Origin of the sequence: Luteibacter rhizovicinus, from assembly GCF_004342265.1 — a bacterium.
GTDB lineage: Bacteria > Pseudomonadota > Gammaproteobacteria > Xanthomonadales > Rhodanobacteraceae > Luteibacter > Luteibacter rhizovicinus_B.
Map to the genome: position 1 here is coordinate 692,060 of NZ_SMCS01000001.1, position 230,686 is coordinate 922,745.

The following is a 230,686-nucleotide window of genomic DNA, read 5'->3' on the forward strand; positions in this document are numbered from 1 at the left end:
CCGCATAAACCGGATCGCCGTCCCGCAACGCATCGGACAGGCGCTTGAGCAGAACCACCGCCGCGCCGTCGCTGAATACCGTGCCGCGCGCGTCCTCGTCGAAGCTGCGCGTATGGCCATCGGGCGACAGCATCGAACCTTCCTGTGCGACATAACCGCTACGCGACGGGCAGGTAATGGACGAGCCGCCGGCGAGCGCCATGTCGCAATGGCCCGCGCGCAACGCATCGAACGCCTGCGCGATGGCTACCAGCGACGTGGAGCACGCCGTGTTCATGCTGATGGCCGGACCAGTGAGGTTGAGCTTGTGCGCGACGCGGGTGGTCAGGTAATCCTTTTCGTTGCCCAGCATCACCTGGAACGCGCCGAGTTTGGCGATGAGGTCGGGCCGCGTACTGATGTGGCGCTGGAAGTAAGTGGCGTTGTGCATGCCGCCGAACACGCCTACCGGGATCTTCTGCGCATCGGGTACATAACCGCCGCGCTCCATGCATTCCCAGCACAGCTCCAGGAATACGCGCTGCTGCGGATCGGTCAGCTCGGCCTCGCGTGGCGACATGCCGAAGAACGCCGCGTCGAAGTCTTCGACGCCATCGACGACGCCACGTGCCGCGACGTAGTACGGATCGTTGCGCTCGTCGGGCGGGATGCCCGGATCGAGGCCGTCTTCGCCGAAGAAGGTGATGGATTCGCGTCCGGCGACGAGGTTGTCCCAGAAGGCCTCGACGCTGGATGCGCCGGGGAAGCGGCCGGCCATGGCAATAATCGCGACAGGCTCGGCCTCCGTGTGCCGTGCGCGGCGCGGTGCAGGCGCCATAGGTTCCACGCCGCGTTCGATACCTGCGGCGATGGCGGCCGGGGTCGGCTCGCCGAAGAAACTCGCGATAGTCGGTTTTGTCGATACCGCGGCGTGGATGCGTGCGACAGCGGCGGTCGCCAGTAGCGAGCTTCCGCCGAGTTCGAAGAAATGATCGTGACGGCCGATCTCGTCGATACCGAGGATGTCGGCGAATATCTCGCAGAGCGCGCGTTCGTTGTCGCCCTGGGCGGGGACGTACGCACCCGCCAGTTCGGGACGCCGTGCGTCCGGTGCCGGCAGCGCGCGCCGGTCCAGCTTGCCGTTGGCGGTGATCGGCAACGTGTCGAGCCGGATATAGACCGTCGGAACCATGAATTCCGGAAGTGCTTTGTACAGACGATCGCGCAGCATGCGCGCCGTGAGTGTGTCTTCGTCGGCGACGTAGTAGGCGACGAGGCGTTTCTGCCCGGGGCGATCCTCGCGTGCTAGCACCGCCGCCGCGCGTACGGATGGCGTAGCCTGCAACGCACTTTCGACTTCGCCCAGCTCGATGCGGTAACCGCGGATCTTGACCTGCCCGTCGCGACGCCCGACGAAGTCGATGCTGCCGTCGGCGCGCCAGCGGACGAGGTCGCCCGTGCGGTACAGGCGATCGCCTTCGTTACCGAAGACATCGGGAAGAAAGCGCTCGGCGTTCAGTTCGGGACGGGCGAGATAGCCGCGCGCGACACCGGCACCGCCGATATAGAGTTCGCCGGTGACACCGACGGGTACCGGTTCGCCCCGCGCATTCAGTACATACAGCGTGGTGTCGGCGATGGGGCAGCCCACGGGTATGGCGCGCGCGTCGACGTCCAGTTCGCGCGGAATCGGCCAGGTCGTGGCGAAGGTCGTGCATTCGGTGGGACCGTAGCCGTTGGTGATGAGGGTATCGGGCAACGCGGCAAGCGCCTTGCGGATATGTGGCACGGACAGCGCTTCGCCGCCGGTCAGCACATGTTTCAGGCCGGCGAGCTTGCGTGCGTTGTCGTCGACGATGGCGTTGAACAGGGCCGCAGTCAGCCAAGCGATCTGCGCACCGTGTTGCCCGATCGTGTCTTCGAGGCCGCAACCCGTGGGTATCTTCTCGTGGTGTACGACGCAGGTACCGCCATTGAGCAACGGCGCCCAGATTTCGAATGTCGCGGCGTCGAAGCCAAGGGGTGCGGCATGCAGCACGCGGGAATGCGTGCGCAGATCGACGTAGTCGACATCGCGGACGAGACGGATGATCGAGCGATGTTCGATCTGCGCGCCTTTCGGCGTGCCGGTCGAGCCGGAGGTGTACATCACGTAGGCCAGTGCGTGGCCGTTCCGTGCAAGGGATACAGGCGATGTCTCGTGTTCGAGATCGTCGAGTGCCAGCACCGTCGCGGGCAGTCCCTCGGGCGCCGGCATGCCGCATACGACGACATGCGTCGCGGACGCATCGGACAGCACGAAGGCGAGACGATCGGCGGGATAGGTGGGGTCCAGCGGCAGATAAGCAGCGCCTGCCTTGAGCATGCCGAGCATCGCGACGATGGCTTCGGGCGAACGCTCCGCCAGCAGGCCGACAGGTGTGCCGGGCGGGATGCCGGCCGCGACGAGGCCAGCTGCGACGCATCCGGCGCGCCGGTCGAGTTCGGCGTACGTCATCGATCCGCCCGCCCATGCAACGGCCACGGCATCGGGATGCGCGGCGGCGACGTCGGCGAACAGGCCGTGGACGGAATCGTCGTCGCGGCGGGGTTTCGCCGTGGCGTTCCATTCGACCAGCATGCGTGTGCGTTCGTGGGCGTCGAAGACGTCGACGTCGCGTAGCGGCCGGTCGGCGGCAGTGCACAGGGAATCGATCACTTGCACGACGCAGCCGGCCATCAGGTCGATCGCCGCATCGGTAAAGGGTGCGGGAAAGTCGACCTGCAGACGCGCGGGCATCGCGGTCAGCAGACGCCAGCGGCTACCGCACTGCGGGTCGTTGGCGGATTGGGCCTTGTCGCAGGGCGGACGCGTGTCGGTATCGACGACCGTCCACGGCGCGGGGCCCGATGCGCAGGCGGCGGCGTTCTGTATGGCACGCAGACTGGCACCCAGCCATGTATCGCGCGAGCCGTTGTCGGGTACGTCCAGCGTGGCGGTGTACGAGGTGCCGGCGCATGCGCGCCACGCAGCGACGGCGGCCGCGCCGGTCAGGCGCGATTCGACCAGCGCCAGTACCGCGCAGAACACGACGTCGGACGTGACGCCATAAGCGAGCGCGCAGCGTTCCATGCCGTCGACCGTGGCTTCGTCGAGTGCGTACTCGTAGTGCTTCCAGCGCGCGGTGACCTCGTCGGCGTGACAGGGCAATACGTCGACTAAGGCTGGAATGGCTTCGTCGTCGGTCCGGTTGGCGATCATGAACGCGTTCATCGGGCTTTCGCTCTCTCCACGCTTCGAAGCAGGTGTGTTGTGTCGGCGGTGTATCCGCCTCATGGCAATCGGGGGGTTCCCCAGATGCCTTCCCCGTTGCTTTCCCCTCGTGGCTATGGTCGAGCCAAAGACACGGTGCGTGGAATACGGCATACGGGTTACGCATGAGGCCGGTCGGACCGGTCGTGTCGTGACGGAGCAGGCGTATCCGTCTAGGCCGTTTGGTCTATGCCGTGGCGATGGAAGGCTTCGAGACGTCGATGCATGCCCTGACCGAGTCGCGCTATGCCGCATTTTGTGCGGTCGACCAGTGCATTCGCACCGATTGGACGGGGATGCAGGCCCAGGCCGCGCATGCGCGCGTTGAAGCGATGCGCATCGGTCCACATGTCCGAGCGCCGCGTGCGGAACGTGAGCGCGAGGGACACGGAAAGCTCCGACGCGGTATGCACGCGATGCGGCGCGATGAAGGGATGATGGACGCCCAGCCCGGGCGTGAGTTCGTAGGTCATCGCGCGCGCCTCGATCCCGGCGCTGTAGCGCGGACGTCCGCCGATATGGGCCAGCAGATTGTCTTTTTCCTCGGACGTCATGATGGCGTCGTCGGTAGGGTCCCACAGGTGCACGGTCTTGCGACCCTGCAACTGCAGGAGGAAATTCATTTCCCGGTCCATGTGATACGGCGTGACCGAATCGCGGGTGGAAATGAAAATATAGGTCGAATACCAGCTGATCCCCGGATCGAGCGGATCGATCCGCGCGGCGACTTCGCCGATCAGTCCTTCGATCACCGGCGCGAATTCCTCGTCGCATTCGGGATTGTTGATGCAGATGTACGCGTGGTTGTCCTCGAAACGATCCAGGACCTGTTCCAGCGTGAGATTCGCCTTGTAGCGGTCGTACGACGTATCGAGGTCGGCATCGCCGGGAATATGGCCGGTGCGGTACAGGATGCTTTCGCGCGGCATGCGCCGGCACAGCGCGAACAGATGCGCGAGCGAGAACAGCGGATGCGTAGTGAGGCGATGTCCGATCAGGAAGGGCTCGCGGTTGTACGAGGCAGTCACGACCTCGTCGTCGAAGGCGAGCAGAGGGGACGGTTCCGCGCGGCCCCGCGCCACGAGTTCCTCGTAACGCTTCATCGGCAGGAAGCTACCCAACATGGTTCGATCCTCGCGCCATCGATGCCGGCGTATCAGGTGACGCTCCGTGAGTGCGTGGGTTGAAACGGTCCCGGTTACCGGCTTCTGGTGTCAGCGGGACTGGAAGGCGAACAGGAAAAGCATGGCGCCCTGGACCGGCGCGGCCGTCCAGGTGACGTGGTACGTACCCGGCCCATCGACCTCGCGGGACGCTACGGCAACCTGCACGCCGCTTTCGTCGGGAAGGTCGGTGAAGCGATCGATCGTGGCGAATCCATCGCCCGGTTCGGCGGTCATGCGTTTGACCCCGCCATCGCCCCACCAGACGGCGACCAGCGTGGCCGGTCCGGTGGTGGTGACGTTCCCGCTGACGACTTCGAGCGCGGGGTCGGCATAGGTCTTCGCGACGTCCCTGAGCACCGTGGCGTTGCGTACTTCGACAAAGGGAATGGATATTTCGCCTGGCGCATTGCCGCGCTTGTCGATACGCACCGTATGACTCGCACCGCCGCGCGCCGCCGTGACGACATAGGCCTTCACATCGAAACGGTCGCCATAGCCATTGCCATAGGGCATGCCACCAACGGATTTCCAGCGATTGGCGTAGCTGTCGACTGGCGTCGCATCATTCGCGGAATAGCCGCCGTAAAGCACCAGCAGCGAGCTTCCGGAGGGCTGCGTCGCGATGGCTTGCGTGACGGCAGGCGTGACGCCAAGCCCTTCGCCCACACCGAGCAGCGTGTGCGCGCCGAGCGTCGGGCGCGCGGCGTCTCCGCCGGGCACGGCCATGGGCAGCGCGAACGCGAGGGTGGTGAGCAGGGCAAGGACGCTATTCACGAGTCGGTACCCGTGAGAAAGATTCCGCTTGCTGTCGGCGTGCGCGTGAGCGACGCTTGCCGCGCGATCCATCCCGGGGGAATGGCTTGTCCAGCGAGACCGACTTTCTCGACCTCTACCAGAAACTGGGCGTCAGTCCGGGTTGCGACGTGGCTGAGTTCAAACAGGCGTATCGCCGGCACATCGCGCAATTGCATCCCGATCGCGCGGGAAATGCGTCCGTCGACGCGGGCGAGCTGCAACGGGTGATCGCGCAGTACGGGGCCGCCATGGACTTTCTGCGTCGTCATGGACGGCTCCCCGGCGCGGCTCCCAGCCGCGGCGGCGCGGCGAACGAGCCTGTCGTTCCGCAACGCGTCTCGGAACCCAGGACGGCGCCGCCGCGCTTCCGCGCGAGACTGGTACTCATCGGCATCGTGCTCGTCGTGGGCATCGTTCTGTGGCAGCTCGATCCGCTGGCGCCAGCGGGCGACAGTGGCACCGGTACCGCTCCGGAAGACGTGGAGAGCAAACCCGCCAGCCATACCAACGTGTCCACCATCGCACTGGGCATGTCGCAGGATGAAGTGCGCGCCATCGAAGGCGAGCCGATGATCATGCATGACGATCAATGGGACTACGGTCCGTCGTGGATCCGTTTCGAGCATGGCAAAGTGGTGGACTGGTACAGCTCGCCCATGCATACGCTGTCCACGCCCAGCGCGCGTCCGAGCAGGTGAATCGCCGGTGCGCGGCATGATCATTACCGTGCGCCACGACCGAACAGAATGACTTCCACGGTCTCGATCAGGATCACCATGTCGAGCAGGAGGTTGTGGTTCTTCACGTAGAACAGGTCGTACTTGAGCTTTTCCGCCGCGTCTTCTTCCGACGCGCCGTACGGGTAACTGAGTTGCGCCCAACCCGCCAGGCCCGGTTTGAGGCAATGGCGAAGGCTGTAATAACGGATCTTCGTCGCAAGGTCGGCCACGAACTGCGGACGTTCCGGGCGCGGTCCGACGATGCTCATTTCGCCTTTGAGCACGTTCCATAGCTGCGGCAGTTCGTCGAAACGCAGCTTGCGGCAGATACGGCCCACTCGCGTCACGCGGTTGTCGCTCTGGCAGGCCCAGCGCGCGACACCATCGCATTCGGCATCGGTGCGCATGCTGCGGAATTTGTACAGCCAGAATGTCTTGCCGTGCTCGCCGACGCGTTCCTGCAGATAGAGGACCGGCTGGCCGCGACCGGATTCGAGCCGTATCGCCAGCGCCACGGCCAGCATCAGCGGCCAGAAAAGCACGAGCATCGTGCCTGCGGCCAGCAGGTCGAAGCAGCGCTTGCCCAGCAGATGGATCGGCGTGGCGTTGAAGCCTCGCGAGAAAACCAGCCACGAAGGATCGAGCATCGACAGCTGCAAGCGTCCGGATTCGCGCTCGAAAAAGGTAGTGAGGTCGGTGATCGTGACGCCCGCCTGCCGGCATTCGAGCAGCGCATCCATGGGAAGCCGGCCGCGCCGGTCGTCGACACCCACCACGATTTCGTCGACCTGGTAGCGCGCGGCGATCAGGTGCAGCGGCATATCGGACGTCAGTACCAGTTGCTCGGGCACGACGACCGGATCGTTCGGGCAGCGCAGGTAACCGACGACGGTGAAGCCGCGACGATCGGAGCGCCGCCGCATGCGGTTGTGGATCTGCGCGGCGCGATCGCCGGCGCCAAGGATGAGTACGCGACGCTTCAGTGCCTCGATTTCCACCAGTCGCATGAAAGCGATGCGAAAGATGGCGACCGTGAGGAAACCGAGCACCAGCGCCATCGACAGCACGCCGCGCCCGACATAAGCCTGCGGAATGGCGTAATACACGACCACCAGCCCGATACCGCCCAGCACAAAAGCGACCGCCTGCCGCGCGACGATGCCGAGCCAGTTGGTGCGCAGATGCGTGCGGTACTCGCCAAGCGCGAGCATGCCCAGGAAGATGACGATGGCGAATACCGCCGAACGCTGCGGCAGGTGTCGCGTGAATTCGGCGAGGTCGTCCGGGTACAGGAAGAAGCGCAGGTACATCGCGACATTCAGCGATCCCGCCAACAGGAGTAGTTCGCACAGAGCGAGCAGTAATAGCCAGCGCACGATGCGCAGCCGCAGAATCCGAAGCATCCCGTTACCCCTTTGCCGTTGATTTCGCCGCCTCCCCCAAGGCATGCACGACGTTAGTCCGTGGAAGGGGCGGGCGCTATGTCACGAACGGTCATGACGGGTAGGCCGGATGGTCAGGTCGTTTGGAATGGCTGGTGTGTGCGGACTGTGTGTGTGGGCGGCTCGGCTTCGCCATCGCTTTCGCGCTCGGACGCTTCGGGGAGAGCCGTCGGCCACCACCCTCGACGCTCCGGCTTCACCGTCGCTCGGGAAGGGAGAGCCGCTGCGCGGCTTTTGTTCTATGGCTGCGCCCCGTCGCGCCCGCGCTGCGGGCGGGGGTTTTTGATTCGGCATCCCTGCCTCAGCAAAAACGGCGGACCGTCCAGGTCCGCCCCCTGCGGGCCTGGTCCGCCCGCCGCGCTCGGTTCCGCAAGTCGCGTCGAGGGTGGTGGCCGACGGCTCTTCCGGATGCGGCGGTCACGTGGGGGAAAGCATGGCGTCGACGCATGGACAGGTGACCGCATGCCAGTCCCGTCCCATCACGTGCTCGGCTCGCGCTCTGCCCACAGCCAACCGCAACCGACGGTGCCGTGGCCGGGTTGGCCCTTGGGGCCGCCTTAGCCGAGGGCCGCGATGACCGGTTACGGAGCGAAGTGGCGCTACGGCCCGCTCCCGAAGGGACGGCGCCGAAGGCCCCAAGGGCCAACCCGGTCGCGGCTCCCGCGACGCACGAGCGTGAGGCGCCGAAGCCGCTAGTGACATGAGCCACGCAGCGGCTGTCCTCGACCGAAGAGCGGTAAGACGTGTGAGGTCGCCCGCCTCTAAACCACCACCAGCAACTCCCGCAAATGCTCCGCCAGCCGCAAACTCAGCGCGACGATCGTAAACGTGGGAAATGCCCAGCCACCGGTAGGAAAGACCGAACTGCCGGCAACGTGAAGATTCGCCACCCCATGCACGCGACAGTTGGAATCGACGACGCCCTTCGTGGGATCGGTCGACATGCGCGTCGTGCCGATATGGTGCGCGGTACCGTGTACGCGCGGCGGTGCATCGTCGTCGGCGAGCCAGGGAGCCAGTTCGAAGCGGCCGCCGCAGGCGCTGGCCAGCTCGTCGCCGAACAGTGTCGCGGAGGTGCGGTAGGTATGCCGGTCCAGCGGCGTCAGGCGCCAGTCGATGCGCACCTTGCGCAGACCCAGCGCATCCACCTCGTCGCCGAGCGTAATCCGGCTGTCGGGATTGGGGGCCTGTTCGAAGTAACCCACGAGCTCGACATGATTGCTGCGGACGGTCGGCTTTCCGGTGAGCTTATGTACGAAGGCCTGGGCGATGTCGCCCATGCCCAGGCCTAGCCGCAACGTCAGCTTCGCAAGCCCATCGACAGGCACGACGGTATCGTCGCCGGGCGAGGGGCCGTTTTTCATCGCGGCGCATAGTCTGGCTTCCAGCACCGCGTTTTCGTCCAGTTTGCGCGATCGAAGCATCGCGCGCAGTTCGCGCAGGGCACGCAGTCCCTTGGGTACGGCGCTTTCGACGGCGAACGGATGCACGCGTCCGCTCAACAGCCGATGGGTATGTTGTGCCTGCACGGACAGGCCTATTTCGGGGAAGGACGGTGCGGGACCTTTTCCCAGATTGCGGTCGTACGGCTGGGTCAGTCGCTCGGGCGTATCCGTGTGCACGGTGCCCAGACTGCCGCTGGGATGATCCATGAAGAACCGGCCGACCAGGTCGTGGTCGTTGCCGAGCCCGTTTTTCGCCACCGAATCGGAAAGCAGCAGGAGCCGCGCATTTTCGATACCGCCCGACGCCAGGACATAGTGACGCGCACGCACGGTGCCGCGCCGGCCGTCGAGGGTGCCGATGGCGGCCTCGTTTATCGATGCGGCGCCTTCGTCGCTCTTCAGTTCGAGCAGGTTCGCATGTAGCAACACCGTGATATTGGTCGCGCGTTCCAGTTCTTCGCGGTATGCATTGCCGAACAGGATCGGGCTGCGCGCGAATACCTGGTTTACGAGTTTGTCCGCATCGAAGGCAATGGGCTGGTGGGCAAGCGGTGCGAGGAATGAACCGTCCGCGAATTCGTGCGGGTCGATGCGGCAGTAGTCGCGCGCGCGTACATAGAACGGTTCGAGTTCGGCGTACGACAGCGGCCAGCCGCTATGCGGCACCCAGTCGCGTGCGTGCATGTCCTGCTGGCCCAGCGGTATGCAGCCGCCGCCCCACAGGTTGCAGCTGCCGCCGAAGACGCGCATGCGCGAACTGGCCGGATCGAAGGCCTGGCTGCCGATGGAGGTGCCTGCATAAAGCTCCTGCGTACGCTCTTCGCCAGCGAGCCCGCCACTTTCCACCACGCATACCGTGATGCCCGATCCGATGAACGATCGCGCGATGGCGATGCCCGCGGCACCGGCGCCGATAACGCACAGGTCGACGTCGAAAACGGTCGGACCCGCTTCTTCCAGATAATCGACGATCACGAGGCCTCCCAGATGACTAAGCAGTGCGGGGCCTAGGCCCGGTAATAGTCGCGATACCAGCGTACGAATTCCTTCACGCCGGTTTCTACTGACACCTTCGGTCTATATCCAACGGCCGACACCAGTTCGGAAACGTCGGCTTCGGTATCCGGTACGTCGCCTGGCTGGAGGGGCAGCATGTTCAGGCGGGCGCGCCGGCCGAGGCATGCCTCCAGCACTTCGATGTAATGCATGAGTTCCACCGGCTTTTCGTTGCCGATGTTGTAGATGCGGTAGGGCGCGACGCCGCTGCTGGCCGGATCGGGCGCTTTGCCGTCCCAGCCGGCATTGGTCTGGGGCAGGTGATCGAGCGAGCGCACGACGCCTTCGGCGATGTCGTCGACATAGGTAAAGCTGCGCTTGTGGTGTCCATGATTGAAGACGGGAATCGGCTCGTCCGCGAGGATCGCGCGGGTGAACAGGAACAGTGCCATGTCGGGTCGGCCCCAGGGGCCATAGACGGTGAAGAAACGCAGACCCGTACAGCGCAGGCCGTACAGGTGGGCGTAGCTGTGCGCCATCTGTTCGTTCGCTTTTTTCGACGCGGCATATAGCGTGAGCGGATGTTCGGTCGGTTCGTGCTCGGAGAACGGAAGCAGCGTATTGGCGCCGTAGACCGAACTGGTGGAGGCGAAAACCAGATGCTCCACATCGTGGTGGCGGCAGCCTTCGAGGATGTGCAGAAAGCCGGTGATGTTGCTCGATACATAGACGTGCGGGTTTTCGGCGGCATAGCGCACGCCGGCCTGAGCGGCGAGGTGCACCACCCGTTGCGGCTTATGCGTGTCGAACGCCGCCTCCATGGCCGTGCGATCGGACAGATCGGCATGGATATGCGTATAGGCCGGATGTTCCGCGAACTGCGCCAGACGCGCTTTTTTCAGCGTGACGTCGTAGTAATCGTTGAGATTGTCCAGGCCGATGACCTCGTCGCCGCGCGCCAGCAACCGCTGCGCCACATACGAGCCGATGAATCCGGCCGTACCGGTGACCAGGACTTTCATGACCGGCCGACTCGTTTATAAACGTCCATCGACGGCATCCCGTGGAAGCACGTACTTCACGTCGTAGATCACCGATTCCGGCTTGCCGAACGCACGGATACCGACCGCGCCCAGCTCGACGAATTCCCGGTGGCCCACCGCGACGATCACTGCGTCGTATTGTCCCGTACGCGGTTCCACGATCGGGTCGATGCCATATTCGTGACGCGCCTCGGCGCCGTTCACCCACGGATCGTGGATGTCGACCTGGGCGTTGTAACTCTGCAAGGCGTGCAGGATGTCCACGACACGCGTATTGCGCAGGTCGGGACAGTTTTCCTTGAAGGCCAGGCCAAGCACCAATACCCGTGCACGTACGGGATTGATGCCTTTATGCACCATCAGACGAATGACTTCGTTGGCGATGTACGGCCCCATGCCGTCATTGGTGCGCCGTCCCGCCAGGATGACATCGGGGTGGTGACCGACTTCGGCCGCCTTGTGCGTCAGGTAATAGGGATCGACGCCAATGCAGTGACCGCCTACCAGACCGGGCCGGAATGGCAGGAAATTCCATTTCGTTCCAGCGGCCTGCAGTACTTCCAGCGTGTCGATGCCGAGTTTGTTGAACAGGATGGCCAGATCGTTGACCAGGGCGATATTGAGGTCGCGCTGCGTGTTCTCGATCACCTTGGCGGCCTCGGCCACCTTCAGGCAACTAGCCTTGTGCGTACCCGCGGTAATTACGGAGGCATACAGGCTATCGACGAAGTCCGCCGCTTCGGGCGTGGAACCGGAGGTGACCTTGAGAATGCTGGTCACCCGGTGCGCCTTGTCGCCGGGATTGATTCGTTCGGGGCTGTAGCCGGCGAAGAAATCGCGATTGAAGGTGAGTCCCGATGACTTTTCCAGGATCGGCACGCAGACTTCTTCCGTGCAGCCCGGATACACCGTCGACTCATAAATCACGACGTCGCCGGGCTTCAGTACGTGACCGATCAGTTCGCTGGCGCGGATCAGCGGCGTCAGGTCCGGCCGCTTCGCGCTGTCGATGGGCGTGGGTACCGTGACGATGAATACGTTGCACTCGTGAATGTCGTCCAGTTCCGCCGAAAACTTCAGGCGATGGGCTTCGCCCAGTTCGTGGGCGTCGACTTCCAGCGTATTGTCGACGCCGGCACGGAGTTCCGCGATGCGCGTGGCGTTGATGTCGAATCCGACGGTGTCATAACGCTTGCCGAACTCCACGGCCAGAGGCAGGCCGACATAGCCCAGACCGACGACGGCAAGCCGCGTGCTTTCCAGATTCCGCATACGATGATCCTGTCCGCTTGGGTGGCGTCCGGGTTCACTGCGCGTGACCGGCGTCCGCGAATACCGACTGCCGCCAGGTGGGGCATTCGACGAGTCTCGAACGTACGATGGCGACATGCCGTGATTCCCCGATAGCCGGCGAAAACAGCCTAACAGGACACCGGGTGCTTGCCCCTCTAGCCAGAAGGACGATGCCGTTAGCTGGGTGGACAGGATGCCGCGAGCGTCGTGAAGTCATACAGGCGTGGTCCGGCGACGCTGGAAGCGTCGGTCAGCCATGCGATGGCAACGGTATGACCGGTGGCGGGACGTTCGCGCCAGAAACGCCACGCGCGCCGGTCGTCGGCCGGGCCCTGGAAAACGATGTCCTCGCCGTCGACCGCAAAGGAAAAGCCGGCGAGTGGAACGGACAGGCCTTCGCCACGCCCCTTCACATAGGCCTCCTTCAGCGTCCACAGGTCGATGAAGCGGGCGGTACGCCCGGCTTCCGGCACGCGGCGCAGGCTCTCTATTTCGGCGGCCGAGAAGTGGGCGTTCGCGAGGTCCATGCTGTCCATGACCCGCGCGGGCGCTTCGACGTCGACCCCCAGCCGGCCGCTTTCTGCGACGGCGAGGACGATCAGACCGTCGGTATGCGACAGATTGAATGCCAGCGGGCGAGGCGGGTCGAGCAGCGAAGGTTTGCCGAATTTGTTCGTGCCGAATCGTAGTGTTCCGGGGTCGACGTTCAGGTAACCGGCCAGCACGGTACGCAGCATGCCGTGGGCGATGAGGTATTGATGGCGGTGTCGTGCCTGGACGAAGCGTTGCTGTTTGGCCGCCTCGTCGGCGTCGAGCATCGCGCGAAAACGATCGAGAACGGGCTCGCCGACGATGCGTTCATCGTCGGCGAGCCAGAGGTCGACGCATCCGGGCAGGGTGTCCATGGGGGGAAGCGTACCCTACCGGCGACGGCAGGATGCTCAGCGATGCAGGGTGCGGATCGCGTCGACAATGACCCTGGGGCTGTGTAGCCCCTTGTAGACCGCCGGCGGTTTCTTATCCAGTTTCAGCAAGGTGTAAACCGCACTCATCGCACTGCGCACGGAATACTCCACCGTAAACACCACGTCATCGGGTTGCTCGGCGTACTGACCCATGAACGCGAGGTTGGTCGATCCCTGCGGAACGACTTCGGGCCGGTCGCCGGCCTTGCGCACCATGAACTGACTGGTGATATAGGGCATGGTGCAGGGGATGCAGTTGGAACTGGCGAGGATGGCGTCCTTGTCCTGCTGACTGAAGTGCAGATGCCCCAGCACTTCCTGCAGGATTTCAGCACCGTTGCACTCGGCCATGGGCTTTTTGACGTAGTCGCCGGGACGGTCGTGGAACAGACCGTAGCCCCACCAGACAAACGTGCCTTCCGGCTGGTTCGGGAAGAATGGCTGGTGATAGATGGAAATCGTGATCAGCCAGTTTGAATCTTTGAAGGTAATCAGTCCGCCGGTACCGGGTTTGCTTCCGCTGAATTTTTCCATCAGCTCGAAGAACAGCGGGTCCTTGACGGTGACGGTGTACGAAATCCAGGACGATTCGGCGATGTTGCCGTTGAACGCCGCAGGGTTGCCGAAATGCGGCCGGCCTTCGGCCAGCGTTTCCCACAGACGCCACGCACCCGCTTTGTTGCCGCGGTCCATGACCGGCGCTTGCGTCATCGATCCGAACACTTTGTCGGCCGTCATCGATCCGTTGGTGACGAACACCTTGTCGCCATCGCCAATATCGATATGTCCGGCGGCACCCTGTTCCCGGTATTCGATGCCGGTAACGGTGATCGCGTCCGTTCCCGATTTGAAATGCAGATCCTCGACGCGCACGCCATAACGAAAAGCCACCTGCCGATCCTTCAGCCAGCGCACCAGCGGTACGGCGAAGCTGTCGTACTGGTTGTACAGGCTGCGGTAGATGTTTTCCTGTGTATCGATGGTGGAGAAGTGATGCACGAATCGTTGCAGATAGCGCTTGAACTCGATCGCGCTGTGCCAGCGCTCGAAGGCGAACAGGGTGCACCATTCGAACCAGAAGTTGGTCTGGAAGAAGTGCTCTTCGAAGCAGTCGGCGATGCGTTTTGAATCGAGCATTCCCTCCGGCTCGGCCATGATCCTGACCAGGTCTATCCGGTCCTTCTCGGTAAAACCCATGCTGTGGAAATCTGGAATCTTGCCATCGCGGTCCACGAGGCGTGCCTTGTTGTACCAGGGTGTCGCCTTATTGGAGAGATCGGTTTCTTCCTTGATCGAAATGTTGGGATTGCTCACAGAAGGAATCGATGCCAGCAGGTCGAACGTACACTGGTACATCGCTTCGAACATCCGGCTTCCACTCATGTAGTAACCGGTATCGGCATTGCCGTGCGCGTCGAACGCACCACCGAACTCGTGCGATTCTTCAAGAATCACGATGTCCTTGCCTGAAACGCCGCCATCGCGGATCAGAACCGCCGCCCCGGCCAGTGATGCGATGCCGCTTCCTACGAAATAGTATTTGCCCATGGACTACCTGCCTGGTGAGAAATGCATGGAGGTGCTTGCGAAAGGCAACTTCATCCGCAAACAGGCGTGAAGGCTATGTGTAGATTGTCGGAGCATCGACGCTACGAGCGGGTGAAGCGAAACTGCGTCACTCCGTATGCAAAGACCAGAAACATCGGAGCTTCCACATGGCTCATGTGTTTTGGGAAAGCATGCACCCACGCTGTGCTCCACAAGATCACCGAGCGCACGTGGATTGGGATGCTGACCGTGATCATAAGCAGCGCAATCCAGTAGAACACGCGAATAAATCCGTGGCTTGTCAGGTGCTTGAGTGACATCCAACCGGTCACCGCGCCCACGATCATCATCAGCGCAAAAATACCGTCCACGCCAGGCGAGAAAACTTCGGCGAGGAAACGGTCGGGGCCAATAACGACGTTGAGCGGGTGAAGCGTGGCGCCCATCAAGAAGATTGCTATCGCAGTAATTTTGTAGACGCCGGGAGCCCAAAGCCCCACCTTGGGCGGATCGATTTCGCTGGGCCTCGTTGAAGGCGCATTTCGCATCGGGGTTCTCCTTCTCGTTTCATCGCATGGGTGCTTCGCGCATCCGCACAATTGGCACCTCCCCTCATCGTCCGATACTTAGTGTCGCGGTTGCATGACTATTGATGTGTCATGTCGCGCCGGGTTGGTAGCGTCGAGTAGCTAGCGTTGGCAGCGGAAGCACCGTTATCTGAGCGAGGCGAAGCGCGGTTTGGACGATCGTGCGCTCGCGTGCCGGAATGGCTGCGGTTTACGGGGTGGCTGTTGCAAGGCTGCTCGGTTGCGAGCACTAAGTGCCGCGGCTAGCAGGGAGTCCTGTTCGTAATAACTTGCTGGTTGACGTTGAATTGTTGCTTATGCAGCAATAGCTACAGCCCGAGCAATTCGGGCAACAGACAGGGGATCAGCGTGTTGGTCAGAGTCGCCGCTTTATGCGGCACAGGGATCGTTCAACTCACGATTTCAATAGGCCATTTTTCTTTGAAAGGCTTAGGTTGGCCAATGCTTTTGGGTAGATGACGCGTCATTCTCCTGCCTGAAAACGAATGCTCAGGGAACTATACCGAGCTGCTACGAGAAGCGCGGCGGTCGCCGTGCGCTTCGTTGGCTTCGAAACGGTGGGCATCGTTACCGACAATTTTATGGATTTTTGTGAGCAGAAAACGATGACCCCAGATGAAAAGTTTCGAAGCGACGAAAGGCGCTCTATCGGATTTCGTCACTTTGCGCGAGGCACATTGCTTGCGCTAGGCATTGCATTCGCAACGACCGCTGCTGCAAGAGTGGCTACCATCCATGTGCACCAAAATGACGATCGGGAGCTCTGCGCTGCCTTCCTCAATATGGTCAAGGCCGCCGGTATTCAAAAAATGGGCGACGAGGATCTTTGCGATTTTCGTTTTGTGAGGCTGTCTGCGGACAAAACTACAGGGTTTACCTTTCCTCGATGGGAGCCGTTAGCTGTCAACGATGCCGCATCCATGTACCTTCGATTGCTCGAGGGGAATCGGGGCCGCCTAACGCAGCCCGGTCAGTCGCAATGGAATAATTTACTAGCGGCCATTCGTGTTGCAGATGCGGAAGGCAATGTTGAGTTTTCCAGTGCCCGTCTGACTATCGAAGGCGCTGAAAGACCACTGACGTTCGCGCAGATGGACATAAAACACTGCTCAATGTCGAAATTCGATGAAGTGTCCCGTGCTGATGGAAGCATCTCGAAAGAGGCATATCTCAACTCTGTGGGTGTGCCGTTCTTCGGTGCATTCATGGATCGCGCGATGAGCGAAGCGTTACCGGTGTCTTCACCGCCTTATGTCGGCGGACAGATCGCACTTTGGAAGAGAACGATACCCGTACAGCTCCAGGTAGGGCACAAATGGCTCGCGATTGGATCTGATCCTCCCGTTCAGATTGTTTCCTTGCTGAAGTTCAGAATTATGCCTGCAAGTGATACCCCATATGGGCACGTCAATGCATCGCTCATGTCCTATGACGCTTGCGATCTAACTATTCGAAAGTAGCGCTGGCGATGGAATAATAAACTGGGATTGCCGTTGACGAGCGTCTCATATACAAAGAATAAGAGTTCACTATGAGTATGAGTCTGTCTGGATTAAACGGTGCGTCGCTTTCCGACATTGTTCGGAAGTTTCTTAGCATGGACGGTGTCGAAGGGGCAGTCTCTGTCCCGTATATCGACAGTAAAGGTATAGCTACTGTCAGCGTGGGAATTAATCTATCGATCAAAAGATTCGCCGCGTCTTATTTGCAACTGATTGGCATTACTAAGGCCAATCGTGTACTGGCATTGGAGAAAATATTCTCTGGCACTTTTACTTCAAAAAACGATCTCATACAGAAGATAAAGCAAGCCAATGGAGGGGCGAGCTACCTCTCCGGTTTGAGTAAAAATCTCTTTCTGAAAGATGTTTTTCCACGTGCACGACTGATCCATTTCTGCGAGTTCTACTATCACACTAACGGACAAGACTTCAGTTTCGATCCCGAATTTCCTAATACAGTCGATGACGTCTTGCGGTTGCGGGTGCGTAATTTCCTCCACCTCATGGCGATGGAGCAGGCGGATGCAGGTATTGCGCCTACACACTGGCAAAGAAGTCGTTTCCCTGAGAGCTACCAATCAAAGTGGGATGTGAGGCATGCGCGGTGACCGCCGTACGCTTTGCCAGCCCCGAATGGTGAGCATCATTCTCGCTAATGTCTATTTAGGGGCATTTATGGGCAAAGAAAATAGCCGCCATCGTCACAAGTGGCATGGTGGTGCAATCGATGGGGCACGAGGTGGTTGCTTAGAGACAGGTTACGACCTAAGTGTGAAGTTCAGACGGGGCCAGAAAACTGAACAAGGGACAAAACATGACTATATGTAGGGAGCTCGCGACATTATTAGTACGCGCAACGAGCCACGTGGTTCGTATGCCTAGAATTTACCTTTTCCAAAAGCAGGCACTGAGCTTTTGGATGTTTATCCTTATCGCCTCTCTCCTTAACTTTTTTTCTGCGGGGCGTGCTGACGCCGCCTGCGTCGACTTTGCAACAAAAGTTGGGAAGCCGTTAATGCCAGTGGTTTACGTAGGTGAGCTCGGAAGCCGTCAAGTTCGAGTTGCCCTCTGGGCTGATGATTCCACCCACGTGAGTGGGTTCTACGGTTATAACGACAAAGAGGGAACGCTCGCGCTTCGGGGTACTTTGGATGCTTTGAAAAATGGGGTTGAGCTTGACGAGTACGACGAGTCGGACAACCGCACAGGTCATTTCGACTTGAGGTTCGAGGTCCCTGCAGGGACATTCCCCGGCGTAAAAGATCTTTCTCCCTATGATTGCGAGTACCTGATAGGTGTGCGGGCAGTCGGTCCGGCAAGTACGCCTGAGCAGGTCGTGCTAGGTCGCGATTTGTGGCTCGATCGTAGGTATGACGAAGAGCGGCAACAGAATGAGCTGACGGCATTTCACCTTCAGCGTGCAATCTTGAAAGGGGATGCCAAAGAAGTTGCGGCGCTACTGGCTTATCCATTCGATACTCAAGACGAGCATGGAGTGATTTCCGAGTGGGCAACTAGCGATGAGGTTCTGAAAAACTACAGGACTACTGTGGGGCGCAGAGCTGCTGATATACGAAGCGCCGTGCCGCACGCACTCCCCACCACTTCGTACGGCAGCACTTTCTCGGATCGTTCTATCTGCCTTTCAAAAGGGAAGGTGACTCAGATATGCCGGTCGGGATGCAAGGATGGATGCCCTTAGTCCTTTGCAGATGTGTGATGTCGTGCAGGGTTGGTAGCGTCGAGCACTACGACCTCAAGCGCCGGTCAGTGGCTGACCTTGATAGCGTCGTTGCGAGCATATCCAGGTCTTTTCATTCTTTCCGTTGCGCGACGCGTTGATACGCCCGCGCGACCAGCGGCTGGGCCCACGCAGGCGTCCGCGCGATATCGTCCGCGGTTCGCGGGAAAGAGACCGCGCCTTCGTGCAATGCGAGGACCAGCCATGGGGCAGGGACGTGACCTGTCTTCGGATCGGCATCGACACTGTTGTCGTATGCCAGCAGCGTATGCAGCCGGGGAATGAGGCGCGCGAGATTCTGGCGGCTGGCGTTGTATCTCTGCCGTACTTTTTCTTCGGGGATGTCGTGACCGCCGGCGCCTACGCGACTGCGGATACGTTCCAGATGTCTCTCGGGACTGTCGAGGCCGCAGTACCAGAGGTTGACCTCGAATCCCGCGTCGGCGGCTTCGAGCAGCAGGCCGGTAACGGTGGAGCCGCCCAGCGTGGTTTCGAAGACATAGTCCTTGCGGGTCGCGATCGCATCTTCAAGACGACGCACGCTTTCCTGCCAGGCGAGCGCATTGGCTTCGCCCTGTTCCATGCCGGGGTGGGCTTCGAGAATGGCGCGCGTCTGTTCGTCGGGGTTGAAGTATTCGCCGCCCTCTTCACGAAGCATGGCGCCGGCGATGCTGCTTTTGCCGGCGCCGTTGGTGCCGGCCAGCACCGTGATGCGTGGCATCAATGCTTGCCTTTACCTGCCGCGCGAGCCGCTGCGGCTCCGAGTTGTTCCGTTGTGGCGCCGAACAGCGCATCCACGCTGGCCTGTGCACGGAGTGTACGCATGCCGGCTACCAGGCGATCGAAATCGGCCTGCAAGGGGGCGAGGGGATCGGGAGCGGCCTGGACCAGCCGCGCGTATTCTTCGACCGACAACATCACCGCCGCTGGCCGTGCGTTGCGTGTAATCACGACCGGCCGGGCACTGCGCGTTACGCGTTCGAGCAACTGCGCGAAGCCGTTCTTGGCTTCGGTGCTGGGGAGCGATTCGAGGTTCGCGGTCTGGCCGTGGAGGCCGGGAAGCGCAATGGTCTGGGACATGAGAGCACCTTACATGTGCCCGGGTGCCGGATCCTTGGGAGCGACGCCGGGCGGCGAACCGGCCTGGGCATCCGTCCAGGCTCTGGAGGCGAGATTACGCCAAAACGCTCTTTTTATCCAATATGGTTAATATGGCCATTCAGATCCGTAAACCAGACTGTCAGATGGCTTCCTTCTGAGTCGGAACGGATCGCATGGACGAGGGGATGCCGAGATGAATCTGAGTTTTTCAGGGGTATTAACGGGCGTTATGGCCGCCGCCATGGTCACGTGGGGGCCCGTCGCGCCCGCACAGGATGCGGCGCCGGTGAGTTCGGCATGGAAAACGGTTCCCGCGGCCAGCGTTTCCGACCCCGATCTGGTGGCGGTGAACCTGAAGGACCGGATCGTCGTATGGAACGACGCCCGATCCACGGAAGCTGCCACCGAGGCCTGGCTGCTTGCCGACGTGCCTTTCGATAAAGCCCGGAAAGCGGTAGATACGGCACTGAAGGGTTTTGGCGATTTCGACGTCAGTACCGAAAACAGGTCGCTGGCGGATCTGCCCGATGCCTGGGACGAGGTATTGCTGTCCCGGCGTGCCGACTTGCGCGATGCGCTGGCAAAACGTTCCGATCTGCCGAAGCTCACACTGGCGCTAAAAGAAGGCGTACTCACCGCCGAAGAAGTCGAGCGGCGTATGGACGCGGCGCGTGCCGTGACGACATCCGCGCCGCAGTATCGTCAATCAGTCGATGCTTATCGCGTGACCTATCCGGAATATTACGCAACGCAGGATCGCAGCTACGGCTTGCTACGCAGAAGCGGCAGCGAACTGGTCGTCCATGTCTTCGACGTCTCCGCTATCTTCGGGCATGCCGCCACCGTGGTGCGGATATCTCGCGCGGATACCTTCCCGAATCCCGATTACGCCAAACAGCAGGCGCAGCGCACTGTGCTGAGTTCACCGGTGCAGGGCAAGGTGACCTATGGCGTCGTGCCGGCTCCACTCTTCGAGGCCGTGCATGCCGTACTTGCGTCGGCGAATCCGGGGGCGGCTGTACAGGTGGCGTCGAGGCCGTCGTTCTGGATGGTTCCCGTCAAGACGAAGTCCGGCGTCCCCACAATGACGCTTGTTCCTCCGCAGGCGGGACGGCTGCCGATCGAAGCGGAATCCATACCCTGGGCAGCCATCGCGAATGCGCAGTCGAGTGCCATCAGTTATGCGCAGGACCTGATTGCACTACCCGGTGGCGATCTCTTGCTAAGCGTCGAAGTGCTGGGCGGCGGCGTTTTCTCGTCGGGAGTGTGGCGACTGTATTGGCAGGATGGGCAGTGGAAGGAAACTCTCGTCTGGCAGAACAAAGATATTCCGAGACAGCTCGTGCTAAGCGCGGATGGGCATACCGTGTGGTTCTCCAGTTCGCCGGCGAACACCGGCGACTTCACGTTCTATGCTTACGACGTCGCTTCACAGAAGGTCAGCACGTATAAAGTGAATCAGGTCGGTGCGCGCGACGCGATCAAATATCAGCCCTGGGAACTTAGCGACGGACAGTGGCCCGTTTACTTCGATCACAGCTATGCGACGAAGGACGCCGGCCCTCTGGGCTATCAGCGATTCGAAGCATTCCAGCCCACCGGAAAGCCGCCGGCCGATGGCGGTGCGTGGTCGTTCCAGCCCACGCTCAAATCCGCCCGCCAGGTCATGATGGACGTACCGATGAAGGGCAATACGCAAATCGCGCCCGTGCGGTGGCGCGGTCAGACATCGTTCTGGACCGAAGACGCGTCGGGCATCGCCGAACTGGGTGCAAGCAACGGGCATGTGCTTCGCGCATTCCAGGTACCTCAGCGTTTCGGTACGCCCGATAGCAACGATGCGACGGGTGGGGCCAGTTGGGTACCGAGGGCGCTGGGTTCGCCGGAGGCCGGCTGGATCGCGACAGGCTTCGTGCTGTCGCTGACCGACGACGGCAGCATGCCGCCGAAGATCGAGGGCAAGCCGGACCGTAGCGATCGCTTTGTCGGCATGCATGTCGTCAACGTAAAAGACGGCAGCGTGCGGCTGTCCGCGTTGCTAGGCCGGGCCGATACGTTGAAGGCTGCCGCGCGTTCGGCGAATGGACGGCTACTTGCGCTGGGTTCCAATGGTGTCCGGGCGGGCCCGAAGGTCGCCCTTTGGGACATGGCGAAGTCGCAGACATCGTTGCAGCTCACGGCGCCGGGCCGCGGAGAGTTGCATGCACTGGCTTTTTCGTGGAATGGTGCCGACCTCTGGGCGCTCACCACGTCCGGCATCCTTCACTGGCGCATCCCCGATGCGCTTATAGACGCGGCCAGTCATGGGAGCTTTCCGGACCAGTCGCGCGACTAACTGTCGCTAACCAGTTGCCTGAGATACTTCCGCATCACTCCCGAAACTTCATCGTGGAACAGATACATCAATGAAAATCTTGCTGGTTATTGCAGTTGTGCTTGTCGTGTACCTCACGGGTCGTATCGGTTTCGGCCTGGCCGTGCTGGCGGGGCTCGGCTTCGTGGTCGCTGCCGTTCTTGTCCTGATCCTGATAACCCGGTTGAGCGGTAAGAAAGAGACGGGCGCCGACGCGGCGGTGCCGGAGGAAACGAAGTCACCGGGTGCTTCCATCGAGAGCTCCGAACCCGTCGAACTTGCTCCCGCTATCGAGGCATTGCAGTCCGGAAATTTCCAGAAGGCGATCGACCTTGCCGAACCGTACGTGCGGGATGTTCGCGACGAAATCCGCATCGATGCCATGCGTCTGACGGGGTTCGGGCATGCAGGGCTTGGACAGCATGCGCAGGCTTACCCTTGCTGGGTAGCGGTGACCGAAGCCGAGCCGTCCTCGCAGAACTATCTGAACGTTGCGTCGACTGCCGCGGTGATCGAACATTTCGACGAAGCGGAAGCGGCATACCTGACATGCCAGCGGATCTATACGCAGGAACGCGGTGCGGACCCCGTCGAGGGTTTGATTTTCAACGGCCAGTATCAGGCCAACTTCCTGTCATCGCTGGATAAGGCGGGCCGTTCCGATCTGGCGTTCAAGTACCTCGAACCGCTGGCGGGTTTCTATCGAAGCCTGCACATCACGGATTCGACGTTCCTGCACTTGCGGCAAATGCCGTTCTTCGAAGTGTTCCTGGAACAGTCGTTGCCGCTGGTGCGCCGCGTGCTGGACGAGGACGCGCTGACGGCGTGGTACCGCACGACCTACGATGCGGTCGACGAGCCGGGGCAGGCGATGTTCGCGCGGTATCACGTGCCGCATTGAATCGACGGCGCAACTTTAATTACTCGCGTTTTTTCAGATTTGTCTCGTAGTTCCGGGGCACCGCCCTGACGACACTCTCCGCTTACCTCACCGCAAGCTGGCTGGTTGCCTACTTGCGGTGAGTACGTGTGTCCGCTTTGAAGGCCGCGCCAAGGCTGCAACGCTGGACGATCACATCCAAGGACGCGTGCCGGACAGGTCACACGGAAGCAGGGGAACGCATGGATGCACTAACAGACTTGCTCACAGGGTTTCACGTACCGACGGGTGCCATTGCTTTCGCCGATCCGGCGAACCTCGGCGACTTCCTGTTCTTCGAGTTGATCTACAACTACCTGAACTACCAGATCGCCACGACCGGCATGGACCTGATGCGCCGGACCATGACCTGGGTCAGCAGCATCGCCCTGGTCCAGACCACCCTGTGGGTCATGCTCCTCGGCTACCGCATGACGACCGGCCAGCTACGCGAGCCCCTCGCCCATGTCGTCGAGCGGATGGCGCGCACGGCCTTCATCGTCACCGCCGCCACGACCATGGGGATCTTCGGCGAAAACCTGCACGAATTCCTGACCGTCGATGTGGGCAAGGAAATCAACTACCTGTTCACGGGCGATTACGAGGAATCCTCCAAAGCCATCGACCAGAATCTGGCTTACACGCAGGTCGCGCTCGCGGCTATCGATGCGGTGCAAATCCCTCAGGGCGACGACGAAAACCGCGTACAGAAGGCTCACGCCATGCTGTTCGCCGGCTTCGGCACCGCCAGTCCGCCTATGGCGGCCGGTGTGATGTTGCTTCTCTATCAGTTCACCCTCGCGATCTTTATCGGGCTGGCACCGCCATTTATCCTCTGCCTGATCTTCGACCAGACCAAGGACTTGTTCCGTCGCTGGCTGATGTACGGCATCGGTACGCTGTTCTCGATGGCCGCATTGAACATGGTCAGCGCCATGGTGCTGAGCCTGTCTCTTCGCGTTGCCGGGGCGATGTGGGGATCGAAGTTCGTCAACGATACGATCTACGGTTCGGACCCCGAAGGTCTGTCCAGTCAGGCGCTGCAACAAGGCGGGGTCGGTCTGCTACTGACGGTACTGATCATTTCGGTTCCACCGCTGGCGGCGGTGTTCTTTCAGGGCACGGCCGGCCATTTCCTGTCGTACTCCGCGCTCGATCCGAAGAACCGGCCCGGGCCGCAGGGGCAGCCAGTGGGGTCTTATACGCCGCCTCAGCCAAGTTCAGTTTCAGAGCGAGAAACCGGGGGCAGAGGCTTCAGTCATAGTCCAGTTTCGGTAAACCAAATGGAATCGAAACAAGCCGACGTCATCAAAAGGTTTGCCGAATGAAATCATTACTTTTCGGGACGAAATTCGCGACGCTTCTTTACCTATTCCTTGGTGCGACTTGCCTGGGCGGATCGGTAAAGGCAGAGGGAGGTTGTGCGCCGGGGTTCTACCCCATGCCAGCGCCGTCAGGACAGGGAATCGTCGGGTGTGCACCGATTCCGGGCTATGGCGCTGGACCCGCTACGCCGCCCCCGCCGCGATGGGTCTCTCGATGGGGCGCCATTGCTACCGATGAAACGACGGCCAGCTTGGGTTCTGTCACGGGCGAATCCAGTAAAGAGCGTGCAATCCAAGCAGCGCTTGCGCATTGCAAGATCAACGGCGGGACCAAGTGCAAGCTGGCAATCGCGTATGACAACCAGTGTGCAGCGATGACCGTGGGTGAAAACTCATTCAACATAACTAACGAAGCGACCCTGGATAAGGCCGTCGATTCTGTACTCGCCTACTGTAAGGCGACCGATACCAATTGCCGCGTGTACCACACCACATGCAGCTTCCCCGAGCAAATACCATGAGAACGATGCTGATCAAATCGCTCGCCGTTGCGTTGCTTATTTATTTCGTCGTCAGCGACCTATTAACGACGACACCGGACGTCAAACAAAATCCGAACCCGAAGATGCGTTATGAGATTACGCTGACTGTGAACGATGCGCCCGGGTCATTTGATGCCGTTACCGGACTCGCGGATTACGAAGTGAAAGACTTGTCATGTGTACCTGTCACAGGTGCCCCTTTGAACGCCATGCGTATGCCCCCGGAAACAAAGCGCATCGCGATCAATTTCAGACGCATAGCCAATGACGTATATCGAGGGGACGTATATCTCGATGGCGTTATCGATGAGGACTATTTTGGCCTAGGGGTCTGTCATTGGTCCCTCGATACCGTCATTACATTTGTTCGAACGAATAATCTGACTCTGTCTCCGCGCATCCCTCGTGAAGAATTTTCCATTAAAAAGGGGAGGCTCACATACTTTGATCGCGAAAATTACAAACGCAACCAAGTGGAAGAAACTGAATATGGCTGGCTGCATCACTCGCAGATAGCACCTAATCGTCAAGACCATCTCTTTTCTATCACGCTATCGGCCAAGGAGGCCTTCTAACCATGAGCGAGAAAACATTCACGTATGCCGCTTTGAGCAAGGATGGATACAACGATAATGAGAAAGACAAAGGTCCTCAAATTAAAGGATCTCGCTATGTGGTCATCGCCACAAAGCAAGAGTCTCTGACCGGCTACCAAGGGACGGCATATCAAAAAGAAGGTACTAACGAAATCGTCATCGCTCATCGAGGTACCGAAACCTCGATGAGGGGTGTCGTCAAGGATGCCTTGGTCGACTTAGGCATGGTCGTCACCGGCCATAACGCGCAGTTGGACGAAGCCCGTGTATTCACAAACCTTGTTCTGAATCATGCGAAGGAGAAAGCTGGCGACCTTTTTGACCGCGCCAACATCACCGTCACCGGCCACTCCCTCGGCGGCGCCCTTGCCGAAGCCACCGCCTACGAATTCGGCCTGCGCGGCGAGACCTTCAACGGCTACGGTGCCGTCGATCTACAGCACGGCATTCCCGAAGGCGGCGATCAGGTCATCAACCATGTCCGCGTTACCGATGTGGTCAGTGCGGCCAGTCGTCATTTCGGCTCCGTGCGTTACTACGCGACCGATAGCGATATCCAGCGGCTGACCGATGCGGGTTACCACGACCAGGCGACCGCGACGAGTATCCGCAATCCGTTCACCCCGATCAGCTTCGCCGCGCACACGATTACCAACTTCGCGCCCAGTGCGCCCGATAGCACGCTCTCGGACCTGTCCGAGGCCAACGAGCAGAATGCACGCGATCACGCCCGCGCCATCGGCCTGTTTCGTGCCGACATCCATGCCCTGCGCGGAAACACGTTCTCGTCGCTTTGGGAAACCGCCCATAAAGCGCAGACCCTGCATGGCATGGTCGGCAAAGTGACTTCGGACCTGTGGAAGGGCGACGTCGATGGCGCCATGCACACCGTCGAGGCAATCAGGCAACGTGGCGGCATGACCCTCGGTCGCGCCCAAGCCACTATCACCCAAACCATGAGGCTAAGTGCGTCGTTGGCCGAGCACGCCTATCAGCGCACCACCGACACCATCGGGCAAAGCCTCGATAAGGCGCATCACGCCATGCTTCACACCGTATCGGCGGTCGGGCAGCGCGTCGAACACGCCGCCGACACGGTCGCCCGAACCGCCAGCGATGGCGCACAGTACGTCGGCCGCGAGCTGTCGCAAGGTATCGATGTTGCCCAGCAGGCCGCACAGCGAACGGTTCACGCCGTCGCCGAGCAGGTGGAGCGGGGTGTCCATGCGACAGTTCACGGCGCGCAGTACGTCGGTCGTGAAATGGCACACGGCATCGATGCCACTTGCGACACGATACAGCGTACCGCCGAGGTCGCGGTGCAGCAGGCCGACCGTACCGTCGAGAAGACGTTGAACGATGCGCGCCATCTGGGTCATGAATTCGGCGAAGGTATCGAGGTGGCCCAGCATGCCGTACAGCGCGGCGCGCAACACATCGGCCGCGAGGTCACGCAAGGCATCGACATGGCGCAGCAAGGCGTCCATCGTGCCGCGGATGCCGTGGCGGATCGGGTCGACCGAAGCGTCGATGCCACGGTCCACACCGCACAGGACATCGGCCGACGGATCGGTCACGGAGTCGATACCGTTCATGACGATATCGAGGCGCCGTTTCGTGCGTTGCATAAGTCGATGGATGACACGTTGGCGCAGCTACGCAACGATGAGTCGGCCCGACTCACCCCGCGCTCCGCGATCCGTCTCGACCACCCGGCCCATCCCGATCATGCGATGTACCAGCAGGCTCGCCGTGGCATGACGACTATCGACGCCACCCAGGATCGCCCCGCCGACGAACGCAGCGACCATATCGCCGCCGCCCTTGTCCTCGCCGCGCGTCGCGGGGGGCTGCAACAAATCGATCAGGTGTTCCTCAGCACCGATGCCTCCCGCGTGTTTGCCTCTCAGGGCAGTCCCCACGCAGCGATTCGCCAGCGCGCCCATGTGGAGGTGGCCGAGGCGGTCAGTCAGTCCGTCGAACAAAGCAGTGCCCAGTGGGGTGAGTCGATGCAGCAATTCCAGCGACTTCAGATGGAACAGCGGCAGGTGCTGGAGCAAAGCCTCAGCATGCGCCGCTCCGGTCCGTCGATGTCCATGTAATGGGGTACGACGATGAATTCACCCATGGAGAGGTTTTGGCCATACGTATCGCTGGGACGCAAAAAGCATCGCGATGAAACACCGCGAACCTCTCCACGCATGCTTTGCTATGAAGTGAGGCATGACGTCCGAATACTCAGACTAATCTGAAAATTCGGTCTCTTTATTCCAAACGGTTTGATGCTACGCGTCATCGCCGCGATTCTCATTGCGTCGCCCTCAAACGACGTCTTCATGCGTTGCGCTACGTTATGCCTTCTTTTTACGGCGAGCGTGCCGGGCGGACTTCGGTCCGGGCCAGGTTCCTGTTGCACCGGTTTTTCATCCTGGCACCCCTACCACCCACATCAGCGGAACGTGGTATGAAAACAGGCCAGCCATGGATACCGTCATGAATGCTTCCGGCGATACGCAAATGAAAGTGATCGGTCTGATCGGCGGCATGAGCTGGGAGTCGTCGGCGGAGTATTACCGTCTGATCAACGATGGCGTCAAAGCCGCGCTGGGCGGTCACAACAATGCCCGCAGCCTGATGATGACCGTCAACTTCCATGACATCGAAACCTTGCAGCACGAAGGGCGTTGGGACGAGTTGGGGACACATATGGCCGATGCGGCCCGCAGGCTGGCTGCCGGCGGTGCGGATGTCCTCTTGCTGTGCACCAACACCATGCACAAACTCTGGCCCGTCGTGGAAGATGCGGTCGATATGCCGCTAATCCATATCGCCGATCCGACAGCCGCCGCGATCGGCCGTGCCGGATTTCAAAAGGTTGGACTGCTCGGTACGCGTTTCACGATGGAGCAGGATTTCTACCGGGGACGACTGGAGACCAGGCACGGACTCGATGTGGTCATTCCCGGCGAGGCCGACCGGACGATCGTCCATTCGGTCATCTACGACGAACTCTGCCTGGGACGCGTAGTGGAATCGTCGCGGCGCGAGTTGCAGAGAATTGTCCGGGAACTGGGCGAGCAGGGCGCCCAATGCGTGATCCTCGGCTGCACCGAACTCATGCTTTTGTTATCGGCGGACGATGTGTCGATTCCCGTATTCGATACGACCGCCTTGCATGCGGAAGCGGCAGTACGGTTTGCAACGGGTGAGCTGATCTTGCCGGAACGTTGATGCCCGGATGCCTGCGTGCGCGGTCGACCGTGTCAGCAGACATTAATCTATAGCGGTTGATTTCTGTACTGATTGGTTTACTATACCCGTCCACGACAAGCAAGCACGTGTGCATCGGCCACGCGCAAGCAGCCTGTCCCAACGCCCGGACACCAACGCATGACTTCCCGTTTCATGAGAGCGGCGATCGTTCTTGGCCTGCTGTCGGCCATCGGTCCGTTCGCTATCGATATGTATCTTCCGGCGCTGCCCAGCATCGGAAAGAGCCTTGGTGCCGATGTCGGCACGGTGCAGCTCAGCCTGATGGTCTTCTTCATGTCGATGGGCGTGGGGCAGCTTATCTACGGCCCTCTGTCGGACATGATCGGTCGCAAGCGGCCGATCTACATCGGCTTGAGCATATTCGCGCTGGGCAGCATCGGTTGCGCCATGGCGCCGGATATCCACACGCTGATCTTCTTCCGGTTCGTACAAGGCCTGGGAGCCTGTGCCGGCATGGTGATTCCGCGTGCGATCGTGCGGGACATGCACACCGGTACCGATGCGGCACGACTGATGTCGCTGTTGATGCTGATCTTCAGCGTATCGCCGGTCCTCGCGCCGTTGACCGGTAGTCTGGTGATCAAGCTGGCCAGCTGGCGTGGCATTTTCTGGGTAGTGACCGGCGCTGCGGGCCTGGGCCTGCTGATGGTCGCCACCGTACTCAAGGAAACGCGACCCGCCGAACACCGCCGGGAGAGTGGCATTGCATCGGCGATGGCGGGCTATCGCACATTGCTGGGCGATCGTCATTTCCTCGGCGTGGTTTTCATCGGCGCTTTCGGTATCGCGAGCTTCTTTGCGTATCTGGCCAATTCGTCGTTCGTGCTGATCAACCATTACGGACTGACGCCGACGCAATACAGCCTGGCGTTCTCGGTGAACGCGGTGTCGTTCATCGGTGCCTCGCAGTTCACCGCGCGCTTCGGCGGCCGCTATGGTCTGAAACGCGTGGTGCGGACAGCCGTCATCGGCTATGCGGTCACCATGGTGCTGCTGGCGGCGATCACGGCAAGTGGTGTCGATCGTCTCGGCGTCATGATGGGTCTGCTGGTGGTCGGTTACGGCTTCCTCGGACTGGTTATCCCCAGCTCCGCCGTGATTGCGCTGGAAGAACACGGCGCCATCGCAGGCACCGCGTCGGCGCTGATGGGCACTTTGCAGTTCGGTACCGGCGCGCTGGTGATCGCGATACTCGGCCGTTTCATCGACGGTACGTCGTTGCCGATGGTGATGGGTATCGCCGCGTGCTCCTTGATATCGCTGACGTTTGCGCGCGTTACGCTGCGTACCCGGAAGCCTGTCGTGGAGACTTGCACGGCGACGGACTGACGCCGTGCGGCACGACTGAATCCGATCGAATTGAATCAATACCGTGCATTCACACGTAAAAGGCATAGGATCACCGTCTCGGCCGACGTAACTCAGGCCTGTAGAAGGCTCAACCTGAATGATTCGCGACGTACTGGCCTGGTTTGGCCTCGATGGGGCGTCGAAAAAACGCCGACGTACGTTGGAGCGTCGCGCGAAAGGTGAGTCCGAACCCGCTCTTCGTTCCGAACTGTTCAATGCCGATCAGCTGGAAGCGCATGGACAGACGCTGGCGTTGCAGCACGAGCTGGCCGCGGGTCGTCTGCCGGAGCGGTTGCTGACCCGTCTGGCCGACAACGAACAGGTGCTTCTGGATGCATGCCAGCGACTGACGTCGGCCAGTCGCTTTGGCCCCGGCATTACGCCCGCGGGCGAATGGTTGCTGGACAATCTGTATCTGATCGAAGAGCAGGTTCGCATCGCGCGACTGGATTTCCCCAAGGGATACAGTCGCGAGTTGCCACGGCTTGCAAATGGTCCCTCGCAGGGACTGCCGCGCGTTTACGACATCGCGCTCGAAGTCATTTCGCACGGCGACGGACGCATCGATATCGGTGGTCTGAATCGCTTCATCGGTTCGTATCAGCGCGTCACGCCACTGAAGCTCGGAGAGCTCTGGGCTATTCCGATCATGCTTCGTCTGGCCTTGATCGAGAATCTCAGGCGCGTGGCGGTACGCGTGATGGTCAGCCGTACGCGTCGTCGCCGGGCGGCTCGCTGGGCGGATGCGATGACCGACATGGCGGGGCGCGATCCGAAGAATGTCGTGCTCGTCGTGGCGGATATGGCCCGCTCCAATCCGGTGATGAGCGCGCCCTTCGTCGCCGAACTGGCGCGACGTCTGCAAGGGCAGGGACCCGCACTCGCGTTGCCGCTCAGCTGGGTCGAGCAGCGGCTCGCCGAATCGGGGCAGAGTGTCGAGCATCTCGTCCAGGTCGAATCGCAGCAGCAGGCGGCGGACCAGGTTTCGATCGGCAACAGCATCGGCAGCCTGCGCGCTCTTGCCATGATCGACTGGCGCGATTTCGTGGAGCGCGCGAGCCTCGTGGAGCAACGTCTGCGTGAAGATCCCGCGACCATTTACATGGCGATGGATTTCGCCACGCGCGATCGCTACCGGCATGTCGTCGAACGTCTGGCGCGACAAGGCAAACGGAGCGAAGTGGATACCGCACAGGCCGTGCTGGATATGTGCCGGATGGACCGCGATGGAGAGTCGGTGCCGCTGCGACGTCACGTCGGCTATTTCCTCATGGATGGGGGACGCGTGGCGCTGGAGCGTCAGTTAGGAATACGACCGCGCCTTGCGGACAGCCTTCGTCGTGTATTCGATCAGGCACCGTTGCCAATTTTTCTCGGCTTGCTGTTCCTGCTTACGGTGGCCTTGACGCGTACCCTGGTCGCGACCGCCGCACTTGTCGACGTTTCCTTGTGGATCATGCTGCCGCTGGGCCTGGCGGCGTTCGTCGTCGCGAGCCAGCTTGCATTGAGTCTGATCAATTGGGTGGCGACGCTGACCGTCGTGCCCGAACTGCTCCCACGCATGGACTATGCGAAAGGCATACCCGCCGATGCGCGAACCATGGTGGCCGTGCCGAGCCTGATCGGCAGCATCCACGATGTGGAAGATCTCGTGGAAGCCCTGGAAGTGCGTTTTCTGGCCAATCGCGACGATTGTCTGCACTTCGCCCTGCTTACCGACTTTACCGATGCGGATACGCAGGTCGTCGATGGCGACGAGGCGATCCTTCAGCGCGCACGCTTGCGCATCGACGGCCTGAATGACCGTCATGCGACGCACACGGTCGACCGTTTCTTTCTGTTCCACCGGCCGCGCGAATGGAGCGAAACGGAACAGGCGTGGATAGGCCGGGACCGGAAACGCGGCAAGCTCGCCGATCTGAATGCGCTGCTGCGAGGGGAGGGCAGCGAACGTTTCGTGCTTATCGCGGGGGACGTCGCGGCCCTGCCACATGTCCGCTATGTAATCACGCTGGATACCGACACCCAGTTGCCGCGCGATACGGCGTGCCTGTTCGTCGGTGCGATGGACCATCCGCTCAATCGCGCCGTTTACGACGCGAGCCAGGGACGTGTGGTTTCGGGCTACGGCATCCTGCAGCCCAGGGTGGGCATCAGTCTGTCCAGCAGCGCGCGGTCGCGTTATGCGCACCTGTATGGCGCCGATGCCGGTATCGATCCGTATACGCGTGCGGTTTCTGATGTCTATCAGGATCTGTTCCGCGAAGGATCGTTCATCGGCAAGGGCATTTACGATATCGATGCGTTCGAGAGCACCTTGCGCGGACGTCTGCCGAACGAACGGATACTCAGTCACGATCTGATCGAAGGCTGCTATGCGCGGTCCGGCCTGCTGAGCGATGTACAGCTCTTCGAGGAATATCCAGCCCGATACGCGGTCGATGCGAAGCGCAGGCATCGCTGGATCCGTGGCGACTGGCAATTGCTTCCCTGGTTGCTGCCATGGGCACCCACCGAGGGCGGCCGCTGGCGGAAGAATGCGCTGACCGCGTTGTCGCGCTGGAAAATTTTCGACAATCTTCGTCGAAGCGTTGTTCCGCCGGTGGTCGTCGCTCTGCTGGTCGGCGGTTGGCTCGGTATAGCGCCCGTGCTGGCGTGGACGCTTTCCGTGCTGTCGATGGTATTCATACCCGTGCTGTTGTCCGCGCTTCTGGATGTGGTCCAGAAGCCACGAGGCGTCCAGCTGAACCAGCATCTGCATGCGGCGCTCCGCAGCGTCGGTCAGCATATCTCCCGTGTCTTGCTTACGATTTCGTGGCTGCCGCACGAAGCTTTCTATGGCGTCGATGCGATGGCGAGGACGCTATGGCGCATGGGTATCAGCCATCGTCATCTGCTGGAATGGCAGGCGTCGGTCGATGTGGAACGACGCAGCAAGGACGATCGCAACATACCCTGGCGCTCGATGTGGATTGGCCCGGTCCTGTCTGTTCTTACCTTGCTTGCGCTCGCTGTCACGCGCCCGATGGCGATGACAGTCGCGCTTCCCGTACTGGCTTTGTGGTTCGTATCGCCACCTGTCGCGTGGTGGATGAGTCAGGCGCGTACGACGACGCCGTTCGCTCCCACGACATCGCAACGCAACTTCCTTCGCGCGCTGGCCCGGCGTACATGGGCGTTCTTCGATACCCATGTTGGTCCGGCGGACCATTGGCTACCGCCCGATAATCTGCAAATGGTGCCCGACGTCACGGTGGCCCATCGCACGTCGCCTACCAACATGGGCATGGCGCTGCTGGCGAATCTCGCGGCATGGGATTTCGGCTTTATCGCCACGGAGCGGCTGCTGAAACGCACACAGGCCACGCTGTCCACGATGCAGGCGCTCGCACGTCATCGCGGGCATTTCTACAACTGGTACGACACGCTGACACTCGAACCGTTGCGGCCGCTGTATGTATCGTCGGTCGATAGCGGAAACCTGGCCGGTCATCTGCTTACGTTGCAGCCCGGTCTGCTGGCCATACTTCACCGGCCGGTGTTCGAATCCTCGGCGTTGACCGGCTTGCTGGACACGCTCCACGTGCTGGAGGACTACCTGACCGACGACGGAAAGGTGGCGCTTTCCGAATGGATGCATGCCTTGTCGGTGGCGATCGGATCGCCGCCGGCCGTGGCGAGCGACGTACTGTCGTTGGCGCGGACGCAGGTGGATCGTCTGGATGCGTTGGGTGTGTCCGTTGGTAGCGACGCATCGGACGATGCCGTTTTCTGGATGGCACAGCTCTCGGTGCAATGCACCGACATGCTCACCGAAGCCCAGATGTGGAACCTCGATCCCGTGGCCGAGGGCACGACCACGTTCGTCGGTATCCCCACGACCATGCAGCTGGCGAGAATCGAGCCGCTCTGCTGGCCAGGCGAAGCCAATGCGGAAGCGGTGCGCGAGCGGGCTCATGCCCGCATCGCGGCACTCGACGCCACGGCCAGCATGGCGGGTGAACTGGCGTCGATGGATTTCCGCTTCCTGTACGACAGTGCGCGACACCTGCTGTCCATCGGTTACGACGTGGAACAGCGCCGGCTGGATGGCAGCTTCTACGACTTGCTGGCATCGGAGGCGAGGCTCGCCAGTTTCGTCGCGATCTCGCAAGGCCAGATTCCGCAGGACAACTGGTTCTCGCTCGGACGTCTGCTCACGACCAGCGGCGGCGAGCCGGTGCTGCTCTCGTGGACCGGGTCGATGTTCGAGTACCTCATGCCGATGCTGGTCATGCCCAACTACGAGGGCACCCTGCTGGACCAGACCTGCCGGGCGGCGGTGACGCGACAGATCGAATACGGCAACCAGCTCGGCGTGCCCTGGGGCGTATCCGAATCGGGATATAACGCGATCGATGCGCAGCAAACCTATCAGTACCGGGCCTTCGGCGTACCGGGGCTGGGTCTGAAACGCGGCCTGGGGGACGATCTGGTCGTCGCCCCGTACGCGTGCGCGCTGGCCATGATGGTCGATCCGACGGCGGCTACCGCGAATCTTCAGCGCCTTGCTCTGGCGGGTATGGCCGGTCGTTTCGGACTGTACGAAGCCGTCGATTACACGCCGGCACGGCTGCCCGTGGGGCAGGACGCGGCCATCGTCAGATCGTTCATGGCACATCATCAGGGCATGAGCCTGCTTGCTCTGGGACATGCTTTGCTCGGGCAACCCATGCAGCGGCGTTTCGATTCCGATCCGCGTTTCAGGGCGACGAGTCTGCTGTTGCAGGAGCGCGTTCCGCGAACGGCGGTGGAATACCTGCATGCCGTCGGATTCCCGGATACCAACGGTCACGCGACTGCTCCCGAGCCGCGCCTGCGACTGTTCACGAATCCCGACCGTCCGCGCCCCGCCGTCCAGCTGCTTTCGAACGGGCGTTATCACGTGATGGTCAGCAGCGCGGGCGGCGGTTACAGCCGGCGCCAGGATCTGGCGGTGACGCGATGGCGCGAAGACATCACGCGCGATAACTGGGGCATGTTCTGCTACATACGCGATGTCTCGGGCGGCGAGTTCTGGTCGACGGCGTATCAGCCGGCGGTGCGCAAGACCGAACTTTACGAGGCGATCTTCTCGGATGCCCGCGCGGAGTTCCGCGTCAGGGAGCGGTCGATCGACGCGCATACCGAGATCGTCGTTTCTCCGGAAGACGATATCGAACTGCGGCGTACGCGTGTCACCAACTTGGGGCGGACGCGACGTACCGTCGAGCTGACCAGCTACGCGGAAGTCGTGCTGGCCGATGCGGTCGGCGATGCCATGCATCCGGCTTTCAGCAAGCTGTTCGTGATGACCGAGATCGTCGAATCGCTCCAGGCCATCGTGTGCAGCCGCCGCCCGCGTTCGAGCGACGAACATACGCCATGGATGTGCCACCTGGTCGCCGTGCACAACGCCGACATCGAAGAGATTTCCTACGAGACCGATCGCTCCCGCTTCATAGGACGAGGTCGCAATGCCTCCCGTCCGACCGCCATGGATGCGGATTCGGTGCGGCTGTCCGGCAGTCAGGGTTCCGTGCTCGATCCGGTGGTGGCGATACGGGTACGTCTCACGCTCGAGCCCGAGCAGACGGCGACCTTCGATTTCGTGACCGGGCTTGGCGATAGCCGCGACGCATGCATGCAGCTCATCGAAAAATACCGCGACCGGCATCTTGCCGACCGCGTCTTCGATCTGGCGTGGACCCACAGTCAGGTGCTGCTGCGCCAGGCTAATGCCACGCTGGCGGATGCCCAGTTGTACGAACACATGGCGACGGCGATCGTGTATCCGAACGCGGCGATGCGGGCGGCGCCCGAAATCATTGCCGCGAACAAACGCGGTCAATCCGGTTTGTGGGGACAGTCCGTCTCCGGTGACCTGCCGATCGTCCTGTTGCGCATCGCCGACCTCGCGCGCATCGACATCGTCCGGCAGATGATCCGTGCCCATGCGTACTGGCGCATGAAGGGACTCGCCGTCGACCTGGTTATCTGGAATGAGGACAGCGCCGGATACCGGCAGGAGCTGCAGGACGCGATCATGGGTATGGTCGCCACGGGAAGCGAAGCGAGCCTGCTCGATCGGCCCGGTGGCGTTTTCGTTCGTGCGGCCCAGCCATTGTCGAACGAAGATCGCATGGTGATGCAGGCGAGCGCGCGGATCGTGGTGACCGATAGCCTCGGCACACTTTCCGAGCAGATAGAACGCCATCGTTTCGAACCGCGATTCCAGGCACCCGAACCTGCCCGGTTCCCCGCGCTGGTGGGGCCTTCGCCCAATGCTGCCACCGGTCCTGCGCTTTCGGAGCGCCTGTCGCTGGATATGCCCGGGGGATATGGCGGCTTCACGGCGGATGGCAGCGAATACGTCGTCGTTCTGAAAGCCGGCGAAACGACGCCCGCTCCGTGGTCCAACGTGCTGGCGAATCCGAATTTCGGTAGCGTGATATCGGAGAGCGGCAGCGCGTATACGTGGGCGGAGAACGCACACGAGTGCCGCCTTACGCCATGGCAGAACGATCCGGTCGAAGACGGATGCGGAGAAGCCATCTATCTGAGGGACGAGTCGACGGGACGCGTCTGGTCGCCGACGCCACTGCCTGCACGGGGAGAGGGCGAGTACATCACCCGGCATGGATTCGGCTACAGCGTATTCGAACACATCGAGGACGGCATTCATTCGGAGCTATGGGTTTACGTCGCTCTGGATGCCTCGGTGAAGTTCCACGTACTCAAGCTTCGCAACGACAGCAAGACGCCACGGCAACTCTCGGTCACCGGATACGTCGAATGGATTCTCGGCGACCTCCGCGAAAAGACGGCGATGCACGTCGTGACGGAAACCGATCCGGTCAGCGGCGCGTTGTTCGCGCGTAACGCCTATAACAGCGAGTTCCCCGGCCGGGTCGCTTTCTTCGATGTGGAAGACCCGGCCAGACGCGTCGGCGGGGATCGCAGCGATTTCATCGGTCGCAACGGCGATGCCTCGATGCCGTTTGCCATGCAACGGTCGCAATGGTCCAGCCGCGTCGGTGCGGGACTCGATCCTTGCGGCGCGCTGCAGCTGAGCGTCGATCTGGCGGTAGGCCAGACGCGCGAGGTCGTGCTTCGACTTGGTATGGGCCGCGACGAGCGCGATGCTAAGGCGCTGGTGCAGCGCTTTCGCCGCGAAGGTTCCGCCGCCGAAGCGCTCGCGTCGGTGCGCGCACATTGGCAGCGGGTACTCGGCACGGTGCGCGTCGAAACACCCGAACCCGCGCTGGACGTACTGGCGAATGGCTGGTTGCTGTATCAGGCCATTGCCTGTCGTTTCTGGGCGCGCAGCGGTTATTACCAATCGGGTGGTGCAATCGGCTTCCGCGATCAGCTGCAGGATTCCATGGCGATGATCCATGCCGCACCCGAGCTTGCCCGGGCGCAGCTTCTGGTGTGCGCCGCGCATCAGTTCGTCGAAGGCGACGTGCAGCACTGGTGGCATCCGCCACTGGATCGGGGCGTAAGAACGCAGTGCTCCGACGACTACCTCTGGCTGCCGCTGGCCACCAGTCGCTACGTGTTCGCGACGGGAGACACCTCGGTTCTCGATGTGCCGGTGGGTTACATCGAGGGGCGTCCGTTGCATCCGAACGAGGAGTCGTACTACGACCTGCCTTTGGCATCGTCGGTCAACGAACCGCTTTATCGCCACTGCGTGCGTGCCATCGAACACAGTCTTCGCCGGGGCGTGCATGGCTTGCCGCTTATGGGCAGCGGCGACTGGAACGACGGGATGAACAAGGTGGGCGAGCGCGGGCTGGGCGAAAGCGTCTGGCTGGGCTTCTTCTCCTGCAAGGTACTCGAAGCCTTCGCCGAAACCGCGCGCGGTCACGGCGACAGCGTGTTCGCCGAACGCTGCGAAGCGCAGATCGCGACATTGCGCGACGCGCTGGAGGGACAGGCGTGGGACGGGGCATGGTATCGACGCGCTTATTTCGACGATGGCACGCCGCTGGGTTCGGCCAAGAACGACGAGTGCCGCATCGATTCGATCTCGCAAAGCTGGTCGGTACTTTCCGGCGTCGCCGGCGACGAGCGGCGCAGGAGGGCGATGGAATCGCTCGACGAACACCTCGTACGCCGCGATGCGGACCTGATCCAGCTGCTGGACCCGCCCTTCGACCGCTCGTCGATGGACCCGGGCTACATCAAGGGCTACGTTCCGGGCGTGCGCGAAAATGGCGGGCAATACACGCATGCCGCGATCTGGGCGGCCATGGCCTTTGCCGATCTCGGCGACTCCGCGCGGGCATGGGAACTGACCCGGATGATCAATCCGCTCAGCCATTCGACGGATCGCGACGCGACCGACATCTACAAAGTCGAACCTTATGTGATCACCGCGGATGTCTACGCGGTCGATCCGCATATCGGGCGCGGCGGCTGGAGCTGGTACACCGGATCGGCTGGATGGATGTATCGCCTGATCCTCGAATCGTTGCTCGGCATTACCCTGGCATCGGGAAGCCTGCGTTTCGCCCCCGTGGTCCCAGGCGACTGGGAATCCTACAAAGTGATCTATCGGCACGGCACATCGGTCTACCGCATCGAGCTTCGCCGGTCGGTGCCCGGGAGTGCCCTCACGGTCAGCGTCGATGGCAAAGTCATGGGAGACGGCGCGGTGGCTCTTCACGACGATGGCGGCGAGTACGTCGTCGAGGTGGCCTATCCACCCTCGTAACGCCGCACTAACGGGGCGGGGGAGAAGGTGGAAAGCGGATATTTCCGGAGCAGCGCCATGGGAAAGAAAACGAAGCGGGGCGATCCGACTTACCTGGAATCGAGGAAAACATTACTGGATGCCTATAACGTCGCAGCCGCCACGAACCCGGCCGCCTGCCGGCCTCGTGTGATCGACGAAACCCGGGCGGCGCCGGGCCGTCCATCGTCGACGGTCCAGCACGGCGCCGTCCGCCGGAAAATATAGTCAGACGGGGAGGGTTTCTTCGCGGCGGTCCGCTGTCCCGGCAAACCGAACATGAAAATGTTCACCATGGCCTGATGCAACTGCATGGGCGACAGGGGTTTGTGGATAAGTGGAATATCGCTTGAAGCCGCTTCCCTCACACGTGGGGGAAAGCATCGCGCCGACGCATGCCCAGGGATGACCGCATGCCGGTCCAGTCCCATCACGTGCCCGGCTCGCGCTCTGCCCACGGCCAACCCGGCCCCGGCCTTCCCGAGGCACGAGCGTGAAGCGGCTGTCCTTGACCGAAGATCGACGAGACACGTCAGGCCGTCCCCGCTAATGCGTGAAGAACCTTTTTTTGGGGAGCAGTGGAGAAACGTCTGACCGACCGCGCACGTCTGCGATGGACGGCGTCAGCGGCGTTTATCCGACGGATCGCGCTTCGGCATCGCGTTGAACCGGCGAAGGCATGCCGTGAACTGTTCCAGATCGACGTGGCTCCAGCCTTCGATCTTCCGATGGAAGACATCGCCCTTGCGAGCGATCGCCTGGTCGATGTTCCTGCGTCCAAGGTCGGTAAGGTCCAGCACGACACCGCGTCCGTCGTCGGGATCCGGCCGGGCCTCGACCAATCCCAGTTCGATGAGCCGCGACGTCAACCGGCTTGTCGCACTTCTGTCCATGGCAACGGCTTCCGCTACCCGGCTGACTTTCGCCGCGCCGAAGGAGCGGAGCCACTGCGCGATATGGAAGGCTGCGGGGGGCAGGTCGGGATGAAAGGCCGCTCCAGCTTCTGTCGTCAGGGCACGCGAAGCACTCAACAGCGCGCTGAGTTGTTCGCCCAGTGCGCCGACGAGTTTGTCGCGCTCAGTGCGCGCTTCATCCGTGCTTTTCTTCGCCGTTGCCGGGGCTTTCGCTGGCTCGGGCATCTTTTTCTTGGTTGGCATGTGATGTTCGGGGCGTAGCGGACTGCGCGCCATCCGGCCTATATAGTGGATATTTATCCACTATATCTCATCCGCGAGCCCCATGCCATGACCCACGTACCCATCATTGTCGTCACCGGCGCCACAAGCGGTATCGGTCAGCTTGCGGCCATCGAACTGGCGCGGCGGGGCGCTCACATTGTTTTTATCGCGCGCAATGAAGCCAGGGCCGCCACAACTCGCGCCACTATAGAAGCGGCGGCACCCGGAACGCGTGTCGACGTCCATTACGCGGACTTCGCGAATCTCGATACCGTCGCCTCGGCTGCCCACGAGATTTCGTCGAGCTACGAACGCATCGACGTACTGATCAACAATGCCGGGATACATGCTTTCGAGCAGCGCATCACGACGGACGGTTTTGCGGAGATGATTGCCGTCAACTACGTCGCCCCGTGGTTGCTGACGAATATCCTGCGAAAGAAGATGATCGAATCGGCCCCGTCGCGGATTGTTACCGTCGCCTCGGAAGCATCGCGGCGTGCCGGCGACTTTGTTCCCCGCCGGGCCATTCTCGACAGGACACCGTTTACGCGGCTCGGCTCGTCGAAGATGTACGGACAGACGAAGCTGATGAACATCATGTTTTCGCTGGAGCTGGCTCGCCAGCTGCAGGCCACCGGTGTCGCGGTCAACTGTCTGTGCCCCGGTTTCAATGTCACCGGACTGGGTCGCGAACTGGGCTTCGCCGCGGTTCTCGAACGGGTACTCAGGACATTGAACATCGGCAACCCGGAACGAGGCGCGGGCATCATCGTTAAGCTGGCTACCGATCCGGAGTTCGGGCTCGTATCGGGTGGCTATTTTTCAGTCAAGGACACGAAGCCGCTTGTGCCGATAGCAGCGGGCAACGATATTTCCGCTCGAAAGGAGCTTTGGTCCATCACATCGGCACTCCTCTCCGAGCGCTGGCCGGTTCCGGCCGCGCCGTGACCTGACGTTCGAGGTAGCTTTCCGTCAGTCCTTTCCGTTGTCGATGGAGTTTTCGAGCACCTTGCCGTCTTTTGCATCGACGCCGATTTCACGCGTGACGCCATTGGCGGCGATATCGAAGGAGTAGCGAAGTCCGCTGCCGCCTTTTTCCTTCTCCAGCTCTTCCTTTACGATCTTTCCGGGAAAAGTTTTCAGTGCGATCTCGCGCGCTTCAGGCATTTTGACGTGCGCCTGCGAGGCAAGTTTTTCATCGGTAGCAGCAACGGCGCTGAGTGTCGTGGCAAGCAGTGCGAAAGCGGATGCAAGCATTAGCGTTTTACGCATGACATTCTCCGGTGGATGGAATTCCGCCCATATCGCATATGGGCGGTGCCATCCTGAATGCTGCCGCTTAGTTCGCGCTTACGGATATACCGGCTAACCGAAACTCCGCCGAATGCTTTACCAGTCGTATGTTGCGCTAAGCATGGCGGTGCGTCCGCTGCCATACATGCAACGCGTCGCGTCGTAGCAGCCCGCGATGTAGACCTTGTTGGCCAGATTGCTGAGGTTCAGTGCCAGACGCCATTGCGGCAACTGATAGAAGGCGGTTGCATCGATAAGCGTATAGGCGGGTACGCGCAGGGAGTTATCGGGCGCGCCGAACGACGAACTGACGTAGCGCACGCCGCCGCCGAAACCGAGACCCGCCAGGTCGCCACCCGATAGCGTGTAGTCGGCCCACAGGGACGCCAGTTCGCGCGGAATGGGAATGGAGACAGGCCACTTATTCAACGTATTGTCGTTGGCCTTGGTGTTGCGAACATCCTGATAGGTATACGACCCGATCATATTGATGCCGTTGGCGAACGAGGTGCGCGCCTCCAGTTCGACGCCGCGCGAACGCACTTCACCGGTTTGCACATAGCCGTTGGGATGGTTGATCTGATCGGGATCGGGCGTGGTGACGTTCTGCTGCCGGATCTGGAACACGGCCGCGGTCAGCGTGGTCTGCGTTCCCTTTGGCTGGAAGCGCAAACCCGCCTCGTACTGCGTGCCCGTCGTGGGCCGGAACGGCGCGCCGTAGGCGTTCGCGACGGTCTGTGGATTGAACGATTCGGAATAGCTCAGGTACGGAGCCAGACCGTTGTCCGCTAGATAGACCAGACCCACGCGTCCGGTGAAGGCGTGATCGTTCTGCTTTGCCTTCGATGCATTGGCGACGGCGTAGTCGATGGATTCGCTACGGCTCCAGTCCTGCCGGCCCGACAGCACCAGTACCCAATGATCGTCGTACTTGATCTGGTCCTGCGCATAGACGCCCAACTGCTTCTGTCGCTGCTGGAGGTCCTGCGGATAGTTGGCGGCACCCGGCGCGAAGATGGCCGGATCGACTGGCGTGTAGACCGGGTTGTACAGATCGACCGCGGGTCCGAGCGCGTAGTTTTCCGGATCGGAGGTGCGCTGGCTCTGATAGTCCACGCCCATCAGTACGGTGTGCTGGAATGCGCCGGTGTTGAAGCGCGCTTCGAGCTGGTTATCCACGGTCAGGCGGCGATAGTCGGGTTTGGCGATGCCTGCATAGCGGTCGATGCTATGACCGTCCTCGGCCATGCCGATGCCGTAAAGCATGTTGTTGTCGAGCCATGTACGCGAGTAGCGGGCGTTCTGGCGGAAGGTCCAGGCGTCGTCGAAACGGTGTTCGAAACGATAGCCGGCCGCGTACTCGTGCTTCAGGTATTTGGTGAAATCGGGATCGCCGATAAACGTATGCGGAGAGATACGTCCATAAGGGCTGGGCTGGATAGTGCCGACCGCCGGCAGGAAGCTGTCGCTGGCGTTGAGTCGATCGCGCAGGTAATTCGCGGTCACCACCAGCGATGTATCGGCCGACGGCTTCCACGCGATCGACGGCGCGACCATGACGCGCGAACTGCCGAACGGCGTGTTGGCGATGTCCTGCTTACGCCCCACCGCCACGATACGGTACGACCACTGGCCATCCTTGCTGAGGTAATCGCCATAGTCGAACGCCAGCTGCTTGCGGGCGCGATCGCCGATCTGCATCTGCACTTCGTGCACCGGGGGGCCGCCAGCCACCTTGGACACCATGTCGACCGTACCGCCCGGGTCGCCCTGGCCATAAAGCACGGAGGAGGGGCCATGCAGTACGTCGACGCGCTCCAGTTGATAAGGATCGACGATCCAGCTGGCCAGATTCATCGTCACGGGCAACTGCAATCCGTCGAGATAAAGCGACGGCGAGAATCCGCGGATGACCGTGTACCAGTCCGAGCGCAGGTTCGGACCATAGCCGGCGACACCGGCGGAATAGCCCAGCGCCTGCACGACGCTCTGCGCACCCTGCATCCTGATTTGTTCCTGCGTCACCACGGACACCATCTGCGGCGTTTCGATCAGCGGCGTGCGGGTCTTGGTGGCCGACTCGGCCGTGCGGGCGTCCATATCGCTTACCGCCGCCTGGACGTCGATCGCCGATAGCTTCGCTGCCTGTTCGGGGCGTGCCTTCTGGGGATCCGTTGTGTCGTTATCGGTGGCGTAAGACAGGGTAGGCAGCAAGAAGGTAGCCAGCAATACGCTGGGCAATCGTTTGATCGTCATACGGGTGGGGCGCCTTGGGTCCATGCGCACGGCCTGGACCCGGGCGGACGATGTCCACTCAGGAGGGCGGGGCGCGTAGCGGGAGAGAGATTGCTAAATAAATGATAATGATTCTCATTTATTTAGCAAGACTTTCCTGCTGGCCACGGTACCTGATACTTCCCCAGGGCCGGTCGTCATATGTTGCGCTGTGCCTCAGAACGTCACCGTGGCGCGAGCCCAGTAATAGCGGCCCATGACATCGTAGGTAGCCACGTCGGTGTTCGAGTTGGTGACGTTGTTCTGGTAGAACAACGGCGGCTGTTTGTCGGCGATATTGTCGACGCCAAGATCCACCCGGGTATGCCAGCGTTCAAAGTTATAACCGGCCTGCACGCTGTGATAAGTGTAGGCGCCGATCTTACGGACCACGGCTGCCTGATCCGTGTCTGCCGACAACTGTTGCCTTTCGTCGGCGCTGCCGATCTGCGTGCGGCCGATGTAACGCATGCGCCAGCTCGCGCTCCACGGGCCACTTTTCCAGTTGAGCGTGGCAAGACTGCGCCAGCGGGGGAAGTCGCCATAGGCATAGGTGTACTTGCCTGCGTTATGGATCGTCACGGATGAGGGGTCGGCCGGATTGGGGTTGATGTCGTAGCGGGCGACATAGGTATTGTTGAGGCTTACGTTGAAGCGGCCGAAGCGGCTCTCGTCGAAGCGATACGTGATGTTGCTGTCCACACCCTTCGTGGAAAGCGAACCCAGGTTGACCGTCGGCTCGGCGACATAGTTGATCGCGCCGGTATCGAATCGATGGATGAAGCCGCAGAACGGACTCGACGCGTTCGCATAGCACTGGTTGAGCACGGTCTGTGCCGAGATCGAGGTGATCGTGTCGTTGAGATTGATGCGCCAAACATCCGCGCTCAGCGATAGCCCATTGATCCACTGCGGGTCGTACACCACGCCGAAGTCGAACGACTTGCCCTGTTCCGGTTTCAGCTGATAGCCGGCTGCAATGGCGCCGGATGTCTTGGCGCCGATCTGCGGATTGGCCTGCTGGTAGCTGCCGTCGGTGGGTACATTGGCACACGCGGCGGAGTGACCTCCCGTGTAGAAATTGCACGGATCGTTGACCGTCGGGGAATCGCCACCGATGCCGGAATACAGTTCCTTGATGTTCGGTGCGCGGAACACCTGCGAGACGGTCCCGCGCAATAGCAGGTTCTCGATCGGTCGCCATTCCAGCGACACCTTGCTGTTGGTGCTGCTGCCGGCGGAACTGTAGTCGGAGAAACGCGAGCCGACGGTGAGGTTCAGCGAATGGATGAATGGCTTGTCGGTCAGTAACGGAATCAGCGCTTCGGCATAGGCTTCTTTCACGTTGAAGCTTCCCGACAGCACCGTGGTGCAGAACTCCACGACGCCGCACAGGCCATCGAGATCGGCAACGGCTAGCGGGTCGGTGGTCGTCGAGGTGGATTCCTTGCGGTAGGACAGACCGGCGGCAAGGTTGACCGTTCCCGCCGGCAGATCGAACAGGTCGCCATTGGCGTTGGCCTCGAACTGTTTCACCGTGTAGTTGGTGGTCGTCACCGGATTGACCTGGATGCCCTTCAGGGCCTTGATGGTGGCCGGGTCGTTGAGGTTGAACAGATTGATGGGCGTGCAATTGGCGATCGGATTGCCCGGTGTGCCGCAGGTGACCACACCGGTACCCGCATCGCGATAGGACGGGCCGACCGCCTGCTGGAATTTGGCGTAGTCGAGGAATCCATAGTTAACCGACCGCTGTTTCAGCTTGCCGTAATTGATATCGGCGTCCCATCGCCAGGAACTGTCTCCGAAGCTGCCGCGGATGCCCGGATTGATCTGGGTGTTATCCGTCGTAAAGCTGTAACGGCGCTTGCCCAGCGTGGCAAGGCGCGTATTGAAGTCGTTGTAGCTTTGGCCGGTACCGCGATCGGTGCCGAAATTGACGCCGAACGGGTTGTAGTAATTGTCGGCCGAAACGAGATAGTTATCGCCGTTGGCGAAGATCGGTACGGGCGCCAGCAGTGAGTCCGACTTCGTCTTCGTGTAATAGACGTTGGCGTAAGCCTCGATATCCGGGGTTAGTTTGTACTTGCCAAGCGCGAACAGATTGGTGCGTTCCTGCGGTGTCTGCAGAATGTTGTCGCGCTGATAGTTATAGGAATCGGCCTTGGAATAGCAGTGATAGTCGGAGGTGCCGGTACGCCCGCTGACACCGCTATTGAGCGATACGCGCGAACCGCAGCCCAGTGCGGCAGCCTGGGCGCTGGGCAGCGTGATCGATCCGCTGGGAGTAGCGGACGAACCGCTGTAGATGACTTCGCCGCTGGACAGGTTGAGCGCGTCCCGCGAAAAATCGCGATTGGCGGCCGACACCTCGTCGATAGTGTGGTGGGACACACCGGCAACGATGCTTCCCTTTTCGCCGGTATGTCCGGCGGTCAGCGAGAAATTGCGTCGAAATCCGTCGCTGTGGGCACTTTCGCCAAAATCCGTACTGAACTGCACGCCGTCGAAACGGTCGCGCAGGATGAAATTGACCACGCCGCCGATGGCGTCGGAGCCGTAGACCGCCGACGCACCGTCGCTGAGTACCTCGATGCGGTCGATCATGTTGGCCGGAATGCTGTTGACGTCGTTGTAAGCCAGACGCACACCGTTGACCAGCAACAGCGTGCGTCTGTCGCCCAGGCCGCGCAGCGAGATGGTGGCCGCGCCAGTGCCGCCGCCGTTGTTGGTGCTTGCATTGGTCGCATTACCCGCCACCGAGGGCAGGTCCTGTACGAGGTCGCCGAGGGTGACCTTGCCGGTCGCGGCGATCTGCGCACGATCGATGGTAATGACGGGATTGGCGGTTTCCACATCGACGCGGCGTATACGCGAGCCGGTGACGGTGATGCCTTCCAGATCCTTGGCTTTCTCCGGCGAATCGGCGGAGTCGACGCTTGCGACGGCGTCCTGTGCATGTACGGCCGCGGTGGCCAACAAGCTCATGGTGAGTGCCGCGCAAATGGTGCGGGCGAGCAGGCGCTGATTGCCGCGGATGGCCGATGAACGATGACAGGGTGGATGGGCATTCGTGGTCTTGCGCATGGTATCCCTCGTGTGGCTTTAACGGCGTGATTGGCGGTGACGAGATAGCGTGTATCCGGATGCGAACGCGCTCGTGGCGCGATAACTCGAGTCGCATCCGTGCAGCACCCGCCGTCGCGTCCCGGTACCGGGACGACGGGCGCGATAACTCGCGTGGTCGGTCTCTCCGACGGCGCCGGACGAACCGGCGCATGCCTGCCTATCGATGGCGGAGACGAAACTCGTCCTTTCCATCGGCACCGGTTCCCGCTGCAGCGAGGACCGGCTCGATACGGTTCAGCCGTTGCCGGTGGTCACCGCATCCTGATCTGTCTGCCAGTACACCGCGTATCGCTCACCCTTGATCTGGTTGAGCGGAACGACCGCGAGCCTGCCCTGATGCGTTGTCGCTTCGAAACGCAGCGCATCGGAAGACTGCACTTGCATCCAGCGGTTGTCCTGCGTTGTTGTTGCCGCGATACGTGGCGTCGGCTGTGCTTTCGGCTCAGGCTTGGGGCCTGCGTCGTAAGCGCCGTACTGCATCGCTCGTGTCAGCCCCTGGTTGCCCAGACGCGCAGCCAGTACCAATGGGCCATAGAGCATGGCGCGCTGGGTGTCGTCGCCGGGCAGCGCCTCGCTATACAGCCGCATTGGCAGGTCGAGTTCGATGCGATCGCCGTCGCGCCATTCGCGCTGCAGGCTCAGATAGCTGCCGGGCGAGGCGAATACGTCGAGCATCTCGCCGTTGACGCGCACATGGGCGTTCGGGCCAATCCAGGACGGAATACGCAGATTCAGCGTCAGTCGCGTCGGTGCCGTCAGTTTCAGGCTCAGTCGTGTGCGCGGCTCGCGCGGGAAAACGGTTTCCTGGCGCAGGGTGAGCTGACGTTCCGTCCAGTCCAGTTCGGAAGGAATGAACAGGTTGACGTAGAGTTCCTGTCCATCGTGGAAGTAGATGCTGTCGTTGAAGCGGGCGAATTCTTCTGCGCCCGAACCGGTGCAACACCAGAACGAATCGGTCGGCGTGTTATAGAACTTCGCCGCACCGGGCTGCAGCGGGTAGTAATACAACTTCATACCGTCGTCGTCCTGGGTACCCAGGCGTGCGTTGTACAGGGTGCGTTCGTAGTAGTCGAAGATGCGCGGGTCGCCGTTCCAGGCGTAGAGATGCCGGGACAGCTTGAGCAGGTTGTAGGCCACGCAGCATTCGGCGCTGTAGAGGCCGAGCTGGCCTTTCAGATCGCCGGGACCGGTTTTCCAGAATTCGTCGTTGCTCGAACCGCCCGTAGCGTAACTGCGATTTTCGGTAACCGTTTCCCAGAAGAATTCAGCGATGCGCCGATAGCGCGGTTCGCCGGTCAGTTCGTAGCGCCGGGCGGCGCCGATGATTTTGGGTATCTGCGTATTGCTGTGCAGACCTTGCAGCTCGTCGCGATGACCCGCCAGCGGATCGAACAGGGACACCTGGTCGAAGCGGTGTGCGGCGTCGAGGTAACGGGCGTTTCCGGTGATCGCGTACAACTCGTACAGCGCGTCGTTCATGCCGCCGTACTCGGTCTTGAGCACGTGGGCGATTTCGTTGTCGGAGAAGCCATTGAGCCAGCGTACGGTCCAGTTGCCGATCCCGATGGCGGCCTTCAAGGCCTGCTGGTTGCCGGTATGCAGATACATGTCGAGCATGCCGGCAAGAATTTTGTGGACGGTGTAGAACGGCGCCCATACTTTCTGTCCGCTACCGAGGCGGTCGAAAAAGCTTTCCGGAAAGGCGCTCAGATATCCGTTCGGTTGCTGGCATGCCGCCAGTGCGGCCACCAACTGGTCGCCACGGGTCTTCAGCAATTCGTCGCCGAGGCTTGCGTATGCCAGCGCTGCGGCCGACAGGTAGTGACCGCCGCTGAAGTGGCCACGCAGTTCGCAATCGGGTTTTTCCCAGCCGCCCAGTGGCGATGCGCTGGAGGCGATGCCGGCCTGAACTCGAAAACTGTGCGCCAGACGATCCACCGGCAATCTGTGCAGATAACGCTGGTTGATCGCAGCGGCGTGGCTGAAATCGCTATCCAGCAGACGCACGCGGTTCAGGGCGAAAGGCTGCATGCGACGCACCGGCTGTTCGCGCGATCCCTTTCCCAGCGCCGCGTCGCCCGGTGCGGTGGCCGGTTCCGCCGTGTCGGGGCCGAAGCCGAATGCACGTGGGACCGTTATCGCGGACACCAGCGCAGTCGCTGCACTTTTGAGAAATCGCCTGCGATAGTCGACGCTTTGCTGCATGCCACCCCCATGGAACCCGGATACCGGCGCAGCGGATACTTCCGCCGCCCCGATCGCACATCCCCCGATGCACGCTTTCATCGTGCCGTCACACAACCGTGCCGTCTTGTGTCATTTGCGGTACCTGCATGCGGAATTCCGCACAGTTAAAGCCTGGCGTCGCAGAATGACGCGATACACGCGCTTTCGATCAGCGCCCGCCGATTTCGATTCGCTGGCCCGGTTTGCCGCGCAATCGCACGGTTTCGCCGCGTCGATCGGTGTCCGGCACCGGTTGGCCATCCAGATGAATGTCGGACAGGCGTTTGCCGACGGGCATGCGCAAACTCAGCCAGACGGCATCGGGCATGGCGTGCTGGGGCAGGGTGACCGTGCCTTCTATGTCGCCATCGGCGGTCGCGCGCAATTGAAAACCGGTGTATCCCCAGCGCGTGGGAGCCTTATCTATGCCGATCGGCTTCCGGCTTTCCAGCCATGTACGGGGGATCGCACGGCCGAGATGGAGCGTTTGCCCCGCGCTGTCTTCGAACACCAGCATCCAGCGCACGAGCAACGGTATGGTCATCTGGGCGGGTATGCAGAATAGCGGCATGCCGCCGCTCAGATCCGTTACTTCGCCGGCGGTCCAGCTGCCAGGCGTGTGCGCGTGGTAGCGATGCGCATAGAGGAACAGCAGGTATTCGTCGATGCGGTTCAGGCGCAGGAGTTGCTGGGCATAACCGTAGGAGATGAAACCCAGAATGTCGCGGCCGTCCGCGCTGGGCGGTGCCACGTTCGCCACCACACCCATGCTGGTAGCACCATGGCCGCGCATGCAGTCGATCACCAGATGAGCCAGATCGTCGGGAAGTATGTCGGCCTGCAACAGTTCCGCATACGCGCGATGCGGCCATTGCTGTTCGCTTGGTTTTTCCTGCGTCAACGACTCGCGGAACGTCAGCTTCGCGCCGGGCAGCGGTCCCACGTACGGCGGGGTGAGGTCGTGTCGTATGTTCGCGCGCAAGCTGCGCTCGACTTGCCCGCGCAACGTTCCGGCGCGTTCCTGCCATTGCATCGCCGTAGTGTGCGCGTCCGTCGCGCCAAGGTCGGGCCATACGCCGGCAAGGTCGGTCAGACCCCGGACGGCCAATGCACTATTGGCGTAATACGGTTTCCACCAGAGCATGGGTTCGGGAAACAGGCACGCGTCCGACTCGTTCCAGCCGTGGATCAGTCCGTGGCCGGGATGGTCGCGAGGCAGTGCAAGGCTTTCGTCGTGCAGTTCAAGAAGTATCTGCGCAGTGGCTTCGATCTTGCCGCGATGTTTACGCAGCAAGGCATCGTCGCCGGTGTAGCGCAGATAGCGCGCCATAAGCGACAAGGTAAGGCCGAACTGACCGATTTCCGCGCCGCGCATGTTGATCATGCCGTCCGGTTGTATGAAGTCGTCGAAGAATTCGTCCAGTACCGCGGCAGCCTGGGCGTAGCGGCCCCATTCCAGGTTCGCATACAGCGAACTGGTGAAAGTGTCCTGAAACCCGTCGTATTCGTTGCCGTAATAGTCCCGGTCGACAGCGCCGTACTTCGGATAGTCGCCACCCGGGCGTACCACCAGTTCGCGGGCGAAGGCGAAGCGTGCCATCTCGCTCCAGCCGGGCGCGGGTACGGTCGCTACGCTGGCATCGGCCAGTTCGCGTTGCCAGTAATCGTGGAAGCGCAACAGCGCGCGATAGAACGCTGCCGCATCGGGCGCCTCGCGTCGCGGTGGGCAGGCCGGGTAGCTGTATCCATAGCGGACCTTGCTGATTCTTCCGTGCTCGACCAGTGCTGTTCGGTGCCATGTCTGCACGACGAAGCGGTCATGGGCATCGACATCGGCAAACACCAGTACGTCGTACCAGCGGCCCTCGTCGATGGGCACGACCTTGTGCACGGCCGGCAACCAGCCGCCCAGCACGCCTTCGCGGCGACGCGCGACGCGTTTGGGGTCGTGCAGGTCGGCGAAAACCTGGTCGGAGTGATAGCCGCGGGTGCTGCCCGACGTATACACCGGCATGGTGTCGGCGCACTGCTTCGTGCCGACGAAGGTCGTCCAGGGTAGCCGACCGTAGTAGTTCTCCGGGTTGAGTTGCGAGGCCGGCGGGGGTGCGGCGCCGCGTACCTCCTGTTCGTCGGGCTCGCCGTGACGCAGCAGACGGTCGGCGAGCAGATCCGCCTCGGCAAGCGCGATATCGGCCAGCTTCATGCCGAGGTACGGGACACCTTCTTCGGCGTAGGCAGGCTCGGTTCGCTTGTCGAACACGCAGGCCAGGTTTCCGTTATGCAGGATCAGTACGCCGTCGGCATGGCGCAGATCTTCGACCACGTGCCAGTCGACATCGTCACTGGTAAATCGGGTGACCGGCACATAATCCCGAAGCGGCAGGTCGGCGACCGGTACGCGTACCGGTGGGAGCGCGGACATGGTCGCCGTGCTGCGCGCGGCAGCCAGAGCCGGTGCGACAGGCGTATAAGTCAGGCCACCCAGGCCGAGACCTGCGCCAGTGACGGTCAGGCCTTGCAGAAAACGTCGGCGATCCATGAATCGGTATTCCTCAGTTATGGACGGCCAGACGGCTGTGACGTCGACCATAGGCGAAGTACACGATGCCACCGAGTACGAGCCATAGTGCGAAGCGTACATAAGTGATGCCTGGCAGACCCCAGATCAGCCAGCAGGAAAAACCCACGCCGATGATCGGCACCAGCGGGACCAGGGGAGTGCGGAAGGGCCGCTCCAGTTCGGGTCGACGCCAGCGCAGGACAGCCACCGCGCTGCAGATCACGATAAAGGCGCCGAGAACGCCGATGTTCACCAGTTTGGCCAGTTCGTCCAGCGGGAACAGGCCCGAAGCCACGGCCGTGACCAGGCCAAGCAGAAACGTGGTGCGATGAGGCGTATGCCAGCGCGGATGGACCTTGGCGAACCAGCCTGGCAGCAGGCCGTCGCGCGCGAGTGCGAACCAGATCCGCGCGCCGGCCATCAGGTTGGCGAAGATCACGCTCGTGATGCCGCATACCGAAGCCAGCGAGATCGCCACCATCACCTGCGGCAGGCCGATCGCGGTGAATGCACCGGCCACCGGTGCGGCGTTGTCCAGCGAGGTGTACGGCACGATGCCGGTCAGTACCAGACATATCGCGAAGTAAAGCGCCATCGCGATACCCAGCGACAGCAGCACGGCTCGCGGCAGATCGCGCTGCGGATTCTTCGCTTCCTCGGCGGCGGTGGTCAGCATGTCGTAGCCGAAGACCGCGAAGAACACCACGGCTGCGCCGGTGACCACGCCATGCATACCGAACGGCATGAACGGATGCCAGCGCTCCGGTTTTACATAGGCCACGCCGGCGATCACGATCAATGCGGCGGCGGCTATCTTGATCGCTACGATCAGGGTATTGAAGCGGGCACCCCATTGCATCCGCATCGCCAGCACGGCGGTGATTGCCAGCGAGATAACAACGGCGGGCAGATTGAACAGGCGTCCCGGTGCGCTGCCGTAGGCACCTTGTGCCCATACCGGTAACGGTATGCCGGCGGCTTCGAGCAACGCCTGCACATAGCCGGACCAGCCCACCGCCACGACCGCGGCGATGAGCGCGTATTCCAGCAACAGATCCCAGCCGATGATCCAGCCGACGAACTCGCCCAGCACGGCGTAGCCATAGGTGTAGGCACTACCGGAGACCGGGATCAATCCGGCGAACTCGGCATAGCACAGCGCGGCGGCGGCACTGGCGATACCGGCGATGAGAAATGAAAGCACCACGGCGGGACCGGCCTGCGTGGCGGCCACGGTACCGGTGAGTACGAAGATACCGACACCGATGATTCCGCCCAGTCCGATCGCCGTGAGTTGCCATAGCCCCAGTATCCGGCGCAAACCACTGCGCTCGCCGACTTCGCGCTGCATCGTCTCGACCGACTTGCGTCGCGTCATGTCCGCCATCAAACCCATCGTGTCTCTCCCCGGTGACTTGTTCTTTATGGCGCGGCTTGGCGTGGCGGATAAGGTGTCGCACCACCGTTGGCAATGAAGCGGTCGATACGCCGGTTGAGTACCGGCAGCGGCACCGAGCCTGTGGAAAGCACCGTGTCGTGGAAGGCGCGGATGTCGAATTTTTCGCCCAGCGCGCGTTCGGCGCGCGCACGGCCATCGCGGATGGCCAGCTCGCCGAGGTAATAGGAAAGCGCCTGACCGGGCCATGCGATATAGCGATCCACCTCGGTCTCGATTTCGTGCTCGGCCAGCGCGGTGTTCTCGCGCAGATAGGTCTGCGCCTGCTCGCGTGTCCAGTGCAGATGATGCAGACCGGTATCGACCACCAGCCGCGCGGCGCGCCAGGCCTGATAACTGAGGTAACCGAAGCGTTCGTACGGTGTGTCGTACATGCCCATTTCGACGCCAAGGTATTCCGAGTACAGTGCCCAGCCTTCGCCATAGGCCGAGATATAGCTGTAACGACGGAAGTCCGGCAGACCGTCTATCTCGGCGGCGAGCGGCATCTGCAATGCGTGGCCCGGCGAGGATTCGTGCAAGGTCAGTGCCGGCAGCGAATACAGCGGGCGTGAGGGAAGGTCGTACGTGTTGACCAGGTAGATGCCGGGTCCGCCTCGACCGCCCGTGTAGACAGGCGCCAGATCCGCGGGTACCGGCTCGATGGCGAAGCGTCGACGCGGCAATCGACCGATGTAGTCGCCCACCTTGCCATCGACCCGCTTGGCGATCCAGGCGGCATCCTTGAGCAGCTCGTCGGGAGTCTTTGCGTAGAAGCGCGGATCGCTGCGCAGGAACTGCAGAAACTCGGCGAAGCTTCCCTTGAATCCGGTCTGCGCGATGGTGTCGAGCATCTGCTGGTGGATGCCAGCCATTTCCTTCAGGCCCAGCGCATGAATCGCATCCGGGTCCATGTCGAGCGTGGTGTATTCGCTTATCTGCGCACGATAGAACGCGTTTCCGTCAGGGAGATCGTCGGCGGCAAGCGTGTCGCGCGCCTGTTTCATGTACTCGTCGCGCATGAAGGACAGCAGCTTTGCATAGGCCGGAATCACGTCGTGGGCAATCGTCGCCAGCGCCTCGGCGCGCAAGCTGGCCTGCTTCGCCGCTGGAAGGGTCGGCGACATGTTCGCGAACGGTGTGTAGAACAGGTTCCGCTCGCCGGTTTGGGCAACGACATCGGCGATCGCCCGATCGCGGCCTTTCAGGACGATTTTCGGCTGGCTGAATCCTCGCGCGAGTCCCAGCCGCATATTGGCGATCTGTTCGTCGAAATAGCGCGGCATGTCGCGCAGCTTGCCCAGGTAATCGCGATAGCTTGCTTCGGTGGTGAAATGGCCACGGGCCGTGAATCCCAGATCGCTCCAGAACGCCGAGTCGCTGTTGAACGGCATCTGCCAGGTGCGGAAACGCTCGTTGGCCAGCAATACCCCGATCTGTTGTCTGTATACCTCGTAGTTGACCGGGTCCTCGCCGTCGAGCTGGTCCTCGCTGATCGTATCGAGTTCCTTGAGTACGTCGGTCCAGTAACGTTCGCGCGCCGCCTGGCTGGCGGCGTCGACCCTGGGCAAGTGATCGGCGGCGGGCCCCTGGCTGTCTTCGTCGTCGCCGCCTGCAAACTGCACCTGTCGCCACTGCCATTCACGGGAATACAGCTGATGGAAGCGTGCGGTGGCATCGGTCGCCGCCAGCGCCGATGAGCGGTCCGGTGCCAGACCGCCGAAGCAGAGAAGAACCAGGCAGAAGCCCTGGCGTAGCGGAATCGCTTTCATTCGGGCATCCGTGTTGGCTGGGCAGGGGCGGCGTACTCAGGCATGGATCGCGAATGGCTGGTCGATCGCGGGCGATGGCGGAGTGAACCAGGCGGCTCCTTCTTCGGTAACGTGGAAATGGTCTTCCAGACGGATACCGAAACGCGTGGGCACGACGATCATCGGTTCGTCGCTGCAACACATACCCGGTTCCAACGGCGTGTTGTCGCCACGCACCAGATAAGGCGTTTCATGAATGCTCAGGCCACAGCCATGGCCCGTGCGATGGGGCAGGCCGGGCAATCGATAGTCGGGGCCGAGGCCACCCGCCTCGAGTACGCGACGCGCGGCGGCATCGACATCGCCGCAAAGCACACCCGGTCGCACCGCGTCGAACGCGGCCTGTTGCGCTGCCTGCTCGAGATCCCAGATGCGCGCCTGCTCGGCGGTCGGTTTGCCGAAGATGTAGGTACGTGTGATATCCGACTGATAGCCGTGCACGCTGCAGCCGGTATCGATAAGCACCAGTTCGTTCTCGCCGAGGAACTGCTCGCCGGGAATGCCATGCGGATAGGCGGTGGCATGTCCGAACTGAACGATACAGAAGGTCGATCCGCCATCCGCGCCCAGGGCACGATGGGCCTGATCGATAAAGCGCTTGATTTCGCCGGTACCGATCCCTTCGCGAATCAGGCCGGCGGCCAGACGATGGACTTGCAGGGTCATCGCGGTGGCTTGCCGCATCAGCGCCAGTTCGGCGGGTGATTTCCTCATGCGGCAGCCGTCGACAATTTCGCTCGCATCGACGATGGCGCGTTGCCCCAGTTGTTTGCGCAACCGTTCGTACACGAGGAACGATACGGCCGGGTCCAGCGCCAGTCGATGCGCGCCACGTTCCGCTAGCAGGTTCGCCACCAGCGCCTGGGGATCTTCGTGTTCCTCCCACATCCGCAACCGGGCGGGAATTTTCAGCTCATGGCTGAGCGATCCTTCTTCGAAGGCAGGGCAGATCAGCACGGGCTCCCCGTGCATGGTTACCAGCAGTGCCACCAGTCTTTCGCTGGCACCCCAGGGCACGCCTGCGAAGTAGCGAAGCGACGTGCCGGCCGTGATGAGCAGCGCATCGTCGCCCCGTTCGCGCATGAGCCGGCGCGCCCGATCCAGCCGCTGCTGGTATTCGTCGGCGCCGATGGCCGGCGCGCGAGCGGACCACGGACGCAACGCCGCCTGCGCGTCGACAGGACTGAGGCCACCAATTTGCGCGTTGCTCATGCTTTGCCGCCGATGTCGTCCTGGCTCCAGCGGCCATCGATCAGCCGTTGCACATTGCCCGGGTTGCGATCGCGAAGTTCGATCGGCAACAGCGCTTCGGGGACGCCGTCGTAGCTGTGCAACGCGGCAAAGCGATGGATCGACGCAGGCATACCCACGGCGGTGAATCCCGGATGGCCGGTGCTGGGATAGGGCCCGCCATGGTTCATCGCCGCGCTTACCGCGACGCCGGTCGGCATTTTGTTGGCGATCAGCCTGCCGACTTTGTGACGCAACGCCAGGGCAATCGTTTGCCATGCCGCATCGTCGCTGCCGTCGGCGGCGCGATACAGGGTGCCGGTGAGGTTGCCTTCGAACGTCGTGGCAAGCGCTGCCATCGTTTGCGTATCGGCAGCCCGCACGATCAGGCTGACCGGCCCGAATGCCTCGGTCTGCAATGCGCCGGGCGAGGCTTTGAAGGTTTCCGCGTCGACGACGAGCAAGGTGGGTTCATGGAGATAGCCGTCGCCTTCGCCTGTTCCGCCGCCGGCCAGCACCGTCGCTCCCGCCTCGCGCAAATCGGCGACCGCACGGACCAGATTGTCCCGTACGCCGCGCGAGAACAGCACCTTCGGTGCGGCAGCGGCGAACAGCGCGCGGGCGCTGGTCACGAAAGTATCGCCTCGCGGTCCTTCGGGCACGACGACGATGCCCGGGTTCGTACAGAACTGGCCACTGCCCATGACGCATGAAGCGAAGAATTCCTGCGCCAGCGCATCGCCTCGTTCGGCCAGTGCGCCGGGCAGAAGAAAGACCGGATTGACGCTCGACAACTCCGCATATATCGGCACGCCGCCGCGATCGGCGGCGGCCTTCAGTGCCAGTCCGCCTGTACGGCTTCCGGTAAAGCCGATCGCACCCAGCCGCGTATCGCCAGCGAGTCCGATGCCATGGGCATTGTCGAAGTGATACAGCAACTGCACCGCTGCGGCAGGCAAACCCGCTTCCGTGAGCGTGGTATGCGCCAACTGAGCAAGCCGCTGGCTGGTGGCGGGATGCGATGGATGCGCCTTGGCGATGACGGGATTGCGCGCGGCAATCGCCGAGGCGAAATCGCTGCCGGCGATCGCATTGAAGGCGTACGGAAAATTGTTGGGGCCGAAGATCAGCACCGGTTTGGCGAGCGGCGCCCGGTGGGCACGCAGACCCGCGACGGTGTCGATGGTCGGCTGGGTCCATGTGTAACCGCGTACCGCTTTCGCCGCCTGCCGCAGCTGGCCACTGGCGCGTGGCAGTTCCACCGTGCGCAGTCGCGGTTCGACGGGCAACGCGGTTTCGGCATGCGCCAGTGCAACCAGCGTGTCGACATCCGCGTCGATCGCATCGGCATAGCGATCGAGGAAATCGGCGATGCGAGTGGCCGGCGTGGCTGCCAGTTCATCGGCCACCGCCACGGCGGCGCGCATCGCAGCTTCGAGGTCCGCCGGGCCACTGACCGGAAAATCCGGTCCGATGGCGGTCGCCCGGCTCGGGTCTTCGGCACGGAATCCGCCTTGCGGATCGAGCGGTGCGCGCCAGGCACCGCCTATCAGCACGGGCTCGAAAGCATTCATCTCAATGTCCCGGGTAAGTAGCGATAGCGCGATCGATAACCTTCAGTGCGGCATCGCGCTCGACCCCGGCGACCGGCAGGCGCGGTGCGCGTACACGTTCGCTACCCATGCCGACTTTTTCCTGCACCAGTTTGATCAGCTGCACGAAGGTCGGCACGGTATCCAGGCGTAGCAAGGGCAGGAACCAGGCATACAGCGACTCGGCGGCCTTGGGGCCACCATCGCGGGCCAGCTCGAACAGCTTTACCGATTCCTTCGGGTAGGCATTGACCAGTCCCGCGACCCAGCCCACCGCGCCCATGCTGACGCCTTCGACGATTGCATCGTCCATGCCCACCAGCAACTGCAGGCGATCGCCCAGCAGCGCGCGGATGCCAGCGAAACGACGCACGTCGCCGGAGGATTCCTTGACGGCCTGAAGATTCGGAAACTCGGCGGCCAGTTCGGCCATTTGCGCCGGGCTGAAATCGGTCTTGTAAGCGACCGGGTTGTTGTAAAGCATGCACGGCAGATCGGTGGCGCCGATCACGGCGCGCACATGGGCACCCATTTCACGCCAGTCGGTGGAATACACATAGGGCGGCAACACCATCAGGCCGCGACAGCCAATCGACTTGGCTTCTTTCGCCAGCTTCACCGCTTCGTCCGTGGACAGGGACGCGATGCCGGGAATTACCGGCGCGCGTCCGTCGAGCGCTTCGACCAGCGTGCGCAGGATCGCGAGCTTTTCATCGAAGCTCAGCGTCGCGGCTTCGCCCAGCGAACCCAGCGGCACGATACCCTTGCCGCCGGCATCGATCATCTGGCGTGCGTGGCTTGCAAGGAAGGCGTGATCGACCTGGCCGTCGGCGGTGAAGGGTGTGGTGATGGCGGGCAGTACACCGTGCCATAGGGAAGCGTTGTTCATGCAGTCATTCCTCGATCGTTGCAAGGGGAAAAAAGTCGGTATCGCCCAGCGTGGATAGCCGGGCTGGAAACAGCGGTGGGCGTTGCCCGCCGCCCGAAAATCGGCCAAGTTCGGCCAGCGCGGCGCCGCAGATACGGCCCTGGCACGCGCCCATGCCGCAACGTGTGGCGAGCTTAGCGCTGCGTGTATCCGTATAGCCGTCCATATCGGAAAGCGCGACGTCTTCGCAACGACAGATCAGCGTGTCCGGTGTGGCCAGTGCATATACGCGGGCGTCGAGTGCGAAGCGTGTACGCAGCGCCTCGGCGAAAGCGCGGGCATGGCGTCGACGGGGTTGCAAGGCCATGGCGGCGGATCGTGCGCCGGCGGCGGCATGTCCGGCGATCGCTCCTTCGACGCGTGCGCTGTCGCGACCGCCGATGCCACAGACTTCACCCGCCGCGTAGACGGTGTCGATGTTCGTTTGCTGCCAGATGTCGGTGGACACCTGGGGATGCGCGCCTTCCCATCGCAATTCGCAGCCCAGCAGTTGCGCCAGTTCCACATTGGGTAGCAGACCGTAGCCGATGGCTAACTGATCGCATGGAACCTGTTCGATTCCGTGCGGGCCTTCCAGTTCGACGGTGCGCAGGGTGCTGTCGCCAAGGGCACGACGCACCACGCTCCCGCAACGATACGGCACGCCAGCCAGCTGGCCGCGAAGCAGCGCCGCCTGGATCGCCTTGGCCGGCCAGCGCCAAAGGGAGCCGGCGAAACGACGCACCGCATCGGCACCGGCCTGTTCGTAAATACCCAGTACGGTCGCGCCGTGGCGTTTTGCGGTGGCGGCGGCAGCCAGCAGTAACGGTCCGCTGCCGGCTATCAGTACGCGGCGACCGGCCAGCGGCCAGCCTTGTTTGGCCAGCGCCTGCAAGCCACCGGCGCCGGTGACGCCGGGCAGGGTCCAGCCGGGGAAGGGCAGCAACAATTCGCGCGCACCGGTCGCAAGAACCAGTGCGCCATAGTCCAGCCGGCTGCCGCGCCGAGGATCTTCCACGAACAGGCTGCCGGTTTCCACGGCGACCACCTGCGTTCGCGCCAGCCAGTCCACGCGCGAATGCGTCAGCGCCCCCCCGATACTTCGGCGAGCCAACGACGGTGCGGCATGTCGCACATCGTGACGCCATACCTGGCCGCCAGCGGTGGCTTGCGCATCGATCAGTCCGACCCGTGCGCCATGGCTCGTGGCGGCCTGCGCGGCGGCCAGTCCCGCCGGACCGGCGCCGACGACCAGAACGTCGTAGTACTCATTCATGGGTGGATACCCGCATGCCGTCGTGTACCGGACACATGCAGGCGCGTTGTTGCGCGATGCCGTCGATGCGTACGCGGCATTCGAAACACACCCCCATGCCACACAGCGGCGCACGCCATTGACCGCTTACCGAGCGGCGGAATGAAATGCCAAGCGTGGCGATGGCCGCCGCCACGCTCGCACCTGCCGGCACGTCGACGGGTTGATCGTCGACGAACAGGCGGATAGACGAGATGGCGTTCATGCCACGACCCGCGCGGGATCGTAAGGACTGGCGTCGATTGCGGTGGCGCGACCCAGTAGCTGGTCGACCACCAGTCGCGCGCTGCCCAGCGAGGTGGTGATGCCAAGACCTTCGTGTCCTGCGGCGACCCATAGCTGGTGCTCGTGCGGCACGCGGCCCAGATAGGGACGTCCGTCGGGACTGACCGGCCGGAAACCGGTCCAGATGCGTAGCGCGTCGAGCTGACGTAGCGCGGGAAGAAACCGGAAACTTCGCGCCAGCATGCGGCGCACCATCGGCAGCGATACCTCGGGCGTCGAACTGCCGAACTCGCGTGAGGAACCGATCAGGATCTGTCCGGTCGGGCGCGGCTGCACATTGAAGGCGACGCTGCTATCGGCATCGCCATGCGCACTGTCGGCATAGCCCAGTTCCAGCAATTGATGATGCACAAGGCCCGGATGGCGATCGGTAATGACCAGATGACCTTTGCGCGCGCGTAGCGGCAACGTGGGCAGCAGTTGAGCGAGAGCACAGCCGGTAGCGATCAGTGCCGGACCTTGCAGGCGAGTGTCGTCGTCCAGCCGGACGCCGCCATATTCGATGTGTGCAACACGCCGCGAATACATCCGGGCGCCGCGCTCGACCGCGCGATCGACCAGGTGCCGGGCTACCGCAGGGGGATAAACGACCGCTTCGCCAGGCACGCGCATGCCGCCGGCCAAGCCCGGCGCCAGCGCCGGTTCCAGCCGATACAGGGTGTCGCTGTCGATCGCTTCGGTTTCCACACCGGCGGCAGCCAGGCGTGCGCGCTTGGCCGGGATGCTCGCCAGTTCCCGTTCGTTGCTGGCCACCCACAATGTGCCGCAGCGGCTGAATTCGGCTTGCGGCAGGTTGCTCAGCGATTCCCACAGCTCGAGCGAGTAACGCGACAGCGCGAGTTCGGCCGGATCGTCGTCCATCGCCACCAGATGACCCATGGCGGCGGCGGTGGCGCCACCACCGACCGGACCCGGCTCGACGATCGCCACGCGCAGGCCTTCGGCACTGGCGTAGTCCGCGCATGCCGCACCGACGATGCCCGCGCCAACGACGATCAGGTCATAAGTCTTCACGCCGCGCCGATACCCCAGGCCAGCGGGTCCGTATCGTCGATCCGCAACTGCCCCTGCGCCGTGATGTATGCGCTACCGGTAATCCGCGGCAGCACGCCGCGTGTGCCGGGGACGTACTGCGCTTCGAATACGTTGCCGAGAATCCCGCCCTGGCGCCAGACCTGACCGGGCGCCAGCTTGCCGTCCGCCGCAAGGCAGGCCACCTTGGCGCTGGTGCCCGTACCGCACGGCGAGCGGTCGTAGGCCATGCCGGGGCAGAGCACGAAATTGCGCGCGTCGGCATCGTCCTGCCCAGGCGGGCCGTTGAGTTCGATATGGTCGATCTCCGCGCCATCGGCACCGGTAATGCCGGCTCGTTCGAGTGCGTTGCGGATCGCTTCGGTATAGGCGGTCAGCTCGCGTCGATGGGCCAGGGTCAAGGGCAGCGGGGCATCGTTGCTGATGAAAAACCAGTTGCCGCCCCAGGCGACGTCGCCGCGCACGTTGCCGTAGCCGGGCACATCGAGCACGGTGTTCGCGGCGTAGCGGTAGCTCTCGACATTGTCGATCGCCACCCGTCCGTCTTCGTACAGTTCCACGCCGACCGTGCCCACCGGCGTCTCCAGCAGATGACGTCCCGGTCCGATGCGGCCGAGGAAACGCAGCGTGCGGATCACGCCGATCGTGCCGTGTCCGCACATGCCGAGGTAGCCGACATTGTTGAAAAAAATCACCCCGGCGCAGGCATGCGGGTCCTGGGGCGGCACCAGCAGCGCACCGACCATGGTGTCCGAACCACGGGGTTCGCAGGCGATGGCCTGGCGCCAGTGGTCGTGGCGGTCGCGACAAAGGCGTCGCCGTTCGGCCAGCGTGCCGGTGCCCAGATCGGGGAAGCCTGCGAGCACGACCCGGGTGGGTTCGCCGCCGGTGTGCGAGTCGATGAAGTCGATGGTGTGCATGGCTTCATGCTCGCGTCACCGCCACCGGGCGTCTAGAAAGCCTTGCTGTCATTGAATGCGGAATTCGGCATAACGGCCGGAGCGGAGCAAAATCCCCGTTTTTGGGGTACCTACTTGCGCAAGCGGGTAAATTGCTGTTTATGATGCAGTGCACAAGCGCTTTGCAATGCCGAAAACGCCGTCGCCACCGGTCGGGGAGCACATAACACGTATGAAGATTTCAGCCGATGAACTGGAGCCGCTGTTCGATGCGCTGCCGGATGTGGTGTTCTTCGTAAAGGACGTCGCGGCGCGCTACACGCACGCCAATCTGACCCTGGTGCGCCGGCTGGGCCTGAAAGGGCGCAGCGAGGTGATCGGCAAGAGCGTCACCGAATTGTTTCCCACCACCATGGGCGGCTCGTATGCGGCGCAGGACAAGCGCGTACTGAGCGGCGAGGTGATCGAGAACCAGCTCGAAGTACACATCTTCACCAATCGGACACCGGGCTGGTGCCTGACCTGCAAGCGGCCGTTGCGAGTGCGTGGCGAGATACGCGGCGTGATCGGCATCTCGCGCGACCTGGGCCAACCGGACGGACGCCATCCCACCTATGATCGTCTGCGACGGGTGCTCAGCTATATGCAGCAGCACTATGCAGAGGGCGTGCGCGTGCACACGCTCGCCGGGTTGGCCGATCTCTCGGTCGCTCAGCTGGAGCGGCACTTCCGGCGCGTATTCCAGCTCACGCCGCAACAGGTGCTGACCAAACTCCGGATCGAAGCGGGGATGAGGCTACTGGGAGGCAACGACACGGTCGCATCGATCGGACTGGCCTGCGGTTTCGTCGATCAGAGCGCGTTCGCCCGGCAGTTCAAGGCAACCGTAGGCATGACGCCGCGCGACTATCGCGCCGTGGCGGCGCAACGGGTCGAGCGAGGCGAAACGGGGCAGGGCGTTTCCGCTGTGTCGTCAGACGACTATATACGGCGCTGAAGCGTGACGGTGCGAAGGGCGGGAGCACGTCCGTGCAAGAAATATTTCCTGCCTGCGCGCATAGTCGGGCGATAATCACGCCTCGCTCCCAAGAGCAACGGAGAGTTTTATGAACAGCTCCACGAATCATCCCCTGAGCGCTTCGTTCGTCGAAGCGCAGCGTCTGCGATTGATCGCCCTTCGTGCCCAGTTGATGGGGACGGGCGATGCGGCGGGTGCGGAGGAGCGATTGCTTCAGGACACCGCGGGCGGCGAGGCTGGCGAAAGCGAAGACGACGCCGAGAAAATGGCGATCCAGGAAAACGACGAAGCCGTGTTCCACCAGTCCGTCAAGCGGCTGGACGATGTCAGGCGTGCGCTGGAAAAAATCGACGAAGGCACCTATGGCTTGTCGGACGATAGCGGCGACCCCATTTCCAAAGCACGACTCGAGGCAGTCCCCGAAGCCATCTACACCGTAGACGAAGAACGCGATCATGAGCGCTAACGAACATTTCGAAGTAACGCACACGGACGAGGAATGGCGCCGGTTGCTGACGCCGGAGCAGTACGCCGTCATGCGCGGTCACGGGACGGAACGCCCAGGAAGCTGCAGCCTGCTGCACGAAGAACGAACCGGCGCTTTCGCCTGTGCCGGCTGCGGCCAGAAGTTGTTCGTCTCTGGCACGAAATTCGAAAGCGGAACCGGCTGGCCCAGTTTCGACACGCCGGCTCCGGGTTCGACCGAAACCACCGTCGACAGCAGCTACGGCATGCAACGCACGGAAGTCCATTGCAGCCGCTGCGGCAGCCACCTGGGGCACGTATTCCCGGATGGACCGCCGCCTACCGGGTTGCGTTACTGCATCAATGGTGTGGCGCTTAACTTCGTTCCGGATTGAATCATCGGTTAGATCGGACATCTCAAAGCTTGATATAGATCCGCCTGCGATCCATCGCCCATACGATGACCCACCAGATCGCGACAAAGACGATGGCGTAGGCTAGCGAGAAAAGTCGTGGATCGAGTTGCAGGCTGGTCGATGTGGTGCTCAGGAATGATTCGATCCTGTTTTGCAGGCCGCTGGCGGGGATCAGTATCTGCATGATTTCGGCGCCGGCGTAGGCCGCCACGGCGTTGACGCCGAAGCGGCGGCCTAGTGGCAACAGACGATGCTGGTCCACCAGGAAATGAAATAGCCAGACCGCCAGCATGGCCAGGCCGGCGCACCAGAGTGCGAAGGATGGCGTCCACAGGTTTTTACTGAATGGCAGCCAGTGCGACCATGCGATCGCGATGAGTGCCGAAACGATGCCGGCTACGACGAGATGTCGCGTTTGTCCTTTCCGTAGCCACTGGCCCGCGCATAGTCCGAGCAGGCTGGTGGCGAGCGAGGGCAGGGTGCCGAGCAGTCCTTCGGGATCGTGTCCGCGGCCGGTTGCGGCATCGATCTGATAGACCGTATGGCCGAACACGGCGCTATCGGTGCGACTGACGATATTCACCCATGGCTCCAGCGAGCCGCTCGCGAGCAGCAACGCCCAGTAACCCAGTAGAAGAGTCGCGATGGCCGCCCACCAGATACGCGGTCGTGCGTAGATGGCGAACAGGCTGGTACCGGCGAAGCACAGGCCGATTCGTTGCAGCACACCGGGAATACGCAGGCGCTCGTCGGGCATAAGCAGCCATGCGAGCACGTTGATCGCCAGCCCCAGCAGCACGATCCGCAGTGCGCGTTTCAGAGCGGTGCGCGCGAGCGATGCCTGAGGTGCGCCCTGTTCGAGACGAGGCCCGAACGCGAGCGCGGTGGAAACGCCGACGATGAAAAGGAAGAACGGAAAGATCAGGTCCGTTGGCGTGCAGCCGTACCAGGTGGCGTGCTCGAGTGGTGCATAGACATGTGCTTCGAGCCCCGGGTCGTTGACCAGCAGCATCGCCGCGACGGTACATCCGCGCAGCGCGTCGATAGACGACAGACGTGTGTTTACTGTGTTCATGGTTGTTCCGTCGTCTGCTGCAGTCGAAGCGTGGTAACGCCGTAGTAGGGATCTTCCGGCGATGCGGTCAGGAGAAGGCATAACGTATGAGCACCACGTAGCGGCGGTAAGGCCGCCGTAAGTTCAAAGCGACGAGGCGAGCTTTTCGGGTCCGGCAGATTCGTTACCGATACTTCCGGGCCGTCGCAGCGATCCACGCGAATCTCCAGCTCGCCATGTACCGATGACGCATGGCGGCGGACGATCAGCCGGGCATCGTGCGCGAGAGCGACATTGCGTGGCAGACGCGCAATGTCGACCACGACGGCGCGAATAGGATCGAGCGGTAGAGGTGGCGTGCGTCGGCAACTGTCGAATACGTTGACGTTGTAGACGGGCGATAGCGAGGTCGCATCTGGTGTCGGCTGCGCGCGCATTTCATCGATGTGTTCCGACGGACAGGCGGTCAGTTCGTTTCCGGCGATGGTGCGTAGCTGGGGAACATCCAGAATGCGCTCACGCGCATCGGCCAGCACGGTGCCGGATGGCGTCAGCGTTGCTGCCTTTACGGTCGTCGGGAGCGTCACCGTAAACGGCGCCGCATAGACGGGCGAACCCGAAACCGGGGGCGTGCCATCCAGGGTGTAGTGAATCGTTCCGCTTCCGACCTGATTGGACAATGTGACGAGTGCTTTGCCGCTGGTCAGGGCTTGTACTCGATCCACATCAATGGTTACCGCGAAGGCGCTGTCGGCATAACCGATGCCTTGCTGACGATATCGGGTGAGCTGTGCGGGGAGGCGCGCCAGGAAACCGCTCCAGCTCCTTTTTTCGGCGGGCGTCCATACCATCTCGGCCAGTGCGTCCAGTCGCGGGAATATCGCGTGCTGAAGATGCGCGGCGCTTGGCATGTGCTCGCTCCACACGTTGGCCTGCGCGCCGAGAATGCGTTTTGCCTGCCCGGGTGCCAGTCCTTGAGGCACGACCTCGAAGGCATAGACGTTTTGCAGGGTTTGCATCGGCAGACGGCCGGCGGTTTCGTCGGCGCGCGTGCTCTGCACGTAGTCGAAGTACAGGAATGGGTCGGGCGCCACGACGACATCGTGTCCCGCCTGGATCGCTTTCTGGATGCCGCTGGTGCCGCGCCACGACATGACGGCGGCATCGCCGGGAACGCCACCCTCGAGAATTTCATCCCAGCCGATCAGGCGCCGTCCGTGGTTCTGCAGGTACTGGCCCAAGCGTCCCATCAACCAGCTTTGCATCTGCTCGGGATGTTCGAGGCCAAGCGCATGCATTTTTGCCTGCACATCGGCAGACGCCTCCCACTGGTCCTTGATCGCCTCGTCTCCACCGAGATGGATGTAACGCGACGGGAACAACGCCATCACTTCGTCGAGCACGCCTTCCAGAAAATGGACGGTTGGCTCGTCGACGTTGTACAGATACGGATTGACTCCCCAGTCGACCGACACCGAGGGGCGCCTGCCGGTGACGCCGAATTGCGGATACGCCGCCACGGCAGCCTGCGCATGGCCGGGCATGTCCAGCTCCGGCACGATCGTGATGTGACGTGCGGAGGCATAGGCGACGACCTGACGAATCTGCTCCTGCGTGTAGAAGCCGCCGTAACGCGTCGGCGTACCTTCCTTGCCTGCTTCGGGCGGCGTACGCCATGCACCGGTGCGGGTCAGCTCCGGATAGCGTTTGATCTCGATGCGCCAGCCCTGGTCGTCGGTGAGGTGCCAGTGCAGTGTGTTGAGCTTGTGCAGGGCCATCTGATCGACCATCCGCTCGATGTCGGCCACGCTCTGCATATGCCTGGCGGAGTCGATCATCAAACCGCGCCAGCCGAAGCGGGGCCAGTCGTCGATGCGCACGGCGGGCACGGTCGCGGTCGTGCCGGACGCATGGGCGGTAAACAACTGCCACAGGCTGACCGCGCCGTAATAGAGCCCGCTTTCGTCGCGGGCGACGATGCTCGCTTCCTTTGACGTCACATCCAGGGTGTAGCCCTCGGCCTGGGTAACCGCCGCATCCGTGCGGCGGCGAATGACGATGGCAGGATCGTCATTCGCCGCCGGCTCCGTCACCACCGCCAGTGTCGGGCCGCCGGAATGTGCCAGCAGATCGGACAGCGCATGCGCCACCCGAAGTGCCGCCGCGTCGGAGGGGACGACGCGGATAACGGTGCCCGGACCGATGGTCAGCTGTCCTGCCTGCGGTACCGCCTGCACGGGCAGGGGAATCAACGGCAGCTCGCCGTCGCCGGCAAACGCCTGACAGGAGAAACACAACAACACGCTCAGGAAAATCGTGCGGATCTTCATAGACGATAGCGACACCGGTTGATCGACGAGTCCCATCATCGGTCATACCGGGATGGGGTGTGTAGTGTTGCCATCCCTAAAACTTGAAATGAAGGTTCGCCATGTAGCGCCGGCCGGTGGTGTACGTGTTCAGCGGTTCGCGCTTGGTGTCCTGATACTGGAAATACTTCTCGTCGAGCAGGTTCATCGCATCCAGCGTGACCGAGACGTTGGGATTGAAGGTCCAGCCGAAGCTCGCGTCGAACTCGGTGTAGGCATCCACGGTGGCCGGCGCCGCGCCGGCGATGAAGCCTCCCGCGAGATACTTGCTGCGCCAGCCATATATTAGACGGGCGGTGAGCGGACCTTTCTCGTAGTAAGGGCTGAAATTGACTGCGTTGTCCGAGCTATAGGGCAACGCTTCTCCCGCGGTGTTGCGAGCGTGCGTATAGGTATAGTTGGCCGACACGCCAAAGCCACTTTCACCGAACGGCTGCTGATAGTTCAGGGTGAAGCCGCGAATTTTTCCCGCGCCCGAGTTGTACGGACGGATGACGGTGTAATCGCAGAATCCGTTTACATCGCAATTGCCCAGCTGGCCATCGACGTACTTGGACACGAAGTTGGCGTGGTCGGTGTCGTTCAATCCGTTGTACTGGCGCTCGGTCTTGGCTACCTGATCGAGGTAGTTGAGAACGTGCTTGTAGAACACGGAAGCGGCCAGTACCGACTGCGCGCCGAAATACCATTCGGCCGAGGCATTGAAGTTGTACGACTTGTACGGCTTGAGTCCGCCGTTGCCGCCTGTCCCGTTGAGCACGTCGTCATTGAGGAACGTGTTGGGCACGAGCTGGTTGTAAGGCGCCCACGAAATGACCTTCGCGGCCGAGAAACGCAGCACGACGTCGTGCTGGGTGTCATAGACCAGGTTGAACGCCGGGAGCCAGTCGTTATAGGTGGCTTTCGACGTCTTGCGCCATGCATCCGGCACGGGATAGATAGGCGTGCCGTCGGCAAGGATGTAGTTGCCGTCGATCTTGGTATGCACGTAGCGGACACCGAAATTGCCGTGCAGCGAATCGGTGGCGAAATTGGCCTGCGCGTACAGGCCTTCCGCTTCCTGTCGCACCTTCCAGGTGCCGTTGATGTAGTTCGCGGCGCTGACATCGTTCCAGTTGATCGGGCTGTTGTCGATCCATGCGCGCTCGGCGCCGTCGGTGGTCTGGACATGCCGACGCTGGTCGGCCGAGAAGCCGGAGAAAGCGCTGCTGTCGAGTATGTCGGTATAGCTGATGCCGCCGGCATCGGCCAGCGACCCGGCGTTGATGCCATCGGCATAGCTGCGGTAGTCGGAGCCTTCGTTGTGCCGGGTGTAGCGCGCGCCGATCAACAGCTGATTTATCGGGCCGTTGAAGTCCTTGCTGAAATCGAGCTGACCATAGAAATCGCGCGAGGTCAGCGGATTGCGAAGCAGGCTGTTGGAGCCGTTGGGCTCGACCCAGTTGGTGGGATCGCGCGCGGCGCTCGGGTCGTCGAAAGTGACGCCGCGATGGATGTCCCAACCATAGCCGCCACCGTAGACGGCACCGAGGTAGTATTCCTGCAGCGTGTTGTTGGCCTTGCTTCCGCCGATCTGTCCGTTGAGTTCCCAGCCATCGCCGCGATAGCTTCCCTTGAAGTCCAGCCCTTTGGTGGTGACCACCGATTTGCGTGCGAACGAATCGAGGTAGACGGCGGCCGGCCCGCAGCCTGCCGTTTCGACGCCGCAGGCATGACCCGAGCCGATCACGCCCTGCGATGCGGCTCCGAGGCTGTCGATATTCTGATTGCCTCCCTGGAAATACAGCGACTGTTCGAAGTTGCTGAAATCTTCGCGCACGTACAGGGCACTGGCCGAGAGCTCCACACGATCGGTAGGCTTGTACTGGACGGTGCCTGTAAACGTGTCGCGCTTTCGATGCTGCTGGAACCACGCGGCGTTAAGCGAGTCGGGCATGATGTCCGTGCCCGCCAGCTTGCCGCTGGCAACGAGACCGGCCACCGTGGGATTCACGGATGCGACGTCGCTCATTGCCTGATAGTTGAATATCTCGCTGCCCTGGCGATCGGTCTGTTCCTCGTAGTGCGAAACCGAGACCAATGCGCCGAGCGTGGATTCCGGGTTCTTCCAGCTGTACAGCACGGAAGCATTGGGACGGGTCTTGTCGGCCTGGTCGCCGTAGTTGACGCCGACGGTGCCGGTGAGGGTGTTCGCCTTCAGGTCGAGCGGCTGCCGCGTGTACATGATCACGGTGCCGCCGATACTGCCTTCGGGCAAACGCGCTTCCGGCGACTTGTAGATTTCCAGGCGGCCGAGCACTTCAGGCGCCAGCAGCGTGTAGTCGAAGCCGCGGTTGGGCTGTTCTCCGACGAGCCATGGCGTTTGCGCTACCGGATGCCCGTCGAGGAAAGTGAGGTTCAGGCTCGGATCGGTGCCGTCGATGCTGACGCGTTCGCCCTGGCCGAAACGCCGGTCGATCGTGACGCCGGGAATCTGCGCCATGGCTTCGGCGACGTTCGTACTCGGGAATTTGCCGATGTCTTCTGCCGTGATGGCGTCGACGATGGCATCGGCGTTGCGCTTGGTGTCCAGCGATCTGGCCATGCTGCTGCGAATGCCCGTGACCATGATGGCCGAGAGATCCTTGGCGTTCTTCGCATCGGCGGGCGTCGCCGTCGTTTGAGCGGGTGCGGATTTCGCACCGGTACTCGCCTCTGGCGGCGGCGCGTTCTGCGCATGCGACATCCCTGTCGTACAACACAATCCGGCGACAATAGCGGCTGCCAGTACAGACATTCGGTGCTGCATAGTGGATCCTCCCCTCCAGTGCGGTTGTTCAACCCATGGCCCGTGACCGCAAGCGCGACTCCCCATCGCTGCTTGCCAGACCTTGCTCGTTACGGAAACGGCGACGCTTTGTGTCGTTTCCCGGTACCTGTTGCTGTATCGAATATCGAATCCGGCAGCGCCGGCAGGCCCGCGGCACGGCGCGCCAGTTCCAGCGCGCCCCATAGCGGCGCATCGTCGGTAAACCGTGCGCTGACCAGCGCAGGCGGAAACGGCACCAGTCGCTGAAGCAGCTGCGCCAGATTCTGTTCAAGCACGGGGTATTGCCGGTTGACGCCGCCGCCGATGGCGATCCGCTCCACGTCGAGCGCAATGGACAGATTCACCAGCTGCGCAGCGAGCGCGTTGAGTCGCCGTTGCAGTTCCTGTTTCACGTGTGACTGATCGCTGTGGAACAGGTCCTTCGCACGTTGGCCGGAACCCAGGGTTTCGCGCGCAAGTTCGTCCAGCGAAGCTCCGGAGAACAACGCTTCCATAGGAGCGACACCGTCGCGCCAGCCGCGCCATTGAGACGGCTCGACCTCGTCGAGGAAGGGCGTCAACTGATAACCGATCTCGAGCGCCGCGCCATTGCGTCCGCGATACACCTCGCCATTGATGATCGCGGCGGCGGCAAGTCCGGTGCCGATATTCAGGTAAAGCGCATGATCGGTGCCGCGCAGTCCGCCCCACGTATGTTCGGCGAGGCCTCCGGCTTTTACATCGTTGTCCAGCGTGATCGCCGTACTGCCGAACGCGGCCGCAAGTTCCCCGAAGAGGTCCATGCCTTCCAGCCCGGGTGTGTTGGGCGCCATCAGCAGATGATTCTCGCGTACGACGCCGGGAAAGACGGCGGCGACCCCCAGAAGACGCCGGTCGTCATCGAGCTGCGCGCAGTGTTTCGCCGCGTCGATGAGCCGATGCAAAGCCGGACCGCCAGTCAGTCCGGGAGCGTGCGTATCCAGACGGGAGCGACGCAGTGCCCCGGTCGCTGTGTCGTAGCTGGCCACTTGAGTCTTGGTGCCGCCGACATCGATGGCTATAAGCATGTTCGGAGACATCTTCATGCGTGTCTGGCCCGCAGGTTGTGCACGCGCGACCAGCACAGATAGGCGATCGATCCCAGCAGCAGCCATGCCAGCGACCACTGGATCGGATAGGCGCCCGGCGCGTTCTTGTTCGACGACACGTAGATATAAATCCAGCCGAGCAGGGCGATCAGTGCGGGCACGGGATACAGCCACATCTTGTATGGCCGTTCCATCTCCGGACGTTTGCGTCGCAGCGTGAACAGCGCGGCGATCTGAGCGACCGACTGCACCAGGATCATGACGGTGGTCAGCAACTGGATCAGCGTGGCCAATGAGGTGAGGCGACCGATAGCGAAGCCGAGCGAGGTCAGTACGCCCATCGACAGCAGCCCCCAGGTGGGAAAACCAAGGCGCGGATGAATCTGCGAAAACGCCCTGAAGAAGACGCCATCGCGCGCCGCCTCGTAAGGCACGCGCGAACCGCCGAGCAACCCGGCGAATACCGATGCGGCAGCCGTGATCAGAATCAGTACAGTCACCACGCCCGCGGCGGTCGATCCCCAGGATTCATTCAGCACAACGGAGGCCACGGCACTGAATGCCATCGAATCCGGGTCGAGCATGCGATGCCAGTCGACCACGCCCAGGACCCCGATCTGCATCGTGAAATACACCACGAACATGCCGAGGATCGACAGCACGATGGATGCGGGAATGACCTTGCCCGGCTGCTTTATTTCGGCGGCCAGATACGCGGACGTGTTGTAACCCAGATAATCGTACGTGCCGATCGTCAGGCTGCCCGCGAGTCCGAACCAGAATGCGCTGCTACCCAGATCGAAGGCGCCCGCCGGGAAGCTGAAAGCGCGCGCGACGTCGAAGTGCGACAGCGACGCGGCGATCAGGCAGACGGTGCTTATCAGCATGACGATCCACAGCGCGATGCCGAGGCGGCCGATCGATCGCGTGGTTCGCCACAGCAGACCGATCGTGATCCAGATCAGAACCAGGCCGACCAGATTTCCCTGCAACGCGGTCATATGCGGAAGGAACCAGCCCAGGTACTGGACAAAGCCCATCACGCCGGTAGCCATGGTCAGCGGGATAAAGAGCATGGCTGTCCAGACGAACAGAAAGGGCAGCAACGCGCCGGTGCGCTTGCCGAAAGCTTCCCGCAGATAGATATAAGTGCCGCCGGAGCCGGGCAGGGCGGCGCCCAGTTCAGCCCATACGAGGCCGTCGCACAGGGCCAGCAACGCTCCCAACAGCCATCCGAGACACGCCTGCGGACCGCCCATCACCACGACCATCGCGGGAATGGTGATGAAGGGACCGGCGCCGCACATCTGGCTCATATTGAGCGCCACGGCGGAAGCCAGCCCCAGTCGTGGCTTCAGTTGCGGCGCCGTGGGTGCCTCGTGCGTCTCGTTTCGCATGTTCTGGACGGTCTCCGGAAACGGCACGGTCGGGTTGACTGGGACTGGGTGGGCCCAAGAAAACCACAAGTTCTATATTAATTCAAGTTGAAGAAATTAATTAATCTGGCTGTAGTGTTGGTGCTGGGCGACTCAGCTGGCATGGTTCCGGCGCGAGGGCCACTCATGCCCGATCCTTCCCGAAGAGTGAAACCCGCTATCCATGCAGACGCCATCGAAGTCGAACAAGCCAACGACGGGTACCAATCTCGAGCACGCGCGCATGCACAATCGTCGCGTCGTACTGGAGGCCATCCGGCAGGCGGGACGTCTGACCCGCGCGGACCTGACGCGACTCACATCGCTTACGGCGCAGACGATTTCCAACATCGTTGCCGAGCTGATCGGCGAAGCGAAGCTGTCGGCCCACGCGCCGGAAAAGACGGCCAGAGGACAGCCGCCCATTCCGTTGTCGATCAATCCCGATGGCGGGTTCTCGATCGGTTTCCATGTGGAACAGCATCAGATCGTCGCGGTACTGCTGGACCTGAAAGGCGTCACCCGGGGACGGCAGGTCTTCGCCGTGAGTTATCCGACGTTCGCCGAAGCGTTGCCCTTGCTGCTGAGAAGCATTGAAGCGTTTCGCCGCGATGTAGCGGGGAAGCCCATGCTCGGCATCGGTATCGCGCTGCCCGGTCCCTTTGGCGTCGAAGGCATGAGCGCGGTTGGCCCAACCAGCATGCCTGGCTGGGACGATGCGCAGAGCCTCGCCGTCTTAAGGCAGATGACGCAACTTCCCGTGTTGATGGAAAACGACGCCACGGCGGCCGCCATGGGCGAGCGGCTATACGGTGCCGCGGGTGGTCTCAGGGATTTCGCGTATCTGTTCATCGGACACGGACTGGGTGCCGGGTTCTATCTGGACAACCGGTTGTACTCGGGTCACTGGCGCAACGCCGGCGAAATCGGGCACGTCATCGTGATTCCGAATGGCAAGCCCTGTTACTGCGGCAAGCAGGGGTGTCTGGAACGCTATGTTTCGGGAGCGTCATTGCTGGAGCACCTGGGGGTCGGGGCGGACCAGGACCTGGCCGATCTGGACCTGACCGAGCGCAAGCACGCCGCAGGCATCGAGCGCTGGCTTGCCGAAGCGGTGCCGGCACTTCGTCAGGCGATCAGTTTGCTGGAATCGCTGCTGGACCCGGAAACCGTGCTTGTCGGAGGCACACTTTCCAACGACATCCTGGGACGTCTGGTCGAGGAATCGGCCCCGTTGTTTCCATCCGTGAGCGTCAGGGTGGAGCGCCAGCAAGAGCGAGTACAGCTATGTACCGCCGGACACGACTGCGTAGCGCTGGGCGCGGCCGCGCTGGTGGTTCTGGCCGAACTCAGTCCCGACTATCACGCATTGTTGAAAGACTGAGGCGGCATTCGCCTTTTCAGGGCCTCAACGCATCCGCGACGGTTAACCGGTTGCGTGTGTTCAACGATGAGGTAAGTCTGTCCAGATGCATCGGTGTGGCAATGAAGCTGCCCTGCGCGATGTCGGCTTTGAGCCGGCATGCGAGTTTCAGATCGTCTCCGGTCGATACGCCTTCGACAGTCACCTGGATACCGAGTTTGTGAAGCATCTCTATGAACGATTCGAGGATGACCGAGCCGCGTACGTCTCCTTTGTACTTCTCGAAAAGCGATTCGTCGATCCTGGCGCTGTCGATGGGCATATGCCTTAAATGCTCCGTGCCATGGATGACCGGTGCAAAGGCATCGATCTCGACGGAAAGTCCGTATCGTTTGAGCTTCTGGAGATTTCTTGCCGTTTGCGAGGGGTCCGCAAGCTTAACGTCGTCGTCTATTCGCACGACGATGTTGTAAGGCGGACTTCCCGATGCGTGCAGTGCCGATATCGCGTCCTCGACGTTATGTCTGTGACTCACCCAGTCCCACGAGACGTTGATGCACGTCGCGATGTGCTGATGACCATTCTGCTTCAGCGCCTGAATGGCGCGGATGCAGGGCGCCACAATGCGCGCGGTAACTTCCCACGGCGGAGACCCGCCAGCGATGGACATCCCAGCGTGCCTGAGCTGCAGAAACTCGCGCCCCGTGCGCCAATAGGGCGAAAGCACGTCCACCGCTACGATCCGCCGCGTCAGAAGATGCAGCTGTGGCTGGAACCAGTCTTCGGGATGCTTATCCTCCATGGTTTCGCGCGTCCAGCCATGACAGCAGCCGATCGACAGGCATGGCGTGTGCGATGAAGTTTCCCTGCGCCGTATCGGCCCGCAAATGCGTTGCAAGGATCAGGTCGTCTTTTCGGGAGATGCCCTCGATCGTTACCTCGTGTCCAAGCATGTGAATCATCTCCACCAGACACTGAAGGATCTGGCGTCCCCGTTCGTCTTCGCTGCTTCTATAGGCCAGCGACCTGTCGATCTTGATCTCGTCCAGAGGCATGTAGCGAAGGTGTTCGATGGCGTTGTAGCCCGATCCGAAGTCGTCGAGCGAGATCGTGAAGCCGCGATTTCTCAGGCGATCGAGGTTTCGTATGGCTTGCTCGTTTTTTATCAGACGGGCGTTCTCGGTGATCTCGATGATGATTTTGTCCGGGCTGTGGCCTGCTTCGTAGACCAGGGAGATGGCCTCTTCGATATTTCCGTAGTCGACAATCCAGTCCCATGAAACATTGATGGCCACGGCCATGTGTCCGTACCCCCTGTCCCTGAGTGTGTCCAGGCAACGGAAGCATTCGGACAGGACGCGGGTCGTAAATTCACGCATTTGTCCGCAGGCAACGATGGCCGGCAGGAAACGGTCGGGAGTCAGCAGGCCACGGCGCGGGTGGCGCCACCTGGCCAGGGCCTCCACGGCGACCACGCGCCCGCTCGAAAGATGCAGTTGCGGCTGATAACACAGCTCCAGCCGGCCCTCCGGCATATCGGGGGGCGCGCCGACGTGGCTCGTCCGGGCTAGCGCCACCCCCGGCGTGCCTGCGGAGGGCTGCCGTACGTGTCTGTCGAGGATCAGGTCTTCGGGCATCGTGGGCATCGACCGGTGTGAAGTTATTGGGTTGCCATACACCTTATGAATACGTTGAACATGGAAAAAAGCCGACAATGGTCACTTCAGACAGAGGGCGAGCGCATGAATAGTCCAGCCACGGATATCGACGACGACCGGTTTCCTCTGCTGCTTCAGCGGATCGAATCGGGCGACGCCGCCGCACTGGGCGAGGCGTACACGGCCATCTATTCGGAAATGAAACGAAACGCGCGCCGGCAACTTCGACGTGGGCGCGGCAGTTTCACGACGACGGCGCTGGTGAACGAAACCTACCTGCGCATCCATAACTCGAAAATTGCCGCCAAGGATCGCGGACACCTGCTGGGCATTACTGCCCATGTGATGCGTCAGATTCTGGTGGACCATGCCCGGCATGTCGGAAGCCAGAAGCGTGGCGGCGGCCTGGTTCACCTCACGCTCGATGTGTCGTCGATGCATATTGCCGACCCGGCCCATGAGGTCTTGTCGTTGCATGACGCCTTGTCCGAACTGGAGCAGATCGATCCGGTCCTGGCCAAGGTTGTCGAGTGGCGCTACTTCGGCGGGTACAGCGAACAGGAAATCGCGGAACATCTCGAGGTGACCGAGCGCACGGTGCAACGTTACTGGCGGAAGGCGCGCGCGTTTCTGCTGGCGCAGTTGGCCGATGAGCGCCCGTAAGGGCTTATGGCGGGACGGGCATGGAAGCGCACTCGCCGGACGGGGCAAGGTGCATCGCCTTCAATGACATGACGGGATGTTCGTTCAGCATCGCGCGCGTTATGGCGTGACAACGGCCGTAGCGGACCACGGCCGCTTCATGCGCGGTATCGAGCAGCTTTTTCCCTTCGGCATACTTCCCGGGCTGCGCCATAAGTGCGACGGCCACGGTTCTCTGCAAAAGCAGGCTCTGGGGCTCCGAGCGCGACCGCGTCCAGTCGTATGCATTCTCTTGAAGTTGATGCAGCGCCAGGCTTGCATTCTCGACGGCGCAATTGAACTCGTGCGACGCAAGACAGATGTCCGCTTTCAGTTGCGGCAAATCCTGATTGAGTTCGGCCGTATTTTCGTCCGCTGTCGAAAAGAGCTTCTTCATGGAAGTCACTTCATTCATGAGACTCCGGGCGTTATCGGTGTCGCCGCGCATCACGTCGTTTCTCGCGATAGCGATCAAGCTCGACGAATACAATATCCGGCTCTTGGTATCCGTTGCCCCGGATAGTTGATTGCGCAGATCGCCAAGAATGCTGGTCGAACCGGTCAGGTCGCCGGTGTACTGCAAGGCCCTGGCCATGAGCAGCGACCGTATCTTCGTCCGGAATGCGTCCGGGACGGGGTGATCGGCTTGCAGGCTTGCTTCAATACCCGTGGCCTCGCGCATGGCGGCAACGGCGTCCTCGAACATGCCGCATCGCTCGAGCGCAATGGCATATTCATGAAGGGCATAGGCCAGCTCGGGTGTCTTCGTACCTGTCTTCTTCCAGTCGGCGATGCGTTTCGCGTATGACATGCGCGCCAGATCGGGTTCGCCCATAAGCATGTAGATGATCGATAACAGGTCGCGCGCCTGAAATACGGAATCCGAATTGCCGAGGCCCGCTCGTTCGCTCTTGGCGATCAGCGCGTCCAGCATCGACCGCGCCTTTGGAATTTCGCCGCCGCGAATGTACGCGCCGCCGAGGGAGAGCCGTATCGCGCTCTCGTCCTCGATGGAGATATCGTCGATGGTTTTCAGTAGCTGGCTGGCCTCGTCGGCCTGCTTAAGATACGTCGCCGGTTGAGACTCGTGCGTATAGGAGTTGATGTCGGCCAGCGTCGCAAGCAATAGTGCGTTCAGCGTGCTGTTGATCGGTTGCGAGGGCAGGTCGTGCAGTATTTTCCCGGCCTGGTTCATAAGAGACGTCGCGTCGGCGTACTTCTCCTGATTGCTCGCATTCCGCGAAAGGGCATACAACGCCAGTGCCTTGTCATAGCTACCGGGTGGCGCCCCCGAGACGGCCGACGTGAGCACCTGGTCCGCCTTGGCGAACATCCCGAGGCCGGCATAGATGCCGCCGATACTTCTGAGCATGCGATTCTTCAGTGCCGCGTCGAGGCTATTGTCTTTCTGGACGCGTTCAAGGCTTCGGTCCGCCGCTTCCTTGACGGTAAATGCCGGATCGCCATACACCCGCAATCCCTGCTGAGAGAAAATCGTGTTGAACAGTCCGAGCATCTTGTGCTCGTCCTCGCTGTTCTCTTGCGTCACACGCGCCTGCTGCCTTATGTGGGCCACGATACCCAGGGATATGAGCAGGATCATGGCAAGCGTTATGGCGGGCCAGCGATGCCTGGCGAGGAAACGACCCGTCCGGTAGAGGCTGGTTTGAGCGCGAGCAAGCACCGGTCGCCCATCCAGCCAGGCCCCCAGGTCGCGCTTCAGTTCGCCGACGGCCGCATACCGATGGGCAGGGTCACGCTGAAGACAGCGCGCGACGATGGCATCGAGATCTCCACGTACCTGGTATGCCAGCGATCGTGGTGTCAGCGACCATGCGGAAGCTTCATCGCGGCTCAATCCTTGCGCGAAGCGCGACATCTGTCCGGTTTCGTACAACCTGGTGGAAGGGTTGAGATAGTCGCGCGCATGCGGGGACTGGCCACCGGCATACCTTCCACAGAGGAGCAAATGAAGTAGCAAGCCAAGCGCATATATATCGATGCCGGTACTTGCCGGGCCGCGTGCCAGTTGTTCCGGCGCGGCGAAACGCGGCGTTACGAGTTGGGTATCCGCGTTCTGTTCCGTCATCAGGCGCTCGGCGATCAGGGCCGAAATGCCAAAGTCGAGCAGTTTGACTTTGCCTTCCGCCGTCACCAGAAGATTCGACGGCTTGATGTCTCTGTGGATGATCAACTGGCTGTGTGCATAGCGCACCGCATCGACGACGCCGAGCATCAGTCGTATCCGTGCACGTACATCGAGTTTTTTCCTCGAACACCAGATGTCGATGGGCTCGCCATCGATCAGCTCCATGGCGAACCACGGGGTATGTTCTCCTTCGACGCCACCGTCGAGCAGGGAGGCGATGTTCGGATGGGTCAGGCGTGCGAGGAGCTGCCGTTCCTCCAGGAAACGGTCGCGCGCCCTGGCCTGATCCATGTCGATGCGAACCACCTTCAGCGCGCAGTCTTTTTCGAATTGTCCGTCGGCACGGCTGGCACGGTAGACCGCACCCATGCCGCCGTGGCCGATTACCTCTTCGATCCGCCACGCTCCCATGCGCTTGCCAAGCAGGTCGGACAATTCGGCGGCCTGGTCCTGGGATACGGTGAATTCGGGAATGCCCCTATCGAACCGGTCGTCGTCCGTCTGATCGGCCGCGATCAGCGCTTCGACCAGGCGTGCCGTGTCCGGCTCCTGGCGGCGCAGGCGTCTGAGCCAACGAGTCCTCCGGAATCCTTTCAGTTCCAGATAGTCGTCGAGCAGGTTCATGGCACGCAATTGAGCCGCAACGTTCGTGACGGACGTCTTCATGTGCATGGCCGAAGGTGGATGGGGTCAGTAAATCATCTCGACTGACTATAGATACGGGATGCGACTCGCAAAGCCGACAGGGCCGCACGAGTGTTGGCTCGTTGACCTTCTTCGCCACCAGCGTACGCCGGAATGCACCGGTGCGGGGAAGCTACGCCGGCCGTGCAGGGATAGATCGCGCATCGAATATGAAATGGCGTGTCGGGTTTGACCGGGATTTCTCGTTTTCCTGTATCGAGAACGTTGATGTCTCCCGTATCGCAAGGGCCGGGGAGCCGTTGCGATGACGCAACGTTTATTGCCTCCGGCAGGACGCTGGTGGCGCGGTGTGGTTGCCATGCCCGTACCCCCCTTGATGGCAACCCGGCCAGCTTTATGGATGAGCTGGAAATAACAGCACTGTCGAGAGACAACGCAATCCCGCGGGGAGGTCACTCTTTTGCCTCCCCGCCATTTTTTTCAGGAAAGGGCGGCGACACGAACGTGCCGTGTCGGGTTCTGAGTCCGTTTCCCGTATTCAACGTGGAGGGAGTGCGAAATCTCGGTGCGATCACGGAACGTGATTCCCGTCATTTCGTTACGGATGCAAATCCTCGGGTCGTCAGATTGCGCACCTGGTTATAGCTGATGACGTTCGGGGCATATCGCCCCGTGCTGTCACCTATGTCTGTGCATCAACCATTTCATTGCCATCTTCTGTGTGAGATTTAGTATGAATAGCGTTTCTAGTAAATTTTGGAGCACGTCGCGGTGGCAGCCCATTTCCGCAGCGATTCTGATGACCGTCAGTATGGTCGCGTCCGGCACGGCGCACGCCCAGGTCAGTGGTAGCGGCAATATAGTTAATGCCTCAGAGGGAGTCGCACCGGGAATTGACGCCAACGCGGGTGTGAATGACTCGATAGCGTTCGGTACAAATGCCATCGCCGCGAGTATTGGCGCCAATGCCATCGGATATGAAGCTAAAGCCGACAGCTCTGGTGATACGGCCTTCGGTAGCTACTCCCACGCCGATGGGAGAATCCAAACCAAAGAAATAGCCGATTTTTCGAGCGCTTCGGGTACCCCATTTCCTGCGGCAACTGCCGTTGGACAGAGTGCAGCCGCTGTGGGCGCAGGTGCCTCCGCGTTTGGATCTGGGGCACAGGCATCGGGGGACGCCACTATTGCGATTGGCTCCGAGGCCAATTCTTCTGGGATTGGCGGGGTGGCAATGGGTACCGGTTCCAAAGCACTGGGAGCTGGTTCCCTGGCAATTGGTTCATTCGCGCAGGCCAACAATCCGGGTGACGTGGCGTTAGGTGGAGGGTCCAGTACCGCCGCAGCACATACGGGTGTCACCGGACTTTATGGCGTCGACGTGGCAGGCATTCCCGTTGCGAATGTCGGCGTGGTGTCGGTAGGCTCGGTCGGTACTGAGCGGCAGATACAGAACCTGGCCCCGGGTGTGATTTCGGCCACCAGCACGGACGCGGTCAATGGTTCGCAGTTGAATTCGGTGGCGAATGGTATCTACAACCTCAATGCGGGAATGGGCGGACCGTTGCAGCAGACAGATAGCGTGGGTAATCGACTTACGCTGGTGGCGCGCGGAAGAAGGGGCGGAGATCCCGGCGTGGCCCAGCAGTTGTCCAATGTGGCCGATGGCGTCGCTCCAACGGACGCGATCAATGTGAGGCAGCTCAATGCGGCGAAGGACTGGTCCAGGAGCTATACCGACCAGCAGTTCCGGGTGGTGGACCGACGCCTGAACGCAATCCGCAATCGTGCCGATGCCGGTATCGCCTCGGCTATTGCGATGGCGAGCTTGCCTCAGGCTTATCAGCCCAATCAGAGCTCAGCCGCCGTGGCGCTGGGTACCTTCAACGGGCAGACCGGCGCGGCGGTCGGGGTGTCGACCATCTCCGAGAGTGGGCGCTGGATATACCGGCTGAACGGCACGGCCAATACCCGGGGAGATACCGGCGTGGGCGTGGGTGCGGCAATGACCTGGTAATTCGCTTCCGGCCGGCGTTATCGGCGATCGAGCATGGTCAGTCCCGAAATCACCAGGCCGGTAAGGATAAGCGGCAGCAGTGGCACCAACAGGGCCATGCCCGAAATATGGTCGGGTGTCGCATGGACGAGTTGGCTGACGGTGTCGCGAAAATCGGGCGCGCACAGCGTGAAGATCGTTCCGCCGGCGATCGCTCCCACGTACGGAGCGATCGACCACCGGGAACGGTGGATACGGCGGGCGGGCAGGTGGCTGACGACGCGATCGGTAAAGCCCTCGTCCGCCGATACGTTCAACTCGTCCGCCAATGCTTTACGCAGAAGGACGTCCAGGGCGTCGTCGGGCGACGCATGGGATTCCATCGGGTTTTTCATGGTGTGTCCTCTGTTGCCCAGGCTGCAAGCGACTGGCGGAGTTTTGCCTTGGCTCGCAGAACGCGCGATTTGATCGTGCCGACGGCGCTTTCGAGCACCTCGGCGGCTTCGCTATGGCTTCGCTCGAAGTAATAGCACTGCTCGATGGCGCTGTATTCGTCGGCCGAAAGTTCGGCCAGAGCGCGCCGGACGTCGTTGACGGCTGCAAGATTCTCCCTCACCGGCGCTTCGATCAATTCGAAGGGCTCCGCGAAGGCCATCGTCGCCGGTCCGTTTTTCCTGCGCTGCATCAGGAACTGCCGGTAGGCGATGCTATGCAGCCACGTGGAGAACGACGCTTCACCGCGATAACTGTCCAGCTTGCGGTAGGCCAGCAGAAATGTTTCCTGTGCCAGGTCGTCGGCGGTGGCTTCATCGCCGGATAGCAGTCGACGTAGCCAGGCGCGCAAAGGCCCTTGATGCTTGCGCACCAGGGTGGCGAACGCATGCTGGTCGCTGGCGAAGCGCACACGGGCAACGAGTGCGCGATCGTCCAGCGGATCGACTGGCACCGGTTTAGTCCGTCCTCACGATATCTGTCTTCTTGCCCTGGCTGTTGCGTCGCACGTAGAACGTAAGCAGAAAGCCCAGCCCGATCAGCAATGGAATGAACGCGCCCGCCAGAAAGTCCTTGTCGGCCTCGACAGCCCCTACCGCGAGCAGGGCAACGCCCAGCGCGGACAGGATCGCGCCCCAGCGGAAATCGCTCCAGTCGTCCTTCCTGTCGAGCAGCTCCAGGTCAGGGGTATGGCCTTGTTCCAGCATGCGAATCGCGAACTCCTGCCGGGAACGCTGCTTGCGCAACTTAAACCGCAGTACCAGTCCGACTACAAATACTGGCCCGCCCAAGGCCAATATGATGACGAGTAGCCCGGTTAACGAATCCAACATGTCGCTCATGGTGCCTGCCTTCCTTTAAGTCTGCGAGTGGGTGTGTCGAAGCTTAGATGCAGTGGGAGGGGCGATTGGATGCATGCGGGAAACCGTGCCGGTCCCCGCCAACGATAACCCGGGCGTCCGGGCAGGCTACACCAGGCCGCCGATGCCATGGGCGACGTACGGCGCGGGCGTATAAGTCGCCTTTGCAATGCCGTTGAACCAGCGCAATTTGAAATAGGCGGGCAGTCCGAGAACCAGCGTCTTGCTACTTACCGGGTGGAGATCGTTCTTTGCCGTGTGCAGCAACGCATCGTGATCGTAGTCGCCGGTGGCTTCAGGACCCTTCTTCATCCAGCTCACCCGGCTCCGCATTAAGCCGCTGCGCTCACGCTTCGCCCGAATGGCCTCTTCGTAAGGAAATGCCACATCGCGACCGTATTCGCGAAAGAGTCTTTCCTGCCAGACGAATAGCGATTGCAGCTGTGGGTGATGGCTGAAATGAGGCACGATGCGCAACGGGCGCAGCAGTGACGCCAGGGTCAGATCCGCGGCCGTGAACTGAGTACCCGCCAGAAAGCCATCGCGCCCTAGCTTCTCTGCTATGGGTGTCAGAAGCGCTTCGAGCTTTTCGTAGATACGATCATGCCGGTTGCGATGAAAGTGAAAGCGCAATATCAGCATCGTGCCAAGCACCGGCGAAGCGACCGTGCGCCACCCGCGACGCGCGAACAGGCCGCCCAGAACATCCGGCACGAACAACTGAGCGAGGATCTGCGGGCATTCCATGATCAGCTGCGTGTAGCCGAGCCGTCGCGCATATAAACCAAGCGTGGAATCGAGGCGAAGCATCCATTGCCAAACCTGGTCGCGTTCGACCGGATCGCTCGGGAACAGGGGATGTTCCGGATAGGTTTCGTCAAGATAACGAATGATCGGCGACGAGTCGCTTATGGCTATACCGGTCTCCGTATCGTTAATCAGCGGTACGGTCTGAGGACAGTCGAAATGGCGCATCTCTTTTTTGGTAAACGCGACGATGTCGATGCCGCGCCACGGCAGTTTCTTGAAGTCCAGCGCCCACCGAACCTTTTCGACGTAATGCGACCAGTGCAGTTTGTACAGATCGATCATGCCCGTCCCCTTGTGCGTTCCCTTCGGATGGGGGCATTTCGTCAATCTTGCAAGCTGCGTAGGGTTTCGGGGAGGTGCCAGTTCTTTCAGACGAAGGCGCGCGCGACGTTGTTCAGTCCAAGGCCCAGTACGGCCAGCGCCGCCAGCCAGGTCATGGCGCGTGCCGGTACGCGCCGGGCGAAGGCGGCGCCGAACGGTGCGGCGAGCATCCCGCCGACGATCAGCCCGCCGACCGAAGCAAGGTGCGGCGCGCCCACGTGGAACAGGAAGCTGACGCTTGCCGCCGCGCTCACGATGCATTTGGCCACGTGCACGGTGCCGACGACGATGCGTGGCGTGGCACCACGCGCGATGAGCGCCGTGACGTTGATCGCGCTCCAGCCGCCGCCACCGATCGTGTCCGCGAGTCCCGCGAGGAAACCCAGCCACTTCGGACTGCGCGGATCGTCGTTCGTGACGCGTGCGGCGCGCACGCCTCGGGCGATCAGGAACACACCGACACCGAGCAGATAGGGCGTTAGCGCGAGTTTCATCCAGGTGGCCGGTACATGGGTGACCACATAGGCGCCGATCGTCGCACCGATGAGGCCGGGCACGGCGAGGGTCCAGAGCAGGCGCTTGCGCACGTTGCCCGCCAGGTAGTGGCTCAGGCCGGATGCGCCGCAAGTGAAGGTCTCCGCGTAGTGCACGCTGGCGCTGGCCAGGGCCGGCGGCAGACCCAGAGCCAGCAGGATACCGGCCGAGACGACACCGAATGCCATGCCCAGCGCACCGTCGACCAGCTGGGCGAGCACGCCGGCGGCGACAAAGGTAAGGAATTCGGAAAGCGGAGGCATGGTCGTCCGGCGGTGTGGCAAGGCCAGAGTATTCGCGTTCGCCTTCCGGCGCGTGAAGTAAGCATTCGCTATATGGATATACGAATGCATCCTTTCCGTCGCGCTTAGCTTGTTCTTAACCTTTGGACGTCCAGAAGCCCAAACGTCCCGAGGTTTATCGTGAATGCCGTCGTCTCCACCGACCTTGAAGCCTTGCCGCTCGATGCGGCGACACGGGCGCAGCTCGCTCGCGTGGCCGAGGGGCTGAAACCGGCCGAGCTGTACTGGGCCGCGGCATGGCTGGCGGCACGGGCGGCGCCGCCGATCCATGACGCGCCCGCGCGGTCGGGTAGCGACACGCTGACCGTGATCTATGGCAGTCAGACCGGCAATGCCAGGCGGGCTGCCGAAGCGCTGGTTCGTAGCGCGGAATCCGGTGGCTTGCGCGCCCGGCTGGTTCGCGCGGATGCGTATCCGGTCAGGGAGCTGGCAAAAGAGCGTTTCCTGGCGATCGTGGCCAGCACGCAAGGCGACGGCGACCCTTCGGACGATGCCAAAGCCTTTATCGAGTTCCTCGAGAGCCGGCGCGCCCCCCGGTTGCCGGACCTTCGTTACGCCGTACTGGCTCTTGGCGATTCGAGCTATCCGCGGTACTGCGAGATCGGGCGGCGTCTCGATACGCGTCTGGCCGAGCTGGGGGCGGAGCGCTTTGTCCTGCTGGGCGAGGCGGACGTCGATGTGGAAACGGTGTCGGCGCCATGGACCGCGGAGGCCATCGATGGCGTCCGTCCGCTGCTGACCTCCACGAACGTCCTTAATTTTGCTCCGGCACGCGAGACGGCCGTGTCGCCCCGATACTCCCGGGAGCAGCCTTTCGAAGCGGCCGTGCTTGCCAATCAGCGCATCGTGTCCCGCGACTGCGAGCGCGATGTCCGGCACATCGAGATATCCCTCGAGGGTTCGGGTTTGCGCTATGCGCCGGGCGATTCGCTGGGCGTGTGGCCGCGCAATCCGCCGGCACTGGTTGCCGATCTGCTTGCCGCCGCCGATCTGGCGGCCGATGTATCGATCGCCGTCGCGGGACGCAGCCGCACGCTTGCCGAATGGCTGACCGACGCGAAGGAGATCACACGGTTGTCCAGGCCGTTCGTCGCCGCGCTCGCGGAGCGAAGCGGCCGGGACGAGCTGCGTGCCGTGCTGGACCCGGTGCAGGCTCCGGCATTGCGGGCGCTGTTGGACTCGCACCAGCCGCTCGACCTGCTGCGGCGGTATCCCGCGACATGGACGGCCGACGCTTTGCTGGCCGCACTGCGCCCGCTTTTGCCACGGCTGTATTCCATCGCATCGAGCGCCACCGCGGTCGGTGAGGAGGCGCATCTCACCGTCGCCGTGGTCGATTACGAGGCCCATGGTCATCGTCACGTCGGCGCGGCGACCAACCATCTCGCGCTGGCCGGCGACGAGGCGAGCCTGCGCGTGTTCATCGAAACCAACGATCGTTTCCGTCTGCCTGCCGATCCCGCGACCGACATCGTGATGATCGGTCCCGGCACGGGCGTCGCACCGTTTCGCGCCTTCATTCAGGAGCGCCAGGCCACGGGGGCGCGGGGCCGGTCGTGGCTGTTGTTCGGCAACCGGCACGCACGCCGCGATTTCCTCTATCAAGCCGAATGGCAGGCCGCCCTCAAGATGGGCGCACTGACCCGGTTCGATCTTGCCTTCTCGCGCGATCGGGGTGGCAAGGTCTACGTGCAACAGCGCCTGCGCGAGAACGGCGCCGAACTTTATGCATGGCTTGCAGGCGGTGCGCACCTTTACGTCTGCGGCGATGCCCAGGCCATGGCGCCGGACGTCCATGCCGCCCTCATCGATATCGTCGTCGAGCACGGCGGGCGCGATCGCGCCGAGGCGGCGGCATGGCTCGACGAACTGCTTCAGCAAGGGCGTTATGCCCGGGATGTGTACTGAGATGAGCGAAAAGCTTTCCGACTTCGAGCGGGTGAAGGCAAGCAGCCGCCAACTGCGCGGTAGCCTGCGTGAAGCGCTGGCCGATCCGGCGACCGGAGGCATCGGCGACGACGATAACAAGATCCTTAAATTCCACGGCAGCTATCTGCAGGACGATCGCGACCTGCGCGACGAACGCCGCCGACAGAAACTCGAACCCGCGTTTGCTTTCATGCTCCGTGCGCGATTGCCCGGTGGCGTGGTTACGCCAGCGCAGTGGCTGGTCTTCGATGTACTGGCGCGCGAGCACGCCAACGGCACGCTACGCATTACCACGCGGCAGACCTTCCAGTGGCACGGCATTCTGAAGGGTGACCTCAAGCCCACCATCGCCACGATTCACGACGCGTTGGCGACCACCATCGCCGCTTGCGGCGACGTGGTGCGTAACGTGGTGAGTACCGCCAATCCCGTGGAAAGCGAAGGCCACGCCGAGGCCTATGCGTGGGCAGCGCGCCTGTCGGACGAACTGGCGCCGCGTACGCGCGCTTACCACGAGATATGGCTCGACGGCGAACCGTTGATCGGCGAACCCGAGCCGGAGCCGCTCTACGGAAAGACCTATCTGCCGCGCAAGTTCAAGATCGGGCTGGCCATTCCTCCGCTCAACGACGTCGATGTATTTGCGCAGGACCTGGGCATCATCGCTGTCGTCGAACAGGGGCGTCTCGCAGGATTCGACATCGCCATCGGCGGCGGTATGGGTGCGACGCAGGGCGATCCGTCCACGTATCCCCGACTGGGCAGCATCGTGGGCTTCGTCGCGCCGGAGCGATTGCCCGCGATCGCCGAAGCGATCGTGGCCGTACAGCGCGACTGGGGCAACCGCGTGGAGCGCAAGCACGCGAGGCTGAAGTACACGCTGGATCATCGCGGCCTCGATGCCTTCGTCCGCGAAGTAGAGGCACGCGCCGGATTCGCTTTCGAGCCGGCGCGACCGTACCGGTTCGACCACAACGGCGATCGCTACGGCTGGATCGAAGGGCACGACGGGCGATGGCACCTCACGCTGCATATCGAGTCGGGACGCCTGGCCGATATCGGTGCGCGGCGCTGGCTGACCGGTTTGCGCGAAATCGCGGCGATCCACGACGGCGATTTTCGTCTTACCTGCAACCAGAACGTGATCGTCGCCAGCGTGGCGGCGAAGGATCGGGCGCGCATCGATGCGCTCGTCGCCGCCCATGGCCTGGATGTTTATCGCGAACAGAGCGGCATCCGCCGTCATGCCGTCGCCTGCGTGGCCTTGCCGACCTGCGGCCTGGCCATGGCGGAAGCGGAGCGCTACCTGCCGGATATCACGACGCGTCTGGAAGCCTTGCTCGACACGCACGGCCTCATCGACGCGCCCATTTTGCTGCGTCTTTCCGGCTGCCCTAACGGCTGCTCGCGGCCTTACCTGGGCGAGATCGCGCTGATCGGTCGCGCACCGGGGCGTTACGACTTGCGGCTGGGTGCGGACTTTCGTGGGCAACGCCTCAACCGCGTCTATCGCGAGAATGTCGATGAGTCAGCCATCCTCGCCGCGCTCGATCCGCTGTTCGGTGCGTATGCGGTGGAACGCCAGGAGGCCGAAGGTTTCGGCGACTGGTTGCTGCGCAGCGGCGCGCTGGATACGGAGAATCGTTCGATTCCCGTGGCGACCGTCGCATGAACGAGGTCGACGCCATTAACGAGCATCTGGCCGATCTCGATGCGCAGGGGCGTGTCGCCTGGGCGCTTGAGAACCTGCCGGGCGAACATGTTCTGTCGTCTAGCTTCGGTGCTCAGGCAGCCGTGTCGCTGCATCTGGCCACGTCGATCCGGCCGGACCTGCCAGTCGTGGTCATCGACACGGGCTATCTGTTCGAACAGACCTATCGGTTCATCGACACGTTGTCCACAAAGCTCCGTCTCAATCTGAAGGTCTATGCATCGCCATTGAGTCCCGCATGCCACGAAGCGTCGCGTGGCCGGTTGTGGGAACAGGGTGCCGAAGGGCTCGCGGAATACAACCGTGTGCGCAAGGTCGAGCCCATGCAGCGCGCGCTGGCCGAGCTCGGCGCGGGCACCTGGTTCGCCGGGCTGCGCCGCGGCCAGTCGCGAAGCCGCGCCTCGACTCCCTTCGCGCGGTTTCGCGATGGCCGCTGGAAAGTCCACCCGATCGCCGACTGGAGCGATCGCGATGTCGGGCGCTATCTCAGCGCGCACGGCCTGCCATATCACCCGCTATGGGACGAGGGATACGTCTCCATCGGAGACACCCACACCACCCGCCGTCTTGAATCGGGCATGGACCCGGAAGACACGCGTTTCTTTGGATGGAAACGCGAGTGCGGCCTGCACGATCCCGCCTGAACTATCCCGAGCAAAGACAAAAACATGAATCTGCCAGCTCTCGCCACTCCCGCCACGGATGACTTCCGTCCTTTCCATCCCGTCGTGCCGCACGGCGGCGTCCTTCGCGATCTTGCCGCACCGCATGCGGAAGCGGAGCTTCTGCGCCGTCGCAGCGCCTCGCTGCCTGGCGTCGTACTCGACGCCCAGCAGTTGTGCGATCTCGAACTGCTGATCAATGGTGCGTTTTCGCCGCTGGAAGGATTCCTCGGTCGCGCCGATTACGACAGCGTGGTGGAGCGCCTGCGCCTCGCCGACGGCACGTTGTGGCCGATCCCCATCACGCTTGGCGTGGACGAGGTAGCCGCGGCGAGGTTGTCGGTCGGCGACGAAATAGCGTTGCGCGATGCACAGGGCGTGCCGTTGGCCATCCTCGAGGTGAGCGATATCTGGCGTCCGGATCGCGAGCGCGAAGCACGCGAGGTATTCGGAACCGTCGATCGTCTGCATCCCGGCGTGGCCCGGCTTCTCGATGGGACCGCGCCAGTGGCGCTGGGCGGCAAGATCCGTGGGATTGGCCGTATCGCCCATTTCGATTTCGCGGAATTACGCGATACGCCGCGCGCACTGCGCGACTGGTTCGCGGCCAATGGATGGGACCGGATCGTCGCTTTCCAGACGCGCAACCCGATGCATCGCGCTCATCGCGAACTGACCTTGCGCGCTGCGGAAAAGGTCGGAGCGAAGCTGCTTATCCAGCCGGTCGTGGGCCTGACCAAGCCGGACGATGTCGATCATTACACGCGCGTTCGCTGCTACCGTGCGTTGTTGCCGCAATACCCCGCGGACAGCGTGAAGCTCTCGCTCCTGCCGTTGGCGATGCGCATGGGCGGTCCGCGCGAGGCGTTGTGGCACGCGATTATCCGCAAGAACTACGGTGCCACGCACTTCATCGTCGGCCGCGATCACGCAGGCCCGGGAAACGGTGCGGACGGCAAGCCCTTCTACGATCCGTTCGCCGCCCAGGCTTTGCTGCAGGAACACGAGAAGGAACTGGGCATTGCCATCGTGCCGTTTCCTGCAATGGTCTATGCGGCCAATCGGGATAGCTATCTTCCCAGCACCGAAGTCGTCGAGGATGACGATGTGCGAGACATCTCCGGTACGCAGTTACGGAAGCATCTGCGTGACGGTACCGAGATCCCGAGTTGGTTCAGCTTCCCCGAAGTCGTGGACATCCTGCGCGAGAGGCATCCAGCGCGTGCGGCGCGCGGTTTCGCGTTGTTCTTCACGGGGTTGTCCGGCGCCGGCAAGTCGACGATCGCGCAGGCCGTGCTTGCCCTGCTGCTTGAGCGCACGGCCCGCCCGGTCACGGTGCTGGATGGGGACGAGGTTCGCCGTCATGTTTCGCGTGGACTGGGTTTCTCACGCGAGGATCGCGCGGCCAATGTCACGCGGATCGGTTACATCGCCAGCGAAGTCGTACGCCATGGCGGTATTGCAATCTGCGCCCCCATCGCGCCGTTCGCCGATGCGCGTGCGGAGGCGCGGGCACTGGTCGAGGCGCACGGCGGGTTCGTCGAGATTCACGTGACCACGGACATTGGCGTATGCGAAGCGCGCGACCGTAAAGGGCTGTATGCACAGGCCCGCGCGGGAAAGATCGCCAACTTCACCGGCGTGAACGATCCTTATGAAGTACCCGAGCAGCCGGAACTCAGGCTGGACGGCGACGCTGCCAGTCCCGAAGTTCTGGCGGCGCGGGTACTCGAGTTGCTACGCAAACGAGAGCTTATCGATTAAGCGGCGTGCTCGCCGCGCTGCCGCCAGTGCGGCGCGGCGGGCCACGCGCTGGTCGAATCGCCCGCGACGGCGCGACGTATATCGCGAGGATCGAGGTGCGGGGCGAATCCGCGGATGAAGTCGAGCAGGAAATCTCGCGGAACCAGTCCATCGCGCAGCACGATCCACGTCGTGCACTGGTCGAACAGGTGGTCGGCAGGCAGGGTAACCAGGTCGCGGTCGCCCGGTGTCACGGCCATTTCCGCCAGAATGCCTACGCCGAGACCTTCGCGCACATAGGTGCGGATCAGATCGCCGTCGCCTGCCGTCATGGCGATACGCGGATGAAGACCCGCCGCGACGAAGGTTCGCTGCAGCGACGAGTCGGACTGCATCGACGACTCGTAACCGACCAGGGGCTGTGCGGCGAGTTCCTGCAACGAGGGCGGCCGCGTGTAACGCGCGAAGGGGTGGTCCTTCGGCACCACGAGCATGCGATTCCAACGGTATGCGGGTAGCGCGATACCCGCCGGCGGTGGGCCGCCGCTACCGCTGACCACGGCGATGTCGACATGGCCCGCGCTCAGTTGCGGCAGCACGCCGGCCTCGCGGCCGGGATTCAGGTGCACGCTCACTTCAGGGTGGCGACGGGTAAATGCACCGACGATATCGGGCAGGGCGAAGCGGGCCTGCGTATGCGTGGTGGCGATGCGCAGGCTGCCATGTGCCTCGTTACGCAGGTTGGCGGCAAGGGCGAGGACGTTGCCGGCCTCCGCAAGGATCGTGCGTGCGCGTTCGAGCACGCTTTCACCGGCAGCGGTAACGCCGTGCAGGCTTTTGCCGCGACGATGGAAGAGCTTGAAGCCCAGCTCGTCCTCGAGCTGACGCAACTGCTTGGAGAGACCGGGTTGCGTGGCGTGCACGCGCTCGGCGGCAAGCGTGATGTTAAGACCCGCGTCGGCGATGGCGACGAGGTAGCGGAGCTGGACGAGCGTCATGGCTTGGAATCCACGGAAGGCCTGGGTCGATGATGAGAATCGCGCACAGGGCATGGATACATCGCGCGGGATGCCGGAGCAGGGTGGGCTTCGAGGCGGCGATGGCGTATGACATATCAGACGTCTATACGGCCATTTATTGAATATGTCAAGTTTTCGTTACGTATAACGCTGCGGCATATGCTCGTGCCGACAAATCATTTGGGCAGGGGCGGGGGTGCTTCTATGGTCGAGGCCCCATCGTCGCGGTCCGTCTGCCATGTCGCTGTACCCCATATTCGCGGAGATTTCCGGCCTTTCTGTGCTTGTCGTCGGCGGCGGCGCCGTCGCCGAACGCAAGGTGTCCCGCCTGGTCGAGGCGGGCGCGTCGGTTAGCTTGGTCGCGCCGGTGTTGACGTCTTCATTGCGCGCGTTGAGCGACGAAGGCCGGATCGTGCTCCGGGGCGCCGGGTTCGAGGATCGTCTGCTCGACGATGTGTGGCTGGTGATCGCCGCGACATCCGAGCGCGCGGTAAACGCACGGGTTGCCGCGGCGGCGCGTGCGCGACGGCTCTGGGTGAACGTGGTCGACGATGCGGCGTTGTCGACGTTCCATGTGCCGGCGGTGATCGACCGGTCGCCGGTCAGCATCGCGATTTCCACCGGTGGGGAAGCTCCGATGTTCGCCCGGCTCCTGCGCGAGCGGCTGGAAGCGCTGATCGACGATTCGGTCGGGCCGTTGGCGAGGCTGGCGGGAAGCCTGCGCGCAAAGATACGGGAACGCTTCCCCGCGCCGGCTTCGCGCCGTGCTTTCTATGAATCGCTTTTCCACGGCCGGGTGGCCGCGCTGCTTCGCGCGGGCCGACCCGGTCAGGCGGCCGTTGCCGCCGACGAGGCGCTAGAAAACGCCAGTGACGCACGGCTGGGCTCGGTCGTGCTGGTGGGCGCCGGTCCCGGCGATCCGGGATTGCTTACCTTGCGTGGCCTGCGTGCACTGAACGAGGCGGACGTGATCCTGCACGACCGGCTGGTCAGCGCGGAGGTGCTGTCACTGGCACGGCGGGACGCCGAACTCGTCGAAGCCGGCAAGGAGGCGGGCAACCATCACGTTAGTCAGGAGCGTATCCATCAGCTGATGATCGCGCACGCGAAAGCCGGGAGACGGGTAGTGCGCCTGAAAGGGGGCGACCCGTTCGTCTTCGGTCGCGGCGGCGAGGAGCTTGAAGCCTTGCATGCGGCCGGCGTGCTGTTCGAGGTGGTACCCGGCATCACCGCAGCGCTGGCGTGCGCGGCATACGCAGGCATTCCGCTGACGCATCGCGACCATGCGCAGTCGTTAGTCCTGGGTACGGCCCACTGTCGCGGCACGAACGAGGGCCTGGACTGGCGCCGATGGGCCGGGAAAGGGCAGACCCTCGTGCTGTACATGGGCGTAGGGGAGTTGGAGGCGATCCGCGCCAATCTGATAGCTCACGGTCGCGCACCGTCGACGCCGGTCGCTTTGATCGAGAACGGATCGCGCATAGAGCAGCGCGTTGTCGTGGGTCGCCTTGCCGATCTTCCGGAGGCAGCGCGAGAGCATGGCGTGCGCTCGCCGGCACTGCTTATCGTCGGTGAGGTCGCTTCGCTGGCTACGAAGCTTGCGTGGTTCGGCGAACCGGTTCTCGATGGATTTCGTCGCGATGGGGAAAGGCCCCGTGTGGAAGCCGGGATGAAGGATGGCGCACTGGTCTGACCATAGGGCGTGACGCCCACTTTTCCCTTATCAGCCCCTGTATTCAATCGCAAGAACTTGCTTATTGACGGTATGTATTCGCGCAGTAAATGATCCGTCGACCGCCGATCTCACATCGCGGTCAGCCACGGGGAATTCACTAGCGCTGGTTGCCGCCATTCTTGGATGGCGTGTGGTTGTGTGCGTGATTCCTTCCAGATGGATGTATGGGAAGGCTCGCGCGACACGGTCGCGCTCAGGGGACAATATGAGTTTGCGGGATAAGGGCAGGTGCGTTCGCGCGACGGCTGGAATCCTTGGCATCTTGTTGGCCGGGTTGTGTTTCGCCCAGTCATCCCCCGTCACCCCCGAGAGTGAGTTTCAGAAGAAGATCAAGATATCCCAGGATATCGAGCCGCTGGGCGAACATCCATTCGGCGAGAACATCAGTCTCTACAACGGCGCGCTTTCCTTCGATCAGGTGGATGTCACGGCAGCCGGCACCGGACCGCTGATCCAGATAGCGCGTAGTTTCCGCACACCCGACCAGCCGCCCGCCGGTGTGTACTACGACTTCATCGATAACGCATTCGTCGACTGGGCGTTGGAAACGCCGCGTATCGAAACGCTTTCCGCAGCTAGCGGCACGGGCAACCTCACTCCGCCCGACACGGCATCGTGGTTTTTCATCAGCGACACGCAGCGTTGCACCAATGCCGATACTGCTCCCGATGAATACGTAACATTCAAAGGCACGGTCATCACGTATTCGACCGACCAGTGGTGGCACGGATATCAGCTGATCATGCCGGGCAGCGGTGGTCAGGAACTGCTGAAGCGCGACGTCAACAACGCGCAAGTACCGAGCATGACCAATAGCGGCGGTGCGACGATCAATTTCCCGCTCGTAACCAAGGATCGCTGGGCAATCGGTTGTCTCGCGCAGACGTCCAATGGGAAGCCTGGCGAAGGTTTCCTGGCGGTATCGCCAGATGGCACGCGCTATTACCTGGACGTCTTGCTGTACAAGACGACCGATTCGATGATCTTCGGCGGGGGCGGCGCGCTTCACCGTCGTATCGCCAGCATGGCGGTGTCTTCGGCGGTGGACCGCTTCGGCAATACCGTCAACTATACCTACGATGCCAATGGCAACCTGACCAACGTCAGCGCCAGCGATGGACGCCAGGTCCAGATCAATTACGAGACCTGGCAGAATCCTGCCAAGGATGGTTCCGGCAACTATTACGATCCGCCGGGCTACCGTGTGCATTCGGTGGTCTTGCAACCTGCTGCGGCCCACCCGCGGACCTGGACGTATACCTACAATTCCGATCCGACCGTACCTCGCCTGACTGGCGTGACCTTGCCCGATGCTTCTGCCTGGTCGTTCAATCTCGGCGGCATTGCTCCGATACCGGGCGATGGCTACCTGATCAGCAACTCGGGCTGCGATTACACCTTGCGACCGCAGGATGCGGTCAGCTCTACGGCGTCGATCACGCATCCGTCTGGGTTGACGGGTACCTTCTATTTGCAGAGCACGATCCGCGGTCGGTCGGCAGTTCCTTATGTCTGCCTGAACAATGGCGGCAGCTATTCTCCGCGTTTCCCCGCGGTGTACAAGCAAACATCGCTGGTGAAGCGCGTGCTGTCGGGTCCGGGTCTGGCGACCCAGACATGGACCTATAGCTCCTCATCGCCGAACGATAGCTGGTCCACCTGTACGACCTGCGCTACGACGGTGACGACCGATATGGTCGATCCCGATCTGCGCACGACGCGCTATACGTTCAGCAATAAATTCGATGCATCCGAAAGCATGCTGTTACGCACGGATCAATACAACGGCGACAGCACCACGGCAGTGCTTCGTTCGCATACCACAGCCTATGCATTGCCGCCGACAAGTGGTGCGTGGCCGTGGCCATGGCCGCAGACGTTGGGACGTTCTCCCGTACTTGCGGTGAATTCGAGTCAGATGGGTAGCCTGACTCCGGTGAGCCAGTCGGTAACAACGGACAGCGGAAACAATTTCACGCGCCAGGTGAACTCTTTCGATGCGTTTGCAAACCCTGCATCTGTGACACGCGGAAGCGACGTCGCAGGCCAGACGTCGATCACGGAAACGACGACCTATCTCAATGACCTGCCGCATTGGGTGCTTGGTTTGCCGCAGCAGGTGGTAAACAACAACACTGGCGAGACGGAGAGTCTCAGTACCTACAATCTGGGTAACGTCACCTTGCAGTCGCGTGCACGATTCGGTCAGACCTTGATGAGTTATGTTTTCGACGGGTCGGGTCAACTATCGAGTTTCACCGATCCGAACAATCACACGACCCATCTGAGCAATTACAAGCACGGCATTCCGCAGACGATCGCTTTCCCGGATAGCACGTCGGAAACGCTGGCCGTCGATGACCTCGGACAGATCAGCTCGATCACCAACCAGGCCGGTAATGCCACGAGCTATGGCTATGACACGGTTGGTCGCATCCAGGACATTACATACCCGTCCGGCTGGTCGCCGAAGCACTTTGCCTATAACACCGAAGGTGCGTCACGAGGCATCGCCGCGGGTCACTGGCTGCGCAAATCGAGCCAGGGCAGTTCGGTCTGGACGACTTACTTCGACGCGATGATGCGGCCAATCCTCGAATTCGATTACCGTGCAGGCGATGGCGCACTGCAGATCAGTACACGCACCGATTACGACTGGCGCGGCAATAAGACGTTCCAGTCCTACCCGGTCAATGGTGGCCCGGACATCTCGGCGATTACCTCCGGGGTAAGCACGTACTACGACGGCCTCGGGCGTGTGGTTCAGAGCGTTCAGCCCTCGGAATTGGGTACGCTGACCACCTCGATGGCATATCTGTCCGGCGCGCGTAAGCAGGTTACGGATCCGAAGGGCTACGCGACCACTACCAGCTATCAGGTGTTCGACGAGCCGTCCTACAACAGCGTCATCCAGGTACGGGCGCCGGAAAGCGTAGTACAGACCATCACTCGCGATATCTACGGCAATCCGCTGTCGATCGCCCAGGGCGGGGCGGGCTCCTCGGTCACCAAGACGATGACTTACGACAATTATTACCGTCTGTGCCGGACCACGGAGCCAGAATCGGGCAGCGAGGTCATGTCTTACGATGCCGCCAACAATCTGGCCTGGAGTGCTTCGGGTCTGGCCATCACGGGAACCGGCTGCGGCCAGGAGCAGGTCGCTACCGCGGCACAGACGACTCGTGCATACGACGCGATGAATCGCGTGACTGGCATCGTCTATCCGGCTGGCACCGCGGCCTCGGCGATGACCTATACCGCCACTGGCAAGCCGTTAACGGCGACGTCCGGTTCGGTCATGTGGACCTATGGCTACAACAACCTCGATCTGATCAACGGGCAGACGCTTTCTGTCGATGGTTATAACTGGGCGTTTGGCTTCGGGTACGACGGCAATGGCGTGCTGGCGAGCACGGTCTATCCGGATGGCAAGGCTGTGACTTATCAGCCCGACGCACATGGCCGACCCACGTCGGCCAGTAGCTACGCCGCCAACGCTACCTATTATCCCGATGGCGACCTGGCTTCGTTTACCTTCGGTAGCGGCGCGGCCTATAGCGCCAGCAAGAACAGTCGCAATCTGCTGTCGAACTTCTCTTATGGCTCCGGATCGACCGTGGCGGTCAGCGAGGATATGACCTATGACGCGAACGCCAACATCACCCAGATCACCGACCTGACAAACAGCGGACAGCGTACCAAGGTGCTTGGCTACGACACGCTCAACCGGTTGACCTCGGCGACGGCGAGCAATCTGTGGGGCACGGAAAGCTACACCTACGATACCCTCAACAATATCCGCTCGCTGACTACCGGTGGCACCACAAATACTTATAACTACGACACCACCAACCGACTGGCATCGATAACCAGCGGTGCCACTACGGTCAACAGTTTTGGCTACGACAGTCGGGGCAACGTGACCAGTAAGAACAACATGCCGCTTGTGTTCGACCAGGCCAATCGCCTCACGCAGATAACCGGCTACGACACCTACCTGTACGACGCCGAAGGGCGTCGGGTGAAGAAGACGCCAGCGTCCGGTACACCAACGTATTACGCCTATAGCCAGGCCGGGCAGTTGCTGTGGCAGTACGACCCCTCGACGACCAATGCCACCGACTATATTTACCTTGGCAAGAAAATGGTCGCGTCCGCGCTTGTCGATACTTCCGCACTGACACCGTCCCAGGTTAACGTGACGCTGACCCTTCTCGGGCCACCCACGCTGTCGGCCGACGGTACGACTATCAGTGTCACGGTGGACATCGCGAACCACGGCACGGCAAAACTGACTTCCGCTGGAAGGGACCCCGTCCATATGGGCGCGCGCATCTTCACAACGGGCGGACAGGACGCCGTGGTTTCGATCCCGCGCACGAATATTCCCGACATTCTTCCGGGTGGCCACGCCGCGGTAACCTCGACCATTCCCGCGAGCACGGTGATCGGCACAGGCAACGTCATTCGCCTGGTGCCAGTGCAGGAAGGCATTGCCTGGTTCGATACCTGGGGGACGGTGCCGATCGAGGTGGGGCCGTTCTCTGCATGCGCGCAGACATCTGTCTATCTGTGCAACACCGAGTACGCGCTACGGGGTTCTGAAGTCAGTGTGGCGTTGACCATGGTTGCCGGTCCGGTGCTCTCGGCGGATGGCCAGAACTTGCTCACCACCGTGGATGTACAGAACAACGGCATCATCAATATCAGTGGCCAGGGTACGCACCCGGTTAACCTTGGCAATCACTTTGCCGATGCCGCGGGCAACACACTTACGTGGGACATCGTCCGGGCGGGGTTGCCCGTGATCGCGCCGGCAAGCCATGCACAGGTGTCAATTGCAACGCCGGTCAGCGGGGGCGTGGGCAGTGGCAACCGTATTCAGTTCGAGCTTGTTCAGGAAGGGACTCACTGGTTCCGCGACTACGGATTCGGTCCGATCGCAACCTCGACGTATGGCGATCTGACCGTGCCTGGTTCCTCGACATCCGGTGCTTACACGGTGCAGTGGACTGCGGTGCCCGGTGCGACCAGCTATCGACTGGACGAGCAGGTCAATGGCGGTGCGTGGACGACCGTGCAAACGGCGAATAGTTTGAGCTGGTCGACATCCGGGCGAACCCCGGCCAGCTACGGCTATCGCATGGCACCTTGCGGATCGTCTGGGTGCGGTGCCGCCGGTGCGACACATGCCATCGGCGTTTCGCTTATACCGCCTGCGCCGGCAGCGATCAGTGTGCCGGCAACCAGCACAGGCACTATCGCTATAGGCTGGTCGACGGCAAGCTATGCCACAAGCTACATACTCGAGCAGAGCTTTAACGGCGGTGGCTTCGCACAGATATATAGCGGAGCAAACAATTCGTACGCGTACACGGTCGGAGCCACCGGAACGTACACATATCGCGTCAAGGCATGTGATGCGGTGGGCTGCAGTGGCTACAGTCCGACCGGTAGTTCGTCGATCACTTTGCCACCTTCGGCCGCACCCTCCATCTCTGTGCCGGGAAGTAGCAACAACGGTTGCTATACCGTGAACTGGGGCGGCGTGGCGGGAGCGACAAGCTACACCATGCAAGAGCAGGTCAACGGCGGCAGCTTCTCGACTATCGGTAACGACGGGTCGGGCACGCTCAATATCTGCGGCAAGACCAATGCGACCTACGGTTACCGCGTGCAGGGTTGCAACGCCAGTGGTTGCGGACCGTTTAGCGGCACGGCTTCGGTCACCGTTGCCCTGATTCCTGCGGTTCCCACGGGATTGTCGGTTTCGCAGTCCGGACCGGCCACCAAGAAAACGATTCATCTCGTCTGGAACGCTGCGTCGCTGGCGACGAGCTATCAGCTCGAAGAAACGCAAAGCCCGGGTACACCGACGATCGTTTACAGCGGTACTGCGATGACCTACCTAACACTGCTTCAGATCACCGCGACCGTGCAGTACAGGGTCCAGGCTTGCAACGCGAGTGGGTGTTCGGCGTTTAGCGGGTATGTGACTACGCAAATCGTAAACGGCAATTGAAAAGTCTGTGGATGGTTACGCGAATGGCGTATAGGCGTTATTTCCACAACCTACGCCATCGCTCCATATGACTGACGTTTCGTGCAGTACGACCGGGTAATTATCGCAGGTGATCGAGACATGGGGACAGCGATGAAACGAGTGGCCGAGCTCATGCGCACGTTACGTCCATGGGTACGATTGATGCTCATGTTTGCAAGTTCTCTCTGCGCAACGGGAGCCGCGCAAGCGGCTGAGACAGTCACCTACTACTACACAAACCAGCAAGGCACGGTCCTGGCAATGGCCGACTCGCAGGGGAGCGGCATATCGACTGCGGATTACCGACCTTACGGAGCTCAGTCGCTCGGAACCGTAGCAGCTGGTCCGGGATATACTGGGCATGTCAACGATATGGATACTGGTTTCGTCTACATGCAAGCACGCTACTACGATTCGAGCGTGGGGCGATTTTTAAGTACTGACTTAGTCACGCCCGCGGCAGGCGATGCATTCAACTTCAATCGCTACAGCTACGCCAGCAATAGTCCGGTGGTCAACATCGATCCGGACGGCATGCAGGATTGTGCGGCAGGGCAGGGTGATCAGAAGCAGGTTCCTTGCCCCCCGTCTCCACCGTCTAAGCCACCGCCGAAGCCAGATCCTAATCAAGCTCCGGTTTTATCTGAGGTGATTGTTACAGCAACTACCACCAGTGTTGGAACTGGAGTTGCAGATGGCTTGATAATTCGAAGTCCAGCTTTCCCGAGGTGGCTGGTGGCAGCTCCCAACCCTTGGGTAGTATTAGTAGTCGGATTGGGCTACCCGGGAAACATGGCGGCTTGCCAAGAAGTTTCATGTATGCCTACGCTGGTTTTTAATCTACCCCCCGGCTTTTGGCCGGCTGATAAGGGTGCAGAAGAGTGGGGCCGCCGTAACGGTGTTGATCCCGCAAAGGCGCGCAAAAAGTTCCACGATATCAAACAATCTGATACTACGAACAAGGGAGGTAAACGAGAGTGGGGGGGCAATCCGGAGACCGGCGAGGTTAGAGATCCCGGCGGTGAAATCCATGGCGAACTTTCTAAATAAACTTTCTGAATAAGACCTGTTGTCATGACAAAATCCTTCGCGAGCGCTTCACTCTATGTGATAGGCGATCACCTGTTGCCCGATGACGTTACAGCGATGTTGGGGTTGGCGCCGACTAACGTCTACAAAAAAGGCGCGTTAAAGGTGCCTGGTCGAAGTGACTCCGCTAAGTACCCAACAACTATGTGGATCCGATCTGAAAGCTCGGAAACATCCTCTGCTTCCGTGCTCTTCGAGGACATCCTGAGGTCGATTCCTCATGGTATATGTATCCGCGACATCGATGGCGTAGATGATGCATTCGTGGATGTTTTCTTTGCGCAGGCAGTGCCGGAGACTGATCTCAATCGAGCGATCGATTTTGAGATTGAATTTCATAAGGCGAAGCTACTGGCAGCGCTTGGTTTGTCGACGAAGATTTCCTTTTGCAATGTAAGCGATCAATGAAGTTTGCGGGACGCAACGGTCGCGGATTGCAGGATTCCAATGATTTGATGGTGCAGTTCCGGCCATCGCTGCCGGTCAACTGAGCGGCATCTGGAGGATAGGTGTCCGATGACTTTACAAAGCCGAGGATGTAATTAGTCCAGATGGTGTAGAGGTCGGCAACCTTGGGGATGAGTATTGAAATGTCCGAAGGCAAGTTGAGTATTACTGCATCGGTGTACCTTATTGTGTTTTTTCCCTTAACCAAACGGCATTGGCCAGTCTGTCTGCGTTGGGGCTCCCCTTGAAATTTACGACGGATGTGGTCACTGATTGAGGAGTAAACCTCAAACTATACGTGCAACACCTCGCCGCGTCTGACAGCCTGCTGCTATAGGTAGGTAATTACCTGGCTGTCACGAGGCATCAGTGAGATGCACTATCGCGCTCTCCCATTCAGACCTGATGGACTCGGATAGTACCTTTGCAAATCAAAATCGCAGCTTTCCTTTCCATCGCTTCATCGGTCGCAGCTTCCGCATCTGGAGCCGAATCCCAGTGTGCAGAGCCAGCCAACGAGCAGCATCTTGCCGCGATGAGCGCTTATCAGTATCGCTGGCATACCTTGGTCCAGGATGTCGACTGTAGACACGTCCGACGAAAAGAATAGTGACGAGAAGCTCCGCAAGCGCAGCTCGTAGGCGAAATAGTGCGTTATAAAGACGCGTATCGGCTCTGCTACATCCGCGGGCCTGAAGGGCTTCTCATCGACTAGCTCAGGAGATCAGCTGAGCTCCTGAGCCACGCACGTAGTGCCCCAGCATTCGACTCTCTGGCATTTGACGCCTTGGAATTCAAGGCGGCGGGTTGCGCGATCCTGTTAGGCACCGCGCGACGTCAGGCGCATGCTGTGATACCGGCACACATCGACGGCAGGGAATACCTGACTATGTCCGTCCCGGAACGTCGCCCGGACGTCTCGTAGACAACCACCGGCAGGCACGTGGACCGTGGTTGATGTCAAGCCGCCTTGCAATGGCTCGCCAAGGACGATGTTTTCGAAGGCATTACTTTTGGCAGGTGCGATGGCGAGTGCGGTCACACTGTCGAAGGTGACGTTCACCAGGGTAAAGAGCTGCGCCGGCTTGCTAAAGATGGCCGGTTGCGTGGCGTCCGCGGAGAGGGCGGTAACCGGGAACGTGGCGGCGGCGATGAGCATGGCGACGATAACGGCACGGGGCGAATGCATGGGACTCTCCGGGTAGGCGGGTGGGTGACGTGCCTATCGGGCCGGATTGAAGGTGCTCCATGCAACGCATTCGGGACGAATCGTATCGGCGCGGGGGCGAATCGTAGTGCCGGAAAGGAATGGCTTCTCTGCGCCGAACGCTCCGCCTAAGATGGGCCGACTATCCATTTAGGCACTCTGCAATGAAGGTTCGCCTCGGCACGACGGAAATCGGTCTGTCCCGCTACATTGGCCTGTGGACGCTGGTGGTCGTGGTGTTTGCGATTCAGCGTTATCAGCGCGACCTGCTTGGCGGGCCGACATGGTCGTCGCTCGACTACCTCCGCTGGTCGATGATTCAGTGGTACACGTGGGCCGCATTGGCACCGCTGGTATTCCGGCTGGCCTCGAGGTATCCGATCCAGGGTGCGGTGCGCCTGCGCAGTCTGGTCAGGCCGTTGGCAGTGAGCGTGGGTGTGACACTGCTGTCGCTGCTGATCGGAGCATTGATCTCCACATTCTTCGAGCCCAGTTCGTTCGAGGAGCAGGTCAAGCAGTTCCTGGGCCAGCATTTCGCCACCGGTCTGCTCACGTACTGGTCGCTGTTCGCCATCCAGCAGGCCCAACAGTTCCACGCCGAAAAAATCCACCGGGAGGTAGAGGCGAGCCGGATGGCGTCGGAGCTTGCGCAGTCGCGTCTGCAGGCGTTGAAGTCGCAGCTTCAGCCCCACTTCCTGTTCAATACCTTGCATGCCATCGCTACTCTGCTGAAGGAGGATGCGATGTCTGCCGAGGACATGCTGCTTCGCCTGAGCGATTTGCTGCGAGCGTTTCTCGAGGACTACGACGGTCAGGAAATCAGTCTGCGACGCGAACTGGTGCTGCTGGATCTCTATCTCGGTATCCAGCAAATGCGTTTCAAGGACCGCCTGTCGACGCGAATCTATATTGCCCCGGATACGTTGGACTGCGCGGTGCCGAGTCTGATCCTCCAACCGATCGTGGAAAATGCCATCGCTCACGGAATCGGCGAACGCGTGGGTGCGGATTGCATCGAGATCGAGAGTCGCCGCGAAGGCGACAGCCTCTGCATCGAAGTCCGAAACCGAAACAGTACGCTGGAGGCAGGAGCCACCGCCGCGAATCAGAGGGCAGGGCATGGCGTCGGCTTGTCGAACACCAAGCTTCGCCTGCGCGAACTCTACGGCGATGCCGGACAGGTGAGGTTGGACACGATCTGGCCAGAGGGCGTGGTATGCCGCATTCGTCTGCCTTTCCGCGAGGTGGAAGATCTCGATGACGCTCCCGAGATCATGACCGTATGAGCATCGCCGTTATTGTCGTGGACGACGAGCCGATCGCACGCCACGCGATCGTACGCCTGCTGCGCGACGATCCCGACATTGAACTGGTGGGCGAGTGCGGCGATGGCGTCTCGGCGGTACAGGCGATACGCAACCAATCGCCCGACCTGGTGTTCCTCGACATCCAGATGCCTGCGATCAATGGCATGGATGTCGTGGCAACCATTGGCGCCGCGCGCATGCCGGCAACGGTATTCGTCACCGCCTTCGAACAATATGCCGTGCGCGCATTCGAGGCGAATGCCGTCGACTACCTGGTGAAACCGTTCAGTCGCGATCGCTTCGCGCAGACGCTGCAGCGCGCGAAGACGAGACTGTCCGCGGCGGACACCGGCACACGGGGTGCCGAGTCGATCCAGCAGGTGCTCGACGCTCTGCGTCGTCGCGAGGGTTACCTCGAGCGCGTTCCCGTGCGCGTGGATGAGAAAATCACTTTCGTCGACGTCGACGAAATCGTTTGGATCAAGGCCAGCCGCAATACCGTCGAAATCCATCTGGCGGATCGCGTACACGAGCTGCGGGAAACCATGACCGCGCTGGGCGAACGCCTGGATCCGAGACGTTTCGCACGTGTCCATCGCTCCGTAATCATCAACGTTCGCCGGGTGCAGGCCATCCAGCCATGGTTCAACGGTTATCACGTCGTCACCATGGATACCGGCCAGAAATTGCGCATGAGCCGTTACCAGCATGAGACGTTCTTACGGCTGGTTTCGATGAAGGAGTAAGTGGGTCGGCGTGCCTATCCGCACTAGCTCAGCAGCATCACCGCGCCTACCTCCACGAAATCGCTGACGCCGTGAGCGATCATGGGACCCACCAGACTGCGCGAACGTTCCATCAGCCATACATAGATCAATCCCCAGACAAAGGCATATATCTGCTGTGCGATGGCCTGGTACAACGGATCGCTGAAGAAGCTGTTGTAATGGGCGGCGCCAAACAACAGCCCCACGATGACGCCCGAAACCGGTATGTCGAACCGCCCGGCACGGACCCTGCCGGGTACGAGCACGGTCAACATGCCGACCAGGACACCGCGAAAAATTATCTCTTCGTTCGGGCCTGCAAGAAGCATCACGGTAAGCCAGCCCGGAATGCCGACTGGCGTCATCTCATAGGTATTCGGCAATGCCGTGTGGCTGAGCAACTGCGGCCAATAGTCGGCGACCAGCATGACCACGGCCATGAACACACCGATTGCCAGAGCCAGGCCAAGATTGCGGCGACTGGCTCCCCAGCGAAGATGCGGGTCGGCTTGCGGTAGCAGCGACCGCATAATCAGGACGGCCAGGAGTCCTGCGACGATCTGGAACACCTCCGCGAGGCCGACGAAGGCCCAGACCTGATGGTGAAACCAGTTGCCGTAGTGCCTGAACAGCCAGCGCGCCGCTTCGCGTGCTGGCCATAACATGGCCTGCATCAGCACGGCGGCCAGAATAATCGGCCAGAGGCGGAACCTGAGTCCGGTGACTGCGAAGAACGGGCGATGCAATGTCGAGTCGGTCATGGGCCGACGATGGTGTCATTCACGACCCAGGTCTTGAACGAAGGTTGCAGGCCGGCGTTTACGCCAGGCGCCGGGTGCTCGTCCGGTAAACGCTTTGATGTCGCGGGTCATATGGGCCTGATCGGCATAGCCTGCCCATGCCGCGATGTCGGCGAGATCGTCGGTGCCCTCGACGATCATCCTCCATGTCCGCCGTGCCCGGGCTTCGATGCGGTAGCGAGTCGGTGCAACGCCATAGGCGGATTGGAACCAACGGAATGCCGTTTCCCGCGAAACACCCTGTTGCCGCGACCAGGCCTGCACGCCCATGGCGTCCGGGTCCGACAGCGCCTGGGCCAGAAGGTCCGGTGCATCGAGCAGTTTCGACCTGGCCGGTTGCCAGTTCAGCATTAGGGCCGCCGTAGCTTCAAGCGGGTCGCGCTCCGCCAGACGAACAAGCAGGTCCATGTCGTCGACCTTACCGCATGTCGATTGACGCACCGAATCGGGGATCGTCAGATTGAGCAACCGGGCGCCGCGCGCTGCTGTCTGGTTCGCGTGCGTGGAAAAGGGGGCATGGAACAGAACGTCGCCGGCCTGTACGTGCCAGCGTCCGCATTCGCCCGCCTCCTCGTAACCGCCCTCCAGCACCAGGGTGGCATAGGCGTGTACGTGCACGTGCCAGGGCAAGTTGGCGCCTGGGCTGAGTACGGATTGGGGCGTGTGGGGAATACGGGGCATGGCTGCCTGGGCTACCCGAAATGCCATTCGTCGTGACAGTTTGCGGTAGCTCGGCGCGATCGACAACATCGCCCCTGACTCGACTCAGTCGTGAAGGAAATTCTCCCAGTTGACCGGTACCTTCCCGTCGGGGCCGGGCACGGGTTGGCCTGGAGGATGGGCATGTGGAGGAAGGAGCGGCGGGCTGTCAAAGAATTCTCCGGTTCGATAGTCGTAGAACCAGTCTTCGCCCGGTTCGAAGCTGGTCAGCACCGGATGGCCGGTTGCTTCGAAATGCTTCGTGGCATGCTGGTTCGGCGACGTGTCGCAACAGCCGATGTGGCCGCACTCGGCACAGCGGCGCAGGTGCAGCCACCATGCGCCCGTACTCAGACATTCGACGCAACCCGTGCCGCTGGGTTTGGAGTTCCGGGCGATCCCGTCGTAATCGTTCGTCATGATTGCTTCCCTTTAGCTATCGACGATGCCGATCGCTACTTGATTTTCACAGCTTCGATGGCTGCCTCGTCAATGAGCGCCGCGACTTCCACGGGTTTCGACGCTAGCGAGGCATGACTCGCCTTCAATGTAATGACCTTCTTCGGATTCATGCGCGCGGACATGCTCTTCTGATTCTCGGGATTGATCATGCGATCGTCGCTGGATATCTGATACCAGACAGGCTTCTTTTTCCATGCAGGTGCGGTGATCGCATCACCAAACGTGGAGGCGAGTGGGGCTTTCTGAGCAACCGCCATCACCAAACCTTCGTCCTCGGAGAGGTCCTGCGCAAAGCTTTCGTGGAATTTCTCATACTTGATCCAGAGGTATCCATCGCTGTCGGGAGCCAGATTCGCGAAGGCTGCCGGTGCGTGAGCCTGACTGATGCCCCCTGGGCTCTCGCCCGCATCGGGCGCGAAGGCCGCAATGTAGACAAGGCCAATCACATTCGGCATATCTCCCATTTCCGTAATGACGGCGCCTCCATACGAGTGTCCGACGAGAATCACCTGACCGGCTTGTTGCGCCACCATCTTCCGTGCGCGTTCCGCATCCAGCGCCAACGAGGTTAGCGGAAGTTCGACGGCCCGAAGGGAGTCGTATCCCTTGCGCGACAGTTCGAGGATGACTTTGTTCCAGTGAGCCGCGCCTCCCCAGAAACCGTGGACCAGAACAATAGTGGGCTTGTCGCTCATGGCACTTTCCTTATCTGGCGCGGGCTAAAGGTCTTGGATGATGCGCCTTATGAAATCAAGGGGACGAGAAATTGAATTGAGTCGAACAGCCATGCTGGATTCTTTTCAGGAAACCGTGGCCGGGGCATCGGGGATGGAAGGGCTTCGGGGTGAACGAAATCATTATCGAGGTGGATTGATTGTTGACCCGCGCGGGCGCCTTATGGCGCTATAACATGTGTCGAAACCCCAATCAAAGGAGTGGATAGTGCCTTCCGTTATTACGCAGCCGGTTGCCGCCAGACTTACGCACGCCGCCATTTTTCTGGTGGTGACCTTAAAGCCGAATACGCAATGTAACGAACCCGTGCGAGCGCTTTGCGGCGATCTGGCATCTCTCTTGCGTGCCATCGGGTTTCGTAACCCGGACAGGCGCCTGTCGTGCGTCATGGGCGTCGGGTCGGTGGCCTGGGACCGACTTTTCGGAAGGCCAAGGCCAGCCGATCTGCATCCCTTTCGGGAAATCAAAGGCGAACACCACGCCGTCTCCACACCGGGAGACATACTCTTCCATATTCGTGCCACGCACATGGACCTGTGCTTTGAGCTGGCAACCCAGATCATGTCCCGTATAGGCGATGTTGTTACCACGGTGGATGAAGTGCATGGCTTCAAGTACTTCGACGAGCGCGACCTGCTGGGCTTTGTCGACGGCACCGAGAATCCGGTGGATCAGGATGCCCTCGATGCCACGATCATTGGCGACGAGGATCCCACCTTCGCAGGCGGGAGTTACGTCATCGTGCAGAAGTATCTCCACGACCTGAAGGCCTGGAACGCCGTGCCCGTCGAGCAACAGGAGGGGATCATCGGACGGAAGAAGCTTTCGGATATCGAACTGGACGATGCCGCCAAACCCGCTTACGCACACAACGTCCTCACCACCATTGAAGAAAGCGGCGAGCAGTTGGAAATCGTGCGCGACAACATGCCTTTCGGCGAGGTGGGCAAGGGCGAGTTCGGAACCTTCTTCATCGGCTACGCGCGATCCCCGGCCCGGATCGAACAGATGCTCGTCAACATGTTCGTCGGACGACCGCCAGGCAACTACGACCGCCTGCTCGACTTCAGTAAGGCGGTAACGGGTACGTTGTTCTTTGTGCCGTCCGCGACGTTCCTCGCCAATGTGCCTGCCGCTCCTTCACCCGATAGTTCACCCGTTGCCGAGGGCGAGACGGCCGGTGTCCCTGAATCCTATCGGCCGTCGTCCGACGGTTCGCTCGGTATCGGTTCGCTCAAAGGAGAATCGGCAAATGAATAATCTTCATCGCGATCTCGCACCCATTTCCGGTAAGGCATGGGAGCAGATCGAGCAGGAAGCGGCGCGGACCCTGAAGCGCTACCTGGCGGCGCGACGTGTCGTGGATGTCGTGGGCCCGAAAGGCTCCGATTTCTCGGGTGTGGGCACCGGTCACATGGAGAAGATCCAGTCGCCCGATAACGGCATCGAGGCTTCGTTGCGTGAAGTGATGGCTCTTGTGGAACTACGTGTTCCGTTCGAGCTGTCGCGTCAGTCCATCGATTCGGTGGAGCGCGGCGCGAACGATCCGGACTTGCAGCCGCTGAAGGATGCCGCGCGAAAGATCGCTTTCGCCGAAGATCGTGCGGTCTTCGAAGGCTACGAATCCGCCGGCATCCAAGGCATTCGCCACGGAACCAGCAATGCGGCAATCGCTCTCCCTTCGGATGTGGATAGCTATCCCGTCGCGGTGGCGAAGGCGGTAAGCCAGTTACGCGAAGTGGGCGTCAATGGTCCCTACACACTACTGCTGGGCGAGCAGCCCTATACCGCTGTCAGTGGGGCCACGGAAGAAGGCTATCCCGTGGTCAAAGACATCCGGAACCTCGTGGATGGCGAGATTATCTGGGCACCGGCTATTAAAGGCGGCGTTGTGCTCAGCACGCGGGGTGGCGACTTCGAACTTCACCTTGGTCAGGACACCTCCATCGGGTACCTGAGCCATACCGAGAGTTCCATTCGCTTGTACTTGCAGGAGTCGTTCACGTTCCTGCAATTGACCGCGGAAGCCGCCGTGGTGCTTGCACCTGGCGATAAGTGAGAGAGGTGCCGCTCATGCAGGAATTCGATCTCTATATCAACCCGAAGAAACCGACACTTGGCCTGTACGTGCGAAAGGGCGCAGGTCTTCCCGATCTCATAGACGCAGACCAATGGCAACTTGAGGGACACACCTGGGCGAACCAGTTGCCGCCTTCGATACTGCAGGGGCTGGAGGCCGATGGGCACGCATTCCAGGAGCTGGGAAGCTAAGACATGACTTAAATCGCGAGGAGAGGACGATGCTGAAGGGTGATTTGAAAGTTGCTGTGCCCATGCCTCCGCCGAAGGGCAATAACGACCTGGCAGATTGGGACCTGCCCGATTCCACGCCATGTGGCGTTGAAATCCAGGGTTCCGAGTTCAAGCCAGTGCCGGGCAGTCCCCATGTTTTCGTCGCCTCAGCGCCGGAGCAATTCAAGCTGACGGTTACCGCTACGTTGCTTCCCGGCGGTGCTGTCGAACTCGCCTATTCGCGTTACGTCGACGAGTCCGAAAACCATCTGATTTCCGCATGACGAGTCATGGTGTTTTGCAGACCGAAGATAGGGGAGGGCGCTCGAATGCAGAGCGCCCTCCCGTCGAACATCAGGGATGCGCGTAGTAGCCCGGCTGGTCGATGTCGGCCAGAAGGTCCGGGCCGGTTGGCGTCCAGTCCAGCGTGGCGCGGGTTTGTACGCTTGAGGTTGGCAGGTTCGCGCTGGCGAACAGGGTGAACCAGCCGAAATGCTCTGTCGCCTCGTCGCCGGATTTGGCGACGACGGGTATACCGAGCCGGCGACCAATCACTTCGGCGATGGCCTTGAACGGCACGCCTTCCTCGGCGATTGCGTGATACGGGCCATCCACGGCGCCGCGTTCCAGTGCGAGCCGGAAGGCGCGTGCAGCATCGAGGCGATGCACGGCGGGCCACCGGTTCAGGCCGTCGCCCACATAGGCCGATACACCTTTTTCGCGCGCAAGGCGGATGAGGATGGGGACAAATCCGTGATCGCCCTCACCATGGACCGACGGCGGCAAGCGAACGGCGGTCGCTCGCACACCGCGTGAGGCAACGCTCTCGGCAGCCGCCTCCGATGCGCGAGGATAGGCGCCGCCCGGAGGAGGAGGACGATCCGCTTCCGTGGCAGTGCGGCCGCTGGCCAGGAATGCCGTGCCGGACGTGACGAGCAACGGGCGCTCGCTGCCTTCGAGCACGCTGCCGAGCACCTCGATAGCCTGCCTGTCGTCCTGCGCATTCTGCGCAAACCGGGAGAAATCGTGATTGAAAGCGGTGTGAATTACCCCATCGGCCGCTGCCGCGCCCCGGCGCAGACTGTCGAGGTCGCCGAGCGATCCATGGATCGCCTCGGCGCCAGCTGTGGCGAGCGCGGCCGCTCCCTCGTTCGAGCGGGCGAGGCCCAGAACCCGATGACCGTTCGCGAGCAGTTCGCGGACAACAGCAGAACCAACGAAGCCGGTGGCTCCCGTGACGAAGACGCGCATGTGTTGTTCTCCAATGGATGGAGGGCAACGTATCGTTTAGGATCATCCTGTTAAAGTAGTGACGTTATCCCGGTATATCTTCTAACAGGTTGTGCATGACTCACGCGAACGACAGCCGGCTCGGCGACTATCTGAAGAACAGGCGCACGAAGCTGGATCCTGCGTCTTTCGGTTTCTCCGGTGGCCGGCGGCGGACAGCCGGGCTTCGCCGGGAAGAAGTGGCGCAGCTCGCCAACATCAGCACGACCTGGTACACGTGGCTGGAGCAGGGCCGCGGCGGCAACCCGTCAGCGGACGTGCTGGACCGCATCGCGAAAGCGCTGACGCTGACCGAGGTGGAGCGCGAACACCTGTTTCTGCTCGGACTCGGCCGTTCGCCCGAAGTCCGCTATCGCGGCGGCGACGCGATCACGCCGCGTCTGCAGCGCTTGCTCGATGCACTTGCCTACAGTCCCGCGATCGTCAGGACGGCGACATGGGACGTGGTCGCCTGGAACAGCGCGGCCGCGGCCGTGCTCACCGACTACGGCTCCCTGCCACCCGAACAGCGCAACGTCCTGCGCATGATCTTCTGCGATCCCCGCGTTCGCGCCGCGCAGTTCGATTGGGAAAGCGTGGCCCGCTTCGTGGTGGGCGCCTTCCGGATCGATGCCGCGCGCGCCGGCGCGGCAGCCGAGGTGCAACCGCTCGTCGACGAATTGTGTCGTTCGAGTCCGGAGTTCGCTGCCATGTGGCGTGACAATGACGTGCGAACCTACGGCGAAGGGGTGAAGCACTTGCGCCATCCCGTGCTCGGCAAAATCGCTCTCGAATATTCGGCTTTCGCGGTCGACGGGCGCCCGGATCTTCAGATGATCGTGTACAACCCGGCGACACCGGTCGATCAGGAGCGAATCAGGTCTTTGATCGAGGGTATGGGTGCGGCCTGTATTGGAAAGTAATCAATTATTCGCTATCTATAATGCGGATAAAATATCTATGTTTCATATGGATATGGGGATTACTTCGTAGGTCTCGCCTAGAGCGGCCGTCACTGCGTATGCCTTGTTTTATAATAAATCCCAATCTCGAGTTCGAGGATATCGGGTGGCACAAAACCGTGATACGGTAAGCGTGCCGCTATGTCGCGGTATGTCTACCTTATGGGAGTGCGTTCATGGATCAACTAAACGTTGTGATGCACGAAAAGACAGAGAATACGATTAATCCTTTCGGCATCCTCATGGAAGGGCCGTTGCAGATTCAGATGGCGGCAGGAAAGCGTGCTCCCAAAACGATAGACCCAACGGATGTCGGCGGTTTCGGTGGCCGTGGCGGCGGTGATGGCTAACCGGATTTGAATGCCATATCTTGAAGTCACTCATAAATGATGTAAAGCCGCCTCCTAACCGGGAGGCGGCTTTTTTTATGGATAGAAATCATCATGCTCAAGGCCGATATTACTTTGTCCGACCTTTCGCTTAGTGCGGAGTGGAGAGATGGCTCCATCGCATTAGGAACAAGCCGGATCATTCCCTATGCGCACCCTATGCTCGAAACGGCGCTGGTGCGGACGGAGGGGCAGTGGTTCGTAACAGTGAGGGAGCGCCTTGCCCCGGTGCCATCCGACAAAGTCCCTGCATGCAGAGATGTGGATGCCGAGGAATTTCAAAGGCTTTACCAAGAGTGCATTCTGTGGCCGCTCGATTATGTACTGATCGAGGTTGCCCAGGCGGGATGCCGAATGAGAGTGCGAACCGGCGTGCTCGGCTCCGTACCGGTTTATTGCCGGGCCGCCAACGACAAAGTAACCATTTCCTGGGATTTCGCGGATTTCGCCAATGAGCCCCTGGCGATCGATGCAGAGATCGCAAGTCATCGGCTTGCTCTGAGTACGATCTATTCGGCGCGGCAGCTATGTGTCGGCGTCACGCTGCTTACGGAGCGTGCCTCATTCCATGTGGAACCGGGCAAAGCGAATTATCGATACCCCGTGCCGATGGAAGAAACCTCTCCGTCACCCTTGCCGGAAGGTCAGGATGCGTTGAGGGTGTTCAGCGAACTTTTGCAGCGCGTCGTATCGGCTCGGCCGATAGCGATGGATCGGGTATCGATCGAACTGAGCGGTGGCATGGACTCGGCCACCGTGGCCTGCGCTGTAGCGGCATTTCATGGACGAATGGCGAGCAAGGGAATTTTACTGGATGGCGATGTTCGCCAACCTCAGATTCAACGGCGTCAATGGATAACCAGCCGGCTCGATCTGTCCGACGAAACCGTGGAAATCGCGGCGTTTCCGCCAAATCTGGATCTGCAAGAGCACCAGGCAAGAGGACTGTACTGGGAGTACTACCTGGAAGCGTGCACGGCCTTATGGGAATCGGCGCGAGTCCAGGGGCACGATATGCTTTTCACGGGCATTGGCGGAGATGAGTTATTTCCAGGCTATGCCAACGAAAAGCAGGAAGAGGGCGGGGGGAAACCGGGGAAGGAAAATGAGGCCACGCACTACGCGGAGCGGCTTATGACGCCCCGTGCATTGAGCGCAGCCCGCAGCATGCGGTGTTTCGATGCACCAGCCAGTCCCGTACCGGCGACTGCGTTACTGGCTCATGCGTGCCGTGCGCCCGATCTGCTGCGACATGGCTTGTGGCCAGTCAATCCACTGAGCGATCCCGGTCTCGTAGCCTTCTGCCACCGGCTTCCCCGGGACAGTCGGCAGGGCCGGGAGGTCATGCGGCAATACTTGCATGCGCGCCTGGGTAGCGAAGTGTTCCCTCGTAGCTACATCAAGGAAACTTTTGCGCGGGTACTTCCCGATCTGATTTCCCGGCAGGCCGCAACGATTGCCTCGCAGTTGCGTGATTGTGCTCTGGCCGATCTTGGTCTGGTCGATCAGAGAGCCGCTCTCGCGCTGTTGGATACCGTGGCCGCTACGCGGGCGCAGGCGCCCACCGCGGCGCTGGCTTCGTTTCTCTGGATGGAGCGATGCGTTCGGCAGATACGCTGATTTGTCGGCAGGCTTCGAGCTTTCCATCGACCGCGTTGACGAGTCCTTGCGGCTACGCATCGTCCTGTCGTCATTGTTGCGATGCAGCTTGAGTCGTATTTGAAATTGTCCAAGTATGCGACAGGGGTGTATTTGTACGACAAATGAATTTCCTTGGGGGTTGCAAGGTCTTGCTCCTTGTTTTAGCCATCCATCGAAGGGAATTTCGTATCTGAATCATCATTGGAATCCATACGAGTGAACGGCTTAGTACTCGCAATGTTCCGGACAGTGCTGCTTTCTGTTCTTGTCTTCTCAGTAGCGGCGAATGCGGCGGAGCCAGCGGCGGGTCCGCCGCAGATGGGATTCAATAACTGGAATTCCACACACTGCCGCGACGAGTTCAACGAAGCCATGATTCGCGGGATTGCGGACAAGTTCGTCGACCTCGGCTTGCGTGACGCTGGCTACCGCTACGTCAACATCGACGATTGCTGGGCGAACTGGCAGCGCGATAAGGACGGTAATCTGCAGGCGAATCCCGAACGCTTTCCGGGCGGCATCAAGGCGCTGGCCGACTATATACACGCGCGCGGCCTCAAATTTGGCCTTTATTCGAGTGCCGGCTTGTCGACGTGCGAGCCCAACGAGAAAAATCGCGGTTTTCCGGGCGGGCTTGGTCACGAAAAGCAGGACGCTGCATTGTTTGCCTCTTTCGGTGTGGATTATCTGAAATACGATAACTGCCACAACGAAAATGTAGACGCCAAACAGCGTTACCAGGCGATGGGCGATGCACTGCGGGCGACCGCGCGGCCTATCTTCTACAGTGTTTGCGAGTGGGGCGAAAACAAGCCCTGGCTCTGGGCAGGCGACCGAAAGGTCGGAGCGAGCTCATGGCGCACCACAGGGGACATCACCGACAAGTACTCATCGATGGTGGATATCTTCAAGAAGAACGTCGTGCTCGATGGTTATGCCAGTCCCGGACACTGGAACGATCCGGACATGCTTGAAGTAGGCAACGGCGGCATGACCGACGTGGAATACCGCAGCCACTTCAGCCTGTGGGCAATCATGGCAGCGCCGCTTTTGATAGGCACGGATCTGCGCAAGATCAAACCCGACGCTCTTGAAATTCTCCTGAACAAGGAAGTGATTGCTGTCGATCAGGACCCTCTCGGTGTGCAAGGCAAACGCATACGCGAGAAGGGCGGTATCCATGTGATCGTCAAGCCGCTTAAGGACGGCAGTCGCGCTATCGCGTTATTCAACGAAACCGATGTCGAACACGACGTTGCAATTGGCGCCGAAGAAATGGGCCTGAAGACATCGCCCAGTTATCTGGTGCGCGACCTCTGGCAACACAGTCAGGTACAAGGCGACGGATCAATCAAGGCTCGCCTGCCTGCGCATGCGACGGCCATGTATCGCATTAGCGCTCTGTAATCCCAGCGACGATCATCATGTGCTCTTCGACTGCAAGGTTCGCACGATCAACAAAGCCAGAAGCGGTATCGCGATCGCATAGGCGTATTGCGTAAGCGTTACGCCGATGCCAAACGGAAACCAGATGGTCGGGACGCCGATCGAGCCTAGCTCGCCTGCAAATTGCGCCACCAGGATAAAGGCCATCGTGGCGAGCGCCACGATACGCATCGGGCCACCGCGAACCATCCGCACGGCAATCAGCGCGAGCAACACGAGTAATCCGAGCCGAAAGACATGAGTCATCGCCGTGACCTGCATCGCGCCACCCACGATGCCTACCAAGGTAAGTAGCAGGGTGGCTCCATCGATTGCGCGCGAGGAGCGCGTGTTCCAGCGGTTCCAGGTATGCGTCCAGGCGGCAACGCTAAGGGGCATCCAGAGTACTTTTGATAACCAGGCGTAGGTGGGCAGACTCATCAGATCGGTCCACGAGACAATCGCGTTGTCGAGACGCTTCACTGCCGAAAGCGCGAGCGCGATGCAGGCAAACGCGATGAAGCTCGGGTGGCTGCTGCGCGGTCGAACCGCAAGCGCCAAACCGATGAGCGCAAACATGGCAAGGGGCTCGATCACTTCGACGATGTAGCCGGCGATCGTACGCCACCATTGCACGTGGTATAGCGCATGGCTTTCTGGACGCGGTGCCAGCGTCGGTGCGACGTGTATACCGCCGCCATCGGCGCTGGCGTCGTTGCCCGGTTGCATGAACGCGCGGATAGCGAGCACCGCATGGGTGCCGGCCGCATCGGCGGGAAGCGCGAAAATCATCGGTCGCGTGCCGACGACTCTGGGGGATGCGCCAAGTCGCCCCGATCCGCCCAGTCGCACGCCGTTCCAATACAACTCGTAACCATCGTCGACGGCGGTAGGCCCCAGGACATCCCATGCACGGTTTCCTGCTGGTACCGTCACCGTGCGTCGATACCAGGCATATCCCTGATAACCGGGGTGGCCGTGCGCCATCCATCCCCCGACATAGTTCGGCAGACCGACATCGCCATCATGGCTGCTTGCCGGTGCGCTCAGGTCCATCGTTTCCCAGTCGCTGTCGTCAACGTCCGCATCGGCCCAGTGCGGATCGTCGCCGATGTGGAAGCGCCATGCGCCATCCAGCAATGGGGCGGCGGCTCGTAATGCGGATGGATCGGGGCGACCACCGATCGCCAGGACAGCAATCACGCCGCCTAGCGCAACCAAGGTAACAAGGACGATCCAGATCACGAAAATGCGGCGTGGCGAATCGAGCGCCTCTCCAGTAGAGGGCGCAGGCTCGGTGGATATTGTTGCGCTTGCCATCTGCACTCTCCGGATTGACCTCGACAAACTCCAATCCTGGCTATGGCGTGGGTAGTCGATCTTCAGGCCGTTTCAAACATCACCAGGTGACCCGTGGTCTGCGAAAGCCCATGGCCGCCCACGAGGCCAGAAGCTTCCACATAAACTTGCCTGAATGGGTCGCGTAGTTCGGCAAGTCGTTGGGAAGAATCACGGCGGCCGGTTTGTCCTCTGTCATGACACGCATTTCTAGCGCGGGAATTGCCTCCGGCAAGCAGTCCCGATAGAACGTCAACCAGTGTCCTTTGGTGAATTCGAGCAACATTGGGGTGTTGCAGCATGTCGCAACCATCCGTCGGGTAGGCGAATCCGGCTTCAATCGGTGCTCACTCAATCGATTGGCGCCTGCGGTTTGGACAACGCGATCCTTGCGATAGAGAACGAAGCGGGTTCCCCCATCGTCGGCGACTACGGACACTGAATCAAGCGCCTGTTCGAACTCACGGCCTGCGGTCCGGCAACTGGTGCAGTAGCAGGCGACATGCATGATGGGTGCGCCTCTGATCACGAACCCGACCTGTCCACAGCGACAGGATGCCGTTATTGGGTTGGAGCTTTTGTTCATGCTTATTCCCTGGCCTGGGTTGGGGGCATCGCAGAATCTGCCGAAAAACGTATGCTATGCCGCACTAAATCGCAGTTAGTCAGCGCTACCGACTTGTCGACTTCCAGCGTCGCTCAATGCACGGGCGGCACAGCTCCTTCGGTTTGCGGCGCGCTGGTGCGCAGCAATAGCGCAAGGCCGATGCCCGCCAGCGCAAAGCAGGCGCCGACCAGGAACGCCGTCTGGTAGCCCGCGTTGAGCGCCGCCAGTGTATTGCCGCCGGCCAGCTGCACCGCATGCGTCTGCGACACCGCCACGCTGGCGAGGATGGCCAGGCCCAGCGCGCCGCCCATCATGAACGAGGTGTTGACCACACCCGAGGCCAGACCCGACTCGCTCGGCGCCACGTCGTTCATCGCGGCCAGCAGCATCGGGTTGAAAGCGGTGCCGGCACCCAGGCCGAGGAGCAGCATGCCGGGCAGGATGTCCACTGCGAAGTGCCCGTCCACCGGCGCACGCGCAAACAGCAGCAGACCCGCCACCGCCAGCGCCAGCCCGACCACCAGCGGGCCGCGGATGCCGAAGCGCATCACCATGCGCGCCGAGATGCCCAGCGAGAACACTGCCATGATCAGGTTGGCCGGCAAGAAGGCCAGGCCCACCTGCATTGGCTTGTAGCCGAGTACCAGCTGCATATACAGCGCCGACAGGAAGAACCAGGCGAACATCGCCGCCGCCCACAGCACTGCGATTGCATTCGATGCGGACAGGTTGCGCAGGCGAAACAGTCGCAGCGGCATCAGCGGCACCCTGACCCGCAGCTCGATCGCCAGGAACGTCGCGAACAAGATCAGCGCTACCGCCAGCTCACCCAGTGTGAGCGTGGATGTCCAGCCGCGCTCGTTGCCGTTGACGATGGCGTACACCGCCAGCATCAACGCGCTGGTCACGCTGACCGCGCCAAGCACGTCCAGGTGGCGCGACACATGCCGGTTGAGCGCGGCCGGCAGTACGCGCAGCGACAGCACGATCACCGCGATGCCGATGGGCAGGTTGACCAGGAAGATCCAGTGCCAGCTCAATGTGCTGGTCAGCACGCCGCCGAGCATCGCGCCCACGCTGCCGCCGCCGGCACAGACGAAACCGTAGACGCCCATGGCCTTGGCCCGTTCGCCGGCCTCGGTAAACAAATCCATGATCAGCGACAGCGCCACCGAGGTAACCACCGCCCCGCCCAGGCCCTGCACCGCGCGCGCCACCACCAGCGCGGCCTGACCATTGGCCAGGCCGCAGGCCAGCGAGGCCAGGGTGAACAGCGTGATGCCCAGCAGGAACAGGCGGCGGTGGCCATACAGGTCGCCGAGGCGGCCGCCCAGCAGCAGGAAGCCGCCGAAGGTCAGCATGTAGGCATTGACCACCCAGGCCAGGCTGGAGTCGGCAAAAGCCAGGTCGGTTTTGATCGAGGGCAATGCAACGTTCACGATAGTCGTGTCCAGCACGATCATCAGCACGCCCAGGCACAGCACGATCAGGGCAAGCCAGCGTCGGTCGGGGGCGTTCGGCGCGGCGTCGGTAAGGGCTACGGGTGAGTTCATGGTTCCTCTCGGAGGTGGGGATTCATGAGTGCGACGAACTGGCTCACCCCGAATCGACATGCCGTGCTGGCGAACCTTGCGGTCCGAGGGGTAGAGCAGGGTGTACTCACCGCACGCAACGAGTGCATCGTCGGCTGCTAACTACTGTTTATTCTTCCACGAATGACTTAAGGCGTAAGAGCGCCCGGTCCCACTGGTCGGACACCAGTTCGATGTAGTTACGGATATCGTTGACGGGCTTGGGGTTGAGCACATACAGACTTTCGCGCCCCGATCGTTGGCTGCTCACGACGTTCGCATCTTCCAGCACGCGCAGATGTTTGCTGATGGCCTGACGGGTCAGCGGAACGCCATCGGCCAGTTGCGTGATGGATAGTCGCGATCCATCGCACAAGCGGGTGACCAGGGCGAGCCGGGTCGGATCGCCCAGTGCGGCAAACACAGTGGCGGCTGCCGGTAATCGCCTGGCCAGTCGGGCTTGTGCGCTAACCGGCATGAGTGGTTTCGAGATGACGCTGGATGTTCTGCATCTGCTGGGTCCAGCCGCCGTCGTTCATGCGGAACGCTTCCGCACGACGTGAGGCGGGTATCTTGTCGAAGCCGGACTCTGTGAGCGTGAGCACCGTCCGGTCACCCACAGGCTCCAGTCGGAACTCGACCAGTGTTGGCGTCTCGTCCGAGAAATCCACGTCGGGATCGATAGCGTAGGGATGCCAGGTGAATGAGAACAGGCGCTCCGGTTCCATCTTCTGCACGACCGCCCGCCAGGTTACGTGCTCGTAGCCCGGATGAGTGATTTGGCCGATTGCTTCTTTGCCCGGCTCGAACGGCTGCTGGATATTTACGCAAAACCATTCGCCGAATTCGCGATGGTCGGTCAGGGCGCGCCACACTCTTGAAACCGGTGCATTCAGTTCGATGCGTTTTTCGATGCTGTCGCTCATATGCAACCTCCTGGTTTCGTATGAGTGTGCTACGGCTTTGCCTTAAGAGCAACCATTTAGTTGCTTATTTGGATGGCGTCCATTCATCGAGTGCGCCGAGGTGATCCTGACGCCGGAGCCCGAGAAGTCGCACGACCGACCACGGAACGCGGCTAACGAAACATTCGAAGCCAAAAAACGCTTGACCTTCCAAGCGTGGCAAGTCGGATAAATGCAACTGGAGCTGCTTCGGCTCAGCAAAACCAAGTCGACCCAGTCGCGAAAGGCAAAATGATGAAAGTCAAACGCGTAGCCCTGATCGCTGCGGCGGTAAGCGTCGTGCTCACTATCGCCGGATGCAAGGAGACGGTGTCTTCTGTCGCTCCCGCAAAACCACCCAGCGTTCCGGTGGCCGAGGTAATCGTTCGTCCAGTGACGCCATTTGTCGAGTTCACCGGCTCGCTGACCGCGGTCAAGCGGGTTGAACTGCGCCCGCGAGTCGCCGGCTACATTCAGGACGTGACCGTGCCCGAGGGACGCTTCGTTGAGAAGGGCCGCAAGCTCTTTCTCATCGATCCACGGGTGTTCCAAGCTGCGCTGAATGCCGCGACGGCACGCTTACGCGAGGCTGAAGCGGCATCGATTCTCGCCCAGGCGGAGTATGCGCGAGCCAAACAATTGTTCGCCCAAAAGGTCATCGCTCGCGATCGCCTCGACACCGCAACCGCCTCGCGGAATGCGGGCGAAGCACAGGTCGATGCCGCAAAGGCAGCATTGGATGCCGCGCAGTTGGATCTGAGTTTCACGCGCGTCACGGCGCCGATCAGCGGACGTGTCGGCCAGACCCTCGTCACCGAGGGCAACTACGTCGCCAGTGGCGTGACGCCACTCACGACGATCGTCTCGATCGATCCGCTCCATGTCTATTTCGATGTCGACGAACGCACGTACTTGCGATCGCTCGCCGCGGACCGGGCCAACGCTACCCCGCATGGGGCACCGGCGGCAAAGGTCATGGTGGCCCTGCTCACCGACAAAACATATTCGCGGATCGGCCGTGTCGACTTCCTCTCCAACACCGCCGACCGTGGGACGGGAACGGTGCGTATCCGCGCTGTTATCGATAACCCCGATGGACAATTGACGCCCGGTCTTTTTGCCAAGGTCAAACTCGAGACCGGAGCGCCGCAAGCCAGGGTTCTGGTCTCCGATCAATCGATTGGCACCGATCAGGGCAGCCGTTATGTGCTCGTCGTCGGCAAAGGCGACAAGACGGAATACCGGCCCGTCGAGCTTGGTCCGGTGGTCGACGGTTTGCGCGTGATCGAGCAAGGTCTGCAGCCGGGCGAGCGCATCGTCGTCAAAGGGCTGGTGCGCCCGGGCATGCAGGTCACGCCACAGTCTGCCGCGATTGACGGTACGCCCATGGCGGTACCGCAAACCTCGGGAGCCGCGCCATGACTTTCCCGCGTTTCTTCATCGATCGCCCGATTTTTGCCATCGTCCTCTCGGTTCTGATGGTGATCGCCGGAATCGCTGCCTTCTTCCAGTTACCGCTCAGCGAGTATCCGGCGGTGACGCCGCCGACCGTGCAAGTGACCGCCTCCTACCCGGGCGCCAATCCTAAGGTGATCGCGGAAACGGTGGCAGCGCCACTCGAGCAGGCGATCACAGGGGTCGAGGGCATGCTGTACATGTCGTCGCAATCGGCAACCGATGGCCGAATGATCCTGAGCATCACTTTCGCGCAGGGGACGAATGCCGATATGGCACAGGTCCAGGTGCAAAACCGGGTCTCGCGTGCGCTGCCGCGTTTACCTGAAGAGGTTCAGCGCCAGGGTGTCGTTACGCAGAAGACCTCGCCGGACATCCTGATGGTGGTTCACCTGCTGTCGCCCGACAAACGCTACGACCCTCTCTATATTTCGAATTACGCCTATCTCCAGGTGCGCGACGAGCTGTCCCGCATCCCCGGAGTCAGCGACGTCCTGGTTTGGGGCGCTGGCGAGTACAGCATGCGGCTCTGGCTCGATCCGAGCCTGATCGCCACACGCGGGCTGACGGCTGGCGACGTGATTGCCGCGGTGCGCGAGCAGAACGTGCAGGTGGCGGCCGGTTCCGTCGGCCAGGCTCCCAATTCCAGTGCCGCGTTCCAGGTGACGGTGAATACGCTTGGACGGTTGACCGACGAGGAGCAGTTCGGCGACATCATCATTCGCACGGGCGACGACGGCCAGGTGACGCGCTTGCGCGATGTCGCTCGCATCGAGATGGGGGCCGATGCCTACGCACTGCGCAGCCTGCTTGACGGCGAGCCGGCTGTCGCGTTGCAAATCATTCAGAGTCCGGGCGCCAACGCACTCGACGTTTCGCAGGCGGTGCGGGCAACCATGCGGCGGCTTGAAGGCAACTTCCCGGCTGGCCTCAGCTCGCGCATCGCCTATGACCCGACGGTCTTTGTGCGCGCTTCGCTTGAGTCGGTGGCAACCACCCTGTTGGAGGCGATCATTCTCGTCGTCATCGTGGTGGTGCTGTTCCTGCGCAACTGGCGGGCTTCGCTCATTCCCCTCATGGCAGTGCCGGTGTCGTTGATCGGCACCTTCGCCGTCATGCATCTGATGGGCTTCTCGCTCAACACTTTGTCGTTGTTTGGCCTGGTGCTTTCGATCGGGATCGTCGTCGACGACGCGATCGTCGTGGTCGAGAATGTCGAACGTCACATCGAAAATGGCGAGGAACCCGCTCAAGCCGCAAGGCGCGCCATGGACGAGGTCACCGGTCCCATCATCGCGATCACCTCGGTACTCGCCGCCGTTTTCATCCCGACCGCCTTCCTGAGCGGTCTGCAGGGTGAGTTCTATCGCCAGTTCGCGCTCACGATCGCCATCTCGACCATCCTGTCGGCGGTCAATTCGCTCACGCTCAGCCCAGCGCTCGCCGGACTCTTATTGCGGCCGCGCAAGATTGGGATCGCGCGTAACCTGCGTAACCCGCGCAGCCTGCGTGGCCGCGCCGATCGGTTGTTTCAGGCGCTTGGCCGGCCGTTCCAGCGTGCACCGGACGCTTATGGCAACACAGTCCGCAAGGTCGTGCGGGTCAGCGGCGTAGCGCTTCTGGTTTACGGCGGCCTTCTCGCGCTGACCTTCTTCGGGTTCAAGGTCGTCCCGCCGGGCTTCGTGCCGATGCAGGACAAATATTATCTTGTTGGGATCGCCCAGCTACCAAACTCGGCATCGCTGGATCGCACCGATGCCGTCGTCAGGCAGATGTCGAAGATCGCGCTTGCTGAACCTGGCGTCGAAAGCGTCGTTGCGTTCCCGGGACTTTCGATCAACGGCTTCGTCAACGTGCCGAACGCCGCGGTCATGTTCGTCATGCTCGACCCGTTCAAGGATCGCGCGACGCCCGATCTCGCCGCGACCGCGATCGCCGGGCGTCTGCAAGCGAAATTCGCCAGCATCCCCGACGGCTTCCTCGGCGTGTTTCCGCCGCCACCGGTGCCCGGCCTTGGCGCTACCGGTGGCTTCAAAATGCAGATCGAGGACCGCGGCGGCGCCGGGCTCGATGCCCTGGTCCAGCAGATCCGGATACTGATGACGAAAGCTACCGAGTCGGGACAGGTGGCCGGGCTTCTCACCAGCTTTGACGTCAATGCACCGCAGCTCGACGTCGCCATCGATCGTACCCAGGCCAAGAGCCAGGGGGTCCGTCTGGCGGATGTATTCGAGTCGCTCCAGGTCTATCTCGGCTCCCTCTATGTCAACGACTTCAACCGCTTCGGCCGCACCTACAAGGTGACGGCCCAAGCCGATGCGGACCACCGCATGCAGGCCGAAGCCATCGGCCGCTTGCAAGTGCGCAACGCAGCCGGGGACATGCTGCCTTTGTCCTCGTTTGTCACTGTCACGCCGAGTTCCGGTCCGGACCGCGTGATCCACTACAACGGCTATCCCTCGGCCGATGTCTCGGGCGGCGCGATGGTGGGCGTCAGTTCGGGGCAGGCGGTTGCAGTCATGGAGCGCCTGGCGAAGGAGGTCTTGCCCGAAGGCATGAGCTTCGAATGGACTGACCTCACCTACCAGCAAAAGCTGGCCGGAGATTCGGCACTGTTCATTTTCCCGCTGTGTGTGCTGCTCGCCTATCTCATCCTCGCCGCGCAATACAACAGCTGGCTGCTGCCCTTGGCGGTCCTGTTGATCGTGCCGATGTGTCTTCTGAGCGCGATCATCGGCGTCTGGCTGGTGGGCGGCGACAACAACGTCTTCGTCCAGATCGGGCTCATCGTGCTCGTCGGTTTGGCCGCCAAGAACGCAATCCTCATCGTCGAGTTCGCGCGCAGCCTCGAAGCCGAAGGATCGAGCGCGCTGGATGCGGTTATCGAGGCTTGCCGACTGCGGCTGCGGCCCATCGTCATGACCTCACTCGCTTTCATCGCCGGCGTCGTTCCGCTGGTATTGGCCAGCGGCGCCGGGGCTGAGATGCGCCAGGCCATGGGGATCGCGGTCTTCGCAGGCATGCTCGGCGTGACGCTGTTCGGACTGTTCCTTACGCCGGTTTTTTATGTGGTGATGCGCGGCCTGGCGGTCCGCTTCGAGCGGCACAGGTCGAGATCGAAGTCGCGCATGGAGGAGGGCACGTCATGAGAGGTCGCTATCTAGCCGTTCCGATCACCCTGAGTGCGCTCATCCTGCTGGCCGGATGCGCGGCGGTGGGCCCCAACTATTCACCGCCTTCGCTACCTTCGTTGCCTTCGTCGCAGTTTCCCGCCAGCTTCGGCGAGCCGCCCGCCGGTCTTGGTTCGGGGACCGTCGAGGTGGAGTGGTGGCGTACCTTCGACGATCCAGCGCTAGACAACTTGATCCAGCGGGCGCTCGCGGCGAACCATGACGTGGGAATCGCTGCCGTGCGGCTCGACGAGGCAAAGGCCATGCTGCGCGAGAACCGTCAGGGCTTCTTGCCACGCGGTGGTCCCGCGCTTGGCTATGAGAAACGACGCCGGAGTGAAATCGAGACGCTGCCGGGCCAGCCGCGCCAGATCGAAACCTATCGCGGCGCAGTCGACGCTTCCTGGGAAATCGATCTCTTTGGCCGCGTGCGGCGATCGGTGGAGGCGGCTCGGGCGCAAGCAGGCTCCCGCGAGGCACTGCTGCGCGGTGTGCAGGCGAGCGTCGCTGCCGCGGTGGCCGCCACCTGGTTCGAGCTACGCGGTATCGAGGCCGAACTCGCTGTCGTTGCCGATATCAGCCAAAGCCAGCGCGAAAGCCTGGGCGTGGTCGAACGTCTCGTGAGCGCCGGTTCTGCCAGCGAATTCGACCGGCTCCGTGCCGAGGCGTTGTTGCGCAATGTCGAGGTGGCCGCGCCCGAACTGGAGCGCCGCCGCGCGGCCTCCGTCAACGCACTGGCCATCCTCCTTGGCGAAACGCCCCAGACGTTCAGGCTACCCGCTGCCAAGCCCGCGCGTGACGCGCTGGCCGTTCGAACGATCGCCGTGGGCGATCCCGCCGCACTCCTCTCACGGCGCGCCGATATTGCGGCGGCCGAACGAACCCTCGCTGCGGCGACCGCCCGGATTGGGGTAGAGACGGCTGGCCTCTACCCCGAGGTCCAGGTGCAAGGTTCGATCGGGCTCGTTGCGGGGAGTCTCGATGCGATGAATGACGCTGGAGTGCTGTCCAGCTTCCTCGGTCCGGTCATTCGCTGGTCTCTTCTCGATACCGGGCGCGTGCGCGCCCGGATTGCCGCCAGCGAGGCACGCACCAAAGAGGCGTTGATCGTCTACGACCAGACCGTGTTGCGTGCACTGCAGGAAACCGATGACGCCTTCAAAGCCTATGGCGCCGCCGGCAGCACGCTTGGGCTGCGTCTGCTTGAGTCAGCGGCAAATCGCGAGGCGGCTCGTCTTGCCCGCGTGCGGTTTTCGGAAGGGGAGGGCCTGTACCTGGATGTGCTCGAAGCCGAACGGTCCGACTTTGCGAGCCGGCGTGCCCTGGCAGTCGCCCGCACCAACCAGCGGCTTGCCGTTGTCAGCATCTACAAGGCGCTGGGCGGCGGCTGGGAAATCTGCTCGGAGGCGGATCACGACTGCGGTGGCGCCGACGGCACGCCGGCTTTGCGCTTCGCGAAGCAAATCACCCAAAGGCCTTGACCTTCCCACGGTGGGAATCTTTAAGCTTTGCTTCAACACACACATTCAAGGGTTAGTTCAATGGCTTCCGTTGCCCTCCAGCAAGGCTCCAATCCATCCGGGTCCTTGGTCACTCGTCTGAGCCTGCCGGTCGAAGGCATGACGTGTGCATCGTGTGTCGGCCGTGTCGAGCGTGCGCTGAAAGCGGTCCCCGGCGTGCATACGGCCGCGGTCAATCTCGCCACCGAGCGCGCCGACATCGCCTTCACCGGCTTGGCCGATCCGCAGGCGGCTGTCCGCGCCATCGAGAGCGCCGGCTACGCCGTCCGCGAAGAGACCACCGAGCTCGCGATCGAGGACATGACCTGCGCGTCGTGCGTGGGCCGGGTTGAGAAGGCGCTCGCGCAAATCCCGGGCGTGCTCGAAGCCAATGTCAATCTGGCGACCGAGCGCGCGCGGGTGCGCCACCTTGCCGGGGTCGTTTCCACGGCCGACCTTGAAGCGGCGGTCGAGCAGGCGGGTTACACGTCCCGCCGCTTGTCCGCCGAAACGGCGAATGCGGGCGATCAGGACACCGAGCGTCGCGAGAGCGAGGCGAGGGCACTGCGGCGTTCTTTATTCATTGCAGCGATCCTCACCTTGCCAGTCTTCATCCTCGAGATGGGCTCGCACCTTATTCCCGCCATGCATCATTGGGTGATGGGCGTCCTGGGTGAGCAGACGAGCTGGTATGTACAGTTCGCGCTCGCCACCCTTGTCCTGTTCGGTCCGGGTCTGCGTTTCTTCCGCAAGGGCGTACCGGCGTTGCTACGCGGTGCCCCCGACATGAACTCGCTGGTCTCGGTCGGCACGGCGGCGGCTTACGGCTATTCGGTCGTCGCGACCTTCGTCCCCGCCGTGCTGCCGCAGGGCACCGCCCATGTCTATTTCGAAGCCGCCGCGGTCATCGTTACCTTGATCCTGCTCGGACGCACGCTGGAGGCGCGCGCCAAGGGGCGAACCTCGCAGGCGATCAAGCGGCTCGTCGGACTTCAGGCCAAGACCGCGCGCGTCCAGCGCAACGGCGATACTGTCGAGATTCCGCTCGATCAGGTGTCGACCGGCGATGTCGTGCTCGTTCGTCCGGGCGAGAAAATTCCGGTCGACGGCGAGGTCGTCGAAGGCGCCTCTTATGTTGACGAGAGCATGATCACCGGCGAGCCGGTACCCGTGTCGAAGGGAGTGGGCGCCGAAGTCGTCGGCGGCACGATCAACAAGACGGGCGCTTTCAGTTTCCGCGTCACCAAGATCGGCGCGAATACGGTGCTCGCGCAGATCATCCGTCTGGTCGAGGAAGCGCAGGGTTCCAAGCTGCCGATCCAGGCGCTGGTCGACAAGGTGACCATGTGGTTCGTTCCGGCGGTGATGGCAGCGGCCACGCTGACCTTCCTGGTCTGGCTGATCTTCGGTCCGACCCCGGCGCTGACCTTCGCGCTCGTCAATGCGGTCGCGGTTCTCATCATCGCTTGCCCGTGCGCCATGGGGCTGGCCACGCCGACCTCGATCATGGTCGGTACGGGCCGCGCGGCCGAGCTCGGCGTTCTCTTCCGCAAGGGCGAAGCCTTGCAGGCGCTGCGCGATGTGAGTGTCATCGCGGTCGACAAGACCGGCACGCTGACCAAAGGACGCCCCGAGCTGACAGATCTCGTTCCCGCCGAGGGCTTCGAATACAACGAAGTTCTGGCTCTCGTCGCGGCGATCGAGACCCGCTCCGAGCACCCGATCGCCGAGGCGATCGTCGCAGCCGCAAAGCAGCGGGGCATCACGCTCGCACCCATCGAAGGCTTCGACGCAACACCGGGCTTCGGCGTGTCGGCCAAGGTCGCGGGTCGGACCGTCGCCGTCGGCGCGGACCGGTTCATGACGCAACTCGGTCTTGATGTGGCGAGCTTCCTGCCGACCGCCCAGCGTCTCGGCGCGCAAGGCAAGAGTCCGCTCTATGCCGCGATCGACGGCCGCCTGGCAGCGGTGATCGCGGTTGCCGATCCGATCAAGGAAACGACGCCCGAGGCGATCAAGGCGCTGCACGCGCTCGGACTCAAGGTCGCGATGATCACCGGCGACAATGCGGCTACGGCCGCGGCGATCGCCAGGCAGCTCGGCATCGATGAAGTCGCGGCCGAGGTCTTGCCCGACGGCAAGGTCGCGGCGCTGAAGAAGTTCCGGATCAATGGTGCGCGGGTTGCCTTCGTGGGCGACGGCATCAACGACGCGCCGGCGCTTGCCGAAGCGGACGTTGGCCTCGCTATCGGCACGGGAACCGATGTGGCGATCGAGGCGGCCGACGTGGTGCTGATGTCGGGCGACCTGCGGGGCGTGCCGAATGCCATCGCGCTCAGTCAGGCGACGATCCGCAATATCAAGCAGAACCTGTTCTGGGCCTTCGCCTACAACGCCGTGCTGATCCCGGTCGCGGCGGGCGCGCTCTACCCGGTGAACGGCACCTTGCTTTCGCCGATCTTCGCCGCGGCAGCGATGGCGCTCTCCAGTGTCTTCGTGCTCGGCAACGCGCTTCGGCTCAAGCGCTTCCATGCACCCATAACGGTCGAAGCCCGCACCGAGATGCCTGGGACCGGGCCGGTATCTCCCGCGTCACGCCTGGTGAACGATCATTGATCCCGGGTCGAAGCACCACCTCAGCACTCGGTCTGTCCAATTTCGCCCTGAGAGAGAGCGCCATGACGAAACATGTCGAGATACGCCAGGCCGGACGCACCATCGCGGTGCCGGAGGGCGTCGTCATCCTGGAAGCGGCGCTCGCCGACGGCATCGCGTATCCGCATGGCTGTCGCTCCGGCCGGTGCGGGTCCTGCAAGTCGCGCCTCGTCAGCGGCGAGGTCGATCTTCTCGATCACAGCCGCTTCGCGCTCTCGAAAGAGGAGAGAGGGCAGGGGCTGATCCTCGCCTGCCGCGCGGTTCCGACAACGGATGCGATGGTCGCGTGGCTTGGCGGCGACGAGGAGACCCCATCCCATCCGCGCCGCCGTCTAAACTGCCGCGTGACAGCGATCGAGGACGCTACACATGACATCAAGCATATCCAGCTCGTCGTCGACGGGGCCGATCCGCTTGCCTTTATGGCGGGCCAATACGCTCGGCTCACGTTTCCGGGCGCTCCCACCCGCGACTATTCGATGGCAAGCGGGCCGGGCGAGCGAGAGTTCGAATTCCACATCCGCCGAGTGCCGGGCGGGGCCGCGACCCAGCGCATCCACGCGCTGTTGAAGCTCGGCGATCCGGTGTTGGTCGAAGGGCCATTCGGCTCTTCCTATCTGCGCGAGCAGCATGCCGGGCCAATCCTGTGCGTCGCCGGCGGCTCGGGCCTTGCGCCGATCAAGGGAATCGTCGAGGCGGCAATTGCACGCGGCATGAAGCAGCCGATCCATGTCTATTTCGGCGCGCGCAGCGACCGCGATCTCTATCTCGTCGACCATTTCGTGGATTTGGCGCAACGGCACCCCAACCTGACCTTCACGGCCGTCCTTTCCGATGCTCCTTTTGAGGCGCGCTGGCGCACCGGCTTCGTGACCGATGCCGTCGCCAAGGACCTGCAGGATTTCGATGGCTGGAAAGCCTATGTCGCCGGACCACCAGCGATGGTCGAAGCGGCTATGCAGATCAGTACGGCACGCGGGCTTCGGTCTGAGGACCTGCACGCCGATGTGTTCTTTACGCCCGGAGAAGCATCGGCGTGTAGGTAGGTCCCCGGTTTTTCGGGTGGTATTTGATGAGTTCCCCAGAAGGAGAGAGTGATGAATATCGGTCAAGCGGCCAAGTTCTCCGGCGTATCGGCGAAGATGATTCGCTACTACGAACAGATTGGCTTGATCCCGAAAGCTATTCGTTCCGATGCAGGCTACCGAAATTACAGCTCGCAGGACGCGCATAGCCTTCGCTTCATCCGTCGCGCACGCGACCTGGGCTTTTCTGTCGAACAGATCTCGGAACTACTGGTCTTGTGGCGCGACCGCGACCGCGCGAGCGCGGACGTCAAGGCGATGGCGCTCGCCCATGCCGCCGGACTGAAGGCGAAGATCGCCGAACTGCAAGCGATAGCGCAAACGCTCGAACATCTGGCCGCTCACTGCCACGGTAATGACCGTCCGGATTGCCCGATCATTGCGGATTTGGCTGAGCCGACCGCCGCAGCGGAACAGCGTACACAGGCTCCACACAGGACGCCTCGGTTTGGGGTCGACACGGTCGCCTCGTCACGCCGCCGCACCCGCACGGTGACTCGTTCGTGAGTCGAAGAAAAAAACGCTGAAACGCATTTGACCTTGCCACGCTGTCAAACCCCATATTGGTCGGACACAGCAATCAGCAAGGAGATCAAGATGCATCGTTTCTACATTCCAAACATGACCTGCGGCGGTTGTGCCAAGTCCGTCACCAAGGCGCTGTTGAGCGTCGACTCGCAAGCCCGCATCGAAACCGACCCGTCCGCGCGTGAAGTTCGGGTCGATAGCGCCCTGGACGAGAGTGTTTTCCTCGCGGTGCTTAGCGAGGCCGGATATCCGGATAAGCGAGTGACCCGAAGCGACGACCGACTGATCGGAGTGTGAGACTCATGCACATCAAGCATCTTTTAGCGATCGGCGCGGCGATGATTGGCACCGCGGCACTGCCGTCATTCGCGACGGAGGCAACCCTGAGGGGCGCCTTTGCGCTTCCCGACACGACCGAAAAGGTCACGGCCGAGCTTGTTGTCGGGGAGACCGGGCCGCTCACACGCGAGTTGCTGATCGCTTTTACCGACAGGGCGACGGGTCAGCCAATCACGCACTTCGACGAGGAGCTTTCGCAGGAACTCCACGTGCTGGCGACCGACAGCGATTTCTCGAGCTTCGTGCACGAGCATGCGGGCAAGCTTGGATCGGACGGGCGCTTTCGGGTCGCGATGCGTTTTCCGAAGCCCGGAACCTACTATGTCTACGCCGACGCCGTGCCAACGGGTCTCGGCCAGCAGGTCGTCCGCTTCGAAGTACCTGTGGACGTTGCAACGGGCTCGACAGCGTCGCAACAAGCGCCCGTCAGCGCAGCAAAAGGATCCGACGGCCCCTATACGGTCAAGTTGGACGCTTCGGCTCTCCGGGTTGGAACCGAGAGCATGATGGCGTTAACGATCCTGAAGGACGGCGAACCAGCAATGGACCTCGGGCTCTATCTTGGCGTGCCGGCGCATGCGGTGTTCGTGAGCATCGAAGATCTCGGCTATGTTCACGCGCACGCCATGGCGGCGGACGCTCCGAAAGGCAGCCACACTTCGCACGGGTCACATGACGATCCAAAGGCCGCCATTCCATCCCAACTGATGCTCCACGCAATGCCTCCTCGTACGGGCCGGTATGCACTATGGATCCAGTTCAAGGGCGGCGGCCAGGTGCGTACCGTGCCATTCGTCGTAACCGTTCCGGCAGCGCTGTGATTTCCCGCGATTCACATTGACAGCCTCGGCCAGTGCAAGAAGCGCTGGCTCTGCGCTGGTTGTTTGTCAGCTTACCGACTGAAGGCACATCGCGCTGTTTGTTTAATCTTCTATGATCGGGTCTTTCCACCTGAAGGGATTCATTGCTATGCGTTATGGCCGCGGACTTTGGCTATGCCTTTTGCTCCTTGTATCGCCCCGACAGGAAGCGGCCGAGTCACCGCGCTTCACCTCGGAAGACGTCAGGTTCAATAGCGGAGGGATAACGCTGGCCGGTACGATCTTTCGACCTGAGCACCCGTATGCAGCGGTTGTAATCGTGCACGGATCGGGTCAGGAAAAACGAATGGCGAAATTCGCCTCGCAGTTGGCGAGCGAAGGTATCGCGGTGTTGACGTACGACAAACGCGGGGTGGGAGAATCGGGCGGGGTCTATGCGGGGCCAGAAGTCGGCACCAACAATATTGACGCTTCCAATTTTTCCCTCTTGGCCTCCGATGCAAGTGCCGCAGTGAGTACGTTGTCGTCGCACCTTCCGGCCAACGGTGGACCTATCGGACTCATAGGCTTTAGCCAGGCGGCCTGGATCATTCCTTTGGCCGCGAAGAATAATCGCACCGTAAAGTTCATGGTGTTGTTTAGCGGTCCGGTTGTCTCGGCTCGCGAACAGCTCCGCTTTCAGTTCTTTACGCAAGGAAATCGCGCGTTCTGGGATACGCATACCGAAGCCGATGCGCGCGAGCACATAAGCAACGATCCCGATAAGTATCAATTTGCCGATACCGACCCGCGCGACACCCTCGCAAAGCTTTCGATTCGAGGACTTTGGCTTTTTGGGGGCAGGGACGTGCAGGCTCCGGTGCGGTTGTCGATCGAACACCTCGACGTACTCAAGGCTCAAGGCAAACCTTACGAATATCGCGTGTTTCCAACGTTGGGACACAACGTTGCCTTCACGGACCTGAGCGATCCGGTTACCGCTGCGGTTCAGTGGATTAAAGCTATCCCGGGTAACTAGCCGCTGCGCTGTTGCCAGTGCATGCGCTTTGCGTGCCGGCGGGCGAGGGCGATTGCCAATTCGCTTGGCATGAATGAGGCGTGGCTCAAATGGTTTCCTACCAAGCTCCCAGCTCGTCAGGATGCTAAACTGCCTGCGCGCATTCTTAGGCTCAAGGTCTCCATTGCCGCAATTGCTGAGGCATAACTATTTCGTCTAAGCGGACGGCTTTGCCGCCGCTTAATTCCAGCGTAGGTCGCTCAAGGACCATATGGCGAATCCCTTCTTAGTTGCCGGCGCGGCGCTCAGCGCAGTCGCGGCTCTCCTGCATATTGGCTGCATCTTCTTCGGCGCTTCGTGGTATCGCTTTTTCGGCGCGGGCGAGCGCATGGCACATCTGTCGGCTGCGGGGAGTAACTTCCCAACGATCATCACTGCCGGCATCGCAACAGTGCTTGGAATCTGGTCGCTGTACGCACTCTCGGCCGCAGGCATCGTCCCCGCACTTCCGCTCATGCGCCTTGTGTTGTGCGGCATTGCCGCTGTCTACTTGCTTCGTGGCATAGCGGGGCTGATATTCGCGGTGGTTGCGCCAGGCGAACGAGGCCGCGCGTTTTGGTGCTGGAGTTCCGTGATTTGTCTCGGCATTGGTACGTTGTATCTTCTGGGCACTCAGCAGGTCTGGTCTCAGCTGTCCCGAGGCGCAGCCTAACCACTCGTTCAGCCACAGTGCCCGCACTCAAAGTGAGTTTTAAAGAATTTCAGCTTGGTGCCGTGGCCTATCCGGCCACTGTCGACAGCGAGCAACGCTTGCAGAACGCAAAGCTGTTGGAGATCCAGGCCGCGGCCTCGCGACTCGTGGATACTGCGGCACTGGGACATTCTCTCCTTGCTTCCTCTCGTCGCCATTTAGCCCTCGTCACCGGCGAAGCCGGGCGTCATCGTCTTGGGTTCGGAGCGGCAGAGGAGCTACGTGCGATTTGCGCCCGTGGGGTCATCCGCTTGTAAATCGCCCATGCGCGCTTTACAGTGAACCATATGGTTCACTATCAAGCCCGCCTCGACACAACGTTCGCCGCGCTCTCCGATGTCACCCGACGCGGTGTGCTGGAGCAGCTCGGGGGTTCAGACGCCTCGATCACCGACCTTGCCCAAAGATTTCACATGACCCTCACGGGCATGAAAAAGCACGTCAGCATTCTGGAGCAGGCGGGGCTCGTGACCACGGAGAAGGTCGGGCGCGTACGAACCTGCAAGCTCGGACTGCGCCGGCTGGAAGAAGAGGCCACCTGGATCGAGCAGCACCGCCAACTGTGGAGCGCACGCTTCGACGCGCTGGACGAGCTTGTCGAACACTTGAAACGCAAGGAGAAGGCAGATGCCCAACGAAAAAGAAGGTAGTTCCGCCGTCATGAACCGCACCGCCGTGGAACGCAAGTCCGACCGCGAACTTGTCGTGACGCGAACGTTCAATGCCCCAGCGCACATCGTCTTCGAAGCGTGGAGCAAACCCGAATTGTTCAAGCAGTGGTGGGTTCCGAAGTCGGTGGGCATGTCGCTGCTCTCGTGCGATATGGATATTCGCACCGGGGGCACGTATCGCCTCGTGTTCCACCATCCGGCCTTCGATCAACCGATGGCGTTCTTCGGCACGTACAAAGAAGTAACGCCGCACAAGCGTCTCGTATGGACGAACGAAGATAGCGATCAGGGCGCCGTGACCACGGTGACGTTCGAAGAAGATGATGGCAAGACGCTGGTTACCTTCCACGAACTCTATCCCACAACAGCGGCCCTCGAGGAAGCGCTCGCCGGTTCGGCAGAAGGCCTGCCCGAACAGTTCGCGCAGCTGGATGAGTTGCTCGCTGGCAGATCGTGACCACCCCGCGGCCACCGGTGTATGGAAGGGGCGGCGATGATACACATGATCATCGCCACGATGGCCAGTTCGACGCCACGTGAGGACGATATGCTCAGACGCGATTTCCTGAAGACTGCCATAGCGACCGCAGTGCTGACTGCGGTCCTTCCTGTTCAAGCCAAGGAGACTCTCGCCATGTCGAATGAGCATTTTGCCGACGTCAATGGCCAGCATCTCTTTTACAGTGTGCACGGCGCCGGCAAGCCGCTCATTCTTCTCCACGGTGGCATCAACCCAGACAGCTTCGGGAGCAATCTGGCCGAACTGGCCAAGGGCCGGCAGGTGATCGCCGTCCATCTCCAGGCACATGGGCGCACGCCAGACACTGACAGGCCACTGCGCAGTGAAACGATGGGCGAGGACGTTGCCGCCCTGATCAGCCATCTGAACCTTCGCAAGGCCGACGTCATGGGCTACTCGCTGGGCTCCGGTGTCGCGCTGCAGACCGCTATCCGCCATCCGGACGTGGTCGATCGGCTCGTGCTCGTGTCCGCGACGATGAGGCAGGACGGCTTTTATCCGGAGGGGGTGGCGGCTTTCAAACAGTTGGAGGTCAACGCTGCCACGTTCGGCCCCGGCGTCAAGGCATCGCCGTTAGGAAAGGCCTATCCCGATGTCGATTGGACCAACCTCTTCAGGAAGGTCGGTGACCTGACCAAACGGCCCTTCGACTGGAGCGCCGACGTCGCCAAGCTTCAGGCACGCACACTGCTGGTCTTTGCCGACGCTGACGCCATCCGGCCCGAACACATGATCGAGTTCTGGAAGGCGCTGGGAGGTGGCCAGCGCGATGCCGGGATCGATGGCGCCCTTCGGCCCGCAAACCAGCTGGCAATCGTGCCGAACACCACCCACTACACGCTCCCCGTTGCCCCAATGCTGCCGGAGATCGTCGTGCGCTTCCTCGGATCTGCATTAAAGGCAGTAGGTTAGGGGCCCGCGACACGCTCACGGAGCTATCAGCGCGCGGGAGAGTTGCGTGCGTCCTGTGTGTTTCGAACAATCGTACATGCCACCGGGGACACGTGTTCGGCAATGTCAGGTATCGGCCGAAATCCGACGCCCGGACAAGGCGATTAGTCGGTGTTATCGGGGGTAGGGTAGAGCGACCACTCTCGATCCATGATGAAGTTTTGCAAGTATTGTGCAGGTTTCCCAGTAGAGATTCGTGCTGCGTATGGAGCAACGTAAAGACGGCCTTCAAGTGTTCGACAAAGTGGGCGCAATTCTTTTGGAGGTCGGGCCGCATGAGGATGTGGCAGAAGGTGTGCATGCCTTCACCGGAGGCACTGGGTGCGATGTCGTCTACGACAGCGTCGGCAACATTCGAAGGCTCGCTGAATTCGCTTCGCCGATTTGGCCATCTGGTTTGTTACGGCTTTGCCTTCGGCCCCATTCCGCCCTTCGATCTACGGCCCCTCCTTGCCAAGGGCTCCCTGTCGGTTACCTGGGTTGGCCCTGACCGATTACCTCGCGCGACGCGAGGACGTTATCGCAGGTAGCCGGGATCTCTTCAGCCTCATTGCTGACGGCACGATCGTCGCGCCGTCGCCGTCGCCGTCGCCTTTGACGCTTCTTCTGGCGCAGGCCGCAAGCGCTCACCGCTTGCTCGCCAGCCGAACCGCCATGCGACCAATCGTACTGCTGTCAGATTAGCGGAACGCCTCTCAACGCCTCCTCCGTTTTGCGGATCAGCGCGCGCATACCAGTTGCTTCCTGTGAGTGGGTGGGGCCAGATGTCTGACGCGAGCGTTTCATACTGGATTTCACACCGAAAGCCAACGGCCGCGCCGGCTAGGCGGGATAATTCGTGATTATCCCGCATCAATCCCTATGCACCGTAGCTGCTTGACGATACTCACAATAGTACGTATATACGTGGTACATACTACGGTACGATATAGAGGGGCGGGCATGGCTCGCGGCAGAATTTATAAATCCGAGGTGCAGGCCGCGCGCGATAAGTTGGTGCGGGAGGGAACCAATGCTTCTTTGGACGCCATACGGATTGCCTTAGGCAACACGGGGTCTAAGACGACAATCCACCGTCTAATGAAGGAACTCGAGGCCGAAGAAGCGGGCGCCCCCGCGATAGCGGCCGAGGCGATCAGCGGCGCGCTTCAGGCGCTGGTTACCCAGCTTGCCGGCCAGTTGCGCCAAGAGGCAGAAGCAACTCTCTTAGCGGGACAGGCGCGCGCTGACGCTCAGGTCTCAGCCGCCGATGCCGAGGTCACCCGCATGACCAACCAAGCGCGCGCTGCGAGTGAGAAGATTCAGCGCCTGCAAACCACGTTGGACGACATTCGGCAGCGGCTCGCTACCGTAGAACAAGCCCTACGTGATCGCGACACAGTCATCGTCGGCCTGCGCGAACGCACTGCGGGCCTGGAACGCCAGTTAGTCGAACGCGAAGCGCATCTGGCCTCGACGGACGCCAAACATCAGCAAGCGCGCGACGCTCTGGATCACTTCCGGCTGGCCTCGAAGGAGCAGAGAGCGATCGAGGCGCGGCAACACGAACAGGCTGTGCAGGCCCTGCAGGTAGAGCTGCGGCGGGCCACCGAAAGTGTGGCTAACAAGAACGATGAGCTGCTGGCACTCAATCGCGACAATGCCCGCCTGACCGAGCAGGCCGGACAGCACGTCAAGGATCTCCGTGCGGTGCAGCGCGCGCTGCAGGCCGCCCAGGAGCAAGCGGCGGAAGCGGAAGGGCTGCGCCAGATCAATCAGTCGCTTGAGGAAAAGGTCGTGCAGGCAACGGCATCGATGGAAACCTTGCGGCATGAGCAGACGGCCGCATTGTCGCAGTGGAAGGCGGAACGGGACACCTTGTCGGAGGCGTTACGCGATGCCAAAGCGCAGGGCGACCGCTGGGGCACCATCGAATCGATGTTGTCCAGCCTGCGGCCGCCCGCTGACGTGAGCGTCGAACCCGCGCAATCGACCTGACGGGTCAGGTCACCACGGGGCCATCCGCCTCGCTATGATGCTTATAAGGAGACATGCGGTGACCACCACCTCGCGGATCGAATGGACCGAACAGACTTGGAACCCGACCATCGGCTGCACGAAGGTCTCTCCGGGCTGTAAGCACTGCTATGCCGAGACGCTGTCGCGACGGTTGCAAGCGATGGGTCTAGATGCCTATCGCCACGGTTTTCGGCTCAATCTGCTACCGGAGCGGCTCGAAGAGCCGCGGATGCGGAAGAAGCCAACGATTTACTTCGTCAATTCGATGAGCGATCTGTTCCACGAGCGGATCCCGGACCACTTCATCGATGCGGTCATGGCGGTAATCGCAGACACGCCGCGCCATCGATACCAGATCCTGACCAAGCGGCATATGCGTCTGTCGGCCTACTTTGCTGAACGTCCGGTGCCTTCGAACGTCTGGCTCGGTGTCTCAGTGGAAAACCGCCGTCACGGCGTGCCACGCATCGATGCGCTGCGCAACATTCCGGCAAAGATTCGATTCCTTTCATGCGAACCGCTGCTTGAGGACTTGGGCGATATGGATCTTTCCGGCATCCATTGGGCGATCGTCGGCGGCGAGTCCGGTCCTAAAGCGCGCCCCATGCAACCGGAGTGGGCGCGAGCCATCCGTCGACAATGCGAGGCGCAAGGGGTCACCTTCTTCTTCAAGCAATGGGGCGGCTGGGGTGCCGATGGCAAACGCCGCTCGAAGAAAGCCAATGGCCGTGAACTGGATGGGCGGCAATGGAATGGTATGCCGGACGCGGTCGCGGCCACCGCGTTCTAACGCACGATGCATGGGCCCGACCGACCCCGATTTTAAGGATGAAGCATGAAGCCACGTCTGTCCCGCGAAGCGCTCCAGCAATACGAGGAACGTGAGCATTCCTTGGTGAAGCACACCATATTAGAGTCGTATCTCGAACGCCTTCTGATGATCGTCGGGCAGTGGGCGCCGAAGATCGCCTACATCGATGGCTTCGCCGGACCATGGAAGTCGGCAGCGGCGGACTTGTCCGATACCTCGCCGGGCATTGCGATTCGGACCATGGCCGCCTGTCAGGCCAATTTGGCCTCGAAGCTGAAGAGGACGGTTCGGGTGCGCTCGGTGTTCTTGGAAACCGATGACGAGCGCGCCTCTTTGCTAGAACAACACATCCCTGGGGCGCCGGCGAATATCGTCCGCCCGGAGGTCTGGCGCAAGCCGTTCGAGTCAGCGATTCCGGATCTGCTGAAGTGGCTGGAGCCCGACGAGTTCGCGTTCGTCTTCGTCGATCCGTTTGGCTGGAAGGGGATCGTCGAGCCGTCGAGCCTCGCGCCGTTACTCCAGCGGAGCAAGACGGAGTTGTTGATAAACTTCATGTGGAATTTCATCAATCTCGCGACCGGTCATGACGACCAGAGCGCGAACCTGATCGCCATCTTCGGCGAAGGGTGGGAAGTCGCTGCAACGGGCGCCTCGGAAACTAAGCGTCGTGACCTGATGCATCGTTATCGACAGCGGCTCACCGACGCCTGTCGTGGGATCACCCGGACACGGCTACGCACAGCGATGCTCCCGGTGGAGTACGTTCACCAGGACAAGGTGGTGTTCTACTTGGTCTATACGACTCACAACCCTACCGGCTTGGTCACATTTCACGAAGAGGCGGAAGAGACGTCGCGGCAACAGAAGCGGCTGAAACTCCAGTATCGTCTCGACAAACTCCTGAAGAATCACGGCCAGGCCGACATCTTTACTGCCGACGGCCACGACGCTGAACGGCGCACGTCTCTGGAGGAGGTGAAGCGGCAGTGGCTTGCCTTCTTCCCCAATCCCGGCAGCGAACTGCAGGTGGATCCGACGGTGATGGCCGATTTGATCGAGCACAGCGACTTCCTACTCTCGGAGTACCAGATTGCATTGGCCGAGCTAATCGAGGAGGGGGTTATCGAAAACACCCAAGCGAAGCGTCCTCGGTCTAAGTTCGCTGTGAAATTTGCCAAGAAGGGTGAATTGCTTCGCCGCCTGCGCTGACTCACGTTTCATTGGCGCAGACTACAATTCTGTTATATGCCCACCTCGTCGCGTGCGGTGAGAGTATGGTTGGATCTAGACGGCATTTCTTTGGCCGAAGGCTCTGCTGCTCCGTCCCTCGCAGTACAAAATCGGAAGCCTATTCATGCCGGAGTTGTCCAAAGACGTTGTCGCGCTACTTCAATACCTTGCGCCGGGCTTCCTGGTGGCGTGGGTTTATTTCGGCGTGACTTCGCACGTCAAGCCGTCGCAGTTTGAGCGGGTCGTTCAGGCACTGATTTACACAGTGGTGATTCAGGCTCTGTTGGCTACGGAGCGCTCGGTGGCTCTGTGGCTTGGGAAGTTTAAAGCGCTGGGCGCCTGGGGCACCACGTCTGATCTGACTGCGTCTTTGGCAACGGCATTATTTCTGGGCTTGATCATTGCTACGATCACCAACCGCGACTGGCTGTATCGTCACTTGCGTAACTTGGGCTTCACCTCGCGTACCGGCCACCCTGGTGAATGGTTCGGCACTTTTTCTGACTTTCCGCGCTTCGTGGTCCTTCAGCTGAAGGACGGGACCAGGGTTTTTGGATGGCCTACGACTTGGCCCTCAGAAGCCGATAAAGGGCATTTCTTTATTACGTCGGCGACGCGCGCCGTTGACGACGAAGAACAAGATCTCAGTTATTTGGAGGGTCTGCTGATCAACGTCTCCGACGTGTCATACGTCGAATTTGCGAAACCACCGGAGGGCTCATCATGACCAGCAAGCCAACCAATTCGCCGCCCCGGGTGCCATCGCGGGGCGTTTCCCAGCGTCAGGCCAACACCAATCCCCCGCCTCAGTACTCGCGGCCGGCGACCCCACCACCACCGCCCAAGAAGACCAAGTAAGTGCCCGGGGCCACGATGCCCTGAGGCCTCAGTTCACCTGGAACGCCGGCCTTGAGGGGTAGCCAAAAGTCTGCGCGACCTCGGCCGATAGCTACTATGCGGGCGTCTCGGTTCATGAGAAAGTGGATGGACGACGTGCGTTGCTCGACAATAGCCGGTTAACCCGATCCAATCGGCCAAAGGGACTCCAGATGCTCGCCGCTCCGCTGCTTATTCAGCATTCGTTTTCGATCCATTTTCCTCGCGTTTCGACAATGCGGCGAAATGCAAACATGCTGGAAGATGCCCTGGCGCAGGGCTGTCCCAATGGATACGCAGCACCTCAGGTCCTGCCTATCCCTGAGGAACTGGGACCCGACGTTCCGCGAATAATTTTCAACTCGATTAATGGGTTCAGCAACATCGCGGTGACGCAGACCGCCATGGCACTTACCGTGTCGTATTCGGAAGATTGGCAGGGCGACCGTGCCAAATGCGTGTCATACCTGAAGCGGCGGGCCCATGTCCTGTTTGACATGGTCGGCAAACTGGAAGTGCTTCCCGGGTTCGTTGGCGTGGGAACTCGCTTAAGAGTGATGTCGGACGCAAACGATGCCGTCGAGGTTATGGCTGCCTTGCGCCGTTTGGTAGCGCCAGATCTCAATTTGGCGAATGCGAGCGAGATCATGGTTCGTTTTTCTAACAATATCAATAACATATACTTTGACAACGCAACCGTTTCGAACGCGGTGGTTTGGCCAGACGGAATATTTGCGTCAGGACGGTTCCCCATTAGTAGTCGGCTCGCGGTGGGTCTGGAAATTCTCGGCGACTTTAACAATCGGCTGGCTTACAATGAGGACGTGTCACATATCGCGACGCTGGACGCGGGTCTTGCCATGATCGATGCTGGTGCAGGCACCGTTTACGGTTTAGCTGGCAGGTTCGGGGGGGATCATGCCTAATTTTGTTGTCAATGACTGGATGCGAAACAGCGTCACTGCGGCTGCGTTCTTGTTTGCGCTTCCCTCGCCTGGTTTCAACACGTCTACGCTAGTTATGGCGCCTCCGGATTATTCAGATCTCGGCGTCCTGCTTTCCAAATATGACACGCACGAGAACGCGTCTGACACCATCCGTCTGCTTCCCGTTCTCAAGAAATCGGAATCGCAGGCAAAGCCCATGAGTGATCTTGGCAAGCGCTTGCTTGCGCTTCGCAACGCAGCCATCGCCGCGGGCATGGTTACGGAACCCGCCGAAAAGCTCATGGACGAATTTCGTGCGGCCCGAGAGGCATGACAAAAAAAATCTATATCGACTCGTGCGTACTGATCTTAGCGCTGAAGGCATCCGAAGATGCCATCGCCAGCCGCGCGATCGCTGAGATCTCGCAGGACGACGCAGAGTATTTCTTCAGCCCGGTTACCGTGCTCGAAGTGATGCCAGCTCCTATGCGAAATGGGAAACACGAGCAGGTCGAGTTTTACGACGCCTGGTTCGGAACCGCCAAGCAAATTTGGTACGACGACACTGTTCATCAGAACGCGGTTGAACAGGCAACGAAACACGCGATCCAACCTTTGGACGCAGTGCATGTTGCATCAGCCATTGTCGCCGGCGCCAGTGAATTAGTGACGGCTGAGAAAGCCACAAAGCCAATGTTCACCTCTACAGAGATGAAAGTGCGGTCGATCCGGTAGGCATGAGCTAGCGAACGGGCAATCGGGTGCGAAGCGCCCGGCACAGCGGGGCAGGTGTCCGACGCGAACTATAGTTGCGTGGTGCTGGCACCAGCGGTATTTTGGCTGAGCGCGAGGCGGACCTAGCGGCGCACGTCCTCCGAGACGTACGCGCGTGCCCAGAGCATCGTATGGGGTGCGCAACTTGCGATGCGAGTGGTCATTCCGTATCTAGAGCCAGCTGATTAATCACCTATGCCCGAGTGGGCGACAATGGTATGCGCCCGATCACCCGCTCCACCGATTCGATGAAGTTGCGCGCATCCAAAAAGTAGTTCGGGTAGGACTTCCTCAAGCCGTCCACAGATCCGCCGGTAATGAGCACGGGGTTGAGCGGCTCGCCGGATCGCACCCGTTCTTCGACCGCTTGATACTCCAGGTTTGCCTGCTGCTGCTCAGTCGCCGAGTAGGAGCGGATCGAGAGTCGACGTACCCCCATATCCAAGATCACCAAGTGATATGTGTTCCTGGATCTTCCGCTAGTGGAGATACGGTTGGCCGCGACGGTGAAACCCCGAAGCTTGGCCGCGACCTGAAGGCCAGCTTCGCTGGCCCTCAGGTCGGTAACTACATCGTCGTAACCGCGACTCAGGTGGGCATTTGGTGGCGCTGCACGTTCTTGCAGCGCGAACGCTGCACTTGCAAGGCAGAAGAAGCTAGCCCAATCCTCGGTGGCTCGCCCGGCTTTGATGGATTCACCCATGAACGCATCGACCGTTTCCACTGCTGTAGCCCATGCATGCTGCAAAGCCGTACGCAGTTGAAGCTCAACGTGGAGGCCTGCTAGGTCACTTGCCCGGTCAGACGCGTAGCGATATACCAGATGGATTCCGCGGTACCCGTCATCCTTTGGCGTGACAATGTAGTCCTTCTCGTTGACCAACTCGTGCCGAAGCCGGCTATTTATATAGCTGTCGTAAAGCTGATCTACCTTGACCTGACTGGCCAAGATAGCGCGTAGCCCAGCGATATCTTGCATTTGAGTTAGCCGCATCGAGGGGGAAGCGTTGCAGCTTGGCAATGACTGATGGCGCGCGCTTAAGTCGCTGACCTACGATTCCATTCCGATCGGCACCTTTGAGCTTTTCGCGAAGCGTCGCTTGAAAGGTGTTGAGAGGGTAGCCATGCAGCGCTCTCCAGTTTGTGAGGACAGCCGTCGACCAGGCTGTCTGTTCCGAACCTCTCGGGCCCGCTAAAATGCGGCCGGCTTTAACAACTTCTTCTTTCGAGTAAAGCGGCTTTACAGGCGCCATAATTATCTCCCGTTGGCGTCATTCTAGTTGCTCGGGAGCGTGAGCAGCGATTCGAGGAAAGACATGCGCCAGGCAAAGGCGACGGCGCGCGCTCAATCGCCTTAGATGCTGCGCGGCTCAAAATTGCGGCAACCCGAACCGGTACTGGGAAGACACTGTGATCCCACTAAAGTAAACTGCCGGCGACAGGCTGCGGGTGCAGGTCACGGAGTCATATCCGCGACTGGGGGGTTCGAGTCCCTCCCTGTCCGCCCATTTAGAAGGCTTGCCGAGTGACATACCGAGTTGAACTAGCGTGGAAGGTCTTCTCGAGACTCACGCCAAAAGCGCAGGACGAGACCTTATCTTCAGGCGCGCTTTTCAACGCGTTGGGCGGATCGACCTTCATGAGAAGTCTCGGCGGAAATATTCGATCTCGGTATCGTCCGCTTACGCTAGAACCAACGGTCAATTTTCATCGGGCATTAGCCAATGTGAGGGAGATGTCTGGAGCTGTCGGAAAGCGCTTTCCCATCACGATGCGGCTAGCTGGACTGCATGATCCGGTCGAAATCGCCTTTGCGATACGGCGCTACCAGAGCGTTGCTTGCGTTACGGTGAAGATGTCGACTGTAACAGTAACCTCAGATTTCGACTTTGCTTCGTTCCAAGACCTGAAGGCGCATAGCGATCTGTATGCGCTTGTCGAAGCAATTCTCGCAATAGTGTCGAACAACAGTGCTCGAAAGCTTAGGTTGTCAGAAACGCCTAAGATCTTCCCTTTACTGCATGTAACGGCGGTAGACGTTGATGAGCCAGACTGGACGCAGAAATCCGTTGCGTTGATTACGCGACACGACGCACCAAACCGAACCATCGTCGAGGCCGTGTTCAAAAAAAACGAACCTCACCAGATCGACAATACACTGCTATTGATCGATCGGCAGGGCGTATTAGGATACGTACCAACTTCGTGCAATCAAGGGCAGCTGAAGGGAAATCTGCAAAGATATCGCAGCGCTGCGGGCCTCTTAGAGTTCGCGCATGCAATTCGGAGTGATCTTGAAGGCGGATTTCGTGTTGACGAAGAAACATCATTAGCAATCGCGATGCCAGAGAAGGCGATTCCAAATAGCATTTCCTCGCAGAGAATGTGGGAGCTCACGGCGCAAGAATTTTCCTTAGTGGACGAGTTGCGACGGAAATCTAGTATGGAGAAGCCATCAGCTAGGAAGGTAGCTGTCATTGTCACGGTGACTGATGTCGAAACGCACGCCGTCTTGCGGAACTTTGAGGCAGCGAACCATCAGAAGGCGAAGCCAATCGTTAGAGGTGAATTCGTTTATCAATCGCTCGGCACGTTGGGCGACTTCGAAACATTTCTCACAATATGTGACATGGGTACCTCCGGGCTGCTCGGATCTCAAGAGAATGTACGTCGCAGCATCGACGCCCTGGGACCTAGCTATGTGCTGATGGTGGGCATCGCTTTCGGCATTAACGAGAATAAGCAGAATATTGGAGACGTGCTCGTTTCTAAGCAACTTATGCTCTACGATTTACAGCGCATCAACGACGATGATTCCGTAACCCTTCGCGGTGACCGCCCTTCGTGCTCCTCCCGTCTTCTCAATTGGGTAAAGAATGCCAAGCTCTCCTGGCATCATGAGTCCAAGATCATTGAGGGAGTAGTCCTCAGTGGTAACAAGCTTGTGGATAACCGATCAGCTCGAGACAAGTTGGTAGGCTTGGTGCCTGATGCTATCGGCGGGGAAATGGAAGGCGCGGGGTTGTACGTAGCCTGCCAACTCAGGAGCGTTGATTGGATATTAGTAAAAGGAATTTGTGATTGGGCAGACGGAAAAAAAGCAAAGAATAAAAAAGCCAGGCAGGAGAAGGCGGCAGAAACATCAAGCATCTTCGTAGTGCACCTTTTAAAGACCGCTTCAGATGGCCAATGACGCTCACGTACGTCGAAACCTAACCGGCAAGGTTGCACCAGGCCAAGTATTGGCTCCAGTCTGAGCGAACCGCTTTCACCATCGCCGCAGCGCTGCCGGCGGCGATGTCGCTCGACCAGGCAGAAAGGCGGGCAAGTACGTCGTCCACCGACGCCTTGAGCGCGGGTCGCGGGTCCTGGATTGCCGAGGCTACGGCTGGCATCGCGGCGAGGGCCTGCGCGTGATGCGCACGGGAGCGGGGAGGGCAGTGACCTTGGTTATTCGCAGATCCGGGGCTGCGCCCATCGTTGGTGCTGCTTTAAACGGGCTCCGCGTACTCGGCATCCAATACTTCACTCAGGTCGCCCAGGAGGAACGATGCACAGCAACATCAACGCAAAAACAGGCAGCTAACCCGGTTGTGTCTTGGTCTCTTTTTCGTGTCGATGATCTTGAGTGCAGGGCTTTCCTTTGCAGTCCCCACCGCCGGAAACCCGGGTGTTCTGCATGTGCGAGGACTAGTCGTTGACGACGCACAGGGACGAGCGCGAATTGTCATGGGGGCACCGTTCCCTGACGTGACGAACCGCATCAGCCACGATGCGGGTTCCATTGCCATGCTGTTTCTCGACGAGGAAGGTCATGACCGCCTCACCGTTGGCCAATCCTTCACGCCTCAGATGAATGGGAAGGTGCCTGCGAACTTCCACCGAATCGGCAAATCGGTCGGGGTTATCATCCACAACGCGGCGGGGGACGAGCGAGGCGGCATATCATGGCTGAGTAACGGCCGGGGCGCCATTTCATTTGACTATCCGGACCGCGATGCCATAGGCATGTATGTCGATGAAAAAAGCCGGTCGGCAACCTTTATTCTCGAATACGCTGATGCTGCCATTGGCGACGTGAGCATGTTCGAAATGACGGCCAAGGGACGTGGTGGGCACTTCACCTTGTACGACCCGGCGGGAAAACCGAAGACGAGATGGGAAGTGGCCGAAGGCGCGGTTTCGAATCGAAGCCCAAATCCCTGAGGCACGGTCCGGTTTGCCATCGCGCTGCTCGCAAGCCACCAGAGGCCTTATCTCTAGCTAGACCCAGGGAGCGTAAGTGCGGATACCTGGAAATAGGTGGCATGGTTTGGCGGGATGACACGGTTTAACGGCAAGGTGGCATGGTTAAGCGGGAAGCGACATTATCTACGTGTGCACCCGAGACGACGGCGAGGACGGCCCTCGGTCGGACCATCCTTTAGTTCGCATAATGTATAGATGTTCAGTTATTGTAAAATTGGCGTGGCTACCCGAAATTGACTCCGCTTTAGCCGTATGGACGTCCATACCAATTGTTAGCGCAATGACGGCAGCCGTTTGAGCAAGCCGAAGCCAGACCTTTTTCAGTCGCGGAGACTGCTCAAATTCAAGGTGTAATCGGCCAATCCACTGTGCTGCGTCTTCGCCGCACTGCTCGCACATGATCGCAATGGACTCGTCGTCGGGTTTCGCGTAGCCAGTTCGCCAATTGCTAATCGTTGTGCCTTTTGCCTTTCCAAGAACCTTCGCCGCCGCGTCGAGGGTGGGGAAGGATCGTGATTTTATCCATTTGTCAACAAGTATTTTTGCGGTCGACATATCCAACTCCGGTTGACTCCAACTGTAATTGGAAATATACATGCCTCGGAATCCAACGCCAGTTGGAGATTCAGGGGGCCCATCCAATGCTTATCCAGACCGCGTACGTCGCCGCATTTGCCCTCCCGGGCATCGCACTCATGGTGGTCCGATCTGAGCGATACGTCGCTCATCGTCGCGCGCTCAAGCGGGCAGGGTGGCTGTGATGGTCTGGCTTATCGAGGACGAGGGCAGGGCGTGTGAGTTCGCTATGCGCCGCGAGCGTGCAGCGCTGGAACGTCAGGATTTCGTTTGGGCTGCTCGATGGGCCGCGTTCGCTGAGCGTGAGTCAGTGTTCGCGTTTGCGCTTGTGCAGGCGTCCGCATGACCGTCGCCGTGCTCTTCGCCCGTCAGGATTCGGTCTACAAGACCATCAGCGGTACGGATGTCTATGACGTCGACCGCGACGCTCGTTCGTTCGGAGGCGGCTTTCCAGTCGTCGCGCATCCCCCCTGTCGTGCATGGGGCCGCCTCCGCGCGTTCGCCAAACCGCGTGACGATGAGAAGGCTCTCGCGTTGTTCGCGGTGGAGATGGTTCGCACCTGGGGCGGGGTGCTTGAACACCCGGCGCATTCGTCGCTGTGGAAAGCAGCAGGGCTTCCTCACCCAGGGTGTATTGACGAGTTCGGTGGGCATACGTTGCCGATCGATCAGTTCTGGTTCGGTCATCGCGCCGCCAAGGCGACCTGGTTGTACGTGTGCGGTGTGTCGCCGCGGCGCGTTCCCGCGTTCCCGATGGTGTTCGGCGAGCCGACGCATGTCATCGCCCGTGCGCCGCGCCCTGACGGTACGCGGCGTCGCGCTGGCGACCCTGATTGGCGGCCGGAGGTGTCGAAGGCCGAGCGTGAGCACACGCCTGCGGCGTTGGCGAGCTGGCTTGTCGACCTGGCGCGCTCGTGCGCGCTTCGCGACGTGGCGGTGGCGGCATGAGCCGGCGCGAAGCGGCGGTGATCCCGTCGGCTAACAGGGGATCAAAGTTCCTGAACAGATTCAAGACCTCCCCGGCGAAGCGCGCTTCCGTCGCGGCAAATGTCGACTTCCTTCGATTCACCGCGCCGCACGCGCTCGTTCTCGGTGACAGCGCCGACGTCGACCTGGTCGCCTATAGGGCGCTGGACTTCATTCGTACGCTCGCGCCGCAGTCCGGGCTGTGTGTCGAAGAGGGGGTCAAGGCCGGCCGGCGTGGGTATGCGCATCACGTGCAGATTCTGACGCCGGACGGATCGGCCTGCGGTGACGTGTGCTGGGGTGGTGAGAATCAGAAAGAGACCGTCTCCATCGAACTCACGGGCGCAGCATGCGCCCGCATTGAAGCGGTCTTTGACCACGACGTGGCGTGGTCACAAGTCCGCGCGCTGTTGGAGACGGTGGAAGCAAAAATTACCCGTGTCGACGTGTGTCACGACGACTACAAGGGCGAGCGCGGGCTCGACCTGGCGCAGCAGCTGTATGACGCCGGTGAGTTTGTGCAGGGTGGCCGGCCACCCGCTGCGAACCGTCAGGGTTGGAACGATGGCAGCGGCATGACCTTGTACATCGGCAAACCGACGGGGCGTAGCCAGTTGGTCGTGTATGAGAAGGGCAGGGAACAGGGCTATCGCGACGGTGAAGAGTTCGCCGAGTGGGTGCGCTGGGAAGGCCGTTTCTACCACCGCAAGGGACATGTGATTCCGCTCGATCTGTTGAGCGCGCCGGCTGAGTACCTGGTTGGCAAATACCCCGCGATGTCGTGGGTCAGCGCCGTCATGTGCCGCATTCAGACGGCGGTCGTTCGCACGAAAGCGAACCTGCAATCGGCGATGCGTCACTGTCAGCGTCAGTACGGCGGACTGCTGAATTTTCTTACGGGCATCGCTGACGATGCCGCAGACCTGGGCGACATGGTCGCCTCGTTTCTCACGCGACCGACTGTGCCGGCGTGGGTGACGGAAAACCCGTTCGGCACGGCAGTTGCGCGCGATGCGCATCCACTTCGTATCTGTATCTAACGCCCTAGGAGGCGATCATGTCCGACAACACGAACTACAAAATCATTCGCGCGTTCAACGAGACCCGTCTGTTCGACGACAAGAAGGATGCGAGCAAAAAGCACGGCTTTCAGACGTGCGCGATTGTGAAGGGTGAGGGCCGCATGCAGGAATACGAAGAGTATTTCAACCCGTCGAAGCAATCGCATTTCCTGCCGCCCGGTGACTACGAGGTGGTGATGGAAGGTGTTTACCTGGACCGCGATAACCGTCGTCAGGTGAAGCTCTCGTATGTCGCGTTGAAGACGGCCGCCAAGGCTGCTTAAGGAATTGCTGCTATGGCTATCTGCGTAACTGTGAATCCAGACGGCACGCTCGCGACGACAGGTCAGGCGGTCTCTGAGTGCGCGGGTTACGTGATGGTCAGCGGCAGCGAATACGGCGTCTATCAGGTTGTGCAGGACATGTTGTCTGTACCGACGCCTGAGCAGGCGGCAGGGTGGTTTTCGGGCCCTTTCATTCTCGTATGCACGTTGTACGTGGCTGCAAAACATGTGGGCACCATCCTGTCGATGTTCGACCGCTGATCGTTTCGATAACTCAACTCTCAAGGGAAAAATCATGTCCAAGAATCTGAAAGAACTCGCTGCACGCAATGCTCATCGTCTCGGCAAGGCTGCGCTGATCGCCGGTGCGGTGGTTTCGGGTACGGCCATGGCTGCTGGCGGCACCGACTACAGTTCGATTGGCGCTGGTGTCGATTCGTCGACGGTGGTCGCGGGTCTGCTCGCGATGGGCGCGATCCTGATCGGTCCGGGGTTTGCGAAGTGGGCCACCAAGAAGGTCGCCGGTTTCTTCGGTTGATCGACCTGGGCGATGCAGGGGAGGGGGCTTCGGCCCCCTCGTTTTAAGGGGAGGGCGTCATGCTGATGTGTCTTTTTTTCGGTGCGTTGGGACTGGTATCCGCGTTTGCGGTCGTCTCGGGATTGAAGTCGTGAGAGCGCTGTGGTTTGCGCTGACGGTGTTTGTCCTGGGCATTTGCGTGACGACGGTGGCGCTTGCTGATGGTACGTCGTGTCCCGGATATGCGGGTGCGATGGCGCGGTGTCAGGCGGCAATTCCGCAGTCGGATAGTCAGTATTGGCAGGTTTCTAAGCAATGCTCGTTCGCTGGTGACTGGCCGGACAACCCGACCGGCATGTATCAGGTGACGTATGAGATGACGGGCAAGGACGTGAACGCGGGCAGGACGTCGGTTTCGCGTTTTGAGTTTCAGAAGTGCGTCGAGCCCGAATGCAAAGCCGGTGTATTTGTAGCGGGAGCATCTCCGGCGGATCAGTCGGGCTTAGGTTGCAGTGGATCGTGTGCGACCAGATTCAATATTCAGATAGGCGCGTCTGCGTTGTGGGGAATGGAAACCACAGGTGACGTTTGTCCTGCTGGTGCAGCTCAAGATAAGACCGGTGCGGCTGCAACGCCTCCTACGAATCCGGGCTATACGCCTGATGATGCGGGCGATCCGGGTAAGGGTGGCACGTACTGCGCTAATGAGCCTCCGGTCTGCACTCACGGTCCTGCACCGAATACGGGTGGCGGCACGGGTACGGGTACGGGCACCGGTGGTACGGGTGGCGATGGCGGCACGGGTACGGGCACTGGTGGAACGGGCGGCGATGGCGGCACAGGAACGGGCACCGGTGGTACGGGTGGTACCGGAGGAACGGGCGGTACAGGCGGCACAGGTGGCACAGGCGGCACGGGTGGGACGGGTGGGACGGGCGGTACCGGTGGCACGGGAGGTACGGGAACGGGCGGCACGGGCACAGGTACGGGCGGTGGCACCGGTACGGGCACGGGCGGCACAGGGACGGGCTCGGGTGACAGTGGTGACGGTAAGGATAAATGCACGGCGGGCGACGCGTGTACGGCGGGTGATGCAGCCGGTGTACCGGGGACGATGTACACGGGCTCGGGACAGACCATCGGTGGCGTCTACGGCGATTTCAAAACGAGGGTTTCGAATTCGCCACTGGTGAGTGCCTCGACAGGATTTTTCGTGGTGTCGACGGGCGGTGCATGTCCCGTGTGGTCGGTGCCTGCGACGAAGTACACGCCGGTGTTGGTGTTCGACCAGTTGTGCGGTGGAGCCCTTGCGAGAGCGTTGGCTTTGGCGGGATGGATTGTTCTTGCAGCGGGAGCATGGTGTGCGTTTCGTATCGCTATGTACTAACGCGGTCGCCGCGTTGATTTTCGGGCTCGTGCTGACCGTGTTTGTTCCATCGGTGGCGCGAGCGGATGTTCCGGCCAATGGTCCGGGCTATACGTGTGCGATGGAGCCGGACGGCGTTATCAAGTGCACGGACGGTAGCCTCGGCGGTACGGGTCAGACGTGTGTGGTGGACAAGGACACCGGCAAGCAGGTCTGTACGAACACGGGTGGCGGTACCGGTGGCGGTACGGGCGGTACGGGCGGGACCGGTGGTGGATCGAGCGGAGGTGGTACGTCGACGGGCACGGGTTTCGTATCGAAAATTACGGGCTGGTTTTCCGGGGCCATGTCGTCGTTCTTCAGCGGCATCGTTGCGCTGCTAAAGGACATGTTGGTGTTGTTCTTCGGTGCGGTGCTGGCACTGTTTGCAGTGATCGTCGAAGCCATTCCAGTGCCGGACTTCATTAAGACCTACAGCATGGGTGCGTTGCTAAGCGCGGCGGGGCCAGACGTAGGCTATTTCCTCAACGTGTTGCGTATCGGCCAATCGCTTTCGATCATCGGTGCCGCGTACGCGTTTCGCTTGCTACGCAAGCTGCTGACTCTTTTCCAGTGGTGACCTCATGCTAGTTTTCAACGAAGGCGTGCCGCGCTCGGGCAAGAGCTACGACACGGTGAAGAACCATATTTTGCCTGCGCTGAAGAAGGGTCGAACGGTCTACGCGCGACTCAACGGTTTGAATCACGAAAAGATCGCTGCGCATCTGGAAATGGATGTGGAGCGCGTTCGCGAGTTGTTGATTCACGTGCCGACGAAGAAGGTCGTTGAGACGTTTCTTGCGGTGCCGCCTCCCGATGGTGACGCGGTGGATGAAGACGGCGATTCGATTGCCTGGACAATCCCGGCGCATTTGCAGAACGCGTTGTTTGTTATCGATGAGATTCACGAGTTCTACGTGACGGGGCGTCAGCCGTTGCCGGAGCCGGTCGAACAGTTCTTCGCGTTGCATGGCCAGAACGGCATGGATGGCGTCATCATGACGCAGGCATATAAGCGCCTTCATGCGGTGATTCGTTCGCGTATCGAACGCAAGAATCAGTTTCAAAAGCTGAGTGCGATCGGTCTGAATAGTCGCTATCGCGCGCGCTATTTCGTGACCATTGCCCCGGATAAATACGAACGTGTGGGTGGTGACACGTTCAAGTACGACAAGAAGATTTTCCCGCTGTACGCGGGCTATGCGAAGGGTGCGACGAACACGGAGGTGTATGGCGGTGGTGGGAAGACGCCGTGGTCGAAGGTGTTGCCGGTAGGTGCGCTGGTGGTGGTTGCGTTGTTCTTCGCGGTACCGTTTTTGTGGCGGTTTTTCCACGGTGAAGTGGGCTTGACGAAGGCGCCGCCGAAGCCTGCGTATGTGAGTGGTCCGGTATCGTCGTCCTCGGTGTCAGCGAATCCGTCTGGCGAGAAAGCGGCGCCGGTTAAGAGTGCTGTATTGCCGACGAACGATCACGGCAAGTACGATACGACCGGCATGCCGCCTGAGGTGGCTTTCATTTTTGATATCAGTCAGCAGGCGCGGCCGCGATTGGCGGGCACGGTGGAGATGGGCGGTAACACCATGGGTGTTGTCGAGTGGCGCGAGAGTCAGGGGCATGTGTTAGAGCGCATGGGCTTCGATGAGATTCGCGCTCTTGGGCTCACGGTTTCGATGACCGCGTACGGGGTGAAGTTGGCGTGGCAGAAACAAGTTATCGTGGTGACGCGTTGGCCGGTCGATATGCCGGGCACCGTGGCCGATGATCCTCGTTCGTCACCGGCAGCGCCGGTGTCGGCTACGCCGAGCGTAAGCGAGCCGTCGCCGACATTGGCGCGCACATCTCGTCCGCCGGAGCAATGGGCTGGTGGCGGCGTAGGGCAGCCATACGCTCCACCTGAGTTAACGACTGTGTCGGCTATACGGTAATTTTTGAACGGAACAGGGGGATTTCATGGATACGATGAGGCTAATCGCTGTTGTGGTGCTGGGTGTCGCTGTGGCGTTCAATCTGTTTCGTGCGCTTCTTCGTATGACGCGTCGGGCGGAAATGTCGCCGGTCTGGGCTGTGGGTCTGTTGCTTTGCTGCGTGTCCATCTGCCTGTCCATCTACGGCGTATTTCGATACTTTGCGCAGTCCGGGGTGTAGGGGTGGAACCCCTACGGATACGCTCTCCGACCTCGCCAACGAAGAAGCCCCGATCATCACTGGCCGGGGCTTTCTTTTGACCTCTATCCATTCCCCGGCAAACCCGCTCTTAGCTCTCTGGCAATGGCAAGAATGGTGTGTGGTGCGAGGCCGCCACTTGCGAAGGTTTGCCCTGGGGGAATCAGGCGTTGCTGTCGGAACCGCCAACCGCGCCATTTGGGTAGTGCGAGATCTAGCTGACCGGAAACGTGGTTGAGGTGGTGTGCTAGCAGGGTGTGTAGCGAGAAGATCTGTCCGTGCGGACCTGTCAATATATCGCCGTCAAGCTGCCATCCATTGTGCATGTGAGGCTCCTAGTGGTGAAAGCCTTGACTGACGCAACAAGCGTGCCAAACCACGTAGCCAATTGCGCATAATGTATATTATGTAAAATCATAGATCGCGAGGCCGAGCGTTCTTGATCGCCATCGTCTGGCCAAAGGCCGAGGATGACGGCCGCGCCTCACCTCTTTGCGGTATGCGCGAATCCATGGCGCGCTTACACTGCGACAAAATCAGCCGTCTAGAACAGACGCCGCGATGCCCGCATCTGACCGGCTGCGCTGCGTATGCTCACGGCACAGTTGTTCGACAAGCGCACGATGGTTCGGCAGATCGTCGAGTGCACGAGCGGCCGCTTGCCGGATCATCGTGAATTCCTGGCGCGCCGCTTCCATGTGCGGATAGGCGCTGCGCATGGGCTCGAGGTCGGTCCGGAACTCCATCCCGTACAGCACGTACTGCCAGCTGGCGGTCATGAACATTTCCAGGTCGCTAACGAAATCCAACCTGTGCGGCGGACGTTGCTTCCACTTCGCGAGCTTTTCCTGCAGGGTTTGCGGGATGCTGGCGACGTCGCAGTTGTCGATCCAGAACGGCGAGTCACGCCGCTGGCTCAGACAATAGTGCATCTTGATGAAGTCGATGATGCGGTCGTAGCGTGCAACTATCATCTCATTGAAATGACGCGCAGCACTTGCCATGTCGTCGGTGTCGCTGGGCAACAGGTGCGTGAGCAGATAGGTCGCCAACTCGATCAGCGCGATGCCGGTGGATTCCAGCGGCTCGACGAAGCCGCCGGCAAGACCCACCGCTATGCAGTTCTTGCGCCAGTGCTCGGGGCGGTATCCCGTCTCGAACTTGATGTGCATGGCCTTCAGGCCCTCCCCTGCACCGCCCAAGTATCGCCGGAAGACTTCCTCGGCACGATCGTCGGTGGTGTGCCGCGACGAATACACGTAGCCGGTGCCACGCCGCTTCTGCAAACCGATGTCCCAGATCCAGCCGGCCTCCTGGGCGGTGGAGATGGTGTACGAGGGAATCGGTGCATCGGGCGTTTCGTACGGCACCTGCATGGCCACGGCGCGATCGGCGAACAGAACATCCGCACGGCTGCGGAACGGGGACTGCATCACGTTGCCGATCAGCATGCTGCGCAGTCCGGTGCAGTCCACGTATAGATCGGCGGTGAGCTCACCCTCCTCCTTCGTCACCACGCGTGCGATGGCACCGTGCTCGTCCAGCTCCGTGCGCTCCACTGTCGCCACATGCCGAACCACGCCAAGCGCCTGCTGGCCGTGCTCGGCGAGCACGCGTGCGAAGCAGGCGGCATCGAAGTGGAAGGCGTGATTCATCGGCCCCTGATAGTCCGCATCCCTTGCGCGCCTGGGCGCACGCGAGTGATCGACCAGCGTGCTCTGCATCGACACGGCGTCGGCGAACGCCATGCCCTCTGGCGCGGCACCGAGCAGCCAGTACGGCAACAACTCGGGGCCACCCGGACGCTGGCTGGGTGCGTTGAATGGATGAAAGAAGTGATCCGCTCCGGGTGTTCCCGGGGGCCGCACCCAATGGCGATAGTGGATGCCCTGCTTGTACGTCGCGGTGGCACCGACCAGGAAGCGGCGTTCGTCCAGGCCGATGGCAGCCAGCGTGCCGCGAATGGAGGGAAACGTGGCTTCGCCAACGCCTAGCAGGCCGATGTCCGGCGATTCCACCAGATGCACCTGCACGCTCCGAGGATCGACCGCGTTGACCGCTTTGGCCAGATAGCACGCCGCCAGCCAACCGGCGGTGCCGCCGCCTACGATCAATACTTTCCTCAGACGCGCCATGGTGTGTACCCGCCGGTGCTGCACGATGAAAAGAAAGAATTGCCGGGCCGCCCCACGCGGACCCGGCAAAAACGCCATTCCCGGGAGGGATAGGCGACGCTCTTGAGAGCGTCGCCGGTAGAACGGCAAACGTCAGGCGACACGTGCGTCATGTGGCCGCCATGTATTACCTCAGAACCACACACCGACCTGGACGCCATAGGTACGCGGCGCGAGGTACTGCGACACGTACTGCAGCGAGCCATCGGACATCTGGAAACGGCCGGCGCTGGTGCGGGTCTTCTCATCGGACACGTTCTGCACATAGGCGTTGACCCACCACTTGTCACCCGGCTCGCTGTAGCGCAGCGACAGGTCGCCACGCACGTACGCTTTCTGCTTGTCGCCCGAACCCAGGTTGAAGTAGCTCAGCCATTGCGAGCTCTGGTACTGCGCACTGGCGCGAGGCGTGAGGCGCCCGCCGTTGCCAAGGTGGAACGTGTGCTCGTAGATGCCGGTGAGCGACACATCCGGCGCGTGCGGAAGATCGTTGCCGGTGACGTTCATGCAGTTGGCGAGGTTGGACTGCGGCGGGCATGCCGGCAGGCCCTGGTAGTCGTTGGAACCGGCGTAGATCAGGGTTCCGAGCTTCTTCTTCGGAATGGCCGAGAAGATCAGGTTGAAGCGATCGTCCTTCTGCTGATACGCCAGCTCCGACTCGAATCCAAGCACCTTGGTGCTGCCGCCCACGTTGGAGAAACCCAGGCCGTGGTTGCCATCCGGATAGACGATGGGCGCGGAAAGCTGGAAGTTCTTGAAGTCTTCGTAATAGATGGCCGTGTTCCACGTCATGTGGCCATCGAAGAAGGCGAACTTGCTGCCGACTTCATAGTTGGTCAGGCTCTCGGGCTTGTACAGCGTGCCCGCATCTTGCGTACCACCTGACTTATAGCCGGTGGACACGCTGGCGTAGAGCATGCCGTTCTCGCTGATGTCGGTATCCAGGCGTATCAGCCAGGTCGGCTTGCTTTTGCTGTACTTGGCGGTGTTCCGCTGCGAAATGGCGAAGCCGTTCGACGGATCCGGATACACGTCCGGAGAGATCGGTACCTGCGGCACGGTCGGATCGTACGCCCAACCCCAGTTGATGCCGCCCTTGTTTTCCTTGTCGTCATGCGACCAGCGCAAGCCGCCGGTGAGGCGCCAGTGGTCGCTGAGATGCCAGGTGGCCTGACCGAACAACGCGTACGACTCCACCGTTTCCTTCGGCTGGATGAAGGAACCCTGCCAGCTCACGGTGCCGTAGCGCGTACCGTTCATGATGGGGATGTCGAACCGGATGTCGTTGTTCTCGTAGCCATAGTACGCACCGAGGATCCAATCCACCGTCTGCGGCCCGGTCGACTTCAGGTTGATCTCCTGGCTCCAGTTCTTGTAGTTGGAGTCGTTGGTGCGATCGTCCTGGTAGACGCCATTGGTGGTGAAGCTGGTGGGCACGCTGACACCGACATCCTGGTCGAAGTCGCTCTTGCCGGAGTAACTGTTGTAGCCGGCGATGTAGCTGAGCTGCATGCTGTCGTTGATGTTCCAGTCCATGCGGCTGCGTACCGTGTTGGACGTACGGTGGAGGTACGGCGCGGTGTCGATCAGCGCGGACCAGAAATCCTGCCCCTGGCGCGGTGTCTGCATCAGGCTCATGCTGGGCGTGCCGCGATCGACGAAGTACTCATACGACAGGTTCCACTTGAACGAGTCGCTGGGTTGCCACAGCGCGCTGACGCGTGCCGCGGACTGATCCTGCGCGTTGTACTTGTCGCCGCGCTGCACGTACTGGCCGGGGTCGATCGGCTTGAAGTTGGCCAGCGTGCCGCCGGAAGCGGACGACGCAAGATACGCCTGCTGCTGCTGCGCGACGGTGGGCAGTTGGCTCGACGGATTCTGGTAGTCGACGTAGCCATCGTGCTGCTCGTGCACCACGGCGACGCGCATGGCAAAGGTATTGCTGATGGGCAGGTTGAACGCGGCGCGCGAGCCGATCTGGTTGTAGTTGCCCGCCTCAATCTGCGCATTGCCGTAAAAGCCCGCGCCGATGTCCGGCTTGGCCGTCTGGAAGCTGATGGCTCCGGCTGTGGAGTTGCGGCCCCAAAGGGTGCCCTGGGGGCCGCGCAGCACTTCGACGCCATCCATATCCAGCAACAGACCCGACGCGGCCTCGGCGCGTGGTGCGTACACGCCGTCGACGAAGGTGGCGACTTCGGGATCGGCATATTCGGTCTTGGCGCTGTCGTTGCCGATGCCGCGCAGGGTAAGCGTCACGACGCCATGATCGCCCTGCGATGTACCCTGCAGGCCTGGTACCAGTTTGGTCAGGTCCTGCACGGTCATGACGCGCTCTCTGTCGAGCGTGTCAACGGTGATCGCCGTGACCGCCACCGGCGTTTTCTGAAGCGGCGTATCGCGCTTGGTCGCGGTAACCGAGACGGCATCCAGATTCTGGACTTTCTTGTCGGCAGCCTCTGGATTCCTGGATGACGGGTTCTGCACTGTTGCGTCCTGATCCGCCGCATACAGCGTGGCCGGAGCAAACGCGAGTGACATGGCGACATACAACAACTTGTGACGCAGATTCATCTGGCTCTCCCCTCTCAATCGTTCGGATCAGTGTTGTTCGCCGCAAGCGACGACCATTACAAAGACTTTCCAACTCCCCTGGGCGCGCCATCAACCCCGAATGACAGCGCTGTCATTGCTGGATAATAGAACTCCCTTGCGATGAATGCTTGCCGCACGGCAGCAAGTCATCAAGGCACTCACAGACTCATGTTGTATAGCCCCGAAACGCTTGGCGAACCTGTCAGCGATTCGATATTGGTGCGGCGCAAAGAGACCTCTAGCCGCGCGATCTATGAAGACGGTCCCCCATCGCCACTGTGAACATCGTTTCGACCTTCACGGCTTGTCCCCGTGAGTCGGGCACGCCAACGTTCGGTCCGCTACCGTGCTCAGCGACACGTCAGTGATAGCAATCTGTCCGCCGGAATGACTGGACCATTCGAAGGGCCGATCGATCCTGCTCATGTTCGCGCCGGCGTCGCGGAAACATTTCAACGGGATGCCCACACTCAACCATTGCCCTTTAGGCAAGGCGGAAAGCTGTCGACCGACCGGCACCCAACCACTGCAGCCGGCACCGCAGCCGACCCCGATCGTCGACGTGTCCCCTGGTGACACGGCATCGACCCTCAATGTGGTCACCAGCAGAACGTCGCCATTGGTTTCGCGTTCCACATCGAGTGGCGCGTGTGCCACCAGTTCAACACTTGCAGCGCCGGCACCGGACCAGGTCAGGCTTCGCGCGTCCTCCTGCGCTTTGTAGTCGAGCGCACCGATGTGCAGGCTGCCGTCAGGCGTGGCGGCCGGCGTGGCGGCAACATTCATGGCCACGCCGTTCGCACCGGTCAGGCGCACCACGAAATCCTGTGCCGGTTTGCCTCGGGTGAAGTAGACGCCGGCCTGTGCGCTGCTTAGCACGAGCCCCGGATCCTCAGACAACGTACCGGTGTTCCCACTATCGGCATAGGTCAGACCGAAGTCGTAGGGGAACTGCGGATGCTCGCCTTGCGCGGCGGCGGCGACGGGTACCTGTAGCGCACTACGTGGCCACGCGTATGCCAGCTTGCCGTGGAAGTCGTGCGCTATACGACCGTCACGGGTACGCAGCATGACGTCGGCAATGCCCTCCCCTTCGCTGCCCGGGAGCCACGCCACCACAAAAGCGTCGGCGGCGTTGATCTCGCGATTCATCCACAGCGGCCGTCCGGTCAGGAACACTGCCGCCACGGGTACGCCCTGCCCTCGTAGCCTGCGAAGTAGATCAAGGTCGTGATCGTTGCCCGGACGGTATGCCAGGTTCGGCAGGTCTCCCTGGAATTCGGCGTAAGGGTTCTCGCCGAATACCACAATGGCGACATCGGGCTTCTGCTTGTAGTCGCCATCCACCGACAGTTCGGCGCTCCCACCAGCCGCCTCCACCTGTGCCCGGAGACCATCCCAAATGGAGGTAGCTCCTGGGAAATTCGCATTGGTTAGCCCCGTCCCCTGCCAGGTAAGGGTCCAACCACCGTTCTGCTTGGAGATGTTGTCGGCGCCATTACCGGCAACCAGGATCCGCTTGCGCGGATCGATCGGCAGCACCCCTTGGTTGTTCTTCAGTAGCACCAGTGACTCGCGTACTGCCCGACGCGCCACTGCGCGATGCGAAGGACTACCGATCACCTCTGCCGACCTGACTGCCAGCGAATTGGCCGATGGCAGCCCAGCCTCGAACATGCCAAGACGCATCTTCACCCGCAGGATGCGAGTCACGGCATCATCGACGCGGCTCATCGGGATCACTCCGGCCTTCACCTCAGCCAGAGTGTTCTTGTACAGCCCTTGCCAGGAATCCGGCGCCTCCAGCATGTCCAGCCCGGCGTTGTATGCCGCGGCACAATCCTCGTTGGTGCAGCCGGGCACTTGCCCGTGCGCGTTCCAGTCGCCCAACACGATCCCATCGAAGCCCATGCGTTGCTTCAGCACGTCGGTGATCAAGGACTTGTTGCCGGCCATCTTGACCCCGTTCCAGCTGGAGAACGAGATCATCACCACCTGCACACCGGCCTTGATCGCAGGCGGATAGCCGGCTGCGTGTATGTCGCGCAACATCGCCTCGCTGATCTTGGCATCGCCTTGATCCCTGCCATCGTGGGTGCCGCCATCGCCGAGGAAGTGCTTGGCGGTAGCGATAACATGCCCGGCGTCCAGGAATTGGGGAGTGCCCGGCTTGCCTTCCAGACCGCCGATCACCGCGGCAGCGTATTGCGCTACCAGCGCCGGATTCTGCGAATAACCTTCGTAGGAGCGGCCCCAGCGCACATCCTGCGGCACGGTGAGCGTGGGCGCGAACGTCCAGCTGATACCGCTGGCGCGCAATTCTTGCGCGGTGACCTCGCCGATTTCGTGGATCAATTGCGGATCGCGGGTGGCGCCCAGTGCGGAGTTCTGCGGGAAAAGCGTGCTGCCGACCAGGTTGTTGTGGCCATGTACGGCGTCGATACCAAACAGCACCGGAATGGCCAGTCCTCCGCGCGATGTATCCATCGACGCGAGGTAAAACGCATCGGACAGCGTCTGCCACTGCGAGGCGTCAGGGTACGGCTGTCCGGTCGGTTTGGAGTTGCCACCGGCCAGAACCGAGCCCAGGCGGTACTTGCGCACATCGTCCGGCGTCACGTACTTGATGTCGGCCTGGATCATCTGGCCGACTTTGTCAGCGACCGACATCTTCATTAGTAGAGCCCGGACCCGGGATTCGATCGCGGGATCCGGAGGTAGCGGCGAGTCGCCTCTTGGCCACCGTTCGGGGTGCACGATGGTTGCATCGCCAGCCATGGCTGGAGCGCTCACTAGCAAGGCGCCCGCACAAGACAGCGCCACGGACATGCTTCGCGAAAACAGGCTCAACGGCTGCAGCAACGGCACACAGAGCTCCAGGCTGACGCACCGGCGGTACGCTTCCGGACCGGATGGTGGCAGGAATGACAGCGCTGTCAATTTGCTTTGCAGCATGACCCTCGCCCGTTGAAGCGTAGGGTCTCAGGGGACGGCGGCTGTGGAACCGCGGATCTGCAGGGAGAAAGGTATCTGCACCAGCTGACCAGTGCCGTGACCGCGTAACACGCTTAGCAACTGTTCGGCGGCGATCTTCCCCATCTCGCGACTGGGTTGTTGAACAGTGGTAAGCGCGGGCCACAGCTGTCGCGACAGGGGCGTATCGTCAAAGCCACAGACCGAGAGGTCGTGCGGTACCTTCAGGCCGTACTCGCCCGCCGCCCACATCACGCCGGTGGCCATGTCGTCGTTGGCAGCGAACACCGCCGTCGGTCGCTCAGCCAGGGAAAACAGCTGCCGCGCCGCCTCCACACCAGAGCCGAACGTGAAAGCGCCCTGCACCACCAGGGCCGGATCCTCGGATAAGCCCGCGGCGGCCATCGCCTCGCGATAGCCAGCCAGCCGCCAGCGGCTGGCGCCATGATTGGCGATACCGATCACGTGGGCTATTCGCCGGTGGCCCAGCTCCAGCAGATGCTCCACGATCGCACGCGCGGCGCGCTGCTCGTCCATCGTCACGCCCAGGGTTTTGCCGCGCCGCAGCGGCGACACGCTGGCGTATGGCACGTTCCGCTCACTCAGGCGTTTCAGCAGCGGGGCATAGTCGGTAATCGGTGGCGTCAGCACGACACCGTCGGGGTGATGGTCGGAAATCAGCGTATCGAACCGACGGATAAAATCGCCATCGCGCATGCGCAGCGGTCGCACCATCATGCTATAGCGATGCGCGTCGCAGGCCTCGAGCACACCATCCTGAATTTCGGCCAGATAGGTCGAGGACGGGTTGTCGTTGTTGTCGTACAACATCGCTACCAGAAACGAGCGATTTCCCGCCAGACTGCGTGCCGATGGATGCGGACGATAGTCCATCGCCTCCATGGCGGCGCGCACGCGTTGACGCGTGGCGTCGGTCACGTTGGCCTCGTCATTAAGCACGCGCGAGACGGTCTTGGGCGATACGTTCGCTGCGCGCGCCACATCTTCGAGGCGTACCCGCATGGATTCTCCACTGTCATCACGCTGTCGATCGACTATGCCGCCAGAACCCTCTCCTTTACAAGGGCGGCAAAGGGCTCCGATGCTGCGACCGCAGCATGCGGGATGCGCCAGCCCATGACATAACTGTTGCTGGAGGAGGTACCCATGACCTGGATCAACCACAGCGCAGACCGGCTGCGCGCATGCTGAGCATGTCGGCGACGGACGTGGCCTCGCGGCACGACATCACCTGTAACAAGGCCAGGCGCCGATGACGGAGAGATCCGCACTGTCATTCTGGCAGATATGGAACATGTGCTTCGGCTTTCTCGGCCTCCAGTTCGGTCTCGCACTACAGAACGCGAATGTCAGCCGGATATTCCAGACATTGGGCGCGGACGTGAATGACATTCCCGCCCTATGGATCGCCGCGCCGCTGACGGGGCTGGTCGTGCAACCGATCATCGGTCACTACTCCGACCGCACCTGGAATCGCCTGGGCCGACGCCGACCGTACTTCCTGGCCGGAGCGGTGTTCGCTTCGCTGGCGCTCCTATGGATGCCGAACGCGCCGACGTTGTGGATGGCTGCCGGTTTGCTATGGATTCTGGATGCGTCGATCAACGTGTCGATGGAGCCATTCCGCGCCTTGGTTGGCGATCAACTGCCCATGCGACAAGGTCCCGCGGGTTTTGCGATGCAGAGCTTCTTTATCGGTGTGGGTGCCGTGATCGCCTCCATACTGCCTTGGGTACTCGCGCAGTTTGGCGTCACCAACGTGGCGCCGGATGGAAGCATCCCCGATACGGTGAAGTACGCATTCTACGTCGGCGGCGCGGTGCTACTGGGTGCCGTGCTTTGGACCATGCTGACCACGCGCGAATACCCGCCCGTGCAGCTGCATTCGTTCACCGACAACGTGCCCGAAGGGCCGTCGGTGGATGTATCCCGCGCCGGGCGACCGGGTTTGCTACTGCTGTTGGCTGGCACCGCGGTACTGTTCGCGATCAGGCATTTCGCGCTGGAAAAGGAGGTTTACCTGCTGGCCGGCGGCCTGATCGTGTTCGGCCTTCTGCTCACCTGGCTTAGCCGCACTCGCAGTCATGGGATGCTGCGCGAGGTGATGGGCGACCTCTATGGCATGCCCATGTCGATGCGGCGACTTGCTGGGGTGCAGTTGTTCTCCTGGTTCTCGCTGTTCGCGATGTGGATCTACACCACCGCAGGCGTGACGCAGACGATGTACGCCACCGTCGATACCAGCTCATCCGCCTACAACGAGGGAGCGAACTGGGTCGGCGTCTTGTTCGCGGCGTACAACGGGTTTGGTGCACTGGCCGCGGTGGTTATCCCGCTGATGGTGCGCCGATGGGGTCTTCGCATCAGCCACGTGGTGAACCTATGCCTCGGTGGAGCAGGCCTGCTGTCGTTCCTGTACATTCGCGATCCACGCTGGCTGCTCGCCTCGATGGTAGGTGTCGGCTTTGCCTGGGCCTCGATTTTATCGCTGCCTTATGCGCTGCTTTCGGACCATCTGCCAACGGCGAAGATGGGCGTCTACATGGGCATTTTCAATTTCTTCATCGTGATTCCGCAGGTGCTCGCCGCCAGCATCCTCGGTCTGCTGCTGCGATTGTGCTTTCACAACCAGCCCATATGGGCACTCGGCCTGGGCGGGGCCGGCCTGCTCATCGCAGGTCTGTGCACGCTCTACGTCCCCGAGCCCGAAGGCCGAACTTAGGCACGCATGTATTGCGATGTCCCAGAGGGCCTCATCACCCAGTTTGCGCGCCACACGAGGCTTGCGACGGTGAACCCGGGCATGTCTCTGGGAAGCCTAGGCCCGATAAACGCCAGTGAGGCGCCGGCGCTCCCTGCTGATCGTACTGGGCGATCGTGCGCTATCCGCTTCTCGGGCAACGGTGTTGCACGTGGAGAAAGTGACGCCATTAAGCGGGCGCCGACACCGGAAAATCGTCGACACGGTTCTTTCGGTCATCGAAGCCCTACACCGCCCGAGGCTTCGCTATGCGATTCCGATGGAAGTTTGACGACACGGAGCAAGTAACTATTAGCCTCACGCCGGAAATGCTGGCATCACAGCTTGCAACCGATGTTTCCGGGTCACGACTCGATCAATGCGAGCTCCGCTCGATAGACACGGCCAGCAACACAGCGTGACCCGGCTTGCCGCCACCTGCCAGCGAGTGTTGCCGCATAGCTTCCTGCTGAGCGGCCCAATCGATGGTTTTCGCTGAGGTCGTAGAGAGATACTGATAACTGGATACGTCAGCATCTTCAGTAACAGCGGATCGTCCAATCATGCTCGCGCATGTAATGCACTGAAGAGCGTTTCAGCCAAGGCCGAATGTTTTTCTCAAGCTTGCGCCGAATACAGTCCCATGTATGGCGCCGGCAGAAAGCCCAGCACGGAGCTGATATTAACGATCCTTCCGTGACGTTGCGTTCGCATATGCGGAAGTACCGCCTGCATGGTGCGCAACATACCGAAGACATTGGTATCGAAGAGCGAGGCCGCTTCGGTGATGGCGGTTTCCTCCACTGCACCGATCAAGCTCGTTCCCGCGTTGTTGACGAGCACGTCGATGCGCTTGGCGCGGTCGATGATGGACTGGATAGCAAACTGAACGGAAGCATCGTCGCCAATATCCATTTCAAGAAGCTCGACGCCGGGCAATGGCGTCGCTCTTTGGAGATTGCGAACCGTGCCGAAAACGCGGCATCCCCGCTTGGCAAACTTATCTGCAGCAACGCGTCCGATACCCGATGACACGCCGGTAACAACGACAACCGTGGAATTCGACATGGCAGCTCTCTTCAATACAGTGGATTGAGGCAAGGAACGGATTAGCGATTCGATGAATGTTGCAGTCAAGGTTGATTTGCGGCTGTCGGGTGAAGCATTCGGCGAATGCGTTTCCTCTCAACCGGAGCACGCGGTAGTGATCTCCATGTCATCGCCCGGGTGACGTTCTTTATCCAGCAATGACGTCCTCCCGCCGGTGTTTCGACGGCGCCTGCTCATGCTGGCCTTTCCGCCAATCAGCCGCATTACCCGGCCTGATCTTGAACCAGATGGAATACATGGCCGGCAGGAACACCAGGGTTAAAATCGTTCCTGCAAACGTGCCGCCGATCAGCGTGTAAGCAAGGGTTCCCCAGAACACCGAATGGGTCAGCGGAATGAAGGCCAGGATCGCCGCCAAGGCAGTCAAGATCACGGGGCGCGCACGCTGTACGGTGGCCTCGACGACGGCGTGGAACGGATCCAGTCCCGCTTCTTCGTTATGACGGATCTGCCCGATCAGAATCAGCGTGTTGCGCATCAGGATGCCCGACAACGCAATCAAGCCGACCAGCGCATTGATGCCGAAAGGCTGCCGGAACAAGATCAAAGTTGGCACGACACCGATCAAGCCTAGCGGGCTCGTCAGGAACACCATCACCATGGCGGAGATGGTGCGCGTCTGAAAGATAATGATGAGCAATGTGATCGCTAGCATGATCGGGAACAGCGGCAGCATAGCGTTCGTCGCCTTGGCGGATTCTTCGATGGAGCCCGCCTGCTCGATGCGGTAGCCGACGGGCAGCTTGGCGATGATAGGCTGAAGCTGCTGGATGATCGCCGTGGATACGTCCGGCGGCTGCAGATTATCGGCAATGTCGCCTCGTACTGTGATCGTCGGATCGCGGTCGCGGCGGCGTATGACCGGCTCTTCCATGCGCACATCGACTTTGCCCACCTGCGATAGCGGGATACGCTGCCCGTTCGCACCAGCCAGCGTGAAGTCGCCGATCCTGGCCGGGTCAAGCCGAGCATCGCCCGCCGACCGCGCAACCACCTGCACGGTTCGAATGTCCTCTCGCACAGCGGTAACAGGCACGCCGCTCAGCAGAAACTGCAGCTGTTGTGCCACTGCGCTGGAAGTCAGCCCCACCGCCTGCAACCGGTCCTGCTGCAAGGTGAAATGCAGCGTAGGTGTGCGCGCACCCCAGTCGGAATTGACCGTGCGCATCATCGGGCTGGCTTCCATCACCTGCTCGACTTCGTCCGCGATGCTGCGCAGCTTGTCCGGATCCGGACCGGAGATGCGGTAGGCGACCGGGAATGGCGAATACGGACCGAACACGAGTTGCGTGACGCGCACGCGAGCTTCGGAGGCGATGCCGTCGGCAATGACTTGGCGCAGGCGCTGCTTCAGCGCATCGCGCTCCTCCTGGTTGTCCGTACGAACGACGATCTTGGCAAACGACGGATCAGGCAGCTCCGGCCCCATGGCCAGGTAGAAACGAGGCGCACCCTGGCCGACGTACGCGGTGACAATCTTGGCTTCCTTCTGCTTGGCTAGCCACGCCTCCACCTTCGCCGTGGCGGCGCTGGTTTGGTCGATCGATGTGCCGTAGGGCATTTGTACTTCGACCAGCACTTCAGGACGGTCAGAGATGGGAAAGAATTGTTTTTTGACCACCGCCATGCCGAGTATGGCCAAGGCGAAGAGGCCCACGACGGAACCCGCGACCAGCCATTTGCGCGCAATAACGCGCCCCAGCAATTGACGGAAGCGGTTGTAGCGCGGCGTGTCGTAGATCGCGTCGTGGCCGCCTTCGACCTTTTTAAAGTCGGGCAGTATTTTGACGCCAAGGTAAGGCGTAAACACCACGGCGACCACCCAGGATGCAATCAGCGCAATGCCGACGATCCAGAACATGTTGCTGGTGTATTCGCCGGCAGTGGACCGGGCGAAACCGTTGGGCATGAAGCCAACCGCCGTGACCAGCGTGCCCGACAGCATGGGTGCGGCCGTATGGCTCCAGGCATAGGCGGAAGCGGCCACGCGGCTGTAACCCTCTTCCATCTTCACCACCATCATCTCGATGGCAATGATGGCGTCGTCCACCAGCAAGCCCAGCGCCAGGATCAGGGACCCCAGGGTGATGCGGTCGAGGTTCTTGCCGGTCGCGGCCATCACCACGAAGACCACCGCCAGCGTCAACGGTACGGCCGCAGCTACCACCAAGCCCACGCGCCAGCCCATGCTTACGAAGCTCACCAGCATGACTACCAGCAGCGCGACGAAGAACTTGATCATGAACTCATCGACCGCCGAACTGATGTTGACGGCTTGGTCCGTGACCTTGGTCAGGCTCATGCCCAATGGCAGTTCGGCGTTGATCGCGCCCACCTCGGCGTCCAACGCCTTGCCCAGGTCGAGCCCGTTCCAGCCGTCACGCATGACGATGCCCATTAGCAGCGCAGGCTCGCCGTTGTTGCGGATCATGAAGGTCGCCGGATCTTCATAGCCGCGCTTGATGGTGGCGATATCCGACAGCTTGAGCGTGCGACCTTGCGCAACGATCGGCGTGTCGCGGATCTTCTGCAGCGAGTCGAAGGCACCGTCCAGGCGAATGAACACCTCCGGCCCTTTGGTCTGTACGGACCCGGCCGGTGTCAGCACGTTCTGGCTGTTGAGCGCGGCGAATACATCCTGTGGACTCACGCCTAGCGTTGCCAGGCGTTGATGGGAGAACTCGACGTAAATCCGCTCCGACTGCTCGCCGATGATGTTGATTTTCTTCACGCCCGGCAAATGCAACAACCGTTGGCGCAATGTCTCCGCATCGCGCACCAGTAGGCGCTGCGGTTCACCCTTGGCCTTGAGCGCGAACAGCGCAAAGGTGACATCCGCATACTCGTCATTGACCATCGGCCCGATCACACCGGGCGGAAGGTTGTTTACCTCGTCGCCGGTTTTCTTTCGGGCCTGCTGATCGGGCTGCCAGCCGACAAACTGCGCGTCTTATTTGTGATCATCCTGATGGGACTCGCCATCCAAATGCTTATAAGCGCATTCGGTCTCGCCATCCCCGGAGGTCAGTCATGACCCAGCCAAAGAGCCACGTCGAGGACCATTCCGAATGCTACGATCGGATCATCATCGCCCGTCTTCTGCAGTACGGCACCTGGGGCGCCTCCGTCGTCATTGCTATCGGCATTGTTTTGAGCACTCTTCATCCGATAGATGATTCGAGCGTGCTGACGAGTAGCGGCTATACCCTCGGGAAGACAGGGATTGTCATCGTCATTCTTCTGCCGATTGCACGCGTCGCGCTGATGCTGGCCCTATTTTTGCGTGAGCGCGATTATATCTATGCGATGATTTCAATGCTTGTACTCGTAATCATAGGAGCCGGAATTCTGGCCAGCTTATGACGCATCCCCATCGCCACGAATTCACATTGTTCTATGCCAAATTTCTAACCTTGGGCTCACGCGCCCATTGGCGTGTCATCGCAGCTTGCAAGAAGCCCTTGATGTCGCCGATCTCGAACACGCCGGCATCCTGATTCACTCGCGCTGCTTTAAGCAGTCGCTGGCCGCCCTGATCAGCCGCTATCGCCTTCAGGTGACCGAAAGCATCTGATACAAACTGCACCGCCTCAGCCTTGCCAGTCAGCTGCTTGGCCGACTCCTCCGTCAGAACGATAGCGACCGCGTCAAACACGATCGAGGGCGTGCCCGCGAGCTGCCCGTCAGCCGTCAACGGCTTGCCGTCGCTTAGAGTAACCCCGAGCTTGGGCGCGACCAGCTTTACCGTCGCGCCGGCCTGCTCTATCCCCTTTCGCAGTTTTTGAATGATCGCGATATCGGAACCTTCGTCAACCAGAATGCCCACCACGCGCCCCCGAAGCGTCGCCTTCATTCTCCCGATGATCTGTAAAGCTGGCGAAAGTGCCATATCCTTTACATCGATGGCCAAGGGTGGTGCGGCCGGAAGCGCTTGGATTCCTAGACCGGCGGCAACACGCTGCGCGAGAACATCGTCGATGTGGCGCAGATGACCGACGACCGCGTGGCGCACGTGTCGGGTCTCTACTTTCGATAGCTCGAACACCAGGGATGAAGCGATATGCGTCTGCTCGAATGTCGTCTGGCTGCGATAGAACAGGCGAGCCTGACTGTAGTGATCGGCGAAGGCCTCGGCGCGAACCCTCCCCTTCGTTCCGTCCTCAGCCGCCGTGGCGTGGCTGCGAAATCCCAGCGCAGGGTTTTCGCGTGGCGAGTTAGGCTCCAGCGAGCTGGGATCGTAGGCGACCCGCCCCTTTGGGACCTGCGTTTGCATATGGCCATCGCGCTGATGATTGGCGAAGGGGCATTTAGGCGCATTGATAGGCAATTGATGGAAGTTTGGGCCACCCAGACGACTCAGCTGCGTGTCTAGATAAGAGAACAAGCGGCCCTGCAAAAGCGGATCGTTGCTGAAGTCGATGCCCGGCACAATATTCGCGGGGCAGTACGCCACTTGTTCGGTCTCAGCAAAGAAGTTATCTGGCCACCGGTCGAGCACCATGCGTCCAATGACCTGAAGTGGCACCAGTTCTTCGGGAATGAGCTTGGTGGCATCGAGGTGATCAAACGGAAACGTCGCAGCCGCCTCTTCCGTGAACAGCTGCACGGCAAATTCCCACTCGGGATAATTGCCACTTTGGATCGCCTCGAAGAGATCCCGTCGATGAAAGTCAGGATCAGCCCCAGCGAGCTTGACGGCCTCATCCCAAACGGTCGACTGTAAACCGAGTTTGGGACGCCAATGGAATTTCGCGAACGTCGCTTTCCCTTCGGCGTTAACCAAGCGAAAACTATGAATGCCAAAACCCTCGATCATGCGAAGCGAACGAGGAATGGTTCGGTCGCTCATCGCCCACATCACCATATGCATGGCTTCGGGCGTCAGCGAAATGAAGTCCCAGAACGTGTCGTGCGCAGTCGCAGCCTGTGGAAAACCACGGTCCGGCTCCATCTTTACCGCATGAATTAAGTCGGGGAACTTAATCGCATCCTGGATGAAGAAGACAGGTATATTGTTGCCGACCAGGTCCCAGTTGCCGTCCTTCGTGTAGAACTTCACGGCGAAGCCACGGACATCGCGAGGGGTATCCACTGACCCTGCGCCGCCAGCCACCGTGGAGAATCGCGTAAATACGGGGGTTTGTTCCCCTACTTCGACGAGCAGCTTCGCGGTAGTGTAATCGCTGAGCGATTCTGTCAACTGAAAATACCCATGCGCACCGGTGCCGCGTGCGTGCACGATGCGCTCTGGAATGCGCTCATGATCGAAATGGGTGATCTTCTCGCGGAGGATGAAATCCTCGAGCAACGTCGGCCCACGCGGCGTGGCGCGCAGTGAGTTTTGGTCATCGGATATGGGGGCGCCTTGATCCGTGGTTAACGTTGCGTGGTCGCCTCCGGCTAGCTGATGAAGCTCATCCGCGCTGCCTCTACGTTCCTGCTCCTGATTGGATGGGTTCGCCTTTTCAATCGACGTTGCTGGTCTTTTCTTCGTTGCCATGCCGTTCTCTCAGGGCTAAATATCCATTAGTCATCTTAGTCGCACCGCGTCGAAAGCCTTGTCGTAAGCCTTGACCGAAAGTGCGGCCTTAGGCCGCAAGGGTGTCGATAACGGTGCGGATAAAGGCCGGAATATCGTCAGGCTTACGACTGGTAATGAGTTGGCCGTCACGAACAACCTCGCGGTCTTCCCAGTGTGCCCCGGCGTTTTCCAGATCGTATCGAAGCGACGGCCACGAAGTAACGTTATGGTCCTTCACCAAATCCGCATTGATTAATGTCCAAGGCCCATGACAAATCGCTGCGATGGGCTTTCCGGCGTCGCCAAAGGCGCGCACAAAATCTACCGCAGCCTGCTCTTGCCGCAACGTATCCGGATTCATAACGCCACCCGGCAGCACTAAAGCATCGAAGCTTTCGGCCGTCACCTCACCTAGGTGTTTATCCACCGAGACTTTGTCACCCCAGTCCTTACTTTTCCATCCCGTGATTTGTTTAGCATGGCCTGGCGCAATCACAGTCACTTTCGCGCCCGCCTCTTCCAACAGGCGCTTGGGCTCCGTCAATTCTGACTGCTCAAAACCATCGGTCGCCAATACGGCGATCTTCCTTCCCTTTAAGCGCGGCTCGGTCATAGCATTCTCTCCCAGCGGGAAGCGGCATCATGCGAAAGACGATATGGATAAGGTGTCTGTTAGACGTCGCAGTTGCGTGATGACGCGGGGATGTCGTTACCGTATTTTTTGATAGGTGTCGCGAGAGGCCATTACGTGTTTTCCATGCATCGTTCAGCCTTCTCATGGGCCGCGACAGAGTCGACGCAACCGTATGTTTGGCCGCGTATTGGGCGCCGAAAGGGGCGGCTAGCGAGTTCGAAGACGTCAACGATGTCTGGCTGTGGTCGTTCCTTTCCTACGTCGAGGTTGAAATGTGCATTGCGGATCGGCATATGGCCGGCTACGACTATCCAGCGGGCGAGAAAGCCGATCGACGCGGCGTTCCGCTGGTATCGATGACGTTCGAATGGCAGAACACCGCTCCATATATGGGCGCCATGCGTTTTCGCGCCTAGTCAAACCCAGAGTCCCTCAGCAAACGCCCGATGGGGTGAACCGCCCGTGAGATACGAGTCGCAGCAAGGCCATGCCGGGCGTCGCGGGGGAAGTTATCAACCTTCCATGAGTCCTATACGCGGCTATCACGATTCGATGATGGCGACCGCCCTAGGGTTTCATGGAAAAGTCGTTAGGAGGTCACGCGTGAGCGGCCAGGGCATGGGTACATTTTTCGCTCGCTTTGAGTCCTTTTTTGTGGCGCCATCCTTTTGCCAGAACCGTGGTCTGTGGTCGTAACCTCACCCCTTTTGAAGGCGTCCGCGAGAGACTGTCGCCTGACCTATACCCATGATGCCGACCCTGGCATTCGGCGGCGGCGCGCGGGGAAAGGATTCATCTATATCGATACGAAAGGCCGCACCATCCGCCGCGACGATATCCTCGCGCGTATTCGCGCATTGGCGATACCCCCTGCTTATACGAACGTATGGATCTGCCCTGACGAGCGTGGCCATCTGCAGGCAACTGGCCGCGATGCCAAAGGCCGAAAGCAATATCGCTACCATACGAGCTGGAGGCGAATAAGGGATCGCGACAAATTTAGCCATATGACGGACTTCGCCGCGGTACTTCCACAGCTGCGTCGCCACGTAAGACACGATCTTGCGCTGCCGGGCTTGCCACGCGACAAGGTGCTGGCGCTTGTCGTTCGCTTGCTCGATGAAACACTGATACGTGTCGGCAATGAATCTTACGCAAATGACAACGGTAGCTATGGGCTGACGACACTGCGTTCGCGTCATGTGCAGCTCATTACCGGTCAACTACAGTTGGCCTTTCGCGCCAAAAGCGGTAAGGAAAGCCATGTCCTTTTGAAGGATAAGCACCTGATGCGCCTTGTCCGTCGGATGCACCAGTTGCCAGGGCAGCGCCTATTTCAGTTTATCGATGAAGAAGGCCAGAGGCGACCGATCGATTCAGAAATGGTCAATAGCTACATCCGCGACATCAGCGGTGGCGATTTCACCGCCAAAGATTTCCGAACCTGGAAGGGCACGTTGCTAGCTATCATCCTGCTTTCTCGCACACCGCCTCCGCGCCAGGCGGACGATGCCGCGTTGCGTACGATCATGACGGATGCCATCAAGCAAGTAGCCGAACGTTTACGTAACACGCCCGCGGTTTGTCGTGCGTCTTATATCCACCCAACGGTCTTCGACGGCTGGCGAAACGGACGGCTACGCCGCGTTATACCTGAAAAGGAGACCTTCAGCTTGCGTCAGATGGAGCGACGAAGTTTGCGTTTTCTGAAGCTATCGGTTGGCTAGGAAAGGTCGCAGATAGCCGATGCGAAAAGCGGGAGTGCCTGCCGCTCGCCGACGGCCTTCTAGCTATCGTATATAGACGAAAGTGCTTCGGAGCCTCGCGCAACCGCGAATGCTTCGCTTCAAGGGATACCCAATGGTCTCACGCTCGCCCAACTGTACGTGCACGATCACGATCGCATAGCGCATTCTGGCCGTTGCTCGCCCGCCCGCACGATTTACGCGAATCCAGACACCGAGTCGAGGCACGCCTCTACGTACCGTGAACATCGATCTGGACATAAAGAGGTTCTCGTACCTCAGGAGTACGCCATGACCGATATATTCGAAATCTCAGCACCGTGGTGGACGTTCGCGGTGCGTGGTGTTGCCACCTACGCTGGTCTTCTGATTCTTCTTCGCCTTGCAGGAAAACGAGCCTTCGGCGAGATGTCCGCCTTCGACGTAATTGTCCTGGTCCTGGTGGGAGGCGTCCTACGCACTTCGATCATCGGAGACGATAAGGGCTTCATCGGTCCATTTATCGGCGTCTCGAGTATTCTGGCAACCGATTGGCTCATCGCTTGGTTATGCACTCGCGCTCCGGCGTTCAATCGCCTAATGGAGGGCTTTCCCTCTCTGCTCGTTCGAAACGGCCAGCGCGACAGATCAACATTGCGCGCCCAGAATATTCCCGATGCGGCTCTGGATCGGGCTTTACATGGGGCAGGCCTTGAAAGAGACGACGAGGTTGCAACAGCCCGGCTCGAGCCCAATGGAAAAATCACGATTACGAAGCGAAATATCGTGACATAGAACCATGCCCTTGCTCCGGTCCATCGGGCAAGCGAACGTAATTCGCAAAAAAAAAGTGAAGCCAACCGTCAGAAAATGAGTTCTCGACGATAACCGGTCGCCAACTATGCCTCCGTACGTTCATCAAAATTTGAGTCATCTAGGTACCACAGCATGCCTGCTTGAGCGATGTCGAAGAAGAGCGATTCCGATCTTGAAGTGCGTGTGATACCGGCACGCGAGAGCGATGGTATCGGGCAACATGCCTGGAAATTGGCGCGGTATGCGACCCCATCGTCTGAAGATTGGCTTCGTTCATCACCGGACGACGTACGACGCTGTAGCGTCGAGCGTGAATGGACGGACAAACACGGTAACTCCATGGCCAAATTGCGTATCGGGATTTCCGGCTGGCGCTACTCACCGTGGCGGCGCAAGTTCTATCCCACGGGTCTTCCGCAACGACTGGAGCTGCATTACGCCTCGCGCCAGTTCGATAGCATTGAAATCAATGGTTCGTTCTATTCACTTCAGCATCCCCATAGCTGGCGTAGCTGGTACCGCGATACGCCGCATGGATTTGTTTTCGCGGTCAAGGCACCGCGCTTCATCACCCACATCCGCCGTCTGCGAGATGTGGAAAGGCCGCTAGCGAATTTTCTTGCGTCCGGTGTGCTGGAGCTGCGCGAGAAGCTGGGGCCGATACTGTGGCAATTTCCGCCCAGCCTGGCTTACGACCATGGACTGTTCGATGCGTTTCTTTCCTCGCTGCCGAAGGACAGCGATGCCGCATTTTCCTTGGCCAGGTGCCACGATAACCACCTCAAGCATGTCGGCAACCTTTCACCCGATCGAAACCGACGCCTTCGCCACGCCATCGAGATCCGTCACGAGAGTTTCGCAGACCCGGCTTTCATCACTCTTTTGCGCAAGCACGGGGCCGGACTGGTCATCTCCGACGCGGCCGCGAAATGGCCAAAACTACAAGACATAACCGGTGGCTTCGTCTACATGCGCTTGCATGGCGACACGCAGCTTTATGCGAGCGGCTACACCGATGCGGCGCTGGACGACTGGGCACGGCGAATTCGTTCGTGGATGAATGGCAAGCAGCCTCATGGTGACGGGCAGCGCGTCAGTCACCGGAAGCCACCAGCGCGCAAGTCGCGCGACATCTACTGCTATTTCGACAATGACGCCAAGGTGAAGGCGCCTTTCGATGCGATGAAGTTGCGGGATAGGCTTAACGGCGGCGCTGCGTAATTATCGTTATCGACGACCGCCCGTGCGGAAGAATGATTGCATCGAAACAAACGTATTCCGGAGACATGACCATGACTAGGCTGGACAAACCGCTGCGCCGTGAACTGGAAATCGCCGACCGTCTTTATACGGTCAGCATCGATCCGTTGGGATTGAGGCTGACCCAAAAGGGTCACCGCAACGGCGTGACGCTGAAATGGCAGGACCTACTCAACGGGGATGCTGCGCTTGCCGCAGCGCTGCAGGCTGCCGCGCGGTAGTTGGAACGAGGGCGACTGCAGCAAGCGGATGGATCGCTTCTGTCGGACCAGGTCGAGGAATGTTCATGCGGACATGCCGAATGGGCTGCGGCGCACAAAGAAGCAGAGAAGATTACGCGGTCCCGCCACGCTCAGCGTGAAGCGAAGTAATCGTCGCTTCGGTACCACTCAAGTACCGACACAGGAACCAATGTCTCTATATTCACGTCCAGGGCGACATAGGCGTCAAGCACCTCGCGCAGCGCCCGTTCCACACCCCTGCTTCTTTCACGCGGCGGCGTGTTGAAATGTTGGTATTCAATCATCTCGAGCATGCGGGTTGACCAGCCGAACAACAACTCGCTCCATTCGCCGAGGCGGCCACGCACCCATGCACTCAACGGTGCATGCAATATGAAGCCCTGTTCCTCACATACCCGGCGCGCGAGTGCTTCCGCCTGGGGGGAAACGCCGCGGAACCATTCGGTATAGCCAGCCGCCGACCTCGGAACTACCAATGGCGCGGATGCCCGGCAGGTGGCGAATGTGGTAATGAACAGGCGCTCGATGCTCCGGGCATCCCGTAGGTGATCGGTGCGGATCAGCAAACCACGCTCCAGATCGAAGAATTCGAAGAAGCGACGATGCAGCGTGCGAAACCGGTCCATCGGGTCGCGCGAAAACCCGACTTTCAGGATGTCTTCGTCACGGCAGGGCAGCACGTAGACGAACGTGCAGCCACGACTGGCGAAGCGCGGATAAAGCGCTTCTTCATTCACGACGGAAACGTCCGTCGCGCGCCTCTTTCATCATCGCGTGACAACGTAACCGATAGCCTACGTTGTCCAACGATTACCCGATGAGGGCATAAATCATGGAGAAGCATACGTCCTCCGCGCTCCGCGCATTCGGCTTGAACTGCACCCTCAAGCGGGGGCCTGAAGAATCCTCCACCCAGAAACTGCTGGATCAAGTGCTGGACGCGTTGGCGCCCTATGATGTCGAGACGTCCAGTGTTCGCGTCGCCGACCACGACGTCAAACCGGGCGTCAGCACTGATGAGGGTGAAGGCGATGAATGGCCCGCTCTGCGCAGAACGATACTCGATGCCAACATCCTTGTGCTCGCCACCCCGATCTGGATGGGGCAGCCGTCCAGTGTGGCCAAACGTGTGCTCGAACGAATGGATGCCTTCCTCGACGAGATCGACGAACAAGGTCGCTACCCGACCTTTGGCCGTGTCGCCGTGGTTGCCGTGGTCGGCAACGAAGATGGCGCCCATCACGTTACCGCCGAGCTGTATCAGGCACTGGCTGATGTCGGTTTCACCATCCCAGGGGGCAGCCCCGCATACTGGGTCGGCGAAGCGATGGGCAGCGTCAACTATAAGGACCTCAAACGCACCCCGAAGAAGCTGGCCGGCACGATCCGCACCTTGGCTTGCAATGCCGCACATCTGGCCGCGTTGCTGAAAGAGCGGCCCTACCCTATTCCAAAAAAATAGAGAATCAGATGGCCTCCGACGAGGGGTGGCCGCTTTTACCATGACCACCGCAGGCCTCGCGATTACCGGCGCGGGTGGTGCAAATCCTTGTCCGTCCCCTCTTGATCATCCAAGTCGCGATCGCATTGCTCATCGTTCTTGGGCATGCCCTTCACATCCTCTGCGTCATTCGGATCAAGCTGCTGGCCAGGAACGCGCTCGGGGGCATTGGCCGGACGACCAGGGGACGGTCCGACGCCATGTTTCGGCGCATCTTGTTGCTTTCTTTTCTGCTCATCGCTGCGTTGATCCTCGTCGATCCGGGTGTCCCTGCTACTGCGGGTACCGGTCGCGCCGTGCTGGGCAATAGGGGTGTTATCCATGAGGTTCTCCAACTGCAGGCAAAAATTCGTTTAACTTATTGTTCTTCTGGCGTCGTCTTCGCCGCATAGACGTGCCGTTTCCAGTCGTCTCAACCCAGCGAAACCCGTGGCGGCAAGCTGTCGCGATGGTGGCAGTGCAGCCCGTTCCATCGGCTGCTTCACCCTATTTTTCGAGTTCCTGTGCGCTTCACGGATTTCTTTGCGGGCGCCTTTTTCTGTGCTGTACTGGTCTTCTTGGCGCCAGTACTGCGTACGTTCTTTAGTGTCGATTTTTTCGCTGGCGTTCGTTTCTTGCTGGTCAGGCTCTTCTTCAGCAGTGCCATGAAATCCACCACGTTGGTCGCGGCATTCTCGGGCATCGCCGCCTCTTCATCGGTCGGCGGCGTGACGACGCCTTTGGATTTGAGCCGCTTCTCGATGACCTTGCGTAAACGATCACGGAATACGTCTCGGTAATCGCCAGGCTTCCAGTCTCCGCTCATCGAAGCGATCAGTTGCTCGGCCATCTGCATTTCTTTCGGTGAAATACGGTGCTTGGACGGCGCCCCCTCGGGGATCTTGTAGTCGCTCGTGTCGACCAGTTCCTGGGGGTAGCGCAGTAGCATGAGCATCAGCGCGTCGCCCTTGGGCATGACCGCCGATAGATATTCGCGAGTGCGTATCACCACGCGCGCGATGCCGATCTTGCCGGTACGTTTGAGCGTCTCACGAAAAAGCACATAGCCTTTCTCTGCCTTCTTGCCCGGCACGAGCACGTAGGGCTTCTCGAAATATTCGGGCCCAATCGCATGGGCATCGACGAATGCTTCGACCTCGACCACTTCGCGTCCCTCCGAGGCGGCCGATTTGATGTCTTCCGGTTCCAGCACGACGTAACTACCCTTCTCGTATTCGAATGCCTTGACAATCTCCTTCCACGGCACCTCCTCACCGGTTTCGGCGTTGACCCGTTCATAGCGCACCGGCGTATTGCTACGGCTGTCTAGCATGCGGAAATGCAAGTCGACGCTGCGCTCGCCCGACATTAGCGAAACCGGTACGTTGAGTAGTCCGAATGAAAGTGTTCCATTCCAGATGGGACGTGCCATGGCCTGGAGCCTCCGGCAAAGGGAATTGGATCAGGACACTTTCCTGACATGCGTTTTTGCCGCTTTCTTGGCGGCTATTGAGCGGTTTTCGGCGCCCTGGGTATGCGCGGCTTTTTTTGCTGCCGCCGAACGCGAGCTTGCGCTGCGTCGGGAGGCACTCTGCTTGGCATGCGTCGACAATGCCGACTTCGAAGCCGCCATATAGTCTTCCTTCTTCAATGCCTTGGCGGGCGCCTTAGAACGCTTCGCCGAGGGTTTGCGCCGTTCATGCGAAGCGACCTCGTCCTGCGCAGCCTTCTTTTGGATTGATGTGCTGGCTGCCCTGCTCGGCTTGACCTTCACGCCGGCGCGCTTGGTCTGGGACCGGCCGAAGGCAATCGCCTGCTTGGTCGAACGCGCACTGCGTTTTCCCTTACTTACCTGCTCGATCTCCTCATGCGCGTATCCCCCGGCCTGAGGGCCGGAGGACTTTCCTTCTTTCGTATCCTTGGCAGCAACGCGGCGGCGTGCATGAGCGTCGGGCATGGCGATCTCCGGGAATGAAGAGGATGTCGTCTTTGGACTATTCCGATTCCCGTGTGGATGCATTGTCAAATACGCCGTAACTCGCGTTTCACTTGTGACGTACGCCGCTTGCGCTAACGTTCCACGCGTTTCCGACGACAGAATACCGCGATATGACTTCCACCAAAGGCACCACCAAGACCACGGTCGAGCGCCAGCGAGCGATCCAGATGGCTACGGATCGCGATGAAAAGAGCAAAGCTGGCTCGAAAGTAGCGAAATCCAAAAAGCCGGCACCGGCGACGGATAAGCCCCTAAATCCATTGCCTGCGCAGCATCAGAAAAAACCTGGCAACGAACAGGCGCTGGATCCACGGCCGCAATTCATGGCTCCAAGCTACGCCGGTAGCGGCAAACTGGCGGGCATGACCGCCTTGATCACCGGTGGCGATTCAGGCATCGGTCGGGCGGTGGCCGTATTGTTTGCTCGGGAAGGCGCGGACGTGGCCATTGTCTATTTAAGCGAAGATGCCGACGCGGAAGAAACGCGTGACTACGTCGAAGGCGAAGGTCAGCGCTGCCTGTTGATTCGAGGAGACGTCAGGGAACCGGCCTTCTGTCGCGATGCGGTGGCAAGAACCGTGAAAGCGTTCGGCAAGCTCTCTGTGCTGGTCAATAATGCCGCTTTTCAGGAGCACGCTGATTCGATCGAGGACATTACTGAAGAGCATTTCGACGAGACCCTGCGCACCAATCTTTATGGCTATTTCCATATGGTCAAGGCGGCCTCGCCGCATCTGGGAAGCGGTTGTTCAATCATCAATACCGGTTCGGAGACGGGTCTGTTCGGCAACGACAGGCTGCTCGACTATTCGATGACCAAGGGCGGCATCCACGCATTCACCAAGGCGCTAGCCTCGAATATGGTGTCGCGCGGCGTTCGCGTGAATGCCGTCGCACCGGGCCCGGTGTGGACGCCACTGAATCCGGCCGATAAGTCCGCCGAACAGGTGCGCGACTTCGGCAAGTCGAGCGCCATGGGCCGTCCCGCGCAGCCGGAAGAGCTGGCGCCGGCCTATGTTTTTCTGGCCGCGCCGTCCTGCGCCAGTTACATCAACGGTGCGGTGCTTCCGGTGATGGGCGGACCGACCAGCTGACCATGGGCAATCTGCGGGATTACCAGCGTAAGCGTGATTTTTCCAGGACACTCGAACCGGCCACCAATGAGATCGGCACGACGGACCGTCGGGCAATTTTCGTCGTACAGCTGCACCATGCCAGCCGGCGCCATTTCGACTTTCGCCTGCAGATCGGCGACGTGCTGAAAAGCTGGGCGGTGCCGAAAGGCCCGAGTTTTGATCCGCAGGTGAAGCGTCTGGCGGTCGAGGTCGAGGATCACCCCCTTGCGTATGCTGACTTCGAGGGCGACATCGAGCATGGCTACGGTAAGGGTCATGTCGATCAATTCGATCAGGGCGTGTGGACGACACCCGGCGACGCCGAGGCCCAGCTGCAGAAAGGTCACCTGCGCTTTGAACTGTTCGGCAAACGGCTTAAGGGCGGCTGGCATCTGGTGCGCAGTGGCCGCAAGGAGCGTCAGCCGGCATGGTTCCTGATCAAAGCCAAGGATGCGTTCGCCGGCGATGTCGAAGCCGACGACCTGCTCAATGCGAAAATGACACGCAGTACCCGCACGGCGGCGAAGACACCGGCGACGCGCGCGGCGGCGAAGAAATCGACCGCTCGGAAGAAATCGGTTCCCAGAACGAAAAAGCTACCCCGTGTGCGCTTGGCCAAGGCGGCTGCCGCCTTGACTGGAGCCCGGCCAGCCATGCCAAGCAACGATTTTTTTAAACCCGAACTGGCCCGTCTGCGCGCATCGCCACCGGAAGGAGCGCAATGGCTGCATGAAGTAAAATGGGACGGCTATCGTATCCTCGCGGCGATCGCTGATGGCGAAGTAAAACTGTGGTCACGTAACGCGCTACCGTGGAACGATCGTCTGCCAGATATCGTGCAGTCCGTTGAATCGCTGGGGCTGCACGCCGCCCGTTTCGACGGCGAACTCATCGCGCTGGATGGCCGCGGGCATAGCGACTTCAACGGACTGCAGCAGACACTTTCGGGGGAAGCGCAGCTACCCCTAGTCTATATGCTATTTGACCTTCCGTCTCTCGAAGGCAGCGATTTGTCGCGGGTCGGCTTGCTGGAACGCAAACAACTGCTGGAAAAACTATTGGCGCACGGGCCGAAACACCTCGCCTTCAGCACGCATGTGATCGGCGATGGCCAGGAAGTGTTCCGAATGGCATCCGATAAAGAACTGGAAGGCATCCTCTCCAAACGCATCGACTCGCCCTACCGACCCGGACGCGGCGACGATTGGCTCAAGATCAAACGACGCGATAGCGATGAATTTGCCGTGGTGGGCTATACGCCGCCCAAGGGCAGTCGCAGCGGCTTCGGCTCACTGTTGCTGGCTAAGCCCGATCCTCAGCGGAGGTCGGGATGGATCTATGTCGGACGGGTAGGCACTGGCTTTTCGAACGCGCAGTTGCAAAAGCTGAGCAGGAGCATCGCCGATAAGGGCCGCGCCAAACCCACGGTAGAACTCGCCGCTATCGATCCCCTGCTGCGCGATGCGCAATGGGTCAAGCCGGTGGCAGTCGCCGAGGTCTACTACCGCGGTATCGGCAACAAGAACTTGCTGCGCCAACCGAGTCTCAAGATCATGCGTACGGACAAGACGCCGGCAGATCTCGTCGACTCCGATCGTGCCAGCAGCAAGCCGGCGAAAAGAAAGGCAGGTGCGGAACGCCGCAAATCGGTGGAATCAAAACCGATCGACATCAAGATCACGCATCCCGATCGCGTGGTATATCCCGACGATAGCTATACCAAGCAGGACGTGGTCGATTATTACACCAGTATCATGAAGTGGTTCCTGCCCGGGGTGGTGGATCGCCCCACGTCAGTCATCCGCTGCCCCGAAGGAACGGCCAAAGCGTGTTTCTTTCAGAAACACCTGATCCCTGGCCTGAAACAGGTGGGCAGCGTGACAATGAAGGAAGAGTCCGGTGCGCGGGCTACTTACATCTATTCCAGGGATGCCGGTTCGGTAATCGAACTGGTGCAGTTCGGTGTGCTGGAATTCCACCCGTGGGGCTCGACCATCGAGCAGCCCGATTTGGCCAATCAGCTGGTATTCGACTTGGACCCCGGCGATGACGTGGCGTGGCCGAGAGTCGTGGCCGCGGCGCGATTGATGCACAAACTACTCGCTCAGCTGGGTCTGGCATCCTTTCTGCGCACCACCGGCGGCAAAGGTCTCCATGTCGTCGTCCCATTGAATCCGGGCTGTGCATGGGCACAGGTGAAGGACTTTGCGCACGCGTTTGCCGCCACCGTGGTACAGGCGCATCCGCTGGAGTTTATCGCGACCGCGACCAAAGCGCAGCGCAGCGGCAAAATCTACATCGACTACCTGCGCAATAGCCGAGGTGCCACGAGTGTGGCGTCGTATTCCCTGCGCGCGCGCAGCGGTGCGCCGGTTGCCGTGCCGCTGCGCTGGAGCGAATTGGGCAAGCTCAAGAGCGGGCACGATTTCGATATCCGTTCCACCCCCCGACGGCTGGCGCGGTTGCGCTCGGATCCATGGGCCGGCATCGACGATGTGCGGCAGGATCTGGGCGCCATCATCGGAAAGCTACGCTAAACCGGATTTTAGCCATTTGACGGGGAACCGTACTGACGCGGTGAAGCGCGGGCCCGATTTAGGTCAGATCAGTTCGGATCGGCCGGAGCTCCGGAAGCTGCGGCCTGTTGACGGTGCGTGCACCGTGAGACTGCGATGCTATATACGTCGCGTACCGGCGGCCGCCCGGCGCGAAGCCTGTCCCCCCCCCCCGCGAACTGGGCCGGCGACTTTTCGCAAACGACTAAGGACACAACCATGTCGCTTTCGTTCTTGCTGATCATCGTGCTCGTCCTCCTACTGATCGGTGCCTCCCCCTCTTGGGGATACAGCCGCTCGTGGGGTTATCGTCCGGTCGGCGGCCTCGGCATCGTCCTTATCGTCGTCATCGTGCTGCTGTTGATGGGCGTGATCTGAGAGCGCCGACCCATCGAGTTACAGTGAGAGTCAATTCTTGCGTCCGCCGTCGTCTACGGTTGCCTGCGAATCCTTTGGCTGGAGCGTTTGGACGTGGATGTGGGCGTGCGCATGGTGCGTCAGCCCGTGCATGATGTGGTCGGTCGCCTGGTCGACGAGCTTGTGCCCGGCGACGGGGTTGGGATCGAAACGTCACAGTCACGGACCGACCTGTGTAACGGCTTTTTTCTGCTCGATTTCCGTCCTGCCCACTGGCACCGTCTAAGGTCCAAGTAAGGCAGATGACGTTCTTCGCCTACCTGCCGACCCGGTCGCCGGCCTTGTTCCCTTCGCCGGCATACCTGTTCGTGCGCGGTGGGTTGTGACACCGAGGGACATGAGGGTCATGTCCCGGCGCGGGCGGTTTTCACATGGGTGATGACGACGCCCTTCCGCAAACGGCGGGATGGAGCGATTGGCCGGGTGAATCGTTGACGGACTAGAAGGAAGGGCTATGCTGGTTCAAGGGTCGGATCGGTAATGGATATGCTTGGGAACAACCTCAGGGTCCTAATCGTTGAAAGCGAACCCCTTCTCGCCGAGGCACTGGCCATGGGGGTACCCTCGTCGGAACCGCCGACAAGGGGCAACCTGCCCCGCGCTCTATGATGAGACGCGAGAGGGGCGACGTCGAAAACGAATATGGCGACTGGCCGACCGCATTTCATCGAGCCGCCGTCCGTGCGCGGCAAGAATATCGGCGCGGATCAGGATGCCTACCAGCTGACGCGGCTCGGTGCGCGAAAGTACGAGCAAGCGACCAACGTTCTCCGCGACCATGTGATCGGCAACCTCCCGTAGCGAATGGTCTTCGCGTACCACCAGTGGTGCCCGATCAATGAGGTCCGCCAGGGTTCCGTCGGGCAAAGCCTGAGGACCCAGAAGCATGCGTCGCGTCACCACGCCATGGATACCTCCGGCCGGATCGATCACGGGATAGCCCTGATGGTGACTGCGCGGGTCGTTCGAACTCAGCCACGCGCGGACCTCGTCCAGTCGTTGGTCGGTGCGCAAGCTCACCACCTCTCGGACGCAAACCTCGCCGACGGTGACTTGCTCAAGGTAGTCGGCGGCATATCCGTACGCCACGCCGCGCGATTTTTTTCGGTCATGATCGTGTGCCGCATGAACAATGCCGACAGCAAATAGGCGGCCGTACAACCGCCGAGCAACGGCAGCAGGCCTGCCGGTTGCGCGATCGTTTCGAATGCAAATACGACCGCGGTCAGTAATGCACGGGACGCACCGGCGAACATGGCGGCCATGCCGACAAGGCCGGCAATGCGCGGATCGATACCCAAGCCCGGGGCGAACGCCACGGCGGTCATTCCCATGAGCGCGCCCCGCGGCCACCGGTGAGCCGAAAATGGCGGCCATACCCGCCGCCGCGCCGGCAGCCAGGAGAACCTTACGCTCGGCGCCCGTGACATGCAGCAGTTGGCCCAGGAGCGAGCCTATGAAAGGGAGTGACCGTGTTAGGAGAAGCAGAGAAGATCCATCCCGCGCGGTAATACACGCCAGGATCCTTGCGCTCCATCAGGGACTGAATGGGATGGATGGCGAGGTCAACCAACGCACGACAGATCGGATCGACCTGAATGTGTCGAAGTACACCCATGCGTTAGCGTCACCGATCATTCGGAGTGAATCGACAGCGGACTGGGTGCTGGTGGCACCAAGTACTTTGCGCATGAACACCACACCAAGGCGCCGGAAGGTGCGACGACCGGGGGCGTCGCCGGCCTTGGTGTGGGCGCGACAGTAGGCTGGCTAGCGGGCATCGGTGCTCTCCCCTCTCAGGCCTCGCGGTCCCTTTATCGCTGCCGGCCCGATCATGGCGGCCCTGGGTGGAGCCGCTGTAGGCACGGCAGGCGGTATTGCCGGCGCTCTGGTTGGGATAGGTATCCCTGAATTTGAGGCCAAACGTTATGACGCCAAGGTCCGCGAAGGCGATGTACTGATTTCGGTGCACAATGAAGATGGCAAGCAGCGTGAGCTCGCCAAGGAAATTTTCGAACGGCACAACGCCGACGGCATCGCCACCGGATCGGAAGCGCGCGCCGTAGGTCCGATCCCCGCCGGAGTTCGTGAAAAGGCCGCGCATCGCGGCCTTTTCAGTAGGCGACAGGGCGGTCCACTATTCGCGGCCTTCCTCGAACATTCTAGACCCCAATAACCTCGCCAGTAGGCGCGTGTTTCCTGGGCGCGGACAACCTTATATAGACTTGTGCGCGCATGAACGGTGCGGGTTTTCCGCCGTAACTAATAGAAGCAGCTAAGACATACAGAATCTTGCTTAGCATATTTCGCAGCGAGTCTTCATAGACTGCCCCGGGTGCTTAGCGTGCAATTTGACTTGTCGGGTCCCCCATAAATTACATCTGGACAGATTATCGACGCGGCCCTTTCCCTTTCTTCACCCCATACGTGAAAAAGTCAGATCCCCGCTGCCGCCAGGAACGTCCGATGGATGCCATTCAACTTTTGAAAGCAGATCATAAAGTGGTCAAGAGTTTGTTGAGCGACCTAGAGGACTCGTCCCATCGTGCAGTGAAGAAACGCATGCAACTACTTAACGATATTCAGAAGCAACTGAAAGCGCACACCACCATCGAAGAAGAGATCTTCTATCCAGCATTCAAAGCGGCCGGCACAAAGGATGAGATGAAAATGTACTTCGAAGCGCTCGAAGAACACCGCGCTGCCGAGGCTTTGGTATTACCCGACCTGTTGGCCACCGACCCGGCGAGTGACCAATTCGCCGGTCGCGCAAAGGTGCTCAAAGAACTCATCGACCACCACATCGAAGAAGAAGAACAAGAAATGTTCAAAGATGCGAGGAAACTTCTTTCCGCCGCCGAACTCAAAACATTAGGTGCCCAGATGGAATCTCGAAAAACGGAATTGCTCAACGGCATCCGCTGATGCCTCGAATGCCCTAGTAGCTAGCCACAGTGTTCTTTGCGTGCTGTAGGCTGCCTTCAGGACAGAGCCAAAACGATTGCGATGGCGATCGGTTGGAATACCGATCGTCCGTTCTGGGGTGCCAAGGATTCGCGAGCGAGGCAGCGGCGGTGGCCTTGGAGATGCGCTCGAGGTTCGACGGGAGCCGAATGCCCCGGCCTCTCAGCACTCCAGACGATGACTTATCTCCGAAGAAAATCCTCCATGGGATCGCGCCAGTTCCGCATGGCACGACCTCTATCACAATGGAAGTGGTCGGACTCGTCGGCAGCGACGTAGGCAAAGCCCTGCGCCGCAGCGCTGGGACGATAGGCATTGAACCACCGGTCGAACGTCGCATCGAGGCTCTCCCAGTTCTCAATCGTGTCCCCGCGATGCCAGGACGTATGCAGAAAATCGAGCGTCTGCAGACCGTAATGGAAAGAACTCAGTAGGTCTGTCCGCAGTGTAGCCCGCGCCATGGGCACCTCTTGGGCGCGCATCAGCCTGAGGTGATCTTTCAACGTCCGTAAATATTCGTCGCATCGCCTTGCGGCCTTCGCCGAAGGTGACGACCTCGAAACCCAGGACGCGCGTGTAGAAGGCGACCGTCGCATCGATATCGGCGACGGTGAGGACGAGATGGTCGAGGCGGTCGATATTCATCCCCAAAACGATACCCGCCCCGTCAAGTAATTTCTTGCGGCGATCAGCCAAGTGCATCCCGATGGCGGCCGATCATGACGCGATACTGTTCGCCTCTCCGCTCGACCTCGACATTAGTGGGCCAGAGGTACCCGGCGGGCAGCGCCTCACCTCCACCCTCGTCATGACGAACGTCGTCCAAGATCGTCCTCTTTCGCTGGGTAGAGCTAAGACGGATCTCCGAACCATCAGTTCTCCATCTAACACTCGGCGAGAACTGTTCACGGTTTTTAACGATCGAGATCGCTAGTCCGTCGAATCAACGACGTTGCGTCGGTGGCCAGATTCGCGTCTTGCTTATAGGCATAGGGGCCAAACGTCACTCCGATGAAACCGCCTGCGCTTGCCGTGCTCAGTAGACTGATCCTCAGCGCGATGCAGTGGCTAACTTGCTGATTTATCAAATGGGCCGTGCGGAGCGACGTATTTAAGCGGTCACCGACACTTGCCGCGCGTTGGATCGCGGTGCTGTCGAAAGTGCATCAGCTGCGTAAAGCGGCCAACCCGTGCGAGCAGCCGGCGATAAAACGCAACAAGCTGGGCCGACCGTCGGCTCGACGTCGGAGAAACCGATCCTCGGTGTCGCCGCTACGGCATTGACCGCGTGGCTGGCAGTCAGTGGGCTTATCGACGACCCGATCTTCCGGCCGCCCGGCTGCTGGACAAAACACCGGGCGAATCATTCCCCTGGCAAAGACGGCTCTATTCGATCTAAGTCGGGGACGCCATACCGTCGCCGCATGAAGAAATGATATATAAGAATCATTGACATGATAATGTTACGATGATATCAAATGACCTCACGGGAGATACCCGTTTCACGTGGGGGACGTGTCGTGGTTAAGATCTGCTCGCCGTATGGTCGCCGTCGCATCTGTTTCGCCATCGCCCTTGGCTTGGCGATTCCGCCTGCCGTAAGGGCTTTTCCCCAAGACACCCATGGCGGGCAACCGTTGCCCCCTCCCGCCAGTAGTACTTCCGGCCAAGCAGGGGATCAGACGCCAACGAATTCCACGCAACTCGGCACCGTCATCGTGACGGCCAACAAGCGAGATGAGCGTCTGCAGGACGTTCCCATGCCAGTGTCGGTTCTGAGCGAAACGCAGCTCGACCGTCAAAATGCGACGAGCTTCGCTGATTACGCCACGCAGGTGCCTGGCCTCAATACCATCTCGTCCGGACAGGGCTGGACTCAGCTGGTTCTGCGTGGCATTACGTCCGGCAGTCATCAGCCTAACGCGACTGTTGGTACTTATATCGACGATACGCCCTACGGCTCGAGCTCGATCTACGCGGCCGGCAGCATGCTGACGCCGGACATCGACCCCAGTGATATCCAGCGGATTGAAGTGCTGCGCGGACCCCAAGGCACCCTGTATGGATCGAACACGCTGGGTGGCTTGATCAAGTTCGTGACGACGCCACCCGATACCACGCAAGCCAGTGGCCGCATCGGCGTCGATGCCAACAGCGTGGCGGGTGGTGGCAACGGTTTTGGCACCCATGCCATGGTCAACATTCCGCTAGTAGCCAACACGTTAGGTCTGCGCGTCAACGCGTACGAGCGCACGGATCCCGGGTATATCGACAACGTCAATACGGGCAAGACCGATGTGAACGAGGCCAAGGTGCGCGGCGCGCGAACGCAACTGTTGTGGACGCCCAGCGACAAGGTATCGGTGCGCTTCTCGGCATTGGCGCAGAACCTGAGCAGCGATGGCCTCGCCAATGGCGGCATCGACCTCGATCCAACCACGCTTCAGCCCGTCTACGGTTGGGACAAGCAAAGCCGCGCGGCCAGCACTGGCATGTTCAAGGTGAAGTATCGCCTCTACGACCTCTCCGTCAGCGCCGATATGGGCTGGGCCACGCTGATCTCGACCACGAGCTACGGCACGCTTCGGTTCAACGAGAATCAGGACATCACCAACCTGTTCGGGCCGATACTCAACTCGATCTTCGATCTGCCCAACGGCGGCTATGCGGAAATTCAGCCCATATCTCTGAATAAGGTGACCCAGGAACTTCGCCTGCAATCACCTGCGGACCAGACGTGGGAATGGCGCACGGGTCTCTTCTTCACGCGCGAACACACGGTCGACGGGCAGAACATCACCAGCTTCGACGCCAGGACGGGCGACCCGATCGCACTGCCCACGCTCGGCAACGTGTCGGTCGGTCCCGCCATCTTCAAGGAATGGGCCGGCTATGGCGACCTGACCTGGCACGCCACGTCCCGTTTCAGCATCCTCGTGGGCGTGCGCTACAGCAGCGACCAGACCACGTACTCGCAGACGACGACAGGCTTGCTCACCGGCGATTCCCACTTCACCACGCGCAGCGGCGATCATCCCGTCACATACCTGTTCAACCCGAGCTACAAGTTCAGCGACGACATCATGGGCTACGTGCGTATCGCTTCCGGCTTCCGACCGGGCGGTGCCAACGTCGGCGTGCCGCCGGGTCTGGGTGCGCCGCTGACGTTTGATCCGGACAAGCTCACCAACTACGAAGTCGGCCTGAAAGTGTTGATGCTGGACAAGCACATGAGCGTCGATCTCAATGCGTTCTACATCGATTGGTCCAAGGTGCAGCTTACCTCCACCGCCGGTGGTTTCAGCTTTCTCGGCAATGGAGGCAAGGCCACGAGCGAAGGTGTTGAGGTGAGCTGGAGATACAACCCAGTGCGAGGCCTTACGTTGTGGTCCAACGCGACCTATACCGACGCGAAGCTCGCGCAGGACAACCCGCCGGGCAGTGTCTTTGGTCTCAAGGGCAATCCCCTGCCCTACGTGCCGAAGTGGAATGCGAATCTTGGCGCCGACTACAACTTCCCGATGGGCACATGGTCCGGCTTCCTGGGCGGGAACTTCAGCTACGTCGGTCGCCGCGCCGCCGAGTTCAATACCGTGCCTTCGCCGCGCTACTACCTGCCCAGTTACAACAACATCGACCTGTACGCCGGTGCCAATGTGGGCAATTGGACGTTCAAGGTCTATGCCAAGAACCTTGCGAACAAGCGCGGCATTACGTCGGTTTGGCCGGAGACGCAGAGTTCCATCGCCAGCCCCTTCAACGCCACTTTGCAGACACCGCGCACCGTTGGTGTTTCTGCAAGCGTTGATTTCTGAACCTTCCTTCGATCCACGAGAATCCCCGCATGAATGGACCATCGAAGCGTGTCGCGACCATCGTCGCGTGCCTTGGCCTGAGCGTGGCGATGGCGCAGACGCCACCAGCCTCCGTTCCCGCCAGTGTTATCGGCGCGCCCGATACCACTGCACCGGCCATGACGGAGGCCGATGTCGGCGTGTTCTTTGATGCGCTGATGCCCTTTGCGCTTCGGCGTAGCGACATCGCAGGCGGTGTCGTCGTGGTGGTGAAAGGCAGGCAGGTACTGTTCGCCAAGGGCTATGGCTACGCCGACCTCGCCAAACGTACACCGGTGTCGCCGGACGACACGCTGTTCCGGCCGGGATCGACATCGAAGCTGTTCACATGGACGGCGGTGATGCAGCTGGTCGAACAGGGGAAGTTGCAACTGGACCGCGACATCAACGACTACCTTGACTTCAGGATCCCACCCCGCGATGGCCGCGTCATCACGTTGCAGGATCTTCTGACGCATACGCCGGGCTTCGAGGATTCCGCGCGCGACTTGCTGCCTGCCTCGGTCGATGAGGTCAATCTCGAGCGCTACCTGAAAGACCACATCCCCGCACGCATCTTCCCGGCTGGCGAGTTCGTGGCCTATTCCAACTATGGCTGCGGTTTGGCGGGTTACATCGTGCAGCGCATATCGGGAGAGCGCTACGAGGATTACATTGCGCAGCACATCTTCCAGCCCTTGGGAATGAAGCACTCCACCTTCGCTCAGCCGCTGCCCGCATCGCTTGCACCCCTTATGTCCAAGGCCTACAAGATGGCCTCGGACGGCAAACCGCAACCGTTCGAGGCGGTGGATCCGGCGCCGGCCGGTGCGATGAGTACGACGGCTCAGGACATGGCGCGCTTCATGATCGCCCAGCTGCAAAGCGGACGTTACGGCGACGCCAGTATTCTCAAGCCCGAGACGATCGCTGCCATGCACGAGCAGCACTATGCGCCGGGGCCCGGCATTGCAGGCTTCGGCCTGGGTTTTTATCGCGAGGACCGCAACGGCCTGCGCATCGCAGGCCATGGTGGCGATACCGTGCTGTTCCACAGCGACCTGCATCTGCTGCTGGACAAGGACGTGGGTATCTTCATGTCCTTTAACAGCGCCGGAAGCGCTGACGCGGGTGGGGTCCGGATGGTGCGGGCTGCGATCTTCCACGACTTCCTGGATCGCTATTTCCCTGCGTCGTTGCCCGACCAAGAGACATTGCCGAATTTTGCAGCCGATGCCTCCAGGGTGGTCGGTTGGTATGAGATGACCCGTCGCAACGACAGTGCCTTGCGGCTGTTTTCGCTGCTTTCGCAATTCCACGTGGCCGCGGAACCCGACGGTACGTTGACCGTGTCGCCCATGATCGGCGACGACGCGGGCAAACCGTTGCACTGGCATGAAATCGCGCCTTTGCAGTATCGCGAAGTGAATGGTCGCGCCCGTCTCGACTTCGTTACCAATCCCGACGGCAGCATCCGCTACTGGACCACCGACTACATTCCCGCGATCACTGTCTTTCAGCGCGTGTCCGGCTCCCACAGCATGGGCAGCGTGGGGCCGCTCGCAGGCCTGTCGATAGCGATCTTGCTGGTGACGCTACTCGTATGGATGGTCGGTCCGTGGGTGCGACGCCACTATCGCGCAATGCTTGATCCGGCACTGGCCGCGCGTCGTTACCGCTTGCTATCGCGGTTGGGCACTCTTGCCCTGTTCGTCACTATCGCTGGCTGGTTTGTACTGGTAGCTGCCATCGGTGCCAATGAAAAACTATTGCTCCAGGGCCTGGCCGCACCGTGGATGATTCTCTTGTACGTGCTTGGCGCGGTAGCGCTTTTCGGCGTGGTTGCCATCGTCGCGCATGCGTTCCACATGGTGTCTCGGCCCATACACGGCCGCTGGGTGCGAATTGGCGAGACCATTCTCGCGTTCGCCGCGCTCTACCTTGGCTGGTTCATCCTGGCGTTCGGGCTGGTCAGCTTCAACACGCATTTCTGAGGGGGAAGCGAACATGACCAGCCACCAATCGCCACTGGCTCTGAGCGCGCACATCGAAAACCTGCCGCTCAAACAGCCTTTTCATATCACCGGTTACACCTTCACCGAATGCGACGCGCTCATCGTGACGCTACACGACGGCGAGTTCACCGGACGCGGCGAAGGGCTGGGCGTTTACTATCGGCACGACACGCCGATCTCGATGCTTCGGCAGATCGAAGCACTGCGAGACATCGTGGAAGGTGGCGTGACGCGTGAGCAGTTGCTGAGCCTTTTACCCGCCGGCGGCGCACGCAATGCCCTGGACTGTGCGCTCTGGGATCTCGAAGCCAGGCGCCGGAATACACCCGTCTGGAAACTGGCCGGAATGTCCGAACCACGACCGCTCCTGACCACCTACACGCTGAGCGCCGATGATCCTGACGTGGTGGAATCCACGGCTCGTCAGCTTCATGGCGCGCGCGCCATCAAACTCAAACTTACCAACGATCACCTCAACGCCGAACGGGTGAGAGCGGTTCGGGCTGCATGCCCTGATGCGTGGCTGATGGTGGATGCCAACCAGGGATTCACCCGCGAAACATTGCGCAGCGTGTTGCCCGCGCTCGTGGAGGCTGGCGTATCGGTCATCGAACAGCCGTTCCCTTTCGGTTACGAAGCATGGCTCGATGGGTTCGATTGCCCCATCCCATTTGCAGCCGACGAGAGCGTGCAGGACCGCACCGATCTATCCAAGCTCGTGGGTCGCGTGGAGGTCATCAATATCAAGCTCGACAAATGTGGTGGCCTGACGGCGGGCCTTGCGCTCGCACGCGAGGCAAGCGAGCTTGGGTTTCAACTGATGGTTGGCAACATGGGCGGCTCATCGTGGTCGATGGGCCCTGCTTTCGTGCTGGGCTCGTTGTGCTCGGTGGTGGATCTGGATGGCCCCATGTTCATCAGCATTGACCGCGACCCGGGAGTCAGCTATCGCGACGGGCGCGTGTGGTGCCCCGATGAGGTTTGGGGCGGCCCGCATACCGTTACCGTATGACACCCATTAAAAGGCGGTCCAACATGTCTGCGGCAATGCCTGTGTCTCGCGATCGCCAGTTCCTTGGCCACCCTGTGGGTCTTACGGTCCTCTTCCTGACCGAAATGTGGGAGATGTTTTCCTTCTTCGGCATGCGCGCGCTGCTGGTCTACTACATGACCAAGCACCTGGACATCGCACAGGAATACGCCTCGCTGATCTATGGTGTCTATGGCGCCCTGGTCTATTTCACTCCCGTGTTCGGGGGATATATCGCCGATCGATGGCTGGGCAAGCGAAGGGCGGTACTGATCGGCGGCGGCATCATGGCCCTTGGGCATTTCATGATGGCTTCCGAGTGGCTGTTCTACCCGGCGTTGATCACCATTGCGCTCGGCAACGGCCTGTTCCTTCCTTGCCTCGCCAGCCAGATCGAAGGGCTTTACCGCAAGGGCGACGCACGAAGCAAGAGTGCTTACAACATCTACTACGTGGGGGTGAACCTCGGGGCCTTCCTGGCGCCGCTGGTATGCGGTTTCTTAGGCGAGGCGTATGGATGGCGCTGGGGGTTCGCGGCAGCCGGCATCGGCATGCTCGTTTCACTCGTGATTTATGTGGCGGGATTGCCCCACTTGCCACCGGAGCCAGCCCGCAGCGCGCCGGCGCGATCCTTGCGTCCGACGCTGGATGGCCCGGCTCGCCAGCAGTTGATCTTCCTCATGGGCATCGCCGCCATCGTTGTCGTGTTTCGCGGCGCCTACGAGCAGGTTGGCAATACCATCGCACTATGGGCGGATGAGGGCGTAAATCGGCAGGTCACTTCGGGCTGGAGCATTCCCATGGCCTGGTTCCAGGCGCTCGACCCGCTTGTCGTATTCGCGGCCACTCCATTGCTGGTCACTCGCTGGGCGCGCCTGGCGACGCGAGGAGTGGATACGCCGTCGCTATACAAGATGGCCTTTGGGGCGGGTGTCGTGGGGCTGTCCTATGTGCTGCTGGCCGCCATCGCTACCTGGACCGAGACACACGGCGCACACGCCCATTGGGCGTGGCTGGTCGGCTGGTTCGTGCTTATGACACTGGGCGAGCTGTACATCCTGCCGGTCGGGCTGGGACTGTTCGGCCGCTTGGCTCCCGAAGGACTTCGCGCCACATGCATCGCACTTTGGTTCTTTGCCGGCTTCTTCGGCAATCTGCTGGCCGGTGCACTGGGCACGCTGTGGAGTAAGCTGCCGCACGGTGGATTCTTCCTTGCCATCGGTTGCGTGGCCGGTTGCTCGGCGGCACTGCTTTTTCTCGTCGGCCTGAGCGTCGGTCGTGCGGAAAAGCGTGATAATCCGACCCCGACCCCGACCCCGACCCCGACCCCGACTACCGCACTTTCGCCATAAGCTAACCCCATGACCAAGGATCTCAAGCAGAAGCTCAAGGAAAGCTGGCAAGGCTTTACGGCCTCCGAGCGAAAGATCGCGACGTATCTGATGCACAACATCCGCGATTTGCCGTTCGAGACCGCCGCGTCAGTAAGCAAGCGCGTGGGCGTAAGCCCCATGACAGTGGGCCGCTTTCTACGCAACCTGGGCTACGAGGGTCTGGGCGACCTCAAGGAAGAATTCCGCGGCGACAACACGTGGAAGCCTTTCTACAAACCGCCCGAGCAACCCAAGGGATCCGACGAGATCAGCGCACACTTGATGGCGGAAACGCGAGCCCTTGCCGGTGTGCACGAATTGGCGCGCACTAAGGAATGGAAGTCCGTCGTCAAGTTGCTGGCATCGGCGGACCAGGTCTCTGTAGCAAGTTTTCAGCACAGTACGTTCCTGGGACTGGGTCTTGCGAAACTGCTGCAGCAGGTCCGGCCACGCGTAGCGTTCAGCGATGGCACGGACGCGGCATATGTCGACCTGTTGCTGGACTCGACCAAGGACAGTTGCGTTGTGCTCATCGACATGCGGCGCTATTTCAAGCAATTTCGCACCATTGCCGAAAAGGTGGCTGGACGCAAAATACCGTTGGTGTTGATCGCGGACACCGACTGTTACTGGGCACGCGAGCTCACGCCGCACGTGCTCATGATCCAGGCCAGCGAGGTATGGCACAGCTACAGCGCCGTCTCGAGCCTGTTCAGCTTGATCGTCGCTGACGTGAGCAAAGAGAACAACGCCGTCATGGAACGGCTCAGTGAAATCAATGAGCTGAGACAGGAGCTGGTTGGATACATAGGGTTACCGCAAGCGAGAGCTCGCAAACCCCGGGGAAAATAATATTGAACCGGCGCTCCCCTGATCGGGAAGCCCATCGTATCGATTCACTTATCCGTTAATGCCGTACATACGTGCCTCCCTGCCCCATCTCTTCCGACGCGATGACAAGGCGGTCGGCCCCGCTCGTTTTAAGCTCAAGACGCGGGAAAGCCTGAGGTGTGAGCGAACTCGTATCGACGCTAAACAAAAAAAGACGGCGCGAAGGCTCGTTGTTGTCGAACCAACGCAATGCCTCGCCTTTGAACGAGAGTTTGATGCCCACACGTTTGATGGCGGATGATTTCGCGTGGGTGAACACTACTTGATCACCGGATTCGACGACTTTGGAAACGGAACTTCCATCGACAAAGTCCAGATGGATTTCAGTGCCCTTTATACGTCCCACTGCCACAGTGACCGAATCGTGCGGTGAGGGGCCACTGAAGTCGTCTACGAGAGGCACTGGAATCATACTTTCCGGCGAACCGGTGCCATCATTCGACATCGTCGTAACAGGGTGGATATCGATTGGACCGCCTTGCTTGGCGGATATCAGCGTTACACGCTCGCCCGTGCGGCTCCAGCAACCATGCGCAGCCAGATCCATCGCACCGGCAGAAAGCGCGTACTCAAAGTTTCCATCGGGCCGAAGCAATAGCTCGGAGCCTACTTCCATCACACCTTCAAGATAGTAATGTCCCACCATTTTCGTATCGGCAGGTGCACACGGCGCTGCGAAAGCAGTGTTGCCAAGGCTTGTCACAATGCACAGGCCGAATGCCGTAAGAAGTTTCAAAGATGGTTTTTGCATCGTGATTCCGTGTTGTGCCTGTAGGGAAAAGACTACAGACGGTCGAGTTTTTCAATATTAGACTCGGTGCGATCTACTGGTTGCAATTGGCTATCAATTTCAATCCGGATCGCAGTTGCATCTGTACCGCCGACACAAGCTTTGAATAGCGGAAATTGTCCGCATTAGGGAGACGCACTTTATGACGCACACGTTAGCGAAATTTGCTCTCATTACACTGCCGTTCCTTTGTATAGCTGGTAATGCTCACGCTCTTGCGCAGAACTCTACGTCCAATAAGTACTTTGACGAGAATGGGACGCTGGTTGGCCAGCAAATCCGGCTTTGTAACGCCCTTTCCTATCACGCGGGGAATGTCCATTCGGCGTACATGATCACCGAAGAAGTACCTTGCGGAGCAAATCCTTCGCTGGATTACATCGTTCCCGGGACGATCATCACCGCGTATACGCTGCCTGGGTCTCAAACCATTAGCAATGCCTGCGGGATCGCCGAGTGTTCGTCATCGGGTGTGGCGGAACCTACCCGGCTCATGAACAAGGGTTGGACTTGGCTGAACTTCTGGCAGTGAGATTTCAAACTCGCCTATGCCTGGCATAGGCGAGTCTTACTCCGTCGCTTGATCCCCAACCGGGTACGTGAAAGCATCCCTGCACTCTATGGGAGGACGGACGCATGCTTTCCTTCAACAGGATGTTCTGCCTGCCTCTGGCTTTCGCATACTTTCTGCTCATTCCAGCCTTAGCATCCGCCGCCCACAAGGCTGGCGATATCGTCGTTGAGCAGCGTGTGGCGATTGACGATAAGGGGCAGTCCGTCGCCTACGAAATTGGCACGCTCTACGTTCCCGAGAACCGGTTGAACCCCCGTAGCCGTCTCATTGGCGTTGGCTTCGCGCGCATCCGGGCTTCAGCCTCGGTCAGCTCCGGCACTCCACCCGTGTTCTGGCTTCCCGGAGGACCTGGATTGACCGTGCTCGGCGCCTTCACCGACAGCGATGCGGCGTCGAAGTCGCGATTGACCTCCTGGCTCGCATTCCGCCAGGCCAGCGACCTGGTTGTCGTCGAGCAGCGCGGCTATACGCTGCGCGGCGACATGCTGACGATCCCGTTGCCAGCGTCTCCGGACGATCGGCCCGGATCGGTTCGCGCCGACGCGGCGGCGATGCGTGCTCAGGCCAGGGCGGCGGTTGCGGCCTATCCCGACAAAGATCTTTCCGGCTATGACATCGGCGAGTTCGCCAGCGATGTCGACGATCTGCGCCGGGCGCTCGGTTACGAGAAAATCAGCCTTTTCGGTGGCAGCTTCGGCTCCCAGTGGGCACTCGCCGTCATGCGGTTGCATCCGGGCATCGTCAGTCGGGCCGTCCTCGCCAGCGTCGAGCCGCTAGACAATGGCTACGACATGCCATCCCATGTCTACGCCGCGCTGCAACGGATCGCCTACGATGCGGACCGCGATCCCCAGCTCGTACCCTACATGCCGCCGGGTGGCCTTATGGCCGCGGTGCGGATAATCCATGAGAGGTTCGCCGCCGCGCCAGTGACCGTGGCAATAACCGAGGACAACGGAACGACACGCAACCTGGTGCTGGGCGCGGAGGACCTTCAGCTCGCCCTGCTGTCGCACACACAAGAAAGCGCCGAGTGGCCCGCGTTCATTCTGTCGATCTACCACAGGCACTACGAGGCATGGGCGCGCGACGTTGCAAAGGATCGGCAGGCGGGCACAACGATCTTGATAGGCCCCCTTTCGGACAGTAGCCTCGGTGTCAGTCCCGAACGCGAGCATCTCCTACGCACGGATCCTGCGCTTGATCTGCTGGGTGAATGGAATTTCGAAGGGAACATTGCTTCGGCCCCCGACTGGCCGACCCGAGACATGGGCGACGCCGTGCGATTACCTAAGACAGTGGACATTCCCGTGATCTTTATCCACGGCGACTGGGATACCTCGACCCCGATCGAAAACACGCTTGGCTTGCTCCCCTACTTTCCAAATGGCCACGCCATCCTGGTCCACCGGGGATCGCATGATGGCGCGTTCTATCAATTGAGAAACGAGCCGGCTGCGAAGCAGGCGGTTTACGGCTTTCTGCGCTCGGGCGACACGAAGGGGTTGCCAGTGCAGATCGTCCTTCCCATTCCCCGATTCGATGTCCCTGCGTTCGCTCCCCCGCCGAAGACCACGTGACAGGGTCGGCGCCGTCCATGGCGCCTTGTTCGATGGTCATCGAAATGGCTGCGGTTTCGCTTCTCAGTTTCCGCTATCGATCTTCACTTCCACACGCCGGTTCGGCGCCAGGCACGCGATGAGCTGCGTGTGCGGACCATCCGGGCAATCCTTCACCGGGTCGAGAGCGCCATGGCCCTCGGCACGGATGCGTCCTGCGGGCACGCCTTGCGCCACCAGATAGTTCATCACCGCATCGGCGCGACGCTGCGATAACTTCTGGTTGTACGCTTCGCTACCCAGACGGTCGGTGTAGCCAACGATGCGCACGGCTCGCCATTTGTTGCCCTGGTCGCGCAGTTCTGTTGCCAGCTCATCCAAAGACCGGCGTCCTGCCGGCGTCAGGGACGACTTGTCGAAGGCGAACAAAGCATCGGCGGAAAGCACGATCGACCTGGTCGGCGCGGGTACCGCCGCAGCGGATTCGACTGGCGCCGGCTCCGCGAGCAGCGCCGCGCACGACTCCGGTTTCCAGTAGAAGCTGCGCGCCAGCTTGTCGTCGTCGAACAGCACCTTGTACTGGCACACCGTCACCTCGTCGCTACCGGGCTTGCGGAAATTGAACACGTAGTTCCATTCGCGCACGCCCCATACGCCTTCACTGAAGTGCGGATAGCCGATCAGGTCGGACAGTTGTCGTTTGTCGAGCCCTGCCCTCACCTGCCGCAGGTTGGCCAGATTGGGGAAGGTGCCACCCTTGTGCATGGGTGTGGTGTCGTTGGTCGCCGGCCACACCAGTTCGCCGCTCGAGCGCCCGTCCTTCGCCACGTCACGGCTGATGTTGCCGCAGGCGGCCAGTGCCAGTGCGAGTGAAACCAGGCTGATACCTTTCAACGATAGACGCATGTTGTTGATTCCTTGAATAGCGTTCATGGGTTCGCTCCTCCTCACCAGACCACGGCCGCGCCGACACCCGCACCGGCATCGCCGCGCGAGTTGGTCGTGGCGTTGAGCTTCAACACATAGCGTCCGCTCTCGGTGATGGTCGACATGCCGACGGCGATGCCGGTCTCGCCGTGGAAATTGCCCAGTGCCACGGCCGCCGCATTCTGGTTCGGCTGGTAGGCCTGCGGCAGGCTCGCCATGGCCATCGCCGAGGCGATGCCCGCGTTGGCGCGGTTGCCGATGCGGTTGAGGTCGCGGTCTACGCTCTGGAAACGCTGGTCGACGTAGTTCTTGGACCAGTTCTCCGCACTCTGGATGGCCTCGTTCAACTGGCCCACGTTCGCTGCATCGGTAGTGTTCACACCGGGTGCAACGTTGGTGATGGTTCGCTCGTTGCCGACCGATCCTACCGATACGGAATTGGTTTGAGAGGCCACCGAACCCGCGCCGATCGCTACGCTGTTGTTGCCGCTGGCAGTCGAACCGGCGCCGACCGCGGTGCTGTTGTTACCCGATGCGGTAGATCCGGCACCGGCCGCGGTCGAGTTGCTACCCGAGGACGACGCTTGCGTGGTGTTGTCGGTACTGGTCTGGAACGTGTTATTCACCGTGGTGGTACCACCCTTCGGCAAATTGTTGACTGTGGTGGTGAGATTGTTGAACTGCGAGTACAACGCCGCCAGCGTCTGGTTAGTGGCGTACAGCTGCGAGCCGTTGATCGCGTCCGTGCTGATTCCGCTGATACGGCCTGCCGCCACATTGGTTAGGGTACGTTCCGCACCCACGTTACCCACGCTCACCGTCGACCCCGGCGTCGTACCGGCGAAGTTGAACGTAACGCCGTTGAGGGTGGCGCCGGCCGTGCCCACTGCCGCATCCGTCTTTGACCCCGCACCCAAAGCGACACTGCCCGCGAAGGCCGCCTCCGTTCCCGCACCCAATGCCATCGCCTGGATGCCGTTGGAAACAGCGTTGGTGCCCAGCGCCACGCCGTCGGCGAGATTCACCGTGGCGTTCTGACCGATCGCCGTGCCGCCCGGCGCGGTCTGTTGCACGATCGCTCCGTTGCCCATGCCGATGCCGTTGTCGCCGTTCACCGTGGTCTTCGGGCCGATCGCCACCGACTCCGCACCGGCCGCCAGCGAATCGGTGGCGGTGGAGTTGGCGTGGAAGTACTTGGTGGGAGTCACGGAGAACGAACTCATCGCACCCTTCAGCTGACGCAGGGTCACTGCGTCCTGATCCAGCGTGCCGTCGGCCACGTTGGTGATCTGGCGGAAGTCGGTAGCATTGCCTACCGAAACTGCGCCGAGCAGCGTGCGATCCGTGGTGTTGTAGGGGATCACATTGGTACCGACGAGGATCGAACCGGAACTCGGTGCGATCGCACGGTCGGACACCGCCCCCGATCCCAACGCCACACCGCCCAGCACGGAAACGCCCGTGCCCTGGCCCAGCGCGGTGGCATTGTCGGCCGCTGCGCTGGCACCCACTCCGGCCGCCAGTGCGTTCAGGCCGGTGGCGCCGTTATTGGCGTAGTTGCCACCTGCCGTGCCGCCATCGTTGACGCTGTAGTAGTGCGTTGCGCCGGCGACTACGTTGTTGTTCAACGTCTCCAGTGCCTGGTTGGTGGCGAACAACTGCGAGCCGTTGATCGCATCCGTGCTAGCCCCATTCACCTGGCCCGCGGCCACGTTGGTGACGGTGCGCTCCGCGCCCGTACTACCTACGCTGACGGTGCTGGTCGGCGTGGTACCGGCATAGGCGTAGTTGTTGCCATTGATGGTGCCACTCGCGGTAGCGACAACCGCACCGGTGGCGCTACCCGCGCCCAGTGCCACGTCGCCGACGTTAGTGCCGGCGGTGGCGCCGTTGCCGATCGATACCGCGTTCGTCGTACTGGCCGTGGAAACCGGGCCGATCGCCACGCTATCCGTGCCGGTCGCATTGGAATCGGCCAGGGTGGAGTTGGCGTGGAAATACTTGATGCCACCACCGGTCACCGCGCCATTGATCTGGTTGAACACCTGCTGCAGCGAGTTGTAGGTGTTGCCGCCGTAGGTGACGTTGGTGGTGAGGTTGCCGGTGCTCGGATTGTAGGTAGTGCCGCCGCCGATGCTGGTGGCGATGGTATTGCCGAGGTTGGTCACCGTGGTGCCCACGGTGCCCACCGCCTGGTTGGTGGCGAACAGCTGCGAACCGTTGATCGCGTCGGTGCTGGCCCCGCTGATGCGGCCGGCGGCCACGTTGGTGACGGTACGCTCGGCACCCCCCGCGCCCACGCTTACCGTACTGGTCGGTGTGGTGCCGACGAAGTTATACGTCGTGCCATTGATGACGGTGTTGGCCGTACCTACCGCGACGGCCGTGGTCGAACCCGAACCCAGTGCAACGTCGCCCGCGTTGTTTGCCGTCGCCGTGTCGCCGAAGGCCAGCGAGCCGGCGGCCAGCGCGCGGGTGCTGTTGCCGATCGCGACCGAGCCCTGCCCTTGCGCATTGTTGAGGTTGCCCAACGCCACCGCGCCATCGCCGTTGGAGACATTGTTCGAGCCCATCGCGATGGCACCGTTGCCGGTCGCACTGTTGGGGTCGCCGATGGCCACCGCGCCGTTGCCGTTGGCGGTCTGACCTTCGCCCAGCGCAATGGCACCCAAACCGCCAAGCACCTGCGAATTATGGCCACCGGCCATCGAGCCGGTGCCGGCCGCGGCAGCGACGGTATTGCTGTCGCCGATGGCAATGGTCGAGGCGGCGAGTGCCTTCGAACTTTTGCCCATGGCGACGCTCGCCGTCGACGACGCCACCGATTGACCGCCGATGGCAATGGCATTGACGCCGGACGCCACAGCGCCCGAAGTGGCATTGCCGCCGAGCGCGAGCGAGCCGGCACCCGACGCTGTCACCGCCGTGGCGACGACACTGCCACCCACACCCAGTGCCGTGGCATACGTACCCGTGGCCTGCGCGAGCTGGCCGATGGCGGTGGATTCCTCTCCCGATGCTTTGGCGATGGAGCCGACGGCCGTGCTCCATGTTCCGGTGGCGCTGGTCAAGTTACCGATCGCCACGCTTTGCATGCCCGTGGCATTCGCCTTATTGCCTAGTGCAAGTGCTTCGAATGTCGTGGTTGTGTTGCCATCGGGAAGCACGATGCCCGAGCTTCCGCTCGCGTTGGAGTTCGCGCCAATGGCAATGGGGGAACCACCGTTGGTGGCAACTGCCTTGGCTCCTGCGCCCATAGCCACGGCCAAACCGCCGGCCGTGCCGCCGGATGCGTCCGCGTTGGTGCCTATGGCTACGGCGGATACGGACGACGCATGGGAACTTGAACCCATCGAAATGGCATTTGCGGCGGAAGAGGTTACGTCGGTGCCTATAGCGATGGCGTTATCCGCGGTCGCGCCCGTACCCGCAGCGGAACGCGCTCCCAGATAAACGGAATTGGTACCTGTCGTATAGGCTTGAAAGCCAACCGCGACATTGTTTTGCCCCGTAGCAAACGAAGCGTATCCAACCGCAACGCCACCCAGCAGCTGGGCATTCGCATTCGCACCGAGCGCAGTGGCACCGATGCCGGAGGCTTTGGCGCCATAGCCCATGCATGAGGCGGTGCTGTTATAGGCGTTGTAAGGAGGCCCTGCGGTGCAATCCACCGACTGTGCCTGCGCCGACGAAGCCCACCCTATCCAACCCGATGCCAACAGCACGGTGAAAATCGCGGGGCTCAGGCTTCGCAACGAGAGACGTCGCCCACCTTGGCCCTGTCTGCCACCGCCATGGCGCGTGGCTATCTCCGAAGTGACCACGAGCTGGTTCAGCGCGCGGCTCCAGACTTTGCTGTGGATCTTGTTCATACCTACTCCTTGTGTGGGGGACAGGAGCCGGAAGACAGGGGTTACGAATCGCGGGCGCACGAACGGCCTGGGCGCGGAACCGCTGTGGGTTCCGCGCCTGCATTCGACGCGAACGACGCGTGTTTCCCTGGTTTTCCCGTGCCCCTGCGTTGCTTGCTTACGCGCGCGATCGCCGACCGCGCGCGATGGTCATGACGGGACAGCGTCCCGGATCAATCGCTCAGGCGAACTGTGGGGAAATCGGTCAGACCTGCCGGGGCGCGGGTGGCGCATGCAGGAGTGGTGCGTGGCGAAGAAAGCGTTCGAACCAGGGGGCGTGAACGTACTGCGATGCAATCAGCGGCATGGGGTACTCCCAATTGTCTTGTCCATTTCGATGGATACGTGTCCCTTGCGTATGCCACTTCCCATCCCGGGAAGCTGCCCCTCCCCCATCTTTTGTCGCGGCACCCAGCCTGTTCGCAGGACCGGCATGCGCCATCCGCCGCACCGGTCGGCGCGGCGGATGTCTGTAGTGGTTGGAAACCAGGTGGTCGTGTCGGCTCGCGCGAGGCAAACACCGTCTCGCGGCGACCGGGCGTGCAGCCCCGTGCCGGATACGTAAGTGTTCGACCCGCGATTCGCGGGAGTCCGCATCCCGATGCCCCCCTGTGAGCACCTGTGGGTGAAACCATGCCTCCCTGGTCTTCCCGAAAATACCTCGCGTCGTCGCTGTGGACGACATCCGGGCACTCGGGATTTGTATCGATCTTATGCAAGTCCGGTGCAAGCTTGAAAGCGGCATCGCAAAAAAATGTGACGGAAATCACTGAAATTTCAGGCATGCGTTATGACCCATGCGCTGTAGCCGATGGGGGCATCGGCGCCACGTATCTTCAATCGAAGCGAAGTTACGATTTCGACCGGGCGCGTTTGTTTTTTTTAAGAAGTGGCCGTGACGACCTGGGATGAAATGGACGTCTATCAGCGCGAGCGGCAGGTCGATGACCTATGCGTCTTTAACGTCCGCGCAGCGACAGGCGACAGGTGTCGTCGTGCACCCGGGACTTACCTCGCCTACTCCGCAATCAACCGCGGCATCACCTCGGCCAGGGAGGTCCGCAGCAACTCCAGATCCATCTTCGGATCACGTGCCGCGCGCACGGCCAGGCCTTCCATCAGGCAGAGGAAAACCAGCGAGCGCCGGTAACTGAGTTCGGGTGCCATGCCCATGCCGCCTTGTTCGGGCGGGCGTTCCAGCCATGCACAGAATTCCGCACAGCCGACATCGTCCGCCTGCTGGATGGCTTCGGCCACCTGCGCGTCGCGTGTCGCTTCCGCGCTGGTCTCCAGGAACAGCGCGGCATTCATCATGCGCATGTCCGGCTTGGGATGGCTCCAGTGGGCGAAGGCTTCCACCAGGGCTTCGGTCAGATCGGTGGACTCGCCGAGTGCACGGATATCTTCCAGTTCGATTTCCGTCTGCTGTTCGATGATGGCGAGGACGATCGCGCTCTTGTTGGGAAAGTAGCGATAGATCAGTCCCGCGCTCATATCGGCCGCTTCGGCGATGTTCGCTATGCTGGCCGCGTGAAACCCATATCTGACGAAGCATTGCTGCGCGGCGGCCAGAATGCGCTCGCGTTGCGCCTTGACGCGCTGGCTCAGCGGCGCTTCGGGGATGATGGGTTTCTCGTGTTTGCTCATGGGGTACGTTCGTTCCAGCCGCCTCCCAGCACTTTATATAAAGTCACGCGATTGGTCTGCTCCGCCAGGCGCGTGGCGATCAGTTGCTGCCTGGCGCTATAGAGCGCCCGCTGCGAGTCCAGGGATACGAGGTAGCTGTCGCGGCCAGCCTTATAGCGTGCACGCGATAGCTCGTCCGCCCTGCCCGCCGCACGTACCAGTGCCTGTTGGGCCACTTGCTGCTCGTCCAGCGTACGCGTCAGCGCCAGTGCGTCGGCTACCTCGCGGAAGCCGGACTGGATGGCTTTCTCGTACTGCGCCAGGGCGATCTGCTGGTCGGCTTTGGCGCCGGCAAGCTGCGCGGTAAGACGGCCACCCTGGAAGATCGGCAACGTGATTTGTGGCATGAAGGTCCACGTGCCGCTGCCGCCTTTGAACAGCCCGGATAGCTCGTTGCTCGCGCTGCCGACGCTGCCGGTGAGGCTGATGGTCGGGAAAAATGCCGCCCGTGCCGCGCCGATGTCGGCGTTCGCGGCAAGCAACAGATGTTCCGCTTGCAGGATGTCGGGGCGACGCAGCAGCACATCGGACGGCAGGTCCGCCGGCAAGGCACCGATCATGGTGACGTCGTCGCTCATCCCTTTCGGCAACAACGCGTCGTTCGCCTGCCCGCCCGTCAACAGGCTGAGCGCGTTGGTGTCCAGCGCGACCAGACCGGTGTAGCGCGCCACATCGGCGCGAGCGGTTTCCACGGTGGTCTGCGCCTGACTTTCGTCCAGGCTGGAGGCAGCGCCCAGTTCATGCCGCTGCCGGGTCAGATTGAACGAAGCCTCCTGGTTGTCGCGCGTGGCTTTCGCCACCTGCAACGATTCCTGATCGGCGGCAAGCGTGAGATAAGCATTCGCCACTTCGGCAATCAGGCTCAGCTGAGCGCTGCGCTGCGCCTCACCCTGCGCGAGGTATCGCTCCAGCGCGGATGTACTTAGAGAATTCACGCGGCCGAACAGATCCAGCTCGAAGTCCGTGGTGCCCAGGTCGGCCCGATACTGCTGGCTGACCGGCGACCCGCTCACGCCAGTGCGTGTGAGCGATCCGGTGGCGTTGATCGAAGGCATGCGGTCCGCGCGCTGGATGCGGTATTGCGCGCGGGCTTTCTCCACGTTCAACACGGCAACCCGAAGATCCCGATTGTTCCGCAGTGCCTGTTCGATCAGTTGTACCAGCCGAGGATCGGCGAAGAACTGGCGCCAACCGATGTCGGCCACCCTGCCCTGTACCGCACCGGTGGTTTCCGGCAACGGCCACGAGGCCGGGATACCGGGCTGCGCATCGGGCACTTTCGGTGCCAGGCTGACGCAGCCACCCAAAGCCAGCGCGATCGCCACGACGCATGCGGTGAGGATGGGCTTACTCATGGGACTGATCTCCCGTTGGCGTCGCGACATCGGTCGAGGCGGTCTTCTTTTTTACAAACAAGCGCTGCACCGTCACGAAGAACAGCGGTACGAAGAAGATGCCCAGCGCCGTACCCGCGATCATGCCGCCGAGCACGCCGGTGCCGATGGCGCGCTGCGCGCCCGACCCGGCGCCGGTCGCCACGGCCAGCGGCAATACGCCGAGGCCAAAGGCCAGCGAGGTCATCAGAATCGGGCGCAGGCGCGTACGCACTGCAAGCATGGTTGCGGCGACCAGTTCCATGCCTTTCTCGATGTTCTCCTTGGCGAACTCTACGATCAGGATGGCGTTCTTGCTGGACAGGCCTACCGTCGTGAGCATCGCCACCTGGAAGTACACGTCGCGTTCCAGTCCGCGGAAGAACGCCGCCATCACGGTGCCGAGAATGCCCAGCGGCACCACCAGCAACACGGCGGTGGGAATCGACCAGCTCTCGTACAATGCAGCGAGACACAGGAACACCACCAGCACCGACAAGACGTACAGCAGCGGAGCTTGCGCGCCGGCCTCGCGCTCCTGATACGACTGGCCCGTCCATTCCAGGCCGATGCCCTGCGGCAGCTTGGCTACCAGTTTCTCCACTTCGTTCATGGCATCGCCCGAACTGACTCCGGGTGCGGCCTCGCCATTGATCTGCATGGCGGACACACCGTTGTAGCGCTCCAGTCGCGGCGAACCGTAGTCCCAATGCGAGCTGGCGAAGGCGCGGAACGGCACCATCGCACCGCTGGCGTTGCGCACTGACCACTTGTCGAAATCCTCCGGCGCCATGCGGAACGGCGCGTCGGCCTGCACGAAGACGCGTTTCACACGGCCGCGGTCCATGAAGTCGTCCACATACTGCCCGCCCCAGGTCATCGACATGGTGTCGTTGACGTCGGCGATGGAAAGCCCTTGCGCCGCCGCTTTCTTGTAGTCCACGTCGATGCGGAACTGCGGTGTGTCTTCCATGCCGTTGGCGCGGACATTCGCGAGCAGCTTGCTTTTGCCCGCCGCCTCCAGGAACTGATTGCGCGCCTTCACCAGCGCTTCGTGGCCCAGGCCGATGTTGTCCTTCAGATAGAAATCGAAGCCCGCCGAATTGCCGAGCTCCGGCACGGCAGGCGGTGCGAAGGCGAACACCAGTGCATCCTTGAACTGACTGAAGGTGCCCATCGCGCGGCCGGTAACCGCTTCCAGACTCAAATCGGTACTGTGCCGCAACTTCCAGTCCTTCAATTGAACGAAGGCCATGGCCGCGCTCTGGCCGCCACCGGCGAAGCTGAAGCCCTGCACGGTGAACAGCGACTGCACCGCGGGGTCGCCCATGAACTGCTTTTGCACCTTGTCGACCACGTGGCCGGTTCGCTCGGTGGTGGCGCCCACCGGCGCCTGCACCATGGCGAAGACAAAGCCCTGATCTTCAAGCGGCAGGAACGATGTCGGCAGGCGCAGGAACACCGCGACCATCGCCGCGCTCAACGCTACGAACACCAACAGGAAGCGCTTGCTGCGCCCAAGGATGGCGCGCACGCTACCCTGGTATTTCTGCGACGCCTGGTCGAAGCGGCGATTGAACCAGCCGAAGAAGCCACGCTCGGACGCGTGATGCCCCTTGGCGATCGGTTTGAGCATGGTCGCGCACAAGGCCGGCGTAAGCACGATCGCGACCAGTACCGACAACGCCATCGACGACACGATGGTCACCGAGAACTGACGATAGATCACGCCTGTCGATCCGCTCAGGAAAGCCATCGGCACGAACACCGCCGACAGCACCATGGCGATACCCACCAGTGCGCCGGTGATCTGCGTCATCGACTTGCGGGTGGCCTCCAGCGGCGACAGGCCCTCCTCGCTCATGATGCGTTCGACGTTCTCCACTACCACGATGGCATCGTCCACCAGCAGGCCGATGGCCAGCACCATGGCGAACATGGTGAGCATGTTGATGGAGTAACCCATGGCGGCGAGCACGCCGAAGGTGCCAAGCAACACCACCGGCACCGCGATGGTGGGAATCAGCGTGGCGCGGAAGTTCTGCAGGAACAGATACATCACCAGGAACACCAGCACGATCGCCTCGAGCAAGGTCTGGATCACGCCCTGGATCGACACCTTCACGAACGGCGTCGTGTCGAAGGCGATCTCCGACTTCACGCCACGCGGGAACGACGGTGCGAGTTCCTTCAGCGCGTCCTGCACGCGCCCGGCCGTCGCCAGTGCGTTGGCACCGGAGGTCAGCGAGATGGCGATACCGGTGGCCGATTTGCCGTTGTACTTGCTGGTGAAGCCGTAGTCCTGCAAGCCCAGCTCGACCCGGGCGACATCGCCCAGGGTCAGCACCGAACCGTCGGTGCCGCTGCGGATTACGATGTTGCGGAACTGCTCGGGCGTCTGCAGGCGTTGCTGTGCGATCACCGTGGCGTTGATCTGCTGTCCCTTCACCGACGGATTGCCGCCGATCTGCCCCACCACCACCTGCTGATTCTGCGCGCGCAGCGATGCCACCACTTCGGTGGGCGTGAGTTTGTAGGTATCGAGCTTGTTCGGGTCGAACCAGATACGCATGGCGTACTTCGAGCCGAACACTTCGATATTGCCCACGCCGGCCACGCGGCTGAGCGGATCGACCACGTGCGCGGTGACGAAGTCGGAAATGTCGTCGCCGTCCAGACGTCCATCCTCCGACACGAAGGCCACCACCATCAGAAAACCCGAGCTGGACTTGACGACGTTGAGACCCTGCTGTTGCACGATCTGCGGCAACAGCGGCGTGGCGAGCTGCAGCTTGTTCTGTACCTGCACCTGCGCGATATCCGGATTGGTGCCGTTCTCGAAGCTGAGCGTGACCTGCACGTTGCCGTCCGAGTCGCTGGTGGCGGACATGTAGATCAGGCCGTCGAGGCCTTTCATGTTCTGCTCGATGATCTGCGTCACCGAGTCCTCGACGGTCTGCGCCGAGGCACCGGGATAGCTGGCGTTGATCGACACCTGTGGAGGCGCGATCGCCGGATACTGCGATACCGGCAGGCGCAATAGCGACAGCACGCCAGCCAGCATGATGATGACGGCGATCACCCACGCGAAGATCGGGCGATCGATAAAGAACCTTGCCATGTCCGTTCCTTAGTGGGGGGCTTTGGCTGTCTGTGCAGCCGCTACAGGCGCGGTACCCGCCTCGGTGGCGTGTACCGCCGCGCCGGGCTGGACCATCTGCAACCCTTCCACGATGACTTTGTCGCCGGCCGACAGGCCGCTCTCCACCAGCCACTGGTCGCCTATGGTGCGGGTGGCCTGCACGTCGCGCAGCGCGGCCTTGCCATCCTTGTCCACCACGAACGCGGTAGCGCCGCCCTTGGGATCGCGCAAGATACCGGCCTGCGGCACCAGCAAAGCCTGCGCGTTGGTGCCCTTGTCGAGTACGGCGCGCACATACATGCCGGGCAGCAACGCATGCTCGGGATTGGGCACGATGACGCGCAGCGCGAAGCTGCCGGTGGTGGGATCTACGCTGACGTCGGCGAACTCCAGCTTGCCGTCGAGCGGATAGCGGCTGCCATCCTCAAGCAGGATCTTCACCGGCGTGCCATTGCTTTCCTTCAGCGTGCCGGCGGCCAGTTGCTTGCGCAGCTGCAGCAGCTCGCCGCTGGACTGCGTGACATCGACGAAGATCGGATCGAGCTGCTGCACCCGCGCCATCGGATCGGCCTGATTGGCCGTGACCAACGCGCCCTGCGTCACGCTGGATTTGCCGATGCGGCCGCTGATCGGCGACACGATGCGTGCGAAGGCGAGCGTCACGCCGGTACTTTCGACCGTCGCCTGGGCCGCGGCCACATCGGCCTCGGCCTGACGCCAGGTGGCGGTGGCGCTCTCGTCGTCCTGCTTGCTCACCGCGTCGATGCGGGCCAGTTCGGTGGTGCGCCTGGCGTTGAGCTGCGCCGAATACAGCGTGGCCTTTGCCTTGGCCAGACTGGCCCTGGCGTTGTTGTTATCCGCACGATAGACCGCGTCGTCCAGCTGATATAGCGGCTGTCCCGCCTTCACCATGGCTCCTTCGGTAAACAGGCGCTGCTTGATAACGCCATTCACCTGCGGCCGCACTTCGGCGATGAGATAAGCGCTGGTGCGCCCCGGCAATTCGCGGGTCACCGTAACGGGTTGCGGCTTGAGCGTGACCACGGTGACCTGCACCGGACCGCCCTGCTGCTGTTCGGTATGGCCGCCTTTGCAGCTAGCCAGGGCCAGTGCGACAGCCGTCAGGACGCACACCGGAATCAGGCGCGTCGGAATATTTCGGGGAGACATGGGGAACCTCGACCAGACCGCCTGGGGTGTGCGACATGGAAAAATGAATGACCGTTCTCATTATTGAACCGTAATCCCGTATTAGTCAACTAAACTAATGGCACGGGTAGAGAAAGGTCAGAACAACAGAGGGTTAGGGATATCGAGATCGTGCGCCGAAGCCGCAGGCAGCGCCCCTGCCGTTCGTCATTCCGGCTGTTGGGGAGGCTCCGCGAGGAAAGGTTGCTAGCCTCAAACGTAGCGCCGCTCACCGAAGCGGGCCACGCTGTAGGTTCCCCAGCCCTGGCCGGACAGGGCGCCCAACGGCACCCTGTCCAGACTTGTAGGTACTTTCCTACAAAGCGCGTTGGCTTGTCCTGACAATGGATGCTTGAGAAATTTCTTACGATGGCGGCAGAAAAGTGCCCCGTCACAAGGAACTTCAGGGATGTCTACGCTAACCGGTCGCGTGAAGGGCTTCGGTCATCGCTTCAGCAGGTTTCGATGGGGGCTGTGTCTGGTGCTGATACTGGGCTTGGTGCCACACGCGTTTGCCGGTTCGCAATACAGCGGTCCGTACACCTACCAGACGTATGACGACCCGACGGGCAAGTGGACCGACCATTCGGCGACATCAGCCTCCGAAGCGGTTGAGCAGGCGAAGGCGTACCTGCAGGAGCACAGCAAGCCCGCAGGGCCGTGGACCTGTCAGGTCATCGTCTACAGCTTTCCCGACGACAACAGCTTTACCCTGGTCAGTCACCGCGACGGCCAATCCAATTGGAATGCGGATTGCAACAGCAACTTTTTCAACGACGAGATCCATATCAGCGCCACATATCGCGGCTATGACGTGGGGAGGAACCGGGGCGCTTGCGATTGCAGCGGCGGCAACGGCAGCGATAGCGGTCCCGCGCCGGGATCGCCGTTGAAGAACGACCCGGTCAACGTGGGCACGGGCAACAAGTACGAGCAGGACACCGACTACACGGCGCCCGATGGCTATCTCACGTTTCGCCGGTTCTATAACAGCGTCGGCGGCGAAGGGTTGTTCGCCCGGCCACTGGGACTGGCTTGGCGCCATTCGTTTCAACGCGAACTCTATCCGGCCAATACCAATGGCGGCCGGGCCACGATCATTGTGGCCTACCGGCCCGATGGCAGTTCCGCACAATTCCGGCGGCCCTCGACCGGCACGACCTGGTTCAATGACTATGACACCCAGAATCTCTTCAGCGAGACCGACGACGCGGCCGGCAACGCGATCGCCTATACCCTGACCCTGGCCGACATTCAGCAGACTGAAACCTATTTTGCCGATGGCCGACTGAACCAGGTCACGGACGCGCGTACGGGCCAGGTACTCTATGCGACCATCTACAGCGACGCCTCGACACCGATCACCGTCGCTCCCAAGCCCAACCTGTTGATTGCTGTGACGGACGTCAATGGGCGCTCGCTGCACTTCACCTACGACGCGCAAGGCCGGCTACAGACCCTGACCACTCCGGATGGGGCGGGGGTGACCTATGGTTTTGATAGCAGTGGTGCCGTGTTGTCCTCGGTCACCTATGCCGATGGGGCGGTGAAGCGCTACCTCTACAACGAGGCGGACAAGACCGGTAACCACAACTGGCCCTTGGCCATGACCGGGTCGATCGATGAGCGCGGCGTTCGTCTGGAGACCACCACGTACGATGCGCAAGGTCGTGTGACCACGTCAGCGAAGGCCGGCGGAGCCGATGGTCTGACGCTGTCCTACCTTTATGAGGCGGGCATCAACGGCACCACCATGACAGGAACCCTGGGAGCGGTGACCGTGCTGAGCTTCAGCCTGCCGTTAGGGCGTGGGCAAATCCGGGACAGCAGCCAACCCTGCGGACCGTCGTGCGCACAGCCCTGGAAGTTGGTGAGCTACGACTATGCCGGTCATCCCACGCAGTACAACGATTTCAACAACAACGTCATCTACACGACCTATGGCCAGACCGATGGTCTGCCGACCAAGCAGGTCGAGGCCTCCGATACACCCGCACAGCGCACCACCGAGACGACTTGGGACGTGCCGGCCCGCGTACCGCTGACCCGGACCGTCAAAGCCAAGGACGGCACGCTCGTTCGCTCCCAGGCGTGGGACTACAACGACCGCCATCAGGTGACGGCCGAGTGCGACTTCGATGCGTCCGTCGCCACGAGCTACGCCTGCGGGGCGCAGGCGAATGCCCCGGCGGGTGTCAGTCAGACCCGCTACACCTACTGCGACGCAATCGACACGACGCGGTGCCCGCGCGCCAACCTGCTGCTGTCGGTGGATGGCCCTCGGACCGACATTGCCGATGTCACGATGAACCGCTATTACCTGACCGATGATGAGAGCGGATGCGGCACGGCGGGCGGGGCCTGCCACCGCGCAGGCGACCTCTATACGATCGCCGACGCTCTGGGGCATACCGCGACGATCCTGACCTATGACAAGGCCGGTCGCGTGGTCCGACGCCGGGACGCCAACGGGGTGTTGAACGACATCACCTACAACGTGCGCGGGTGGCCGACGCGCCTCACGGTTCGCGCACAAGCCGACGGCAGCACCTCTGCGGACGACGCCACGACGCAACTGGATTACGAAGTCACCGGATTGCTACACAAGGTGACGGACCCGGACGGCGTGTTTGTCACCTACAGCTACGATGACGCCCATCGTCTGATCGATGTCGCCGACGCTGCCGGCAGCCACCTGCATTACACCCTCGACGCCGCCGGTAATCGCACCAAGGAACAACTCCTCGACACCCAGGGCACGGTGACCTGGTCGGTCTCACGGACGTACAACACGCTGGGCCAACTCATGCGCACCATGGATGGCAAGGGCCAGGTCGTATTCGACGCCTCGGCAGCGAATGCGTATGACGGCAACGGCAACCTGATGAACTACACGGGAGCCAATGGGGCGCAGCAGTCCGATACCTACGATGCCCTGAACCGTCTGGCCAGCCGCGTCGCCGATGTGAACGGCACAAATGCGGGCACGGCGAAGGCGACCAGTCGTTTTACCCTCGACGTACTGGATCGGCTCACCCAGGTCACCGATCCGGACAACCTCGCGACGACCTATGGGTTCGATGGACTGAGTCACCCTACCTCGCAGAAGAGTCCGGATACAGGCACCCGAACGGCGACGTACGACGTGGCCGGTAACGCCCTCACCCAGGTGGATGCGAAAGGGGTGACGGTGACTCATGCCTACGATGCCTTGGGTCGGACGACGGTAGATAGCTACGACGATACCCGGCTCAACGTGGCCTACCATTTCGACGAGGCCGACGGCGTCACGGGGTGCAGCGGCTCGTATGCAGTGGGGCGATTGACCCGCATCGTCGAGTCGGCGGTGACCACGACTTACTGTTATGACGCTCAGGGACGGGTGACCGAGCGGCGGCAGACGCAAGGGACGGTGACCGACACCACCAGCACGGTCTATACCCGCGCCGGGCGGGTGACGGCCGTCGCCACTCCGGGCGACACGGTGACCGAATACGGCCGCAACGCCCTGGGACAGATCACCTCGGTAAAAGTGACGCCGGCCAACGGAACAGCCACTCCGGTGGTGACCGCCGCGACGTATCTACCGTTTGGCCCCCTGGCCTCCTATACGCTGGGCAACGGGCAGGTCGTCGCTCGCACGTACGACGCGAATTACCAGGTGACGGACGTCACCAGTCCGGCCTTGAACCTGCATTTCGTCCGGGATGCGGCGGGCAACATCACGGCCTTGGGCGACACGGCCGGCGCGAACCCCTCGACCGAGACCTACGGATATGACGCGCTGTACCGTTTGACTGCCATCAACGATGCCGCCGGCAACGCCATTGAGGCCTACACGTACAACAAGACGGGTGATCGCCTGAGCAAGAGCGCGCCGGGACTGGCCACCGGGACCTATGGTTATCAAAGTGGCACCCATTGGCTGACGGCGATCGGCACAGCTTCGCGAACCTACGATGCCAACGGCTCGACCACAGGCAGCGTGGTCGCAGGCGTCGCATGGGGCTATGGCTACGATGGCCGGGGGCGGCTGACGGTGGCTCAGCAGGGCGGCGCGACGGTGGGTACGTATACCTACAACGCCTTGGGGCAGCGCGTCGCCAAAACGGTCGGAACGACCCCGCTTCGCTTCGCGTACGGCGATGTCGGCCAGTTGCTCGGCGAATACGGAACGGCGCCTCGTGATTACGTCTGGATGGATAGCGTGCTGGTCGGCGTGGTCGATAGTGCCTCCGTCACGTTCATCCATGCCGATGCGTTGAACACGCCGCGCGCTGTAACCGACAGCGGTGGTGCCACGCTGTGGAGTTGGGCGCTGAAGAGCAATCCATTTGGCGAGGTATCGCCAACGTCGAACGGTGGTTATACGTTGAATTTGCGCTTCCCAGGGCAATACTTCGATGCCGAGTCCGGACTCAACTACAACGTCCGCCGTGACTATGAGCCGGCAACGGGTCGCTACATTCAAAGCGATGCCCTTGGGCTCGCGGGGGGAACAGATACCTATGCTTATGCAGCGAGTTCGCCGCTTCGATATTTTGACTTGCTAGGGAACAAGCCAGGCGACCCCTTTCCCACTCCGGGGGCGGCCGCACTCGACGCCCTGTCCTATATCAACGCATTGTCGATAAGCTCAAATCGCGAATACGGCGGGCTGACATATAAGAAGGACGGCTGCTTCTATGCCACCGAACCAGCTCCGGGCATAGGAGACCATGTAAAAGCCTTCGCCGAAGGTCTAAAGCGAATGCCCGAGGATGGGGTTGAGGACGGTGACTACCATACGCATGGATCGTATGCGAAGCATGGACCAGACGGAAAACCCGTTCCTGTCAGCTCTGCCGCTGACGACGAGTACAATTCTGACAACTTTTCAAAGACGGATATGGATAACAGCAAAGTTGCCAATGGCCTCTTTCCTGGGTGGAAATCTTATCTTTCCACTCCAGGTGGAACCTATCAGCAGTACGACCCGGCAACGGGAAAAACCAGTGCAATGAAAAGGTAGGAGGCAGATTATGGACACGAACTTCCGAGTATTTGCGTTGCTGATATTGGTCGGCACCGCCTCATCACCTGTCCGTGCAATGGGCGAGGATTATGAGTTGGACTATCAATCCTCTCAAGCTGTCTTCCGTGCTATCGAGGCCTGCAAATCCGACGGATGTGATCTCAATGCCTACCGCTTTTCGGTCAAGCGGGGCACGTCGGGAACCGAAGTAACGTTAGTCGGAAGGCAGTTATCCGCCAACGAACTCTTCACGGGCGATGAAGAGCATGTTACCGAGCGACACTATCTCATCGACCTCCCTGGCCGGAAACTGATACGGAAGTGGTACGGCAAGTGATCGTCGTTTCGACATTCAGATGGTGATGGACAGCCACTCCAAGAACGTTAACTGGATCATGGAAGTCCTCTCGAAGAAGCCCCTATGCAGGCGTAGGAGGCGTTGGAGCGCTTCCAAGTGAATTCCTGTTTCGTAAGCGGCAATCGCAGTCTTGATCAGATGATCCTTAACGGACGCCGGTCCGATCTCGTGGCATAAGCGGGCGATCGGGCACGGCCTCGCCGCAAACGCGCAAGCATGGAAAATCATCATGAAACTGGCTGTCGTGACTTATGGAACGGAGGGCGATACACGCCCACTCGCGGCACTGTGCCGGGCGCTGATGGATGCCGGGCACGAAGCGCGATTGCTTGCCGACGCCGCTACGTTAGGCAGCGCAAACGCGCTTGGCGTGCCGACGACGGCGATGGCCGGGGACATCAAGGGCGCCCTGCAACCTGTCGTCGAGCAAGGTGGCCGGTTCACCGGCACAGCGAGCGCCCTCGCGCGCATTGCCAACGTCAATGCCGAGGCGTGGCTCAGGCAGATCGTAGCGACCGCACAGGATTGCGATGCCATTATTGTCGCCGGTCTGGCGGCGTTCGTGGGTTTGTCGGCCGCCGAATACCTTGGCGTGAAAGCCATCGGTGCCGGCATGATTCCCATCACTCCGACGGCGGCATTTCCATCCCCCTTCCTGCCGCCCCGAATGGTTCCGCGTCTGCTCAATCGCGCAAGCCACCAGTTCGTGAATGGCCTCCTCTGGCGTGCCTTTCGCAAGACAACGAACGAGGCCCGGTCGGTTGTGTGCAACTTGCCTGCCCGGAAAAATCTTTGGACTGAGCACCCCATGCTCTACGGTGTGTCGCCCAGCCTATTGCCCACCCCTCACGACTGGCCCGTGAATGCACGCCTGTGCGGCCAATGGTCCCTGCCCTCGCAGGCATGGTCGCCATCGCAATCGCTCGGCGATTTCCTCGCGTCGGGCGAGCCGCCGATCTATATCGGGTTCGGAAGCATGGCGGGTTTCGACCGCCCACGAATGCTGAAAGAAATCGTGAATGCCATCGCCGGCCGCCGGGCATTATTCCAGCCTGGCTGGAGCGGCGTGAACACGGCGGAGTTACCTGAAAACATTTTCGAGATCGGCGAAACACCTCATGACTGGTTATTTCCCAGAACATCGATGGTTATTCACCACGGTGGTTCCGGTACCGCCCATTCCGCGACACGAGCCGGCGTTCCTTCGGTCGTCGTGCCATTCGCCGGCGATCAGTTCTTCTGGGCCGACCGGTTGCGGCAAGCCGGCGTGACGGCGGCTGCCGTTAGTGGAAAGCATCCGGATGCCGTGAAAATCGCCGACGCCATCGCGTTTGCGAAGACCGAGACCGTCCGTTTACGGGCACGCGCGCTGGGTGAAAAGATGCATGCCGAGGACGGCCTGGTCGATGCAGTCTCGGCCATAGAGCGAATTATGTCTGTCGAGAAATAGATGCTGCAGTGCAAAAGATGGCGACTTTTAAATCCCCGGTCCGGACCATGACTTCGATAGGAATTGTCTGAATGAGCTTTTGACGCGCGCGGCCTAAACTGGTGACGCCCGGCGTTGCGCTATCGTGACCGTAGCCCGTGCATACTTCCGCATACATACCCGTCGTCCATTCAATGATTTTCGGCCGACGGCCGTTTCGCCCACCGGTACCTTCACGGAGTCTCTGGCAATGGCAGCACACGGCATCATTGTATGGTTGATCATCGGCGCATTGGCCGGCTGGCTGGCTGGACTGTTGGTCAAAGGGGGCGGCTTCGGCCTGATCGTCGATATTATCGTCGGCATTGTCGGCGCATTTATCGGCGGCTGGCTGGCCGGTGTCTTAGGCATCACCCTTGGTGGTGGCCTGATCAGCTCGATCATTACCGCGACGGTTGGTGCGGTGGTGCTGCTGTTTGTCTTACGCCTGTTCAAACGGGCCTGAGTCGATAGCGGCGTTACGGAAGCGCTGGCATCTTGCCGGCGCTTTTCCGCATGCCACCGATCGGATCGACAGCATGACACTCAGGAATGATGCAGAGGGATATGCAAGAGGCAGTCGCGCAACCGGACCATGGCGGATGTCGTCTGTGCCGATAACGTTCGCCGGATCAGCGGCGCCATCAGCCTGGCGAGGAATCCCTTGGGCAGGATGTCGACGTTATGGGTGAGATATGTGCCCGGACCACGCGGCCGCATACGAAAGGCAATGCTCACCGTCATCTTCCGGTCGGCGTACTGGCAACTCAGATGCTCCGCGCGACAGCGCGCCGTGATGATTCCTTCCATCACGCCAAGGCGCAATCCATCCAGATACACATAACGCACCGCGTCGCCGACCTCGTTCGGGCCTGGCTGGTGTTTCTGAAAGCGGATGCACCGGTCCAGCCACTTCGGCGTGACCGAAAAATCGTCGAGCATGTCGAAAACCTGCTCCGGCGACCGGGGCACGAACATGCTCTTCTCGAAGGAAATACTCATACGAAATACCGACGGAGCGCTCAAGTCGAATGTTTCAGCGCTACCACGGCCCGACGCAGCAGATCGCGCATTCTCGGATCCATCGCAACCAGGCGGTCCACCGAACGCAGCATGACGAGCGAGGCATAATCGCCCAGGGCCGCCTCGCCCCACTCCGCCAGCAGAATCCGACGCAACACAGGTAAGCGGACTTCGGCCAACGAAACGGCGTCTTCCGGGTCGACGGCGGTCACCAGGTCGTGGAGGTCGCGCCTCATAACCATTTCCCGGGCATCCAGCGCAGGCGAAGGACTGAGACTGAGATGGCTTTCGATGCGACGCAGCACATCGAGCAATGAACTGCGATGCAGGGGCAATCCCGTACGTACGGGGAGAGGCATAGGTGGCCTCGCCGGCTGGGCCGGATCAGTATGACTGGACTCCGCGATGGCATCAGCCGTGCGCAAGAAGTGTTGTTGTGACGTCCTCATCTCGTATGCCCAGCCCCCTTCAGTAACAACTAGATCCCGACAGCCAAGCCCTATGGGGGCAAACACGGGCTTGACTGCCGCCGACGTAATCGCCGACACATACACGTCCCTGGTACGCGGAAACCTGCTGTGTGACGTGCCTGGAATCCTGGTCCGGCCAGGGAGCGCAATGCCGTCACATCTCGTGGTCGTAATTTGGGCGACTGGCATCGCGTTTTGAATCAGAAAAGTCCTAGACAATCTAAATAGTGACTTTTCACTCGCCCGACTTTCCGGAACGACCGGCAAAGCCGCACGGCAAAGCCGTCCCGGCAGCCATGTGGGAACGGCTGTGGATTCTCGCGTGGAGCCGTCTGGATTGGTTTCTAGAGCAGGCCGTTGGAGCGGGCGTAGTCGTATAACTGCTTGTCGCCGTCCAGACCGAGCTTGCGCATGGCGTCGCGCTTCTGCTGGCTGACGGTTTTCACGCTACGCCCGGTGCGGCGGGCGATTTCGGAGACAGTCAGGCCCTGGGCCAGGAATCGCACCACTTCGGCCTCGCGTGGCGACATCGAGCCCGGCTCGTCGCTGACCATCACGGCTTCTTCGATCTGTTTGCGCGTGCGTTCGCTGAGATAGATGCGTCCCGCGCAGATGACGTCGATCGCAAGCATCAACTCCCTGGTCATCGCCATTTTGTCGACGACGCCACTCACCCCGACCGCAAGCATGCCTTGCACCAGGGCCGGATTGCTGAGCATGGTGAGTACGAGGATGGAAAGCTGCGGATGGCTTTTGCGTAGCCCGGCCAACATGGACAGGCCGTCCTCGGAGAGCTGATCGTCCGGCATGGAGAAATCGGTGATGAGCAGGTCGCAGGGCTCGCGTGACAGCAAGCTGACCAGCTCCTGGCCGTTGCGCGCTTCGCCGACGATGCGGAACTTGTCCCCGTAACTTTGCAGCGCTGCTTTCAGCCCCATCAGGACAACGGGATGATCGTCGGAAATAATGACCCGCACTGCGCACCTCATCGTGCGGCTTACGTTAGCCCGCAACTCAACCGCCCATGGCCGCGTATACATTCGCGCACACGGCATGGTTTGTGCTCGAACGGCGGCAACAGTAACATGAACGCGTAGCAAGGCCTGCCATGAACTCAGTCAGCACCGCGGCGCCGAGGAGCGATATGCCGACCACGCTACCCCATCCGTTGCCCGGGATCGCTGCCTTCGAAGCTTTGTACGGAGCCGCCTGGGTCGACAACCAGGCGACCCCCATCTCCGCCACTACGCTCGTGCTGGCGGCGCTACTGATCCTGGTGGCGGTCGTGGCGTTGGGTCTTGCCTGGCTGCTGCAAGCCCAGGTAAGCAAGGTCAAGCGCCTGCATGCGGAACTCCTCACCCAACGTTCGTTTTCCGAAGGCGCCCTGGACGCATTGCCAGCGTCCGTGGTCATCCATGGCCTGAATGGGCACATCGTCGGCACGAATGCGTACTACCGGCAGCACCCTGCCGCCGCCGAGGCGATGACGGCAGCCATTCTGGCCGAAGGCTTCGGCGAGACAGCAAATGGACACGAACCTCGCGAGATCGACTACACAGCCGATGACGGCATATCGCGTCAGGCCCTGATATGGAATCGTCCGATCCTCGCGGAGAGCGGCGGCCCCGTCGGTTCGATCAGTATCCTTATCGATATTACGGAATTTCGCGACGCGGAACGCGCGGCCCGGATCACCGACCGGGGCCTGCGCGACATCGTCCAGCGAATCCCCGTGGTGGTCTTCACCATCCTCAAGGACACTCAGGGGGTGCGTCACCTCACGTTTGCCGCAGGCGACGTGCGTGCCTTGTTCGGGCTGGAACTGGCGGATCTCCTGGGAATGGGCGACGTGCTACAGGAACGTCCGTTGCAGGGCCGTATTCATCCCGACGATATTGCCGCTTTCGGTCGCCTGATCTCTCCCGCCACCGCCGGACTGCAGCAACGCTCGCTCGATTTCCGTGCTTTCGGCCGCGACGGCCTGCGCTGGATCCACGCCACGCTTGCACCGCAGCCGTTGCCAGACGGAAGCGTACGGCTGATCGGCTACTTCATCGACACCACCGAACTCAACGCGCGCAACGAAGCCCTGCGCATTGCGCGCGATGTCGCCGAGCGCGCCTCGAAGGCGAAAGCGGATTTCCTGGCCACGATGAGCCATGAAATCCGTACGCCGATGAATGGCGTGATCGGGATGCTGGAATTGCTCGGACGCACGCCGATCGATGCCGAGCAGCGTGAACTGTTACGTGCCGTGGAGGATTCGGCGGACGTATTGCTGCAGGTACTGAACGACATTCTGGATTTTTCCAAACTCGAAGCGGGCGATCTCCGGCTGGATGAAACGCTATTCGATCCGCGCGTACTGGTCGACAACGTCATCAGTGTGATGGCGGCGCGCGCGCAGACGAAAGGCCTTGGCGTCCATATAGCGATCGATGCCACCGTCGCCGGCACGTTGCGCGGCGACAGCGTCCGTCTGCGCCAGATTCTGTTGAACCTGCTGAGCAATGCCATCAAATTCACGGAACGAGGCAGTATTGCGGTGCGCATGGTCGTGCTTGGCGACGACAACGAGCACCAGCACCTGCGCATCAGCGTCACGGATACCGGCATCGGTATTCCAGAAGAGAAGCAGGCCACGCTGTTCAATCCGTTCACTCAAGCCGAGGCCTCGACCAGCCGGCGTTATGGCGGCACCGGGCTGGGCCTTGCCATCTGCCGCCATCTGGCCGAGCTCATGGACGGTTCGGTCGAGCTGAGCAGCGAACCCGGAGTGGGAACGACGGTGGGGTTCGAAGTCCGCCTGCCCGTGGTACGGCGAGAAGTCATCGCACCCGCCGGACTGCACGGGCGCCATGCGGTCGTGCGGATCGGCTCGGCCGAAACGGCCGCGGCATTGAGCGAGCACCTGAAGTCTCTGGGCATGACGGTGGAACAATCCATGCCATCGCAATCGCTGCGCGAAGGCATGGCAGCGAGCTTGCTGTTTGTCGACCCCGCCGACAAGGACAGCGAGACCCGGATCAGTGCCCATGTCATTGCCGTCACCGGCGATGCAGGTCCTTCGACGGTGAGAGACGAACGGTTGTTCCTCAGTGCGAACCCGCTGAAGTGGCAGTCGCTGGTGCGCGCCTGCCTTGTCGTACTCGAACTGCGCGACGACACGTCGCCGGAAAACGATGCGCGCTTCTCTTCCGGTGGGATAGCGGACGCCGATCCGCTGCTCTTGTCCCTGACCGGTGTGCCGGCCGATCGCGGGCACATCCTGGTCGCCGAAGACCATCCGGTGAGCCAGAAGCTGATCCTTCGCCAGCTGGCGATCCTCGGCTTGAGTTGCGAAGTGGTGGACAACGGTCGCGACGCTTTCGAAGCCCTCAGCGGAAACGAATACGCGATGCTGCTCACCGACTGCAACATGCCCTTGATGAGCGGATACGAACTCGCCACGGCATGGCGCCAGCACGAAGCGGAGATCGGTAGCCAACGACGCCTTCCCATCATCGCCATGACCGCCAATGCGCTGGCCGGGGAAGCCGTGCGCGTCCGCAACGCCGGCATGGACGATGTCCTGAGCAAGCCGCTGCAACTGCTTCCGCTCAGCCAGAAAATCAGCCAATGGCTGCCGGAACAGCCGGCATCCTCACGTTCCCACGTATCCAACGCTTATGACGCCACACAGCTGGCCAGCCTGACGGGTGGCAACGGGGAGTCTGGCCTGCACGCCGAAATGCTGCAGGCCTTTTCCAGTGCCAGTCGCGACGACCTGCTTGAACTCCGCCGTTGCGTCGAAATGGACGATACGGCGGCGGCGTCCTTGAGCCTGCATCGTCTGCTCGGCGCCCTGCAACTGTTTAACGATGGCGCATTGCTGAGCCAGGGCAAACAGTTGCTTGAGTCCCTGCATACGGAACGGGCGAACGAAGCTCTCTCGCGCTTGCCCGGTTTTGCCCTGGAAGTGGAAGCCCTGCTCTCAAGTCTGAATAGCCAACTAGCTGAATAGACAAGTCAATTAGCTATTTCCTTGAGACTCCACGACAATGGCAAAATATTTACGCCGCATCAGGCTTGTCGAATCCGGATGGTTCGGCGCGTCTGCAGGGATCGAGCGGACGAGCGTCTGGGGGCGCAACAGGAATGAGGTTATGACACACAGGGTTTGGGGGCGGTCCCAGCTTGGCCGCTGGTTGTTTGCTGCATTGCTTGCTATCGCTTTCGCTCCGGCATTTGCCGCGCCGGTTGCCGACTGGAACTACCGGGTACGTCCCAACGACACGATCTGGGATCTGGCCGGGCATTATCTGAAACCGGATATCCCCTGGCAGAAACTCCAGGACTACAACAAAGTCGCCGATCCGCTTCATCTGCCGCCCGGTATGACTCTGCATATTCCGGTGGCGTGGCTGCGACTGGAACCCGCCAGGGCCAAGGTGATCGCCGTCATTGGCAATGCCACCGCCACCCTGCCCGGCACCGCGCAAGCCGTGCCCGTGACGCAGGCCATGTCGTTCGGTTATGGCGCTACCCTGGTGACCCAGGGCGATACCAGCCTCACCCTGGAGTTCGCGGACGGTTCGCGCATTCTCGTGCAGAGCAATAGCGAACTCGCGCTCGATCGGCTTAGCGCCTACGGAAACACCGGCATGGTCGACACGCGCGTGCGTCTGCAGCGTGGGCGCATCAACAGCGACGTTATTCCCATGAGCGGGAACGCCGCGCGATTCAGTGTGTCGACCCCGGGCACGATTTCCAGCGTGCGCGGCACCCACTTTCGCGTGATCGCCGATCCGGAGACCGACGCGGCACGGACCGAGGTGACCTCCGGCAAGGTCGACGTCGGCAACGACAGACGGCATGTGCTGGTGAAGACGGGGCTCGGCGTAGCCACCGCCGGGGGCGCATCTCCGGGACAACCGCAATCGCTGCTTCCCACGCCGGCACTGTCCTGTCCGACAGCACCCATCAATCAATTTCCCTACGAGTTTCAGTGGCAGCCATTGGATGGCGCGCAGCATTACCGCGTGCAGGTAGCGTCCAGTGCGAAATTCGAGGCCCTGCTGATGGACCGCGTTGTCGACGACGCTCATGCGGTCATTCCCGACCTGAGCGATGGCATCTACGCGATTCGTGTGCGCGGTGTCGGTACAGGCCAGCTCGAAGGCCTCGACGCCACCTGCTCCGCTGTCACCATCGACAGCCATCCGCAGCCGCCGCTGATCGTGTCGCCACAACCCGATACCCGGGTGCGCGATACCCGACCGCAATTCCGTTGGACGGAAAGCCAGCAGGCAGCGTCCTACACCTGGCAGCTGGCCAGCGACTCCGCGTTCGAACATCTGCTGGCCGAACAGCCTCAGGTGACGGGCAGCGACGTTCGTCCGCCGCATTCGCTGCCTCTTGGACGCTACTACTGGCGCATCGCCAGCCGCGACGACACCGGCAAAGTGGGCCCTTACACCCACGCACTTCCCTTCGACCTGGTATCCGAGCCGCCCGCTCCCGTGCCCGGCGAACCTAAACACTCGCATGGCGATCTGGTGCTGAGCTGGCCCGCGGGCAACCCGGATCAGCGCTATAACGTGCAACTGGCGCGTCAGCCGGAGTTCGCCCAGCCGGAAGTGGATACCACGCTCGACAAACCGGAAATCGACCTCAAGAACCTGTCGTCGGGCAAATGGTATGTACGGGTGCGAACCATCGACACCGACGGCTATGCCGGACCCTGGGGCTCGGTGCAGAAGACGCGCATTCCATGCATGGCGTGCCGCTGGGCCGCGGCAGGCGGCGGGGCATCGTTGTTGTGGTTGATACTTTGACGCCATGAACCGCGGTAGCCGAACTGACGAATGGAACCCCGCCGATGCCGCGGCAGTCGACGATGCGTTCTGATCAGCCCGTCGTAGATTCGCTCGCCGTACTCGGGCGTGTGCTGATCTGGATGATCGGTGTCGCCTCGCTCACCCTGATAATGGCGAGCGGCGCGGCCACCCGACTCGACAACACGTTCTACGATCTGCATATGCATCATTGGTCGTATCGGACCGGCGACGCCGTGGTGATTGTGGCGATCGATGCGAAGAGTCTGTCCAGGCTCGGCAATTGGCCGTGGCCGCGCGCAGTGCATGCCCGGTTGCTCGATCGCCTCACCGATGCAGGCGTTCGCGGTGTCGGTATCGACATCACCATGGCCGAGCCCGACATCAATCACCCGGAAAACGATCGCGCGCTCGCGCAGGCCATTCGTCGAAACGGGCACGTTGCCATGCCAGTGTTCGCCGAAGCCGCCGAACTTGGTGGAACGCTGGAAGAGATGCTGCCCACGCAGGAGATCGCCAGCGAGGCATCTGCCTTCGGTCACGTCGATGCCGCCAAGGACGACGACGGTGTCATTCGTGGCGCCTACCTGAAAGCTGGTCTGGGGCGCCCGTACTGGCCGGCCCTCGCCCTCGTCGTCTATGACATGGACCGGGAAACGCAAAAGCCAGTACTACCCAGCCTGCACAGGCCGGATACGGATACAGAGTCGCCTTACCAATGGATGCGCGACGACTATGTCCTGCTGCATTTCGCCGGACCGGCCGGTAGCTTCGACCAGGTCTCCTACGTCGACGTGCTGGAGGGCCATGTCTCGCCCGAGCTACTCAAGGGACGCTGGGTATTCGTCGGCGCCACGGCCTCGGGACTTGGCGACCTGCTGGACACCTCGGCCTCGGGTGGCGACGAGCGCATGCCCGGCGTGGAGTATCAGGCCAACCTTCTCGAATCCGTCGAGAACGCCAGCACGCTGACGCCATTGAATTTCACGAGCCAGTTCGTCGTCGGTGCGGCATTGCTGACGTTGCCACTATTGCTCTACGGTCTGCCCGGATTTCGTCAGATGTGGACGATTGCCCTGGTCGCCCTGCTCGCATGTTTCGGAACGAGCGTTGCACTCTTGCGGATGGTGGGATGGTGGTGGCCTCCCTTGAGCTGCGTGATCGTCATGGCTGTCGGTTTGGGTGTCTTCTCGGCGCTGCGAAAGTTCAGGGATCGTCACAACGCTTCGAGATGAGGTTGTATCAAGGCCTCGAACCACTCGATGAATGCATTGAGCCGACGCGAACGCTGGCGACGATGGGGATAAATGAGCGACACCGGCATGGAGGCCGCGCGAAACTCCGGCATGATTTCGACAAGCTCTCCCCTTTCCAGGAGATGCTGCACATCGAAGCGCGGGATCTGGATCAATCCAAGGCCCGCTACGCAGCAGGCAATGTAGCTCTCCGCATTGTTGACAATCACGCGACTGGGCGCTGGCAGTTGCTGCTCCCGTCCCGAGACCAGGAATTCCCAGGGCAGTTCCCGCCCGGTGGTCGGCGAAGCGTATCCGACCGACCAATGTTTCTTGGCCAGGTCGCCGGGATCCGCCGGTACGCCATGCTCGCGCAGATACTCCGGGCTCGCGCAGTTGATGAGAGCGATCTGTCCTAGCGGGCGAGCCACCAGACTGCTGTCTTGCAGCACGCCGAAACGCACAGCGCAATCCACGCCTTCGTGCACCAGGTCGATGACGCGGTCGGTCGAACCCAAAGCAAGCTGCAGGCGTGGATACCGGCGCAGCAAGCCCGGCAACGCCGGGGCAACCAGGCGACGGGCGATACGACTGGGCATGTCCACGCTCAGGCGACCCGAGACTTTGCGCTGGCTCGCATGGAACAACTGATCGATCTCTTCCGCATCGGTCAGGAACCGGCGCACATGCTCCAGCAGCTGCATCCCATCGGTGGTCAACCGCACCTGTCGCGTCGTTCGATGCAACAGGCGCGCGCCCATGGTCGTTTCCAGCTGCTGGATGGCGGCGGAGATCGAAGCGCGCGGTATATCCAGCACATGGGCCGCCTTGATGAAACTGCCCATCTCGGCAACCTGGATGAAGACGCGGTACTGATCAAGTCTGTCCATGGGGTCCTTTGACACAGATCTTTTGGGCTGAGGCACCGATGCCGGAGCGATCAACCGGCAAATAATGCTCCGATGCCTCCCCGCATGCGACAGCGTCCCTGGAGCCTGTGGCCGAGATGGCTTACTTGGTCGTGTATCCGCCGTTGATGAGGATGGTCTGGCCAGTGATCCACCAACCGTCGCTGACGAGATGGCGAATGAACGGCACCACGTCTTCGATGCTCGTCAGGCCCGTCTTGCTGAACGGCGAGAGCGCCGCGGCCGTCTTGTGGTACGCCACCGCATCGGCGCCTTCGGCGGGATAAAAGAACGGCGTGTCCATCGGGCCCGGCCCGACCGCGGTCACCGAGATGCCGCGTGCGCCGAATTCCTTGGAGGCCGCGCGGGTGTAGTGCTCGACCGGCGCCTTGGTGCCTGCATAGGCGGCATAGAACGGCGTGTATGCGCCCAGCAGTGAAGTCACCACGGTGACGATCTTGCCGTTGTCGTTGAGGTTCTTGCCGGCTTCCTTGAGGAAGAAGAAGGCGGTCTTGGAATTGACCGCTGTCATATCGTCGTATTCGGTCTCGCTGATTTCCGTGATTGGCTTCTTCAGCACCTTGCCGACGGTGTTGATGGCGATGTCCAGCTTACCCACCGCCGCGATGGCGTCGGCAAACAGCTTTTCTACGGCACCGGCCGTCGTCAGATCGGCCTGGATAGCCACCGCTTGCGCGCCAGCAGCCTGGAGAGCCGCCACGGTCACGTCGGCGTCAGCCTTGCTGGCGGCGCTGTTGTAGTGGATGGCCACGGCTTTCGCGCCCTGTCCTGCCAGGTCGCGAGCGATCAGTCCGCCGAGGTTCTTGGCACCGCCTGCGATAAGAACGGTTTTGCCTTTGATGGAATGGTCTGCCATGTAAATCTCCAGTGCGTGAGCGGAGATCCGAGTCTAGGTGGCAATGTCCGGAGGATCAGCTATCCCGATCGGGATGGATTATCCAGAAAACAGATCCAATCGCAGAGGGGAAATCAAAGGCGTGCCATAGCCGCCATGCGCGAAGAAACGATAGCGAATACGTTATCGCCGCGCTTCGACGACCTGTCTTCCACTCGTGGTCCTGGTAACGACCGTCGTGGCGGGCTCGCCGCCGATGGTTAGTACCTGGTCCGCGATCGTTGTCACGTCGACCCGGTGCGAGACGACGATCAGGATCGTGCGTGGCATGCGACGTTTCATCGTGGCCAGCACGGCTCTCTCCGACGCCGCATCGAGTGCGCTGGTGGCCTCGTCCAGTACGGCGATGAACGGCTGCCGCAGCATGACCTGGGCCAGCATCAGACGTTGCAACTCGCCACCCGATAGCCGGCTCGAGGCACGGTCCAGCGACGTGTCGAGACCATGCTCCGAACGAGCAAGCCGGGCATCGAGACCGACGTCCAGCAACGCGTTTCGCAACATTGCGTCGCTGGCCTCGGGCGCTGCCCATAGCAGGCTTTCGCGGACGGAAGACTGCCATGGCCTGACGTTCTGGCTGACGTAGGCACCGTTCCTCACCAACTGCCGATAGCCGTCGAAATCGAGGGGCCGGCCGTCGACGCATGCCTCGAACCGCTCGGGCGGGGCCATGCCCGCCAGCACGTCGACCAGACTGCTCTTGCCGATGCCGGAGTCGCCGTATATCAGGGTCATCTCGCCCGGTACCAGCATCAGGTCGACGACATCCAGTCCGGCGAGCGGCGGCAGCACCCGTAAGCGGTCTATCCGTAGCGTGCCGACCACGGTCGTCTCGGGCGGTGACGCGGCAGACGCATGCGCCGTGCCCAGGCGCATATATCGCTGCCATAGTTCGAACGCTGGCGCCGCCGAGCGCAGTTGCTGGAAACTCTGCCGGGTCGAGACAAGGTAAGGCAGCAGGCGCCCGAGCAGCAGGCACACCGCGATCAGCGACGCCGAATCGATGCCGTGCCAGCGCTGCGCGAGGACGAAGACGCCGGCGATACCCGCCGCCGCCAGCAGTTCCAGCAGCAAGCGTCCGGAAGCCACCAGTTCCAGCTGTCGCGCGTAGCCATCGCAAAGCCCGGCGGAGATCGCGCCATAACTCGCTTTCTCCGCACTCTCGCGTTCGAACGAACGGACGTGGCGCAAGCGCCGTGGGAAATCCTCGCTGTGCCAGAACAGCCGGGTCATATCCGCGACGTACTGCCGGCTTACCCGCGATTGCTCGCGACCGAAGACACGCGAAGCAAGCAGACCGACGACCATCAGCACGGGTGCCGCCAGCATCAATGGCGGCGATACCCAGAACGCGAACGCCAGACTGACGGCAGCGGTGATCCCGGCTACCAATAGCTGCTGCAAGGCACTGTAACCCTGCACGACGATCTCGACGTTGTAGGTGAGGACATTGGCGATCTCCGCGGACGTCGCATCCGCCAGCGACGCCAGCGGTGCATCGATCAGGCGGGCATGAACGCTGCGCCGCAGATTCATGCCGTAGCGTCCGACCAGACGCGCACCGAGTCGCGCCGTCTGCCAGCGTAGCAATGCGAACGCCACGGTTGCGATAACGAAGACCATGACCTGCGTGCCGGCCCGTCCGTGCAGATCGAACAGTCCACCGCCGAACGGCAGCGGTTGCCCCGGTTGGACCAGCGGCACCAGCAGCACTGCGGCGAGGCTGCCGGCCAGTGCCGAGCCCAGGGACAGCGCGACATAGATCGCTGTCTCGATCAGGTCGTCGCCTGCGAGCGAGCGCACGAGGGATCGCAACGGCCCTTGCCCGGTGTCCTTCGCGGTCGACGTATCGACCGTCGCCATCACGCGCTCGCCACGCGGCGCGGCGACAGCAGCGTCAGCAACGCATCGGCGGAATCGCGCGGATGCCGTCCACGAAGCAGTCGATGCATACCCATGCGCATCATCTCCTGTTCGAAGCGACGCCAGCCCGGTTGCGCGGCCGCATACGGCTGATCGGCGGACAGCCGTCCGGCGATCTCGTGCCGGGGTATCGGGCTCAGTAACGCATCGGGATCGTCCGCTATCCGGTTCGACACCAAAACGGCGCCGATCAGTGTCATGGGAGTGGCGACGGACCGGCCCCGACCGAGGCGCAGGTCAGCCTCGAACTTCTCGACGCCGCTACGACGACGGATCACCGGCGATTCGCCGATCCAGCGACGGGTTTCCTTGTCGTCGACGAAACGCAGTGCGTCGTCGCGGACATGAAGATAATTGGCGACACCGGTGGCGAGCATATTGTCCGGCTGCACGAAGACGGCATCCTCGGCGAGAAAATCCATCCCTTGCAGCAGACTGTGCAGTGCCAGCGTCGACTTGCCCGCACCACTGGCGCCGAGCAGCAGGATGCCCCGCCCTTCCCTGCCCACGCAGGCGCCATGCAGCGGCACCAGATCCATCCCGCGCGCCGCCAGCAGGAACACCGCGAATTCGATGAGTTCGTAACGCACATGGTAGGGATGGCTCAACATGTCCTCGGACACCACCACGAGCGCGCGGCGTTGTCCGGGCGAGACCAGCACATAGTTCGACGCATCCATGACGCCACACAGCAAGCCCGCACCGGATTGCGTGCGCACCGGCGGCGGTTCGTCGACGGAGCGATCCGTCTGTCGCGGCACGAGACGCAGCTCGACATGAAACATCGGCGGCGCCGCATAGCGCCGTTGCGGCGGCAGCCCGCCATAAGCCGCCTCGACCAGTCGCAGCAATGCTTCGCTCGCGCTTTCGAAATGGAAATGGCCGCCGAGTATGTCCTTGCGGACAGTGAGCGGCGGAGCGGATCGTTCATGAAACGGATCGGCACCGGCGTCGCCGATGTCGTGTTGCGTAGTCGGGGCCATCGTCGTCGATCGAAGGGTGAGCCGATCCGGCGGCGCGACGCGAAGTCACGAATCCTCCGGACATGTAGCCAGTAAGTGCCCGCACACACGGGAAAGGTTGCGCTTGGCTATGCCCCATCGCACATCCGCGACGAGCCATCTTTTTTCCATGCGAGGCAACCGATCGTCCCTACCCCGGCACTCACGGGCAATCAGCGAAAGACATCGGGATCGATGCCGTCGCGTTCCCCATGATGACGATCGAGGCTCCTTCGAGATGCTAAAGATTCAGGTCGGCCACTCCTACTTCCTTCGCTACGACCGGAAGCAGTGGGAACGCGGCAAGCCGTATCCCCCGCTCGCGACGATTCAGGTCGCGGCCCTGCTCAGGGAAATGGGGCACGAGGTGTCGTTGTTCGACGCGATGCTCGCCGACGGCGTGGAAGATCACGAAGGCGCCCTGCACGCCGCGCGTCCGGAACTGGTCGTGATCTACGAGGACAACTTCAACTTCCTCACCAAAATGTGCCTCGGCCGCATGCGTGAGGCGGCTTGCCGGATGATCGGCGAAGCGCGCGCTTATGGCGCTCGCGTGATCGTCGCAGGTTCCGATGCATCCGATCATCCGGAGGCTTTCCTCGCCGCGGGCGCGGACGCCGTACTGGTCGGCGAAGGCATCGCCGCGCTGGTCGAACTGAGCGGCCGGCTCGAACGCGATCCCGGCCTCGACACGCCCGAGTGGGTCGCTGGCGTTCCCGGCGTTGCCACGCGCGTGCAGGGACAGATACAACTGACCCGCGTCGGCGTGATCCCGCCCGATGCACGACTGGTCGGCCGTCCTGCCTGGGACCTGGTCGACATGGACCGCTACCGCACGTTCTGGCACGAACGGCATGGCTACTTCAGCCTCAACATGGCCGCTTCGCGCGGCTGTCCGTTCCGTTGCAACTGGTGCGCCAAGCCGATCTGGGGCAATCACTATAAACAGCGCCCCGCCGAAGACGTGGCCGCCGAGATGACCTACCTCAAGCACACGTTCGCGCCCGATCACATCTGGATGGCCGACGACATCTTCGGCTTTCATGTCGACTGGGTCACCGAGTTCGCCGCGCATCTGCGCGCGTCCGATGGTTCCGTTCCCTTCATGATCCAGACCCGTGCCGACCTCGCCAGCGAACGCATGGTCGCCGCGCTGGCGCTGGCCGGTTGCGCCGAAGCCTGGATTGGTGCGGAGAGCGGCAGCCAGCGCGTACTGGACCGCATGACCAAGGGCACCAAGGTGCCCGATCTGATCGCGGCCCGGGAACGGCTCGGCGAGCATGGCATCCGCGTGGGCTTCTTCATCCAGCTCGGCTACCTGGGCGAGGAACTCGACGACCTGCTGGCAACGCGCGCGCTGGTGGCGCAAGCCGCGCCGGACGATGTCGGCGTCAGCGTCTCTTATCCGCTGCCGGGCACGAAGTTCTACGACGAGGTGAAGGCGCAGTTGGGCAAGAAAACGAACTGGCGCGACAGCGCCGACCTGTCCATGATGTTCCGCGGCGCCTACGACTCGGATTTCTACCGCC

General features: G+C 61.2%; 176 protein-coding genes and 3 pseudogenes (2 of these 179 cut by a window edge). 97 read left to right on the plus strand and 82 right to left on the minus strand.

What is annotated here, in order from left to right:
* The 3 genes from EC912_RS03175 to EC912_RS03185 all read right to left on the minus strand — a co-directional run.
* A protein-coding gene (locus EC912_RS03175; RefSeq protein ID WP_243649114.1) for a polyketide synthase crosses the window boundary here: on the minus strand, positions 1-3,232 show its start. 4,031 nt of this gene lie to the left of the window's left edge; 3,232 of the gene's 7,263 nt are visible here — the first part of the coding sequence; its start codon is at positions 3,230-3,232; its stop codon lies beyond the left edge, outside the window.
* Positions 3,233-3,444: 212 nt separating this feature from the next.
* Entirely contained in the window at positions 3,445-4,395 is a 951-nt protein-coding gene (locus EC912_RS03180) for a cupin-like domain-containing protein (protein WP_132141667.1), read from the minus strand.
* Between the two features lie 90 nt (positions 4,396-4,485).
* Positions 4,486-5,211, minus strand: a complete 726-nt coding sequence (locus tag EC912_RS03185; RefSeq protein ID WP_132141668.1) for a hypothetical protein — start codon at positions 5,209-5,211, stop codon at positions 4,486-4,488.
* An 86-nt stretch (positions 5,212-5,297) separates the two neighbouring features.
* Between EC912_RS03185 and EC912_RS03190 the strand changes: the two genes are divergently transcribed.
* Positions 5,298-5,930, plus strand: coding sequence for a DnaJ domain-containing protein (locus EC912_RS03190; protein ID WP_132141669.1), 633 nt, complete (start codon positions 5,298-5,300; stop codon positions 5,928-5,930).
* A gap of 23 nt (positions 5,931-5,953) precedes the next feature.
* Here EC912_RS03190 and EC912_RS03195 read toward each other — a convergent pair whose 3' ends face one another.
* From EC912_RS03195 to EC912_RS03225, 7 genes are all read right to left on the minus strand, one after another.
* Positions 5,954-7,354, minus strand: a complete 1,401-nt coding sequence (locus EC912_RS03195; RefSeq protein WP_132141670.1) for a TIGR03013 family XrtA/PEP-CTERM system glycosyltransferase — start codon at positions 7,352-7,354, stop codon at positions 5,954-5,956.
* An 800-nt stretch (positions 7,355-8,154) separates the two neighbouring features.
* Positions 8,155-9,813, minus strand: coding sequence for a GMC oxidoreductase (locus EC912_RS03200; RefSeq protein WP_132141671.1), 1,659 nt, complete (start codon positions 9,811-9,813; stop codon positions 8,155-8,157).
* Positions 9,814-9,845: 32 nt separating this feature from the next.
* Positions 9,846-10,856 carry an NAD-dependent epimerase gene (locus tag EC912_RS03205; RefSeq protein WP_132141672.1) on the minus strand — a complete coding sequence of 337 codons (1,011 nt, stop codon included), beginning with the start codon at positions 10,854-10,856 and terminating at the stop codon, positions 9,846-9,848.
* 15 nt (positions 10,857-10,871) lie between these two features.
* A complete protein-coding gene (tviB, locus tag EC912_RS03210; RefSeq protein ID WP_132141673.1) occupies positions 10,872-12,149 on the minus strand; it encodes a Vi polysaccharide biosynthesis UDP-N-acetylglucosamine C-6 dehydrogenase TviB in 1,278 nt (425 codons plus the stop codon).
* 197 nt (positions 12,150-12,346) lie between these two features.
* A complete protein-coding gene (locus EC912_RS03215; RefSeq protein ID WP_132141674.1) occupies positions 12,347-13,075 on the minus strand; it encodes a 4'-phosphopantetheinyl transferase family protein in 729 nt (242 codons plus the stop codon).
* 36 nt (positions 13,076-13,111) lie between these two features.
* Positions 13,112-14,683, minus strand: coding sequence for an oleate hydratase (locus EC912_RS03220; protein WP_132141675.1), 1,572 nt, complete (start codon positions 14,681-14,683; stop codon positions 13,112-13,114).
* Between the two features lie 101 nt (positions 14,684-14,784).
* The gene (locus EC912_RS03225) at positions 14,785-15,231 is read right to left on the minus strand and encodes a hypothetical protein (RefSeq protein WP_132141676.1); all 447 of its coding nucleotides are present in this window, start codon (positions 15,229-15,231) and stop codon (positions 14,785-14,787) included.
* 572 nt (positions 15,232-15,803) lie between these two features.
* Here EC912_RS03225 and EC912_RS03230 point away from each other — a divergent pair.
* From EC912_RS03230 to EC912_RS03240, 3 genes are all read left to right on the plus strand, one after another.
* Positions 15,804-16,730 (plus strand): hypothetical protein, encoded by a 927-nt coding sequence (locus tag EC912_RS03230; protein ID WP_132141677.1) that lies wholly within the window; start codon positions 15,804-15,806, stop codon positions 16,728-16,730.
* A gap of 71 nt (positions 16,731-16,801) precedes the next feature.
* Positions 16,802-17,380 carry a hypothetical protein gene (locus EC912_RS03235; protein ID WP_207906750.1) on the plus strand — a complete coding sequence of 193 codons (579 nt, stop codon included), beginning with the start codon at positions 16,802-16,804 and terminating at the stop codon, positions 17,378-17,380.
* Between the two features lie 311 nt (positions 17,381-17,691).
* Positions 17,692-18,474, plus strand: a complete 783-nt coding sequence (locus EC912_RS03240) for a hypothetical protein (RefSeq protein WP_132141679.1) — start codon at positions 17,692-17,694, stop codon at positions 18,472-18,474.
* A 112-nt stretch (positions 18,475-18,586) separates the two neighbouring features.
* On the opposite strand, the gene EC912_RS03245 is transcribed toward EC912_RS03240, so the two are convergent.
* On the minus strand, positions 18,587-19,234 hold the full coding sequence (locus EC912_RS03245) for an AAA family ATPase (protein ID WP_132141680.1): 648 nt from the start codon (positions 19,232-19,234) through the stop codon (positions 18,587-18,589).
* Positions 19,234-19,593 carry a type II toxin-antitoxin system Phd/YefM family antitoxin gene (locus tag EC912_RS03250; protein ID WP_132141681.1) on the minus strand — a complete coding sequence of 120 codons (360 nt, stop codon included), beginning with the start codon at positions 19,591-19,593 and terminating at the stop codon, positions 19,234-19,236. Before EC912_RS03250 ends, EC912_RS03245 begins: the two co-directional genes overlap by 1 nt.
* Before the next feature lie 250 nt (positions 19,594-19,843).
* On the opposite strand from EC912_RS03250, the gene EC912_RS03255 reads away from it, so the two are divergent.
* From EC912_RS03255 to EC912_RS03300, 10 genes are all read left to right on the plus strand, one after another.
* Complete coding sequence (locus EC912_RS03255; RefSeq protein WP_165973483.1) at positions 19,844-21,949, plus strand: hypothetical protein; 2,106 nt, start codon at positions 19,844-19,846, stop codon at positions 21,947-21,949.
* 70 nt (positions 21,950-22,019) lie between these two features.
* Positions 22,020-22,868, plus strand: coding sequence for a hypothetical protein (locus EC912_RS03260; RefSeq protein WP_132141683.1), 849 nt, complete (start codon positions 22,020-22,022; stop codon positions 22,866-22,868).
* Positions 22,869-23,089: 221 nt separating this feature from the next.
* The gene (locus EC912_RS03265; protein ID WP_132141684.1) at positions 23,090-24,214 is read left to right on the plus strand and encodes a type IV secretion system protein; all 1,125 of its coding nucleotides are present in this window, start codon (positions 23,090-23,092) and stop codon (positions 24,212-24,214) included.
* Positions 24,215-24,327: 113 nt separating this feature from the next.
* Positions 24,328-24,732, plus strand: coding sequence for a DUF4189 domain-containing protein (locus EC912_RS19835; protein ID WP_428993076.1), 405 nt, complete (start codon positions 24,328-24,330; stop codon positions 24,730-24,732).
* Positions 24,729-25,328 carry a hypothetical protein gene (locus tag EC912_RS03275; protein WP_132141686.1) on the plus strand — a complete coding sequence of 200 codons (600 nt, stop codon included), beginning with the start codon at positions 24,729-24,731 and terminating at the stop codon, positions 25,326-25,328. Before EC912_RS19835 ends, EC912_RS03275 begins: the two co-directional genes overlap by 4 nt.
* Before the next feature lie 2 nt (positions 25,329-25,330).
* Complete coding sequence (locus EC912_RS03280; RefSeq protein ID WP_132141687.1) at positions 25,331-27,451, plus strand: XVIPCD domain-containing protein; 2,121 nt, start codon at positions 25,331-25,333, stop codon at positions 27,449-27,451.
* Positions 27,452-27,866: 415 nt separating this feature from the next.
* Entirely contained in the window at positions 27,867-28,580 is a 714-nt protein-coding gene (locus EC912_RS03285) for an aspartate/glutamate racemase family protein (RefSeq protein ID WP_132141886.1), read from the plus strand.
* Between the two features lie 159 nt (positions 28,581-28,739).
* Positions 28,740-29,951 carry a multidrug effflux MFS transporter gene (locus tag EC912_RS03290; protein ID WP_132141688.1) on the plus strand — a complete coding sequence of 404 codons (1,212 nt, stop codon included), beginning with the start codon at positions 28,740-28,742 and terminating at the stop codon, positions 29,949-29,951.
* A 118-nt stretch (positions 29,952-30,069) separates the two neighbouring features.
* Entirely contained in the window at positions 30,070-38,712 is an 8,643-nt protein-coding gene (locus EC912_RS03295; RefSeq protein ID WP_132141689.1) for a GH36-type glycosyl hydrolase domain-containing protein, read from the plus strand.
* A gap of 57 nt (positions 38,713-38,769) precedes the next feature.
* The gene (locus EC912_RS03300; RefSeq protein WP_132141690.1) at positions 38,770-38,958 is read left to right on the plus strand and encodes a hypothetical protein; all 189 of its coding nucleotides are present in this window, start codon (positions 38,770-38,772) and stop codon (positions 38,956-38,958) included.
* Positions 38,959-39,353: 395 nt separating this feature from the next.
* Here EC912_RS03300 and EC912_RS03305 read toward each other — a convergent pair whose 3' ends face one another.
* Positions 39,354-39,887 (minus strand): MarR family winged helix-turn-helix transcriptional regulator, encoded by a 534-nt coding sequence (locus EC912_RS03305; protein WP_207906751.1) that lies wholly within the window; start codon positions 39,885-39,887, stop codon positions 39,354-39,356.
* An 87-nt stretch (positions 39,888-39,974) separates the two neighbouring features.
* Between EC912_RS03305 and EC912_RS03310 the strand changes: the two genes are divergently transcribed.
* Entirely contained in the window at positions 39,975-40,859 is an 885-nt protein-coding gene (locus tag EC912_RS03310; RefSeq protein WP_132141691.1) for an SDR family NAD(P)-dependent oxidoreductase, read from the plus strand.
* Positions 40,860-40,883: 24 nt separating this feature from the next.
* Here the strand turns inward: EC912_RS03310 and EC912_RS03315 are convergent, their stop codons facing one another.
* The 14 genes from EC912_RS03315 to EC912_RS03380 form a co-directional block, all read right to left on the minus strand.
* On the minus strand, positions 40,884-41,183 hold the full coding sequence (locus tag EC912_RS03315) for a PepSY domain-containing protein (RefSeq protein ID WP_132141692.1): 300 nt from the start codon (positions 41,181-41,183) through the stop codon (positions 40,884-40,886).
* Positions 41,184-41,300: 117 nt separating this feature from the next.
* Positions 41,301-43,460, minus strand: coding sequence for a TonB-dependent siderophore receptor (locus EC912_RS03320; protein ID WP_165973485.1), 2,160 nt, complete (start codon positions 43,458-43,460; stop codon positions 41,301-41,303).
* 195 nt (positions 43,461-43,655) lie between these two features.
* Positions 43,656-46,565 carry a TonB-dependent receptor gene (locus EC912_RS03325; protein WP_428993074.1) on the minus strand — a complete coding sequence of 970 codons (2,910 nt, stop codon included), beginning with the start codon at positions 46,563-46,565 and terminating at the stop codon, positions 43,656-43,658.
* Between the two features lie 276 nt (positions 46,566-46,841).
* Positions 46,842-48,755 carry a glycoside hydrolase family 127 protein gene (locus EC912_RS03330; protein ID WP_165973486.1) on the minus strand — a complete coding sequence of 638 codons (1,914 nt, stop codon included), beginning with the start codon at positions 48,753-48,755 and terminating at the stop codon, positions 46,842-46,844.
* Between the two features lie 247 nt (positions 48,756-49,002).
* Positions 49,003-51,372, minus strand: a complete 2,370-nt coding sequence (locus EC912_RS03335; protein WP_132141695.1) for a twin-arginine translocation signal domain-containing protein — start codon at positions 51,370-51,372, stop codon at positions 49,003-49,005.
* A 13-nt stretch (positions 51,373-51,385) separates the two neighbouring features.
* Complete coding sequence (locus tag EC912_RS03340; RefSeq protein ID WP_132141696.1) at positions 51,386-52,789, minus strand: amino acid permease; 1,404 nt, start codon at positions 52,787-52,789, stop codon at positions 51,386-51,388.
* Between the two features lie 26 nt (positions 52,790-52,815).
* A complete protein-coding gene (locus EC912_RS03345; protein ID WP_132141697.1) occupies positions 52,816-54,600 on the minus strand; it encodes a DUF885 domain-containing protein in 1,785 nt (594 codons plus the stop codon).
* A 36-nt stretch (positions 54,601-54,636) separates the two neighbouring features.
* The gene (locus EC912_RS03350) at positions 54,637-55,851 is read right to left on the minus strand and encodes a M24 family metallopeptidase (RefSeq protein ID WP_132141698.1); all 1,215 of its coding nucleotides are present in this window, start codon (positions 55,849-55,851) and stop codon (positions 54,637-54,639) included.
* A complete protein-coding gene (locus tag EC912_RS03355; RefSeq protein ID WP_132141699.1) occupies positions 55,848-57,443 on the minus strand; it encodes an aldehyde dehydrogenase family protein in 1,596 nt (531 codons plus the stop codon). The genes EC912_RS03350 and EC912_RS03355 overlap by 4 nt, the downstream gene beginning before the upstream one ends.
* A gap of 1 nt (position 57,444) precedes the next feature.
* Positions 57,445-58,350 (minus strand): dihydrodipicolinate synthase family protein, encoded by a 906-nt coding sequence (locus EC912_RS03360; RefSeq protein ID WP_132141700.1) that lies wholly within the window; start codon positions 58,348-58,350, stop codon positions 57,445-57,447.
* A gap of 4 nt (positions 58,351-58,354) precedes the next feature.
* Positions 58,355-59,644: an FAD-dependent oxidoreductase gene (locus EC912_RS03365; RefSeq protein ID WP_132141701.1), complete on the minus strand. Its 1,290-nt coding sequence runs from the start codon at positions 59,642-59,644 to the stop codon at positions 58,355-58,357.
* Positions 59,637-59,888: a 2Fe-2S iron-sulfur cluster-binding protein gene (locus EC912_RS03370; RefSeq protein ID WP_132141702.1), complete on the minus strand. Its 252-nt coding sequence runs from the start codon at positions 59,886-59,888 to the stop codon at positions 59,637-59,639. The genes EC912_RS03365 and EC912_RS03370 overlap by 8 nt, the downstream gene beginning before the upstream one ends.
* A complete protein-coding gene (locus EC912_RS03375) occupies positions 59,885-61,000 on the minus strand; it encodes an NAD(P)/FAD-dependent oxidoreductase (RefSeq protein ID WP_243649139.1) in 1,116 nt (371 codons plus the stop codon). The genes EC912_RS03370 and EC912_RS03375 overlap by 4 nt, the downstream gene beginning before the upstream one ends.
* Positions 60,979-61,920 (minus strand): proline racemase family protein, encoded by a 942-nt coding sequence (locus EC912_RS03380; protein ID WP_132141704.1) that lies wholly within the window; start codon positions 61,918-61,920, stop codon positions 60,979-60,981. Before EC912_RS03380 ends, EC912_RS03375 begins: the two co-directional genes overlap by 22 nt.
* A gap of 211 nt (positions 61,921-62,131) precedes the next feature.
* On the opposite strand from EC912_RS03380, the gene EC912_RS03385 reads away from it, so the two are divergent.
* The 3 genes from EC912_RS03385 (at position 62,132) to msrB (ending at position 63,777) form a co-directional block, all read left to right on the plus strand.
* Positions 62,132-62,896: an AraC family transcriptional regulator gene (locus EC912_RS03385; RefSeq protein ID WP_132141705.1), complete on the plus strand. Its 765-nt coding sequence runs from the start codon at positions 62,132-62,134 to the stop codon at positions 62,894-62,896.
* A gap of 109 nt (positions 62,897-63,005) precedes the next feature.
* Complete coding sequence (locus EC912_RS03390) at positions 63,006-63,383, plus strand: TraR/DksA family transcriptional regulator (RefSeq protein ID WP_132141706.1); 378 nt, start codon at positions 63,006-63,008, stop codon at positions 63,381-63,383.
* A complete protein-coding gene (msrB, locus tag EC912_RS03395) occupies positions 63,373-63,777 on the plus strand; it encodes a peptide-methionine (R)-S-oxide reductase MsrB (RefSeq protein ID WP_132141707.1) in 405 nt (134 codons plus the stop codon). Before EC912_RS03390 ends, msrB begins: the two co-directional genes overlap by 11 nt.
* Positions 63,778-63,799: 22 nt before the next feature.
* On the opposite strand, the gene EC912_RS03400 is transcribed toward msrB, so the two are convergent.
* The 5 genes from EC912_RS03400 to EC912_RS03420 form a co-directional block, all read right to left on the minus strand.
* Positions 63,800-64,873: an acyltransferase family protein gene (locus EC912_RS03400; protein ID WP_132141708.1), complete on the minus strand. Its 1,074-nt coding sequence runs from the start codon at positions 64,871-64,873 to the stop codon at positions 63,800-63,802.
* A complete protein-coding gene (locus tag EC912_RS03405; protein WP_243649116.1) occupies positions 64,870-67,221 on the minus strand; it encodes a beta-N-acetylhexosaminidase in 2,352 nt (783 codons plus the stop codon). Before EC912_RS03405 ends, EC912_RS03400 begins: the two co-directional genes overlap by 4 nt.
* 37 nt (positions 67,222-67,258) lie before the next feature.
* Positions 67,259-69,946 (minus strand): TonB-dependent receptor, encoded by a 2,688-nt coding sequence (locus tag EC912_RS03410; RefSeq protein WP_428993077.1) that lies wholly within the window; start codon positions 69,944-69,946, stop codon positions 67,259-67,261.
* 152 nt (positions 69,947-70,098) lie between these two features.
* Positions 70,099-71,094 carry an ROK family protein gene (locus EC912_RS03415; RefSeq protein ID WP_132141711.1) on the minus strand — a complete coding sequence of 332 codons (996 nt, stop codon included), beginning with the start codon at positions 71,092-71,094 and terminating at the stop codon, positions 70,099-70,101.
* Positions 71,091-72,494: an APC family permease gene (locus EC912_RS03420; RefSeq protein WP_132141712.1), complete on the minus strand. Its 1,404-nt coding sequence runs from the start codon at positions 72,492-72,494 to the stop codon at positions 71,091-71,093. Before EC912_RS03420 ends, EC912_RS03415 begins: the two co-directional genes overlap by 4 nt.
* A 202-nt stretch (positions 72,495-72,696) precedes the next feature.
* On the opposite strand from EC912_RS03420, the gene EC912_RS03425 reads away from it, so the two are divergent.
* Positions 72,697-73,896 carry an ROK family protein gene (locus EC912_RS03425; protein ID WP_132141713.1) on the plus strand — a complete coding sequence of 400 codons (1,200 nt, stop codon included), beginning with the start codon at positions 72,697-72,699 and terminating at the stop codon, positions 73,894-73,896.
* Positions 73,897-73,912: 16 nt separating this feature from the next.
* Here the strand turns inward: EC912_RS03425 and EC912_RS03430 are convergent, their stop codons facing one another.
* Positions 73,913-74,677, minus strand: a complete 765-nt coding sequence (locus EC912_RS03430; protein WP_132141714.1) for an EAL domain-containing protein — start codon at positions 74,675-74,677, stop codon at positions 73,913-73,915.
* Positions 74,667-75,590, minus strand: a complete 924-nt coding sequence (locus tag EC912_RS03435; protein WP_132141715.1) for an EAL domain-containing protein — start codon at positions 75,588-75,590, stop codon at positions 74,667-74,669. Before EC912_RS03435 ends, EC912_RS03430 begins: the two co-directional genes overlap by 11 nt.
* Positions 75,591-75,617: 27 nt before the next feature.
* On the opposite strand from EC912_RS03435, the gene EC912_RS03440 reads away from it, so the two are divergent.
* Positions 75,618-76,196, plus strand: a complete 579-nt coding sequence (locus tag EC912_RS03440) for an ECF-type sigma factor (protein ID WP_165973488.1) — start codon at positions 75,618-75,620, stop codon at positions 76,194-76,196.
* 4 nt (positions 76,197-76,200) lie between these two features.
* On the opposite strand, the gene EC912_RS03445 is transcribed toward EC912_RS03440, so the two are convergent.
* Entirely contained in the window at positions 76,201-79,029 is a 2,829-nt protein-coding gene (locus EC912_RS03445; RefSeq protein ID WP_165973489.1) for a serine/threonine-protein kinase, read from the minus strand.
* A gap of 790 nt (positions 79,030-79,819) precedes the next feature.
* Here EC912_RS03445 and EC912_RS19735 point away from each other — a divergent pair.
* Positions 79,820-81,025, plus strand: coding sequence for a YadA family autotransporter adhesin (locus EC912_RS19735; RefSeq protein WP_279389017.1), 1,206 nt, complete (start codon positions 79,820-79,822; stop codon positions 81,023-81,025).
* Positions 81,026-81,042: 17 nt separating this feature from the next.
* Here the strand turns inward: EC912_RS19735 and EC912_RS03455 are convergent, their stop codons facing one another.
* The 5 genes from EC912_RS03455 to EC912_RS03475 form a co-directional block, all read right to left on the minus strand.
* Positions 81,043-81,399: a hypothetical protein gene (locus EC912_RS03455; protein ID WP_132141719.1), complete on the minus strand. Its 357-nt coding sequence runs from the start codon at positions 81,397-81,399 to the stop codon at positions 81,043-81,045.
* Complete coding sequence (locus EC912_RS03460; protein WP_132141720.1) at positions 81,396-81,950, minus strand: RNA polymerase sigma factor; 555 nt, start codon at positions 81,948-81,950, stop codon at positions 81,396-81,398. Before EC912_RS03460 ends, EC912_RS03455 begins: the two co-directional genes overlap by 4 nt.
* 4 nt (positions 81,951-81,954) lie before the next feature.
* A complete protein-coding gene (locus EC912_RS03465; protein ID WP_132141721.1) occupies positions 81,955-82,338 on the minus strand; it encodes a DUF6249 domain-containing protein in 384 nt (127 codons plus the stop codon).
* A 126-nt stretch (positions 82,339-82,464) separates the two neighbouring features.
* Positions 82,465-83,448, minus strand: coding sequence for a glutathione S-transferase family protein (locus EC912_RS03470; protein WP_132141722.1), 984 nt, complete (start codon positions 83,446-83,448; stop codon positions 82,465-82,467).
* 86 nt (positions 83,449-83,534) lie between these two features.
* Complete coding sequence (locus EC912_RS03475) at positions 83,535-84,284, minus strand: sulfite exporter TauE/SafE family protein (RefSeq protein ID WP_132141723.1); 750 nt, start codon at positions 84,282-84,284, stop codon at positions 83,535-83,537.
* Positions 84,285-84,443: 159 nt separating this feature from the next.
* Between EC912_RS03475 and EC912_RS03480 the strand changes: the two genes are divergently transcribed.
* Genes EC912_RS03480 through EC912_RS03495 form a run of 4 tightly spaced genes read left to right on the plus strand, consistent with a single transcriptional unit; the run spans position 84,444 to position 90,389 of the window.
* The gene (locus tag EC912_RS03480) at positions 84,444-86,231 is read left to right on the plus strand and encodes an assimilatory sulfite reductase (NADPH) flavoprotein subunit (RefSeq protein ID WP_132141724.1); all 1,788 of its coding nucleotides are present in this window, start codon (positions 84,444-84,446) and stop codon (positions 86,229-86,231) included.
* A 1-nt stretch (position 86,232) separates the two neighbouring features.
* Complete coding sequence (gene cysI / locus EC912_RS03485; protein ID WP_132141725.1) at positions 86,233-87,924, plus strand: assimilatory sulfite reductase (NADPH) hemoprotein subunit; 1,692 nt, start codon at positions 86,233-86,235, stop codon at positions 87,922-87,924.
* Positions 87,921-88,607 carry a phosphoadenylyl-sulfate reductase gene (locus EC912_RS03490; protein ID WP_132141726.1) on the plus strand — a complete coding sequence of 229 codons (687 nt, stop codon included), beginning with the start codon at positions 87,921-87,923 and terminating at the stop codon, positions 88,605-88,607. Before cysI ends, EC912_RS03490 begins: the two co-directional genes overlap by 4 nt.
* 24 nt (positions 88,608-88,631) lie before the next feature.
* On the plus strand, positions 88,632-90,389 hold the full coding sequence (locus EC912_RS03495) for a bifunctional sulfate adenylyltransferase/adenylylsulfate kinase (RefSeq protein WP_132141727.1): 1,758 nt from the start codon (positions 88,632-88,634) through the stop codon (positions 90,387-90,389).
* Here the strand turns inward: EC912_RS03495 and EC912_RS03500 are convergent.
* A complete protein-coding gene (locus EC912_RS03500; protein WP_132141728.1) occupies positions 90,386-91,366 on the minus strand; it encodes a LysR substrate-binding domain-containing protein in 981 nt (326 codons plus the stop codon). The two genes, EC912_RS03495 and EC912_RS03500, sit on opposite strands and share 4 nt — an antisense overlap.
* A 259-nt stretch (positions 91,367-91,625) precedes the next feature.
* On the opposite strand from EC912_RS03500, the gene cysG reads away from it, so the two are divergent.
* From cysG to EC912_RS03520, 4 genes are all read left to right on the plus strand, one after another.
* Positions 91,626-93,080, plus strand: a complete 1,455-nt coding sequence (gene cysG / locus EC912_RS03505) for a siroheme synthase CysG (RefSeq protein WP_132141729.1) — start codon at positions 91,626-91,628, stop codon at positions 93,078-93,080.
* 247 nt (positions 93,081-93,327) lie between these two features.
* Entirely contained in the window at positions 93,328-99,147 is a 5,820-nt protein-coding gene (locus EC912_RS03510) for an RHS repeat protein (RefSeq protein WP_165973491.1), read from the plus strand.
* 153 nt (positions 99,148-99,300) lie between these two features.
* Entirely contained in the window at positions 99,301-100,218 is a 918-nt protein-coding gene (locus tag EC912_RS03515) for an RHS repeat-associated core domain-containing protein (RefSeq protein ID WP_165973492.1), read from the plus strand.
* A 24-nt stretch (positions 100,219-100,242) separates the two neighbouring features.
* Positions 100,243-100,665 carry a DUF4279 domain-containing protein gene (locus tag EC912_RS03520; protein ID WP_132141732.1) on the plus strand — a complete coding sequence of 141 codons (423 nt, stop codon included), beginning with the start codon at positions 100,243-100,245 and terminating at the stop codon, positions 100,663-100,665.
* An 859-nt stretch (positions 100,666-101,524) separates the two neighbouring features.
* Here EC912_RS03520 and EC912_RS03530 read toward each other — a convergent pair.
* Positions 101,525-101,893, minus strand: a complete 369-nt coding sequence (locus EC912_RS03530; RefSeq protein ID WP_132141733.1) for a hypothetical protein — start codon at positions 101,891-101,893, stop codon at positions 101,525-101,527.
* Between the two features lie 182 nt (positions 101,894-102,075).
* Here EC912_RS03530 and EC912_RS03535 point away from each other — a divergent pair, with 182 nt between their 5' ends.
* Together EC912_RS03535 and EC912_RS03540 are read left to right on the plus strand one after the other, a co-directional pair.
* Complete coding sequence (locus EC912_RS03535; RefSeq protein WP_132141734.1) at positions 102,076-103,197, plus strand: sensor histidine kinase; 1,122 nt, start codon at positions 102,076-102,078, stop codon at positions 103,195-103,197.
* Positions 103,194-103,964, plus strand: coding sequence for a LytR/AlgR family response regulator transcription factor (locus tag EC912_RS03540; RefSeq protein WP_132141735.1), 771 nt, complete (start codon positions 103,194-103,196; stop codon positions 103,962-103,964). The genes EC912_RS03535 and EC912_RS03540 overlap by 4 nt, the downstream gene beginning before the upstream one ends.
* Positions 103,965-103,987: 23 nt before the next feature.
* On the opposite strand, the gene EC912_RS03545 is transcribed toward EC912_RS03540, so the two are convergent.
* The 4 genes from EC912_RS03545 to EC912_RS03560 are packed head-to-tail and all read right to left on the minus strand — an operon-like array spanning position 103,988 to position 106,641.
* On the minus strand, positions 103,988-104,746 hold the full coding sequence (locus tag EC912_RS03545; protein ID WP_132141736.1) for a CPBP family intramembrane glutamic endopeptidase: 759 nt from the start codon (positions 104,744-104,746) through the stop codon (positions 103,988-103,990).
* Positions 104,747-104,761: 15 nt separating this feature from the next.
* Positions 104,762-105,535, minus strand: coding sequence for a helix-turn-helix domain-containing protein (locus EC912_RS03550; protein WP_207906752.1), 774 nt, complete (start codon positions 105,533-105,535; stop codon positions 104,762-104,764).
* Positions 105,536-105,550: 15 nt separating this feature from the next.
* The gene (locus tag EC912_RS03555; protein WP_132141737.1) at positions 105,551-105,904 is read right to left on the minus strand and encodes a UBP-type zinc finger domain-containing protein; all 354 of its coding nucleotides are present in this window, start codon (positions 105,902-105,904) and stop codon (positions 105,551-105,553) included.
* Positions 105,905-105,939: 35 nt separating this feature from the next.
* Positions 105,940-106,641, minus strand: coding sequence for an alpha/beta hydrolase (locus tag EC912_RS03560; protein ID WP_132141738.1), 702 nt, complete (start codon positions 106,639-106,641; stop codon positions 105,940-105,942).
* 217 nt (positions 106,642-106,858) lie between these two features.
* On the opposite strand from EC912_RS03560, the gene EC912_RS03565 reads away from it, so the two are divergent.
* The 4 genes from EC912_RS03565 to EC912_RS03580 are packed head-to-tail and all read left to right on the plus strand — an operon-like array spanning position 106,859 to position 109,257.
* Positions 106,859-107,941: a Dyp-type peroxidase gene (locus EC912_RS03565; protein ID WP_243649119.1), complete on the plus strand. Its 1,083-nt coding sequence runs from the start codon at positions 106,859-106,861 to the stop codon at positions 107,939-107,941.
* Entirely contained in the window at positions 107,934-108,740 is an 807-nt protein-coding gene (locus tag EC912_RS03570) for a family 1 encapsulin nanocompartment shell protein (protein ID WP_132141739.1), read from the plus strand. The genes EC912_RS03565 and EC912_RS03570 overlap by 8 nt, the downstream gene beginning before the upstream one ends.
* Before the next feature lie 14 nt (positions 108,741-108,754).
* Entirely contained in the window at positions 108,755-108,952 is a 198-nt protein-coding gene (locus EC912_RS03575; protein ID WP_132141740.1) for a hypothetical protein, read from the plus strand.
* Between the two features lie 29 nt (positions 108,953-108,981).
* Positions 108,982-109,257, plus strand: coding sequence for a hypothetical protein (locus EC912_RS03580; RefSeq protein ID WP_132141741.1), 276 nt, complete (start codon positions 108,982-108,984; stop codon positions 109,255-109,257).
* 70 nt (positions 109,258-109,327) lie between these two features.
* On the opposite strand, the gene EC912_RS03585 is transcribed toward EC912_RS03580, so the two are convergent.
* Complete coding sequence (locus tag EC912_RS03585) at positions 109,328-110,224, minus strand: SDR family oxidoreductase (RefSeq protein ID WP_132141742.1); 897 nt, start codon at positions 110,222-110,224, stop codon at positions 109,328-109,330.
* Positions 110,225-110,319: 95 nt separating this feature from the next.
* On the opposite strand from EC912_RS03585, the gene EC912_RS03590 reads away from it, so the two are divergent.
* The 4 genes from EC912_RS03590 to EC912_RS03600 all read left to right on the plus strand — a co-directional run bounded on the left by EC912_RS03590 (position 110,320) and on the right by EC912_RS03600 (position 114,641).
* Positions 110,320-111,165: a helix-turn-helix transcriptional regulator gene (locus tag EC912_RS03590; protein ID WP_132141743.1), complete on the plus strand. Its 846-nt coding sequence runs from the start codon at positions 110,320-110,322 to the stop codon at positions 111,163-111,165.
* A gap of 215 nt (positions 111,166-111,380) precedes the next feature.
* Entirely contained in the window at positions 111,381-111,554 is a 174-nt protein-coding gene (locus tag EC912_RS19330; protein ID WP_165973493.1) for a hypothetical protein, read from the plus strand.
* 93 nt (positions 111,555-111,647) lie between these two features.
* On the plus strand, positions 111,648-113,213 hold the full coding sequence (locus EC912_RS03595) for an asparagine synthase-related protein (RefSeq protein ID WP_132141744.1): 1,566 nt from the start codon (positions 111,648-111,650) through the stop codon (positions 113,211-113,213).
* A gap of 237 nt (positions 113,214-113,450) precedes the next feature.
* Positions 113,451-114,641 carry a glycoside hydrolase family 27 protein gene (locus tag EC912_RS03600; RefSeq protein ID WP_243649120.1) on the plus strand — a complete coding sequence of 397 codons (1,191 nt, stop codon included), beginning with the start codon at positions 113,451-113,453 and terminating at the stop codon, positions 114,639-114,641.
* 15 nt (positions 114,642-114,656) lie between these two features.
* Here EC912_RS03600 and EC912_RS03605 read toward each other — a convergent pair whose 3' ends face one another.
* From EC912_RS03605 to EC912_RS03625, 5 genes are all read right to left on the minus strand, one after another.
* On the minus strand, positions 114,657-115,979 hold the full coding sequence (locus EC912_RS03605) for a glycoside hydrolase family 2 (protein ID WP_243649121.1): 1,323 nt from the start codon (positions 115,977-115,979) through the stop codon (positions 114,657-114,659).
* 79 nt (positions 115,980-116,058) lie between these two features.
* Positions 116,059-116,583 carry a GFA family protein gene (locus tag EC912_RS03610; protein WP_132141745.1) on the minus strand — a complete coding sequence of 175 codons (525 nt, stop codon included), beginning with the start codon at positions 116,581-116,583 and terminating at the stop codon, positions 116,059-116,061.
* Positions 116,584-116,696: 113 nt separating this feature from the next.
* Positions 116,697-118,157, minus strand: a complete 1,461-nt coding sequence (locus EC912_RS03615; protein ID WP_132141746.1) for a DHA2 family efflux MFS transporter permease subunit — start codon at positions 118,155-118,157, stop codon at positions 116,697-116,699.
* A gap of 148 nt (positions 118,158-118,305) precedes the next feature.
* Positions 118,306-118,653 carry an ArsR/SmtB family transcription factor gene (locus tag EC912_RS03620; RefSeq protein WP_132141747.1) on the minus strand — a complete coding sequence of 116 codons (348 nt, stop codon included), beginning with the start codon at positions 118,651-118,653 and terminating at the stop codon, positions 118,306-118,308.
* Entirely contained in the window at positions 118,643-119,101 is a 459-nt protein-coding gene (locus tag EC912_RS03625; RefSeq protein ID WP_132141748.1) for an SRPBCC family protein, read from the minus strand. Before EC912_RS03625 ends, EC912_RS03620 begins: the two co-directional genes overlap by 11 nt.
* 270 nt (positions 119,102-119,371) lie before the next feature.
* Between EC912_RS03625 and EC912_RS03630 the strand changes: the two genes are divergently transcribed.
* The 20 genes from EC912_RS03630 to EC912_RS03730 all read left to right on the plus strand — a co-directional run bounded on the left by EC912_RS03630 (position 119,372) and on the right by EC912_RS03730 (position 141,137).
* The gene (locus tag EC912_RS03630; protein ID WP_279389016.1) at positions 119,372-120,541 is read left to right on the plus strand and encodes an efflux RND transporter periplasmic adaptor subunit; all 1,170 of its coding nucleotides are present in this window, start codon (positions 119,372-119,374) and stop codon (positions 120,539-120,541) included.
* Positions 120,538-123,723 carry an efflux RND transporter permease subunit gene (locus EC912_RS03635; protein WP_132141749.1) on the plus strand — a complete coding sequence of 1,062 codons (3,186 nt, stop codon included), beginning with the start codon at positions 120,538-120,540 and terminating at the stop codon, positions 123,721-123,723. The genes EC912_RS03630 and EC912_RS03635 overlap by 4 nt, the downstream gene beginning before the upstream one ends.
* Positions 123,720-125,225 carry an efflux transporter outer membrane subunit gene (locus EC912_RS03640; protein ID WP_132141750.1) on the plus strand — a complete coding sequence of 502 codons (1,506 nt, stop codon included), beginning with the start codon at positions 123,720-123,722 and terminating at the stop codon, positions 125,223-125,225. Before EC912_RS03635 ends, EC912_RS03640 begins: the two co-directional genes overlap by 4 nt.
* A 60-nt stretch (positions 125,226-125,285) precedes the next feature.
* The gene (locus EC912_RS03645) at positions 125,286-127,859 is read left to right on the plus strand and encodes a heavy metal translocating P-type ATPase (protein ID WP_132141751.1); all 2,574 of its coding nucleotides are present in this window, start codon (positions 125,286-125,288) and stop codon (positions 127,857-127,859) included.
* Positions 127,860-127,921: 62 nt separating this feature from the next.
* Positions 127,922-128,944: a 2Fe-2S iron-sulfur cluster-binding protein gene (locus EC912_RS03650; RefSeq protein WP_132141752.1), complete on the plus strand. Its 1,023-nt coding sequence runs from the start codon at positions 127,922-127,924 to the stop codon at positions 128,942-128,944.
* Between the two features lie 51 nt (positions 128,945-128,995).
* Positions 128,996-129,490, plus strand: a complete 495-nt coding sequence (gene cueR / locus EC912_RS03655) for a Cu(I)-responsive transcriptional regulator (RefSeq protein WP_132141753.1) — start codon at positions 128,996-128,998, stop codon at positions 129,488-129,490.
* 90 nt (positions 129,491-129,580) lie between these two features.
* On the plus strand, positions 129,581-129,808 hold the full coding sequence (locus tag EC912_RS03660) for a heavy-metal-associated domain-containing protein (protein ID WP_132141754.1): 228 nt from the start codon (positions 129,581-129,583) through the stop codon (positions 129,806-129,808).
* Positions 129,809-129,813: 5 nt separating this feature from the next.
* Positions 129,814-130,671 (plus strand): hypothetical protein, encoded by an 858-nt coding sequence (locus tag EC912_RS03665; RefSeq protein ID WP_132141755.1) that lies wholly within the window; start codon positions 129,814-129,816, stop codon positions 130,669-130,671.
* 148 nt (positions 130,672-130,819) lie between these two features.
* The gene (locus EC912_RS03670) at positions 130,820-131,689 is read left to right on the plus strand and encodes an alpha/beta hydrolase family protein (RefSeq protein WP_132141756.1); all 870 of its coding nucleotides are present in this window, start codon (positions 130,820-130,822) and stop codon (positions 131,687-131,689) included.
* Positions 131,690-131,939: 250 nt separating this feature from the next.
* The gene (locus EC912_RS03680; protein ID WP_132141757.1) at positions 131,940-132,380 is read left to right on the plus strand and encodes a hypothetical protein; all 441 of its coding nucleotides are present in this window, start codon (positions 131,940-131,942) and stop codon (positions 132,378-132,380) included.
* 326 nt (positions 132,381-132,706) lie between these two features.
* Positions 132,707-133,069, plus strand: a complete 363-nt coding sequence (locus tag EC912_RS03685) for an ArsR/SmtB family transcription factor (protein WP_132141758.1) — start codon at positions 132,707-132,709, stop codon at positions 133,067-133,069.
* Positions 133,047-133,547: an SRPBCC family protein gene (locus tag EC912_RS03690; RefSeq protein ID WP_243649122.1), complete on the plus strand. Its 501-nt coding sequence runs from the start codon at positions 133,047-133,049 to the stop codon at positions 133,545-133,547. Before EC912_RS03685 ends, EC912_RS03690 begins: the two co-directional genes overlap by 23 nt.
* A gap of 45 nt (positions 133,548-133,592) precedes the next feature.
* On the plus strand, positions 133,593-134,522 hold the full coding sequence (locus tag EC912_RS03695) for an alpha/beta fold hydrolase (RefSeq protein WP_243649123.1): 930 nt from the start codon (positions 133,593-133,595) through the stop codon (positions 134,520-134,522).
* Between the two features lie 981 nt (positions 134,523-135,503).
* Positions 135,504-136,538 (plus strand): DNA-binding protein, encoded by a 1,035-nt coding sequence (locus tag EC912_RS03700; RefSeq protein ID WP_165973494.1) that lies wholly within the window; start codon positions 135,504-135,506, stop codon positions 136,536-136,538.
* 58 nt (positions 136,539-136,596) lie between these two features.
* Positions 136,597-137,349: a DUF5131 family protein gene (locus tag EC912_RS03705; RefSeq protein WP_132141760.1), complete on the plus strand. Its 753-nt coding sequence runs from the start codon at positions 136,597-136,599 to the stop codon at positions 137,347-137,349.
* 45 nt (positions 137,350-137,394) lie between these two features.
* Positions 137,395-138,579, plus strand: coding sequence for a three-Cys-motif partner protein TcmP (gene tcmP / locus EC912_RS03710; protein ID WP_132141761.1), 1,185 nt, complete (start codon positions 137,395-137,397; stop codon positions 138,577-138,579).
* Positions 138,580-138,724: 145 nt separating this feature from the next.
* Entirely contained in the window at positions 138,725-139,327 is a 603-nt protein-coding gene (locus tag EC912_RS03715; protein WP_132141762.1) for a DUF6338 family protein, read from the plus strand.
* A 322-nt stretch (positions 139,328-139,649) separates the two neighbouring features.
* The gene (locus EC912_RS03720) at positions 139,650-140,402 is read left to right on the plus strand and encodes a hypothetical protein (RefSeq protein ID WP_132141763.1); all 753 of its coding nucleotides are present in this window, start codon (positions 139,650-139,652) and stop codon (positions 140,400-140,402) included.
* Positions 140,395-140,736 (plus strand): hypothetical protein, encoded by a 342-nt coding sequence (locus tag EC912_RS03725; RefSeq protein WP_132141764.1) that lies wholly within the window; start codon positions 140,395-140,397, stop codon positions 140,734-140,736. Before EC912_RS03720 ends, EC912_RS03725 begins: the two co-directional genes overlap by 8 nt.
* Complete coding sequence (locus EC912_RS03730; protein WP_132141765.1) at positions 140,733-141,137, plus strand: type II toxin-antitoxin system VapC family toxin; 405 nt, start codon at positions 140,733-140,735, stop codon at positions 141,135-141,137. The genes EC912_RS03725 and EC912_RS03730 overlap by 4 nt, the downstream gene beginning before the upstream one ends.
* Before the next feature lie 232 nt (positions 141,138-141,369).
* Here EC912_RS03730 and EC912_RS03735 read toward each other — a convergent pair whose 3' ends face one another.
* On the minus strand, positions 141,370-142,155 hold the full coding sequence (locus EC912_RS03735; protein WP_165973495.1) for a RelA/SpoT domain-containing protein: 786 nt from the start codon (positions 142,153-142,155) through the stop codon (positions 141,370-141,372).
* A gap of 660 nt (positions 142,156-142,815) precedes the next feature.
* On the opposite strand from EC912_RS03735, the gene EC912_RS03740 reads away from it, so the two are divergent.
* The 10 genes from EC912_RS03740 to EC912_RS03785 all read left to right on the plus strand — a co-directional run bounded on the left by EC912_RS03740 (position 142,816) and on the right by EC912_RS03785 (position 152,158).
* Positions 142,816-144,369, plus strand: a complete 1,554-nt coding sequence (locus EC912_RS03740; RefSeq protein WP_132141767.1) for a hypothetical protein — start codon at positions 142,816-142,818, stop codon at positions 144,367-144,369.
* Positions 144,370-144,926: 557 nt separating this feature from the next.
* The gene (locus tag EC912_RS03745; RefSeq protein ID WP_132141768.1) at positions 144,927-145,382 is read left to right on the plus strand and encodes a hypothetical protein; all 456 of its coding nucleotides are present in this window, start codon (positions 144,927-144,929) and stop codon (positions 145,380-145,382) included.
* Between the two features lie 960 nt (positions 145,383-146,342).
* Positions 146,343-146,948 carry a hypothetical protein gene (locus EC912_RS03750; RefSeq protein WP_243649124.1) on the plus strand — a complete coding sequence of 202 codons (606 nt, stop codon included), beginning with the start codon at positions 146,343-146,345 and terminating at the stop codon, positions 146,946-146,948.
* Positions 146,945-148,006, plus strand: a complete 1,062-nt coding sequence (locus EC912_RS03755; protein WP_132141769.1) for a replication initiation factor domain-containing protein — start codon at positions 146,945-146,947, stop codon at positions 148,004-148,006. The genes EC912_RS03750 and EC912_RS03755 overlap by 4 nt, the downstream gene beginning before the upstream one ends.
* 17 nt (positions 148,007-148,023) lie before the next feature.
* The gene (locus tag EC912_RS03760) at positions 148,024-148,311 is read left to right on the plus strand and encodes a hypothetical protein (protein ID WP_132141770.1); all 288 of its coding nucleotides are present in this window, start codon (positions 148,024-148,026) and stop codon (positions 148,309-148,311) included.
* A 12-nt stretch (positions 148,312-148,323) separates the two neighbouring features.
* Complete coding sequence (locus EC912_RS03765) at positions 148,324-148,572, plus strand: hypothetical protein (RefSeq protein WP_132141771.1); 249 nt, start codon at positions 148,324-148,326, stop codon at positions 148,570-148,572.
* 34 nt (positions 148,573-148,606) lie between these two features.
* Entirely contained in the window at positions 148,607-148,849 is a 243-nt protein-coding gene (locus EC912_RS03770) for a hypothetical protein (RefSeq protein ID WP_132141772.1), read from the plus strand.
* A gap of 547 nt (positions 148,850-149,396) precedes the next feature.
* Positions 149,397-150,215: a hypothetical protein gene (locus EC912_RS19335; RefSeq protein ID WP_165973450.1), complete on the plus strand. Its 819-nt coding sequence runs from the start codon at positions 149,397-149,399 to the stop codon at positions 150,213-150,215.
* Positions 150,190-150,813, plus strand: coding sequence for a DUF2523 family protein (locus EC912_RS03780; protein WP_132141773.1), 624 nt, complete (start codon positions 150,190-150,192; stop codon positions 150,811-150,813). The genes EC912_RS19335 and EC912_RS03780 overlap by 26 nt, the downstream gene beginning before the upstream one ends.
* A gap of 4 nt (positions 150,814-150,817) precedes the next feature.
* Positions 150,818-152,158, plus strand: coding sequence for a zonular occludens toxin domain-containing protein (locus EC912_RS03785; RefSeq protein WP_132141774.1), 1,341 nt, complete (start codon positions 150,818-150,820; stop codon positions 152,156-152,158).
* Between the two features lie 774 nt (positions 152,159-152,932).
* Here the strand turns inward: EC912_RS03785 and EC912_RS03790 are convergent.
* The 4 genes from EC912_RS03790 to EC912_RS03805 all read right to left on the minus strand — a co-directional run bounded on the left by EC912_RS03790 (position 152,933) and on the right by EC912_RS03805 (position 161,158).
* Positions 152,933-154,531, minus strand: coding sequence for a tryptophan halogenase family protein (locus tag EC912_RS03790; protein ID WP_132141775.1), 1,599 nt, complete (start codon positions 154,529-154,531; stop codon positions 152,933-152,935).
* A 171-nt stretch (positions 154,532-154,702) separates the two neighbouring features.
* The gene (locus EC912_RS03795) at positions 154,703-157,141 is read right to left on the minus strand and encodes a TonB-dependent receptor (protein WP_132141776.1); all 2,439 of its coding nucleotides are present in this window, start codon (positions 157,139-157,141) and stop codon (positions 154,703-154,705) included.
* Between the two features lie 318 nt (positions 157,142-157,459).
* Complete coding sequence (locus EC912_RS03800) at positions 157,460-160,117, minus strand: glycoside hydrolase family 3 protein (RefSeq protein WP_343136911.1); 2,658 nt, start codon at positions 160,115-160,117, stop codon at positions 157,460-157,462.
* A gap of 27 nt (positions 160,118-160,144) precedes the next feature.
* Positions 160,145-161,158 (minus strand): LacI family DNA-binding transcriptional regulator, encoded by a 1,014-nt coding sequence (locus tag EC912_RS03805; protein WP_132141777.1) that lies wholly within the window; start codon positions 161,156-161,158, stop codon positions 160,145-160,147.
* Positions 161,159-161,408: 250 nt separating this feature from the next.
* Here EC912_RS03805 and EC912_RS03810 point away from each other — a divergent pair, with 250 nt between their 5' ends.
* Entirely contained in the window at positions 161,409-162,878 is a 1,470-nt protein-coding gene (locus tag EC912_RS03810) for an MFS transporter (RefSeq protein ID WP_132141778.1), read from the plus strand.
* A gap of 645 nt (positions 162,879-163,523) precedes the next feature.
* Here EC912_RS03810 and EC912_RS03815 read toward each other — a convergent pair.
* Together EC912_RS03815 and EC912_RS03820 are read right to left on the minus strand one after the other, a co-directional pair.
* Positions 163,524-163,964: pseudogene (locus EC912_RS03815) on the minus strand (SDR family NAD(P)-dependent oxidoreductase); the annotation flags it as partial.
* 169 nt (positions 163,965-164,133) lie between these two features.
* Positions 164,134-166,923: pseudogene (locus EC912_RS03820) on the minus strand (efflux RND transporter permease subunit); the annotation flags it as partial.
* Positions 166,924-167,036: 113 nt separating this feature from the next.
* On the opposite strand from EC912_RS03820, the gene EC912_RS03825 reads away from it, so the two are divergent.
* Positions 167,037-167,369 (plus strand): DUF1634 domain-containing protein, encoded by a 333-nt coding sequence (locus EC912_RS03825; RefSeq protein ID WP_132141779.1) that lies wholly within the window; start codon positions 167,037-167,039, stop codon positions 167,367-167,369.
* 31 nt (positions 167,370-167,400) lie between these two features.
* On the opposite strand, the gene EC912_RS03830 is transcribed toward EC912_RS03825, so the two are convergent.
* Both EC912_RS03830 and EC912_RS03835 read right to left on the minus strand, forming a co-directional pair.
* Entirely contained in the window at positions 167,401-169,506 is a 2,106-nt protein-coding gene (locus EC912_RS03830; RefSeq protein WP_132141780.1) for a catalase, read from the minus strand.
* A gap of 88 nt (positions 169,507-169,594) precedes the next feature.
* A complete protein-coding gene (locus EC912_RS03835) occupies positions 169,595-170,140 on the minus strand; it encodes a type 1 glutamine amidotransferase domain-containing protein (protein ID WP_132141781.1) in 546 nt (181 codons plus the stop codon).
* Positions 170,141-170,337: 197 nt separating this feature from the next.
* On the opposite strand from EC912_RS03835, the gene EC912_RS03840 reads away from it, so the two are divergent.
* The 5 genes from EC912_RS03840 (at position 170,338) to EC912_RS03860 (ending at position 174,182) form a co-directional block, all read left to right on the plus strand.
* The gene (locus EC912_RS03840) at positions 170,338-170,577 is read left to right on the plus strand and encodes a hypothetical protein (protein ID WP_132141782.1); all 240 of its coding nucleotides are present in this window, start codon (positions 170,338-170,340) and stop codon (positions 170,575-170,577) included.
* A 270-nt stretch (positions 170,578-170,847) separates the two neighbouring features.
* Positions 170,848-171,888: a DNA topoisomerase IB gene (locus EC912_RS03845; RefSeq protein WP_132141783.1), complete on the plus strand. Its 1,041-nt coding sequence runs from the start codon at positions 170,848-170,850 to the stop codon at positions 171,886-171,888.
* 309 nt (positions 171,889-172,197) lie between these two features.
* Complete coding sequence (locus EC912_RS03850) at positions 172,198-172,680, plus strand: DUF421 domain-containing protein (protein ID WP_132141784.1); 483 nt, start codon at positions 172,198-172,200, stop codon at positions 172,678-172,680.
* 360 nt (positions 172,681-173,040) lie between these two features.
* Positions 173,041-173,922 carry a DUF72 domain-containing protein gene (locus tag EC912_RS03855; RefSeq protein ID WP_132141785.1) on the plus strand — a complete coding sequence of 294 codons (882 nt, stop codon included), beginning with the start codon at positions 173,041-173,043 and terminating at the stop codon, positions 173,920-173,922.
* 71 nt (positions 173,923-173,993) lie between these two features.
* A complete protein-coding gene (locus EC912_RS03860) occupies positions 173,994-174,182 on the plus strand; it encodes a hypothetical protein (protein ID WP_132141786.1) in 189 nt (62 codons plus the stop codon).
* Between the two features lie 131 nt (positions 174,183-174,313).
* Here the strand turns inward: EC912_RS03860 and EC912_RS03865 are convergent, their stop codons facing one another.
* Entirely contained in the window at positions 174,314-174,940 is a 627-nt protein-coding gene (locus tag EC912_RS03865) for a GIY-YIG nuclease family protein (RefSeq protein WP_132141787.1), read from the minus strand.
* A 95-nt stretch (positions 174,941-175,035) separates the two neighbouring features.
* Here EC912_RS03865 and EC912_RS03870 point away from each other — a divergent pair, with 95 nt between their 5' ends.
* Complete coding sequence (locus tag EC912_RS03870) at positions 175,036-175,665, plus strand: flavodoxin family protein (RefSeq protein WP_132141788.1); 630 nt, start codon at positions 175,036-175,038, stop codon at positions 175,663-175,665.
* Between the two features lie 62 nt (positions 175,666-175,727).
* Here EC912_RS03870 and EC912_RS03875 read toward each other — a convergent pair whose 3' ends face one another.
* The 3 genes from EC912_RS03875 to EC912_RS03885 form a co-directional block, all read right to left on the minus strand.
* On the minus strand, positions 175,728-176,027 hold the full coding sequence (locus tag EC912_RS03875) for a hypothetical protein (protein ID WP_132141789.1): 300 nt from the start codon (positions 176,025-176,027) through the stop codon (positions 175,728-175,730).
* A gap of 158 nt (positions 176,028-176,185) precedes the next feature.
* Positions 176,186-177,115 carry a Ku protein gene (locus tag EC912_RS03880; protein WP_132141790.1) on the minus strand — a complete coding sequence of 310 codons (930 nt, stop codon included), beginning with the start codon at positions 177,113-177,115 and terminating at the stop codon, positions 176,186-176,188.
* A gap of 30 nt (positions 177,116-177,145) precedes the next feature.
* Positions 177,146-177,640, minus strand: coding sequence for a ku family containing domain-containing protein (locus EC912_RS03885; RefSeq protein WP_132141791.1), 495 nt, complete (start codon positions 177,638-177,640; stop codon positions 177,146-177,148).
* Between the two features lie 152 nt (positions 177,641-177,792).
* On the opposite strand from EC912_RS03885, the gene EC912_RS03890 reads away from it, so the two are divergent.
* The 3 genes from EC912_RS03890 (at position 177,793) to EC912_RS03900 (ending at position 181,730) form a co-directional block, all read left to right on the plus strand.
* Positions 177,793-178,776 carry an SDR family oxidoreductase gene (locus EC912_RS03890; RefSeq protein ID WP_132141792.1) on the plus strand — a complete coding sequence of 328 codons (984 nt, stop codon included), beginning with the start codon at positions 177,793-177,795 and terminating at the stop codon, positions 178,774-178,776.
* 2 nt (positions 178,777-178,778) lie between these two features.
* Complete coding sequence (ligD, locus tag EC912_RS03895) at positions 178,779-181,334, plus strand: DNA ligase D (RefSeq protein ID WP_132141793.1); 2,556 nt, start codon at positions 178,779-178,781, stop codon at positions 181,332-181,334.
* Between the two features lie 237 nt (positions 181,335-181,571).
* Complete coding sequence (locus EC912_RS03900) at positions 181,572-181,730, plus strand: DUF3309 family protein (RefSeq protein ID WP_132141794.1); 159 nt, start codon at positions 181,572-181,574, stop codon at positions 181,728-181,730.
* A 642-nt stretch (positions 181,731-182,372) separates the two neighbouring features.
* Here EC912_RS03900 and EC912_RS19340 read toward each other — a convergent pair.
* A complete protein-coding gene (locus EC912_RS19340) occupies positions 182,373-182,783 on the minus strand; it encodes a CBS domain-containing protein (protein WP_165973496.1) in 411 nt (136 codons plus the stop codon).
* A 2-nt stretch (positions 182,784-182,785) separates the two neighbouring features.
* Positions 182,786-183,103, minus strand: a complete 318-nt coding sequence (locus EC912_RS19345) for a chloride channel protein (RefSeq protein ID WP_165973497.1) — start codon at positions 183,101-183,103, stop codon at positions 182,786-182,788.
* A 500-nt stretch (positions 183,104-183,603) separates the two neighbouring features.
* Between EC912_RS19345 and EC912_RS03910 the strand changes: the two genes are divergently transcribed.
* The gene (locus EC912_RS03910) at positions 183,604-183,945 is read left to right on the plus strand and encodes a hypothetical protein (RefSeq protein WP_132141796.1); all 342 of its coding nucleotides are present in this window, start codon (positions 183,604-183,606) and stop codon (positions 183,943-183,945) included.
* A gap of 290 nt (positions 183,946-184,235) precedes the next feature.
* The gene (locus tag EC912_RS03915) at positions 184,236-184,694 is read left to right on the plus strand and encodes a hemerythrin domain-containing protein (protein WP_132141797.1); all 459 of its coding nucleotides are present in this window, start codon (positions 184,236-184,238) and stop codon (positions 184,692-184,694) included.
* 561 nt (positions 184,695-185,255) lie between these two features.
* Here EC912_RS03915 and EC912_RS19600 read toward each other — a convergent pair.
* Positions 185,256-185,378, minus strand: a pseudogene (locus EC912_RS19600) (VOC family protein); the annotation flags it as partial.
* An 833-nt stretch (positions 185,379-186,211) separates the two neighbouring features.
* Here EC912_RS19600 and EC912_RS03925 point away from each other — a divergent pair.
* Genes EC912_RS03925 through EC912_RS03945 form a run of 5 tightly spaced genes read left to right on the plus strand, consistent with a single transcriptional unit; the run spans position 186,212 to position 193,836 of the window.
* A complete protein-coding gene (locus EC912_RS03925) occupies positions 186,212-188,548 on the plus strand; it encodes a TonB-dependent receptor domain-containing protein (RefSeq protein ID WP_132141798.1) in 2,337 nt (778 codons plus the stop codon).
* A gap of 29 nt (positions 188,549-188,577) precedes the next feature.
* Entirely contained in the window at positions 188,578-190,560 is a 1,983-nt protein-coding gene (locus EC912_RS03930) for a serine hydrolase (protein ID WP_132141799.1), read from the plus strand.
* 13 nt (positions 190,561-190,573) lie between these two features.
* Entirely contained in the window at positions 190,574-191,593 is a 1,020-nt protein-coding gene (locus EC912_RS03935) for a dipeptide epimerase (protein WP_132141899.1), read from the plus strand.
* Positions 191,594-191,616: 23 nt separating this feature from the next.
* A complete protein-coding gene (locus tag EC912_RS03940) occupies positions 191,617-192,963 on the plus strand; it encodes a peptide MFS transporter (protein WP_243649126.1) in 1,347 nt (448 codons plus the stop codon).
* A gap of 9 nt (positions 192,964-192,972) precedes the next feature.
* Positions 192,973-193,836, plus strand: a complete 864-nt coding sequence (locus EC912_RS03945) for a MurR/RpiR family transcriptional regulator (protein ID WP_132141800.1) — start codon at positions 192,973-192,975, stop codon at positions 193,834-193,836.
* 55 nt (positions 193,837-193,891) lie between these two features.
* Here EC912_RS03945 and EC912_RS03950 read toward each other — a convergent pair whose 3' ends face one another.
* Entirely contained in the window at positions 193,892-194,626 is a 735-nt protein-coding gene (locus EC912_RS03950; protein WP_132141801.1) for a hypothetical protein, read from the minus strand.
* Between the two features lie 181 nt (positions 194,627-194,807).
* Between EC912_RS03950 and EC912_RS03955 the strand changes: the two genes are divergently transcribed.
* Positions 194,808-195,197: a hypothetical protein gene (locus tag EC912_RS03955; protein ID WP_132141802.1), complete on the plus strand. Its 390-nt coding sequence runs from the start codon at positions 194,808-194,810 to the stop codon at positions 195,195-195,197.
* Between the two features lie 104 nt (positions 195,198-195,301).
* Positions 195,302-196,819 (plus strand): alpha/beta hydrolase, encoded by a 1,518-nt coding sequence (locus EC912_RS03960; RefSeq protein ID WP_207906754.1) that lies wholly within the window; start codon positions 195,302-195,304, stop codon positions 196,817-196,819.
* A gap of 63 nt (positions 196,820-196,882) precedes the next feature.
* Here the strand turns inward: EC912_RS03960 and EC912_RS03965 are convergent, their stop codons facing one another.
* The 6 genes from EC912_RS03965 to EC912_RS03990 all read right to left on the minus strand — a co-directional run bounded on the left by EC912_RS03965 (position 196,883) and on the right by EC912_RS03990 (position 209,007).
* Positions 196,883-197,731 carry an OmpA family protein gene (locus EC912_RS03965; RefSeq protein WP_207906755.1) on the minus strand — a complete coding sequence of 283 codons (849 nt, stop codon included), beginning with the start codon at positions 197,729-197,731 and terminating at the stop codon, positions 196,883-196,885.
* A gap of 14 nt (positions 197,732-197,745) precedes the next feature.
* Positions 197,746-201,597: a YadA-like family protein gene (locus EC912_RS03970; RefSeq protein WP_132141803.1), complete on the minus strand. Its 3,852-nt coding sequence runs from the start codon at positions 201,595-201,597 to the stop codon at positions 197,746-197,748.
* 1,056 nt (positions 201,598-202,653) lie between these two features.
* Complete coding sequence (locus EC912_RS03975; protein ID WP_132141804.1) at positions 202,654-203,283, minus strand: TetR/AcrR family transcriptional regulator; 630 nt, start codon at positions 203,281-203,283, stop codon at positions 202,654-202,656.
* Positions 203,280-204,677 carry an efflux transporter outer membrane subunit gene (locus EC912_RS03980; protein ID WP_132141805.1) on the minus strand — a complete coding sequence of 466 codons (1,398 nt, stop codon included), beginning with the start codon at positions 204,675-204,677 and terminating at the stop codon, positions 203,280-203,282. Before EC912_RS03980 ends, EC912_RS03975 begins: the two co-directional genes overlap by 4 nt.
* Positions 204,670-207,816 carry an efflux RND transporter permease subunit gene (locus tag EC912_RS03985; RefSeq protein ID WP_132141806.1) on the minus strand — a complete coding sequence of 1,049 codons (3,147 nt, stop codon included), beginning with the start codon at positions 207,814-207,816 and terminating at the stop codon, positions 204,670-204,672. The genes EC912_RS03980 and EC912_RS03985 overlap by 8 nt, the downstream gene beginning before the upstream one ends.
* Positions 207,817-207,825: 9 nt before the next feature.
* A complete protein-coding gene (locus tag EC912_RS03990) occupies positions 207,826-209,007 on the minus strand; it encodes an efflux RND transporter periplasmic adaptor subunit (protein ID WP_132141807.1) in 1,182 nt (393 codons plus the stop codon).
* Positions 209,008-209,434: 427 nt separating this feature from the next.
* Between EC912_RS03990 and EC912_RS03995 the strand changes: the two genes are divergently transcribed.
* The 4 genes from EC912_RS03995 to EC912_RS04010 all read left to right on the plus strand — a co-directional run bounded on the left by EC912_RS03995 (position 209,435) and on the right by EC912_RS04010 (position 216,331).
* A complete protein-coding gene (locus tag EC912_RS03995) occupies positions 209,435-214,036 on the plus strand; it encodes an RHS repeat-associated core domain-containing protein (RefSeq protein ID WP_132141808.1) in 4,602 nt (1,533 codons plus the stop codon).
* A 10-nt stretch (positions 214,037-214,046) separates the two neighbouring features.
* Positions 214,047-214,376, plus strand: coding sequence for a hypothetical protein (locus tag EC912_RS04000; protein ID WP_132141809.1), 330 nt, complete (start codon positions 214,047-214,049; stop codon positions 214,374-214,376).
* 346 nt (positions 214,377-214,722) lie between these two features.
* Complete coding sequence (locus EC912_RS04005; protein WP_243649127.1) at positions 214,723-215,847, plus strand: glycosyltransferase; 1,125 nt, start codon at positions 214,723-214,725, stop codon at positions 215,845-215,847.
* A 229-nt stretch (positions 215,848-216,076) separates the two neighbouring features.
* On the plus strand, positions 216,077-216,331 hold the full coding sequence (locus EC912_RS04010) for a GlsB/YeaQ/YmgE family stress response membrane protein (RefSeq protein WP_132141811.1): 255 nt from the start codon (positions 216,077-216,079) through the stop codon (positions 216,329-216,331).
* Positions 216,332-216,411: 80 nt separating this feature from the next.
* On the opposite strand, the gene EC912_RS04015 is transcribed toward EC912_RS04010, so the two are convergent.
* From EC912_RS04015 to EC912_RS04025, 3 genes are all read right to left on the minus strand, one after another.
* A complete protein-coding gene (locus EC912_RS04015) occupies positions 216,412-216,867 on the minus strand; it encodes an SRPBCC family protein (protein WP_132141812.1) in 456 nt (151 codons plus the stop codon).
* Between the two features lie 20 nt (positions 216,868-216,887).
* A complete protein-coding gene (locus tag EC912_RS04020) occupies positions 216,888-217,247 on the minus strand; it encodes a hypothetical protein (RefSeq protein ID WP_132141813.1) in 360 nt (119 codons plus the stop codon).
* A gap of 455 nt (positions 217,248-217,702) precedes the next feature.
* On the minus strand, positions 217,703-218,335 hold the full coding sequence (locus EC912_RS04025; protein ID WP_132141814.1) for a response regulator transcription factor: 633 nt from the start codon (positions 218,333-218,335) through the stop codon (positions 217,703-217,705).
* Positions 218,336-218,466: 131 nt separating this feature from the next.
* Here EC912_RS04025 and EC912_RS04030 point away from each other — a divergent pair, with 131 nt between their 5' ends.
* From EC912_RS04030 to EC912_RS04040, 3 genes are all read left to right on the plus strand, one after another.
* Positions 218,467-221,361, plus strand: coding sequence for a PAS domain-containing hybrid sensor histidine kinase/response regulator (locus tag EC912_RS04030; RefSeq protein WP_132141815.1), 2,895 nt, complete (start codon positions 218,467-218,469; stop codon positions 221,359-221,361).
* 142 nt (positions 221,362-221,503) lie between these two features.
* Complete coding sequence (locus EC912_RS04035) at positions 221,504-223,174, plus strand: FecR domain-containing protein (RefSeq protein WP_165973498.1); 1,671 nt, start codon at positions 221,504-221,506, stop codon at positions 223,172-223,174.
* A 62-nt stretch (positions 223,175-223,236) separates the two neighbouring features.
* A complete protein-coding gene (locus EC912_RS04040) occupies positions 223,237-224,409 on the plus strand; it encodes a CHASE2 domain-containing protein (RefSeq protein WP_243649128.1) in 1,173 nt (390 codons plus the stop codon).
* On the opposite strand, the gene EC912_RS04045 is transcribed toward EC912_RS04040, so the two are convergent.
* The 4 genes from EC912_RS04045 to EC912_RS04060 form a co-directional block, all read right to left on the minus strand.
* A complete protein-coding gene (locus tag EC912_RS04045) occupies positions 224,391-225,299 on the minus strand; it encodes a LysR family transcriptional regulator (RefSeq protein ID WP_132141817.1) in 909 nt (302 codons plus the stop codon). The genes EC912_RS04040 and EC912_RS04045 overlap by 19 nt on opposite strands.
* Before the next feature lie 121 nt (positions 225,300-225,420).
* A complete protein-coding gene (locus EC912_RS04050; protein ID WP_132141818.1) occupies positions 225,421-226,194 on the minus strand; it encodes an SDR family oxidoreductase in 774 nt (257 codons plus the stop codon).
* Positions 226,195-226,356: 162 nt separating this feature from the next.
* Entirely contained in the window at positions 226,357-228,096 is a 1,740-nt protein-coding gene (locus EC912_RS04055) for an ATP-binding cassette domain-containing protein (protein ID WP_132141819.1), read from the minus strand.
* Complete coding sequence (locus EC912_RS04060; protein ID WP_132141820.1) at positions 228,096-229,139, minus strand: serine kinase; 1,044 nt, start codon at positions 229,137-229,139, stop codon at positions 228,096-228,098. Before EC912_RS04060 ends, EC912_RS04055 begins: the two co-directional genes overlap by 1 nt.
* 256 nt (positions 229,140-229,395) lie before the next feature.
* Here EC912_RS04060 and EC912_RS04065 point away from each other — a divergent pair, with 256 nt between their 5' ends.
* Positions 229,396-230,686, plus strand: the 5' portion of a protein-coding gene (locus EC912_RS04065; RefSeq protein ID WP_132141821.1) for a B12-binding domain-containing radical SAM protein. Its footprint extends 200 nt past the window's final position; only the first 1,291 of its 1,491 coding nucleotides appear in the window; its start codon is at positions 229,396-229,398; its stop codon lies beyond the right edge, outside the window.

Excerpts from the sequence above, each read along its gene's own strand:
- EC912_RS03180 (WP_132141667.1), bottom strand. The coding sequence starts at position 4,395 with ATGTTGGGTAGCTTCCTGCCGATGAAGCGTTACGAGGAACTCGTGGCG.
- EC912_RS03195 (WP_132141670.1), bottom strand. The coding sequence starts at position 7,354 with ATGCTTCGGATTCTGCGGCTGCGCATCGTGCGCTGGCTATTACTGCTC.
- EC912_RS03205 (WP_132141672.1), bottom strand. The coding sequence starts at position 10,856 with ATGAAAGTCCTGGTCACCGGTACGGCCGGATTCATCGGCTCGTATGTG.
- tviB (WP_132141673.1), bottom strand. The coding sequence starts at position 12,149 with ATGCGGAATCTGGAAAGCACGCGGCTTGCCGTCGTCGGTCTGGGCTAT.
- EC912_RS03215 (WP_132141674.1), bottom strand. The coding sequence starts at position 13,075 with ATGGACACCCTGCCCGGATGCGTCGACCTCTGGCTCGCCGACGATGAA.
- EC912_RS03220 (WP_132141675.1), bottom strand. The coding sequence starts at position 14,683 with ATGGGCAAATACTATTTCGTAGGAAGCGGCATCGCATCACTGGCCGGG.
- EC912_RS03225 (WP_132141676.1), bottom strand. The coding sequence starts at position 15,231 with ATGCGAAATGCGCCTTCAACGAGGCCCAGCGAAATCGATCCGCCCAAG.
- EC912_RS03235 (WP_207906750.1), top strand. The coding sequence starts at position 16,802 with ATGAGTATGAGTCTGTCTGGATTAAACGGTGCGTCGCTTTCCGACATT.
- EC912_RS03240 (WP_132141679.1), top strand. The coding sequence starts at position 17,692 with ATGTTTATCCTTATCGCCTCTCTCCTTAACTTTTTTTCTGCGGGGCGT.
- EC912_RS03245 (WP_132141680.1), bottom strand. The coding sequence starts at position 19,234 with ATGCCACGCATCACGGTGCTGGCCGGCACCAACGGCGCCGGCAAAAGC.
- EC912_RS03250 (WP_132141681.1), bottom strand. The coding sequence starts at position 19,593 with ATGTCCCAGACCATTGCGCTTCCCGGCCTCCACGGCCAGACCGCGAAC.
- EC912_RS03255 (WP_165973483.1), top strand. The coding sequence starts at position 19,844 with ATGGCCGCCGCCATGGTCACGTGGGGGCCCGTCGCGCCCGCACAGGAT.
- EC912_RS03260 (WP_132141683.1), top strand. The coding sequence starts at position 22,020 with ATGAAAATCTTGCTGGTTATTGCAGTTGTGCTTGTCGTGTACCTCACG.
- EC912_RS03265 (WP_132141684.1), top strand. The coding sequence starts at position 23,090 with ATGGATGCACTAACAGACTTGCTCACAGGGTTTCACGTACCGACGGGT.
- EC912_RS19835 (WP_428993076.1), top strand. The coding sequence starts at position 24,328 with ATGCCAGCGCCGTCAGGACAGGGAATCGTCGGGTGTGCACCGATTCCG.
- EC912_RS03275 (WP_132141686.1), top strand. The coding sequence starts at position 24,729 with ATGAGAACGATGCTGATCAAATCGCTCGCCGTTGCGTTGCTTATTTAT.
- EC912_RS03280 (WP_132141687.1), top strand. The coding sequence starts at position 25,331 with ATGAGCGAGAAAACATTCACGTATGCCGCTTTGAGCAAGGATGGATAC.
- EC912_RS03285 (WP_132141886.1), top strand. The coding sequence starts at position 27,867 with ATGAAAGTGATCGGTCTGATCGGCGGCATGAGCTGGGAGTCGTCGGCG.
- EC912_RS03290 (WP_132141688.1), top strand. The coding sequence starts at position 28,740 with ATGACTTCCCGTTTCATGAGAGCGGCGATCGTTCTTGGCCTGCTGTCG.
- EC912_RS03295 (WP_132141689.1), top strand. The coding sequence starts at position 30,070 with ATGATTCGCGACGTACTGGCCTGGTTTGGCCTCGATGGGGCGTCGAAA.
- EC912_RS03300 (WP_132141690.1), top strand. The coding sequence starts at position 38,770 with ATGGGAAAGAAAACGAAGCGGGGCGATCCGACTTACCTGGAATCGAGG.
- EC912_RS03305 (WP_207906751.1), bottom strand. The coding sequence starts at position 39,887 with ATGCCAACCAAGAAAAAGATGCCCGAGCCAGCGAAAGCCCCGGCAACG.
- EC912_RS03310 (WP_132141691.1), top strand. The coding sequence starts at position 39,975 with ATGACCCACGTACCCATCATTGTCGTCACCGGCGCCACAAGCGGTATC.
- EC912_RS03315 (WP_132141692.1), bottom strand. The coding sequence starts at position 41,183 with ATGCGTAAAACGCTAATGCTTGCATCCGCTTTCGCACTGCTTGCCACG.
- EC912_RS03320 (WP_165973485.1), bottom strand. The coding sequence starts at position 43,460 with ATGACGATCAAACGATTGCCCAGCGTATTGCTGGCTACCTTCTTGCTG.
- EC912_RS03325 (WP_428993074.1), bottom strand. The coding sequence starts at position 46,565 with ATGCGCAAGACCACGAATGCCCATCCACCCTGTCATCGTTCATCGGCC.
- EC912_RS03335 (WP_132141695.1), bottom strand. The coding sequence starts at position 51,372 with ATGGATCGCCGACGTTTTCTGCAAGGCCTGACCGTCACTGGCGCAGGT.
- EC912_RS03340 (WP_132141696.1), bottom strand. The coding sequence starts at position 52,789 with ATGGGTTTGATGGCGGACATGACGCGACGCAAGTCGGTCGAGACGATG.
- EC912_RS03345 (WP_132141697.1), bottom strand. The coding sequence starts at position 54,600 with ATGAAAGCGATTCCGCTACGCCAGGGCTTCTGCCTGGTTCTTCTCTGC.
- EC912_RS03350 (WP_132141698.1), bottom strand. The coding sequence starts at position 55,851 with ATGAGCAACGCGCAAATTGGTGGCCTCAGTCCTGTCGACGCGCAGGCG.
- EC912_RS03355 (WP_132141699.1), bottom strand. The coding sequence starts at position 57,443 with ATGAATGCTTTCGAGCCCGTGCTGATAGGCGGTGCCTGGCGCGCACCG.
- EC912_RS03360 (WP_132141700.1), bottom strand. The coding sequence starts at position 58,350 with ATGAACAACGCTTCCCTATGGCACGGTGTACTGCCCGCCATCACCACA.
- EC912_RS03365 (WP_132141701.1), bottom strand. The coding sequence starts at position 59,644 with ATGAATGAGTACTACGACGTTCTGGTCGTCGGCGCCGGTCCGGCGGGA.
- EC912_RS03370 (WP_132141702.1), bottom strand. The coding sequence starts at position 59,888 with ATGAACGCCATCTCGTCTATCCGCCTGTTCGTCGACGATCAACCCGTC.
- EC912_RS03380 (WP_132141704.1), bottom strand. The coding sequence starts at position 61,920 with ATGCACACCATCGACTTCATCGACTCGCACACCGGCGGCGAACCCACC.
- EC912_RS03385 (WP_132141705.1), top strand. The coding sequence starts at position 62,132 with ATGAAGATTTCAGCCGATGAACTGGAGCCGCTGTTCGATGCGCTGCCG.
- EC912_RS03390 (WP_132141706.1), top strand. The coding sequence starts at position 63,006 with ATGAACAGCTCCACGAATCATCCCCTGAGCGCTTCGTTCGTCGAAGCG.
- msrB (WP_132141707.1), top strand. The coding sequence starts at position 63,373 with ATGAGCGCTAACGAACATTTCGAAGTAACGCACACGGACGAGGAATGG.
- EC912_RS03400 (WP_132141708.1), bottom strand. The coding sequence starts at position 64,873 with ATGAACACAGTAAACACACGTCTGTCGTCTATCGACGCGCTGCGCGGA.
- EC912_RS03405 (WP_243649116.1), bottom strand. The coding sequence starts at position 67,221 with ATGATGGGACTCGTCGATCAACCGGTGTCGCTATCGTCTATGAAGATC.
- EC912_RS03410 (WP_428993077.1), bottom strand. The coding sequence starts at position 69,946 with ATGTCGCATGCGCAGAACGCGCCGCCGCCAGAGGCGAGTACCGGTGCG.
- EC912_RS03415 (WP_132141711.1), bottom strand. The coding sequence starts at position 71,094 with ATGAAGATGTCTCCGAACATGCTTATAGCCATCGATGTCGGCGGCACC.
- EC912_RS03420 (WP_132141712.1), bottom strand. The coding sequence starts at position 72,494 with ATGCGAAACGAGACGCACGAGGCACCCACGGCGCCGCAACTGAAGCCA.
- EC912_RS03425 (WP_132141713.1), top strand. The coding sequence starts at position 72,697 with ATGCAGACGCCATCGAAGTCGAACAAGCCAACGACGGGTACCAATCTC.
- EC912_RS03430 (WP_132141714.1), bottom strand. The coding sequence starts at position 74,677 with ATGGAGGATAAGCATCCCGAAGACTGGTTCCAGCCACAGCTGCATCTT.
- EC912_RS03440 (WP_165973488.1), top strand. The coding sequence starts at position 75,618 with ATGAATAGTCCAGCCACGGATATCGACGACGACCGGTTTCCTCTGCTG.
- EC912_RS03445 (WP_165973489.1), bottom strand. The coding sequence starts at position 79,029 with ATGAAGACGTCCGTCACGAACGTTGCGGCTCAATTGCGTGCCATGAAC.
- EC912_RS19735 (WP_279389017.1), top strand. The coding sequence starts at position 79,820 with ATGGTCGCGTCCGGCACGGCGCACGCCCAGGTCAGTGGTAGCGGCAAT.
- EC912_RS03455 (WP_132141719.1), bottom strand. The coding sequence starts at position 81,399 with ATGAAAAACCCGATGGAATCCCATGCGTCGCCCGACGACGCCCTGGAC.
- EC912_RS03465 (WP_132141721.1), bottom strand. The coding sequence starts at position 82,338 with ATGAGCGACATGTTGGATTCGTTAACCGGGCTACTCGTCATCATATTG.
- EC912_RS03470 (WP_132141722.1), bottom strand. The coding sequence starts at position 83,448 with ATGATCGATCTGTACAAACTGCACTGGTCGCATTACGTCGAAAAGGTT.
- EC912_RS03475 (WP_132141723.1), bottom strand. The coding sequence starts at position 84,284 with ATGCCTCCGCTTTCCGAATTCCTTACCTTTGTCGCCGCCGGCGTGCTC.
- cysI (WP_132141725.1), top strand. The coding sequence starts at position 86,233 with ATGAGCGAAAAGCTTTCCGACTTCGAGCGGGTGAAGGCAAGCAGCCGC.
- EC912_RS03490 (WP_132141726.1), top strand. The coding sequence starts at position 87,921 with ATGAACGAGGTCGACGCCATTAACGAGCATCTGGCCGATCTCGATGCG.
- EC912_RS03495 (WP_132141727.1), top strand. The coding sequence starts at position 88,632 with ATGAATCTGCCAGCTCTCGCCACTCCCGCCACGGATGACTTCCGTCCT.
- EC912_RS03500 (WP_132141728.1), bottom strand. The coding sequence starts at position 91,366 with ATGACGCTCGTCCAGCTCCGCTACCTCGTCGCCATCGCCGACGCGGGT.
- cysG (WP_132141729.1), top strand. The coding sequence starts at position 91,626 with ATGTCGCTGTACCCCATATTCGCGGAGATTTCCGGCCTTTCTGTGCTT.
- EC912_RS03510 (WP_165973491.1), top strand. The coding sequence starts at position 93,328 with ATGAGTTTGCGGGATAAGGGCAGGTGCGTTCGCGCGACGGCTGGAATC.
- EC912_RS03515 (WP_165973492.1), top strand. The coding sequence starts at position 99,301 with ATGCGCACGTTACGTCCATGGGTACGATTGATGCTCATGTTTGCAAGT.
- EC912_RS03520 (WP_132141732.1), top strand. The coding sequence starts at position 100,243 with ATGACAAAATCCTTCGCGAGCGCTTCACTCTATGTGATAGGCGATCAC.
- EC912_RS03530 (WP_132141733.1), bottom strand. The coding sequence starts at position 101,893 with ATGCATTCGCCCCGTGCCGTTATCGTCGCCATGCTCATCGCCGCCGCC.
- EC912_RS03535 (WP_132141734.1), top strand. The coding sequence starts at position 102,076 with ATGAAGGTTCGCCTCGGCACGACGGAAATCGGTCTGTCCCGCTACATT.
- EC912_RS03540 (WP_132141735.1), top strand. The coding sequence starts at position 103,194 with ATGAGCATCGCCGTTATTGTCGTGGACGACGAGCCGATCGCACGCCAC.
- EC912_RS03545 (WP_132141736.1), bottom strand. The coding sequence starts at position 104,746 with ATGACCGACTCGACATTGCATCGCCCGTTCTTCGCAGTCACCGGACTC.
- EC912_RS03550 (WP_207906752.1), bottom strand. The coding sequence starts at position 105,535 with ATGTTGTCGATCGCGCCGAGCTACCGCAAACTGTCACGACGAATGGCA.
- EC912_RS03555 (WP_132141737.1), bottom strand. The coding sequence starts at position 105,904 with ATGACGAACGATTACGACGGGATCGCCCGGAACTCCAAACCCAGCGGC.
- EC912_RS03560 (WP_132141738.1), bottom strand. The coding sequence starts at position 106,641 with ATGAGCGACAAGCCCACTATTGTTCTGGTCCACGGTTTCTGGGGAGGC.
- EC912_RS03570 (WP_132141739.1), top strand. The coding sequence starts at position 107,934 with ATGAATAATCTTCATCGCGATCTCGCACCCATTTCCGGTAAGGCATGG.
- EC912_RS03575 (WP_132141740.1), top strand. The coding sequence starts at position 108,755 with ATGCAGGAATTCGATCTCTATATCAACCCGAAGAAACCGACACTTGGC.
- EC912_RS03580 (WP_132141741.1), top strand. The coding sequence starts at position 108,982 with ATGCTGAAGGGTGATTTGAAAGTTGCTGTGCCCATGCCTCCGCCGAAG.
- EC912_RS03585 (WP_132141742.1), bottom strand. The coding sequence starts at position 110,224 with ATGCGCGTCTTCGTCACGGGAGCCACCGGCTTCGTTGGTTCTGCTGTT.
- EC912_RS03590 (WP_132141743.1), top strand. The coding sequence starts at position 110,320 with ATGACTCACGCGAACGACAGCCGGCTCGGCGACTATCTGAAGAACAGG.
- EC912_RS19330 (WP_165973493.1), top strand. The coding sequence starts at position 111,381 with ATGGATCAACTAAACGTTGTGATGCACGAAAAGACAGAGAATACGATT.
- EC912_RS03595 (WP_132141744.1), top strand. The coding sequence starts at position 111,648 with ATGCTCAAGGCCGATATTACTTTGTCCGACCTTTCGCTTAGTGCGGAG.
- EC912_RS03605 (WP_243649121.1), bottom strand. The coding sequence starts at position 115,979 with ATGGCAAGCGCAACAATATCCACCGAGCCTGCGCCCTCTACTGGAGAG.
- EC912_RS03610 (WP_132141745.1), bottom strand. The coding sequence starts at position 116,583 with ATGAACAAAAGCTCCAACCCAATAACGGCATCCTGTCGCTGTGGACAG.
- EC912_RS03615 (WP_132141746.1), bottom strand. The coding sequence starts at position 118,157 with ATGAACTCACCCGTAGCCCTTACCGACGCCGCGCCGAACGCCCCCGAC.
- EC912_RS03620 (WP_132141747.1), bottom strand. The coding sequence starts at position 118,653 with ATGCCGGTTAGCGCACAAGCCCGACTGGCCAGGCGATTACCGGCAGCC.
- EC912_RS03625 (WP_132141748.1), bottom strand. The coding sequence starts at position 119,101 with ATGAGCGACAGCATCGAAAAACGCATCGAACTGAATGCACCGGTTTCA.
- EC912_RS03630 (WP_279389016.1), top strand. The coding sequence starts at position 119,372 with ATGATGAAAGTCAAACGCGTAGCCCTGATCGCTGCGGCGGTAAGCGTC.
- EC912_RS03635 (WP_132141749.1), top strand. The coding sequence starts at position 120,538 with ATGACTTTCCCGCGTTTCTTCATCGATCGCCCGATTTTTGCCATCGTC.
- EC912_RS03640 (WP_132141750.1), top strand. The coding sequence starts at position 123,720 with ATGAGAGGTCGCTATCTAGCCGTTCCGATCACCCTGAGTGCGCTCATC.
- EC912_RS03645 (WP_132141751.1), top strand. The coding sequence starts at position 125,286 with ATGGCTTCCGTTGCCCTCCAGCAAGGCTCCAATCCATCCGGGTCCTTG.
- EC912_RS03650 (WP_132141752.1), top strand. The coding sequence starts at position 127,922 with ATGACGAAACATGTCGAGATACGCCAGGCCGGACGCACCATCGCGGTG.
- cueR (WP_132141753.1), top strand. The coding sequence starts at position 128,996 with ATGAATATCGGTCAAGCGGCCAAGTTCTCCGGCGTATCGGCGAAGATG.
- EC912_RS03660 (WP_132141754.1), top strand. The coding sequence starts at position 129,581 with ATGCATCGTTTCTACATTCCAAACATGACCTGCGGCGGTTGTGCCAAG.
- EC912_RS03665 (WP_132141755.1), top strand. The coding sequence starts at position 129,814 with ATGCACATCAAGCATCTTTTAGCGATCGGCGCGGCGATGATTGGCACC.
- EC912_RS03670 (WP_132141756.1), top strand. The coding sequence starts at position 130,820 with ATGCGTTATGGCCGCGGACTTTGGCTATGCCTTTTGCTCCTTGTATCG.
- EC912_RS03680 (WP_132141757.1), top strand. The coding sequence starts at position 131,940 with ATGGCGAATCCCTTCTTAGTTGCCGGCGCGGCGCTCAGCGCAGTCGCG.
- EC912_RS03685 (WP_132141758.1), top strand. The coding sequence starts at position 132,707 with ATGGTTCACTATCAAGCCCGCCTCGACACAACGTTCGCCGCGCTCTCC.
- EC912_RS03690 (WP_243649122.1), top strand. The coding sequence starts at position 133,047 with ATGCCCAACGAAAAAGAAGGTAGTTCCGCCGTCATGAACCGCACCGCC.
- EC912_RS03695 (WP_243649123.1), top strand. The coding sequence starts at position 133,593 with ATGATCATCGCCACGATGGCCAGTTCGACGCCACGTGAGGACGATATG.
- EC912_RS03700 (WP_165973494.1), top strand. The coding sequence starts at position 135,504 with ATGGCTCGCGGCAGAATTTATAAATCCGAGGTGCAGGCCGCGCGCGAT.
- tcmP (WP_132141761.1), top strand. The coding sequence starts at position 137,395 with ATGAAGCCACGTCTGTCCCGCGAAGCGCTCCAGCAATACGAGGAACGT.
- EC912_RS03715 (WP_132141762.1), top strand. The coding sequence starts at position 138,725 with ATGCCGGAGTTGTCCAAAGACGTTGTCGCGCTACTTCAATACCTTGCG.
- EC912_RS03720 (WP_132141763.1), top strand. The coding sequence starts at position 139,650 with ATGCTCGCCGCTCCGCTGCTTATTCAGCATTCGTTTTCGATCCATTTT.
- EC912_RS03725 (WP_132141764.1), top strand. The coding sequence starts at position 140,395 with ATGCCTAATTTTGTTGTCAATGACTGGATGCGAAACAGCGTCACTGCG.
- EC912_RS03730 (WP_132141765.1), top strand. The coding sequence starts at position 140,733 with ATGACAAAAAAAATCTATATCGACTCGTGCGTACTGATCTTAGCGCTG.
- EC912_RS03735 (WP_165973495.1), bottom strand. The coding sequence starts at position 142,155 with ATGCAAGATATCGCTGGGCTACGCGCTATCTTGGCCAGTCAGGTCAAG.
- EC912_RS03740 (WP_132141767.1), top strand. The coding sequence starts at position 142,816 with ATGAGAAGTCTCGGCGGAAATATTCGATCTCGGTATCGTCCGCTTACG.
- EC912_RS03750 (WP_243649124.1), top strand. The coding sequence starts at position 146,343 with ATGACCGTCGCCGTGCTCTTCGCCCGTCAGGATTCGGTCTACAAGACC.
- EC912_RS03755 (WP_132141769.1), top strand. The coding sequence starts at position 146,945 with ATGAGCCGGCGCGAAGCGGCGGTGATCCCGTCGGCTAACAGGGGATCA.
- EC912_RS03760 (WP_132141770.1), top strand. The coding sequence starts at position 148,024 with ATGTCCGACAACACGAACTACAAAATCATTCGCGCGTTCAACGAGACC.
- EC912_RS03765 (WP_132141771.1), top strand. The coding sequence starts at position 148,324 with ATGGCTATCTGCGTAACTGTGAATCCAGACGGCACGCTCGCGACGACA.
- EC912_RS03770 (WP_132141772.1), top strand. The coding sequence starts at position 148,607 with ATGTCCAAGAATCTGAAAGAACTCGCTGCACGCAATGCTCATCGTCTC.
- EC912_RS19335 (WP_165973450.1), top strand. The coding sequence starts at position 149,397 with ATGGAAACCACAGGTGACGTTTGTCCTGCTGGTGCAGCTCAAGATAAG.
- EC912_RS03785 (WP_132141774.1), top strand. The coding sequence starts at position 150,818 with ATGCTAGTTTTCAACGAAGGCGTGCCGCGCTCGGGCAAGAGCTACGAC.
- EC912_RS03790 (WP_132141775.1), bottom strand. The coding sequence starts at position 154,531 with ATGGCGCGTCTGAGGAAAGTATTGATCGTAGGCGGCGGCACCGCCGGT.
- EC912_RS03795 (WP_132141776.1), bottom strand. The coding sequence starts at position 157,141 with ATGAATCTGCGTCACAAGTTGTTGTATGTCGCCATGTCACTCGCGTTT.
- EC912_RS03800 (WP_343136911.1), bottom strand. The coding sequence starts at position 160,117 with ATGCTGCAAAGCAAATTGACAGCGCTGTCATTCCTGCCACCATCCGGT.
- EC912_RS03805 (WP_132141777.1), bottom strand. The coding sequence starts at position 161,158 with ATGCGGGTACGCCTCGAAGATGTGGCGCGCGCAGCGAACGTATCGCCC.
- EC912_RS03810 (WP_132141778.1), top strand. The coding sequence starts at position 161,409 with ATGACGGAGAGATCCGCACTGTCATTCTGGCAGATATGGAACATGTGC.
- EC912_RS03825 (WP_132141779.1), top strand. The coding sequence starts at position 167,037 with ATGACCCAGCCAAAGAGCCACGTCGAGGACCATTCCGAATGCTACGAT.
- EC912_RS03830 (WP_132141780.1), bottom strand. The coding sequence starts at position 169,506 with ATGGCAACGAAGAAAAGACCAGCAACGTCGATTGAAAAGGCGAACCCA.
- EC912_RS03835 (WP_132141781.1), bottom strand. The coding sequence starts at position 170,140 with ATGACCGAGCCGCGCTTAAAGGGAAGGAAGATCGCCGTATTGGCGACC.
- EC912_RS03850 (WP_132141784.1), top strand. The coding sequence starts at position 172,198 with ATGACCGATATATTCGAAATCTCAGCACCGTGGTGGACGTTCGCGGTG.
- EC912_RS03855 (WP_132141785.1), top strand. The coding sequence starts at position 173,041 with ATGGCCAAATTGCGTATCGGGATTTCCGGCTGGCGCTACTCACCGTGG.
- EC912_RS03860 (WP_132141786.1), top strand. The coding sequence starts at position 173,994 with ATGACTAGGCTGGACAAACCGCTGCGCCGTGAACTGGAAATCGCCGAC.
- EC912_RS03870 (WP_132141788.1), top strand. The coding sequence starts at position 175,036 with ATGGAGAAGCATACGTCCTCCGCGCTCCGCGCATTCGGCTTGAACTGC.
- EC912_RS03875 (WP_132141789.1), bottom strand. The coding sequence starts at position 176,027 with ATGGATAACACCCCTATTGCCCAGCACGGCGCGACCGGTACCCGCAGT.
- EC912_RS03880 (WP_132141790.1), bottom strand. The coding sequence starts at position 177,115 with ATGGCACGTCCCATCTGGAATGGAACACTTTCATTCGGACTACTCAAC.
- EC912_RS03885 (WP_132141791.1), bottom strand. The coding sequence starts at position 177,640 with ATGCCCGACGCTCATGCACGCCGCCGCGTTGCTGCCAAGGATACGAAA.
- EC912_RS03890 (WP_132141792.1), top strand. The coding sequence starts at position 177,793 with ATGACTTCCACCAAAGGCACCACCAAGACCACGGTCGAGCGCCAGCGA.
- ligD (WP_132141793.1), top strand. The coding sequence starts at position 178,779 with ATGGGCAATCTGCGGGATTACCAGCGTAAGCGTGATTTTTCCAGGACA.
- EC912_RS03900 (WP_132141794.1), top strand. The coding sequence starts at position 181,572 with ATGTCGCTTTCGTTCTTGCTGATCATCGTGCTCGTCCTCCTACTGATC.
- EC912_RS19345 (WP_165973497.1), bottom strand. The coding sequence starts at position 183,103 with ATGGGAATGACCGCCGTGGCGTTCGCCCCGGGCTTGGGTATCGATCCG.
- EC912_RS03910 (WP_132141796.1), top strand. The coding sequence starts at position 183,604 with ATGGCGGCCCTGGGTGGAGCCGCTGTAGGCACGGCAGGCGGTATTGCC.
- EC912_RS03915 (WP_132141797.1), top strand. The coding sequence starts at position 184,236 with ATGGATGCCATTCAACTTTTGAAAGCAGATCATAAAGTGGTCAAGAGT.
- EC912_RS03925 (WP_132141798.1), top strand. The coding sequence starts at position 186,212 with ATGACCTCACGGGAGATACCCGTTTCACGTGGGGGACGTGTCGTGGTT.
- EC912_RS03930 (WP_132141799.1), top strand. The coding sequence starts at position 188,578 with ATGAATGGACCATCGAAGCGTGTCGCGACCATCGTCGCGTGCCTTGGC.
- EC912_RS03935 (WP_132141899.1), top strand. The coding sequence starts at position 190,574 with ATGACCAGCCACCAATCGCCACTGGCTCTGAGCGCGCACATCGAAAAC.
- EC912_RS03940 (WP_243649126.1), top strand. The coding sequence starts at position 191,617 with ATGTCTGCGGCAATGCCTGTGTCTCGCGATCGCCAGTTCCTTGGCCAC.
- EC912_RS03945 (WP_132141800.1), top strand. The coding sequence starts at position 192,973 with ATGACCAAGGATCTCAAGCAGAAGCTCAAGGAAAGCTGGCAAGGCTTT.
- EC912_RS03950 (WP_132141801.1), bottom strand. The coding sequence starts at position 194,626 with ATGCAAAAACCATCTTTGAAACTTCTTACGGCATTCGGCCTGTGCATT.
- EC912_RS03955 (WP_132141802.1), top strand. The coding sequence starts at position 194,808 with ATGACGCACACGTTAGCGAAATTTGCTCTCATTACACTGCCGTTCCTT.
- EC912_RS03960 (WP_207906754.1), top strand. The coding sequence starts at position 195,302 with ATGCTTTCCTTCAACAGGATGTTCTGCCTGCCTCTGGCTTTCGCATAC.
- EC912_RS03965 (WP_207906755.1), bottom strand. The coding sequence starts at position 197,731 with ATGAACGCTATTCAAGGAATCAACAACATGCGTCTATCGTTGAAAGGT.
- EC912_RS03970 (WP_132141803.1), bottom strand. The coding sequence starts at position 201,597 with ATGAACAAGATCCACAGCAAAGTCTGGAGCCGCGCGCTGAACCAGCTC.
- EC912_RS03975 (WP_132141804.1), bottom strand. The coding sequence starts at position 203,283 with ATGAGCAAACACGAGAAACCCATCATCCCCGAAGCGCCGCTGAGCCAG.
- EC912_RS03980 (WP_132141805.1), bottom strand. The coding sequence starts at position 204,677 with ATGAGTAAGCCCATCCTCACCGCATGCGTCGTGGCGATCGCGCTGGCT.
- EC912_RS03985 (WP_132141806.1), bottom strand. The coding sequence starts at position 207,816 with ATGGCAAGGTTCTTTATCGATCGCCCGATCTTCGCGTGGGTGATCGCC.
- EC912_RS03990 (WP_132141807.1), bottom strand. The coding sequence starts at position 209,007 with ATGTCTCCCCGAAATATTCCGACGCGCCTGATTCCGGTGTGCGTCCTG.
- EC912_RS03995 (WP_132141808.1), top strand. The coding sequence starts at position 209,435 with ATGTCTACGCTAACCGGTCGCGTGAAGGGCTTCGGTCATCGCTTCAGC.
- EC912_RS04000 (WP_132141809.1), top strand. The coding sequence starts at position 214,047 with ATGGACACGAACTTCCGAGTATTTGCGTTGCTGATATTGGTCGGCACC.
- EC912_RS04010 (WP_132141811.1), top strand. The coding sequence starts at position 216,077 with ATGGCAGCACACGGCATCATTGTATGGTTGATCATCGGCGCATTGGCC.
- EC912_RS04015 (WP_132141812.1), bottom strand. The coding sequence starts at position 216,867 with ATGAGTATTTCCTTCGAGAAGAGCATGTTCGTGCCCCGGTCGCCGGAG.
- EC912_RS04020 (WP_132141813.1), bottom strand. The coding sequence starts at position 217,247 with ATGCCTCTCCCCGTACGTACGGGATTGCCCCTGCATCGCAGTTCATTG.
- EC912_RS04030 (WP_132141815.1), top strand. The coding sequence starts at position 218,467 with ATGAACTCAGTCAGCACCGCGGCGCCGAGGAGCGATATGCCGACCACG.
- EC912_RS04035 (WP_165973498.1), top strand. The coding sequence starts at position 221,504 with ATGACACACAGGGTTTGGGGGCGGTCCCAGCTTGGCCGCTGGTTGTTT.
- EC912_RS04040 (WP_243649128.1), top strand. The coding sequence starts at position 223,237 with ATGCGTTCTGATCAGCCCGTCGTAGATTCGCTCGCCGTACTCGGGCGT.
- EC912_RS04045 (WP_132141817.1), bottom strand. The coding sequence starts at position 225,299 with ATGGACAGACTTGATCAGTACCGCGTCTTCATCCAGGTTGCCGAGATG.
- EC912_RS04050 (WP_132141818.1), bottom strand. The coding sequence starts at position 226,194 with ATGGCAGACCATTCCATCAAAGGCAAAACCGTTCTTATCGCAGGCGGT.
- EC912_RS04055 (WP_132141819.1), bottom strand. The coding sequence starts at position 228,096 with ATGGCGACGGTCGATACGTCGACCGCGAAGGACACCGGGCAAGGGCCG.
- EC912_RS04060 (WP_132141820.1), bottom strand. The coding sequence starts at position 229,139 with ATGGCCCCGACTACGCAACACGACATCGGCGACGCCGGTGCCGATCCG.